Origin of the sequence: Pseudoalteromonas sp. 1CM17D, from assembly GCF_023161805.1 — a bacterium.
Taxonomy (GTDB): domain Bacteria; phylum Pseudomonadota; class Gammaproteobacteria; order Enterobacterales; family Alteromonadaceae; genus Pseudoalteromonas; species Pseudoalteromonas atlantica.
This window is the reverse complement of sequence record NZ_JALNTP010000002.1, coordinates 236483-467168: the sequence shown is the minus strand read 5'-3', so window position 1 is coordinate 467168 and position 230686 is coordinate 236483. Positions and strand designations below refer to the sequence as shown.

The window sequence follows — 230686 nt, the reverse complement described above, 5'->3', positions numbered from 1 at the left end:
GAGCATTGATTGGCCTGCTGATAAGCTCAACGTGTATATTCTTGATGATGGCAAACGCCCAGAGTTTAAAGAATTTGCTCAAAAAGTGGGGGTGGGTTATTTAACACGACCCGATAATAACCACGCTAAAGCCGGTAATATGAATAGCGCCATGCGCTACACTAACGGCGACTACATTGCTATTTTTGACTGTGACCACGTACCTGCCCGCTCATTTTTACAAATGACCATGGGGCAATTTTTAAAAGACAGCAAAGTATGTTTAGTGCAAACACCGCATCACTTTTTCTCAGCAGATCCGTTTGAGCGTAATTTAAATAACCACAGCCAAATCCCTAATGAAAACATGCTTTTTTATGGGTTGATCCAAGATGGTAATGACATGTGGGATGCCACCTTCTTTTGTGGCTCATGCGCTGTTTTAAAACGCGAAGCACTCGACAATATTGGTGGTTTTGCATTTGAAACGGTAACCGAAGATGCCCACACTGCTCTGCGTATGCAACGTGCCGGTTATAAAACCGCTTATATAAATATCCCACAAGCTGCAGGCCTTGCCACCGACAGCCTCTCTGCACATATTGGCCAGCGTATTCGTTGGGCTCGGGGTATGGCGCAAATATTTAGGCTCGATAACCCAATTTTAGGTAAAGGACTCGATATACCACAGCGCCTGTGCTACTTAAACGCCATGCTGCACTTTTTATCGGGCATTCCGCGTATTGTATTTTTAACCGCGCCACTGGCGCTCATATACTTTAATGCTTACATTATTTATGCGCCGTTTTTAGCTATTTTTATTTATGTAGTGCCTGCACTCATACAAATAAAAGCGACCAACTCACGAATTCAGGGTAAATATCGCTACTCTTTTTGGGGTGAAGTATATGAGTCTGTTCTTGCGTGGTACATATTAAAGCCGACAACCGTTGCGCTAATAAACCCTAATAAGGGTAAGTTTAACGTAACAGAAAAAGGCGGCTTAAATGATAAAGAGCATTACGATTGGGGTATATCTAAACCCTACTTGGTACTTTTACTCATAAACTTAGTTGGCATGCTTGTAGGTGTTTTACGCTTAGGCTTTGGCGATCCGAGCCAAGTGGGCGTTTTGTTAATCAGCATGGGCTGGGCAATTTATAATATTATTATTTTAGGCGCTGCGGTAGCCGTTGCTGCAGAAGCTAGGCAAGTAAGGCAGTCACACCGTATTAAGGCAAACTTTCCGGCCGGCGTGCGCTTAGCAAATGGGCATACGTTAAAAGTTAAAATAACCGATTACTCTGATAATGGAGTGGGCATTGAAACAGAGCACGCTCATTTATGCCGAGTAAACGACAAAATAGAGCTATTAATGAGCCGCGGTAATAAACAGTTTTCATTTACAACGTATGTATGTAACACCCGAAACAAACAAATAGGCTTAACGTTAAAAGATCTCTCGCTCGAAAAGCAAAAAGCATTTATACAATGTACTTTTTCAAGAGCGGATGCGTGGCTTGACTGGCAAAATAATTTTCGTCATGACCGCCCTTCATATAGCTTTAAAGAAGTACAAAAAACAAGCCTAAGAGGATTTAGCAATTTATTGTTTCATGCTCCTAAGCCATTACAACCCTTTGTAAAACTAATGACAAAAATTGTTGTATATATAAACTCTTTCACCCCTAAAAAACCAATAGTGCATTATAATTATGATTAAAAATTTGCTTAATACATTTCTAATACTGTTTTTAACATGCAGTGCTTACAAAGCATGTGCTATTGAGCCAATGCACGATAAATCTGTGTTTATAAATGGCTACCCAGAAAGCGCCAACGTGTCTAGTTTAAGATTAGACTTTGCTGCTTTAGGCTTTGATGGCTACAAGCTTGATGGCATAAACAACAACTCAAGAGTGGATTTTACCAACCGCATTGATAAATTAAGCACCGATTTACAGCTTAATTTTTCGTACACAAACTCGCCATCATTGATTGCGAACGTGTCGCATTTAAAAGTGTATTTTAATGAAAACTTAGTCACTGTACTGCCCATAAATGAGCAACTAAGTGTGGTTAAAAATACCGTTAACCATAGCCTAAAACTCAATGCTAAGTATGTACAAGACTACAACCAAGTTAGGTTTGAGCTTGTTGGTTATTATGATTTACGTTGCCAAGATTACTTTAGCCGCTCTATTTGGACCGAAATTAATAAATCGAGCAATATCACGCTCAATCAAAAGCAACTGGCAATAGATAGCCGTTTAGAATATTTACCAGAGCCCTTTTTTGATGCCAAAGATTACAATAAGTTAAGCTTACCGTTTGTGTTTGCAAAAACACCTAACACCAAAACGATTGAAGCGGCTGCGACTCTTTCAAGCTGGTTTGGCGCGCAAGCTGACTGGCGTGGTGCTGATTTTCCGGTGGTGATTAACAAATCATTAGATACGCACAGCGTGGTTTTTATTACCAACGATTCAAAGCCTGACTTTTTAAAAGACTATCCCGATGTGGAAAAGCCAACCGTTGAGATTATTTCAAACCCACTACATAGATACAGCAAAATGTTGCTGATTTTAGGGCGTGATGAAGACGATTTAAAAACCGCCGTCACGGGATTGGCCTTTGGCCATAAAGTCATGACCGGCAGAACAGCTAGCATAGAAGCAATTAACCAACTACCGCTTCGCAAGGCGTACGATGCCCCGCGCTGGTTACGCGCTGATAGAGCAGTACACTTTGACGAATTAATTGATTTTGACAATCAGCTACAAGCACAAGGGCTAAATAACGGACCCGTAAAATTAAACGTGCGTTTTGCGCCAGATTTATTTACTTGGCGCGAAAAAGGCATCCCCATTACATTGCAATATCGCAGCACACCCGAGAGCGAGTCTTTGGACTCTCGGTTAAATATGTTGATTAATCAAAAGTTTATTAGTGGATATTTGTTAGATAACGACGATTCTACACTCAATACTACAAAAACATTATTGCCACTTATTGCCAATACCGATACTACACAAAACGCAGAAAACTTTTCACTGAATGGCATAAACCTAGCCACTCGGAACGAGCTAAACTTTGATTTTAGATTTAGTGTGCTGAAAAAAGGTGAGTGTGCAATAGCACCACCTGGTGGTGAGTTTGGTGTTATTGATGGTAATTCTAATATTGATGTAAGTGGTTTTGATCATTACATTGCCCTGCCAGATTTGAATGTTTTTGCGAACAGTGGCTTCCCGTACACCAAATATGCCGATTTACAGCAAACACTTGTACTAATTGACCAGCAGCCTTCTGCAAAAGCGTTAACTTTGCTGTTTAATCTTACCGGTCATTTTGGCGCAATAACGGGGTATCCAACCCACAGAATGACAGTGGCCCATTTAAATGAAAATGTTGATTTAGACGACAAAGATATTTTAGTTGTTGCAAAGCCTGGCAGCACAGCTCAGCAACTAGATGAAGATGCGCATACAAACGTACTTTTAACGAATAACCAACGTGAAATAAAGCAAGCAATTTACAACGGTGCATACGATGAGCAAGCCACAGATAAAATACAAGTAAGTGTAAAAAGTAGCGGAGATATGGCGGTAATTACAGCTTATCAATCTCCTTTTGATTCTGAGCGCTCTGTTGTATCACTTAATGCCACCACTGAAAAAGCATTTGGCTTAATTGATAAAACCCTTATGGACTCTCAAACATTAAGCCAATTAAAAGGCAGTGCTGCGGTTATAAACTCACAAGGCGTTAAAACAATAAAAACCGAAGAGCAATACTTTGTCGGTCATATTCCTGTACATACGCTGGTGTGGTTCCATTTATCTGACCATCCATTTATTTTAGCCCTGCTTTCTATATTAACGCTGTTACTAATTTCATTTATTTTATGGCGATTACTACAAGCACTCACCCATAAGCGTTTAGCTGAAGGAGATGAATAATGACATTACTTAACCGAGCATTATTAGTAGCCGCTTTTTTAAGTTTTTCTGTGTCAGCGCAAACGCAGCAGTGCGAGCCTTGGCAGGGCTGGCAAGTATTTAAAAATCACTTTATTAGTGATGAAGGCCGCGTAATAGACCTAGGTTCAAAACAAAATATTACCACCTCAGAGGGGCAATCATACGCACTATTTTTTGCGCTAGTAGCAAACGATAAAGCCGCGTTTGATAGCATTTTAGATTGGACGCAAGACCACCTCTCTGAAGGCGATTTAAGTACACGTCTGCCTGCGTGGCAATGGGGTGAAACAGGCAATGATACCTATGGGATTATAGACTCAAACCCAGCATCAGATTCTGATTTATGGATAGCATATAGTTTATCGCAAGCAGCTATTTTATGGGATGACCGCCGCTATAGTATTTTAGCTGCTGTATTAGCGCAGCGTATTATGCGAGAAGAAACCGCCTATATTTCAGGGTTAGGGCTTACTTTATTACCCGCCCCTGCTGGGTTTGAATTTGAAAATAACACCTATAAACTCAACCCTAGTTATTCACCGTTATTTATTTATCAGCAATTTAGCAAATTATACCCGCACTCACCTTGGCAGCAATTACATGAAGCGTCTGCAAAGCTTATTTTGGATACCGCTAAAAACGGAGTGAGCCCTGATTGGGTGATGTATAGCCCAGCAAAAGGTTTTTATTACGATAAAAAAGCAACCGATTTAGGCAGCTTTAATGCCATTAGGGTTTACTTATGGGCCAGTATGATGGCGAACGATGCGCCTTACAAAGCACAGCTAAGCGAGCAGTTTACCCCTTTTGTAGAGGCTATAAACAGCCGTGGCTACGTTCCTTTAAATACCTATGCACGCTCTGGCAAAACCCAAAAGCGTGGCCCATTAGGCTTTAATGCTGCCCTACTGCCCATGCTAAAAGAAAATGGCGATGATTCTTTGGTTATGGCCATTCAACAAAAGTTAATGGTCGATAAGTCATTCACACAAACACGCTATTACGACAGTGTATTAAACCTGTTTGGTAGTAGCGCGCTTAATAAGCGCTTTTCAATAACAGCAGACGGGACGCTCAAGCCAAGGTGGAGCACTGAATGTCGTTAAAATGGGCTGTTGTTTGTACGTTAGCAGTCAGCGCAAGTGTGCATGCTAAAACAAATAATGACATTGATACACACTCTGTTGAGTGGCTTTTAAGCCAAATCAATATTGGTGAAGTGCAAGAAAATAAAGATTTAATTGCCGATAGCTTACAAAAGTTATTGGCTATTGCCCCTAATCGAATAGAAAGCCAGTGTGCGCTTGCTCGTTTTGAGTTTGCCAATGGTAAGGCTATACAAGCAAATCAAATTTTAAGAAAAATTGACGGTAACAACACACGTACCCACCCTTGTGTAGAACAGTTACGATTAATTGCTAGATTAGAAAACGAAGACAAAGCAGATATACAACAAGCTAAATTACTTGCCCGTGCGGGACGTTACGAACAAGCGCGATTAATTTACAGCAGGCTTTTTAAAAACACCTATCCAAGCTTAGCGTTTGAGCTTGAGCATTTAAGTTGGTATGCACAAGAGCAAAGCCAATGGCAAAATGTAAAAAAAGGCTACGAAAGGCTACTACGCAGTTACGAGAACATCGGCGCGGTAGATATTGCATATGCGCGCCACTTACTCAGAAATAACCCCACTGATAGCACCGCGCTAACTATTTTAAGTAAATATGGTGCCACCTCTCGCTACAGTAATGAAGTAGAAGCAATCTGGTTAGGTGCTTTATCTAACATGCAATTAAATAGCGCTACAGAAAAGCAATTTCAGCGCTACTTTAGCGTGTATCCGTTTAGCAGCAAAGGCGAATTACAGTATCAAGATTTCAAAAAAGATTTAAAAGCGCGACAAAAATTATTAGCTAACCCGGCCTACCAACTATGGCTTAAAGGTGAGGCGTTACTTGAAAAAAACAAGCTCGTTGCCGCAGAGCCGCTTTTACTAAAAGCGCTCAAAGGGCGCCCTAACGATGGCGCAATTATGCGCAGCCTTGGCACCCTTTATTTGCGTATGGGTAAAAATCAAACGTCTTATAATTATTTTACTAAGGCGTATTCGCATACCGCCGACTTTGCCGAGCGAGAAACGCTAAAAGACTTAGCAACCACAGCGAAGTTTTGGCTTTACATACGCCAAGCAAAAGAAGCCATTAATAATAGCCAGTTTAAAACGGCGTTGCTTAAATTAAATTTAGCCGACACACTTGAGCAAGACCCTGCTAGCGTTTTGTATAACCGCGGATTGTTACAATTTGCTCAAGGTAATTATTCACAAGCGGCCGCTATTTATCAAACCGTGTTAAAAAATGATCCGCTTAATAATGGCGCTCTAACAGGGTTATTAGAAATTGTTGAATTGGATAACAATGAGCAATCGTTAATCAAGTTTTATAATGCTTTATCTCAGTCTCAAAAAGCACAACTTAAACCTGTGTATGCGGCAACGTTAAGTAGCCAGCTTCGCGAAAAAGCACGCCGATATAGTGATGCAGGCGATACAGAGCTTGCTGAGCAAACCTTAAAAGAGGCTATTGAACTGGCCCCTGAGCAGCCTTGGCTTTATTACGATTTAGCGTTTATTTATCAACAAAACGGGTTAACTCAAAAGGCAAAAACGTTATTTAATAATGTGCTTTGGCAGTTTCCGCTCAATCCACAGTTACGTTATAGCCATGCTTTATTTTTACGCTCAATTGATGATTATCAAGGCGCTTTAAACACCTTAGAATATGTGCCGGTTAGTGATCGAAATGACGACATAATTACTCTTGAGCAACAACTTAGGCTCAACGAGTCTCTTCGACAAAGCGAGCGACACTTAAATACCAAAAATAGAACCACGGCTATTTTTCATTTAAGTAATTTAGAAGCGCAAAATTTAACTCCAGTAATGAAAGCCGAACTATCGCGTAGCTGGTATCAAATAGATGAGAAAAAACACGCTCTAAAGTTAATTAATAATGCATTAAATACCGAGCCTACTTTATCACCTTATTGGCATATGCTTTACGCGCAGTGGCTATTAGAACAAAACGAGCGCCCTGCTGTAGAACAATGGTTTTCTTATTACAGCTTGCCTAATAATGTAAGTGCTGGCGAAGTAGAACAGTACGTCAATTTATACACCACGTATATTAATCAGTATTACGAAGGTGGCGAATTATTAGCAAAGCTTAACCAGCTTGATCAAAAGTACCAAAGTACACCCGCCATCACCACGGCATTAATAAATGCTAATTTAGCTCTGGGGCAGCAAGAGTCAGCAATTATTGTTTATCAGCAAAAACTGAAAAACAATCAGCCAATTGAGCCTCAAGCTATGCTTGCAATAGCAAAAGCTTACAGAGAGTTAGGTAATGACTTTCAGGCAAAAGAAGTCACTGAGCGCGCAATAACGCAAACAGATGATCAGCAAGCCTACTTACAACGCCAAATAATGGCCTCGTTAAATGACTTTAATTACGCAGGTGATGCTTTAGTTTTAGCCAATCAATTAATTGCTAAATCACCCAATGATAAAGAGCTTAGTTATTTAGGCGCTGAAGTTGCCCGAAATTTTAATGAACAAGACCAAGCTAAGCAATGGTATTTAAAAACGCTATCAAGCGAGCAACGCCTAAACGATGAATCGTTTTATAAACAAATTGCTCGCATAGATGAAAATGATGCGTGGTATATTAATGGCGCTAAGCGCGAGCTTATAAATGAGCAAAGCAAAAACCAAGCATACATTGCTATTGGGGTAAACTTTAGTGGCCAAACAAGCACCGAAAGCGAGGCGACTCTTGGCGCAGGCTTAGTACCTATTGAAGCCTACTTTCCACTTTGGCAAGGCCAAGGGTTTGTTAAAATAGACCCAACCACTATTAGCGCACAAACAACTCGCTTTGATGAGCAATTTGCTGGTAGCCGCTATGGCCAAGGTGCACTTTGTATATTTACCTGTGCTATTGATGAAGTAAGCCCTGAGCAAGATGGGGTCGACATAGGTATTGGATGGCAAAATGAAAATTGGCGTGTTGATGTAGGCACGACCCCACTTGGCTTTTTAATTGAAGACATAGTATGGGGTGTAAATTACGCCAACAGTATTGGCGATTTTGGTTATAGCCTAGAGCTCGAAAAACGCCCTGTAACAAGCTCCGTGCTCTCTTATGCTGGGCTTGAAGATGTAAATACCGGTGAAGTTTGGGGCGGCGTGCGCTCAACAGGCCTAACTGCCAACCTATCTCATGACTTAGGTGGCGATTGGGGCTTTTGGTCAAGCGCCGACTTTACGCTCTATAAAGGGCAAAATGTTAAAGATAACCAACGCTATAGAGTAATGGGCGGGTCTTATTATCGCGTTATTAGTAATCAAGAACGCGAATTTACCGTCGGCGCAAGTCTATTGCATTGGGCATATCAGTATAATTTAAGTGAAGAAACATGGGGCCACGGCGGTTACTATAGCCCACAAAACTACGTTGGGTTGTCGGTGCCTTTAAGCTACGATGCGCGCTGGGGCGATGATTTTGTTTATCGCTTAAAAACGGGGATTTCGTATTCGCAAACAAAAACCCAAGCCATTGATTTTTATCCTAACGACACTGACTTGCAGCTACAAGCCTATGATAGAGAAGCGATTACCGGGGTGGACCCTGTATTTGAGAGTGATGACAGCTCTGGCGTGTCATACAATCTTGAAGGAAGCTTTGAGTACCGTATAACGCCGCATTGGTTTTTTGGTGGTTATTTAGCCATCGATCGTGCTGACTTTTACGAACCAAACTTTGGCCAGCTCTATATTCGCTATTACTTCAACCCTGTGTACGGGACGTTAGAGTTTCCTGGCACCCCAATTATTCCCTATGCAGACTTTTAACGCAGTGCAAGGTGATATATCGCGAATGCTTCCCCTCGCACTAAGGTATATGTATACTTGAGCGCAATTGTAACTAGGATAAGGGTGTGTCTCTTACCTTGTGGTGTTACTACCATTTAGCAAATCATTATCTTAGCTACAAATAATATACAGATGGTCGAGCGTTTTAGTGCCCCATGGCACAAAACAGCTAAAGCAAAAAATTATAAGGCCATTACAACAATTCTTAAAGTTAGGAAGTAAATATGAGTTCAGCTCCAGATAGTGGTTGGTTTGGCCACCCTAAAGGACTTTCGACATTGTTCTTCACTGAGATGTGGGAACGAATGAGTTACTACGGCATGCGAGCGATGCTCGTATTGTTTATGACAGCAAGCCTACAAGAAGAAGGCCTTGCCTTTACTGTTGCATCAGCTGCTGCAATTTACGGTTTATACACAGGTGCCGTTTATTTCTTAGGCTTACCGGGTGGTTGGCTAGCGGATAGATTATTCGGTGGTCAAAAGGCCGTATGGTACGGCGGTATCATCATCATGTGTGGCCATATTATTTTGGCCGTGCCTCATGAGTATTCATTTTTTATTGGTTTGATCTTTGTTGCTACAGGTACTGGTTTGCTAAAACCAAATATCAGCGCAATGGTAGGCCAGTTATACAGCGATGCTGATGAGCGCCGTGATGGCGGTTACGCTATCTACTACATGGGTATTAACTTAGGTTCTTTAATTGGTTACTACGTATGTGGTTACTTTATGGAAAACGTAGGTTGGCACTGGGCATTTGGTGCAGCTGCTGTGGGTATGGCTATTGGCTTAATCCAATATAAGCGCACGCTTAACAACCTACCAGAGCACAGTGCATTACCGGCTAACCCATTAAGCGCTAAAGGTACATCTCGTGCATGGTTTGGTATTGCTGCTTTTGTTGTTATTGCCGCTGGTGTGACCGCTGCAGCAATGACGGGCGCAATTATTATTAACCCAACTGTTGTAGCAGGCTACACAGCTGTTGTGTTTACTATTATATTCTTTATTTATTTCGGGGTTATTTACTTTACAGGTAAATTAACAGCGGGCGAAAAACAAAGAATGTGGGCACTATTTTTAGTGTGTGTTGCCTCTGCGTGTTTTTGGTCTGGCTTTGAGCAAGCGGGTTCATCACTTAACCTATTTGCCCGTGATTACACAGATCGCCTTATTGGCACTTTTGAAATTCCGACTACGTGGTTCCAATCTTTAAACTCACTATTTATTATTGCTTTATCGCCATTTTTTGCCGCGCTTTGGATTAACTTATCTAAAAAGATGGTATCGCCGACTTACAGCGTAAAATGTGCAATGGGCTTAATTATTATGGCTTCTGGCTTTTTAGTTATGTTTATGGCCGCTCACTACGCAGCTGAAGGCTTAAAAGTAGCGCCATACTGGCTAGTAACAACTTACTTTTTACATACAGTAGGTGAGCTTTGTTTAAGCCCTGTAGCATTAAGTGCGGTAAGTAAACTTTCGCCACGTCGTTACACAGGCCAAATGATGGGTGTATTTGTATTAACTTATTCAATTGGTAACATTATTGCTGGCTTACTGGCTGGTAACTTTGATCCAAATAACGTTGAAGAAATCCCTAACTTATACTTACAAATTGCCTTATTTAGCATTGGCGTAGGTATTGTTTTAGTGCTTATGAGCTTTAAAGCGAAAGTATGGGAAAAACAAGGCCTAGAAGAAAAAGCTGCATAATATTGCACGTTTAATTACGCGTAATACTATTTATAATTTCCCCCATAGCCGCTATGGGGGAAATTTTCTCAAATTTCTATATCACCTCGCTGTAAACTGCTATCATCTGCTGATTAATTTTTAACTAGTCTCAGGGACGCAGTACATGCGCTTGTTAACTTTATCTCACACCCTATTTTTAACCTTAAGCATTGTTTTTTTATCAGCCTGTGGTGGTTCAGACGATCAAGTTACAACTAACCCTAATGATCCCGTTGAGCCTGAGCCTAGCGAGTTAACAGTATCTACAACTACAGGTTTAGATGTCAGCCTTGATGAAGGAAGCTTTTTACTGACTGTACCTGCCAATGCCGTCTCTCAAAACACTGAACTTACACACGAAAAAACAGTATTAGATGATGCAAATGCACTACTAAATATTATCTCAGATATACACCTACTCACCCCAAGTACGCTTTCTTTTAGTGATCCAATTACTATCAGCATAAAAATACCTGATGATTACCAATTAGGAGGCCAGCTATTTATTGCTAGACAATCTGGCGATGGCTGGGAAGTTATTGATAACTCTTTTGTTGCAGATGGGTTTGTAAGTGCGCAAGTAACAACACTAGGAACCTTCGCTATTATGATGCAGCGCAATGAGGCCTTTGCTGCTATAGGCCCAACGTGTGATGCCACAGCCACAGAGCAATCGGTTAGATTTGTTCATGTTGCCGACCTACATGCGCGATTCGGTTATGAGGAGCAATACTTTAGCCGCATAAAAGCCTACTACAACCAAGTACTTGCACAAACGCCGCATACCCTTTTTACCAACGGGGGTGATGACTACGAAAAAGGCACTGTTGCTGAGCAACTATCACAAGGTAGCGCTACAGAAGAAGCCATTAAAGCCATGCAGTTTGATTTACGTGTGGTAGGAAATCACGACTATGCATGGGGGCCAGAAAAATTATTAAGCTACTCGCAAGATGATAACGCCATAGTACTTGCCAGTAATACACGCTATGAAGGCGAACAATTACAAGATTTTGCCGCTGTAGGCTTTGCTAAAGTACAAGTAGGCTGTGTGACCTTAGGTGTATTTGGTATGACCTCAGTACCTTGGAACGAGCTAGACGAACCGATAGATGATGAGCCAATTCCTGATTTTATCAAACAATTTAAAATGAGCTGGCAGTGGCAACAAATAGCACAAAGTATAGTAAACCAATACCAAGGCGACGTTGACTACATGGTAATGCTAAGCCATTTAGGTGAAGGCTTAGACATTGATATGGCAACCGATGTAAGCGGTATTGATTTAGTGTTAGGCGGTCATACCCATGGCGGTGAAAGCTATAATACGCTCGAGAACGGCGCTGTGGTTATTCAGCCAGATTTTTACGCCAAAGGCATCACCGATGTTACTCTTACGTTTAACTTGCAAGATAAAACATCGCCAACAATAGATTACAGCACCATTGAAACTGACAGCATCAGCGAACGTGATGAACCAACTAAACTGGCAATTGATGAAATTATGGGCCGCTATGCGCCTGATGCAAATACAGAAATTGCTATTTCTGAAAACTACCCAAGTAGTTTAGAACTTGCAGAAATAACGGCTTTAGCTGCAGCCCATGCAAGTGATATAACGGCGGCCCTGTTTAACCCAGAATTAGTACAAACGAGGTGGACACCAGGGACCTTAACGCAAGAAGACTTTCATAAAGCCTACTATGTTGAGCGCCAGCCCTCTAACACTCCGGGCTTTAATTCGTTATATAGCGTAACGGTTACAGGTAGCGATTTAAGCACCATGTTTGCCAGTCAGCCAGATTGGTTTTTACTCAAACCAGATGATATACAAGCTGCGAGCACTTATCAGGTTGCGTTGTTTAAAGGCGCAGCACTTAATCCTGAGCTATTTTTTAGCGGTGTTACCTTTTCAAACGTTGAAGCCATTGACGAAGCATGGTGGTTACTTGATCAATATGCGCGTTTTAGAACAAGCCAGTGCTTATACCTAGATACCGATAATCAACTCTTTTCATGTAATGAGCAAAGCAATGTCACAGTGTGGAATTTTGATGATGCAAATAGCCCTTTGGCAGCAGATTATGGCCCTTCAGTATTGAGCTATTTTGACCCAGAACAAACAAACTGGGGCCCTGAAGAAACGCAATATAATACAACTCAAGCACTTGGTATTGCTGATTTTGCTGATGGCAGCTCAGGTGTAATGGCGTTTTCACGCCACGCCCCTACCGAGGGGTTATTAATAACCTTAAATACACCTGCCAATGGTGATTATGCAAGTGAAGGAATGGTTTCTGATTACACCTTAGTAATGGACTTATATTGGCCAAAAGAAGGCAAAGATATTTATCGCGCTATCATGCAAGCAAACACACAAGATTACCTCACTGATGATGCCGATATGTTTATCGACCCAACCGGCGGTTATGGTAAATCAACCAGTGATAGTGGTTACTTTGGACAAACAGAGCCTGAAAACTGGCACCGAGTTGCATTTGTATTTTATACCGCCCCCAGTAATGGGGTATTTGAAGTGTACATAGACGGCGAGCTTGCTGGTGTTAAAGAAGACGGTGAAATAAATAACACCTGGGCATTAACGTCATCTGTTTTACTCTTTACAGATAACAACTTTGAAACAGTGCCCGGTTATTTAAACGCCCTTTTATATGCTGGGCGCGCCCTGACTCGAGACGAAATTAAAAGCATAGGCAGTGCACAATCAAAGCTGACATTTACCCCTACAACACGGGTATTAAACCAAGCTATTGAGCGCCATTACCAAGCAGCTCCAACCGTAAAACCTAACCTTTGGCTCGAGCAGCGCAACACGTTTTTTAACAATCGCACACAAAGTGTAAACAATTAAATACAAAAAACATTACGTAACTACATTTTTAAAAGAGGTTTTATTTTTATAAAACCTCTTTTTTATTTATTTATATCAATAACTTAAACTTTAATAAACGAAAAGCATCAAGCTAATACATGCTCGTTTACCCTAAAGCGTAAGGTATAAACCTATTGACTAAGTAAACGTCTTATTAAATTTACAGTTTGCTCAAATGCTAAATCTGCTCCCCCTCTTCCCCAAACTTAAAATCTAGTTGATTATCTAGCTCAACACGACAACAACACATAATCGCAGTAGCAATATTTATTGCAGGAGTAATAAAAATGAGTGAAGCAAATAATCCACTAGGTTTAGTTGGTATTGAGTTTACTGAATACGCAACACCTGATGCAGACTACATGGATAAAGTGTTTACTGATTTTGGTTTTTCAAAATTAAAAAAATTTAAAGGCAAAGATATTGTCTATTACAACCAAAACGACATTCACTTTTTACTAAATAACGAACGCGATGGTTTTTCTGCTGAATTTGCAAAAAGTCATGGCCCAGCAATTTGCTCTATGGGTTGGCGCGTTGAGGATGCACAGCATGCATTTGAAACAGCTGTAGCACGTGGTGCAAAACCCGCAACCGACTCAACCCATAAAGACTTACCTTACCCCGCCATTTACGGTATTGGCGATAGCCTGATTTACTTTATTGAGCAATTTGGTGATAAAGGGTCTATTTATAAGTCTGACTTTGAAGATTTATCATCACCTAATGTAGTTGAAGATAAAGGCTTTATACGTATAGATCACTTAACTAATAACGTTTACAAAGGCACTATGGAAACATGGGCAAACTTTTACAAAGACGTGTTTGGTTTTACAGAAGTACGCTATTTCGATATTAAAGGTCAAAAAACAGCGCTGCTATCGTATGCATTAAAATCACCCTGTGGCACCTTCTCAATTCCTATTAATGAAGGTAAAGGCAATAACAACAACCAAATTGACGAGTATTTAGGCGAATATAATGGCCCTGGTGTACAACATCTCGCGTTTTTAACTGACGATTTAGTTAGCTCGCTTGATAAGCTTGATAAATCGACCATTGCTACTTTAGACATTATTCCTGAGTATTACGACACTATTTTTGACCGTGTACCGTGGGTTGCAGAAGATAAAGAAAAAATTCGCGAGCATCAAATATTAGTCGATAGCCAAAGTGAAAACTGCTACCTATTACAAATTTTCTCTAAAAACCTATTTGGACCTATTTTTATAGAAATGATCCAACGTGTAGATGATGGTGGTTTTGGTGAAGGTAATTTCCAAGCATTGTTTGAGTCAATTGAGCGAGACCAAGAGCGCCGCGGCGTTTTATAACTTTTTTGAGTAAATTAAAAGCAGCGATCTTCGCTGCTTTTTGTCGTTTTAATATTTAAAAAGTAGGGTGCAACATACAAGTATGCTTAAATAAATGCATGCACCCAACATCAAACCTAAAGGATAAGTAATGAGCCAAATTAACGAAACCCACGACATTAATTTAACTAGCTGGGTAGAGTCGGCCAATATTAAAGGCTGTGACTTCCCGATTCAAAATTTACCTTTTGCAGAATTTCGTACTAAAAACACAAATGAAAAATTTAGAGGCGGGGTTGCTATTGGCGATCAGGTTATTGATTTAGCAAAATTGAGCCACTTAAACATTTTTACCGGTGATGCTAAAACAGCCCTGGATGCAGCAAGCGAATCAACACTAAATACATTTATGGGTTTAGGGGAGCAATACTGGTCAGCACTGCGCTTAGCGCTTTCAAAAGCATTGCGTGAAGGCGCACAGCAACAAAAAGAAATGCAAAGTACCCTTATTGCTCAAGCTGATATAGAGTTTTCACTGCCGTGTCGTATTGGTGATTACACCGACTTTTATACCTCAATTTACCATGCAACAGCCGTTGGTAGCTTGTTTAGACCAGACAACCCGCTTTTACCAAACTATAAATGGGTGCCGATTGGCTATCATGGCCGCTCTTCATCTATTGATGTATCGGGGCAAACATTTCACCGCCCTAAAGGGCAAACTAAAGCGCCCAATGCAGATACCCCATCATTTGGCCCATGTAAACGCCTAGATTACGAGTTAGAGCTTGGTATTTACTTAGGCAAAGGCAATGCGCTGGGTGATGCTATCGCCATTGAAAACGCTGAAAACCATGTATTTGGTTTTTGTGTATTTAACGATTGGTCAGCACGAGATTTACAAGCATGGGAATACCAACCATTAGGCCCGTTTTTAGCTAAAAACTTTGCATCAACCGTATCGCCTTGGATTGTCACCACTGAAGCACTTGCACCTTTTAGAACTAGCTGGACACGTGATGAAAACGATCCACAACCAATGCCGTACCTAGAATCTGCCGCTAACCGCGAGCAAGGAGCATTTGATATTCAAATGGATGTTAAAATTCAGACTCAAAAAATGCGTGATGAAAACCACCAACCTACGCAGGTCTCAGCCTCAAGCTTTAAACATTCATATTGGACTGTGGCGCAAATGGTGACCCATCACACTGTAAATGGCTGTAACTTTATGCCAGGTGATATGCTCGGCTCTGGCACGCAGTCAGGCCCTACACATGAAGAAGCGGGTTCTTTATTAGAGCTTTCTCGTGGTGGTAAAGAAAAAATAACCCTGAGTAATGGTGAGCAGCGCAGCTTTTTAGAAGATGGCGATAACGTAATTATGCGCGGCTGGTGCGAAAAGCCAGGCTATGCCCGTATTGGCTTTGGTAGTGTAGAAAGCACAGTATTACCTGCTAAATAACTTATTGGTTATTGATATGTCCTAAATAAGCAAACACATTTGAGGACAACACATAGCAAATAAAAAAGCCACCTAGTTAAACTAGGTGGCTTTTTCGTATCTAAAGTACGGGTTTATTAAAGGTCTTTTTCAACCTCATCAAATAGCGCAGTAATATTTTGCGCTGGCTCTTTCGTCGCTAAGCTTACAACGACAATTGCAATACTTGCTAAAATAAAGCCTGGTACAATTTCGTACATGTAACTGCTTAAGCTTTGCCCATCAATCATAAATGGTGAGTAAATCCAAAACAGAACCGTACCAGCACCTACAACCATACCTGCTAGTGCGCCTTCAAAGTTCATGCGTTTCCAGTACAGGCTAAATAAAACCAGTGGGCCAAATGCCGCACCAAAACCTGCCCATGCATTACTTACTAAGCTTAATATTGAGCTATCTCTATCGTACGCTAAGTAAATAGCACATAGAGCAACTGCTGCTACACTAATACGTCCTACAGTAACAAGCTCTGTGTCGCTTGCTTCTTTGCGTAAAAACGTTTTGTAAAAATCTTCAGTTAACGAACTTGAGCTAACAAGTAACTGCGAAGAAATTGTACTCATGATTGCAGCTAAAATAGCCGCCAATAAGAAACCAGCAATTAATGGGTGGAATAATAACTCAGAAAGAATTAAGAAAATGGTTTCTGGGTCTTCAACAACAATGTTGTTTTCGTAAGTGTACGCGGCACCAAATAAACCAGTACCCACAGCACCAATGGCTGCAACTATCATCCATGTCATACCAATACGGCGAGCCGTTGGCATATCTTTTACGCTACGCACCGACATAAAACGTACAATAATATGAGGTTGACCAAAGTAGCCTAAGCCCCATGCCATTGCCGAAATAATCCCTAATGCAGAGCCTGCACCTATCCAATTAAGCATATCGGGGTTAACGCTATGAAGTGTTGACTCTAGCGGTTGATCTAATAAAGAGTAAGCAACGGTCGGTACCAGTATCAAGGCAATAAACATAATACAGCCTTGCACAAAGTCAGTTAAGCTAACGGCTAAGAAGCCACCAAATAAGGTATATAAAACAACAACACCAGTGGTGATGTATAAACCCATTTCGTAACTTAAGCCAAACGAGCTTTCAAACAATTTACCGCCTGCTACAACACCTGATGATGTATAAAGCGTAAAGAACACAATAATTACTACCGCAGAAACTACACGTAAAAGGTTTGATTTATCATTAAAACGATTAGAGAAGTAGTCTGGGATTGTGATTGAGTCGTTTGCTTTTTCAGTGTAAACACGCAAACGAGGCGCAACTAAAAAGTAGTTTAACCACGCACCAATAACCAAGCCTATTGCTATCCATGTGCTACTAAAGCCAGTAACGAACATAGCGCCAGGTAAGCCCATTAAAATCCAACCACTCATATCCGATGCGCCAGCAGATAATGCTGCAACACTTGGAGATAAGCTACGTCCACCTAGCATATAACCCGAAACATCACTTGTAGACTGTTTGTATGCATAAAGTCCAATGCCAAGCATGACTATAAAATACAATACCAGTGAAATAATCATTCCTGTTTCCAAATTCGCCTCCACAAAGTTGTATAAAACAGGCTTTTAATCCTAATAATGACTCTTAAAATATTATAATAAAGACACTATTGGGGTAAAAACCATCCGTCTTGACTATACCATGCTTAAAGGTGATAACTCCAACTTGTTACACTGAAGTGAACAAAAAACAGCCGTATTGACTATTTAACCCTCAAACACCCGATATACGGTAAATTTATTTACATATATAGCTAATATTTAATAACAATTCATTAAATCAATAATAATTACCTAATGCTATTTCGAACGTTTTGCCATATATTATAGCCATTGCTAATAATTATTATTTTGTACGGAACTATTTATGTATTTTTATGCTGCACGCCAACCTATTTTAGACCGCGAAAAGGAGCTTGTTGGATACGAGTTATTATTTCGTGATGGCGTTGATAATGTATTTCCAGACATAGACGGTGACGAAGCAACAACGAAGCTAATCGAAGGGAGTCAGTTTAATTTTGGCTTAGAAGATTTAACTGGCAACAAACCCGCCTATATTAACTTTACCCTAGAAACCTTACTTAAAGGTTACCCTACTATGTTAGGGAAAGAGACGGTCGTTGTAGAAATCCTTGAAACAGTGCAACCAGGTAAGCGCTTACTGGCTATTGTTAAAGATTTAAAAGAAAAAGGCTACACCCTAGCGCTTGATGATTACATTCACCAACCAGTATGGCGCCATTTTTACCCATTTATCGATATTATAAAAATAGACTTTTTAACCACTGATGAAAGTGCAATAAAAACCATAATTAACGATATTAAAGCCTATCCACACATCAAGCTTTTAGCTGAAAAAGTAGAAACCTATGAAGCTTATAATTTAGCTCTTGAGCTTGGGTTTGAATATTTTCAGGGGTTCTTTTTTTCAAAGCCTGAAATGGTACAAAGTAAAGCACTGCCGCCATCAGAAATGGCATTAGCAGAGCTGCTTTACGAAACCTCATCTGTTGAAATGGATCTTAAAAAGATAACCGATGTGTTTGAACGTGACGTAAATCTATCTTACAAGTTATTGCGTTATTCAAACTCAGCTGCGTTTGCGCGCAGAGCCGAAATAAACACAATCAAACAAGCACTCATCGTCCTTGGCGCTAACGAAATTAAAAAGCTGTTATCTTTGTTATTTGCAGCGCAAGTTTCTGCCGATAAACCTGTTGAGCTAATTAGGCTTTCGCTAACACGTGCACGATTTGGTGAACTACTTGCTATTTCACACGGGCAGTTTAAAGATACCGGTATGGCCTTTTTAACTGGCATGATGTCGCTTATGGACGCTATTTTAGATGAAACCATGGAAAGCGTTATGCAAAAGCTCCCGCTGTCTGCAGAGATAAAAGCTGCGCTATTGAATGACGAAGGCCTGCTTGCTCAGTATCTAAACTTGGTTAAGTTTTATGAGCACGCAGATTGGGAAGCCGCCAACGAGATTGCTAAACAATTAAATTTAGGCGAAGAAGTTGCCAATGCATACCATGACGCCTTAACGTGGGTTAATGAGCAAATGCAGCTGATGATTAAAGAATAATAAACATTAGGGCTTATTTATTTAAGCTCAAAATACGCATAAAAAATGCCAGCAATTGCTGGCATTTTTTATAGCTGTTATTTATAGGCTTTCTAAGAAGTCTTCATCAAAGTCTTCAGGCTCTTCTTTGATTGGAGGATTGCCGTCGTATAGCTCATAAAGCTGACGCTGAAAGTATATGTCTTTAACAAACAGATACGGGTCAAGAGAGTCATTAAGTAGGCCTTCTTGCGGGATAAGTGAAGCACGAGCTTCAACCGCTTTAAGCGCAAAAACTAAAATAGTTTGAGGCGTAGTCAGAGCGATTTCTGGTAACACAAAGTTATCAACTACATCGCCTGTTAAGTTACGTGCTGTAGTCGGCCCCATTGCTGGCAGCATAATATATGCGCCATCGCCAACGCCCCACACGCCCAATGTTTGGCCAAAGTCTTCATCTACCAGCTCAAGTCCAAGTGAACTTGCAACATCAAAAATACCAAATACACCTACCGTAGAGTTAACTAAAAAACGCGCTAAACTCACGCCTGCGTTGCCCGCTTTACCTTGTAGCCCTGCGTTTATCATATCAACAGGCGCACTAATATTATCGGTAAAGTTAACAATCCCATTGCGTACAGGCACAGGGGTCACTTCTACATACCCTACAGCCACAGGGCGTAAAATATAAGCATCAAGAATATCCATATTAAAGTCGTACAATGGACGGTTAATGCTTTGTAGCGGATCGCGCTCATCAACTTTGTTTTCTGGTACTTGTGCACATCCGGCTAGCACCAATAAACATAAAAAAGTAAAACTATGCTTTAACATCTAATGTCCTTAAGGTATTAATGTATCAATTTGAAGTTGGTAGTCACTTACGTTTTCACGTTGTAGTGTCTCAGAGTGACCCTCTAACTCACCACTACTTGGCATAACTGACTCATCGATTGAGATCCGCGCTGTGATCACAATATCTTTAGCACTTGATAAGTTTAACCCATCAACCATTGCATTAGCATCAGTGAGTTGCACCGTTAGCGGAAAGCTGTATTCATTTAGTTTAACAACCGCTAATGGCATAGGAGAGCCTTGAGCAGCCTTGGCAAAAATAAATAAAGTCCCCTGCTGTGGCTGCTTATCGAAAAGCTCATTCGCTAAGCTCACAGTAACACTAATAGCACTATTAGCAGAGACCGGCATTACAGAGCCCTCATTTTGCATTTGTTGCTCTATATCGGAAATACGCTGCGCTATCATTGAGTAGCGCGTATCGCTTTTATCCATGCTTGCCAGTAATACTTCAAACGCCGCTTTGGCTTGCGGCCAGTCCTTGCGCTCATAGGCAATAAGCGCTAATAAAGAAATAGCATCAAGGTTTGTTGGTTCAACCTTTAGCACTTTAGATAGCATACCCGCTGCACGCGTCATGTTCTCTTCACTGCCTTCAAGCAGTAAAACTTGGCTGTAGCTAATGAGTACTTGCATGTTGTCTGGGTTCATTCGAAGGGCTTTATCAAACGATTGCTGCGCCATATCAAATTCGTTTAACGACATAGCTACACGTCCAAGCAGCATCCACGCAACTTCGTCATCGCCTGATTCACTAAGCTTAGTGCGCAGCGCTAAAGCAAACGCTTGCAGCTCGTTTTGAGTAAGAGGCTCACCTTTTTGCATTACCGCACGCTCGCCATAATCTGCAAGGTTATCCATTGCATCATACCACGCTGCTATTTGCTGCTGGCTCCCTGTAAAGGTGTAAAAAACACCGGTGAGGGCTAATAAAAATGCTGCGCCTGTTAAAGCAAAAATACGGTTATTACCTTTGCTATTAAGCGATTTTTCTGGCGATAGCTCGTTCAATAAACGACGTTTTAGCTCAATAACCGATTCACTGTGGCTTTGTGCATCAATACGTTGATTGTCTAAGTCGTTTTGCAGCTCAACTAAACGCTGCTCGTAAATGCTGATCAATTCTGCATTAGCATTGTGAGTAATGGTTTGCACGCGCTCTTTTTTTAAAAAAGGCAACATAATGAAAGCCAGTGCAATTAGTGTGAGTAAAGCAAAACACGCCCACATTAAAATCATTAATTTTGCTCCTGACGTTTATTTTCTGCAATTAACTTAGCAAGTTTTGCTTCATCATCACTGTTCCAGGTTTGCTTAACTGACGCCTTACGCTGGCGAATTACAATAAAACCAAAACCCAAAATAACAATAAGTACAGGTAAAACCCAAAGTACTAATGTGGCTGGTGTTACAGGCGGATCGTAATGAACAAAATAACCGTATCTGTCTATCATGTAATCGATTACTTCGTCTTTTGTTTTACCTTCTTTTACCAGCGCGAGTACCTTGTCGCGTAAATCTTTTGCAACAATGGCATCTGAGTCTGCAATATTTTGGTTTTGACATTTAGGGCACCTGAGCTCTTTGGTTAACTCTTCAAAGCGCACAGCTTGTTGGTTATTGTCAAACTGGTAGCGATCTTGCTCGGCATACACTGCCATACTTATAAAAAAGCTCAGGGTTAATAAAAACACTCGCATTAATTTAGCTCCTGCATAACAGGGGCAAATTTAGCACGCCATACGCGCGGATTTAGATCCCCTGTATGGTGTAATAAAATTTTACCCGTTTTATCCACTAAAAATGTTTCAGGGGCACCCGATACACCTAAATCAAGTGATAAGGTACGGTGCAAGTCTAAAATATTAAATTGGTATGGGTCGCCAGCACGGCTGAGCATATCGCTCACATCTGTGCGCAAAGCCTGCATATCAAATGGGCCATCAAAATCGGCATCATAGCCTTGTACATAGTACAAGCCAATAATTTTTACGCCTTGCTCGCGCAGCTTAGTTAAATACCCAAGTTCAACTAAACATGTAGGGCACCAAGTCCCCCATACATTAAGTAAATAAACTTCGCCTTTTAGGCTTTCATCTGTCCAGCGCTTATCATCTTGCATTAAATCAGGCAGGTTAAACGCAGGCATCGTTTGGCCTAGTCGTCCGGTTTGAATTTCACGCGGGTTGGCAAACAAACCTTGATACAAAAATACACATAAAAATATGAATATTAATAACGGTGCTAAAGCTAAAATTTTACGGTTCATTACGCATTCTCCAACGCTTTTTTGCGTGTACTTGCTGATGTACGGTAGCGTTTATCAAATAAAATCATAAACCCTGCAAGCGATATAAGTACACCGCCTATCCACATCCAACGCACGAACGGTTTGTGATAAATACGCAGTGACCATGCCCCTTTACTTAATTGCTCACCGAGCGCTAAATATAGGTCGCGAGTAAAGCCGGCATCAATTGCCGCTTCGGTCATAAATTGCATACCAATATCGTATTTGCGTTTTTCTGCATGTAACTCAGTCACTAGCTTATCGTTATTGAATACCGACACTACACCAGCATGCCCACTGTAGTTAGGGCCGCGTATTGATTTAACGCCATCAAATCGGTATTCGTATTGGTTAAGCGTGACAATATCGCCTTGCTTCATAGAAACATCACGCTCCACCGAGTACGCCGAAGTAAGTGTTACGCCAGCAATAACAAATGCTAAACCAACGTGACCTAGCACCATAGCCCAGTAGCTAATGCCTAAACGTTTAATACCTTCTTTTAGCGTCCCGTGAACCGACGCCTTGGCGTATAAATCTATGGCAGTAGAGACTGCAACCCATACACCTAAGGTGGTGGCTAATAATGTAAGTGGCTTTACGACATCGTAGCTTGAGAACAACCACGCACAGGTAATAACAACACTTATTAACACACCTATTAATACTTTATTTTGTAGTACAGCCCACTTGTTTTGTTTCCAACGAAGAAAAGGCCCTATTCCCATTAATATGGCAAATGGTACTAATAAAATGGCAAACATTTTATTAAAGAACGGTTCGCCAATAGAAATACTGCCTAGGCCCATTTCTTTATGCACCATAGGTAACAAAGTACCTAAAAGAACAATTAATGTGGCTACCACTAAAAAGATGTTGTTAAGCCATAAGGCCACTTCGCGTGATACAAACTTGTAACGGCCTTCGCTTTTAACTTGTGATACGCGCAGCGCATACAACGATAAACCGCCGCCAACAACAATGCCTAAAAAGGCTAGAATGAATAAACCTCTATCGGGGTCAGTGGCAAATGCATGCACCGATACAATAATACCTGAGCGAACAATAAAGGTGCCTAATAAGCTTAGGGAGAATGCAGCGATGGCAAGCAGCACAGTCCACGATTTAAATACACCGCGCTTTTCTGTCACGCTCAAAGAGTGCAATAAAGCCGTAGCGACTAGCCAGGGCATAAGCGATGCGTTTTCTACCGGATCCCAAAACCACCAGCCACCCCAGCCAAGCTCAGAATAAGCCCACCAGCTGCCTATGGTTATTCCTAAACTTAAAAAGCCCCAAGCAGTCATCGTCCATGGGCGAGACCATTTAGCCCAGGTGTTATCAAGTTTACCTGTTAAAAGTGCTGCAATAGCAAATGAAAACGCAACCGATAACCCCACATATCCCATATACAGTAATGGCGGATGAATGATCATACCTGGGTCTTGTAGTAGCGGATTTAAATCACGCCCTTCAACAGGGAAATACGGCAGTAAGCGTTCAAATGGGCTTGAAAGCAGTAGTGTGTACATCATAAAACCGACACCTAAAAAGCCAAGCACACCTAAAACACGTGCACGCAACACCCAAGGTAGCGATTTAGAACGCATCGCAACCACGGCGGTCCACCCTGCTTGCATTACAAGCCACAGTAAAATAGCGCCTTCGTGCCCACCCCACGTAGAGGTAATTTTATAATACCAAGGCAACGTACTACTTGAATGATACGCCACATAAGATACCGTAAAGTCATCTGTTAAGCTGGCATAGATAAGCGCAGCAAACGAGAGAAGTACAAAAGCAAATTGCCCAACGGCTAAAGACGGGGCCGCACGCATTAAACGAAGATTACCGGTATGCGCGCCCCACAGCGGAAAAATACACAGTAAAACGCTTAGCACCATGGCAAGCGTTAAAGAAAAATAACCAAGTTCTGGGATCATATTAGCTACCGCTATCTAGGTTGTATTTTGGTTTTTCGTGTTTAATTCCTTTTACGGCTTCTGCAACTTCTGCTGGCATGTATTCTTCATCATGCTTAGCCAGTACTTCAAAAGCTTCAATCACGTTTGGTTCTACAAGCACACCTTGCGCTACAATACCTTGGCCTTCGCGAAATAAGTCAGGCAAAATGCCTTGGTATTTAATTGTTACCAATGGCCCGGTATCAATCAATTTAAAGCTGACTTGTAAACTTTGTTCATTACGAATGACAGAACCCGGCACAACCATACCGCCAATACGCAACTTTTGCCCTATTTGCGGTTTTTCTTTATCTGGGCCTTTGCCGTCTATTAGCTCGCTTGGTGTATAAAATAAGTTTATGTTTTCTTGTAGCGCATAAAGCACTAGGCCTACAGAGGCACCAATACCAAACAGTACTGCAATAATTACCAATAGGCGTTTTTTACGTCTTGGGTTCATGAGATTTGTTCCTGCTTCGCTTTTTTAATTCGCGCTTCGCGCGCAACTTGCTGCTCTACTGAGGCCATAATACGTTTTGTATCACGTAAAGAGCTAAATAAAATGCCCAACAAAATTAAGGCGCATGTACCAAATGAAAGCCACACGTAAAACCCGTAGCCTCCCATTGCAATAAAATCAGAAAAAGAGTCAAACTGCATAATTTACCCCTTACTTAACAAGGCTCGAACCCAAGGTCGATGCTTTTCACGTTGTAATATTTCATTTTTAAGGCGAATTAACGTTACAGTGCCCACAAACGCTGCAAATGCTAAAATATTTACCATAAGCGGCCAAAACATACTTGGGTCAATGGCTTTTGTATCAAGCTTTGTGATTGTTGCGCCTTGGTGCAGGGTGTTCCACCACTCTACGGAGTAGTGAATAACAGGTAAATTAATTACCCCTACAATGGCTAAAATAGACGCTGCGCGCCCTGCTGATTTTTTATCTTCAAAGGCATGGTAAAGCGACAGCACGCCTAAGTATAAAAACAATAAAATAAGTTCAGAGGTTAAACGTGCATCCCATACCCACCAAGCACCCCACATAGGTTTACCCCATGCAGCGCCGGTAATTAAGGCAATAGCTGTAACACATGCTCCCACCGGGGCAATAGCAATTACAGCAAGTTCAGCGTTACGTAATTGCCACACTAAAGCGACAATAGCTGCTATAGCCATAGAAGAGTATGCGCCCATAGACAAAATAGCCGATGGAACATGAATGAAAATAATACGGTAGCTGTCTTTTTGTTGATAATCAGCTGGTGCAAAACCTAAGCCCCAAATCCAACCAACAAGCATACTTATAACCGTAACAACGGCAAAATAAGGCAGTAACGTATTACATAATTGATATGCGCGCTCTGCTTTTGCGTAGGGATGTAACCACTTCCACATATTAACTTACACTCACTTTTAATGCTGACGATATGGCGATGGGTGCACACATAATAGCAACTACTAACATGGCCCCAAGAATGGCAAGCTGCCCACTATAATCCAGCGACATAGTACTGGTATCAATGGCTGACGTTGCAAAAATTAAAACAGGAATATACAAAGGCAACACTAATAGGCTCATTAAAATGCCGCCTTTTTGTAATCCCACAGTAAGGCCAGCCCCAATTGCACCAATAAAGCTTAATAATGGCGTGCCTAATAATAATGTTAATACGGTCGCTAACAGCGCAGAGCTCTCTAAATTAAGCAATAAAGCAAATAACGGTGTCATTAATACTAATGGTAAACCGGTAACAACCCAATGCGCCGCGACTTTAGCCAACACGGTGAGTGATAGCGGGTACGATGAAGCAATTAACTGCTCTAACGAGCCATCGTTATAGTCGTCTCTGAATAATTTATCGAGTCCAAGCATGGTAGAGAGCAAAGCTGCTACCCAAATAATACCTGGCGCCATTCTGTTTAATAGACCGGGCTCTGGGCCAATTGCTAACGGAAATAAAGAAATAACAATGAGAAAAAACAAGATAGGATTGATAATTTCAGCGCGCTGGCGAAATGCAAGCTTTACATCTTTACTAAATACCGCACTAAACAGCAGCCAATATGAATGTTGACGAGTCATCAGTAACGATACTCCAAGGTCACCGTTTGTAGGTTTTCAAACTGTGTTGTTAAATCTTGATGGGTTGTTAGTAAAATAGCGCCACCACTTTTTAAATGCTCAGAAAAACGTTGTTGTAAAAAGGCAACGCCATTTTTATCAAGTGCAGTAAAGGGTTCATCAAGTACCCATAGTTTTGCATCGCTTAACCATAATCGCACTAAAGCAACACGACGCTGCTGCCCTGCAGAGAGCATTCTTACCGGCACATCTTCAAGGCCCACTAAGCCAAGCTTAGCTAAAATTGGATATAAGTCGGGCTCATTTGTATAGCCGTTAATGTGTAACCAATGGCGCACGTTTTCCAGTGCGCTGAGCTGCACATTGACACCGGTTTTATGGCCTATAAATAGCAGGTCTGTGGCGTACTCTTCATAATGCTTGGCAATAGCTTGCTGGTTATAAAAAATAGCGCCTTCATCAGGCACACTAAAGCCTGCGACAATACGCAATAATGATGTTTTGCCAGCCCCGTTAGGACCCGCTAATTGCATGATTTGACCGCTATTTAGGCTAAAATTAAGATCCGCAAACAAACAACGTTCTTGCTTGATGCAGGTGACGGACTTAATGTGTAACAAGATGACGTTTCTCTATGCCAAAAATTAGGCGTTAGTCTACCATAATGATAGGGTAATACGAATATTGCTTTAAAATCGATTCACGAAAATTAGCGAAAACTTGATTTAAAATAATGAATAATCCAACGCAAATCACATTATCTAATTCATTGGTTAATAACCAAAGCGCCCCGAGCACTTCGGACGAATTAGTACAATTACCCGAGCAGGTACTTGCGGCTAAAAATATTCAGTTTTCAAAAGGCTCAATTACACTCGATGTTTTGATTGATAAACACTGGCAAACACTGCGCTTAGGCATAACGCATGCCCCTCAAAATACAGACAAAATAGCAAGTGCTAACATACAGCTCAGCGCTGATGGAAAGCAGCTAAATATTACTCCTAACAATACCAATATTACACTTAGCAACGCATCACAACTGCAGCGTTTTTTAAATTATGTTAGTACCGGTAGTGAAATACAAAGTAAACCTTTGCCAGTCAATGTACAGCTTTCGCCGTCACCGCAGCTTATGATACCTAGCCTTAATGCCAGTATTGCAATTAACAAAGAAACCGCACAGCTGTTAAATACCGAGCAGCCATTACAGGTACTTATTAATACAACCAATAAAGGCGCACAAATAAATGTTATTAACCGCTTTGCTGACACCGTCCATACTCAAACTCTCAGCCAGCATAAAATTTCGCAGCTATTAACTAACTTACTGCCCAGCGCGCAACTACAAGCAACGCCTAAATTAGCTATTATTTCGCACCCTCAGCATAGCGGCTCGTTCACAACACCGATAACTAATAAACAGCTTAGTGAATTGCCTAGCAAGCCCGTGGCAGTCAATATTACCAATCAAGCAGATAAGCTGCTCATTAAAACTAACTTACCTAAAATGCAGGTCGCGCTTAATAACTCATTTAGTAAACCCTTTACCGACTTGGTTTTATCACAGCAGCAAAATGCAGCCAGACCCCCCGCTGATAAAACAAGCCCGCAGTTAAGTGCACAAAGCCCTATAAAGTCATGGTTACAAAGTAGCTTTAGTGATTTAAAAACGCGAATTAACGATGCCGTTAAATACTTTGAAAACAAACCCTTTGCGAGTAAAATGCCACCTTTGCAGGCTCAACAAGCTAAGCTTGATGTAAATAAAACGCCGACACCAATAAACACGCTAACAAACCCTAATTTAAGCAAGCTAAATATAACCGCAGAAGTGGCTAATCATTCTTTTACCCCTAACAGCCCTTTAGCTAAACACTTTGCGCAGCTGCCTCCTTTAGTGCAAATAACCCAGCAATTAAAGGCGAGTGTGTCGTTATGGCAATCAGCAAACAACACAGCTCAGCCCCAAGCAGTGAGCGCCCAACCAACAAATGTAAGTACGCAAGGCAACTCTTCTGTGCCGCTGAGTTTAAAAACACTACATGCCACAACTTCACAGGTAAATACTCCTAACCAACCCAGTTTGTCTCACTCACTTTTTAACACAGCTGTAAGTCAGCAGTTACAACCAACAGAGGCTAAACTTTTAACCTCGCTTTTAAATTTGCCAACAGAGAGTGAGCGCCCAAATAGCGCTTCCAACCCTAAAACATTGTTGAGTAGCCAAATTACTGACATAGCAAGTAAAGCTACTCAAAATACACCTGATCTTACGCGTTTAGTGAATCAAGCTTTTAATAGAATGGTCTCCAGTACTAATGTGCACCCAGCCACCATACAGCGAGAGCTTTTAAGTACCTTACAACCGCTTACTACGCCAAACGACACACTACAAAGTAGCTTTACAAAAGGGCTTGAGCAACTTGCGGTTACTATTTTAGCGGCGCCAATAATAAGCCAATCAAGTACTTCGCTAACGTTTAATAACCACACAGGCGTGGATGCCCTACTTAATGTGCTTTTACCTACTTTTAAAGTAGGTAATGGCGCGGATAAACTATTAGAGCAACTTCAACAAACACAAATACAAGAGCTTGCCCCAGAGCTGCTACAAGTTAAAAATACCCTTAACCAAGTACAAGTAACTACGCCAAACCAACAAAGCGACACAAACCCGCTAGCACAGTTTTTATTTCCGATGAAACTTCCGCCTGAAGCGGGACAAACAGAGATAACCTTAGGGCAATATAAAAAAGCCAGTGTAGATAAAACCGAAAAAAACGTGTGGTTTGTTAGATTAAATTTTGATTATGCACAGCAAGGGCAATTACAAATAGTGGCTGAGCTTATGGACAAAGCGCTCGATTGCCAGCTGCTTGCCTCTAGCCAAGAAGTAAGTGCAATTGCACACCCTCACTTAGATAGCCTCAGGGCTAAATTAGCTCAGCATGGCTTGCAAGTTGGCGAGCTAAACTTAAAACGCGCAGATGCTAGTCATCAAGCGTTTTATCAATCGCATGCCATTATAAATATTAAGGTTTAACATGACTGACACCTCTAATTTAGCAGCAAATAATAAATCCGCGATTGGCCTGTTGTATGAAGCAGGAAGTACCCCAGCAGTAAGTGTAAAAGGGTTTGGCGAGTTGGCCGATGAAATAATCGCAGCAGCGAAACAAAAAGGCATTATGATCCACCAAGATGAAGCACTTGCTAAAACACTCTCTCACTTAGAATTGGGAGAGGAAATACCTAAAGAACTTTATTATGTTATTGCTGAATTGATTGCTTTTTCGTACGTGCTTCGTGGGCAGTTCCCACCTGGCTGGCAAGACTTTCAAGGTAAGCTAAATGTAAAGGCATAACTAGGTGGATGAATTATATCTCCCCCTTTATTAAGTATTACTGCACATTGGTATTACGTGTAGTTAAAAGCAAAAAAGACGCTAGGCGTCTTTTTGTTTATGTAACGAAAATAATAGTTCAGCCTCAGCCCTAGGAAGCTCGCACTCGCGTATCACCTCATCTAAATCTGCGCCAAGCTCAACCATTTTAACAGCACGAGAATATATTTTTGCGTCTGGGTCATCATATTTTTGGGCAGCTTGTTGTTGCATCAACTCTTGATTTTGTTGCTCAACTTCAAGTACGCGCTTACCAATACTTAAAAGCCCTGTTCTGAGCTCAGACACTTCACTGCGTAATATATGTGTTTGCTCTGAGGTATCTTTTAATTGCTGTGATACCGCATTAAGCTCCGCCGACTGTTTATTTTTTAATGCAACAATTAGCGCCAGCGATATTAAACCTATCCCTAACGCTGCTATTGCGATACTGAGTAACAACATAATTTTAGTGGTAAAGCTTAAATATCGCTTAACTCATCCCATTCGTCATCGCTAAGTAATTTATTTAAATCGACTAAAATAAGTAATTCGTTATCGCGGTTACATACACCTTGGATAAACTTAGCGCTTTCTTCGGTACCAACATTTGGCGCACTGTCTATTTCAGAGCTGCGTAAGTACACAACTTCAGAAACACTATCAGCTAAAATACCAATTACTTGCTCTTCTGCTTCAATAATTAAAATGCGAGAGTTATCAGTTGCATCCGCAGCAGGCAAACCAAAGCGTGCACGAGTATCAATAACAGTGACTACGTTACCACGTAAATTTATAATGCCAATAACGTATGAAGGTGCACCAGGTACTGGGGCAATTTCGGTATAACGTAAAATTTCTTGCACCTGCATTACGTTTACGCCATACGTTTCTTCTTCAAGCTTAAACGTTACCCACTGTAAAATTTCATCGTTGTTATCTGCGTTTTTATTCGCTGATAATAGTCTATCTTCGCTCATGCTGTTACCCCGTAATGGTCGTTACTACTGACGGCTATCTAAGCCTTTTTCTAATAGTGCATTTAAATTATCTACATCTATTAAAGCACACATTTTTTCTTTAATAACACCGGCAAGCCAAGGGCGTTTGCCACTGTTTTTTCGCCATTTTACATCTTCTTTACTCAATGTAATGTTATTTATTAACTTTTCGGCCAATAAACCCCAGTTGCTATCGCCTAGGGTTATTAAATACTGATAATTAAGAGAGGCCTCTAACTTTTCATCGTACTTTTCAGGCATTACCCAACGTGCAGTATCAACTACGTTTAGCTTTTCATCTCTATTAAGCATAACGCCTTTAAACCACTTTGGCTTACCAAATAAATGATTTACTTCACCTAATTGATGAATTCCTCCAAGCGCTTTTAAAGGAACAGCCAATGTTAAACCAGCCACTTCAAAAAACAGAGCCTGAAATTCACCTTCAAAGTAATCTTCTTGGCTATGTAATAAAGGGGCAGGTTCTGTACTTAACTGGGTTTGCACCTCAGGTGTCTCTACTGGCTCAGGCTCAATAGGTGCAGGTGGCGAAATAGTGGCGTCAGCCTCGCTATTACTCTCTTTTACTTGCTCAGAATAAAGCTGCTCGGTTACTTTTAATTGCGCTTTGGGCTTTAAAAGTACTTCGTCGTTTTGTAAGGCACTAGGTACTTGCTCAAGTAGCTTTGCTACAGGCTCAAGGTTTTCCTCAGGTTCGTCTTCGCATAATAGCGCCCCTAAGTATTGAGTCATTACTTTTTCATTAGCAAATAATTGCTTACTCATTCATTAACCTTGTCCAATTAAATAATCTAATAACGCTTTATAAGCGTAAACCCCACGCGAACGTGGGCAAAACTCTATGGGTACCTTTTGTGCAAGGCTTGCATCTCTAAACTTTGTATCAACGGGGATCACCCCTGGCCATACTTTATCTTTATATGTATTTTGTAACGTTTTGTAGGCTTCAAGCGACGCTTTTGTGCGCTTATCATACATAGTAGGGATTATAGTATATTGGTACTGTTTCGCTTGAGAGCTTTGCATTAATTCCATAGTGCGCATCATTCTATCAAGCCCTTTGAGCGCCAAAAACTCAGTTTGCACAGGCACTAAAATACGTTCGCTGGCGGCTAATGCGTTCACCATTAAAACACCTAAAACGGGCGGGCAATCAAGCAGCGCATAATCGTAATGTTCACTAATTTTTGCAAGTGTTTTTTTTAAAATTAAGCCCATTCCCGTTTTATTGCCCATGCTTCTATCGAGGGTTGCTATAGCCATCGTCGCGGGCAATATATCTAGGTTTTCCATCGTAGAGGGGCACAATGCTTGAAGTATTTCTTCACTTTGCATTGAGGTGCCGCGGGCAAAAATATCGTACACACTGACTTCTAAATCTTCAGAATCAATACCAAAATAGTACGTTAGTGAGGCGTGAGGGTCGGTATCAATGAGTAATACGCGTTTACCTTGCAAGGCCAAAATACCAGCAAGACTGACAGCCGTTGTGGTTTTACCTACACCGCCCTTTTGATTTGCTACTGTCCAAATCTTCACATTAAGTCCTAATTACTGTTCATTGCGCGTGGTGATTCTGATGCCACCATGAGGTAAACGAATTATTTTAATAGAGTTATCATCAGAGGGAAGTTCCACCTCTGGCTCAGGCGTAGCTTGTTGCACTTGCTCATCAGGCTCAGCTTCATTTTCGGTGGTTTGTTGTACTAAGCCATACTTAGAAAGCGCAATAACAACTTTACGATTCTCTGCTCGACCTGCTGCGGTGTCGTTATCGGCAAAAGGTGAGTATTGCCCATACCCCTCGATTGCCATTCTAGCTGGGTTAATTCCTAACGCTTCTAATTCAACTAAAATAGAGGTCGCACGTGCAACTGACAACTCCCAGTTAGAGCGAAACATTTCATTGCGAATACTTTCGTTATCTGTGTAACCTCTTACCCTTATGTAGTTATCTACTGGGGCAATAATATCTTTTACAATTTTTACGACTTGCTTAGCTCGCGCATGGGCCACAGAGCTACCACTTGAGAACAGCATTCCTGAACTTAGCTCAATAATAAGCCAATCTTGGTTGAGCTCTAAACTGGCTTCTCCATCACGAATTTCATCAATAAGTGCTGAATGTAATTTAGTTAACAAACTATCGAGTGGTTTACCTAAATGCTTTTGTTTTATATTGCTGGTATCACTATGTCCATCTAGCAGCTCTGGGCCAGACTCCTGTTTTTGAATGCTCTCACCGTACAATAACTCTTGCTCTGGGGTAACACGGTCAGTAAGTAGCCCTTCGCCAGTAACGCCCTCACCTTGTTGCGATTGCTGCCTTGCTGATTTGTCAAAAACCTGTTCTAGGGAGTCTGAGAGGATTTGAAAACTTTCTTCTTTATTTATGGCAATGGCATACATAACCACAAAAAAGGCAAACATAATGGTCATATAATCAGCATAAGAGACTAACCAACGTTCTGTATGTTGATTTTTTTCAGCTGATTGACGTAAGCGCCGGCGTAACATAAAAGTTACTCTACCACGACATTAGGGCGCTCTGTGCGATAAGCTTCAAGCTTTAATTCTATGTTAATAGGACTTTCGCCAAGGCTTATAGCAATCACCCCTTCGGCCATCATTTCATGGTAAAGCATTTTTTGCTCCACTCGCTGCTTAAGCTTATTGGCCATAGGTAAAAATAATAAGTTAGCTAAACCCACCCCATATATTGTTGCAATAAATGCGGTGGCGACCCCTGCACCTAGCTTTTGAGGGTCGGTAATAAATGACATTGCTTGAATAAGACCAAGTACAGCCCCTAAAATACCTATAGTTGGGCTATATCCGCCCATGGCTTCGTACACTCTACTTGCTTCAAGTAAGCGGTCTCGTTCAAGCATTAAATCTATTTCTAAGGTGTCGCGTAGCTTTTGCTCCGAACACCCATCTACTAGTAAGCTAAGCCCTTTTGCTGCATAAGGATCTGGGTGACTAAGTGCCTCTTTTTCAAGCGCTAAGTACCCTTCCTGGCGAGCTTTATGCGACCACGTTTTAATTTGCTCTATGGCTTGCTCAATATTGTACTGGGGTGAAAAAAACACCCAATGGCTCATGCTTAGCGTTTTTTTAAAGGTGCTTGTCGCCGTTTGCAACATAACAGCCCCTAAGGTGCCGCCAAGTACAATAATAAGTGCAGGGCCATTAAATAACGCCGTGACAACGCCACCCTCTAAAGAGTAACCAATCGCTATAGCGCCCAGCGCAATGATTAACCCTAAAACAGAGAGCTTATCCACAACCAGTCTCTCTTTTTATTCTTGCTGCTACGTCGTTTAACGCTAAATGCTCAGAGGCAAGCCCAGCGTTAGCAATAGCTTGAGGCATACCGTATACCACACAGCTTTTTTCATCTTGCGCCCAAATTGTTGCGCCAGATTGCTTAAGCATTCGCGCGCCATCACGTCCATCAGCGCCCATGCCGGTTAAAACAATAGCAAGTACGTCTCCTTGGTAGCTTTTAGCAACACTTGCAAAAGTAACATCAACGCTTGGTTTGTAGCTTATTCGTTCACTATTATCTTCAAATACACGCAACGTTTTGTTACCACTTCGCCCCTCCACCATCATTTGCTGTCCACCAGGTGCTAAGTAGGCTGTGCCGGCTTCTAGCCTGTCACCTTGTTGCGCTTCTTTAACGCGTATTTTGCAAAGGCTATTCAAACGTGCCGCAAACGCAGGCGTAAATGCCGCCGGCATGTGCTGAATTAACAAAATAGGGTGTGCAAAGTTAGCAGGTAATTGGGTTAATATAGTTTGTAAAGCAACTGGCCCGCCAGTTGAAGTGCCAATAGCCACTATTTGATAGTGTGTACCGCTGGCACGCGTGGGCATACTGGGTGTAGTTGTTGTCTGCACTGGGGCAGCACGGTGAAAGCTTCTATCAGGTTGTTTAAGCGAAGAGCTTGTTGTGGCAAGTTTGCTTGCAGATGGAGCAGTAGTCTTACTTGATGTTAATGGCCTAACAGGGCGTGGAGCACGCCTGCGACCAATTTCCTTCACTTTGGCTTGCAATAACTTGATTGCATCTTCGTTATTTCGTGCAATGTCTTCAAACTTTTTCGGTAAAAAGTCCATAGCTCCGGCATCAAGTGCATCTAAAGTTGCGGTTGCACCGTCGCGGGTTAATGAAGAAAACATAAGTATTGGCGTTGGGTTACTCGCCATAATTTCTTTTACTGCGCTAATACCATCAAGCACAGGCATTTCTACATCCATGGTGATCATATCTGGACGTAACTGCGCTGTTTTTTCTACGGCTTCTCTACCGTTAACAGCAAAACCTATTACTTCGATACCGCTGTCTTGTTCAAGGATTTCGCTTACTCGACGGCGAAAAAAACTGGAATCGTCAACAACTAAAACTTTTACGGCCATTGCGCTCTCTTATTAAATTTATGTGTAGGCATACACAGGTATGCCTACATTTTATCCTGCGTAATGCTTAAGCATATTAGGTACATCCAGAATCAGCGCAATACCACCGTCAGATGTAATTGTTGCACCAGCCATTCCTGGCGTACCTTGTAATAACGCATCAAGAGGCTTAATAACAACTTCTTCTTGGCCAATTAATGAATCAACCACAAAGCCAACTTGCTGAGTACCTATTTGTACAATTACCACATGACCTTGCGCTTTTCGCTGAGAACAATCAGCACCTTTAACTAGCCAATGCTCTAAGTAAAATAGCGGTATCGCTTTTTTACGAACAATAATTGTAAGCTGACCATCTACAACATTGGTTTTGGTTAAATCTAAGTGGAATATTTCACTCACACCAGCAAGTGGTAACGCAAACGTTTGCTCACCAACAATGACCATCAGCGTAGGTAAAATAGCCAGTGTTAATGGTACTTTTATTTCTAAAATAGTCCCTACGCCCAACTCTGACTGTATACTCACAGAGCCATTAAGCTGCGTAATTTTAGTTTTTACTACATCCATGCCTACGCCACGGCCAGAAATATCAGATATCTCTTCTTTGGTCGAAAAGCCTGGTGCAAATATTAAGTTATACGCTTCTGTATCTGATAAGCGACTTGCCTGATCATGGTCAATAACGCCTTTACTGATCGCTATTTTTTTCAGTTTTTCCGCATCCATACCTGCACCATCATCTTTAATGGTTAACAAAATATGGTCGCCTTCTTGCGAAGCCGATAATGTAACGTTACCGGTTCTAGGCTTACCCGCAGCTTCACGCGCTGCTGGCATTTCAATTCCGTGGTCAACTGAGTTTCGTACTAAATGCACCAACGGATCGGCCAGTGCCTCAACTAAGTTTTTATCTAAATCGGTTTCTTCACCTACAAGCTGTAAATCAATTTCTTTATTTAAGCTACGGGCTAAGTCACGTACTACGCGAGGGAATCGGCCAAACACTTTTTTGATAGGCTGCATTCGCGTTTGCATTACTGCACCTTGAATATCAGCAGTGACCACATCAAGATTTGATATCGCCTTACCCATCGCTTCACTGTCTGTATTGGTCGCTAAACTAACCAACCTATTTCGTACTAATACCAACTCGCCAACCATATTCATTATTTGGTCTAAACGCTTTGTATCAACACGTACTGTGGTTTCAGCAGGTGGAGGCGTAGCTTTTTTAGGTGCAGCGCTACTCGCTGGTTTTTCAGCCACTTTAGGTGTAGGCGCAGCGGCTTTAGCCGCCGGAGCTTGTTTTGCTGCAGGTGCTGGCGTAGGCTTTTCTGGCGTAGGTTTTGCTGGCGTTTGTGCTACAGGTGCAGCCTTAGGTGGCTGCGGTGCAGGTGTGTCAGCTTCTTTTGATTCTGGTGCGGCGCCTTTACCATGCAGTTCATCAAGCAGTGCTTCAAATTCATCATCGCTGATTTCATCATCACCGCTATCATTTGCAACAGCCGCTGGTGGTGCTGTGTGTTTTACTTCTGGCTCACTGCTTGAAGTATCTCCTGCAACAGGACCAAAACTACCTACACCGTGTAATTCATCTAATAAACTGTCAAATTCATCATCGGTAATATCTGAACTTGAATCTGGCTCTGCACTTGCACTTGGTTGCGACACCGGGCTTTGGCCTTTGCCGTGTAGCTCATCGAGTAAGCTTTCAAATTCATCTTCTGTAATTTCGTCAATTTGCGTGCTATCTGCTGAAGGGCTTGAACCTGCCACATCAAATAGTTCATCAAATGCAAATGGGTCTTCATCATCTGTTGCGCTAACGGGAGCTGCGGGTTCTTGTTCAACAACGTCGGGGGCTGTTTCAGTAAGCTCATCATCCGTAGGCGGTTGGCCAAGTTTATGAAGGGTTTCTAATAATTGAGGGTCTGCTGGGTCTGGCTGTTCGCGGTTTTGAATAGTGGCAAACATTTCATTAATGGTATCTAGTGCTTGTAAAATCACATCCATTAATTCTGAATTAACAGTTCTAACCCCTTGGCGTAAGAGATCAAATACGTTTTCAGCACCATGACAGGCATCAACAAGCTCAGTCATAGCTAAAAAGCCTGCTCCCCCTTTTACGGTATGAAAGCCCCTAAAAATAGCATTTAGTAACTCAGTATCTTCTGGGTTATTTTCTAGCTCAACTAACTGTTCAGATAAAAGCTCTAGGATTTCTCCAGCCTCTACAAGAAAGTCTTGTAAAATATCTTCATCGACTTCAAAGCTCATGCAGTTACTCTCCTCTTAGAAGCCCAAACTTGATAATAGGTCATCGACCTCGTCTTGGTCAGATACAACATCATTTCGCGACTCTTTATCAATAATAGGGCCTTCAGGACCTGCTAATGTTTGTGCGGCAACCAGTTCTTCTGTTTCTTGTTGTTCTTTACTTTCAGCAATGCTGTCATCTTGTGCAGCAAATGCTGTTAAAAGGTGGATTAAACTTTCTTCTACTTCTCTGACTAATTCAATTACACGGCGGATAACCTGGCCGGTTAAATCTTGAAAATCCTGCGCCATTAGTACATTAGTCATTAAAGTTTGCAACTCATCGGTTTTATGATGAGAGCTGTTCATAAACTTGTCGATGCTGTGGCATAAGGTTTTAAACTCGCCCAGCTCTATTTCGCGGTTCATAAGCCTATCCCAAGTAGGCTTAATATGTGCAATTTCATCTGCTAGCTGCTGCGCAATAGGGAGGCTTGCTTCGACCGCATCCATTGTCTTATTAGCTGCATTTTCTGTCATTTCCATGACATAGTTTAAGCGCTTTTTCGCATCCGGTATTGCATCAGTGGTTAAATCGGTTAAACGCGTATCAAGTTCAAAGCTTTTAAGGGCTTCGTGTAATTGGCGTGTTAACTTACCTACTTCAGCAAAAAGCTGCGATTGTTCTTGAGAGGCAGTATCTAAAATTAATTGATCTGCTTTATCTTGCTCACCGTTTTCTAAAAAAACGACGAGCTGACGAGCTTGTTCTAAAGTAATTTGAGGCGCAGCTGGTGCTGACATAAGCCTCTCCTCTCATTAACCTAAGCGTTCAAACACTTTTTCTAATTTAGTTTTCAAAGTACCAGCAGTAAATGGCTTAACAATGTAGCCATTAACACCTGCTTGCGCTGCCGCTATTATTTGTTCTTTTTTAGCTTCTGCCGTCACCATTAAAACCGGAATATGTTTTAATTTTTCATCAGCTCTAATGGCTCTTAGCAAGTCAATACCCTGCATGCCTGGCATGTTCCAATCGGTTACAACAAAGTCAAAAACCTGATTTTGCAACATAGGTAATGCTGTAGAACCATCGTCAGCTTCTTGAACATTCGTGAACCCTAGGTCACGCAACAGATTTTTTATAATACGTCTCATTGTAGAGAAATCATCAACAACAAGAATTTTCATGTTTTTATCCAAAACATCCTCCGGTGAGGTCTTAACCTATAATTTACTTACTACTAGTTTATCCAGTCATTGATTTTTGCTTTGAGCTTAATCATCGCCTGACCATGTATCTGACTTACACGCGATTCACTTACATCGAGTATATGCCCAATTTCTTTTAAATTCATTTCATCGTTGTAATACAAAGAAAGCACCATTGCATCTCGCTCTGGTAAAGACTTTATTGCCTCTAACAATGAATTATTAAACCGTTCATTTTTAACATTATTAAATGGTTTGTCTAGCGCTAAATCTTGACCTGCAGGGCTAATAACATCTTCATCTACCCCTAGGTCTTCTATACCAAGCACTTTACTGGAATTAACATCATTTAAAATATGATGGTATTCTTCTAGCGAAATATCAAGTTTTTCAGCTACTTCAGTATCTTTTGGTTCTCTATTTAAGCTATTTTCTAATTCTGTGATGGTTTCGGCTACTAATCGGCTTTTGCGGTGCACCGAACGTGGTGCCCAATCCCCTCTGCGCATTTCATCAAGCATAGCGCCGCGGATACGAATACCAGCAAACGTTTCAAAGCTTGCCCCTTTACTGGCGTCAAAGTTTTTTGAGGCCTCGATAAGGCCAATCATTCCCGATTGGATTAAGTCATCAAGCTGAACGCTAGGAGGAAGACGAGCTATTAAATGGCACGCCACTTTTTTGACAAGCGACGCGTGTTTTTCAACAATCACATTTAAATTTTGTGTTGATTGATATCCCATAGCTCTTTTCACCGATGTTGTCATAATCAGCCGTTTACTAGCTTCTCAATGAAAAACTCTAAATGTCCTGAAGGTTGATTAGGTATAGGCCATTTTACTGCTTTTGTCGCTAATGTTTTAAACGCGACTGCTGCTGGTGAATTAGGGAAAAGATCGACAATTACTTTTTGTTTACGCGTAGATTTACGCATATTTTCATCATATGGAATAGTCGCAACAAGCTCCATAGACACATCTAAAAAGCGGTCTGTTACTTTAGAGAGCTTTGCAAAAAGCTCTTGGCCCTCGCGCATACTGCGCACCATGTTTGCAACAATTTTAAATTTATAAACGCCATGCTCGCGGCTAAGTACTTTAATAAGCGCGTAGGCATCAGTAATAGAGGTCGGCTCGTCGCACACCACCACCATGACATCTTGCGCTGCACGAGAAAAACTCAGTACCATGTCAGAAATACCAGCGGCGGTATCTACAATTAAAATATCAAATTCGGTATTAAGCTCACTAAAGGCACGAATTAGCCCAGCATGCTCAGATGGGGTTAGCTCCACCATACTTTGCGAGCCTGATGTAGCAGGCACGATTTTAATACCGCCTGGGCCTTCAACTAAAATCTCGTCAAGTTCGCACTCGCCAGAAAGGACATGAGATAAGTTTTTTTCAACACGTAGTCCTAGCATTACATCACAATTAGCTAGGCCTAAATCGGCATCTAATACTAATACACGATTACCCTGCTGCCCTAAAGCAATAGCAGTATTTAAAGAGACGTTGGTTTTACCCACTCCTCCTTTACCGCCGGTGACAGCGATAACTTTTACGCCGTTGTTGTTGTTTTGACTCATTTTGCGCAGGCCGCTTGCTTGATCTAATACTGTGTTAATCATACATCCCTACTGTGCTTGGCGCCACTGCTTGGTGCCTTGAATGTTGTGCTTTTGCTCTTTTTAAATACAATTGCTCAGCTTTTTTTACTAGTTTTTCAGCATTTGCAACGCGAATATCTTCTGGTACACGCTGACCATTAGTAAGATACCCTATTGGAAGACGATTTTGAATCGCTATACTAATAATCTCACCTAAACTTAATGATTCATCTAACTTAGTGAAAATACAACCGCTTAGCTGAACCTTTTTAAAATGTCTTACGGTTTCTTGCAGTACATTTATTTGTGCTGTGGCACTTAATACTAAATAACTACGTATATCTACTCGCTGGTTGCGCATTAACGTATTTAATTGCTCTGTAAGGCGTAAATCACGTTGGCTCATACCCGCTGTATCAATTAATACTAGACGCTTATTGCGTAAATGATATAAAACTTCAGCTAATTCATTAGCATCTTTTACTTGTTTAACACCACAACCAATAATACGACCATACGTTGCAAGCTGCTCATACGCACCAATTCTGTATGTATCAGTGGTGATTAGGGCAACTTTGTCGGCGCCATACTTTTGTGCGCCTAATGCGGCAAGTTTAGCTACTGTGGTTGTTTTACCTACACCAGTAGGCCCAACAAGGGCGTACACACCTCCTTGGCGAAGAATTTCGTTATTGGTGGTTTGCATTTGATCTTCAACCATTTGCAATAATGCTTTCCAACCTTGCTGACGCGATACGTCATCTGGAATAAAACACGCCATTTGCTCTGCAACGTCTTTATCTATTCCCATGCCAACTAAACGGTCAATCATGCATGCACGTGTAGGGTCGCGACGTGCCATATCTTGCTGCATTAAACCCGATACTTGGTGTTCTAATAACTGGCGAATTGCGTTCATTTCATCACGCATCGCGCTCATTTGGGCGCTTTCGTTGTTATTAGCTTGACTACGCGGTGCAACCGGCGCATCTAACTCGTCAAAGTCTTGATCTAAGTCATCAAAGCCTAGGCTGTCTGCTTGGGTTTGCATGCGTTTTGGCGCTTCATTTTCGCGTGCAAACATATTTGTCGTACGTGGCTGTGCTGGCTCTTGGTAATGCTCAGACGTATCAATACCTGATTGCGAAAACATAGAGGCTAGCTCAGGAGAGCGAGGGCGTGGCGACTGGCGCTCTAATAAAGCTTGTAAGCTATCTGCTACTTTTGCTTGTGGCTCAGGTTGCGCACGCTTAGGCTCTGGCTTTACAAAGTTATGAGTAGGCTGTTGCACGGCTCTTTGCGGAGCAGGCGCTGCCTGTGGTTGTGCTGCGGCTTTAGGGGCTGCTTTGTCGTAATCTACTGCGGCAACAATTTCTACACCATTAGCGAGTTTTTTGTTCGACATAATAACGGCATCAACACCTAGCTCATCTTTAACTTCTTTCAGTGCGGTGCGCATATCTTTGGCAAAAAAACGTTTAATCTTCATGGTTCAACCCCTGTTAAAATCTTTATTGTTGGCCTACTGAGCTGACAATCTTGATCTGTCTTTCATCTGGTACCTCTTGATAAGACATCACCCTTAAACCCGGTATGGTGTACTTAACAAAACGAGATAACACAGTGCGTAACATTCCTGACGTTAGCAATATTGAAGGTTCTCCGGCCATTTCTTGATTCTGATGCGCTTCGTTTAATGATGTTTGAAGCCGCTCAGCAAGGCTTGGTTCTATTCCGGCACCTTCGTCGCCTGCATTTTGTAATGACTGATGCAACATCTGTTCCAACTCAGGCGCCAAGGTTATGACAGGGATTTCTGATGACATTCCCACAGCGTCTTGAACTATTAAACGGCGCAGCGAAATACGCACTGCAGCTGTTAAAACATCGGCATCTTGGCTACGTGGGCCGTACTCTACAAGGGTTTGAACAATAGAGCGCATATCACGAATAGCCACACCTTCGTTTAATAAATTTTGCAGTACTTTTACAACGGTTGTCAGTGGTAGTACTTCTGGCACTAACCCTTCTACTAAACGCGGATGGCTTTTAGCTAACATATCAAGCAGGTTTTGAACCTCCTCATGCCCAAGCAATAATGCGGCACTGTTAGTTAATAACTGGCTAATGTGGGTGGCTACCACAGTGGCTGAGTCAACCACGGTGTAACCTAGTGATTGTGCTTCGTCTTTTTGATCAGGCTTTATCCATACCGCATCTAAGCCAAATGCAGGGTCTTTGGTTTCAACCCCTTTAATAGGGCCAAATACTTGCCCAGGGTTGATGGCCAGTTCATCGCCATGTTTGAGTTCGCCTTCACCACTTGAAACACCCATCATGGTAATACGGTACGCATTAGGGTCTAACTCTAAGTTATCGCGAATATGTACAGGCGGTACTAAAAAGCCAAGCTCCTGAGATAACTTTTTACGCACCCCTTTAATTCGGTTGAGCAGCTCACCACCTTGAGATTGGTCAACAAGCGGAATAAGCCTGTAGCCAACTTCTAAGCCAATAACGTCAATTTGTTGTACATCGTCCCATCCAAGCTCTTTTTGCTCTTGCTTGTTTGCAACGCCAGTACCGGCAACGGCACCACTTTCAGCCTCTTGGGCTGCTAGAGCAGCGGCTTTTAATTTTTGCTGTTGAGTAAAGTAAGCTAAGTAGCCAAGTAGTGCGCCTAAACTTAAAAAAGCAATATGAGGCATACCCGGAACTAACCCCATAATGATTAAAATACCTGAGGCGATAAATAATGATTTTTCGTTACCTAATTGGGCTTTAAATTGCTCACCCATGTTATGTGATTCGTTTTGGCGAGTAACAACAATAGCAGTACCAATAGAGAGCAGTAATGAAGGAAGCTGCGCCACAAGGCCGTCACCAATGGTAAGTAAAGTATATACTTCCATTGCGCGGCTAAAGCTCAAGTCATGTTGGATCATGCCCACAAATAAGCCGCCAACAATATTAATAATTAATATCACGATACCGGCAATGGCATCGCCTTTTACAAACTTACTCGCCCCATCCATAGAGCCGTAAAAGTCGGCTTCGCGGGTTACTTCACTGCGGCGCTCACGTGCTTGCTCTGCACTAATAAAGCCAGCGTTTAAGTCGGCATCAATCGCCATTTGCTTACCCGGCATAGCGTCTAACGTGAAACGAGCCGATACTTCAGAAATACGCCCAGCACCTTTGGTTATTACTACAAAGTTTATGATGATCAAAATTAAAAACACCACTAAACCTACCGCGTAGTTTCCGCCAATAACCACTGAGCCAAACGCTTCAATTACCTTACCAGCCGCATCGCCCCCGTTGTGACCCTCAAGGAGCACCACGCGTGTACTGGCAACATTTAGGGCTAAACGCATAATTGTAGCGATTAACAATACCGCCGGAAACATACCAAATTCGAGGGGTTTCATGGTGTAAACAGTCACCAGTAAAACAACTAAGGCAAGGGCAATATTAAATGAAAATAATATATCAAGAAGAAATGGCGGCAGCGGTAAAATAACCATACCCAGCGCTGCAAGTACTAGTAGCGGTGTGCCAACACCTTTGGCATACTCTTTTTTATCTTTGTTAAGTTGTTGTAATACCGCTTTAAAATCCATAACTCTACAATTCAATAAATTGACACTAGCCTGAAATTGCAATAACTATTCCAAGTATAGAGCCAGCAATAGATTCATTGAGTATTGATACAAAATTTAAAGCAAGTGAGAGACAAGAGCGAATGGGCTTTATGGTTTGAATTTGCAGCCCCGTGTTGGTATTTAGGCAAGGCGCCTCTTCAAAGTGTGGTTAGCTTACCCTAATCGTATTTAAAATCATCCGGAATAGACAGTTTAGATTTAAGAGGGATGGGGCGCTTTCCGCGGCCTTTTTTAAAGCGTTTAAGCTGAAATACATAGGCTAAAACTTGTGCGACAGCGGTAAATAGCTGATCTGGGATCTGTTGGCCTATTTCGGCGGTATGATAAAGCGCCCGCGTAAGCATAGGAGATTCTACAATCGGTACTTCGTTACCTTTAGCTATTTTACGAATTTGCATAGCCATTTCATCTATCCCTTTGGCAAGTACAATCGGCGCACCTGCTCGCTCAGTATCGTATTTTAGCGCCACAGAATAGTGAGTAGGGTTGGTTACAATTACGTCGGCATCGGGAACATCTTGCATCATTCTTCGCTGCGACATTTGCCTTTGTGTTTGCCTAATGCGCGCTTTAATTTGCGGATCACCCTCTGAGTTTTTGTACTCGTCTTTGATCTCCTGCATGGTCATTTTAAGTTGTTTGTTGTGGTTATAACTCTGATAAGGCGCATCTATTGCGGCAATAATCACCAAAGTGCACGACAATCCTAAAAACATCCACGAGAGTATTTCAAGGGCATGAATTATATTACTAGGTGCGCTTTCAATACTTAAATGCAAAATTTCATCAAAAAAAGTTTGAATCAAAAACACCGCAAAAATAGCCACCAGCGCAAACTTTAATATAGATTTTACAAGCTCTATCGCTGCTTGTGGTCCAAACATGCGTTTAAAGCCCTTCATTGGCGACATTTTACTGGGTTTAGGTGCTGCAGCTTCCCAACTAAAATTAAAGCCGCCGAGTAAGGTATTTCCTATAAATGCTGCAATAACAATAATTAAAACAAACATCGCCATAGGAAACAGCAACGCACTGGCCACCTCACTCCACACCGCAAACATTTTAGTGGTGTCGTAGGTTTCACTGCGATTTAAAGACAGCATCCTGCCCATAATATTGTATAAGCCTTTGCCTATTTCCGGCCCATATAACAGCAACGAAATTGCAGAAAAAATAAGTACGAACATAGTACCTAGTTCTTTTGAGCGTGCTATTTGACCTTTCTTTTTAGCATCTTCGAGCTTTTTGGAGGTGGGTTCTTCTGTTTTTTCTTGTCCTGAATCTTCAGCCATTGCCCCTCCTACACCGTACAGCCAACAAGACTACACATTAGCTCAATCATTTTTAACCACTGAAATTCAAATTGGGTTACAAAATTACCCAAGGTAGCCCAAATAATCATTAAACCGGCAACTAATGTAAACGGAAAACCTATTGAGAAAATGTTTAATTGCGGTGCTGCGCGGGTCATAATACCAAATGAAATATTAATAATGAGCATGGCCGTAAGGGGGGCTAAAGCCAATACCAGTGCAGTGGTAAACATCCAGCTGCCCCACGTTACTATGTCCCAGTAATGATCAACAGCCCACCACTGGCCGTTTATAGGCAACACCGAAAAACTATGCACCACCATTTGAATCATCATTAAATGGCCATTAAAAACAAAAAATAACAAGGTCGCTAAAATTAAGTAAAACTGGCCAACTGCAGGCACGCTCGCACCATTTGAAGGGTCTATAACAGAGGCAAAGCCCAAACCGGTTTGCATTGCCAGTATTTGCCCAGCAAGCACAAAGGTATTTAGCATTAGCGTAGAGGCAAACCCTATCGCAACACCTATCAACATTTGCTGAATAACCACCAGCACCATTTCAAAAGAAAATAAATTAGTAAATGTTGCAGGAGGCAGCGCTGGCACCACTAAAAACGTTACCACTACCGCCAATCCCATTTTAATACGTGTAGGTACGTTTTGTGCGCCTAAGCCCGCCATAATCATGATCATAGAGCTGATGCGAACTAAAGGCAGTAAAAAATCACTTAACCATTGAATAACAACAGAAAAAGGAAATTCCACAATTAGCCTGCAATTTCAGGAATGAGTAACACTAGGCGGGTAAAAAAGTCCATTAGCTCTTGAGTAAGCCAATGCCCACCTACAATAAGTGCCCCAATGGTAATTAATAATCGCGGTAAAAAACTTAGGGTTTGTTCATTAATTGAGGTTGCCGCTTGGAACACCGCCACCACTAAACCAACAAGTAAACCTGGTACCACAATAGCTGATACCAGCTTAATAACTAAAAACAGTGCATCGCTAAGAATATCAACAAAAATTTCTGGTTCCATGTTGTACTCCTAATGTTTAAAAGTGCGAATGTAAAACATGGTTTATGTCCCTAAGCCAAAGCTTTTGGCTAACGTGCCCATTACTAGGCTCCAGCCATCGACCAGTACAAATAACATTATTTTAAAAGGCAAGGACACTATCATGGGCGAGAGCATCATCATACCCATGGCCATTAATACCGAGGCAACCACTAAATCCACAATTAAAAACGGTATAAAAAACATAAACCCAATAATAAACGCGGTTTGTAGTTCACTGGTCACAAATGCAGGTATTAACACAATAAGTGGCGTGGCCTCTGGCGAATCAAGCTGGTCATAACCTGCTATTTTGGCAAACGTTTCTAAGTCTTTTAATCGTACCTGCGAGAGCATAAAGGCCTTCATGGGCTCCTTTGCAAGCTCTAATGCTTGTACCGAAGTAACTTGTTCATTTAAATAGGGTTCTATCGCACGTTCGTTAACTTGCTGATAAATAGGCGCCATAATAAAAATACTTAAAAAAAGCGACATCCCTAATAAAACTTGGTTTGAAGGTGTTGATTGTAAACCAATGGCTTGGCGCAAAATGGCCAGTACAACAATAATACGGGTAAACGAAGTCATCATAATTATGGCGGCAGGAATAAAGCTCAGCGCCGTCATAATTGCCAGTACTTGCAAGGTTACAGAGTAATCTTGCGTCCCGTCGGCATTGGTTGTAATGGTTAGAGCGTCTATGCCCTCTGCACTGCTTGCGGCAGGTACAAATAACACAGCTAAAATAATCAGCAGCCACTTTATCATAGGGTTAATTCTTTTTATTTTGATTCGTTTGCGGGTTTAGTAGTTTGCTAAATCGCTTAGCAAGTTCTGGCAGTTCTTTTTCACTTAACGGCGTGTCTAATTTATGTAAGTAGTTAATACTGTGCGGGGTGACCCCTAATAAATGCTGTGCATTATCTATTTCAACCACCATTAAGCGCTCTCGAGAGCCAAGCGGTAAGCTTCGTACCACTTTAAATTCTTCGCTATTAGCTAAATTTGGGTTAAGTTTTTTAACAAAAAATGCCAGCACTACAATCAGTACTAGCACCGCAACCAACGACAACACCATAGACAAAATGTCGGCCGTAGGTGTTAACGTTTCTGCCTTTGTAAATACTGAGTTTGTTAAAGCAGCAAGGGAGCTCATCGTAATTTTTTGATCCGCTCTACCTGGCTAATAACATCCGTTAAACGAATACCAAATTTATCATTCACTACAACCACTTCGCCATGGGCAATGAGCGTACCATTTACTAATACATCCAGTGGTTCACCGGCTACGCGGTCTAGTTCAACAACAGAGCCTTGGTTTAGCTGCAGTAAGTTACGAATATTTATTTTAGAGCGCCCTACTTCCATAGAAATAGTCACAGGAATATCTAAAATTGTATCGAGTTTACGCTTTTCGTCACCGCTAAGTTCATGTTTAGCATCACTTAGTTCATCAAGCTCTGCTACATGCGCTTCGGCGCTCTCATCACCGCCTTCGGCTTCAGCTAGGGCTGCTGCCCATTCGTCCATTGTGTCTTGATCATCGCTCATACTTTTAACCTTTTAATCAATTACCAGTCTAAGTCTACACCGTCAGAAAGGTGTAAATCATCTTCTAGTTCTGCTAATTCTGCATCTGAATCAATTTTCTTGCCGCCTTTGGTAAATACATGCAGCTCAGATTTAACTGAATCAGGGCGTTTAATTTTTTCACTAATTTGTAGCGCAACGTTATCGCGAGAACGACCCATTTTAGCTCTAAATGTAGGTAACTCCTCAACAAATACCGTAATATGCTCTGGCATTTCTACCGGTATAATATCGCCCGCTTTAAGTTCCATTATTTGTTTAAGAGACAAATCCACCTCAAGAAGTTGAGTCGACATATCCACCTCAACGTCCATAATTTCATCGCGTAAAGCTTTGCTCCAGCGCAAATCGGTGTCTTCTGTATCCGATTGTACACCCGCATCTAATAGCTCTCTAATGGGTTCAAGCATTGAATACGGCAGAGCGATGTGAAAATCGCCGCCACCGCCATCTAATTCAATATGAAAAGAGCTAATAACCACAACCTCAGTAGGGCTCACAATGTTGGCCATTGCTGGGTTTACTTCTGAATCGAGGTATTCAAACGACACGTCCATAACCGGTGCCCATGCTTCTTTGTAATCTTCAAAGATAATTTTTAGTAGCATTTGCACGATTCTACGTTCGGTAGGGGTAAATTCGCGGCCTTCAATTTTGGCATGGTAACGCCCGTCACCACCAAAAAAGTTATCTACCAAAATAAACACTAAACGTGCTTCCATGGTGATAAGGCCAGTGCCTTTTAGCGGTCTAAAACGCACCATATTTAAACTTGTTGGTACAAATAAGGTATGAATGTATTCGCCAAATTTAATCATTTGTACGCCATTAATCGACACCTCTGCGGTGCGGCGCATCATGTTAAATAAGCTTATTCGCATATGACGAGCAAACCGCTCGTTAACAATTTCCAGGGTCGGCATGCGACCACGCACGATCCGATCTTGCGAAGAAAAGTCGTACTGTAATGTACTGCCTTCGCCGTCTTCACCTTCGTGTATATCTTCCTCTTCGACTTCATCAACGCCGTGTAAGAGTGCATCAATTTCGTCTTGGGATAATAAATCGCTCACGCTAGCCCCTTATTGCATCACAAAGCCGGTAAACAATACCCGCTCAATTACTTTAGTGCCTTCAACATCATTCAGCGCAGCTTGCACTTTTTCAAGCGCAGTAAAGCGTAATGTTTCTTTGCCTGCACTGGTGCTGAGCTCATCAGCTGTGGTGGTTGAAAACACGCTTAATAAGGTGCCTTCAATCAGTGGGATGTGCTTTTTAGCGGTTTCTTCATTTACATCGCCACGCACAAGTAATTGCACTTTTATTTGTACAATTCTATCTCTGCTTGACCCAGGTACATTAAACACAAAGGGTCTTGGCATAGCAACATACAAGGCACTGCCCATTTCAGCTGAAGAGCCTGAAGGTGTAGCCGAGTCGCTTTGCGCTGCGGTTGTTGTTTCTTCATCTAATGTTTCAACGGGTGCATCATCGCCCGCCATAAAAAAATAGCCTGCACCACCGCCAACAACAAGCAGTACTGCCACTATGATTATGATCAGCTTTTTTTTGCTTTTACCGGTTTCTTCTATTTCTAAACTTGTTTCTTCGGCCATTGTGATTCCTTTTTTAGCAAAGGTACTTGCTTGTTTTAGTTATTATAATAGCAGTACTTAGGCATAGTAATCTATTGATGATGAAGTTTGTTGTCGAGAACTTTGTGGGTTAGCCCCATCTTGCTCATCATTTTTATCCTGCTGTGTATTTTTATTAGCCGTTTGACCTTGTGATTGCCCTTCGCCTTCATCGCTTTGCTCACTACCAGATTGCCCGTAAGAAATCGTACTTTCACCTAAATCAATTCCCTGCTCGGCTAACATTTCACGTAAGCGCGGCATTGATTGTTCAAGTGCTTCTTTAGCTTGCTGGTTTTGCACTACAAAATTTATTTGTGCTTGTTCAGCATCACTTCTGATACGAATTTGCATGCTGCCCATTTCTGGCGGATCTAAGCGAATTTCAGCTTCTTTATTGCTAATGCTTAGCATTGAAGATACACGCTCTTGAAGCATTTTAGCTGCATCACTTTTAACAATATTAATAGCCTGCATCATACTTGCATCTATATTTACCTGCTTAACCTGCGCGGTGCTGCTTTGTAATTGCTGCGACTGTATAGCTTGGCTCTCTAAAATAGACTGCTCATAACGAGCGTTGTCGTACTGAGTATTTATTTGTGCCTGCGTATTATTAATGCCATCGGTTATCAACGTAAACACCTGAGCTACACGCGATAAACCAGTATTTGTTTTAGGCTCTTTAAGTAAGCTTTCCTGCTCGGCCTTTAGGGCGTTTAACTCTTCTGGATTTACACCGTCTTGCTCAATACTAGAGGGTGCTTCAGCATTAATCATGGCTTTATTTTGCGTTGTATTCGCAGTCATTGCAGCATTACTGGCTTGCTGCGCATTTAAAGCCGCATTTGCAGAGCTCGACACACTTTGCGCTTTGCTCTCACTAAGCTGCGTATCAAGCATAGTTTGTAAGTTGCTTATTGTTTCATTTACTTTTTTGAGCGTATCACCTGTTGGTTGCTCGTTACTCACATAGCTTTTCAATTGGCTAAGTAGCGCCTGCTTTTCATCGCTATTTAGGTTTTTTAACTGAGATTGAACTAGCTCACCGGGCATGCTTGGAGCTTTTTCGTTTTGTACAACAAACTCTGTCAGTAATTGTTTAACGGAGCTAGCACGATCATCACTTTCACTTGGCGTGGTTTCAGCAAAGGAGCTTTTAACGTGCTCGTTTAATTGTGCACGTTGCGCTTCGCTTAATGAGTTGAGTACTTTAGATGTAGTTGATAGCTCTGATTGCGTAGATGAACGAGTCAGTTCTTTGGCTAATTGCTCTATGTCTGCATCGCTTATAGGCAGCGCACTTTCAGCATTCAATACAGTGCCTGACGCTTTTGTATTCTCAGCACCTTTACCTTCATTATTTAAAGAAGGGGCTAAATTTTCTCCAGCGCTTTGCTTAGCTGCTTTAGTTTCAAGCTCAGCGTTTGTAAACGCACTTTTTTTACCGTTGCTATTATTATCATTTAAAAGAGTATCTTCGGCTTTAGTCGTTATGGCATCGGCCTCACCAGTTTCACCTAGTTGCGAAGCTAAAAAGCTGACACTTTTATCACTCTTTTTTGCACTTAAATCACTAAAATCATTATCGCTATTGCCGTGTTTTTTTACACTTACGTCAATCACTTGCGAGGAGTTTATTTGTGCTAAAACGCTATCGCCAGATAATAACGTATCTTGCGTGTCATCACTTAATGAAGCTGTCGGTTTTTTGCTATTGGCTAGCTGCTTATCATCTATTGGCAATAAAGAGCCAGCTTGGCTAGGAGCCTCAGAATTAGAAGGTAATACAAAGGGTTTGTCTGCATCTTGTAGCTGGCTTAAAAAATCATCACCAGATTCGTTACCTGCAGGTAAGTTATTGTCTTTAAATGCTAAAAAAGAGTCTTTTTCAGCTGTTGCCAACATTGAAATATCGTTTATTGCCATAATTCACCTACACAGCACTGCGGCAAGTTGCCACCGCACTTTGCCAAAATTAATTACCACCTACCAATAAAGCAATAAACGCGCCAGAGTTATAAACTTTTACGGCGCTGAAAAAATTGATTAGCAGAAAACTCGTCCAGCATTTTTTGCTCACTCTTTGCCATTAACGCCGCCGCTTTTAGGTTTTGTTTTTCAATTAATTTTGCTACGGCTTTTGCTTTTACCTGCTGCTTTAACCACAAAGCTTTACGCTGTGTTACAACTTGCTTAGCGGTATTTACCGTACTGGCTTGCTGACGAATCGCTTCTTCAATTTTTGCTATAAAGGCATGGTACTGGCCAAAGCCCGCGCTTGATAAACCGGACTTTCCTTTCACATGTAATTGCTGAGAGTATTCTAATCTAAAGTTATTTAACCCTTGCAGCTTTTGTTGGTTAGCTTGTAAATTTTGATTGGCTTGTAAGTAGCTCATGCGCAGATTTTCTTCTTTGTCGTTTTCGAGCTTAAGCAGTAAATCGAGCTTATTTTTTGCCATTATGCTTGTCCTAGTAATTGAGCTAGACCGTGTAAACCATCGTCGTAACTTATTACATCACGCATACCTTGCTGTAAAAACGCATTTACGCGCGGCATCATATTTATAGCTTGATCAAGCATTTGGTCAGCCCCTTTTTGATACGCACCTAAGGTGATCATATCTTTATTTTGCTGATACATTGAATACACTTGTTTTAATACGCGGGCCTGCTGCATATGAGGCTCAGACACCACTTGCGGCATAACACGAGAAATTGATTTTTCGATATCTATCGCGGGGTAATGACCGCTATCGGCTAAGTCACGCGAAAGTACAATATGCCCATCTAAAATAGCACGTGCAGCATCGGCTATTGGGTCTTGCATATCATCGCCCTCACTAAGCACAGTAAAAAACGCAGTGATAGACCCTTGCCCTTCGCCGCCATTACCCGCTCGCTCCACCAGCGCCGGTAATTTAGCAAATACAGAAGGCGGATACCCTTTTGTTGCAGGAGGTTCGCCAACCGCTAGCGCTATTTCGCGTTGCGCCATGGCGTAACGGGTTACTGAATCAAGCAATAACAATACGTTTAATCCTTGATCACGAAAGTACTCAGCAATGGTCACCGCACTTTCACAGCCTTTCAAGCGCATAAGGGGCGATGCATCAGCAGGAGCAGCTACCACAACAGAGCGTTTGCGCCCTTCTACACCGAGTATCTCTTCAATAAACTCTTTTACCTCACGGCCACGCTCACCCACTAGGCCAACCACAATAACATCGGCTTCACTGCCGCGGGTCATCATACCTAAGAGTACTGACTTACCAACACCAGAGCCTGCAAACAAACCCATACGCTGGCCTTGCCCTACAGTAATAACTGAGTTTATAGCCCGTACACCTACATCCATAGGTTGGCTGATTGGTCTTCTAGCGAGGGGGTTTATGGGGTTTTGTGCAAACTTTAAATAGTGTTCGGCGTTAATTTTCCCCAGGCCGTCAAGCGGGCGGCCTAAGCCATCAACAACGCGGCCCAGTAGGCTCATACCAACGGGCAATCCGGTATCATTTACTTGTGGAATAACACGCGCACCGGGTAACACACCGGAAATGTGGTCATTAGGCATTAAGTAAAGGGTTTGCTCACTAAAGCCCACCACCTCAGCATCTACAAACCCTGACATAGTTTCTATTTTGCATTGGCTGCCTACAGGCGCACGTAGCCCTTTCGCCTCAAGGGTTAAACCGACTACTCGGGTTAAAATACCCGCTACAGCAGGTTTAAACGCTGCAATATGGTGTTGGTATTGATTTAAGCGTTCGCTTAGAGGTGCACGTTGAGCTGCCATAACACGCCACAAAAAAGATTAGATACCACTATTATGCAAAAAACTATCCAACGTTTCTTTGACACGGGTTTTTAGGGTCATATCTAAAGACGATTGAGGCGTTTTAACTTCGCAACCGCCGCGCTCGAGTGTGGGTTCTGCAATTAGCTGCCAATTATTATCTGCAATTGTTTGCTCACCATAGCTTTGCTTTACCAGTTCTAGGTCATCTGGGTTTAAATGCACACGAACTTTTTCTTGCTCAGTATTTAATGCATCTATGCTTTTTTTAAGCGTATGTAAAATAACATCGGGCGATGTTTTAATTTCTTGATAGGTTATAGCTTCTGCCAACATAACCGCTAATTGCACTAGGTGCTTTTCTGCCAGTTCGTCCACTTTATCAAGCGGAGCGCTGAGGTTGTCGATTATGCTACGCAAGCTGGTTAACTGCTCTTCTATTAACGGCTTTACGTCTTCTTGGCCTTGTGTTTTACCAAGCTCTACGCCTTCTTTATAGCCTGCTTCTTTGCCCTCACCAACCCCTTTTTCAAAGCCATCTATGTAGCCTTGTTCGTGCCCTTGCTTTAAGCCTTCCTCATAAGCATCTTGCCTAATGCGCTCAAGCTCAGCCATAGTTAACGAAGGCAGTTCAGGCTCTTGCGGCTGAGTGTCTTCTACTGCTTCTTCTTCAACTTCTTTTTTATACAAATCAGAAAGCGGTGTGCCAAAAGCCGTTGAACGATTGCCAAAACTACGCTCATCAGGAGCAACGTCAGGTATTGGCCAGTTTTTTAAAAGCTCATCAGCATCATCTGCATGTAAAGGGCGACCTTTTAATTTAGACATAGCTTACAGGAACTCCTCGCCACCGCCGCCGCCTAGCTGAACTTCACCTGCGTCAGATAGACGCCTTGCTGTTGAAAGCACTTCTTTTTGGGCAGCTTCTACTTCACTTATTCTAACCGGTGCCATTGCCTCTAAATCATCGGCAAGCATTTCGGCAGCACGTTTAGACATATTACCCAAAATTTTATCTTTAAGCGCTTCATCAGTCCCTTTAATGGCTTTCATTAGTACGTCTTGCTGTACTTCACGCAGTATGGCTTGAATACCGCGGTCATCCACATCCAAAAGGTTTTCAAATACAAACATAAGATCTTGAATTTGCTGAGACATTTCTTCATCGTGTTCACGAATAGAGTCCATCAACTGCCCTTCTACATTTGTATCTAGGTAGTTCATGATATCTGCCGCGGCTTTTAAGCCACCCATTTTAGCGGCTTGTGCGCCTGCTTGGCCGGCAAATTGTTTTTCCATAATCTCGTTAAGTTCTTGCAATGCTGCAGGTTGCACTTCTTCAAGATTAGCAATACGCATAGTTAAATCTAGGCGCACTTTTTCAGGAAATTGCGCTAAGATTTCTGCCGATTGCTCAGGCTCTAAATACGATAAAACAATAGTTTGAATTTGCGGGTGCTCATTACGAATAATATTGGCAACTTGCTTTGAGTCCATCCATTTAAGTGAATCTAAGCCTTTAGCGCCCGAGCCCATTACAATTTGGTCGATTAAACTTGCTGCTTTATCTTCACCTAATGCGGCGGTTAGCGCCTTTTTAATAAAGTCTTCTGACTGGAAGCCAATTGTACTAAAGCTTTGTATTTGTTCTATAAATAAATTGTGAACTGCGCTTATTTTAGATTGTGACAAGTCATCTAGCGCAGCCATTGCCATACCCACTTTTTGCACTTGCTTAGGCTCTAAGTGTTTAAGTATTTGCGCTGCGTCTTCTTCAGATAAGCTCAATAAAAGAATTGCAGCTTTATCTACGCCATCTAACTTGTCAACATCAAACGCTGGCGGGAGTTGTTTTTGTTCTTGATCAGTCATCTTCTGTTAACCACGCTTTCACTACTTGTGATGATAGTTCAGGTTCGTTCGCTACAAGTGCTCTTACCGCTTTAAGCAAATCTTCGTCGCCATGTAAATCTGGCAGCTGTAGTGTACCATCGCTTGAGAAGCCTACAGAAGCAGAATCAAAGTCTTTATTTAGCATATCTAGCGTGCTATCGCCAATATCCACCCCAGAGCTTAATGCATCTTCATCGTACTCTTCGAGCGTATCATCTGGGTATATTAAGCGTTTAAGCATAGGCTTAACAACTGCCATAATAAGCACAATAATAACCAGCGCCCCCAATACTAAGCGGACGATTTTCATAAACCAGTCCTGCTCCCACAGCGGTACTTCTAAATCTAAATCAACTGCTTCGCGTACAAATGGCACGGTTACCACCTCTAATGCATCGCCGCGTTGCATATCAAAGCCTACCCCACCTTGTAATAGGCGACGTATATTTGACAAAGCCTCTACCGAGCGCGGCGCCATGGTTGTTTCGCCGTTTTCACCTACTTTTGGCACATAATCAACGGCAACCGAGACGCTAATTCTGCGAATAACCCCTGTTTGTTGGCGCTTATGTGAAATGGTGGTGTCTAGCTCAAAATTACGCGTAGCCTCTTTATGCACTCGACTTGGATTGGTTGCCGTACCCGCATTACCTTGGCCTGCTACTTCTGGAATAGTTGAATTCATAGGGGGCTGATTAGTCAGTGCCCCAGGAATACCTACCGCTAAGCCACCAATGTTGTTCTCTTCAAATGTGGTTTCGCTTCTTACTGCTGGTAAGTCTGGGTTGTAGCGCTTTTGTGTTTCTTCTACTGAGCTAAAGTCCATGTTTAAATCAACTTGCGCCGTGTAGTTACCCAAGCCAACTACAGGAATAAGAATACTGTCTATTTTCTCTAAATACTCTTGCTCACGCTTTCTTTCAATGTCGTACTCTTTACGAGAGCGTGCTGCTAATGAGTCTTGCGAGCCTGAATTAAGTAAGCGGCCGTTTTGATCTGTTACCGTTACACGTGAAGGCTCAAGCCCCTGTACTGCAGAGGCAATCATATCAACCACTGAGTCAATCTCCTCGCCATCAAGCATTCTGCCGCGCTTAAGAGTCAATACCACTGTGGCTGATGGCTTTTTCTCTCTGCGTGCAAATACGTTTTCTTTTGGAATGGCTAATAAAACTTTCGCGCGTGTTACGTTGTTTAATTCTTCTATGGTGCGGGCAAGTTGTTGTTCGCGGCCGTGTTTTAAGCGTTCACGCTCTAATCGTTGGCTAACACCAAAGCCCATATCTTGCATTATGATGTCGGTGCCTGAAGTAGGACCTTGCTCTAGGCCTTCACGGGCCATCAGCAATTTAATGTTTTGATACTCGCTTTCATCAACCGAAATTACGTTGCCGTCTAGTTCGTAGTCAATTTTTTGTGCATCTAAAAAATCAAGGGTTTGGATCAGCTCTTCTGTTGGCATTTTACCCAGCGGACGCATGTCTGGCTGACGTGCCCAAATAATCACAAATATGGCAATAGCTAAACAAATAGCCAGCGCAATAATAAGGGTGACTTGGCGAAGCACATCAACACCATTTAAGGCGCTTAAGTAGCCCGACTTTTGTTCTTGTTGCTCGTTATCTTCGCTTTGGTCAATACCGCCGCCAGCAAGAGCAAGATCTGTTGATTGATTAGATTGCGCCACAATAATTCTCCACTACCTACTTAAACAGGCATGTTCATAATTTCTTGGTATGACTCAACAAGTTTATTTCTTACTTGTACTGTAGCCTCAAATGCCACTGACGATTTTTGTGAGGCAATCATTGCCTCAGCAAGCGATACACTTCTATCACCCATTTCAACAGCCACTACTTTTTGTTTGGCATCTTGTTGTAAGCCATTAACCGTGTTTAATGCATCACTTAGTAAGTCACCAAATTGAGCAGACGATGTTGGCTGAGCTTTAGTAGGTAGCTTATTAATTTGATTTGTATGGCCTGCTTCTAAAGCCATTGATTGCATTTCTTGAAATAGCGCGCTGTTTTGAATTTTCATAATTTTCTCTGGCAAATGCAGTTAACGTTCATAAAGGGAATAAAGCACAAAGTGTGCCATAAAAATAAACCTTTAATTACATAAGGTTAACTATTATTTTTGAGAGTCAGAGATTTGACAACCCTAAACTAACCGTGGTTAGTTTAGGGTTATATAGAAGAAAGGGGTAAAGTTATGCGGGCAGCGAAATACCTAAATCACGCATTTGCGCTAGTTTATAACGTAAAGTACGCGGGCTGATCCCAAGTGTTTGTGCAACATCTTTACGTTTGCCTTGGCAGCGCGCTAGGGTTTCTAATATTATTTTATGCTCTTTATCTTTTAGCTCATCTTTATAGCTGCCAGTATCAACGCTAGGCAGTGAGCCACTCGCCTCTGCAGGCGTTATTTTGTCATCATAATACGCGCCACTGGGAGTGTTCGCTTGTTCAGGCGCTATCTCCTGTGTAGGCGTACTGTTAATTGGCGCTTGCATTAAGTTTTCAATAAAAATGGCCTGTTCGCCAATTACATTGCCCGTTCGCAAAATAAGCGCACGTTGAATCACATTATCAAGCTCGCGTACATTACCAGGCCATGCATGGCTTAGTAATTTTTGCTCAGCGGCACTATCAAGCGTTGCTAACGGCTCTTTACTTTTAACTAAATGGCGCTCTATTAAATGCTTAGCCAATACTATTATATCGCCTGGGCGCTCACAGAGCGGTCGCCACATTAGGGGAAATACATTTAAGCGATAATATAAGTCTTCTCTAAATTGATTATCTGCAACGGCTTCTTTTAGGTCGCGGTTACTGGTTGCGAGTACTCTTACATCGAGTGAAATTGTTTTACGGGCACCTAAACGCTCAACTTCACGCTCTTGCAATACCCGTAATAGCTTAGCTTGCAGCCCTAAGTCCATTTCGGTTATTTCATCAAGTAATATGGTGCCGCCTTGGGCTTGTTCAAATTTACCTGGGCATGCTTGTATTGCACCGGTAAACGCGCCTTTTTCGTAGCCAAATAAAGTGGCTTCAAGCATGTTTTCGGGAATAGCCGCACAGTTTATTGCCACAAAAGGCGCATCGCATCGGTTTGATTTATCGTGAATGTATCGCGCTAACACTTCTTTACCAGAGCCACTAGGGCCTAGCACCATAACACTTGCATCTGAGCGCGCCACTTTGCTCGCCAGTTCTAAAAGCGCAATACTGCTAGGGTCGGCAACAATTGGGCCGTCAGTGTCTTTTGGCTTTTCGGGTAAATACCGACTAACCATATTTAAAAGCACCTCAGGGGCAAATGGTTTAGCCATATAATCAATTGCGCCTAAGCGCATTGCCTCTACTGCATCATCAATCGTTGCATAGGCAGTCATCATTAATACGGGGAGATCTGGGTAGTTAAGCTTAATGCTTCTAAGTAAATCTAGGCCGCTCATCGCGCCCATTTGCACGTCGCTGACCACTAATGAAAACTCAGATTTTTTTAATTGGATCATGGCTTGCTCAGCACTATCGGCTTCAACACAGGCAATACCCGACATTTCTAACGTGTCTATGAGTGCTTCTCTTAAACCTGCATCATCTTCAACCACTAGTATTGTATTACTCATGCTGTTTTCTCCTGCGTTGAGGCCGTGCATATGGGCAGCAATAAACTAAAACATGCACCACCATTGGCATTATTAACCACTTCAACACGTCCTTGATGCGCATTAGCCACAGAGCTTACAACAGCAAGCCCAAGCCCTGTACCTTGGCTTTTTGTGGTATAAAACGGTTCAAAAATTTTCTCTATTTGGCTCAACTCTACACCAGGGCCGTTATCGCATACGCTAATACGCACGGTATCGGGTTCGCTGCTATCGCGCTGCGCTTTTAATGTCACCTGGGCTTGGCTGCCAATAATTTGAATACTATTATGAATAAGGTTTTGAATAGCACTGGCCAGCGCGGTTTTATTACCGGTAATTTCTATGTCTGGCTCTGGTAGCTCGACAACAAGTGAGCTGTTATTTAAGGCTACCATTGCATCGGCACCTAGTTTTACCTCGTTTAAAAGCTGCTGCATAGAAACCTGTTCAACCACTTGTTGCTCGCCGCTTTTGGCAAAAAGCAGCATATCGTTAACTTGGGTTTCTAAATCTTTTAATCGCGACATTAATTTAGTTTGAAAGTTATCGCGTGATGACTCTGGTAGCTTTTTAGAACCCAAATTGGCCGCGTATAACATAGCCGCCGAGAGCGGTGTACGCACTTGGTGCGCAAGCGATGCCACCATTTTACCAAGCGCACTCAAACGCTGCATATGGGCTACGCGCTTTTGCAAACGGCGCGTTTCTGTTAAATCTGTCATTAATATTAATTGCCCAGGCTCTGGCGCTAGCGCAGTAATATCAAGCTTTATAAGTCGCCCATCTTTGAGCGACACTTCGTGCCCATCATCTTGGTGGGGACGAAAAGAGCGTTGAATAATGTTAAACCACTTCTCTCCTTCGAGCGGCTCGCCTAACATATCAATCGCTATTTGATTGGCTTTTGCAATAAGCCCTTTGCCATCAAGCACTACAACACCCGCAGGCATGGTATCAACTAAGTGCGACAGCCAACTTGCCTGCTGTCTTAAATCACTTAATTCACCAATGTACTCTTCTTGAAGTAAACATGGGTTATACTGTTTTGCAGTAATAAACTGTGGTTTAAGTACACTCGCAAGGGCCATAATCAAATCTCTTAATGATGTAGATATAGGGCTAAATGCACAATTTATACCAATATTATTTTATATATTTTTCATTTAGTTACCTTACAATATCGCGTAACAAAAAAATGACGCACACTAAAAGGAATAATAATGAGTGAGCAAAATAAATGCCGTTGTGCATGGCTCGACGCCACAAAGCCTGATTATGTGAAATACCATGATGAAGAATGGGGAGTCCCCCTTTATGACGACACGAAATTATTTGAGTTTATTACCCTCGAGTCGGCGCAAGCGGGCTTAAGTTGGTACACCATTTTAAAAAAGCGCGCAGGCTATAAAAAAGCATTTGCTAATTTTAATGTGCAAAAAGTGGCTAACTTTACAGCCGATGATATAGAACGGCTAATGCAAGATGAGAGCATAGTGCGTAACCGCTTAAAAATTGCTGCCACCGTTAATAATGCTCAGCGGTTTATTGAGATTCAAAAAGAATTTGGCAGCTTTAGTAATTACCAATGGCAATTTGTGGGCAATAAACCAATTATTAGTGATTTAAATAGTGTTGAAGACACCCCTGCAATTACCGAGGAGTCAAAAGCGTTTGCAAAGGATTTAAAAAAACGAGGTTTTAAATTTTTGGGCCCTACAACGGTATACGCACATATGCAGGCCTGTGGCATGGTTAACGATCATAGTAATGATTGTTTTAGAAGAGCCGAGATTATTAAAAATTATTAGCTGTAAGCTGTAAGCTGTATGATCTGACCCCGATTGATCTGACCCCGATAAAGTAGACACGGGTTTTTAATTCATTGATTCATATTGTATGGGGCTAACATTTCCAATCGTCCCATGCATTCGCACTGAGTTGTAGTAATTCTCAATATAAAAACGACTTTGTATTGTCATTTCGCTACGACTCAGTTCATTTAGATTACTCATCCATTCTTTTTTGTACTGAGCAAAAAAACTTTCTGAACAGGCATTATCCCAGCAGTTCCCCTTTCTCGACATGCTAATCGTTACACCTCGCTTGTTCAACCACGATATAGTCTCTTTAGCTCGATACTGGCTCCCTTGATCTGAATGAAACAGTAAACGTTGCCCGTTCGGCTTGCGCACATTCCAAGCCTTCTTTAGTGTTTTAATCACTAAAACCGCATTATTAATTCGACTTGTTGCCCAGCCCACAACTTTGCGTGAGTATAAATCTAAAATGACACATAAGTACTGCCAGCCTTCTTTACAGCGCACCTGAGTTATATCCGATACCCATACACTATTAGGCTCTTCAACATCAAATTGACGAGCAAGTAGATTCTCTGTCGTTATAAAACCCTGCTTTTTATTACCACTGGTGTAGCGACGCTTACCTGATTTAGAGCGATAACCTACGCTTTGTAATAAACGCTGCACTCGGCCTTTACTGCAATCATATCCGTCGGCTATGGCGGCTTGCCACAATTTTCTGTAACCAGGTATGCAGTGCTCTTCATTACTTCTTTTTATTAAAAACTGAAGTAAAAAATCATTTTTTCTTTCAACTGGATTCGACGACTGTTTCAACCATTTGTAATACCCAGCCTTAGAAACAGATAATAACTTACATAACTTGCTTACTGTTTTCTTCACCGTCGTGGTCTTATGAATATATTGAAACCTTATTCTTTTAGACTGTCGAAGTAGGCCCTCGCCTTTTTTAGTACGTCGTTCTCCAACTGTACGTCCTCAAGCTGCTTTTCAAGGTTACGAACTTGACGTTCAAGGTCTTTATATGACTTTTCTGGACCATGGTTTTTAAGTGGCTTAGGCTCTTTTCTTGAGGTCATTTTACTTCTCTAACTTGACAACATATCGGGATGAATACCGTATTTCTTAGCGGTCATTTTAACGGTACCGTGTGAGTCTAATGACTCCTGCACCACTTTTCTTTTAAATTCCTCTGTATGTTTACGAAACGCTTTTACTTTCATGAGAACTGACTCCTAAATAGGTGTCTACTTTTATGGAGTCAGATCAGTAAGCAAGAAATTAAAAGAGCCAAACTCGGTAATTTGTAGTGGTTCGGCACTTGCTAAATTTGGCTAATCTCGCGATAGATTGTACTTTTTCATTTTTTCAACAAGCGTTGTACGCCTTACACCTAATATTTCTGCGGCGCGCGCAACAACGTAATCAAAACGCTCTAACGCTTGGGTAATTAAGCTTATTTCAAGCTCTGCTAAATAATCTTTAAGCTCTATACCTTCTTCGGGTAATACGCCAGATCCCGGTTGGCTGAATTCAGGCTCAGGTTCATTATCATAATCGCTAAAGCCTGAGCTAAAAATATCGTTAAAGGCATCTTTTTCAAGTAGCTCTTCAGGGTATTCTGGCTCGTATGCGTCTACCTCGATGTAGCGATATTTATTGGGTAAATCGGGTACATCCACTACTTTTTCAGGGAACATAATCACCATGCGCTCCACTAAATTAGCAAGCTCTCGGATATTACCAGGCCAAGCATGTTCTTTGAGGCTCTCAACCGCGCGCTCTGTAAATTTAGCCGACGTACCACTTTGCTCATTAACACGGCGCATTAGCTCTTTAAGTAATAAAGGTATGTCGTCAGCACGTTCATTAAGTGACGGGTTTTCAATAGGAAACACGTTTAAACGGTAATATAAATCTTCCCTAAAGCTGCCCTTTTCAATCATTTCCTCAAGGTTGCGATGAGTAGCGGCGATAACCCGTACATCTGCTTGAATCGCTTTTGTGCCACCTACACGCTCGTAGCTGCGCTCTTGCAATACACGCAATAACTTTACTTGCATTTGTAGCGGCATATCGCCAATTTCATCTAAAAACAGCGTACCGCCTTGCGCTAATTCAAACCGCCCTTTACGTGCAGAAATAGCGCCGGTAAATGCCCCTTTTTCGTGACCGAATAGTTCGCTTTCTAGCAACTCTCCAGGTATGGCACCACAGTTTACTGGTACAAATGGCCCCGTATTGCGTTTAGATAATAAATGGACGTTACGCGCAACCACCTCTTTACCTGTACCCGACTCACCTAAAATAAGCACGTTTGCATCGGTTTTAGCCACCTGCTCAATTAAAAAGCGTACGTTTTTAACAGCATCGGTTTCGCCAACTAAACCATCAAATGTTTTGTGTGGTTTATGCTGCTTGTGGCTACCAGGCAACATACGTTGGTACTGTTGGCAGTCGTGTAATAACTGTGTGGTTACTTCGTGATTAAACGGCTCACAAATTAAGCCCACTACATTAGCAATACTTAATAAGGGCTTGAGTGTTTCACCAATCAGTAAAAAAGGCAGGGTTGGAAAACGCTTAATTAAGCTTTCATGATCTAAGCTTTGCAATGCACCTAAAATAACAATGCATTCTTGTTGTTGATACTTACTAGATACTTGTTCAAAATCACTTTCGTCAAGCAACTGCACAGCTTCCCCAATAAAGGTAAGTGATGCATGTAATCCTATTGCACGGTTATTATTATTATCTAAAATCAAGATCATAGTTAGCGAGCCATAATTTCACTAATTCATTTTATTAGCTAAATTGTAAGCGAGATCTGAATGGATGCAAGTAATAGCGGCGGTTTTTTGACATAAACGCCAAAAAATAGACGGATTAGTAAAATCAATCATACTTAAGAATTAATCATTAAGTATCAGTTTATATAAACCCAATATAAAAGCTTACTAAAATTTTAAAGGACAAATTACCCATTATACAAAATATATAAGCTATTATTTACTTAAGTTGAAAGCAGCAGTGCCGATAACTATACGATAGTAAAACGTTTGGCATTAATATTGCTTTGTTTTGATATTAGTTTTACATAATTTTAGTAGTTAAATTTTAGGATTTTCCCATGGCACATGTCTCACTGAAAAAATACAGTCAAGTTCGTGCAAGTAACATTGCAGAAATGGCGCCGTATGAACAAATAAACCTTATTTTTAGTAATATTATTGGTCGCTTAGCCGCTACTAAGGGTTTTATTGAACGCAAAGAAATAGAAAAAAAAGGCGAAAACCTCTCAGCATGCATTTTATTATTAGGTGCACTGCAAGATGCGCTTAACTTAGAAGTAGAACAAGATCCTAGTATTTCTGATAATTTATTGGCACTTTATGACTACTGCCAAAGGCGCCTTGTGCAAGCAAATGTAGATAATGACATTGAGATTATTTCTGAGGTAGCTGGCATTATTAAAGAAATAAAAGAAGGCTGGGATAGTATTCCTGTCGATCAGCGTATTCCTGCGGTATAAACTAATGGCTTTAGAGCAAATAGGCAAAGCTGAGTACATCAATCAATTACTCAGCCAAATTGAAGTATTAGTGCAAAGCAACAAAGCTGATGACGCCACGCCAATTATGGATACTTTAAATAGTGAGCTTAAGCGCTGGTGCGAAAGCGATAACCCGCCTAACGCCGAGCAGCTTATGGCAGTTCAAACCACCATAAACAACATTAGTAAACAAGCAAATGCTGTAAAAAATGAATCATCTAAAGCCATAATTAAGCAAAAAAAAACAGGTAAAGCTATCTCTGCCTACAAATCAGTTTAACTAAGTATCGCACAGCGCTATTTAAACTTAATTAAGCATAAAAAAACCGTTTATAAAACGGTTTTTTTATAGGCCTAACGAATTTTACTGGTTATGAATTGTTACTCACCACACCAGGCATATTTTCAAGCTGCGCTTGCACATAACTACTTGTAGAGTTAAGGCTCGCGACTAGTAAATCCATGGCGTTGTACTGAGCGTATAACCTGTCAGATAACGACTCCATTTTACTTGTTAAGCTTTCACGCTGATCATCAATATCTTCAAGTTGATTTGTTTTACTGTCTATACGATTTTGGATAATACCGTCGGTGTCGGTATAAAAGCTCATAAGTTCGTCAAATGATTGGGCAAAACCGCCTTCGTCTTCGTCATCACCTACAAAAAACTGTTGCACTAAATCAACATCAGAGTCTATTTGCTCATCCAGTGTCTCTGTATTAAGTGTCAGTACTCCATAACGGTCTGTTTCAACCCCTAATTGTGAAAGCGATAATGAGTTACCATTCCCTAAATCCACAGAGTCGGTTATTTGTTCTCGTAATTTAGACATTACACCGCGAAGTAACGAGTCACCAGCCATAACACCAGCACCTTCAGAACTTGACGCTCCTAGTGTATTACTTAATGTTAAGAGCTCATTATAACTGGCAATAAACCCATTTAAACCTGTTTTTATATTGTTGTTATTTTCGGTAACAGATAAGTCGCTTATATCATCTTCTGCACCGTGTACCTTTTTGGCTGTAATATCTATACCATCAATTACGTTACTAAATTCATTCGTATTACTTGATACCGTTAATGTGCCATCAATTGTTATTTGTGCATTTTGTGCAGCGTTTACTTCTGTTAGGTTTGTAGTATGGTTTAGCGGGTCTGCGTCAGATACATCGTAAGCTAAACGCGAAAGTCCACCAGTATCGGTATTGTTTCCATCTTCATCTTGAACAGTAATAGTAATTGCATTGTCTTCACCAGTTTCTTTACTAGTAAGTACTAAATGCTGGCCATCATCACTGGTTACTATAGTCGCCACAACCGAGTCATTACTATCGCTGCCCGTAAAGGGGCCGTTATTAATTTGGTCGCGTAAATCTTCTAAGGTATTAGTTGCAGACAGAACAGTGGAAAAACTGTTTTCACCAGAACCAATTGTAATTACACCGGCGCCAATTGCCTCATCGGCAGCAAATGCAGGAGATGACAATTTATGAGCTTGCGCTAATGCATCTACTTTTACATCGTAACTACCTGGCTGAGCGTCTTCATCTGCACTAATCGATATAAAGTCATCATTACCAGAGGTACTACGCTGTTGATAGTTATCACTATCGCCTAATGCTTCCATTGATGTTTGTACTTTTTCAAGGGCAGACTTTAATGCGCCTGCTGCAGATATATCTGTAGTTAGGTTACCTTCGGTAGTATTTAAACGAGCTTCAGCAGGGGCCTGCTCAGCATTAACTAATGCATCCACAATATCTGACACAGCTAAACCAGAGCCTAAACCATTAAACGAAATAGACATACTTCCCCCCTTTAAACACCTTAAAATAAGCTAACTAAATACACGAGTAACAATAGCCGCTAAACAGTTTGATCAATTAAAATACCCGCAGATTCAGAAAGCTTTGACACTAAGCTTAATACTTCTTCCGAAGGGTATTGCTTAATTACATCGCCACTGGTTTTATCGAGAATTTTAATAACGTCACGGCCTGAGTCTTCATCAACACGAAATTGCAGACTACGGCTCATCTCTCCCATAAACTCCTGCAATTGTTGCGCCACTTTTTCAAGCTGCTCACGCTCAAGTTGTTGGTTTTGTGAACTATTGTCCTCAGAGCTTTGCTGCGTATAGTGATTGTTTAACTGGTTTTGCGAGCCTTGTTCATCCGTTTTATTTACGTCATCAACAGCTCGCTGAGTCAATACTGAGCCAGCCTGCCCTATTTGTTTATCTTCACCAGTTAAAGATGTTGATGCTATAGTAACTTCTGCGTTTGAAGTAATGGTGTTCATAACGCCTCCTAAAATTGCCGAGCTTGTATAGTTATTAGACTAACAATAGCTTAATTTATATCCTTAAACCACAAAAGGAGGTAGCTAAAGCCACCTCCTTATTTTAAAACTAATACTGACTTTATGTACTAGCTAGCTACCCATTAAGCTATAACGTTTAGCAAATTAGCCTATTAAGCTAAGTGCTGTTTGTGGCAACTGATTCGCTTGCGATAAGATTGACGTACCCGCTTGTTGCAAAATTTGGTTTTTAGTCATCTCTGCCGTTTCAGTTGCAAAGTCGGTATCTTGAATACGACTACGTGAAGCAGAAACATTTTCAGAAATATTTGCAAGGTTACTTATTGTATGACCAAAACGGTTTTGAACAGCACCTAAGTCAGCTCGCTGGCTATCAATTTGAGCGATTGCAGAGTCAATAACATCAATCGCGTCCTGTGCTGTTTGTTGACTAGTTGAGATATCCACTGAATTGATATTATTAAGTGTTGAAGTATTAGCACCAACTAATTCACCAGAGTCTGCAGTACCATCATCACCAATGCTAAATGTTTGCGTTGATGATAAACGAAGCTCTGAAGTTTTTGATACATCAGCGGCTACAGCGCCGCCATCTAAAGTTGCTGTTGAATTCCCTGCCCCTGTTGTAGCGCCAGTGATTTCAATACCATTTATACCTGTTGCTTTTAAATCAATAGTGCCGGCATCAGCGTCAAAATCAACATCAAAGCCATCTTTTGCTAAATCATCTGCTAATCTTTCTGTGTTGCCAGCATATTCCGCTAAGTCGTAGCTTTCGTCGCCGACTTTTAGAATGCCATCATCACCAACACTTAAATCCGCTATAGTAGCTTCTAAGTATGCCTCAGCTTCAACACCCGTGTTTTGTGCATTAATAGCTTTTGCTACATCTGCAGCGCTTTCAGTAGCGACGTAACTATGAGTGTAAGAACCTTTATAGCCTGAAATAGTAACGTCGCCATCAGTACCTGTAGCAAATTCAGTGGCTAAAGTACCAGCCGTTAACGTACCGAAAACTGAGCCAGCCCCCTCAACTTCAAAAGCACCTAAATCCGTAGCTGCTGTACTTTTAAGAGAAACACCTATAGTTTGTTCAGCATCTGAGCCTACTTGAAACTGTTTAGTGCCAAAGCTGCCATCAAGTAAGTTCACTCCACCAAAAGTGGTTGTATCTGAAATACGAGTAAGCTCTGTTTGCAGTGCAGTTACTTCTTGTTGAAGTGCATCTCTATCTTCAGCTGAGTTAGAGCCATTAGCAGACTGTAGTGCTAATTCACGCATGCGTTGTAAAATACTTGTAGACTCATTCATAGCACCTTCAGCTGTTTGCGCCATTGAAATACCATCGTTAGCGTTACGCTGTGCTACTGCTAAACCATTTACTTGTGATGTTAAACGGTTTGAAATTTGTAGACCTGCCGCATCATCTTTTGCGCTGTTGATACGCATACCTGATGATAAGCGCTCCATTGACGTTGCAAGGTCAGAGCCTGAAGCAGATAGGTTACGCTGAGCGTTTAATGAAGATACATTTGTATTTACTGAAATCATAATAAAACTCCTGATTACTTTCGTAATGTGACTGTTTAGATTTAACCAAGAGCTTTCACAATTGTATGTTCAAGCTCTGTACTGGTTAAGTTAACGGCAGAAGAAATTTTATCTTTAGCATTATTTTAATTTATTTTTAATTTTTCTTTTATAAATGGATTAACCTATTGATAAAAATAAGTTTACCTAAATTTAATTATCACCTTATAGTTATATTCCCCTATAGCTAATTATAGCTAAATAACAAAAACGCACCTATAAAGGTGCGTTTTTAGCTAATTAAACTATCGAGCCCATTAACCACCTAATAAGCTAATTGCCGCTTGCGGTATTTGGTTTGCTTGCGAAAGTATAGAAGTACCTGCTTGCTGCAATATTTGGTTTTTAGTCATTTCAGCTGTTTCAGTGGCAAAGTCGGTATCTTGTATTCTGCTTCGAGAAGCTGATACATTCTCTTCGATATTAGCAAGATTACTAATAGTATGGCTAAAACGATTTTGAACAGCACCTAAACCAGCTCTGATTGAATCAATTTGCGCTATTGCCGAATCGATCACATCGATTGCACTTTGCGCACCATCTTGAGAAGAGGCAATATCTATATCTTTAACAGTAACCAGCTCTGAATTTACATCACCGACTAACTCTGCGGCATCCGCTGTACCATCATCACCAACACTAAATTGTTGAGTAGAAGACAATCTCAACTCTGATGTTTTACTAACATCAGTATTTGTGCCCCCAGCAACCGTTCCATCTAAACTCATTGAACCTGTTGTCGCCCCTGTCACTTCGACCCCATTAACACCTTTTGCTGTTAAGTCTATAGTATTAGTGTCAGCGTCATATTTTACATCAAAACCTGATTTAGCCAATTCCTCTGAGAGCCTTTCGGTATTACCTGCAAAGGTCGATAAATCATAAGTCTCATCGCCTACAGCCAACACCCCATCATCAGAAACGCCCAAGTCAGCAATTATTACGTTTACAAAGGCTTCTGCTTCTATACCTGTGTTTTGTTCATTTATACTCTCAGCAACATCGACTGCTGACTCTGGTGTAGTATAGTTATGTGTGTATGACCCTTTATAACCAGAAAAAGTTACATCTCCGTCATTACCAGTACCCAGCTCTACTGATAGAGCAGTTGTTGTTACCCCACCAAAAACGCTTCCAGCACCTTCAACTTCGTGACTACCAATATCTGAAGCTGATGTACTTTCTAGGCTTACTGATATAGTTTGATTAGCGTCTGAACCAACTTGAAATTGCTTAGTTCCAAAACTCCCATCAAGAAGCTGAAGGCCACCAAATGTTGTTGTATCTGAGATTCTGGTCAACTCTGTTTGTAATGCAGTGACTTCTTGTTGCAATGCGTCACGGTCTTCCGCAGAATTAGAGCCATTAGCCGATTGCAAGGCTAATTCACGCATGCGCTGTAGGATATTAGTTGACTCCTGCATCGCGCCTTCAGCGGTTTGCGCCATTGAAATACCATCATTGGCATTACGTTGAGCAACTGACAAACCATTTATTTGTGAGGTTAAGCGGTTTGATATTTGTAAGCCTGCGGCATCATCTTTAGCGCTATTGATACGCATACCTGATGACAAACGCTCCATTGACGTTGCTAGGCCTTCGCCAGATTTTGATAAGTTACGTTGTGCGTTTAGTGACGACACATTAGTATTTACTGTTAATGCCATTTTACCATCTCCTAGGTTTAAACAGAGTGTGGTTCAACACGTTTTAACAGGAACCACTATTAGATAATTTCTAATTATTAGAAAAGCATTTAGCGTGCCAACTTTCACGTTAATATAACCACTTGTTTTTAAAGTTTTTTTATAAAATATTATACATTAATACTTAAGTTATCTGTTTAGCTGGAGGGATGACAAATTATTGCCGCTATTTTGAGGGAGGTTTTTGCCGCTTTGTATTAACTAAAGCGGCAAGGTATTTCTGCTTATAATCTGTTTATAAGTAATCAAATAAAGAAAGGTTTGTTAAACGGCCAAACGTGGCTTGTGACGCTTGCAGTGCGGTTTCTTGTTTAGTGAGTTCACTAATGGCTTCTGCCATGTCTACCTCTACTAAATCAGAAAGGTTACTTTTGTTTTGAATGTCTTGCGCAAGATTTGAGTCACTCACGCTTTCAACCGCATTCATCCGCCCGCCTAAGCTCGCTTGCGTATACACAACTTGCTCACTTGCATTTTGAAGCTGTACTACACCATCGGCTAATACTTGCTGAAAATCATCGTTTTCAAGTGTGCCATCATTTAACCCCGTAATGAGCGATTGTAATGTATTAAGCACGTTTTCTTTGTGCGGCTTTTCGAGGGTAAAATCAAGCTGGCCTGGTGCTGCGCCTTCAAATTCGATTTTCATGCCTGCAAAATCGATTGGCTCATCCGTTACCTCACCTACTTGTGCGGGGCTCAACGACACACCGTCGCGCAAAATTTCATAAGTATCAGGGTCGTTGGCGGTAGCGCCTGGTGTTATTACCACATTATACGTGTTCGCTGTTGCCGCTGCGGTTGGATCAGCGTTGTAATTATCTTGGTGGAAACGGTCGAACTCTGTTTGGCCATCTACATAAACCGTGCCTGCTGTAATATTATTTGCAGGCGTAGTTACCGGGATCGCAGCTTGATTATCAGTAACATCAAGTCGTGCGTCGCTTTTCTCAAACGTATCAAAACCGTTATCGCTAGATTTAATACTTACCCCTTCAGCAATGGTTATAACATGCTGGCCTTGATCTCCATTATAAGTATATTCACCCGTAGTAGAGTCAAACTGGTATGGTTGAGTGCTATCTTGGTAGCCTGAAAAAATAAACTTACCGTCTTCTGAGCGGGTATTCATTAAATTGACGAGTGTTTTTTGTATTTCACTCAGCTCAGCAGCGATAGACTCTAAATCATCTTGAGTATAAGCACCATTGCCCGCTTGAATAGCCAGCTCTTGGGCTTGCTGAATATTAGTATTTATACTTTGTAAGATAGTTTCTTCAGTTTCAAGGCGGCCATTTAATTGGTCAATATTTTTAGCATGCTGCTCATTTGTTTGTATTTTATTTGAGTAAAGCATCCCTTGCGAAATAGCAGCAGGTGCTTCTGAGGTAGTTAAATACTTCTGCCCTGTTGTTACTTGCTCTTGCGCATTAGCAACACTTTGTTGGCTATCGAGTATTTTATTAATGTTGTTTTGGTACATTAAGTTATTTGATAAACGCATAATTACCTCGCTGCACTTAATAAGGTGTCAAAAATTTCTTGAGCTGCAGCCAACACTTGAGCTGATGCTGAATATGATTGCTGAAAACGCAGTAAATTGGCAGCCTCTTCATCTAGGTTTACACCTGAGAGCGACTCATACCACGCTTCTGATTGCTCTGCTAACGCATCAAATGCGCTGGCACTGGTAATGGCTTGGCCAGTGACTACGCCAATATCGCTCACTAACCCTGAATAGGCTTGATTAAACGTTTCGTGATTGTCGGCAGTGGCTGTTGTCACTACATTTTTACGTACTAACTCACCATTTTGTAAATCAGCGAGTTTTAAACCATTACGGTTATCGTCAAAGCCCCCTTCGTTAAATTCAAGGGTAAAGGTGTCCCCGGTAGCTGGCGTGCCTTCAATGTCAAAATCAAAGCCATAGTTGCTATAAGGTGCACCAGCCTGAGCCAGTATACCCTCTGCCGGTGGCGTTATAGTAAAGGTTGTGGTGCCATTTGCATCTGTAATTTGGTATTCATTTGCAGCGCCTGTTTTAACTAACGTTATATCACCATTGGCTAAACTAGGGGCGGTAGTAAAGCCACCCGATGTAACGCTTGTTACTTCTCCAGCTGAAATAGTAGCAGTGCCTACATTATCTATGCTGTTAGCTGTACGAATAGGCGATGCCAGAGCTAAGTCTTCACCGCGGCTTGTCGCAAGGGAAATACTGGTTGCCGCCTCAGAGTTAAGTTTAATTTGAAACTGATCACCTGTATTACCAGTACCGGCTACATCAATTTGTAAACCAAACGACTCCCCACTCGTAATATCATCTGAGTCGATAACACCAGATGGCGGTATCGTCGCTAAAGAGGCGCTGCCTATCGGCTCCCCTTTATTATCTATAGGCTGAATGCTAACTTCATTTGCATTAGCGGTATAAGTAACAATAAAGTCGCTGGCAGGCAGTTCACTGCTTTTACCGGCCTCAAGCGTGGCAGTTATACTGGCGCCGCCGGTATTAGCTTGGTATGCATAAGCACCCACGGTAGGTATATTAAATATATCACCGCCTAGCTCGCCGTTAGCATCCATACCCAATTTATTTTGCTCGTTGAACGCATCTGCAATGGCCAATCCCATTTGGCCAATTTGATTTTGTGCAGGCACGAGTATGTCGTCTCTAAAAGCCAACAAGCCGCCAATTTTGCCTTTTAATTTAGTTGCATCTATTTCTAGCGTCACAGCTTTGCCGCCATTAACGTCAAGCGTCAATTCTTTAAAATTAGGATCGGGGTCACCCGACAGTGAAAACAAGTTAAATGTACCGTTTTCCATAACTAAAGATTCACCGCTGCCCATAAAGACGAGTTTTTCGCCATTAGGGCCATCAAGTGTTTCTATATCAACAAGCTCTGATAATTCACGAATCGCTAAGTCGCGCTGGTTATAAATAGAGCTTGCGCTTGATGCGTTATTTGTGCCATTTACGACTGCAATTTCTTGGTTTAACGTATTTATATTTTGGATAAGTGAGTTGGCTTCTTCAGAGAAAATCTCAAGCTGCTCATTCACTATACCTTGTTGCTCAAGCACGATACCCGAAAGCCTATCCATTTGATCAACTAAGCTTTGCGCATCGGTCATTACTAATGAACGAGCAACCGACGAAGAGGGCTGATTAAGCGCCTCTTGCACGTTATTAAATAATGAATTTATGCCCGTTGATAAGTTATTAGACTCTTCTGAAAAAATAGTATCAACACGGTTGGCTTCTGTTACAAATTGATCAAAAAACGATTTATTTGACGTATCGCGGTTTAACTGCGACTGGGCAAACTCGTTCAATAATCTGTATGTTTCGCCGCGTCCTACTTGGTTATCTACCATCGTGGTAAATTCAGTGCGCTCACGTACGTAGCCTTCTGTATTTACATTGGTGATGTTTTTACTGGTCGTTTGCAACAGCTCAGAGCTTGAACGCACCCCAGCACTGGCAATATTTAATAAACTAAACGACATATTACTTCACTCCTTGGGTAAACGCGCTTGTTGCAATATTTTTAAGCTCACTACTATTTAGCACTTTTTTTATTTTGCTCGCGTAATTAGGGTCCGTTGCATAGCCTGCTTTTTGTAGCGAATCTAAAAATTCGTTTGGCTGTGCTGTTTTTTGTAATGCTTCTTCGTAGCGTGGGTTTTGCGTTAAAAAATCGACAAAGTCGTTCACGCTTTCTTTTATAGAATCGTAAGCTCTAAAACTTGCTTGTTTTTTAACAGGGGTACCTTGCTCAAATTCAAGCGTTACTTTACTTGCTTTATCGCCTTCCCAGCTTTTATCTGATTTAATATTGAACAGGTTATTTGAGCTATTCCCGTCGCTTTTATTAATAATATGCTTACCCCAACCAGTCTCAAGTGCCGCTTGGGCCACCATTACTGCAGGGTTTAAACCAATTTTTTCGGCCGCTGTTTTAGCATGCTCCCACACTGCACTAACAAACTCTTCAGCATTATTAAACGACGACTGCTGTGTAGGCTGTGTTGTGGTTTTAGTTTGTGTTGCCGCACTGCTGACTGCTGAGTCATCTTTATTTGCTTGCTTTACACTGTGCACCTTTTCGTGCGGCAGTTCAGAGCCTGCGCGTTTATCACTGATAAAGTCGTTAGTAGTTCTTAATACGGAGCCAGGCATAAAGTTCTCAGCCTCTGGTGAGAGCTGCTGAACAATTAAATCAGCCAAACCTAAAGACCCATTTGATGAAAGCTCAGAAGAGAGCTGCTGATCGTGCATTTCTTCAAAAAACTTTACGCCGCTAGAGTTAAACGGACTGTCTTCATCTTCAAATGCTTCGTTGGCTTTACGCATCCCTTTTAGAAGCATTTGGGTAAAAATAGCTTCAAATTGTGCCGCTGCTTTTTTTAGCGCCGCTTTAGAGGCATCAGTAGATGCATCACCGCTGTTTAAAGCGTCTTGACGTAAAGTATTAAGATTACTTAAATCAAAAAAGTTTTGCTTATCGAGGTGATTTGTTTCCATCAGCTTTTTGACACAAAAATGAATAATGCTTTAAGAAATGCAAAAATTGAGCCAAAGAAAGGTAAACAGTAAAAAGCTTAAGTACCTTTTGAGTACTTAAGCTTTATTTGGAAGGGTAAACATTCTTAAAAATAATTAAATAACAACAAGCTGTCCGTTAATTGCACCCGCTTCTTTAAGCGCTTCTAAAATAGCCATTAGGTCTCCAGGTGCTGCGCCTACTTCATTTATAGCACGCACTAAGTCATCTAAGCTAACGCCGGGGTTAAATACAAACGCACGAGAATCATCTTGATTAACGTCAATAATACTTTGCTGTGTAACAACGGTTTCGCCTTCTGCTAATGGATTAGGCTGCGTTACATTTTGCTGTTCAGCAATTGTGACTGTTAGGCCGCCATGGGTTATTGCCGCAGGCTGTAGCTTCACATTTTTGCCAATGACAATCGTTCCCGTACGTGAATTAACAATAATTTTGGCTGAAGTGTCAGCAGGCTTAAACTCTAGGTTTTCAAGCGTTGATAAATAAGACACTCGTTGCGATGCATCACGTGGCGCAATAACGCGTACTGAGGCAGCGTCAATAGCTTGTGCACTATTAGGGCCTACCAAGTTGTTAATTGTTGCTTCTAAACGTTTTGCCGTTGTAAAGTCTGGGCGGTTTAGGTTAAAAGTAATGTAGTCGCCTTGCATAAAAGGGCTTTTAACTTCGCGTTCAACAGTCGCTCCGTTAGGTACGCGGCCAACTGTCGGGGTGTTAATGACCACTTTACTGCCATCTAGCCCTTGTGCTCCTAAACCACCCACAATTAGGCTACCTTGTGCTATAGCGTATACGTTTCCATCCACCCCTTTTAAAAAAGTTTGGAGCAAGGTGCCGCCACGTAAACTGCCTGCACTGCCAATAGAAGATACCGTAATATCAATTGTTTGACCCGGCTTTCTAAACGGCGGAAGCTCAGCATGGACTGCCACTGCTGCTACGTTTTTAATTTTAGGGCTTTGTGTTGAAGGCAGCGTAATACCAAAACTGTTCAGCATGCCTCTAAAGCTTTGTTGCGTATAAGAGTTTTGCTCCCCAGTACCAGGTAGCCCCACCACTAAACCATAGCCAACCAATTGGTTAGCACGTACGCCTTCAACCATAGAGACATCTTTTATACGCTCGGCGCTGGCAGAAAATTGCCAGCCTAGCAGTATGATCAAAATAAACGCTTTAATGCTATTCATACTACTATCCTCTAAAACGGAAATAACGAGCTACTAAAGAAACGTGTTAACCACCCTGGGCTTTGCGCTTCTTGTGTTTGTCCTTTACCTGAATATTGAATTCGGGCATTAGCTATTCTATTCGACTCAACCGTGTTATCGGCGCTTACATCTTGCGGACGTACAAGCCCTTCGAGCCTAATAAACTCTTCGCCGGTGTTAAGTGTTAGCCATTTTTCACCACGAATAACTAAGTTACCATTGGGTAAAACACGCATAACATTCACCGAGATATCGCCCACTAAGCTGTTTGACTGATTTGATTTAGAGTCACCGGTAAATGATGAGTCACTACTAATGCCAAACTGAATACTGTCGCCACCTATATTGACTGGTAAACCACCTAACCCAATAACGGGGTCTAGGCTGGCTTCGGTTTCTTTATCGGTTTCGGTTTTAGCGGCTTTTGTAGCTTGTGTTGACTCTTCAAGCTTAACGGTAATTATATCGCCGGTTCTAAGTGCTTTTTTGTCTGAATACAAATCATTAAATGTATTGGTGTTAAACAACGAGCCCGTTGCAACAACAGGCTCTGCTACAGGCTCTGGGTACATGGGTGCGTAGTAGGGATCATCTTGAACCACTTCACTATTTTGCGTAGAAACACAGCCACTTAAAAATAAGGTGCCTGCTGCAAATAAAATAACATTACGCATAACTATCCCCTTGTGCACGGTTATAACTGTTGATTGATGTAGCTCATCATTTCGTCAACGGCCGAGATTACTTTTGAGTTCATTTCGTAAACACGTTGAGTTTCGATAAGGTTAACCAATTCTTCCGTTACATTAACGTTTGATGTTTCAAGCGAGCCTTGAATAATAGTTCCTAAGCCTTCTACGCCTGGATTACCTTGAACAGGCGCCCCACTAACAGCGGTTTCGGTGTAAAGGTTTTGACCAATTGGCTCAAGACCCGATGGATTAATAAAGTCACTTATTGTTAGCTGGCCAATCACCACGTTATCGGCTTGCCCTGCAACGCGTACAGATACTTCACCATCTTGAGAAACTGTAATTGATTGCGCATCATCGGGAACATTCATTTCGGGCTGAACAACAAAACCTGCACCTGAGGTAACAATGCGGCCGTCTTCATCGGTAGTAAATTGCCCATTACGCGAATACGCAATATTGCCATCGGGTTGCAGCACTTCAAAAAAACCTTCGCCTGAAATCATCCAATCGAGTGAGTTTTCGGTGGTGAGCATATTACCTTGCGTAAACTCTTTTTGGTTAGCAACCACTTTTGCACCCGCACCTAGCATTAGGCCAGATGGCAGCTCGGTATCTTGTGAAGAGCGCCCGCCAGGCTGGTTGATGTTTTGATACAGTAAATCTTCAAAAATAGCGCGGCTTTTTTTGTAACCTACGGTACTGGCATTCGCCAAGTTATTTGAAATAACTGAAATATCAGTTTGTTGAGCGTCTAGCCCTGTTTTACTTATCCACAATGCAGGATTCATAAGTATGCCCTCATTTTAAAGTTAAACTATGCGCATCAACTGATCTTGACGTTCGTCAATCTCTTCAGCTGTTTTCATTAGTTTTACTTGTAACTCAAATTGACGTTGGTGGTTGATCATATCGACCATTTCGTGAACTGGATTAACGTTAGACATTTCCAGTGCACCACTTAACACTTTTACATTTGTAGAGGTATCGACGGTTTGCCCTGGTACAGGTCTAAATAAACCATCGTTGCCTTTTTCAAGCTCTCTGCTGTTTCCTTCAACAACGCGCAGCGTGTCTACTTCTTCTAAAAAATTTGCAGGCGCGCCTTGAGGGCGAACCTGTATGGCACCATCTTCACTAAAACTTATTTTTTCAATAGGAACCGGTAAAATTACGGGGCCACCTTCGCCAATAACTTGACGACCATGACTTGTTACCAACATACCTTGTGCAGTAATGTTTAGCGTGCCTACTTTTGTATATGCTTCGTTACCTGAGTCATCTTGAACGGCAAGCCAGGCGTTATCGCTCATGGCAATATCTAAATCTCGCCCTGTTTCGATTATGCCGCCAGAGGTCATGTTAGAACCTGGTCGCTCTTGCATAGAAAACACGCGCGTTGGTAAGCCCTCGCCAAATGCTTGCATAGAGCGCGCTTGCGCAAAGTCAGCTTTAAAGCCTGTGGTGTTTGCGTTTGCCAAATTATTGGCTTTAAGTGCAAGCCCTTGTAGGCTTTGCTTAGCGCCAGAGGCTGCAATGTAGACCATTTTGTCCATAACATCGACTCACATAAAAAATCTCTGAGTTGATAAATGCAAAATAGATGCCAGGTTAAATTTGACGCAATATAAGGAAGGTATTGAACGGTTCAGCTAGACTAGTTTTAGCGACATAGCTACAAAAAAGGCTGCAAAAATGCAGCCTCAGAGTCTTAACCAAAAATAAGGTTAACTTATCGAATCTGCAAAATACTTTGCTGAATTGTTGAGTTAACTTCAAGCGCTCTTGAGTTCGCTTGGTAGTTACGTTGAGCGGTAATCAAATCAACTAATTCGTTTGTTAAGTTGGTATTAGATTGCTCAAGCGCGGATGAATTAATACTACCAAAAGTACCCGAGCCTGCTTCACCAGCCACTGGCTCACCAGAGTCAATGCTTTGCTTCCAGCTGGTATCGCCTACTTGTGAAAGGCCTTGAGAGTTTGGAAAGCGAACCATAGCAACTTGGCCTAAGTAGGTTGAATCGCCATTGCTGTATGAGGCAACAATTTTACCGTCTGTGCCAATATCAATACCCGCTAAACGACCCACTGTAGAACCATCTTGGTCAAGTGCTTTTACTTCAAAGCCACTTGAGTACTGAGTTGGAATACGGCCTGCGGTGTTGTTTTCATCGCGCCAGTTTAGCTCAATCCCTGTACTTGGGAAGGTTGCGCCGTTATCAAGCATTGACGATAAACCAGTACCTGCACCTGCCGGTAAATTAATTTCATCAAATGTAGTAGCGTTAGTATTTGCTACACCATCCGTTGTGGCGGGTAAACCGCTAGAATCAAAACCGAGTGTAGTAATAGGTGTATATGGCGTAGTTGTTTGCTCTGCACCAGATGTACCGTCTATTACCTTGCCATCAAGTGTGGCGTAGACTTCCCAGCTATTATCAGTACCACCGGAGGCTGCATCTTCTTCTTTTACAAAAAAGTACTGCAGAATATGTGGCTCACCTAGTGAATCATATACCGTTGTTGACGTAGATGAGTTATAAGTACCACTTGAAGTTGGATCAAAGCTTAAGCCTGTTGCATCAGCTGTCGCATCTAAGTTGAACGATAAAAATACGTTTTCGGTTGCGCGAGGTGAACCTGATGAGTCAGGAATTTGAATCGGATTTGTAGTACTTAAACTAACCGATGTGGTATCACCTGATGACTCGTCGACTGGAAATGCTTGTAAATAATTGCCTTTGGCATCAACCATAAAGTTATCTTGGTTAAGCTTAAAGGCACCTGCACGAGTGTAGGTTAAATCTTGCGACGAAATATCGTCGGTCATTGCAAAATACCCTTCGCCGGTAATCGCTAAGTCTAACGAGTTGTTAGTAAATTGCAGTGACCCTTGATGAAATTGCTGCGCAACCATGGTTGTTTGCACACCATCACCGCTTTTAGTTTTACCTGCACTAAAAACAGATGCAGCGTATACATCGGCAAACTCAGCACGCGATTCTTTAAAACCGGTGGTGTTTACATTAGCAATATTATTTGCTGTTACGTCTAAGTCTTTTTGAGCGGCAGCTAGGCCTGTAAGTGCGATATTAAAGCTCATAATTCACCTCTAACTTTGAATCTAATAGCCTGCTAGCAGGCGAAATACTTTTTAATTGGTTATGCGATCTCTGCGACATCAGTCAACCTAACCGCACCCTCTTTAGTGTTAATAATAATGCCACTAGAGCCGTTGATATTAACGCTTTCAATGTTTTTGAATGTTGCCACCGGTAAGCTTGAAAACTCGCCGTTGGTACTGCCCTCTGCAGTAATAGTGTATTCGCCCTCTGGTAGGCGCTCACCGGATTCATTATTACCATCCCAGCTAAAGCGCACTGCACCCGCTGCTTGCGAACCCATATCGATAGTTCTAACCAGTTGCCCAGAAGCATCTGTGACTTTAATTGTTAAATTATCAACAGCTTCTTCCGCAACCGCAGACCCTTTTGCCTCTCCGCTTTCGCCAAGCTCAAGCGTATTAGATTCCAAAAGCGCTTGCTTACCAACCAGCGTTGATGCTTGTAAGGCAGAGTTTGAGGTCATTGACGAGGCAAGTGACTCAAAATTTGTGTTTAAATCGGTGATGCCTTGCGCCATGGTAAAATTAGTCATTTGCGCAATCATCTGATCGTTATCAGCCGGATTACTCGGATCTTGATACGATAGCTGCTGAGTTAGCAACGAGAAAAAATCTTCCTGCGTTAATGCATCGCTCTCTTCAGTGGTTGTCGCTACTTGGGTCTCTTGCCAAGTTATAGAGTCCAAAAAAGATGAACTAGTACTAATATCGTTACTCATAACCTACCCTCGGTTATCGCTGCCCAAGTAACAGCGTTTTGCTTAACATTTGCTTAGCTGCATCGGCAACTTGCACGTTTGTTTGATAAGAGCGAGAAGCAGAGATCATATTTGCCATCTCCTCAACAACATTAACGTTGGGTTTATAGATATAGCCATTTTCATCCGCACTTGGGTGATTAGGGTTATATTCAATTTGTAGTGGTTTGTTACTCTCAACAATTCCCAGCACTTTAACACCAACAGCGGAGCCCTCAGGGTTGCTGGCTGAAGCAGACGCTTTCGTCAGCTCGGCAGCAAATACAGGTTGGCGTGCTCGGTAAGTTTTGTCTTGGGATGAACTAATTGTATTAGCATTCGAAATATTACTCGCGGTGGTATTTAAGCGAACATTTTGTGCACTCATACCACTGCCTGAAATATCAAAAACGTTATATAAACTCATAATTATTATCCTTGACTACCGAGCGCTTTATTCAGGCCCTTAAATTTACTACTTAAAAATTGCAGGCTTGCCTGATACTCCATCGCATTCTGTGTATACAAGTTTCGTTCCACCTGTATATCAACTGAGTTACCATCGCCTGTATCTCCTTGATTTGGAGTACGAAATAATTCAGAACCACCTACACTTCGAGTACCGCCAGCAATGTGTTTTTCATTGGTAGTAACCATGCTATTGCCGCTTTGCTGAGTTGACCTTGCCGCTTTTAATGCTGAGGCAAAGTCGATATCTTTTGCTTTATAGCCAGGCGTATCAGCATTCGCTATATTTGTGGCAAGTACTTCTGCCCGCTGTGAGCGGATCAACATTGCATGCGGGTGCACACCTAATGCTTTATCAAAACTGATAGCCATAACGTTCTCCAAAAAATTGACTTGCTTAAGTTAAAGCAATTTATAAGCCAGTAGTTTTTAGTTACGTTATTTTTTTATAGAGGGCTGTTATTAAATAAAAAAACGACGCTAAGAACGTCGTTTTTAATAACAAAGTGATGGGATTATTTTTTTTGGTAGATGATTCCAGGGTTACAACGAACCATATCAAACTCATTACTTAAGCCCGTCATCGACTCCGACGCACCTAAAAATAAATACCCTTTTGGGTTTAGTGCTTGGGCAAACTGACCAATTATTTTTGCTTTAACCTCTGGTGAAAAATATATAAGGACATTGCGGCAAAAAATAATATCAAACTTCCCCATTAAGGCGTAAGAATCAAGCAAGTTTAAATGTCTAAAGCTCACCTGTTTTCTAACTGAGTCGACAACTTTTGCCATACCGTTGCCGCTATCCATAAAGTACTTTTTACGGCGCTCTGCTGATAGGCCTCGCGCTAATGCCAACGCATCATATTCAGCGTTTTTACACATATCGAGCATTGTGTTAGAAATATCAGTACCAATAATTTGAGCCCCCATACGCAACACGCCCGGTTGCTTGGCCTGAAACTCAGCAACAGACATGGCAATAGAGTATGGCTCTTGCCCTGAAGAGCTGGCCGCTGACCAAATTTTTAATGGTCGGCGGGCGTCTTTAAACTCTGGAAACAATTTATTTTTTAAAAGCTCAAATGGGTATTGATCCCTAAACCACAAGGTTTCGTTAGTGGTCATGGCATCAACTACAGCGGCTCTAAGTTGCCGCTCATGAGGGCCAAGCGTTTTACTCACTAATTGTGATAAAGATTCAACATTAAAACGAGCCATAAGCGGCGCAAGCCTACTTTTTACTAAATACTGCTTGTTTTCGCCAAGCACAATACCACATTGCTGCTCTAAAAATGAGCGAAACTGATCGTAGTCACTTTGCTGCAAATCTTTATTATTCAAATTAATAACACCTATTGTTGTTTAGTCGCAATGAACCCATTTTTTAACTGCTGTTGCCAATTCATCAGGGTTAAATTTTGCTATAAAGTCATCCGCGCCTACTTTTTCGATCATCGCCTGATTAAACACCCCACTCAAAGAAGTGTGTAAAATAACATGTAGAGGCGCTAATTTTGGATCTGCTTTAATTTCTGCTGTTAATGTATAGCCGTCCATTTCAGGCATTTCAACATCAGAGATAAGTAAACCTACACGCTCAGTAATATCATTTTTACAATCAAGCTCGGCTATTTCTTTAAGCCTAACTAAAGCCTCTTTACCATTTTTTGCAAGCTCAGTTTGCACGCCAAGTGGCTCAAGTGCTCTTTTTACTTGGTTACGTGCAACAGCTGAATCGTCGGCAATAAATACAATGCGCTCGCCTAAATCTTTTTGTATTGCACTATCGGCAGCAAGGTCGGCACTAACTTCGGTATTTACTGGACAAATTTCGTTTAAGATTTTTTCTACATCGAGAATTTCGACCAATTCGTTTTCAATCTCGGTAACGGCAGTTAAATAAGAGTAACGCCCAGCTCCCGACGGAGGTGGCATTATTTTTTCCCAGTTCATATTAACGATTCGCTCAACGCCGCCAACTAAAAAGCCCTGCACTGAACGATTGTATTCTGCAATTATTATGAAGCTGTCTTTAACATTTTCAATAGGGCGGCCGCCTACGGCCATTGATAAGTCGATAACTGAAATAGTTTGACCACGAATATGCGCAACTCCCCGAATGTATGCATTTGATTTAGGCATACTTGTTAAAGGAGGACATTGCAGTACTTCTCTTACTTTAAATACATTGATCCCAAAACGCTGACGCCCTCTGAGCTTAAATAATAGTAATTCTAGGCGGTTCTGCCCAACCAACTGGGTGCGTTGGTTTACTGAGTCTAAAATGCCTGCCATTCAAATCTCCTAAAGAAAACAAATAATGCGGAACGATAATTGCTTTCTGTTTATAAAGCTACATAACATCGCGGGAGCGTCTACTTTTTGACGCAAAATATTTATACCCTGTTTGAAACCATAAGCATAGTCGAAACATTATGAGTTTGTTAAAAAAAGTCAGAAGATACAGTGTTTTTTATTTTCTTGCTAGCCTCTGCTTAGCAACACCTTTGCATGCAAAAGTGTTTAGTAAAGATTTATTACAAGAAATAGCAATTTCTCATATTGCAGAGCAAGTTACCGTTCCACTTGAAAAAAATGTGGAGATTACCGCGCTTGCCCTCGATAGCCGCATTCCTGATAGGGTATGCGAAAACGAGCCAGAATTAGTCGTGCCAAATGAGCCGCCATTTACACGCCAGGTGACTGTACAAATAAAATGTAACGATGCGCAAAGCTGGACTCAATATGTCCATGTAAGAATAGTTAAAATGGCGCCCGTTGTGGTTGCCACGGCAAATCTAGCCCGTGGTGAAGTTATTACTAAGTCTCATTTAAGCGTACAAATGAAGCCTTCGCAGTTTGTTAGGGTACAATATTTAGATAACCCTTTAATGCTTATTGGCAGCCGCAGTAAGCGAAATATAAGAAGCGGTATGCCGGTTTTACTCAACCAAATTTGTATGGTTTGCAAAGGCGACGCTGTTAATATTTATGCAAGTATTAAAGGACTTAGAATAAAAACTACGGGGATAGCCCTTGAAGATGGCACCCTTGGTGAGCAAGTACAGATAAAGAATAAAAAATCCGGTAAAATTTTGAATGCACGCGTAGATGGTGTAGAGTCTGTGCAAGTAAATATTTAATTTCGATTTATACTAAAGTATCCTATGTATATGCCGATAACTTGGCATAAGTTGGGTAATATACAGGTTTATTATTATGGTTAATCAAGTTAATGGCAGTAATCAACAAGCTAACGCGCTTACAAACGCTAAACAGCAACAAGTTGATATTAAAAAAGATAACGCTGCAAGTACACAAACAACACAGACTCCTTCGCCTAAAGCGGCGAGCGATTCAGTGAGCCTGACGCCACAAGCACAGCAGTTAAAAACCCTGCAAGATAAAGCTCAGCAGTCTTCTGGCTTTGATAGTGAAAAGGTCGCTGAGCTTAAAAAAGCGATTACCGAAGGTAAATACCAAATTGATGCTGAAAAGCTGACTAAAAACTTAGCTGATTTTGAGTTTAACGTATATGGCTGATCACAATAGTTTAATTAGCGTTAAATTAAATGAACAAGTTAAATGCTTGGATTCATTAGATGCGTTATTAAACGAAGAGCTTAGTATTATTGCCTCTCGCAGAGGTGAAGGTTTAAAAGAACTTGCCCAACAAAAAATGTCTTTTTTAACTAAGCTTACGCAGCTCGATAAAGAGTTGAATAAACTTTTTGCTGCAAATGATGAAAATGCCCCTGAAGTGACTGAACGAGTAGCGCAAGTTAAAGCGCAGTTAGCGCAGTGCCAAAAACAAAATAAAGTAAACTCACATGCTGCCCGCCAAGCACACTTAAGTGTAAAACAATTAAAAGATATTTTAATTGGCGCCCCAACCAGTATGACTTACGACCAAGGCGGTAGTGTGGTTAATACCGACAGCAAGCTAGTTCGTAACCTAAAAGCTTAACTGCTTTCATCTATCCTAATTTATTAAAAAAGCCCTTATTGAAGTCTCAATAAGGGCTTTTTTAGGTTTACTACTTAGCACAAAATAATAACCACACTTTTGATTAAGTGAGTTTTAGAAACCCACTTCAGTTATTTAACTGAAGTGGGTTACTGATTTAAATATCTGTTTGGTTATTACCATTTTCAATTAAGTGTTTAATCATTTCCTCTGATTGATTTTGAACATCAACCGCTGGCGCTGCCTCATCAACACTTCCTCCACTTTGTGCAGGGCTATAAGCAATTGCAGAGCCTTCATCGTCAATCAAAGTATTAAGAGCAACGAGTTGCTCGGTGTCTTCGTCAATAATTACATCATTGATATTAAGGGGCTCTGTAGAGCTCATTGACACCGTTTGCTCTGTACTCGATAAAGCACTTGCATTACTTAAATTAACCGTTTCTCCTAAAGCATCGCTGGTTACTGCTTCATTTGGCATAGTGGCGCCTGATGTTGCTTCTTCGCTAAACGGCTCAGCGGCCCCTTCTAAGCCAAATGTTGTATCGGTGGCACTTGCACTGCTTCCTGTGCTAGCAAGTTGTGGGTCGTTTCCTTGGTCAATAATATTGTCATTAATATCCTTAATTAAATAATTACCGGCTTCATCAACTGTGATAAAGCGATAATCAGACCAAGAACCTAAATCAAGAACTGATAATAATGAACTCCAATTTCCATTCTCATCAGGTTGAATTTCCATAGCGCTTTCTAGCACATTTAAGTTTAGGTTTAACACCTCAAGGCCAAGTAAGTTTGCTCCTACAACATATACACTATTTCCTTCTTCTACTGTGCCTTCTGCAGTTAAACCTATTCCTAGTAAGCCCCAGTAATAGTTAGACACCTCGAAGTCTACCGGCGTTGAGTCAATCACTAACCCAGATAAGCTTCCACTTGAAGTAACATTTCCAGATTCATCAGTAGCGGTAGCCGTTACAGTGTATGCCCCATCGAGTAAAGCGTTGTCTGGTGATACGCTCCATACACCTGTCTCACCCGCTGTTGTATCCTTGGTTACAACAGTACCGCTTTCATCTATAAAGCTTACGGTAATATCTTCATTTGCTCCTGCGGTACCGGTGATCTTAGGTGTGCTATCGGCTGTTAATTCTAAACCAGAGTTAATTACTATGCCTGAATCAACTATGCTGCTTATAGATTGCTCGCCGGTATTACCTGCATTATCAAGTACGCTTACATCAACACTGTAATTCCCTTCACTAAGAGGCTGCAAAGCTGTAACACTCCACGACCCATCTGTGTTTACTGTTGTTGAAACATTGTGTGTTTCACCTAGTGCGTCAGTAAACATCACCATAACTGCAGCTCCAGCAAAACTTCCGGTTACCGAGCCTGTAATAGTCGGTGTGGTATCTTGGCCTACTGCAATAGGGTCTATAAATACAATAGGTGCTGTGTAATCAGTACTTGAAACCATGGTATCGCTTGATGAGTTTCCTGCAGCATCACTCACTGTTGCAGTAGCACTAAAACCGCCTTCACTAAGCGGCGTAACAGCTGTGACTGACCAAGTTCCGTTACCTGCCACTTGCGCAGTTAATGTTTGCGAATCACTATTAGCATCAGTAAGTACTACGCTTATGGTTGTACCTGCCGGAGCATCACTTGTACCTGAGATGGTTGGCAGTGAGTTATTCGTAACTGCAAGTTCATTAATTTCAATTGTAGGCGGAGTTAAGTCAACTATGCCATTAAGACTTGTAGAGCTTGTAAGGTTTAAGTTTTCGACTGTCGCATCAACCGTAAATGCACCTTCAGCTAATGGAGTGGTCGGTATTAATGTCCATACACCAGCAATAGCTTGAGTGTTATAGGTTGTTGCATTACCACTGCTATCTGTAATAACAACTTCTACATTACCGTTTATTACATCGGTAGTACCACTAATAGTAGGGGTTGTATCGCTTGTATCTATTATTGGGTTAATTAATAGACTCGGTAAAGTGGTGCTCACAACGCCCGTTTGCGTCACCGTTGCTATATTGCCTGCGTTATCAATACTAATAGCCTCGACGGTTAAATCACCCTCAGCAAGTAAAGGTGCAACAACAAGCCACGTGCCATCTCCTAATACTGTTGTAGTAACTTCATAAAGTGTGTTTGTAGAGTCGGTAATATTAACAGTGATTAAGCTGCCGGTTTCTTCGTCACTGGTGCCAGTAATAGTAGGCGTTAATGTATTAAGTACACCAAAGGCGTCTATTTCTAACGATGGCGGTATGGTATCAATCGTCACTTGCTCAGTAGCAGACTGGCCTAGATTACCCGCAGCATCAGTAATACTTGCGAATACACTATATATACCATCAGGTAGGCTAGTGGTTACTAATGACCACGTGCCATCGCTACCAACAAGGGCATCAAATACTGTTGCGTTGCCGTTACTATCTATCACAGTTACATCAATGTCTGTGCCTTGAGCTTCTTCAGAAGTACCAGAAATAGTTAGAATGTCAGTATTGCTGATGCTCAACGGTAAAATATCTACCACAGGCACTAACGTATCAACAACAAACTCGAGCGTTTGTGTTACTACATTGCCAGCATCATCAGTAATACTCACGTTGGCGACATGCTGCCCTTCAGTCAGCGCATCAACTTCCAATGAAAATAGCCCTGCTGCATTCACTGTTGTTGTTAGTACTGAGCCTCCGTCCAGCTGAATCTCTACCACTCCATTAATTAAATCACTGGTCCCTTGAATAATTGGAGTAGAATCTGACGTTGTACCAATCACTTGCAAATTAAGTGTTGGTGAGATGGTATCTACTACACTGCTTAGCAGCTGTGTAGCTGTGATCCCGACTTCACTTAATACATTTACAGTTACAGTAAACACGCCCTCAGCAAGTGATTGAGGAACTTGTACAAGCCATGAATTATCTGCCTGCACTATGGCAACCAAATCTTGTGCTATGTTATCGCTATCTACCACTCTCACTAGCACTTCGGTGCCTGGGGCTTGGTCGGTCGTACCGCTAATTACTGGTAAATCACCCTCGCCAGCTACAAAGTCAACTACCGCATTAAGTAACGGCGTTGAAGCATCTACATCTGCCGTCGTAATAGTGGTGGTGTTACCCGCTTCATCAGTTGCAGAGGCTTCAACAACTGATAAGCCAATGATATTAACCGCTAGGCCTAATAACACCCAGTCACCATTGGCATCAGTGGTTACATCGTAAGTTAAGTTAGCCAAATCACCTGCTAATTCTAAATTAACGGTAACTGTTTTACCTTCACCTAAATCGGAAGTACCAGATAAAGATACTAGCTGCCCTAATACGAACGAAGGCACAATAGTAAGCTCTGGCCCTACTGTATCTACTTCGCCACCTGTTTTACTATCAACAGAGGTATTTCCTGCGCTATCAGTAATCGTTGCCGAAACACTGTAAACCCCCTCTGCTAATACGTTGTCTGCAGCGGCTTGCCAGTCTCCATTAGCATCCGTTTGTACGGTAATTTGATGCGATGCGCCAGCTGAGTCAGTAAACGTAACGAAAACGTTTGTATTTGGCTCGTTTGATGTGCCACTAATTAATGGCGTGCTGTCTTGGGTAAGTATTAATGAACTTTGATCAATACTAATTTCTGGCGTAATTGTATCAATATTTGCGTTAGTGATATTGCTGCCTGTATTTCCGGCATTATCAGTAATAAACACTTCTACTGAATATGCCCCTTGCGAAAGGCTATTGCTTGCCTCTACTGACCAAGTTCCACCGGCTTGCACCGTTGTATTGACTGTATGCGCATTACCTTGGAAGTCGGTAAATACCACAGCAACCACATCTCCTACGGCTGCACCTGTTACACTGCCAGAAACGCTAGGTGTTAAATCTGTACTACCTACAATATCGTTAATGCTAACCACTGGTGCGGTTATATCAACCACACCGGTAGTGCTAGTATTTACAGGGTTCCCCGCGGTATCACTTGTTGATGCAGTAACAGTATATGTGCCTTCGCTAAGCGATAAAGGAGCTGCAACTGACCATGTGCCATTTGCACCTACTGTGGCATTAACTGCTTGCTCTGCGCCTAAGCTATCTGTAATCAAAATAGCGACTATAGCGCCTTGAGGGGCTGTACTTGTACCTGAAATTGTAGGTGTTGTATCATTACTCGTTAGTAGCGGTGTAATATTCAATTCTGGGGCTGTTAAATCTATCAGCCCTGTATCTGTTGCACTGCTGGTTAAGCCACCTTCAGCCACACTGGCTGAAACAGTAAACGTGCCCTCAGGAAGGATATTTGTCGCATCTACACTCCATGTATTATCAGTTACAGTTGTTGTAACGGTGTGCGAGACATTATTAACATCGGTAATAGTAACCGTAACTAACGTACCATTTGCAGCACTACTCGACCCAGAAAGCGTAGGTGTTTGATCGTTTGTATCAACAATGGTGTTTATATTAATGGTAGGTGCATTAGTATTAAGCGTGGCAGTAGCATTTGCTTCACTACTGTTACCTGCAGTATCAGTAATGCTTGCTGAAACTGTCACTTGTCCATCAGTTAATGGCGTGGTTACATCAACACTCCAGGCCCCGCCTGCCCCCACAGTCGTTGTGTAGGTATTAGTGCTATCACCATCAGTAATTGTGACATTAATTGTAGTACCTTCAACCTCATTAGATGTACCTGAAATAGTAGGCGTGCTGCTATTAATTGTACCTAATGCGTCAATGGTAATGGTTGGTGCTTGAGTATCAACAAGCCCTGTTCCAGTCGCTGAACCTGTATTATTAGCATCGTCGGTAATACTAACAACAACACTGTAATTTCCTTCAGGTAAATTAGGCGCTGTTGTTTGCCAATTACCATTTGCATCAACCGTAGCAGCTAACGTATGCGTATCACCATTACTATCTGTAATAACAATATCTACATTTGTGCCAGTAGGTTCACCAGATGTACCACTAATAACTGGCGTATCTGTGTTAAATACGGTTATGTCGTCCAATGCGACTATTGGTATCTGAGTATCAATTGTTAAGTCGATTGTTGTGTTAGTGATATTATTGGCGTCGTCAGCAACATTAATTTGCGCTGTATAGTTACCATCTGTAAGTGCAGTTGGTACCTCTACCTGCCAATTTCCATCAGCATCTACTACCGCAAAAAAGGTTTGGCCATCAATGCTAATTATTACATCAGCACCTATAGCATCACTGGTGCCTGATAGGGTTGGCGTTGTATCTGCTGTAGTGTCGGTAGGATTAACGCTAAGAGTAGGTGCTATGCTGTCTATTTCACCTTGTGCTTGCTCTGTGGTTAAATTACCCACATCGTCTCTTACCTCTGCGGTAACTGTGTACTGCCCTTGTGCTAACTCGGTTGGTACTTCAACAGACCAACTTCCATTAGCTTGAACTATGGCAGTAAACTGCTGGCTTTGACTTGCACTATCTACAACGGTTAGTTCTACCTCGGTTCCTTGAACCATATCAGTAACACCAGAGATCACAGGCGTTGCATCATTCGATAATGCATCTACAGTAACGGTAAGCGCAGGTGCTTCATTATCAAAATTAAGTGAGTTGACGCTCGCAACATTGCCGGCTGCATCACTTGCAGTTGCAGTAACATACGCAAGACTAAGCAGAGGTACTGTTATGTTGGCAAGTCCCCATGTGCCATCAGCATTCGTGGTAGCAGTGTACGTTGCGCCCACTAAACCACCGACTAAATACTCGGTAATTGTGATCACTGACCCTTCTGGTAAATCAGAATCCCCTGAAAGAGAGACTAAATTGCCTAGGGCAAACGAAGGAATGATCTCTAAAGTCGGTGGCGTTACATCCACTTCGCCGCTGTCTGTACCTGTGCCCGTGTTACCCGCTGCATCCGTGATGCTCGCGCTGACACTGTAGTTACCTTCAGCTAAATCTGTCGCTGGGGTGGCACTCCAATTACCATTCGCATCGGTTTGTACATCAATAGTTTGTACGGCATTGGCTGCATCGGTAAAGGTTACCGTGACGGTGCTGTTTGGTGCATCACTGGTGCCCGTAACTATTGGCGAGCTGTCGTTGGTGAGCGCTGGTGCATCCACACTCACACTTGGCGCGGTGGTATCGATGTTACCGCTGCCGCTGATATCAATGCTGTTACCTGCATCATCGCTAATGCTGGCCTCAATGCTGTACGGTCCTTCTGCAAGTGACGTCGGTACTTCCACTGAGAAGTTGCCGCTCGCATCCACGGTGGTGGTAAAGGTTTGCTCGGCCCCTAAATCATCGATAACCGTAAAGGTGATCACGGTGCCTTCAACCGCATCACTGGTGCCGCTTAGAGTCGGTGTGGCATCGTTACTTGAACCTGGGCTGGTTAAATCAAGTGTTGGCGCAATGGTATCAACCTCCCCTGCACCTGTGGCGGTCGCTGTGTTACCCGCGGCATCGCTTACGCTTGCACTTACGGTAAAGTTGCCCTCAGCAAGGGCTGTTGTAACCGGCACTGACCATGTACCACTTGCGCCCACTGTAGCGGTAATGGTTTGCGCTGCACCGGCGTTGTCTGTCACAATAATTGTCACTTCACTGCCTTGTGGCGCATCACTTGTGCCGGAGATCGTCGGTGTTGTGTCGTTGCTAACGCCGTTATCTGTAATAACAAGGCTCGGTGGGGTTAAATCAATCTCACCGGTTTCGCTCGCGCTGCCGATATTACCCAGACCATCGTCTACCTCGGCGGTTACCGTGTATTCACCTTGTGCTAATTCACTCGGTGCATCAACGCTCCATACGCCACCGGTTACGGTGGTGGTTGTGGTGGTTTCAGCGCCTGCACTGTCTACAAACGTTAAGCTAATGGTGGTGCCATCGGCTGCATCGCTTGTCCCATTAATGGTTGGCGTGGTGTCGTTGGTATCAACCAAGGTATTAATGCTAATGCTTGGCGCGGTGGTGTTCAGCGTGGCTGTTTCACTAACCGTGGTGGTGTTACCGGCGTTGTCGCTCACGCTGGCTTCAATGGTCAGCTCACCATCAACCAGTGCATTTGGTACATCGGCTGACCAGCTGCCACCCGCTTGGACTGTGGCTGTAAAGGTTTCGGTGGTAATGCCATCGCTAACGCTGATATTAATCACCGTGCCGGCTGGTGCATTCGTGGTACCACTAATAGTTGGCGTGCTGTCGTTGGTAGCGCCTACAGTATCGAGTGTCAGTGTCGGGGCAAGGCTATCAAGGGTGCCCGATTGCGTAGCGCCGCCTGTATTGCCCGCCGCATCCGTAATGCTGGCTTGTACACTGTAGCTGCCATCAGGTAATTCTGGGCTGATTGCTTGCCAGTTGCCGTTGGCATCAACGGTGGCGGTGAGCGGTGTTTCATCCCCATTACTGTCGGTGATTACAATGTTTACAACTGTGCCTTCTGGCTCAGTTGAAGTACCACTAATAAGTGGGGTGCTGTCGTTACCAAGCCCCAGTGCATCCACAGTTACAACTGGGGTAATGGTATCAACATTGCCACTGCTGTTGGCGGTACTCTCATTGCCTGCGGCATCAGTAATACTGGCTGTTACAGTAAAGTCACCTTGTGCCAGCGCACTGGGCACTTCAATATCCCAATGCCCATCCGTACCAACGGTGGTGGTAATGGTTTGCACAGCGCCATCACTGTCGGTCACGGTGAGTGTTACCGTGCCGCCAATTTCATTACTGGTGCCTTGTAATGTCGGTGTTAAATCATTTACATCACCCACGGTTTGCATGGTTAATGTAGGTGCTTGCGTATCGATGGTGGTGGTTTCACTCACGGTGGTTTCGTTGCCTACGCTATCGCGTACGCTCACTTCAATCGTGCTTTCACCTTCACTGAGTGGTGTCGCTGGTGTGGCGCTCCACTCACCGTTGGCATCAACAAGGGCGGTAATGGTTTGTGGGTTACCGTCACTGTCGGTCACCACAATCGTCACTTGTGCGCCTTCGCCTGCGTCACTTGTGCCGCTGATTATAGGCGTGTTGCTATTGCTTTGTGCATCCACCTCAACTGTGAGTGTAGGTGGTGTGTTATCAAAGTCATCTGAGCTGATTGTGCGTGTGTTCCCTGCTGCATCTGTGGCTGTGGCAATCACAGAGCCAACATCAAGGAGTGATACATCAAGCCCCACCAAAGACCAATTACCGTTGGCATCGGTGGTAGTGGTGTAAGTTACACCCACTCCTCCGCCAATAAGTTGCTCGGTGATGGTGATTTCACTGCCTGCTGGCAGGTCAGACGTACCACTGAGGGTAACCAATAAACCAAGCTCAAAGGTCGGCGTAAAGGCAAGAGCCGGCGGAGTTACATCCACTTCACCGCTGTCTGTCCCTGTGCCCGTGTTACCCGCCGCATCCGTGATGCTCGCGCTGACGCTGTAACTCCCTTCGGCTAAATCAGTCGCTGGGGTGGCACTCCAATTACCACTGGCATCAGTTTGTACATCAATAGTTTGTACGGCATTGGCTGCATCGGTAAAGGTCACCGTAACGGTGCTGTTTGGTGCATCACTGGTGCCCGTAACCGTTGGCGTGCTGTCGTTGGTGAGCGCTGGTGCATCCACACTCACACTTGGCGCGGTCGTATCGATGTTACCGCTGCCGGTGATATCAGTGCTGTTACCTGCATCATCGCTAATGCTGGCCTCAATGCTGTAAGGCCCTTCTGCAAGTGCCGTCGGTACTTCCACTGAAAAGTTGCCGCTCGCATCCACGGTGGTGGTAAAGGTTTGCTCGACTCCTAAATCATCGATAACCGTAAAGGTGATCACGGTGCCTTCAACCGCATCACTGGTGCCGCTTAGGGTCGGTGTAACATCGTTACTTGAACCTAGGCTGGTTAAATCAAGCGTTGGCGCAATGGTATCAACCTCCCCTGCGCCTGTGGCGGTCGCGGTGTTACCCGCTGCATCGCTTACGCTTGCACTTACGGTAAAGTTGCCTTCCGCAACTACTTGTGAGGCAGCCACACTCCACGTGCCATTAGCTCCTAGGGTCGTTGTAACCGTATGGGTCACATTATTACTATCGGTGATCTCTACTGTTACGGTGCTGCCTTGCGGTGCATTCGAGGTGCCGGTAATCGTTGGGGTTGTATCATTGGTAACAACTAGCTCATTCACTTCAATCGCTGGGATAGTGGTGTCGATTAAGCCTATTTCAGTTACAGAACTTGTATTACCACCGCTATCCGTCACACTGGCGGTAACCTCATAGTTACCTTCTGCTAGCGCATCTGGAGCTTCAACGCTCCAGACGCCACCAGTTACTGTGGTATCAATCGACGTAATATTCCCCGCGCTATCTTCAAACGTTAGGCTAATGGTGGTGCCATCTGCTGCATCGCTTGTCCCATTAATGGTTGGCGTGGTGTCATTGGTATCGACCAAGGTATTAATGCTAATGCTTGGCGCGGTGGTGTTCAGCGTGGCTGTTTCACTAACTGTGGTGGTGTTACCGGCGTTGTCGCTCACGCTGGCTTCAATGGTCAGCTCACCATCAACCAGTGCATTTGGTACATCCGCTGACCAGCTGCCACCCGCTTGCACTGTGGCTGTAAAGGTTTCGGTGGTAATGCCATCGCTAACGCTGATGCTGATTACCGTGCCGGCTGGTGAATTAGTGGTACCACTAATGGTTGGCGTGCTGTCGTTGGTGGCACCCACAGTATCGAGTGTCAGTGTCGGTGCAAGGCTATCATGGGTGCCCGATTGCGTAGCGCCTCCTGTATTGCCCGCAGCATCCGTAATGCTGGCTTGTACACTGTAGCTGCCATCAGGTAATTCTGGGCTGATTGCTTGCCACTTGCCGTTGACATCCACGGTGGCGGTGAGCGGTGTTTCATCGCCATTACTGTCGGTGATTACAATGTTTACAACTGTGCCTTCTGGCTCAGTTGAAGTACCACTAATAAGTGGGGTGCTGTCGTTATCAAGCCCCAGTGCATCCAAGGTTACAACCGGGGTAATGGTATCAACATTGCCACTGCTGTTGGCGGTACTCTCATTGCCTGCGGCATCAGTAATATTGGCCGTCACAGTAAAGTCACCTTGTGCCAGCGCACTTGGCACTTCAATATCCCAATGCCCATCCGTGCCAACGTTGGTGGTAATGGTTTGCACAGCGCCATCACTGTCGGTCACGGTGAGTGTCACCGTGCCACCAATTTCGTTACTCGTGCCTTGTAATGTCGGGGTTAAGTCGTTTATATCGCCTACATTTTGTATCGTAAGCGTTGGCGCTTGCGTGTCGATAGTCGTGGTTTCACTCACGGTGGTTTCGTTACCTACGCTGTCGCGTAGGCTCACTTCAATCGTGCTTTCACCTTCACTGAGTGGTGTCGCTGGGGTGGCGCTCCACTCGCCGTTGGCATCAACAAGGGCGGTAATGGTTTGTGGGTTACCGTCACTGTCGGTCACCACAATCGTTACTTGTGCCCCTTCGCCTGCGTCACTTGTACCGCTGATTATAGGTGTATTGCTATTGCTTTGTGCATCCACCTCAACTGTGAGTGTAGGTGGTGTGTTATCAAAGTCATCTGAGCTGATTGTGCGTGTGTTCCCTGCTGCATCTGTGGCTGTGGCAATCACTGAGCCTACATCCAGTAGTGATACATCAAGCCCCACCAAAGACCAATTACCGTTGGCATCGGTGGTAGTGGTGTAAGTTACACCCACTCCTCCGCCTATAAGTTGCTCAGTGATAGTAATTTCGCTGCCTGCTGGCAGGTCAGAGGTACCGCTTAGGGTCACTAATAAACCAAGCTCAAAGGTCGGTGTAAAGGCAAGGATTGGTGGCGTTACATCCACTTCGCCGCTGTCTGTCCCTGTGCCCGTGTTGCCCGCTGCATCCGTGATGCTCGCGCTGACACTGTAGTTACCTTCAGCTAAATCCGTCGCTGGGGTGGCACTCCAATTACCACTGGCATCAGTTTGTACATCAATAGTTTGTACGGCATTGGCTGCATCGGTAAAGGTTACCGTGATGGTGCTGTTTGGTGCATCACTGGTGCCCATAACCGTTGGCGTGCTGTCGTTGGTGAGCGCTGGTGCATCCACACTCACACTTGGCGCGGTGGTATCGATGTTACCGCTGCTGCTGATATCAGTGCTGTTACCTGCATCATCGCTAATGCTGGCCTCAATGCTGTAAGGCCCTTCTGCAAGTGCAGTCGGTACTTCCACTGAGAAGTTGCCGCTCGCATCCACGGTGGTGGTAAAGGTTTGCTCGACTCCTAAATCATCGATAACCGTAAAGGTGATCACGGTGCCTTCAACCGCATCACTGGTGCCGCTTAGGGTCGGTGTAACATCGTTACTTGAACCTGGGCTGGTTAAATCAAGCGTTGGTGCAATGGTATCAACCTCCCCTGCACCTGTGGCGGTCGCTGTGTTACCCGCTGCATCGCTTACGCTTGCACTTACGGTAAAGTTGCCCTCAGCAACTACTTGTGAGGCAGCCACACTCCACGTGCCATTAGCTCCTAGGGTCGTTGTAACCGTATGGGTCACATTATTACTATCGGTGATCTCTACTGTTACGGTGCTGCCTTGCGGTGCATTCGAGGTGCCGGTGATCGTTGGGGTTGTATCATTGGTAACAACTAGCTCATTCACTTCAATCGCTGGGATAGTGGTGTCGATTAAGCCTATTTCAGTTACAGAACTTGTATTACCACCGCTATCCGTCACACTGGCGGTAACTTCATAGTTACCTTCTGCTAACGCATCTGGAGCTTCAACGCTCCAGACACCACCGGTTACGGTGGTATCAATAGACGTAATATTCCCCGCGCTATCTTCAAACGTTAAGCTAATGGTGGTGCCATCTGCTGCATCGCTTGTCCCATTAATGGTTGGTGTGGTGTCGTTGGTATCAACCAAGGCATTAATGCTAATGCTTGGCGCGGTGGTGTTCAGCGTGGCTGTTTCACTAACCGTGGTGGTGTTACCGGCGTTGTCGCTCACGCTGGCTTCAATGGTCAGCTCACCATCAACCAGTGCATTTGGTACATCGGCTGACCAGCTGCCACCCGCTTGCACTGTGGTTGTAAAGGTTTCGGTGGTAATGCCATCGCTAACGCTGATGCTAATTACCGTGCCCGCTGGTGCATTCGTGGAACCACTAATAGTTGGCGTGCTGTCGTTGGTCGCGCCGACGGTATCAAGCACAAGTGTTGGCGCGAGGCTATCTATGGTGCCCGATTGCGTAGCGCCGCCTGTATTGCCCGCCGCATCGGTAATGCTGGCTTGCACACTGTAGCTGCCTTCTGGTAATTCAGGGCTGGTTGCTTGCCAGTTGCCGTTGACATCCACGGTGGCGGTGAGCGGTGTTTCATCGCCATTACTGTCGGTGATAACAATATTTACAACTGTGCCTTCTGGCTCAGTTGAAGTACCACTAATAAGTGGAGTACTGTCGTTACCAAGTCCCAGTGCATCCACGGTTACAACCGGGGTAATAGTATCTACATTGCCACTGCTGTTGGCGGTGCTCTCATTGCCTGCGGCATCAGTAATACTCGCGCTGACAGTAAAGTCGCCTTGTGCCAGGGCACTGGGCACTTCAATATCCCAATGCCCATCCGTACCAACGGTGGTGGTAATGGTTTGCACAGCGCCGTCACTGTCGGTCACGGTGAGTGTTACCGTGCCGCCAATTTCGTTACTGGTGCCTTGTAATGTCGGGGTTAAGTCATTTACATCACCCACAGTTTGCATGGTTAATGTGGGTGCTTGTGTATCTAAAGTAATTGTATCAGTTACTGTTGTTGTGTTTCCTGCTTCATCAGACACGCTCACTTCGATGGTGTTATCGCCTTCATTCAAGTCTGTTTGAGGGGTTACTTCCCAACTTCCATTGGCATCTACTGTGGTTGTTAGTGTTTGTTCAACACCGTTTTCATCAGTGATCACTACAGTAATCGTTGTACCTACATCGGCATCACTCGTGCCTGAAATAGTCGGTGTTGTATCATTGGTTACAGCATCAAAATCAACGGTTAAACTTGGCCCCGCAGTATCAATATTACCGGTTGCTGTATCTAAAGCACTATTGCCTGCAGCATCAGAAACCTCTGCCTGTACAGTGTAATCCCCTGAAGCCAACTCTTGAGAAAGCTCTACACTCCAATTCCCTTGTGCATCTGTTGTCGTATTAAACGAGCGAACAACTCCTTGCGAATCTGTAACAGTCAAGCTTATTACAGTGCCAGAAACAACGCCTGTAGTATTACCAGCAATAATTGGTGTTGTATCATTACTAGTTTCTAGATCGTTAATTTGTATGGTTGGCGGCGTAATATCAATTACAGCATCAAGTTCTGCTATGGCTGAACCACCGCCTAAATCAGTTACTGTTGCACTGATTGATACACTTCCCTCAGGTAAATCGGCTGGCGGAGTAACACTCCACTGTCCGTTTGCATCAACAACCGTAGTTAAGGTAATAGTCGCACCTGTAGAGTCTGTGATCTGAACTTCAACAGACGAACCTACTTCTGCATTAAATGTATCACCGCTTATTTGTGGAGTTTGATCGTTGGTTTCACCAATCACATCAATAGTGATAGTTAACGCACTTGTATCAATAGTAGCAGAGGCGCTTGCAGTACCTTCATTACCAGCGTTATCGCTAATAGTAGCATCAACAGTATAGCTACCTTCAGCTAAAGCTACGGGTACTTCAACTGTCCAACTTCCATCTGCAATGACTTGTGCGGTGATTGTTTGCACCGCACCATTTGCGTCCGTTACAGTTAAAGTAACAGTTGAGCCTGTAGGTTCCCCGCTTACCCTACCTGATAGAGTTGGTGTAGTATCACTTGTATCACCTAGCGCATTTATTGTCACAACTGGCGCAGTTGTATCAACCTCACCTGTGGTAGTGGCCGTGGTTTCATTACCTGCGTTATCAGTTACCGATACCTCAACGGTAAATTCACCTTCACTTAGCTCATTAGGTACATCTACACTAAAGGTGCCATCGGCTTGTACTTCGGTAGTAATAGTTTGTGGGTTACCCGCTTCATCAGTCACGGTGATCGTAACAACGGTGCCCTCTGGCTCGCCTGTGGCAGACCCTGAAATAGTCGGTGTGGTGTCGTTTGTATCACCCACGGGATCAATTAACACTGTGGGCGCTGCGGTATCTACTTCACCTATGGTGGTTGCTGTAGTTTCATTACCTGCATTATCAGTTACCGATACCTCAACGGCAAATTCACCTTCACTTAGCTCATTCGGTACATCCACACTAAAGGTGCCGTCGGCTTGCACTTCGGTAGTAATGGTTTGTGGGTTACCCGCTTCATCCGTCACGGTGATCGTAACAACGGTGCCCTCAGGCTCACCCGTTGCAGACCCTGAAATAGTCGGTGTGGTGTCGTTTGTATCACCCACGGGATCTATTATTACTGTAGGCGCTGCGGTATCAACCTCCCCTGTGGTAGTGGCCGTGGTTTCATTACCTGCGTTATCGGTTACCGATACCTCAACGGTAAATTCACCTTCACTTAGCTCATTCGGTACATCCACACTAAAGGTGCCATCGGCTTGCACTTCGGTAGTAATGGTTTGAGGGTTACCCGCTTCATCCGTCACGGTGATCGTAACAACGGTGCCCTCTGGCTCGCCCGTGGCAGACCCTGAAATAGTCGGTGTGGTGTCGTTTGTATCACCCACGGGATCAATTAACACTGTGGGCGCTGCGGTATCAACCTCACCTGTGGTGGTTACTGTAGTTTCATTACCTGCATTATCAGTTACCGATACCTCAACGGTAAATTCACCTTCACTTAGCTCATTCGGTACATCCACACTAAAGGTGCCGTCGGCTTGCACTTCGGTAGTAATGGTTTGTGGGTTACCCGCTTCATCCGTCACGGTGATCGTAACAACGGTGCCCTCAGGCTCACCCGTTGCAGACCCTGAAATAGTCGGTGTGGTGTCGTTTGTATCACCCACGGGATCTATTATTACTGTAGGCGCTGCGGTATCAACCTCACCTGTGGTGGTTGCTGTAGTTTCATTACCTGCGTTATCGGTTACCGATACCTCAACGGTAAATTCACCTTCACTTAGCTCATTGGGTACATCTACACTAAAGGTGCCATCGGCTTGCACTTCGGTAGTAATTGTTTGCAGATTACCCGCTTCATCCGTCACGGTGATCGTAACAACGGTGCCCTCAGGCTCACCCGTTGCAGACCCTGAAATAGTCGGTGTGGTGTCGTTAGTATCACCCATGGGATCAATTATTACTGTGGGCGCTGCGGTATCAACCTCACCTGTGGTAGTGACCGTGGTTTCATTACCTGCGTTATCGGTTACCGATACCTCAACGGTAAATTCACCTTCACTTAGCTCATTCGGTACATCCACACTAAAGGTGCCGTCGGCTTGCACTTCGGTAGTAATGGTTTGTGGGTTACCCGCTTCATCCGTCACGGTGATCGTAACAACGGTGCCCTCAGGCTCACCCGTTGCAGACCCTGAAATAGTCGGTGTGGTGTCGTTTGTATCACCCACGGGATCTATTATTACTGTAGGCGCTGCGGTATCAACCTCACCTGTGGTGTTTGCTGTAGTTTCATTACCTGCGTTATCGGTTACCGATACCTCAACGGTAAATTCACCTTCACTTAGCTCATTGGGTACATCTACACTAAAGGTGCCATCGGCTTGCACTTCGGTAGTAATTGTTTGCAGATTACCCGCTTCACCCGTCACGGTGATCGTAACAACGGTGCCCTCAGGCTCACCCGTGGCAGACCCTGAAATAGTCGGTGTGGTGTCGTTAGTATCACCCATGGGATCAATTATTACTGTGGGCGCTGCGGTATCAACCTCACCTGTGGTAGTGACCGTGGTTTCATTACCTGCGTTATCGGTTACCGATACCTCAACGGTAAATTCACCTTCACTTAGCTCATTGGGTACATCTACACTAAAGGTGCCATCGGCTTGCACTTCGGTAGTAATTGTTTGCAAATTACCCGCTTCATCCGTCACCGTAATCGTAACAACGGTGCCCTCAGGCTCACCCGTTACAGACCCTGAAATAGTCGGTGTGGTGTCGTTTGTATCACCCACCGGGTCAATTAACACTGTGGGCGCTGCGGTATCAACCTCGCCTGTGGTCGTTGCTGTAGTTTCATTACCTGCGTTATCAGTTACCGATACCTCAACGGTAAATTCACCTTCACTTAGCTCATTGGGTACATCTACACTAAAAGTGCCATCGGCTTGCACTTCGGTAGTAATGATTTGTGGGTTACCCGCTTCATCCGTCACGGTAATCGTAACAACTGTGCCCTCAGGCTCGCCCGTGGCAGACCCTGAAATAGTGGGTGTGGTGTCGTTTGTATCACCCACCGGATCAATTGTTAGTGTGGGCGCTGCAGTATCTATAACGCCTGTAGTTGTGGCTGAGGCTTCATTTCCAGCTGCATCAGTGGCTGTGGCCGTGATTGTAAACTCCCCCTCAGCAATTGCAGTCGTTGCACCTACTTGCCAAGAACCATCTTCTGCGACAACTGCCGTTAAGGTTTGCGAATCACCATTAGAGTCTGTTACTGATACAGTGATCAAGCTACCTGGCTCTACATCAGTTGTGGTACCACTAAATACAGGTGTTGAATCGTTAGAGTCAGTAAAGTCATTTACACTAATAGTTGGTGCGGTTAAATCTATAGAGCCAGTTTGTGAGTCTTGCGCGCTATTACCAGCACTATCACTTACATTTGCCACCACACTAAACTCACCCTCAGCTAATGCTTGTGGGACATCTATACTCCATGTGCCATCACCATTTATAGCAGTGACAAATTGCTGCTCAGCGCCAGCATCATCAGTCACAATCACTGTAACCACACTACCCGCTGCTAAACCTTGAGTAGAGCCGCTTATAGTAGGCGTTGTATCGTTTGTATCACCAATATTATCTATAGTTACGCTAGGTGCGGTTAAATCTATGGTGCCAGTAACCGTCGCTGTACTGCTATTACCTGCTTCGTCACTTACACTTGCAGTAACTGTAAAGTCACCTTCGCTAAGCTCATTAAGTATATCGGCGCTATAGCTTCCATCGGCATTAGTAACCGCTGTAATAGTTTGTTGATTACCGTCACTATCTGTTATTAATAAGGTAACCTCAGTACCTTGGGGTACATCTACTACGCTACCTGTCACACTCGGTGTTGTATCGTTTGTACCTGTAATAGGGTTAATAGTAATCGCAGGATCAGTTAAATCAATTTCCCCTACTTCAGTAGCAGAGGCTGTATTGCCAGCAGCATCGGTTACTGTTGCAACCACCGTAAATTGACCCTCTACCAACTCATCGGTTGCTTCGATTGACCACGAACCATCAGCATTTGTGGTTACTTGCACAGTTTCTGTTGCGCCATCGCTGCCTGTAAAGGTAACAGTAACAACCGCACCTGCGTCAACATCTTGCGTAGTACCACTAATTGTTGGAGTGGTATCATTAGTATCAATAATAAAATTAATACTTACGGTTAAATCTACATTACCGACCGTACTTGCTTGTGCCTCATTACCCGCATCGTCTATAACGGCTGCAACTACGGTAAAATCCCCTTCAGGCAGAGGCTCTGTAACTTGAGCGCTCCAAGAACCATCTTCTTGAGTGACCGCTAAAAGATTAAAAGTACTGCCATCACTTGCAGTAATAGTTAAGGTTATAGTGGTACCAGCAGGCACGTTACCGGTATTACCGCTTAAAAATGGCGTGGTATCGTTTGTATCTGCAATAGAGTCAATTTGAATAGAAATAGGGGCAAATGTAACTTCACCACTTGTTTGCGCGGATGCTTCGTTACCCGCAGGGTCACTCACTGTCGCGGTAACACTAAACTCTCCGCCAGGAATAGCGTTGGGCGATTCAACACTCCACGTGCCATCAGCCTCAAGTGTCGTTGTTAAGGTTTGTATATTACCGTCGCTATCGGTTACTAAAACAGTAATTACAGAGCCCTCTGGTGCCCCTTCAACACGGCCTACAAAAGTAGGGGTTGTGTCATTAGTGTCTGCAATGGCCGTAACCGTTATCTCAGGGCTAGTTAAATCAACTAACCCTTGCTCTACAGCTTGTGCTTCATTACCTGCAGTGTCGGTCACGGTTGCATTAACTTCAAACTCACCTTGTGCTAAAGGGGTAGAAACACTTACAGACCAGCTGCCATCATCATTTGTTTGCGTTAACAGCGTTTGAACTTGCCCATTAATATCAGTAATAACCACGGTAATTACCGAGCCTGCTGGCACATCTTGCGCAGAGCCAGTAATAATAGGGGTTGTATCTTGCGTATCGGCAATCGCATTAATTTCTACAATTGGCGCCGTTAAGTCAATAACTCCAGCATCACTTGCAAGTGCTTGGTTGCCTACGCTATCACTCACCTACGCATCAACAGTAAAATCACCTTCTGGTAGTGCCACACCTACATCAACAGCCCAGCTACCATCTTCACCGGTAATGGCAGTTAAAAGCTGCACTTCGCCTGCACTGTCGGTTACTGTAATTGTTACTTCAGTACCTTGTGGCACACCAGTTGTAGTACCAGTTAATGGTGGCGTAGCATTATTAGTTTCACCCGCTACTGTAACTGTAATTTCTGGAGCGGTTAAATCAATACTCGCAACAGCTTGGTCAATTGCTTGGTTACCAGCGGCATCAACTGCTACTGCGTTAACATTAAACTCCCCTTCTGCTAAAGGCGATGTAGTGGTAATACTCCAATTACCTTGTGCATCAACTTGTGTAACAATTGTTTGTTGTGTGCCTGTGCTATCGGTAAGAGTTACAGAGACGTTGTCGCCAGTATTCAAACCCGCTACCGACCCCGTAACCGTTACTGTCTGAGATGCAGAGTCTGCAACAGGGTCAATATTAATTACTGGCGCGGTGGTATCTATTTCAATAGAAATAGCATCGTTAAACGCATTACCATCTGGGTCAGTGGCTTCTACAATTACGCTCACGGGTCCATCGGCTATCGGGTTAGGTAGTGTAATTTCAAACGTGCCATCTGGGCCAATAACCGCGCTTACTACTTGAGAGTTACCATTTTCATCTGTCACAGTAATATTTACTGTTTCACCCACTAAGTTTTCACTTGTACCACTAATTGTTGGTTGAGATGAATTAGTTAAACCTACCTCATTTAATGATATAGACGCAGTGCCATCATCAGGGACTACCCCATCAGAGGTGTCGCGAATATTTAGCGCTTCTGTAGAATCAGGATCAAAGCTTGAATCAAATGCAACGCTATTAGGGTTAACCCCCTCCGCAATACGTGTAAGCTGAACAAATGAGCTTCCTCCACCAGATCCCGCACCACCAGCACCACCTGCGGCTGTTGCTTCTAAATTATCTAAAATATCACCATCGCCCTCTAAGGCATCTAAAAAGTCAGTAACATCAGAATTAGCCGCCGTTTGGCCATCGTTATTATCATTTTGTTCTAAGCTTGCAATGGCCGCATCTAGGCTTTCGTCAAACACGGTGGTTTCGCTGCTATCGCGGGTTTCTTGTGCTAATAAATCAGGGGTGATCTTTACGTTTTGATTAGCAGGAATCGACAGTGTTTCTCCTTGCACATCAATTGTTAGCGATGAATTATCGGCGGTAACCACTAAATCGCCCACAGTAATAGTATCGCCCACTTCAAGTGGCTTAATTGTGCCATCTTCTAAAACAACACCAGCAGACCCTTTTAAGTCTATTACTAATAATTGATTAGATTCCATTTTACTTACCTCAAACATAAGAATTAAAAACTATTAATTAAAATGTAGAACAGCAAAACGCATTAGATACTGTACTCAAGTACAGTTTTTAAAAAAACATTAAAAATAAAAAAGTGGTAGATAATAAATTTTATGCTAGCCAAAACGATTATTTGCGAAAAATGCATTTATTGACTAAACCATATGGTAGGTATTGATAGCCCAAGTAACCCTAAGAGGAAGAAATGATTAAAAAAAATACTTTACTAAAGCAAAAAGGAAAGCTGCTTATAGGTTTAACGCTAAGTGCGCTTGGCGCAACTAACGTGGTAAAAGCCGATGACAGCTCTGTGGCGCCGCTTACATACGTCACCAGTAAAGCAATTGAAAATAATCCCGAGGTACAACAAGCATGGCATACATTTAAATCCTCAATTTATGGCGTAGATGCAGCCCGCTCAGGCTACTTACCTAGCGTTGATGTATCTGCCAGCGCAGGTTATGAGCGCCGAAACTACGGTATAGAAGACGAATACAACCGCAACACTGCAGAGCTTAGTGTTACTCAAATGCTTTACGACGGGTTTAGAACATCTAACACCGTTGAAAGGTTTGAGCGTATTCAGCTCATTCGGTATTTTGAATTACTCTCACAAACAGAGCAAACTGCATTAGATGCATCTATTGCATTTTTAGATGTGCAAAAATTTAAAGAACTTGTGACACTCGCTGAAGAAAACCTGCAAGAACACGAGTCTGTATACCAACAAATTGAACAAAGTGTAGGAGCCGGTGTTGCCCGAGCAGCAGATCTAGAGCAAATTAGCGGGCGCTTATCGCTAGCGCAATCTAATGTGCTAACCGAGTACGCTAACCTGCACGATGTAACCGCGCGTTATTTAAGAGTTGTTGGCGAGCTACCCGTTAATGATATAAAACAAGCCAAATTAGATGAGCAAAACGTGCCCATTTCTATTAACCAAGCGCTTGATATAGCCTATAAAAACAGCCCTGCTTTTTACGCATCGCTTTATAATATAGAGGCACAAGAAGCCAATGCTCAGGCACAAAAGGCAGCGTTTCATCCAAACGTAGACTTATCTGCCCGTTACGGCACACAAGACAGAGACGAGCTAGGTTTAAACGAAACAAGAACCGAAGCACGGGTAGGTATAGACATAACCTATAACCTGTACAACGGGGGCCTAGATAGCGCCAACCTTGAACAAGCATACCAAGATGTAAATATTGCCAAGTATCAACGCGATCAAGCTTGTGTTGATATTCGTCAAAGCCTACAAATTGCCTATCATAATGTGAACAATATAGAGCAAAAGCTACCCACGCTTGAAAGCTATAAAAACTCGTCAAACAGAGTAAAAATAGCCTACCGAGACCAATTTGATATTGGCCAACGCACCTTGCTTGATGTACTTGACGCTGAAAACGAGGCATTTCAATCTAACCGCTCGTACATTGTTGCTCAATACGATAGACAAACAGCCATTTTAACTATGCTTAACGAAATGGGTAAACTATTGCCAGCTCTAAATGTTATGTCTGACAAGTACCCAACATTAACAGAGTTAACAGATGACCCAATCGTGCATAACGCACAAAATATATGCCCAAGTTACGATGTAGCTGCCACCTTTAAACGCAAAGCTTTTTTACAAAAAAAAGCCAAGCAAGATAACGCCTACATGAGCGTTACAGCAATGCCTAGGTATTTAGAAATGCCACCAGAAACTCCTAGCGCATCGAGTTTTGCAGATGACGATAACGACGGCGTACCTAACGAGCAAGACACCTGCCCAAGCACCCCAGCGGGAACAAATGTAGACCTGTCTGGGTGTACTTTGTATGACCAAGCGACCGACTCAGTTGAAATAGGCATTCCCTTTTCAGCCGACTCAAGCCAAGTGCGCCCAGAGTACTTGCAAGAGGTAGAAAAGCTCGCGGAGTTTTTAAAAAATAACCCTGACAAAAAGGTAGAGATCCAAGGTCACGCCTCATTAGATGGCGATAGAAAATACAACCGCAAACTTTCAGAGCAACGTGCCTTTGCCGTAGCACAATTACTTATTGAGCAATTTGGTATAGCGCCTAATCGTGTTCAATCATTTGGTTATGGTATTGATCAGCCACGCGTTAATGAAATTTCGGTACGTGCTAATGCGGCAAACCGCCGTATTGAGGCGGTTATTACCGATAGTTAAGAGGTGCTTAAAACAAATAAATTTAAAATGTTTTACATAACATTGGATGGTATATGGAATTAAATGATGTACTTGATCATGGCGGCGCACTGGTAGATTGCCTTGCAGTATTGTGCCGCTTTCATGATAAAGATTTTTCAAGGGAGGCCTTATTAAATGGCCTCCCACTAACAGATGGAAACTTAACGCCCTCAGGATTTGCACGTGCTGCAAAACGTGTGGGCTTTAAATCAAAAGTTGTAAATAAGCCTCTTAATCAAATTAATACTGCTTTATTACCCGCCATTATTATTTTAAATAATAACCAAGCGTGCGTGGTAACCGCTATTGATAACCAAAAACAAACAGCGCAAGTTACTTACCCCGAGCTAACCGAGTCTGTTGTAGAAGAAGACCTAGAACAGTTAATTGAAAAATCAACAGGTTTAATTATTTATGCTCATCCAGAGTTTATGTTTGATGAGCGCTCCCCGGTGCTTGAAAAGCTCTCTAAAGATGGCTGGTTTTGGGGCGTAATAAAAGAATGCCGCGCACTGTACAAAGACGTCATAATCTCCGCCATTGCATTAGGCGTTTTGTCTGTTGCCATGCCTTTATTTGTAATGAATGTATATGACCGAGTAGTTCCTAATCATGCAACAGAAACCCTCTGGGTTTTAGCCATCGGTATTTTAATAGCGCTGACCGCCGACTTTGTACTGCGCTTAGTACGCAGCTACTTTGTAGAGCTTGCGGCAAGTCGTATAGATGTAAAAGTATCTGCGGTTATTATGGAGCGCGTACTTGGTATGAAGCTTAAAAATAGGCCCTCATCAGCGGGGTCATTTGCGAGTAACATACAATCGTTTGAAGCCGTACGTAACTTTTTTAGTTCAATAACCTTGGTCGCGCTGGTTGATTTACCCTTTGTTGCTATATACCTAATTGTTATTGCAATAATAGGTGTACCGCTTAGCCTACCCATTATCGCAGGTGCCCTAATACTTTTAAGTTATGGCATAGCAGCCCACAGAAAACTTGAAGCGCTGTCAGAGCAAACCATGAAAGCAAGCTCAATGCGCAACTCCATACTTGTAGAAAGCTTAACCAACATTGAAGATGTAAAAAGTTTTCACAGCGAATGCAAAACCCAATCAACATGGGAAAAATCAACTATTTATATTGCTCAGGTTAATGCGCAAAGTCGCTTAATCTCAAGCTCAATCTCTAATAGCGCAGCGTGGATACAACAATGTGTTGGCGTGATCATTATGATCATCGGTGTTCATTTAGTTATTGAAGGCGAGCTCACGCAAGGGGGATTAATAGCCGCTTACTTACTTTCATCACGTGCAATGGGGCCGCTTGGGCAATGCGCCGCCGTACTTGCGCAATATCATCATGCTGCTATTGCTATGCAATCGCTTAACGAAATAATGGAGAAAGACGTTGAACGCCCGCCAAATAAACATTGGTTAAGCCACCCCGTATTAAACGGCGAAATAGAATTTAAAGACGTATGCTTTAAGTATGAAGACGACGCGGCCGATGCGCTTAGTAATATTAGTTTTAAAATAAAAGCGGGCGAAAAAGTGGCTATTTTAGGGCGCAACGGTTCGGGTAAAAGCACCCTCGAAAAACTTATTTTAGGCCTTTATGACCCAACCGCAGGCTCCGTAATGGTCGATAACAACAATATACAACAAATAGACCCCGCAGAACTTCGTCATAACATAGGGTACGTACCCCAAAATATAGCGTTGTTTTTTGGTAGTTTAAAAGACAACCTCACTATTAGCGCATGGCATGCTAAAGATGAGCAAATAATTAGCGCATGCGAAAAAAGCCAGTTATTCGAGTTAATAAACTCTCACCCCGATGGGTTTGACCTACAAGTTGGTGAGCAAGGTCGCTTGCTATCTGGCGGCCAAAAACAAGCAATTGGTATCGCGCGTGCATTAATAAACGACCCTCCTATCATGCTGTTAGATGAGCCTACCTCATCGCTTGATCACAATAGTGAAAATAAAATTATTCAAAATTTAAAAACCGCCACCCAAGACAAAACCTTAATTGTAGTTACTCACCGGTCGTCTTTACTTTCGTTGGTTGATCGCATCATCGTGCTCGATAACGGAAAAATAGTTGCCGATGGGCCTAAACAAAAAGTAATTGCCGCACTGAATAACCAAACAGTGGAGCAAGCATCATGAGTGACAATAAAAAGCCCCTAGAGCAGCGCTCTTTTGAATCGGTAAGTAAAGCAATAGAAGCACGTAAAAAAGGTAAGCCTTCAATCTTTAATCGCTTATTTAAAGGCTGGCTTTCGCCTCCTGAATCACAAGATTGGGTAGTCGATGCGCAATGGGAAAAAATGCAGCAAGAGCCTGCCAGCGCACGTTTTTTGTTATACCTCATTTGCATTGCATTTATTTTGCTTACAATTTGGGCGGGCTTTGCGCCACTGGATGAGGTAGCCCGTGGTGAAGGACGCGTTATCCCATCAAATAAATTACAGTTAGTGCAATCTTATGATGGCGGTATGGTAGAAAAAATAAACATTCGAGAAGGGCAAATTGTTGAAGAAGGTGACGTATTAATAAAAATTGACCCTACTCGGTTTATTTCAAGCTTTAGAGAAAACCAATCTAAAGTGCAATCACTCACTGCAAAAGTAGCCAGGTTACAAGCCCTTACCAGAAAAGAAGATCTCGTTTTTCCTGATGAGCTTGTTAAGCAAGTACCCGAGGCGGTCGCTCATGAGCGCTCAATATATTTAAGTAATCGCCAAGAATTAGAGCAGCAAGTGGCAATTCATAAACGCCAGCTAGAACAACGCAGACAAGATCACATTGAAGCAAAAGCCGCTTTGCAACAACACACTAGCGCTCTAAGGCTAAGTAATCGTGAGCTGCAAGTAACACGCCCACTGTTAAGAACCGGTGCTGTATCTGATATCGACATCATTAGGTTAGAGCGTGAAATAGTTGATTTAAACGGCGAAATAAACCGCACTAAAGCCGTTATTAACCGCAGTTTATCGGCTATCAACGAAGCTAAAAACAAAGTAACAGAAGTCGAACTTGCGATGATCAACCGCTGGAACAACGAGCTTTCGGAGGCATTGCTGCGTTTAGAGTCGATAAAAGAAACCGAATCAGGGCTTGCCGACAAAGTGGCCCAAACTGAGATCAAATCACCGGTTAAAGGCACGGTACAACGTTTATTGGTTAATACCGTAGGCGGCATTTTACAACCCGGCAGTGATGTTTTAGAAATAGTCCCTTTAGATGATCAACTTATTGTTGAGGCAAAAATACCGCCGAAAGATATTGCCTTTTTACGCCCTGGGCAGCCCGCCATGATTAAATTTAGCGCCTATGATTTTGCGGTATACGGCGGACTAGAAGCCGAGGTACTGCATATAAGTGCAGATACAATTACCGACGACAGAGAAAATACTTTTTATTTAGTGCAATTAAAAACCACTAAAAATAACTTTTCAGAAGAGTTGACTATAATTCCAGGAATGACCACACAAGTGGATATTATTACTGGTAAAAAAACCGTCTTGGAATATTTACTTAAACCCGTACTCAGAGCTACATCGCAAGCAATGACAGAACGCTAAACTGAATTTATTGGAGTAAATTAATGCGTCAAAGTATATTTATTACACAACCCGAACTTGAATCGAGCCACTGGCGAAGTGCGTTTGCAGGTTGTGTAATATGCACCAAAGAACCAAAACAAATTAATGCATCAAGTATTATATGGGTTCTGGCGGGCACTTCGGGATGGCTTGAACTGGTAAAAAAATATGCCCAAAAACGCTTGCCAGTTATTGTAATGACCACAAATCTAGAAATAGAGGAACTTAGAGCAGCCCTGCAAGCGGGCGCAAGAGGCTATGTAGAAGCACTTGCATCTAAAGTAATATTACAACAGGTACTTGAGACTATTTGCTCAGGCGGCCTGTGGTTACCTGGGCAGCTACTATCTAATATTGTTGGGGCACTAAGTCAGCAGCAAATAAATTACACCCAAGCCTGCGATATTCAAAGCTTAACTAAACGCGAACGCCAAGTTGTTGATATAGTTATAACAGGGGCAACCAATAAACAAGCCGCTGAGTCACTAAATATTACAGAGCGGACAATTAAAGAGCACATGAGCTCAATTTTCACTAAGTTAAAAGTGCGCGACCGTATACAACTTATGTTAGCAGTTAAAGGTAACTAGCTTAAGCTGAAATAATAAAACCTTCGCCAGTTATAGTTAACCTAATAAACAAAGGCTTATAGGTTAAATACTGAATTGCATTTACCTATTCACCGCCATTATTAAACCACTCCCCTTTAATTAAAGAGTCGCTTTACGACTCTTTAATAACTCCATCAAAGCCAAGATTAACCAGTGTATCTATATCGTCTTGGCTTGTTACGCCCTGTGCGACCACTTTAATACCAATAGAATGTGCTAATGTGCAAACACCGCGTAAGAAGGTTTGATTGTCTTGGCTGTAACTAATGTTATGCGCGTAAATGCTGTCTATTTTAAGCATTTCTAAGCCAAATTCTTGAATGTTCTTAATCTTAGTAAATTCAGGCCCCACACGTTTAAGTGCCACTTTAGCGCCCATACAACGCACTTGCTCACAAAATTCCTTAAATATATCTTTTTCGTTTACGACAATGTTTTCGCGTATATCAAAACATATATTTTTTGCTAAATCAGGAAAGGCAGACACATAGGTTAATACCGAGGCAAGCGCGGTATCATCCATTAATGTTTGCGCCGAAAGCTCTACAGCAATCAATTCATTTGGCGGCGCTTCACCGTACTGTTTAACAATTTGCTTGATTAAACTCCAATCCAAACGCGCTAATAGGTTTAAGCGATTAGCCCATTGATAGTAGTAGCTTGATTTATAATGTTGGCCGCCAAATTCTAAACTTAAGCTAAGCTGGTGCTGTAACAAGGTGTCGTTAAAACCCATAACCTCTAAACAATTTAACTGTATAGTTTTTTGCTCAAGCGCATCCTCAATAGCCTTTTGCCAGCCAGTAGAGTCATCAAAAATTTCACTCTTTTGTTTGTTATCAATGACCTTAGCCTGCACGCCAGGTTTGTTACCTGCTGTTTTTAATAAACCATCTACACGGCGTAATAAATCAAAGCGGGTGTCGTTTTTCTCTATGTAGGTACAACTGTGTACAATGGCCAAATCAATATTTTTGTATTCATCAACAATCGATTTATGCAGTGCGGTTATTTGCTCGCTAAGCGCCTGAATATCATCAGTATCGCTAAACAACACAGTAAAGTCGGTATGTGATATACGCGCAATATAGTTTTCTGAAAAGTGCGCCTGATTCGACTCTAAAAACTGTGTTAACACCTGAGAAAAACGGCGTAAAAAGTTAACCATTTCTACACGGCTAATCGATTCACTTATTTTATCTAAATTAACCACCCTAAATAAAAACAAAGCACCATGGGCATGATCTTTCACTTTTTGTAAATGAGCCTCTAATGTGGCACTAAAATACTCTCGATTGGCAAGCCCTGTTAGCTCATCGTGCTGGGCTTTAAAACGCAACTCCTCTAAGCGCTTATTATCTTCTTTTATAATGCGACTAAACCGTGTCGATAATAAATTCATCGACTGCACAAGGCGTGCAAACTCAAAGGTTTTTGGCACTTTTGATTTAATAAAACGCTTATCGCCAAAGGCGTTAGCTTGGTACACCACATCATCAAGTGGCGTTAAAATTCTACGTAATAAATACGCACTTATGGCACAAGCAAAAAATGCCACCACTAAAAAGCTAAAAAACAATTTGAGGGCGCTTTCCCACAATGCTTGCTCAGCATATTGGCTGTGGCTTTCAACAAATAAGGTGCCAAATTGCTGCCAACCGTTGTTAACCTGCCCTACACCTGGCTGTACATTAAGCCCATATACCGCTCTAAACCAAGCTGGTGCGGTATTTTCTAACGTGTCGGTAAATACGCGCTTTACAATAACCTCACCATTTGGGTCTTGCAGCTCTATGCGTTTGTAGTGGCCGGTATCAAAAGTGGCCGACACTAAAAGCTCAAGCTCTACAGGGTCTTTTTCAAGCTGACTAATCATCAGCGCTAAAGAGCTGGCATTATCAACATTTTTTAAATACAGCTGCGTAGAAAAATAGTTTCTAGCAGAGTTAGTACTTATTAACACGCTACTTATAAAGCCAACAAAAATCACCACCAGCAAGGTGATCCACAGCTCTTGCCTAAGAGTGATTTTTCTTTTTTTGAAAAACTTAAATAAGGAAAATGACGCCATTACCACATAACCCCTTCTTGTGATGTCTGCTCCAAAATTTTACGCCAACGCGATAGCCTTGCTGTCGGGCTGGCTACACTTTTAGTCGAGTTATTTGCCCATAAACCTTGGCTGTTAAAACTAAATACCGGGCTTAAATCAACGCGTTTTGCTGCAGGTAACACTTTTGTTATTAAACTATCTAAAATAAGCGGCTGAGCATTAGGCGTAGCAAAGTAGCCTAATACCATGTGTGCTTGTGTTTTGTTTGTACCAGCAAGCTTAGCTTTTACATATATAAGCCTAAGCTTGTCGTCGCTTACGCCTAAGGCGCGTAAACTAATGTATTTAGCAATGGCATAATCTTCACAATCACCTAAACCACGGCCAAGGGTTTCTAATGGTGTAGCCCAATAGTCGTTTTGCTTCCAAAGCTGTATATCGGTTTGGTATCGAAGATTGCGTGCAAAAAAGTCGTTAACAATTAAAATTTGTTGTTGTTCTGGTTTATTTTGGGTGCGCACCAGCATAGTTTGCCAATTACGCGCCACAGTGACTCGCGCAGGGCCATATTTTTGCCCCATTAATTCTATAAAGGTATTAAATTGAATAGTTAAACGGCTCGCAAACACGCCGCTTGAAAGTAAAAAAAATAGCAGTAAATAGCGCAAATTGCTTTTGCACCAAAAAAATAGCTTATTTGAGGAAAGAGTGGGCCTAAGTGTCATTCACAGCCCAAAAAAAGAAAAATTAAAAACATACACCAAACGCTACACTACTTGTTCAAATATTATTCGTAACAACAGCATAGCACTCAATATAAAAGGATGAGATATTTTGTATGTGTTTTTTTACTAGATTTAAATTTTAACTCGGTCATTTCAACATTGCTTAATACATTAACTAACGTATTGAACCATCGTTGTATTTAAAGCTGATTTATCAAACCCTAGATTTACAGAAAAACGCTCCCGTAAATAGCAAAGTTATGTATTGCTGTACGAGTATATTCCACGCGCTTAACGCTAAAACCAGCCGTTAAAATAGCAGCTTAATGTAGCTTTACTATTTAAAGTACTGGCCAGTTACTTAGTAGTAGGTCACTTTTTTAACTTCACGCGGCTTAATTTCACCTATATATAAGTCGTGCACGCGCTTCATGTTTAGCTCAAGCTCGGTAACGTATACATCGTCAACTGAGTAAGTTTTAATAATTTGCGCACCTTTAATTATGCCCTGCACTTTACTTTCCATGTAATCGTTTTGAGCAATAGCACCTGCTACAGACGTGCCCGCTGTAATTTTTTGCCCATAAACTTGCTCAGTCAGTTCACGGTACGCCTCAAGCTTAGAGGCCTTAATTGCCATTAATTGCTTTTGTGATTTATTAGCCCCTTGCTGCAAGCTAATAGGTGCATAACCAACCGCTTTAAGTATGGGATAATTATTTGGCTCTACATATTTGTACTCAACATGTTTATCAAACACGTTGCTGCAACCGGCAAGACCAAGGCCTGCTAAAGTAAGTAATATAATTGCACGCATTTATTTGCACCCTTTAAACTAATTGCGCAAATAAATGCAGGTTTAATGCCATTTATTATAAAGTCCTCATATTGGTGCAGTCCTTGCTTAGCTAAAGCGTAATTAACTAATTTTATGTGGAGTACCAGTATGAACACGTTTTTATCATCACTATTTGCAGGTGTTACTAGCGCTGCATTATTAACGTTTTCTGCCAGTACTTACGCACAATGGTTTGAATCTACCGGCCATGCACAAATCCAAAATGGCGACATAAGCAGTGCTAAATCGGCCGCGATTAAAGATGCAATTACACAAGCATTAGTGTTTTCTGGCGCCCGGGTTAGCTCGGTACAAACCTTGGTAGATGGCGTGCTAACGCAAGATCAGCTAAAAATTAGTAGCCACGGCGAAATACAAAAAATAGAGCTGGTGAGCGAGCAACGCCAAAATCAACAATTTGCCATTACGCTTAGGCTTGATGTATTTGCCCAAACAGAGCAATGCCCACAAAGTAGCTTTAATAAATTTGTTGCAGTAACCCAAAGCCAGCTTGTTCATCGTGAGCATGCCTTAATGGGTCAAATATTTGACGTAAATAAAGCCATTAGTAAAAAGTTATTTAGCGCTTTGCAAAGCACAAAAATGAGCGCCCTGCCCGTTGCTTACTACAATAAAGCAATTAATGTAGACAATTACTTTAATCAGCAGCACGACTACTCAAATGCACAACTAGAAGAGCTTTCAGCCAGAAGCAACGCGCAATATGTTTTATTAAGCCAAATAACCAATTTAGCGCCAAGCGATAAACTCAACAACGACTACGCCTTTTGGCAAGACGAAACCTACCAGCGCAGCTACGCTATTGAGTTTATGTTGTTTGATGGCACCACGTACGAACAATTATGGCAAAACAGCTATCATACCCAAGCTGTATGGCCATTTGAAAAAACAGCTATTGTTGATGTAAATAGTGATAGGTTTTGGCAATCACCTTTTGGGCAAAGCATTAGCGATATAAATCAAACGGTTAGTTACGATATACAAGCGGCTATGGCGTGTTTTCCTACTAAAGGAAAAATAATGCACATGGAAAACAATAAATTGGTGATAAACCTAGGCAAAGATCATGGTCTTAAAAAAGGCCAACTATTAAGCATTGCGCACCATAACTACTTAACCGATGCACAAGGCAATACTATGCCGCATACCATTACCACGCTTTACACCATTGTGGTTGAGCAACTTTATAAACAAAGCGCCATTGCTGTAAGCCTTAACGACAAGCCTTTGCCTGGGGTACAAATAAACGATGTGGTAGAGGTTGCAAGCCAAGAACGCTAAATAAGCGCCCGTTTTAAATTTGGGTGCTCTGCCAACCACTGGGCTAATTGCTCAACGCCCGCCAAACGCGGGTAGTGTTTTCTGCAAGCAAATACCACATTACGTTGCTGATTAGGAAAAATAGCTAAATAATCAATCCCTACACGCTGTGTACACGCAAGCTTGGGCACAAATGTCACCCCGTCATCTATCGCCACCAGCGCCAATAAAGTTTCTAAACTATTGCCCTGATATTGGTTTGATACATCCACTCCCGCAGCAAAACAAAACTTTTGGGCTTGATCTTTAAAGCAATGACCATCACTTAACATTAATAGGCTACAACTTTGTAAATCGCTTAGCGCTACTTTTTTACGCTTAGATAACGGGTTATCGGTTGAAACAGCAACCATAAAGTCTTCTTTGTACACGTTAACCGTATGGTAGTTTTTAAGCTCGGGAACATCGGCCAAAATTGCAAAGTCGAGCTCGCCGTTATCAAGCGCCTCTAGCATAGTCGCTGTTTGCATTTCTATAAACGAAAAGTGGCTCTCGCTAAACGCCGCTTTCATAGAGGTCAGTAAAGCGCTGAGTAAATACGGCGCAATAGTAGGAATAATACCAATTCTTAGCTTACCTTGTAGCGGCCCGTTTGAAGTAGCCGCCAGCTCTTTTAAGATTTCTGTTTGCTCTAAAATAACGTTTATTTGTGTCAACAAACGTTCACCTTGCGCTGTTAATGTAACTTGCTTAGTTGAGCGGTCAAATAAAACAACATTAAGCTCTTGCTCAAGCTTTTTTACTTGCCCACTTAGTGTAGGCTGGCTAACAAAACAGGCATCGGCCGCTTTGCGAAAATGCTTGTGGTGCGCTATTGCTTTTACATACTCTAAATCTTTTAAGTTCAAATTCATCTCCACCTGATAGGCTATACCTATTAGTTTAATACAAACAAACGATTGGAACTATATTTAAATTCTCGCCATAATGGCTCCAACAAATCAAGAGGAACAAACTATGTTAAAGAATATTGAAGGTCAAACAATCCCAAGCGTTACATTTGCAACACGTCAAAACGACGAATGGAAATCAGTAACCACAGACGAAATTTTTACAGGCAGAACCGTTGTTGTGTTTTCACTACCGGGCGCATTTACACCAACCTGTTCATCAACGCACTTACCACGCTACAACGAGTTAGCCGGTGTACTTAAGCAAAATGGCGTTGATGAAATTGTATGTGTATCAGTAAACGATACATTTGTAATGAACGCATGGGCAGAGCATCAAGAAGCGCAAAACATCACATTATTACCTGATGGCAACGGCGAATTTACTGACGGCATGGGCATGTTAGTAGATAAAAACGATTTAGGCTTTGGTAAGCGCAGCTGGAGATACTCTATGCTAGTTAAAGATGGCGTTATCGACAAAATGTTCATCGAACCAGATTTACCAGGCGACCCGTTTGAAGTTTCTGATGCAGACACAATGCTTGACTACATCAACCCAAAACAAACTAAGCCAGAGCCAGTAACCGTATTTACTAAGCCTGGTTGCCCTTTCTGTAAAAAAGCAAAAGAGCTACTAACAGAAAAAGGCTACGCATTTGAAGAAGTTGTTATGGGTGCAGGCGCTACATTAACAAGCCTTAAAGCAATTTCTGGCCGTGACACTGTTCCACAAATATTTATTGGTGGACAACACATTGGCGGCTCAGACGATTTAGAAAAATACTTTGCTTAATTAAGTAAAAAAATAGCAGGGGCGTACGCGCCCCTCTATATCAATCTCATCGCTCAGATTGAAAATAATAAAGGATACCACTATGAAAGAATTACAAACCGATGTTGTTGTTATAGGTGCAGGTACTGCAGGCTTAAGCGCATACCGTAACGCAAAACAATTCACCCCTAACGTTTTAATGATTGAATCAGGCCCGTACGGTACTACCTGTGCACGCGTTGGTTGTATGCCAAGTAAATTACTTATTGCCGCAGCCGAAGCCGCGCATTCAATTGAAATGGCACCTGCATTTGGTGTGCATAGCTCAAAGCCAAGAATAGACGGCAAAGCAGTTATGGCACGTGTTAAAAGCGAACGAGACCGCTTTGCAGGATTCGTAGTAGAAGCCGTAGACGACATTCCTGATGAAGATAAAATTCGTGGCTACGCTAAGTTTTTAGACGCCAACCGCGTACAAATCGACGATGACATCATTATAACTGCTAAGCGTTTTGTTATTGCCACGGGTTCGCGCCCATCATACCCTGGCGTGTTTAATAACTTTGGCGACAAACTTATTATAAACGACGATGTATTTAACTGGGACGACCTACCAGAGTCAGTGGCTGTATTTGGCCCAGGCGTAATAGGCCTAGAGATTGGCCAAGCACTTAGCCGCTTAGGCGTAAACGTAAAATTATTTGGTGTTGGCGGCGCAATTGGCCCACTTACCGACCCAGTAATTAAAGACTATGCAAACACTGTTTTTGCTGAAGATTTTTTTGTAGATACCGACTCAAACGTATCTGACATGATGCAAGTTGGCGATAAAGCCCAGCTTACTTACACCGATAAAGACGGTGCTAAACACACCGAGCAATTTGACTACGTACTTGCAGCCACAGGCCGAGTACCCAACGTAGACAAGCTAGGTTTAGAGAATACCGGCATAGAGCTTGATGAGCGCGGTGTGCCACACGCCGACCCGCACACAATGCAATGTGGTAATTCAAATATATTTATAGCGGGCGATGCCAGCAATATGATCCCCCTGCTACACGAAGCATCTGATCAAGGCACCATTGCCGGACAAAATGCTGGGCGCTTCCCCGATGTACGCATTGGCCTTCGCCGCGCTAAAATTGCCGCAGTGTTTAGTGACCCACAAATAGCAATGGTAGGCGACAGCTACAAACAAATTACAGACCGCCTAGGTGAATGTGGTTGCTTTGAAGTAGGCGAAGTGAGCTTTGAAAACCAAGGCCGCAGCCGAGTAATGCTTAAAAATAAAGGCCACATGCGCGTTTACGCAGAGCAAGGCACAGGCTTATTTTTAGGTGCAGAATTTATTGGTCCACAAGCCGAACACCTTGCTCATTTATTAGCATGGGCTGTGCAAAACAAAATGACCGTACCAGAAATGCTGGATATGCCATTTTACCACCCAGTAATTGAAGAAGGTTTACGCACTGCCCTTCGCGATTTAAACGCCAGACTTAAATTTGGCCCAGATATTATTAACAGCTGTATGGAATGCGGACCAGGCGCTTAACTTTTATACAGCAATAAAACAAATACATACTTGCTAACAAAAAGCCAAAACAGTCGTTTTGGCTTTTTTATGCGCTTTTTTAACGCTAATACCCATTGTATTAAATTATGAGGTATTTATAGCAACAGATAAACAGAGTAATAACATAGGCATAATTTCTATAGGCATATGTTCTACTTTAAAATTTATAACGCCGTTTACGCTTTATTTAGCACGTTAGAATGACTAAATTTTTAATTCGATTGCTATAACCTCTCAAAAATTATTTTAGCTGTTACACTTATTTGATTACTCAATCACAACAAGATGGAAAAGCTATGCCCAATAATAAATTTAGACTAGTCACCCGCAGCGATTTCGACGGCTTAGTATGTGCCGTACTGCTCAAAGACTTAGACCTAATTGATGACATTTTATTTGTACACCCAAAAGACATGCAAGATGGCAAAATAGACATAACTGCAAACGACATTACCACTAACCTACCCTACGTTGCTGGCTGTCACATTGCATTTGACCATCACTTAAGCGAAACCGTACGTAACGCAAGCGATATTAAAAACCACGTAATTGACCCTAAAGCCCCTTCTGCTGCACGCGTTGTTTATGATTATTATGGCGGCGCAGAAAAATTTCCAAACATCAGCACAGACATGATGGAAGCGGTAGATAAAGGCGATGCAGCACAGTTCTCAAAGGACGAAATACTCAACCCAACAGACTGGGTATTAATGAACTTTATCATGGATGCACGCACAGGCCTTGGCCGCTTCCGCGAGTTTAAAATTTCAAACTACCAATTAATGATGAAGCTAATCGATGCCTGTAAAGATCAAAGCATTGAAGACATTTTGAAAATGGAAGACGTAGCCGAACGTGTTGCGCTTTATAACGAGCATAACGAAAAGGCCAAAGAGCAAATAGCACAATGCGCAACCGTGCATAAAAACCTCGTGGTGCTAGATTTAACTCAAGAGGAAACTATTTACGCCACCAACCGCTTTGTTATTTACGCCATGTACCCAGACTGCAATATATCAATTCACAAAATGTGGGGCCTTAAAAAACAAAACGTAGTATTCGCCATAGGTAAATCAATAACCAACCGAAGCTCAAACACCAATGTGGGCGAGTTATGCCTTAAATACGGCGGTGGCGGCCACTTAAACGCCGGTACCTGCCAAGTAGAAACCAGCAAAGCCGAAGCGGTGCTTGGTGAGCTGATTGATACGATTACGAGTGATGGTTGAGCTGTAAGCTGTAAGCTGTAAGCTGTAAGCTGTAAGCTGTAAGCTGTAAGCTGTAAGCTGTAAGCTGTAAGCTGTAAGCTGTCAAAATTTTAAAGCGAGTAGATTTTTATTTACTCGCTTTTTTGTTTTTAGTTAAAAAATACTTAGGCATTAAAATTACTTTTTCGCTAACGTTTTAACTCAGTAGTTATTGGTATCTTAGGTTTTTTAAGGGCGGCTTTGAGCGAGAAGCAGACGGTCGAGTAAACTCGTTTTTGGACAATTTTGAGTTAGAGTATTTATTCTGTAACGCCGCATTCAGCGGTTTACCCGCTGCAATGCTTTGTTAAATTTAGGTTCAAAATAGATTTTCTCTAAAATTAGGTTAACTTGTTCTTCAGGTGAAGCTGGAAGATCTGCGCTATCAAGAAAATCGGAAAGATGTTTTAGTAGAGGTATAGATCTTTTATAAGGAAGCATTTTCTCGCTATCTGAACTACTCTCAATCTCCTGAATTCTTTTTATAATATAGGACTTGTCACCATCTAGACTAAAAGATCTAGTTCCCGCTACAATTTCAGCAAAACTTTCTAAATAATAATCAGACCATTTTTTATCATCTTCAATACCCTTCAAAATAGTAGGTGCCTTAATTTCTAAGTGACTAAATAAGATAGGGTGAAAACAGTGTCCTAGTTCATGATTTAGAGTAAGTTGAGACATGTTCTCTCGATGAACAATTACACATTGTTTTTTATTGCTATTAGCAACATGAAATACATTTGCCGTAGCTTTCGTCGAATCGCTGCTACTTACTATTTTAGAAATTCCTTCAATGGCATCCTCAGTTGAGGAGTAACTGTGGCCCAATGCATAGGAATATGAGTTTTTAGGGGTATAGTTATTATCATGTAATTCTACAATTTCATACTCTGAAAAGCCTCCGAGAAACTCTTCAGGTCTATCGCTGCAACCATAAAGGCAAATAACGAGGCCTAGCAGGGAAAATGTTTTACGAATGCTCAATTTATTCTCCAAAAATTTAACGCCCGTTTAACTGGCGGAAAATGCTTGGCTAAGATTAGGAACAAAGTGACGCAAGCCAAGCTTTTTTACGTCCTTTGTTGAAGCGTTTGTTAGGATTCTCTTCGACTTGGGTGAACTTTTTCTTTCAAAATAGAAGTCAATTGCGCAAGGTTTAACGGCTCATAAGACAAAGTTTTTCTTATTGGTTCAAATGCTCTTAACATTCTTTTATGACCGTCAATTGAAGGGCAATGACTATTGAAGCTCCGACCACTAAACTCTTGAAATCTTTCCAATTCGTTAACTAGAAACATTGCTGTTCCCATATACTCAGTTTCGTTATTACCATCAAAACCAATGAATTTTGGGGCTTTACCAAAATAAGGAACATCAGATTCTAGTTTGGCTTTTTCTTCTTCGTTCAGCTTGCTATAGGCGTGTTCTATAAAGCTCCACATATCTAAAATATCAACAACCTCTTTAACAATTTCAGGATCGTCAGACTCTTCAAATGGAATACCGCTGTATTTCCATTTTACGCCCCATAGTTGATCACTGAAAATAGCTGATTTAATAAAATCTGGTTCTATTTCACCTTTAACATCTAGTTTTTCATAAAGCTCGCTAAGCATTAAAACAATTAATTTTTCGCCGTCTGATAGTTTCATAGTTTTTCCTTTACTTTTTCCTTAAGCCCGTTCTTTTTTTCATCGGAAAGCTGTTTAACAAAGGGCATAAAGTTTTGAATTTTGTAGTAGATACTTTTGCCATAACTTTTTTTGTCTTCAAAATTAATTGCTTCAGACAATGATTCAATGTCATCTTTTAAATCATTACAAAGTTCTTTTGCTTTGTTCTCAAAAAAATCAGTGAAATGACCGCTTTGTTCAAAAATGAAACTAGCATACACCTCAACTTCTTTTGCAATATCAGCGCAGTTAACTCCCTTGAGAAGTTTGGCATTACATGAAGGACCGACTTTTGATACAACAGATAAAACACGCTTTGTTTCGGAGTGAACTTGTGATACTTCAACCATTTTTCTACGGCTTATAAGTTCGTCACGAAGCTTTTCTGCTTTACTGGCTGCGTTTACCGATTTCTTAGCTTCGACAAATGCCCATATAGCACCACCTATTGAAGCGATAGATCCGATTATTGAAATGACACTTTCCATGCTCAAAATTTGACACCTTTCTCCTTGAAGCCTAACGGCGTATTACCGAGAATTCCCGTTAACACTCAATGTGTCAATTTCCAGAATTATCAAAATACGATTTTTATTAATCAAATAATTAATAACTTACACAGAACCTAAAGAAATTACAATTGTTTAGACTTTCCTATAACCGATTATTTATTCATTAACACTTTGAATACCAGCTTCGCTCAAAGCAGCCATTAGAGGATTTACCCTAACTCGTTTTGGGGCAGAAACGAGTTTCGTGTGAAGGTCCGCTCATGGCACTCCTCAGCCACTCGTCAGCAATAAAATATTGATAATAATTGGTAAGGTATTTTACTGTGTCGGATGGCGCTTCGCTTATCCGACCTACGCAGGCACAAAAGAGTTATTAATATTGCATTAGGTTTTTGATTTGATTGGTAGCCCCTGCAGGAATCGAACCTGCAACTGCCCCTTAGGAGGGGGCCGTTATATCCATTTAACTAAGAGGCCGCATCGAGCTTACAGCTTACAGCTTACAGCTTACAGCTTACAGCTTACAGCTTACAGCTTACAGCTTACAAAAATTATAACGGCATCTTGTTTTTCATATCAAGCTAAAATTAACTTAATTGCTTGATAAATATATATCTTCTTTGTTTAACACGTACAGCGGTATGAGTTTTCGGCTGCTTGCTACAATATGTTTGCTGTGAACATTTATAACGCGGGTATTTACTGCTACGCCATTTGGGCGGTAAATTAACGTACCTGCTAATACATAGTTAGCCATGCTGCTTTCGCTTAGCTTTTCTATATCGCGAGATAACACGAAGTCGCCTCTATTTGATACATCAATGTTGTCCATGGTTTTAAAATCTACCACGCCGTAGCCAAATTTTTGCAGCTGATGAATAAACGTCTCTGCTAATTGATTACCCAACTGATTACTTTTATTAAGCGATGCGTCTAAATCTACAATGGTGGTAACCGCTATGTTGATGCTGTTGTTATCAGGCGCTTCGGCTTCAAGCGTATCCACTAAATCCAGCGCCATTTGCTCTACATAGTTTGCCAGCGTTTTGTGGTGTTTAAGCGGTGTAAACTGCCTTGCTGTGTCGTACTCACTTTGCTGCTGCACAGATTGGTTGGCATACATAGGCTTTGGTTGGCTACTTTGCGTTACCACGGTGTAGTCTGAGCGTGTGTTTATGCTTTCGTTATGCTCATTATTTTGCGTTATTGAACAGCCAGTTAATGCTAACGTTGCCGTTAGCCCCGCTATAGCAGATAGTTTGTAAAACATGGTCAACCTCACTCGCTGGCTTGTTTAAGCATAATTCCGTCGGTGCGATAGCTACTGTTTAGCGCATCAACCACTGATTGAGGGATAAACCCTTGCGCACTGCCCACTACCGCTTTACTTTTAATGCCCACTATTCGTGCATTTACCAGTACGCCACCTTGGTGGCTCACAAGTGTTCCTGCTAATACGTAATTAAAGTTTTGATCTTGGTTTAGCTCTAGGTAGTCGCGGCTAAATACAAAGTCGCCTGCGGGGGTTACTCGCATATAATCGGTGGTTTTAAAATCGATAACCGGTACTCCAAAACTATGCAGCTCGTGCATAAAGCTTTCGGCTATTTGGTTACCTAACAGGCTTCCATCGCTGTAGTCATCATCTAAAAATACAAAGCTAGAAACGGCAAGTGGCGTTTTGTCGTTTACGTATTGCAGGTTTTCGACCATGTCTTGCATTATACCGCGCACATAATGGTTTATATTTTTGCGTTTTGCAGGGGCACTTTTGGTGTAGTTACTTTGCTTGTTTAAATTAGACTGAAATAACGCTTCATTTGGTGCAGGTGCTTTTACCGCACGTTGCTCTGAAACAAGCTGGGCTGCATTATCTTGCTCAACTTTCTCCGGCTCTGAATGTAGCGAATTTAACATTTGCGAACAGCCAAAGCCTAATGGCAAACATAGGGTAATTAATAGGTTTCTCATGGTGTGCTCCTGATTAATATTCGCTGCGGTACAAAGAGCCGTCACGCTGCTGAATTTTTTCGTTTCCCCACATTACATTTATAGGGATCTCTGTGCTGCCTGCCGACAGTACTTGCTTGTTTTCAATATTAACGAGTCGTGCATTAACTATGTAAGCATGCTGTTGGCGCGTTACAGTGCCGGTGATGACTAAGTCAATATTTTGGCGATTGCGTAATTTACTTAAGTCGCGGCTTAATATGCTGTCTGCGTTTTGCGCTAATATAAGGTTATTGCCAAGGCGGTACTCAACGGTATGATAGCCAAGCTGGGTAAATTGCGTTAATAAGCTTTCTTGAATTTGTAAGCTCAAACCCGAGGCCTGCCCTGCTACTAGCTTAGTATCTAAAGCATCGGCATAAAAAAAGCTACTCACACCAATGCGCGCATTGGCATTTAAAGCGCCATTTACATGGTTAAGCTGCGAGGTTAGATTTGCTACATACTCGTTAACGGTATAGGGTGCCATTGCTGCTTTTGGCGCGTCAGTAGGCACACTCGGCTCTGGGGGCGGAACCAAGTTGCAAGCAGTTAAATTTAACAATACTAAAGGCAATAAAAGGCGCATAGTTGCCGTCCTCTTTAAAACATACCGAGGATAAAGCAATTATTATGCCTAATTAACCTAAACTCTGGATAATAAACCTATCTCTAGCCAGAGATAATAAATTTAAGTATCAAGATAGTTCAATATGCTAGTAAGGCTCTTAACCAGAGTTCAGGTTAATTAACTTTGAGGCGTTTTGACGTAGTAGGTTACAAAGCAAGTATTATTGTTTATTAATGACTTACATGCATCGTTTGCTGCTTCTTTTGTTTTAAACGCACCAAGCTTTAATCTATAAAAGGTGTGCTGGTCAATCTGTACTTGCTCGGTATTTACTTCAAGCTTATTTGAGGCCGATTGAAATTGCTTTATAGCCGCTTCAAGTACCGCTTTATTTTTATATGCCCCCACTTGCACAGCAAACAGCGCATTTGTATTCACAACAGCTAAGTGGTTAGTTGGCTGCGCGTTAAGTTGTTTTAATTTATCTACTGTGCGCTGTAATTCACTTTCTAGCTTTAACAGTCTTTCTAGTTGAGGCTTGGTTTGTTGCCACTGCTGCGCTGACTCTTTGAGTACGGCTAAATCATCTTTTTTAATGAGCACCGCCTGCTTTTGGGCCGTTGCTAGTGCGTGAGCACTGTTTGCTAATGCAAAGCCTAAAAGTAATGTGGCTAAAAAATCCTTGTAGTGCAGCATAAGTATGTTGTTAATTTGGGTAAGAGTGGGCGCTATTTTAACAGCCAATCAACGCTTAGCAAGTCACGTGTGCTAGGGACTATTGCGCTTTTATACCAATTAGCTTAATTAAGTAATCTATTTTGAGGATAGTAAAACGTATTGATAGCTAGGCAAAAAATTGCTATTTAGTTGCTCTAAATGAGAATTTTTTAACGCAGAACGCAACACGATTAGCCCCGTAAAATGATTATTTATTATTGCGGGTTGGTATCACTATTAAAGTTTAATTGGCTTATCGGTGTAGTTACTTACAATGCAGTCGAGCTTATACATTTTAAATACTTCACAGTCGGCTTTGGCATTTTTAAGGTTTTTATAAGAGCCAAGCTTTAAGCGATAAAAGGTTTTATCATTTATTTTTGCAGTTTCTACGTTAGTTAATATTTTATCTCTAAATAGTGGCGCTGCTTTGGTATTTAGCTCTTGCCAGGCTTTGGCTACATCCTGCTTAGAATCAACCGAGGCAACTTGTAATGCAAATACATGTTTAGGGGTATTAAGCTTTATAGTTTGCTTTTGGTTATTGTTAGCAGCTTTGTAAGTTTGCTGACGACGTGGCTTATTACTGGTTGTACGCGAAGGCGTGCGAGTGTAACGGCTGCTGTAGGCAGGGCTTGCATTAGATTGTGCAATAGCTTTAGAGTTTATTATATCTATGTGATTAACCAGGTAAGTAATTTCTTTTTCAAGCTTTAAAATACGCTCTATACCGGCGCGTGCTTGCTGCCATTGCATTGCGGCATCTTTTAATTGCGCAAGCTCTAGTGCAGTTATCGATACGTAATCGGGCGTGGTGTTAGGTATTTCATTATCAACAGCAGGTTTAGCGATAGGCGTAATAGAGCACGCCGTGCCAAACGTAAGCGTAAAAAGGCATACAAAAAAGTGTTTATAGTATTTTTTTAATTTAAGCATGTACCCGTTATCCTGAAAGCAGTGCCTGTGCACTTACATTTCAGTTAAACGTTCTCACAAGAAAGCGTTTAACTTATCTATTAAACAATGAGCAAATTTGCTCCTATACGTTAATTTACCTGCAAAGATAAAATTAACACGACCCTCCATGGGTGTGGCTTTTAATACAACTTTAATGCCAATTAACATAAACCTTTCAATATAAATTACGTTGTGTTTAAAAATAACGCAAGTCAAATTCAGAACATAATTAAGCGTAGCCCATCTTTATTACTCGCGTCGTTAAAATTGAGTAAAGCTATACTCATAGTGGCATTAATAATTTAGCAATAAAAAAGGCGCCTAAACAGGCGCCTTGGTGGGTAATTTAATAAAACCTAAATTAACGATTTAATAAATGTTTTTAAATCATCTGCAAACTCGTCGCGGCGCAGAGCAAACTCTATTGTTGCTTTTAAGTAGCCTATTTTACTACCGCAATCGTGGCTGCGCCCTTTCATAGCGTACGCGTCTACTTTTTCTTGCTGCATTAGCATGGCAATTGCATCTGTAAGTTGAATTTCGTTGCCAGCCCCTTGCGGCGTTTTAGCAAGCAGTGGCCAAATGTTTTCGCTTAATACATAACGCCCTACTACCGATAGGTTTGAAGGTGCTTCATCTACTGGCGGCTTTTCTACCATGTTAATAATTGGCGAGCTTTCACCTTGGTGAAGCTCTACGTCACCTAAATCAACAACACCAAATTTGTCTACTTCGTCCATTGGTACTGGCTCAACCATAATTTGGCTGTGCTTAGTTTCTTCAAAACGGGCGATCATCTCTGCTAGGTTGTCTTTTTTAAGGTCGCTCTCTACGTCATCAACAATTACATCTGGCAAAATAACCACAAAGGGTTCGTTGCCAATAATTGGCGCTGCACAGTTAATTGCGTGGCCTAAGCCTTTGGCTTCGCCTTGGCGTACGTGAATAATGGTCACATCTTTAGGGCAAATTGCCTGTACTTCGGCAAGTAATTGCCGCTTTACGCGTTTTTCAAGCGTGGCTTCTAGTTCAAAGCTGGTATCAAAATGGTTTTCGATAGAGTTTTTACTTGAGTGCGTTACAAGTACAATCTCTTTAACGCCTGCTGCTACCGCTTCATTTACTACATATTGAATAAGCGGGCGGTCTACCACAGGGAGCATCTCTTTAGGGATAGCTTTTGTGGCAGGTAACATACGCGTTCCAAGGCCTGCTACGGGGATCACTGCTTTCATCTTGTTCTCCTTAATCTTATTATACTGAAAACGGATATTGGATTGGTTCGTGGCATTGATAGCCTACTACTTCAAAATCGTCTCGTGTTACCCATGTTTCTATATCTTCTAGTGATTTTATGTTTGGGTTAATATTTAATTGCGGTGAGTCAAATGGCTCACGTGTTAACTGTACATCGCGCATTAACGGTAACTGGTTTTCGTAAATATGCGCATTAGCAATTTTATGATACGCCTTACCTGCTTTATGGCCGGTAATTTGCGCTACCAATGCCAGTAATACAAAACACTGAATTTGATTAAAATTAAGCCCTAAAGGCACATCGCAACTGCGCTGATACGATGTTAAATACAGCGTGTCGCCAAGCAGCGAAAACGTATGCGTGTGCATACATGGGCGCAAACAACCAAGCTCAAACTCACCAGGATTATAAAAGGTAATTATTTCACCTCTGTCATCAATCCCGTTTTTTAAGTTATTTATTACTTTAGCAAGCTGATCGAGCGTTGAGCCATCTGGGCGCTGCCAATTACGCCCTTGCACGCCATAAACGCGGCCCATGTCGTCCTCGCCTTTGCGGTTAGGGTTATTTAGCCATGCGTTATTATCGTTTGCGTTTGCATCCCAAGTTTTACAGCCTATATCGCGAAATTGCGCTGCGCTATCGTACCCTCGTAAATAACCTAAAAGCTCTGCTATAGCGGCTTTGTAGTAACTTTTACGAGTGGTGATCATAGGAAATTTATTATTACCTACATCGTATTCTAAGTCGGCATTAATAACGGTTAAGCAGCGCGTGCCTGTGCGTTTGTTTTCTACCCATACACCTTCGTCAACGATGCGCTGACATAATTTTAAATATTGTTTCATGATCTGTTCTTACTATGCCTTTGCTGCGGTTACAGGTTGCGGTTTTTTGTACGCCCAAATTAATAGCCCTAGGCCACCAATTATCATAGGTAACGAGAGTATTTGACCCATTGAGATAAAATCGGCAAATAGGCCAAGCTGCGCATCTGGTTGGCGGAAGTATTCAATACAAAATCTAAATACGCCGTATCCTAATAAAAACACACCGGCTACACTGCCTGCAGGGCGAGGCTTTTTAATAAACCATAATAAAATTAAAAACAGGACTAGCCCTTCAAAAAAGGCTTCGTATAACTGCGATGGGTGACGCGCAAGCGGCCCACCCGTTGGAAATACCATTGCCCATGGCACATCGCTTACACGGCCCCATAACTCGCCATTTATAAAGTTACCAATACGCCCTGCTAATAAGCCCACCGGAACCAGCGGCACCACAAAATCTCCCACTGCGAATAGTGATTTTTTGCGGGTTTTGGCAAATAGTATAATAGCGGTAATAACCCCTAGTGTTCCGCCGTGGAACGACATACCGCCTTGGTCAATTCTAAATAAATATAATGGATTTTCTAAAAAGTAGCTAAACTGATAAAACAATACATAGCCAATTCTGCCGCCTAAAATAACCCCTAGCATGCCGTAAAAAAGCAAGTCGCTAACTTGCTCTTTAGTCCAGCCAGAGTTTGGTTTTTCGGCTTGACGATTAGCAAACCACATCGCAAATGCAAAACCAATTAAATACATTAAACCGTACCAACGTACGCTTAGCGGTCCAACAGAAAAAATTATTGGATCGATTTGAGGAAACTCAAGTGCCATAAATAAACCTTTAGCTAAAAACCATTTTAAGTGCGATGAGCACAAGCAACACCGCGAAAATTTTCTTTATTATATTAACAGGTAAATAATGAGTTGCTTTAGCCCCTAAGGGCGCCACAAACCACGATGTTATTACAATACCAAATAATGCAGGTAAGTATACAAACCCTGCGAACCCATGGGCTAAATCGGTTACCTGCCAGCCTGCGCTTATATAACCAATAGAGCCAAATAGCGCGATAACAATACCGCTCGCTGATGCACAGCCTATCGCTTTTTTCATATCAACTGAAAAGTAATTAAGCATAGGGGCAATAAGTGCGCCGCCACCAATACCTATTAAACCAGAAAGCGCGCCCATAAGGGCTGAAATGCTCCCTAAAATAATCCCTTTTGGTAGCGGTTTTTCTTTAAGCGATTTACTACGTGATGCCCACACCATTCTGCCTGCAATAAATACAACACTTATTGCAAACACGCTGCGTAATGCTTGTTCGGGTATTAAACTTGCGGCAAAGCCACTTATTAACGCGCCTAAGCCTACACCCGACATAACCCATGGTGCAATTTGCCACGGCACATTATCATTTTTATGATGAGCCAAGACTGAAGAAGTAGAAGTGAATAAAATAGAGGCAAGCGATGTTGCAATAGAAATAACTAATACGTGATCAGGTGAAGTAACGTCAAACATCAGTAATAAGCTACTTAAAACAGGCACAATAATTAAACCGCCGCCTATCCCTAATAGCCCAGCTAAAAAGCCAACTACACAGCCAAGTAGCGCACAACTGGCCACGAGTAAAGCTAAGTCATACATAGTGTTCTCAAATACCTTTTCGTGCGCCTATATTAAAGGATTATAAAGTTAATAGCATCTTTAAGCGCTGCATTATTTGGCGGTGTAGAATAGATCGCCTAATTGGTGTTCAATCATAAAATTGCGCGTTAAGCGCAGTACCTGTTTAGCGTTCGATTGCACTAAACACTTTGCGAGTAATTGCTGCATATCGTTAATATTTAAGCGCCTTAAAATCCACTTTACTTTAATTAACGACGACATGTTCATACTTAAATGCCTATAGCCCATGGCAATGAGTAAAATAGCGCCCTCTGGCTCGCCGCCTAGCTCGCCACATAAACTAAAGGGTAAACAGTGTTTATTACATTCATTCGCTACTTTATTTAATACCCTTAACACGCCGGGGTGATATGGGTTAAATAACTGAGCCACCCGCGCATTTGCTCTATCGACAGCAAGTAAGTATTGCGTTAAATCGTTACTGCCTACTGAGCAAAAATCTACTTTTTTAGCCCACTCGTCGAGCATAAATATACTTGAGGGTACTTCAAGCATAATGCCCACTTCTGGGCGCTCCAAGTTTTGCTCTGGGTGTTTTTCTGCCAGTTCAAAATAAGCTTGTTCAAATAACGCGAGCGCTTCGTCTACCTCTTCTGTACCGCTGATCATAGGCAGCATTATTTTTAAATTACCTAAACCCATATTTGCTTTTAACATAGCTTTGAGCTGATCTAAAAACAGCTCTGGATGGTCAAGGCTTATGCGTATGCCGCGCCACCCTAAAAAGGGATTTTCTTCGGTGATATTAAAGTAATCTAAAACTTTATCGCCACCAATATCTAGGGTTCGCATAACCACTGGCGCTGGGTGGTAACTTTTTAGCACCTCCCTATACCAGTTTTCTTGCTCAGCTTGCGATGGAAATTGCCCCTTTTGCATAAACCATGCTTCGGTACGATAAAGCCCTACCCCATCGCAAATATGCGCACTGCTTTGCTCGGTATTAAGCTCAAGCCCTGCATTTAGCATTAAATTTATTTGCTCACCATCTAAGGTAACCGACTGCGCACTTTGCTCTGCTAAAAAGCGGTTGTTGAGTAGCTTATCTTGATGCTTTAACTGTGCGTATTCGTCGAGTAACACTTGCGAAGGAGAAATATATAAACGCCCAGCAAAGGCATCTAAAATCATTGGTTTGGCATCAAATTGCAATAGGGGTAAATCTTCAATACCCCAAATAGCCGGTATTCCCATCGCTCGGGTTAATATAGAGGCATGGCTATTGGCTGAGCCATTCACACTCACTACACCGGCTAAATGCCCGTTAGGTACTTCAGCCAGCATGGCGGGCGTTAAGGTATTCGCAATTAATATGGTATTGGGTGGGTAATCTTTTACTGCGTGCTCTGTGTTTACAAGGTGGTGTAATACCCTTAAACCTATGTCTTTTACATCAACTGCGCGCTCTTTTATGTAGGGGTCTTGCATGGCATTAAACTGCGAAATAAGCCGCTCAATAACAATTTTTAAGGCGCTTTTTGCGCACCAGCCCTCTTGTAACTGTACCTCAACATTGTGGCCTAAACTTTTCGCATCAAGTAATTGTTGGTATACATCAAATACCGCGAGTGCTTCACGTGGGATTGAGTCACTCAAGGTCATAGACAGGGTATTAAATTCTTTGCGGGTGGCAGCAACGGCTTGTGTAAACAAACGGCGCTGCTCGGCGCTATCGGGATCTTTTTTTAGCTCTATAGATTTAAAATCAAGCTTAGGCAGTACCACAAAGGCTTGGCCAATCCCAATACCTGGCGCACTCGACACCCCTTTGAGCACTGAGGTTTGGTGTGATGATTCGTCTTGGCGTAAAAGCTCTTTTATTTCAGCATGCGCAAGTTGCGAGGCTAGCTGCGCTGAAAGGGTAATTAAAAACGACTCTTCGTCTTGGCTAAAAACCCGCGCCATTTTTTGTTGTACAACAATAACGCCCAGTACCTTTTTTTGATGTACCACAGGTACAGACAAAAAAGCATTGTAACCTTCTTCGTTTACTTCGGGGGAGAGCTTAAAACGCGGATGAGATTTTGCAAAAGCTATATTAATGGGCTCTTCACGCTGGGCCACTAAACCTACAAGCCCTTCGGTAAAACCAATTCTAAACTTACCTACGGCGTCGGGGTTAAGGCCTTCGGTTGCCATAAGTACAAAGTTATCTTGGCTGTAGTCGGCAAAATAAATAGAGCAGCACTGGGTTTTCATGGCCTCTTTAACCATTTTCACAAAGCACACTAAGGCACTGTCTAAATTCGCTTGTTGCGAAACAGACTCAGCAATAGTTCTAAGTGTTGCCAGCATTACCTGCTCCTTATTTTATAATTATGCTACTACCTTTTGTGTCGCCACTGTTCTTTATGATGTTCTCTTTTATTAAAAGGCATTGCAAACGGTGCAAACTCTTTCATCACCCGTCTGTATACATCGCGTTTAAACGATACCACTTGCCTTACTGGGTACCAATAACTCACCCAGCGCCAATCATCAAACTCGGGATGATGTGTTTTAAGCAAGTTTACATCTTCATCTTTGCAACGCAGTTTTAATAAAAACCATTTTTGTTTTTGCCCAATACACACCGGACTAGAGTCGCGGCGAATTAATCGCTTGGGTAATTTATAGCGTAACCAATGTTTTGAGCTTGCAACTATTTCTACATCTTCTGGTCGCAAACCTACTTCTTCGTGTAATTCACGGTACATGGTTTGTTCGGGTGTTTCTCCGTCATCAACACCGCCTTGGGGAAATTGCCAAGAATGTTGACCGTAACGTCTAGCCCAAAAAACCTGCCCCTGATTATTGCAAATTACAATTCCGACATTGGCACGAAAACCTTCGGCATCAATCACCTTAGTGCCTCATTTGTAAGTCGATTTTTAATGATTGTTCCACATTAGCTGCAATTCGGCAAACACTATTATCCCCAAAGTCATCACGCCCTAATCGCACGTTTACTATTTACGCTGTGCATAACGACTTAACCTTAAATGAGCACTGAGTAATTACAAGGATAAAATAACCCTTAATTGACGCAACTTTTAGCAAAAAAAGCTAAGCTATGCCTTGATTATTATGTTTAGTGCTATTTACTCACAGCTTGTGTATAACTTTTGATAAACAAGGCTATTTTGCAAACAAGTCCACAATAGCAGATCTAAAAACTCGCTTTCTCCACAGATTCTGTGGATAAACATGTTTATATAGTTGTATTTATCCCATATAGAATTTGCTAACTTAATTAAAGCTGAATGAGTTAATTGAAAATATTAAAGCTAGTCAGTCACTTACAGTTAAACTGTGACTTTTTGGGGTGAGCAAAATTACGCCAAACACAGTGCGTATAAAAAACAACCAAAAGCAAAGATATCCACCTTACGGGGGTTTTGCTATCATGGCGCTGTTAATTATTCAAGGTAAATGAGTAGCATGCGACCAACAAAACCCCATTCAATTAATGACTTAATGCAACGCGTAAACGCTATTGCTGGTTTAACATTAGGGCAATTAGCCTCTCAATACAGCTTTAAAACCCCTGACGACCTATTACGTGAAAAAGGCTGGACCGGGCAACTTATTGAATACGTGTTAGGCGCTACTGCAGGCTCAAAACCCCTCCCCGACTTTGAAGATTTAGGCATTGAATTAAAAACACTGCCTATTTCGTATAAAGGAAAACCCTTAGAAACCACTTTTGTGTCGGTTACCCCCCTTATAAACGTAACCGGCATGACGTGGCATACAAGCGCTGTGCGTAAAAAACTCAATCATGTTTTATGGCTGCCTATATTGAGTGAGCGCGATATTGCGCCTTTTGATAGAACCATAGGCAGTGGTTTTTTATGGCAGCCTACGCCTGAGCAAGATGCGTTGCTACAACGAGACTGGGAAGAACAAATGGAGTTAATAGCGCTTGGGCGAGTTGATGAAATATCGGGCCATTTAGGGGATGCTATTCAAATTAGGCCAAAAGCCGCTAATAGCAAAGTGGTTACCGATGCTATTGGCCCAAATGGGCAAACAATAAAAACCTTACCGCGTGGTTTTTATTTAAAAACCAGTTTTACAGGGGCTATTTTAAAGCAGCAGTTTCAGCTCTGAGCTGTGCAGAAAATATTATGTCCTTTTTCGCACTGCGTGCGCGCGTCAGCAAGCTTAACGCCTACAAAGCTTCTCATCTCTTTAAAAAAGTATCAGGCATAAAAAATCCCCGCATTAGCGAGGATTTTATCATCTAAAATTAAAAATAAGATTCTATATAAAATAGAATTACTGACCTTTAACTTCTTTAAGACCGTTGTAAGGTGCTTTAGAACCTAGCGCTTCTTCAATGCGAAGAAGTTGGTTGTACTTAGCAACACGGTCAGAGCGGCTCAATGAACCTGTTTTAATTTGACCAGCAGCAGTACCTACCGCTAAATCAGCAATAGTTGCATCTTCTGTTTCGCCAGAACGGTGCGAAATAACAACTGTAAAGCCTGCATCTTTAGCCATTTTGATTGCTGCTAACGTTTCAGTTAGTGAACCAATTTGGTTAAATTTAATTAGGATTGAGTTAGCAATACCGTTATCAATACCGCGTTTTAAAATCTTAGTGTTAGTTACGAATAAATCATCGCCTACTAATTGGATTTTATCGCCCATTAATTTAGTTTGGTGTGCAAAGCCATCCCAATCTGACTCATCTAAGCCATCTTCAATAGATACAATTGGGTATTGCTCAGTTAAATCTTTTAAGAAGTAGTTAAACTCTTCTGAAGTGAACTTTTTGCCTTCACCTTTCAGATCGTAAATGTTTGCTTCTTTGTCGTAAAACTCAGATGCTGCGCAGTCCATAGCCAGTGTAATATCTTTACCTAGCTCGTAACCTGCGTTTGCTACAGCTGTTTTAATAGCAGCAAGTGCCGCTTCGTTTGATGCAAGGTTTGGTGCAAAACCACCTTCATCACCTACAGCTGTAGAGTGGCCGTCTGCCTTTAATACTTTAGCAAGGCTGTGGAACACTTCAGCGCCCATACGTAGGCCTTCGCGGAAGTTTTCAGCGCCAACAGGTTGGATCATAAATTCTTGAATATCTACAGAGTTATCTGCGTGCTCACCACCGTTGATAATGTTCATCATAGGTAACGGCATTGAGTAAACACCTGGTGTACCGTTTAAGTCTGCGATGTGCTCGTAAAGCTCAACTTTTTTAAATTGTGCAGCGGCTTTTGCAGTCGCTAGTGATACCGCTAAGATAGCATTTGCACCTAGTTTTTCTTTATTTTCAGTGCCATCTAAATCTAGCATTACTTTATCTACAGCACTTTGTTCTAATGCATTTTGGCCTTTTAACGCATCCGCAATTTCGTTGTTAATAAAACCAACTGCGTTTAATACGCCTTTACCTAAGTAACGGGCTTTGTCACCATCACGTAGCTCTAGTGCTTCGCGAGTACCTGTTGATGCACCTGAAGGAGCGGCAGCGCGGCCCCAAGAACCATCAGCTAAATATACATCAGCTTCAACAGTAGGGTTACCACGCGAGTCCATAATTTCGCGACCAATTACTTTTACGATTTCTGACATCTTGATTCCTCTATATTCCCAAAATGGTGAGTTCAGCTAACTTTACTACGTTTTATATCTTTTAGTCAGCCCTTTAGACAAAAAAGCCGTGCAATATGCACGGCTTTTTTAATTACGAAGACGTTTTTTGGTGAGTATGAGCGGCTGCTACAAACCCTTCAAATAACGGGTGACCATCACGTGGTGTTGACGTAAATTCCGGGTGGAATTGCGCGGCAATAAACCATGGGTGATCTTTATTTTCGATGATCTCTACTAGTTTTTTATCTTCTGATAAACCGGTAAAGCTTAAGCCTGCTTGCTCTAATTGCTCTACAAAGTTGTTGTTTACTTCGTAGCGATGACGGTGACGTTCAATAATTTCTGTATTGCCGTACACTTCGTGCACCTTAGAACCCGGCGTTAAGTGACATTTTTGTGCGCCTAAACGCATGGTGCCACCTAAATCAGATTTTTCATCACGTATCTCAATGTTACCCTCAGCATCTAACCACTCTGTAATTAAGCCCACTACTGGCGCTTTAGAGTGAATATTAAACTCAGTTGAGTTAGCGTCGGTTAAACCTGCAACATTACGTGCGTATTCAATAAGTGCTACTTGCATACCTAAACAAATGCCTAGGTAAGGTACTTTGTTTTCACGGGCATACTTAGCTGCTAAAATTTTACCTTCAACACCACGGCCGCCAAAACCACCTGGTACTAAAATAGCGTCTAGATGAGAAAGCAGTTCTACCCCTTTGCTTTCTAAGTCTTGCGAGTCAACGTATTCAATATTAATGGTTAAACGGTTTTTAAGACCTGCATGCTTTAGTGCTTCGTTAACTGATTTGTATGCATCTGGTAGTTCAATGTACTTACCAACCATACCAATCGTTACTTCGCCAGTCGGGTTAGACTCTTGATAAAGTACTTGTTCCCATTCAACTAAATCAGCTTCTGGTGCGTCAAGGTGAAAACGACGACACACAAAGTTATCTAGCTCTTGTGATTTTAATAGCGCAGGAATTTTGTAAATGCTGTCTACGTCAGGAAGCGAAATAACCGCTTTTTCTTCAACGTTTGTAAACAATGCAATTTTTGCACGTTCATTGTTAGGCAATTTACGGTCTGAGCGACAAATAAGAATATCTGGCTGAATACCTACAGAGCGTAACTCTTTAACTGAGTGCTGTGTTGGTTTAGTTTTTACTTCGCCTGCAGGGCCTAAGAATGGCACTAGCGTTAGGTGAATAAATAGCGCACGTTCGCGGCCAATTTCTGTACCTAACTGACGAATTGCTTCAATAAATGGTTGTGATTCAATATCACCTACTGTGCCACCAATTTCTACAATCGCAATATCATGACCTTCAGCACCGTCGTATACACGTTGCTTAATGTCATTTGTGATGTGTGGAATAACCTGAATGGTTGCACCTAAGTATTCACCACGGCGCTCACGACGTAGTACATCTTCGTACACTCGCCCTTGTGTGAAGTTGTTGCGGCTGGTCATTTTGGTGCGAATAAAACGCTCGTAGTGACCTAAATCAAGATCCGTTTCGGCGCCGTCTTCTGTAACGTATACTTCACCGTGTTGAATTGGGCTCATTGTGCCTGGGTCAACGTTTATGTAAGGATCCAGCTTTAAAATGGTAACATCTAAACCGCGGGCCTCTAAAATAGCTGCCAATGACGCTGCTGCAATACCTTTACCCAACGAAGAAACAACCCCGCCAGTAACGAAGATAAATTTTGTACTCATGCGAACCCTAGAATATCAGGAATTAAAAGGAATATAACACCCGAGAAAGAGACTCTGGGTATATCATCAAGACGGGGCGAAATTGTACCAAAACAGCGTTGAGCAATCCAGCTAAAAATAGCGTTTAGACGCACAAAAAATGTTCGTTGATTAACATTAGGTTGTACTGAGCTAATCTTATTTCGCTTTTTTAATGGCTTCCCATGCTTCTTCCATTTCGTCAAGCGTTGCGCTGTTTAAACTTTTACCTTTTGCAATTAAATAACCTTGCACTTTTTCAAAGCGCGCCGAGAACTTATCGTTGGCTTGTCTGAGTAGTTGCTCTGGGTCGCGTTTAACATGGCGAGCCACATTTACTGTGGCAAATAATAAGTCGCCTATTTCTTCTGCTGTATGATCGGATGAAGGGTCGTGCTCAAGCGCTTCTTTTACTTCAAGTACCTCTTCACTTACTTTATCAAGTGCCCCGTGGTAGCTTGGCCAATCAAAACCAAGTGCGGCAACACGCTGCTGAATTTTTTTAGCTTTAGTTAGGCTTGGCATATTGGTGGGTATATCTTGCCAAAGAGAGGCTTTGCTTGGCTGTACTTTTGCTGCACGCTCTTGTGCTTTAATTGCCTGCCATTGCTCTGCTAATTGCTCGTCGGTTAATGCTTGCTTAGTGTTAAAAACATGAGGGTGACGGCGGGTAAGTTTACTATTTAGTTCACTAACCACGTCGTTAAAATCAAACATGTCCTGCTCTTTAGCAAGTTGTGCGTAAAAAACGATTTGAAACAGTAAATCACCCAGCTCATTTTTAAGCTCGTTTAAATTACCCGACTCTATGCAGTCGGCCACTTCAAAGGCTTCTTCTAGCGTGTGCGGAACAATCGATTTAAAGTTTTGCTTGCGATCCCACGGGCAACCGTCGGTAGGATCGCGAAGCAACGCCATAATATCGAGGAGTTGCTCAAGGGCGTTACTGTTTGCCATTTTATTGGTTTCGCTTGGCACTGTGAACACCTTCAATTTGATGCAGTTTAGACAAAACCCGGTTTGTGCCCGATAAATCATGCACTTCTATTTGCATAGTAAATACCGCTAACTGATCGGCCCCAACAGTATTAACGTTCATGTTGATCACATTTACTTTTTCGTTAGCCAGTACAGAGCTAATATCGCGAATTAAACCTGAGCGATCGCTGGCTTCTATTTTTATACTTAGCGCATAAGAGCCGTTTATTTCATCTGACCAACTAACCGATATTACACGCTCTGGGTGCAGCTCTTTTAAGTTGTTAAATGAATCGCAATCTTCGCGGTGTACCCCAATGCCACGGCCTTGTGTAATATAGCCAATTATTTCATCGCCAGGTACTGGGCGACAACACTTAGCAACGTGGCTCATTAAGCTGCCCACGCCATCCACCACAATGCCGTTTTTATCGCCAGTTACTTTACTTGGCGCTTTAAAACGAATAACGGGTTCTTCTTCAGTACGATCACTGACAAAGTTAAGCATTTGGTTTAAGCGAACATCGCCGGCACCTATGGCAACCATTAAGTCATCTAGTTCTTTAAAATTAAAGCGCTTAATAGCTGGGTCTAAATCTTTGTAGGTTAAATCTAGCTTTTGCAGTTCGTTATCAAGAATCTCTTTACCGGCGCTTAAGTTTTTATCGCGGTCGAGCTGTTTAAACCAATGATGGATTTTAGCCCTTGCACGCGACGATTTAATGTAACCAAGCGATGGATTTAACCAATCGCGGCTTGGATTAGGCTGCTTTTGCGTGAGAATTTCTACCTGATCGCCCGTTGATAGCTGATGTGTAAACGGCACTATTTTGCCAAATACTTTAGCCCCTATGCAGCGGTGCCCTACATTTGAGTGAATGTAGTAAGCAAAATCAAGCGGTGTAGCGCCAACAGGTAAATCGATGATATCGCCACTTGGGGTAAATATATAAACGCGGTCTTCTACAACTTGGTTTTTAAGCTCTTCGGCTAAATCGCCCCCATCAACCACTTCTTCTTGCCATTGCAGTAATTTGCGCAACCAGCTAATTTTTTGCTCATAGCCTGAGCCTCTCCCAGGTAAAGCGCCTTCTTTATACATCCAGTGCGCGGCTACGCCTAGCTCTGCATCTTGGTGCATTTCGCTGGTGCGTATTTGTATTTCAACGGTTTTCCCTTCAGGGCCAAATACCACGGTATGAATTGATTGATAGCCATTTTGTTTAGGTGTAGCAACGTAGTCGTCAAACTCTTTATTAAGGTGGCGCCAATTAGTGTGCACAATACCTAGCGCGCCGTAACAATCTTGCAGCCGCTCTACAACAATTCGCATTGCTCTAATATCAAACAGCTGATCAAACTCGTAGTTTTTTTGCTGCATTTTTTTATAAATGCTGTAAATGTGCTTAGGGCGGCCATACACTTGCGCCTCAATACCGGCTTCGCTTAGGCGAGCTTTTACTTGCGCAACCATGTCTTCCATATAGGCTTCACGGGCAAGGCGCTTGTCATCAAGTTGTTTAGCAATGCTTTTATAGGTGTCGGGGTGTAAATACCTAAACGATAAATCTTCTAGTTCCCACTTAAGCTGGCCTATACCTAACCTGTTTGCTAACGGGGCAAAAATATCGGCGGTTTCTTTAGCGGCAATAACACGCTCTTCTTCATCGCCATTTTTTACATTGCGTAAATGGCACACTTGCTCAGCAAGTTTAATCACCACAGCGCGCACATCTTCAACCATGGTAAGTAACATTTTACGAATGTTATCTACCTGCATAGTGCCTTTACCTTGGTGCGATAAAGTACTAATAGCAGCCATTTGCGCAACCCCTGTTAAAAGCATGGCTACATTTTTGCCAAGTTGTGCTTCTACGGTTTCAAGGTCTACTAAGTCGTTTAAGTAGTAATGCGTGAGATACGCGGTTGCGAGAGATTCTGCATCTAAATTTAACTCGGCTAAAATCTCGACCATTTCTATGGCCGTGTTTTGCCGTGCTTGGTTGTCACATGTAACACACAATGCTTGCGCTTTGTTTAGTAGCGTTATTTTCTCTTGCGATAACGCTAACTGTTTTAGGCTAGTAGCAAAGTCACCTGTGTCGTCCTGCTGATGTGATTGACGTGTAGCGACCATAAAACGCTTTACCTCCGTTGAAATAACGCCATTGTTTCTATGTGTCCTGTATGTGGAAACATATTCATTAGCCCAATTTTAGTAACTTCAAAGCCTGCTTGCGAAATAATTGCACTGTCACGGGCTAAAGTAACAGGATCGCAAGAGACATATAAAATGGTTTTAAACTGCTTTAAAGGTAGTTGCTCTAAAACAGCCATAGCACCTGTGCGAGAAGGGTCTAATACTAATACGTCTAGCGCCTTATTAAACCATTGTGCTGTTTCAATTTTTTGCGTTAAATCAAAACAATGAAAGTGCGCATTAGTGATAGAGTTAGTTTGCGCATTTTGTGTCGCCATTGCAACCGCCGATGTAACCCCTTCTACTCCAATAACCGATTTAGCATGCTGGGCTAGCACTAATGAAAAGTTACCAATACCACAAAATAAATCCAATACTTGCTCGTTTCCTTGCAAGTTAAGCCAATTTACCGACTGAGCTAACATAGCTTGGTTAACTTCATCATTTACTTGAATAAAATTACCAAGGCCAAATTCAAACTTTAAATTAAACTTTTCTAAAAAATAATACGGCGTAGGCAAATGAGCCTGCTCTATAACATCGCTGTTGTCTTGCCAAGTAATTAACCATTGCTGTGCGTTTGCTGCTTCTTGTATATAGCTTTTGGCTTCATCTGGTATCGCTTTAGTATGGCGAATAACAATAAAGTTCCCAGCCTCGTTTTGGCATAACTGTAAATGACTTATACTGTGTAGCGCTTTATATTGATTAATAAGCGTTTCAAAAATACTAAATACGTTAGTAAATGCCTTACTAAGCACATCACATTGCTCAATACTAATCACATTTTTAGAGCTAGGCGCACGATACCCAACTCGCATTTTTTTAGCGGCTTTATCATACATTACGGCAATACGCGCACTGCGTCTGTAATGAGTGGGCTTACTTAAAAGAGGCGCTTGCCAATTTAAGTCGCTTAATTTGGCAAATTTTTGAAACAGTTGCGTCACTGCATTTTGCTTTTCAACCACTTGCTGATTTATTTCTAGGTGCTGCAACTGGCAACCACCACAGTGATTATAATGCTGACAAAAAGGCTGCGTGCGCGCATCGCTTGGATTAATAACCTTAACCAGCTTTGCACTACTGTATTTGGCTTTATCTTCAATTAGGCTTGCCGTTACTTTTTCATTCATTAAAGCGCCGCTTACAAAGCACACTTTGTTATTGTGTTTGGCAACGCCCCGCCCTTGATGATCCATGGCCGTAATATTAAGTGTGAGTGTTTGCTGTTTAAGTGGTTTTTTCTTTGCTTTAAAAATTTGCGCCATGCGGCATTACCTTAAATTTTGTATTACGTATAAGCAAATCAGATGCTTTGAGAATAGCCGATGAACCGTATATACTCGATCCATACTAATAATGATAATAACGCTTCCATTATGACCAAATTAGGCTTACGTGATTCTGTTTTAACCTTAACCTTGATCCCCACAGTGATCATTGGTTTGTTACTTGGCGGCTATTTTACAATAAATCGTTACATTGAGCTTGATGAAATTTTATATCAACAAGGCAGCTCAATATCTGAACCTTTAGCAATTGCTTTAGAGCAGCCTTTACTTGAAAAAAATAAAAAGCTGCTCAACCGTCTGATTAGTTACACACACAATAAGCACTCCCCAACCATTAAATCGATTGCTATTTTTGATACCAGCAATCAGCTTATTATGACCAGTAACTATCATCGCTCGTTTGATGAACTAACTCAAAAAGAACAAATTGAAAATCTTCACACAACAAAAATTAATAAATCAGAAGAGTTAATCACGTTCTACACCCCAATTTTTAATCACTCTGCGCCGGTATCAAAATGGGATATTAATGATTTTCAAACCCCGCTTGGCACCGTTATTTTACAACTTAATAAAGACCAAGCGATTATAGGCCAGCAGCGAGCGGTTTTAATAAGCGGCATTGTTATTTTATTTTCAATAATATTGGCATCTATTTTAGCGCTTAAGCTTAGCCGTATGTTCATGAACCCGCTTAATAAGTTAGTACTTGCCACCGACAAACTAGTTGAGGGTAAAAGAGACACGGGTTTAAACGACACCATGATGGGCGAGTTTGAACTTTTGCGTGAAGGGCTTAATACCATTGCCCACACTATGGTTATGCAAAAAGACGAAATGCAAAAAAATATTGATCAGGCCACGAGTGATTACCGCGAAACCCTAGAGCAATACGAAACCTCAAATATTCAGCTAACCATGGCCAAAAAAGAGGCGCAAGATGCTAACCGCGTTAAGTCCGACTTTTTAGCTAAAATGAGTCACGAGTTACGCACCCCGCTTAATGGGGTTATTGGCTTTACGCGCCAATTGTATAAAACACCTTTAAATAAACATCAAAAAGACTACCTCGATACCATAGAACTTTCTGCCAATAGCTTATTGACGATTATTAGCGATATTTTAGATTTTTCTAAACTTGAAGCAGGCGCAATGGAGCTTGAATCAATCCAGTTTCAACTTCGCGATAGCGTAAACGAGGTTATGACATTATTAGCTCCCTCGGCGCATGAAAAACAACTTGAGCTATCTATTTATATCAACCCACAAGTGCCTGATGATTTAACCGGTGACCCCACTCGCCTTAAACAAGTCCTTATTAACTTGTTAAGTAATGCCATTAAGTTTACTGAAAAAGGCTCTATAAAAGTTGATATAAGCTACCGCTTATTAGATGAAGACCGCGCCTCTATTTTAGTATCAGTAACCGATACCGGTGTGGGTATTCCAATGGATAAGCAAGATGCGTTATTTACTGCATTTGGCCAAGCAGATTCATCCATCACCCGAAAATTTGGCGGCACTGGTTTAGGTCTTATTATTACCAAACACATTGTAGAGGCTATGAATGGCCGAATAACGCTAAATTCAGCCCCGGGAAGCGGCACCTGTTTTACCTTTAATGGTGTGTTTAGGTTGCCTGATCATACCTTTAGTAACGACTTACCTTCTAAATCACTTATTGGTAAACGCATATTATACCTAGAGCCACACGAGCATACGCACCACTCAGTGCTTTCTGTATTAAACGAGTGGGAAGCGGTTGTAACCGCCTGTTTTAATGAAGCAGCGTTTTTAGACGCCATCAAACATAAAATGTTCAAGTACGATATTTGTATTATTGGTGATATGGCATCGGTAGATGATATGCAGCGACTTAAGAGCTATGTGAATATGGTTCGCGAGTCGTGCGATTATTTATACCTTATGCTTAATACTGTATCGCATAATATGCGCGAAGCGTTTATTGGTAGCGGTGCCGATGCGTGCTTAAGTAAGCCGCTTAATCACCGTAAATTATGTGAAGTACTGGCTGCGCCTTATCGCCTTGACCATCCAACCTTGAATATTGAGCCAAGCGACCAAACATTATTACCATTAAAAGTACTGGTGGTAGATGACAACGATGCAAACTTAAAACTTATTTGCACCTTGTTAAAAGAGCAAGTTGAATTTATAGACACCGCTTATAATGGCTCGCAAGCCTACAGCTTAAGTAAAAGCCATAAGTACGATGTTATTTTTATGGACATACAAATGCCGATTATGGATGGCATTACCGCGTGTAAACTTATTAAGGAGTCTTCTTTAAACGAAGACACACCTATTATTGCGGTAACCGCGCATGCACTGCACAGTGAAAAAGAGCAGCTATTAAAAGATGGCTTTAAAGGCTATTTAACTAAGCCTATTGATGAGGACATGCTGAGCCAAATTATTTGCGATCATAGTCCGCAATCGCCCGTAAGCCGCGACAAAATTAAAAGTGTAACGTCACAAAGCCCAGCTCCATTTGAAAGTAACTGCTTAGATTGGTCGCTTGCGCTACAACGTGCAGGGGGCAAAGGTGAGCTGGCGCTGGAAATGCTCAATATGCTATTACAAAGTGTGCCAGAGACGCTCTCGCAGCTCAACGAAGCTATTGAGCAAAACGATTGCCAAACGGTATTAAGTGTTATCCACAAATTCCATGGCGCGTGCTGTTATACCGGTGTGCCTAAGCTTAAATCACTGGCAGAAACCATAGAAACCTCACTTAAAAGTGATTGCGTGCTAGATAACGTTGAGCCTGAACTATTTGAGCTTCAGGATGAGCTGGAAAACCTCATGGCAGATGCAAGTGCTACCGAGCATCAACGCTAAAAAACACGTAATAAAAAAGCGCAGTAAATGCGCTTTTAACAGGTTTTGATACCATTTTACTTAATTAAGTATTTCTATGAAATGGTGCCACCATAGGGTTAAATTATAACCTTGCCTCAATCATGAGGCGTTTCATGTCGCGTACTGCTTTTTCAAGGCCATCAATAGCTGCGCGCGCAATAATAGCGTGGCCAATGTTAAGCTCATAAATTTCAGGCATTGCAGCAATAGGTTTTACGTTATGATAATGAAGGCCATGCCCTGCATTTACAATTAAGCCTAAGCTCGCCGCGTATTTTACACCCTCTCGTATGTGCTCAAGCTCTTTGTGTAAATCTTCATCATTAGTGGCATCTGCATACGCGCCGGTATGAATTTCTACATACGGTGCACCACACGCTTTAGCTGCATCTAACTGTGCTTTATCGGCATCAATAAATAATGATACTTTAATACCCGCATCAGTCAGTGTTTTAGTGGCCGCTTTAATTTTATCTACATTAGCGGCCACATCTAGACCGCCTTCGGTCGTAAGCTCTTCACGTTTTTCAGGTACTAAACATACGTACTCAGGCTTTACTTCAAGGGCAATATTAATCATTTCATCTGTAACCGCTGTTTCAAGATTCATACGCGTTTGAATCGTTTTAGCCATTACGTATACATCGCGGTCTTGAATATGGCGACGGTCTTCACGCAAATGAATAGTAATACCATCTGCACCGGCGTGCTCTGCCACACTGGCTGCATGTGCTGGGTCTGGGTATGATGTACCACGCGCTTGGCGAAGCGTTGCAATATGATCAACGTTTACGCCTAAAAGAATGTCTTTCATTTTGTTACCTGTAAAATATGTTTATTGAGAGGCCATAAATAATTCACGGCTTTTTAATGGTTTATTACCCAGTAAAGGTTTTAGTAAATAACGGCTTAATTGTTTTGCCATATAGAGTACATCGCTTTGGCTAAAATCATGATTAGCAATCGCTTTGAGCTGCGCGCCGCTAAACCCTGAGCGCGTAGCTTGTTGCATCAAAAAACCCAACTCAGGAAAGTAACTATACGTTTGTCTTTCATCAATTGGCTCACCACTGGCATCAAAGCTAAAGTCGACGCCATAGCCCAACAACTCTAATAGTTGAAATTCGTATGAGCGCAGCACCGATTGTAAATCGACATCGCTATTTAAGTTCTCTAGGTGAGTTTTGTAGAGCTCAAACACTTGTTCAAGTGGCTCGTTTACCGGCACAATGCGGTTAGTCAGCTCATTTAAATAAAAGCCACAGTAAAGCTTATCCTTTGTTAAATATAAAGGATTACCATGTAGCTCAAATTTATTAATGTATTTTAAATCGTACTTGCCACTGTAATGAACAAGCAGTGCCTGAAAAGGCTGTAATTGTGCTTTGTGTTTAGTGGCCTGGCGACCACTCACTCTGGCTAGCATTCTAAGCTGGCCTACGCCTTCTACCAGCATATCGAGCATTACTTGAGAGTCGCTATAAGGACGCCGATGTAATAGGTACGCTGTGTAGAAGTCGCTATCCATATTAGTTGGTTAAATGCAGGTTAATCTTCGCCATAGCCTAAACTTCTTAAGGCACGTTCATCATCTGCCCAACCCGATTTAACTTTAACCCAAAGCTCTAAAAACACTTTGTTATCGAGCATTTCTTCAAGGTCTTTACGGGCTTCACGGCCAATCACTTTAAGCTTTTCGCCTTTGTTGCCTATTACCATGCGTTTTTGGGTTTCACGCTCAACAAGAATTAACCCGTTGATATGCCAAACACCGTTTTCTTGCCATTTAAACTGCTCAATTTCTACAGTAACAGAATACGGCAGCTCTTCACCCATAAAGCGCATTAGCTTTTCACGAATAACTTCTGCCGCCATAAAACGCATTGAGCGGTCGGTTACATAGTCATCAGGAAAGTAAAATTCGCACGGTGGTAAGCGTTTAGTTACTTCGGCTTTAATTAAATCAACGTTTTTACCTTGCGTTGCCGATACAGGCATAATGCCCACAAAATCAAATTTGTCGCCAAGCATCTTCATATGCGGTAATACTAAATCGCGGTCTTTTACTTGGTCAATTTTATTAATAACAAGTAAAACAGGCTTACCACTTTGCGATACTTTAGTAAGTACCATTTCGTCATCGGCATTCCAGTTAGTGCCCTCAACAACAAAAATAATAAGCTCTACATCACCGATTGAGCTCGATGCAGCACGGTTCATTAAGCGGTTAATAGCGCGCTTTTCTTCAACGTGTAAGCCCGGCGTATCAATATAAACAGCTTGGTGTTGCCCTTCTGTATGAATACCCATAATACGGTGGCGAGTTGTTTGTGGCTTGCGCGAGGTAATACTTACTTTTTGCTCAATGATTTCATTAAGCAATGTTGATTTACCTACATTAGGGCGGCCAACAATGGCAACCATGCCACAAAACGTATCAATATCACCTTCATGAGGCTGTATTAAGGTATCAAGATTCATTTTTTAGTATCTTCAATGCTTTTTCGGCAGCTTTTTGTTCGGCTTTACGGCGCGAGCTACCAACAGAAATAATGCTATCCATACCTTCAACTATACATTCAACCGTGAACGTTTGATTGTGCGCTTGACCTTTGGTATCAACAACGGTGTAGCCCGGTAAAGATAACTTACGCGCTTGTAGATACTCTTGCAGCAGGGTCTTAGGATCTTTTTGATTAAGCCCTGGTGAAATAGCATCAAGTCGAGATTCGTACCACGCTAAAATTAGCTCGCCACAGCGGTCTATGTTTGAGTCTAAAAACACAGCCCCTATAATGGCTTCTACAGCATCAGCTAATGTTGATTCACGACGAAAACCACCGCTTTTTAACTCACCCGGCCCAAGGCGCAAGTAGTCACCTAAACCAAACTCTAGCCCAAATTCAGCAAGGGTTTGGCCACGCACAAGCGTAGAGCGCATACGGCTTAAATCGCCTTCACGCGCTTTTGGAAATTTGTCGTACAAAGCATTGGCAATAACAAAGCTCAAAATTGAATCGCCTAAAAACTCTAAGCGTTCGTTGTGTTGACCTTTATGACTGCGGTGCGTCATTGCCTGTTCAAGTAAACCTTGATCAGCAAATTCGTAGCCAATTCGTTTATATAATTCTGTTACATTTTTTTTCATTGTTACTGAATATTACCTAGGCGTTCAAAACGAACACCAGTTGGAACCCATCCTGGTAAAACATCATCTGGGCCATTCTCAAATTCAAAACTCATCCATATAAAGACAGCTTTACCCACCAAGTTTTCTTTTGGTACAAAGCCCCAAAAGCGACTATCTTGGCTGTTGTCGCGGTTATCACCCATCATAAAATAATGATCAGCTGGTACAGTCCATTCATCCGAAGGAGTCCCTGGTTGCTGATAGTAACGCCCTTTACGTTCAGGTGCGCGTGGGTTGATTAAAATGTCGTGCTTGAGTGTCGTTAAATCTTCATTTACTCGGGCAAGCGACATTTGGCCTTGTTTAAACTCATTATCGTTAATTAATTTAAAATCAATTTTATTAAACTCATTACAAAGTAGGTCCCCCTGCTGGGTCTCGCCTTCTTTACAATTAGGTTGAATATATAAACGTTTATCACGATAAACAATTTTATCGCCCGGTAAACCAATAGCACGTTTTATATAATCTACTCGCTCATCTAACGGGTATTTAAAAACAACAATATCGCCGCGTTCAGGCTCGCCTACATCTACAAGCTGGCTACGCCATACCGGGTCTTTAATCCCGTACGAGTACTTTTGTACTAAAATAAAGTCGCCCACCAACAAGGTTGGCATCATTGAACCTGACGGTATTTGAAAAGGCTCAAAAATAAACGACCTAAAAATAGTAATAGCTGCAATCATCGGAAAAATCGATTTTGCAGTTTCTGTAATTGCCGGCTCAGGTGCTATTAACGCCGCTGTTTCTTCATCAAGCTGGCCACCGGCAGATGTTTGGGCAAGCGCCAAACGCTCTTGCCTTTTTGGCGCATACATTAGGTGGTCAATTAACCATATTAAACCTGAGCCTAACGTTAATAACACCAATAAAACTGAGAAATAACCAGCCATCTATAATCCTTTGTTTTTATTTACCAACTTTCAAAATAGCTAGAAACGCTTCTTGCGGTACTTCTACGTTACCCAATTGCTTCATTCGTTTTTTACCATCTTTTTGCTTTTGCAGTAGCTTTTTCTTACGACTCACATCACCACCGTAACACTTAGCGATTACATTTTTACGTAATTGCTTAACCGTGGTACGGGCAATAACATGTTGTCCTATTGCAGCTTGAATCGCAATATCAAACATTTGACGCGGAATAAGCTCTTTTAACGCATCAGCAAGTTGGCGGCCACGTGATTGTGCACTGTCGCGGTGAACAATTATAGCGAGCGCATCAACACGTTCACCATTAATAAGTATATCAACACGTACCATGTCTGATGTTTGAAAGTGCTTAAAGTTGTAATCAAGCGATGCAAAACCACGACTGGTTGACTTTAATTTATCAAAAAAGTCCATAACCACTTCAGCCATAGGTAGCTCATAAGTTACAGCGACTTGCTTGCCGTGATAACTCATTTTAGTTTGCATACCACGCTTTTCTACACACAGAGTAATAACGCTACCTAAAAACTCTTGCGGTACAAGTATGTTTGCCTCTACTACTGGTTCGCGGATTTCAACAATATCATTAACCGCTGGTAGGTCAGACGGGTTATCAATTTGACTCGTACCTTCTTTGGTTACTACTTCGTAGATTACAGTAGGTGCCGTGGTAATTAAATCAATATCGTATTCACGCTCTAAACGCTCTTGAATAATTTCCATGTGTAGCATACCTAAAAAGCCACAGCGGAAGCCAAAACCCAGTGCTGTTGAATTTTCAGGTTCAAAAAATAACGACGCATCATTTAAGCTTAGTTTATTAAGCGCATCGCGGAACGATTCATAATCATCAGAGGCAATTGGGAACATACCTGCATATACTTGCGGCTTAATTTTTTGAAAGCCTGGTAAACGCACTGGTGCCGCATTTTTTTGATGCGTAATCGTATCGCCCACTGGGGCGCCGTGTATTTCTTTAATACCGGCAATAACAAACCCTACTTCGCCGGTACGTAAAATACCCGTGTTGGTTTGCTTAGGGGTAAAAATACCCACGTGATCAGCTGTATGTACTTGCTCGTTCGACATTATTTTTATTTTGTCGCCGGCACGTAGTTCACCGTGCTTAATACGCACTAGTGATACAACACCTTGGTATGGGTCAAACCACGAGTCAATAATAAGCGCCTGTAAAGGTTGATCTTTTTCACCTACCGGTGGTGGGATATCCTTTACAATCATTTCAAGTACTTCAGCAATACCAACACCTGTTTTTGCACTACATTGCACAGCGTCTAGGGCATCAATACCAATAATGTCTTCAATTTCTTCTGCTACACGAAGCGGATCGGCTTGCGGTAAATCTATTTTATTTAAAACAGGGATTACTTCTAAATCCATTTCAATGGCGGTATAACAGTTTGCCAGCGTTTGTGCTTCAACACCTTGTCCGGCATCAACAACTAAAAGCGCACCTTCACATGCCGCTAAAGAGCGAGAAACTTCATAAGTAAAGTCAACGTGCCCTGGTGTATCGATAAAGTTAAGTTGGTAGGTTTCGCCATCGTTAGCTGTGTAGTTAAGCGTTACACTTTGCGCTTTAATGGTAATACCGCGCTCACGCTCGATGTCCATTGAATCTAACACTTGCTTTTGCATTTCGCGGTCTGTTAAGCCACCACAAACCTGGATCAAACGATCTGAAAGGGTCGATTTACCATGGTCAATATGGGCGATGATCGAAAAATTACGGATATGCTTCATAAACTGGATTCTAAACTTCTATTTTAATAGGCTAAGTACGAACACCTGAGTGACTTGAAAATACTTATTGGGTATAAGTGCTATATAAGTGGCTAAATGCGCTTTAGATAATCAAATTTTTGATTGCCTTTTTACCCTGTATTTCCAAGTTACTCTGGTATAAAACGGCAATTTTACATTTAATTGGCCTTAATCACCATCTATTTGCGTTAAAGGAAGGCTAATTGGATGAATTTTTATCACTTTTACATCATGCCTGAGCGTTTTTACTTTGTTTTTGGCTAAAAAGTAACCACCCACACCGCCCAAAGCGGCGAATAATATTTGCCATCCCTGCGCTAAAAGTAGTAATTCGGCACTAATAAATGCAAGCGTTAATCCTAAAAATAAAGGCAGCATGTATACAGCAAAAGCATGTTTGACTAAATGCGAATCATCTAATGAGAGCGTTACTTTTTGGCCCACTTCTACAGGAGTATCAAATTGATATGGAAAGGTTTTTTTATCGCTACCAAAGAGTTTGGCAAAGACTTGCGAGCCACAGCGACCATTACACCCTTCGCAGGCTTTTTTTTGCTGGGCTTCTAAGTGGGCAGTGGCGCCATCTAGGGCAACCACTGTAAGTGTTTGTTCAATCATAACAACCCTTACGAATTGTTTATAATGCGCGAGTCACTGACTCAGCAATTGCCTTTGCGGTTTGGCTTGGCACATTACCAACAACGGATACATCAAAGTTTCCGCCATTATGCACATAAATTGTCGTTGCGCCAGAAGTTAATGATCCGCTTAAGCGGCGACCTGGTAAGGGGCGCTGTACAAAAACAGAAATTTCCACAAACCCATCAGAATATAAATAATAGTCAGTAAGTTCGTTATTTAAATCAAGTTTATGGCGGTCTGATTTTAGTAATTTAAAGCCATTAGGTAACCAACCAATACGCCAGTTTGTGGCATTACTTTTTTCACCTTCCAGCGCGTTACCTGGTAACGGCGTTGGAAAATTACGATTGAGCACTTCTAAAATCATCGGTGCTGGTTGCTCTGTTACGCTAATATGGGTTAACTGTAGCTGCTCTAATGCTTCACCTTGGTGGTTAACATAAGCGGCTTTTAATAACAGCGATGACTCTGTATCAAGCCAAATCCAATAGTTATATTTGTATTCATCTTTTGATTCTATTCTCACCAGTTGCGCCGCTCGCCCTGCAATACGGCCTTTACCACCTAGCACAAAATCATATTGGCTGCTTAATGCTTCAATATCTTTAAATAATACTTCAGGTATTGGCCCAGCAATGGAGTCTGTATTTATAGAGTATGGCTGCGATTGCGGTTCAAAGTAGGTTACTTGGTCGTTAATTCTCACCATTTCTAAGCCCGCGCCATTAAGTAAACTTAAATGCTCAAGCTCTGTTTCACCTTGCTTTGCATGCACCCAACGGTAAGGTTCCATGGCTTTACCCTTTACCACCACAAAAGAGGCGTCAAAATTACGGGTATGCACTGCGTTCGCCATGTTTAGTAATAAATCTTTGGCGGGATTTGTGTCGTTAGCAAAAACATTAAAGCTTAATACCAACGACAGAACAAAAGTGATTACTTTCATTTAATTAGTTTTTTTCCTCTTGCGCTTTGTCACTATTTTGCGCTGTTTGCAAAGAGTGTGCAACACGTGCTTGACGTTGATGCTCTAAAACTAACGCGCCAATGCGTTGTTGCTGTAATTCGCGTAAACCTTGCTCAGCGTTTTCAAGAGCAGGTTCTGAAGAATAACTCACCGGCGACGCCATACCTGTTAATGGGGTAGTTTGTAAAAGCGGAATTTCGCTTTCTTGCTCGCCCGCACCTTGCGGCAAGGTATTTACGCCAACAATGGCAAACATAGCTACGCTTGCAGCAATAGCAAGTTGAGCAACCGGCTTACGCCAATTAAACGCCACTACTTTGTTGTCTTGCTGCGCTTCACTGTGCTCGGTATCTGGAGCTTTGTTTGCTGTCGATTGGGTGAAATCGGCATACACAGGCTCACTTTCAAGTGCTAAGGCGATGTTATCGCTTATATCGATGTGTATGTCGTTGTTATTTTTTTGAGCACGCATCGCATCACCAATTAGCGCATATCGACCAAACGTAGCAACATCCTGATCAGAAATTTTACCCTCTGCAAGGTGTTGTTCGCCGTCAAGTAATGCTGATAACGTTTCGCTATCCAACTTGTTAACGTGTGCTTTTGTCATACTAAGACTCGCCTATTAATGGGTTTAATTTATTATCTATTGCTTCTCGGGCTCTAAAAATACGCGAACGTACTGTCCCAACAGGGCAATCCATTACCACGGCTATTTCTTCATAGCTCATCCCTTCGATTTCTCTTAGGGTAATCGCGGTTTTAAGGTCTTCAGGCAAACTATCAATCGTATTAAAAATAACAGCGCGTACTTCGTCGCTTAACAGTAAGTTTTCAGGCGATGCGTTTGAACGCATCGAATCCGCACCGTCATAAAACTCGGCATCTTCAGCGTCTATATCGTTTGCTGGCGGTTTACGGCCCTGAGCTACTAAATAATTTTTAGCACAATTAACGGCAATACGGTATAACCACGTATAAAAGGCACTATCACCTCTAAAGTTTGGAAGTGCACGGTAGGCCTTAATAAATGCCTCTTGTGCTACATCTGCAATATCGCCTTGGTTAGACACATAACGTGAAATTAACCCTGCAATTTTGTTCTGATACTTCTTTACTAATAGGTTGAAGGCGTTTTTATCTCCTTGCTGGACCCTTTTTACAAGCGCTAAATCTAATTCCTGCTCGCTCATTCGAGCCGGTACTCCTCTGTTTGATTCTTGCTGGTTATTCATAGTGTCGCCATTGTTCACAAATACTCTGACCTCTTTATGAATAAAAAGTTCTGCTTAATATTATTTTTTTATAAAATAGTCGTAAATAACGGCGCTAAGCCATTAAAATCACTACGTAGTAATATGACAAATATGATACAACTACATTATTAAAAACAAATATTGCTCTAATTTGAGCATTGTAACCGCAAAGTACCTCTGACATGAACCAAAATAAACATCATATTGCTGATGTCGCTATTATCGGTAGCGGCGCGGCGGGCTTATCTCTTGCATTGTCTTTAGCTAACTATTGTAATGTTACTGTGATCAGTAAAGGTGCCCTTACCGAAGGCTCTACACTGTATGCACAAGGCGGGATTGCCGCAGTATTTGATAAAAAAAACGACAGCATAGAATCACATGTTGAAGATACCCTTGATGCCGGCGGGGGTTTATGTGACCGAGAAGCTGTGCATTATACTGCAAGTAATGCACATCAGTGTTTACAATGGCTCATTGAGCAAGGCGTTCCTTTTGATATGGAGTTTGATAGCAAAGGAAAAGAGCGCTTTCATTTAACCCGCGAAGGCGGACACAGCCATCGCCGTATTTTACATGCAGCCGATGCCACTGGTAAGGCCGTACAAACCACGTTAATTAGCCAAGTTAAAGCGCATAAAAACATTACCTTGCTCGAGCAATACAATGCCATCGATTTGATTAGTGATAAAAGCTTAGGTAAGCCGGGTTCGCATATTCATGGCATGTACGTGTGGAATAAAAAAGCAAAAAAAGTAGAAACTATTTCAGCTAAATTTGTAGCGCTCGCAACAGGGGGGGCAAGCAAGGTGTATTTGTACACTTCAAACCCTGATGTATCTAGCGGTGACGGTATTGCCATGGCGTGGCGTGCAGGCTGTAGGGTAGCCAATATGGAATTTAACCAGTTTCACCCCACAAGCCTTTATCATCCAGAGCTACAAAACTTCTTAATTACCGAAGCTATGCGCGGTGAAGGAGCGTATTTAAAGCGCCCCGACGGCACTCGCTTTATGAAAGACTTTGACGATAGAGAAGAGCTGGCACCGCGCGACATAGTAGCCCGTGCTATCGACTTTGAAATGAAGCGTTTAGGTGCAAATTGTGTATACCTAGATATTAGCCACAAAGATAAAGACTTTATTATTGAGCACTTCCCTACTATTTACGCAAAGTGTTTAAGTGTAGGGCTTGATATAACCAAAGAAGCCATCCCGGTTGTTCCTGCCGCGCATTATACGTGTGGCGGTGTAATGAGCGACTTTAACGGTAAAACCGATTTAGATAACCTATATGCTGTAGGCGAAGTAGCCTACACGGGTTTGCACGGCGCTAACCGTATGGCGAGCAATTCATTATTAGAGTGCATTGTATTTGCTCACGCTGCCGCAAAAGATATTTTAAGTAAACTTGAGCATGCGCCAGCACCACTTGCGCTGCCAAGCTGGGATGAAAGCCGAGTCAGTAATTCTGATGAAGAAATTGTTATTACCCATAACTGGCACGAACTTCGGTTATTTATGTGGGATTATGTAGGCATTGTGCGCTCAACTAAACGCCTAGAACGAGCACTGCACCGTGTTGAGTTATTACAACAAGAAATACATGATTATTACGCAAACTTTAGAGTAAGTAATAACTTATTGGAGCTTCGTAATTTAGTGCAAGTAGCCGAGCTGATAATTAGAAGTGCAATGCAGCGTAAAGAAAGCCGTGGCCTTCACTATACGATTGACTACCCTGAGCAAAATGAAAACCCAACACCCACTATTTTGATTCCACCTCGCCATTAATGGCAATCAATGCTGCGCGCTTTAAACGTGCGTAGCTTTGCTTATTTACGCCATTAGCTGAAATAATAAGCCATTGGCGTTTATTAAAACCTTTAATGTGTAACCAAACAGTAGTATTTAATATTTTTGTTTTAGGGGTTATTTGCCCCTGAACCTTTAAATTTTCGTTTTCAAAGCGTATTTGCTTAGGCTCTAAAATAATAACGCCACTTTCAGGGTGAATAGCCACTATTTTTTGCCATACCCAGTAAAACGCAATTGTATTTACAGTTATACAAACAACAATGCTAAAAAAAGAGCTTAAATAAAGCCCTAATACCACACTTAATAAGCAGAAAAACAGCACCACAGGCCGCTGTTCTGCTTTGTTATTTACTACTGTAAACCTATACACGAACTCGGTCTAAAATTAGCGATACCATGGTGTTAAGCTCAGCATCTTTACACTCTTCATGGCCCATAAACCATGCAAATAAATCAGGGTCTTCTTGGGTTAGCAAACGCTGAAATACAGCCTGTTGCTGTGCATTTAACGAATCATACGCCTGCTCTACAAATGGCATAAACAAAACATCTAACTCTAACATGCCGCGGCGACAAGCCCAGCGTATACGTGCTTTACTATGAATTTCAGTCATTTTAAACCTCATACTTAATTGTCCCGAGTTTAACAAATACCCGTCTAATTAGCAGCTATTAATCTGTGTTCAAATAATAAAAAACTGCCCGCCTTCGTTGCTGTACCCTAGGTTATAACTGCGTTATTATGTCTACTCATTTGTATTGCACAGAAGGTTTTTATGTCGAGCGTTTATGCATGTCCGTTATCTCACCAACTTATTAGCCTAACCGGTGCGGATAAATTGTCTTATCTTCACGGACAAATCACTCAAGATCTCAATAAACTATCTAACAGCAATTATTTATGGGCTGGTCACTGCAGTGCCAAAGGCAAGTTGTGGGGTGTGTTTAAATTATTTTCTCACCAAGATAGCTACTACTTAGCAGGTTCACAGCCTGAGGTAGAGAAGTCGCTCAGTGAGCTAAAAAAATACGCTGTGTTTGCCAAAGTAGATATTGATGTTTCTACGAACAGATTAATCGGGTTGATCAGTGACGATTTAACCCCAGTACTAGAAAAACTTGATATTCGTTTTTCTGATGACCAAGCGGCCTGTGACTTCCCAAGTGGTAAAGCCCTTAAGTTAGCGCCAAATCGCGTTTTACTAATGGTTGATAGCCAATTTAGTATGCCAGATGATGTGTCTACATTAGATAACTGCGCACTATGGCAAGAAGCCGCTATAAAAGCGGGCGAGCCACAATTAAATAGTGACGCCATTGGCGAATACGTACCACAAATGGTAAACCTTCAAGCGATTAACGGCATTAGTTTTAAAAAAGGCTGTTACACCGGCCAAGAAACGGTTGCCCGTATGAAGTACCTAGGTAAAAACAAACGCGCTATGTATATTGTTACAGGTAAAAGCGATGGCCTACTTGAAGAGCCAGAGCTTGAAACCCAAGTGGGCGAAAACTGGCGCCGCGCTGGTAAACTAATTGCCCAAAGCTATAACGAAAATAGCCAAACCATATTTGGCCTTGTTGTGCTGCCAAACGATACACCAAGTACACACGTACTTCGTGCAAAGCACACCCCTCAGGTAGAGCTAAGCATTCTGCCTCTACCTTACTCTCTTGAAGATGAATAAATAGGAATGACTATGATCGTTGCACCAAACACAGTAGTAAAAATGCATTATTCAGTACTGGATAACGATGGCAATACCATTGATAACTCTTTTGATGGCGAGCCACTGGTTTTTATTATTGGCACAGGCTACTTAATCCCAGGGCTTGAAAATGCACTCCAAGGCAAGCAAGCCGGTGATACATTAAATGTAAAAGTAGAACCTGAAGAAGGCTACGGCGAACGTCACGATAACCTAATGCAAGCGGTGCCTAAGTCGATGTTTGATGGCATGGAGATTGAAGTGGGTATGCAATTTAGAGCGTCAACTGATGATGGTGATCAATCTGTGATGATTATCGAGATTCAAGATGAAGACGTTATAGTTGATGGCAACCACCCGCTTTCGGGTATTACCCTTAATTTTGATGTAGAAATTTTAGAGGTGCGCGAAGCAACCGAAGAAGAGCTTGCGCACGGCCACGTGCACGGTGAAGGGGGTTGTGGTCACGATCACTAATCATACCGCCGTTTATAAAAAAAGCGCCTAAGGCGCTTTTTTTATAACATATTGTTGTAGGTCGCGGTTTTTATTGCCGCCGGTTCCTCTAAAGGAGTTTCACTGGGTGTTATTTTACCCTCAAGCGCACGTAATAAGCCTTGCTGATCGTTTGTCCCCACTCGGTACTTAGTACCGTCTTTTAAGGTTAACTGTAGCGCACTAAACCCGGATACAGAATACACCCACCCATCATGCGTAATACGAATACCAATACCATGGCGGTAAGAGTTTTGCACCGCTTTAGCCTCTACTATGTCCGCAAGTGCTAAACGTTGCCCCGCAACGCCAGGGCCAAAAGCCCAACTAATTGTTTGCTCGTCAACTTTTACAGTTAAACCATGAAACAAAAAACCGACTAAAACCAATACACCGGCAAATACCATTAATGGCACATCGGCGCCCATTAAGTTCCAGGCTAAGGCTACAAAGCCGCCTATCCATGCTAAAACAAAAAATATAAACACCGCATATTGTTTATGCTGATACATAACGCTCTCTTTATTATTAAAAACTGTACACCAACGTGGCGCTTAATTCTGAGTCGTATTTAAGGTTATCGTCTTCAGGTTTTGAATTATAACGATACATGTAGGCAAACTTTAACGATACCGCACCTATGACTTGGCTAATCAAAGCGGTTTCTGACTTCAAACGCGAATTTAACCCCGACAAAGACTGCTCAATACTCACATCTTGATTAAAGCGCGTGCGCTTTGATACCAAACGCTCCCACTGCATTGCAATACGAACTAAATAACCGGTTTTGTTTTCATCTTCTTCGCTTACCTCTGACTCATCATCAGCGACGGAGCGATATAAACCTGGGCCAATATCAATATCTACTTTATTTTTTACACCTTGGTAAACTCTGGCTCCATAGCCTGTAGCCACTGTACTTTTGTAATCTAGGCCACTAAATTTATCTTCTTCGTAGTCACCGTAAATAAAAAATGAAGAGTTTTTAACGCCCACTTTGTAGTTACCTTGTGCAGAGACAAAAATACGGTCTGCCGTTACATCGGTTTGCCCTGTATCTTCGTTTTGATCTCGTTTATACAAGGTGTCTAATTTAAATTGGTTACGCCAATTTTCGAAGTCTTGGTATAAATTTCCTCTAAACTTAAAGCTGGTAGAGTTAGTATTACCCTTACTTAAAATCAAGCCAAATTCAGTATCGCCATAGAGCATTTCGCCTTTATGTAGCTCGTGAATTTCTTCATCAGAGAGTTGTCCATATTCATGAAAGTCTTCAAATGGATCAACAGCCCAACAGCGGCTGCTCATTATTAAAAACACGAATAGTAAATACTTATGCACGGTAAACTCTCTTGCACATACAAACAAAACTGCTTACTCAGCGTGCTCTGTTTCTTTCCACAAAATATGACAAAACGGCGCGTCTTTATCACGGCTAATTAAAATTTTTGCAAATAACACATCTTCGTTTTCAAACTCTAACCCCACTAGCACTTGCACAAATAACTCCGGCTCTATTTCAAGTGCAACAAAGTTTTGCCATTGCTCATCAGGCTCGCCCTCTTCAATAAACCCAAGCTCTTCTCGGTATTCGTTAAAGTCTTCAACATCTTGTTCGCTAAGATTATTTGGCGCCAGCTCTAAAAAAATATCGTACGCTTGATGGGTAACTTCTTCTTCGCTATATAAACGTGGGCCTGACATGGGTAAAACCTCAATGCATTTTAAGTGCGCACATAATATCAAAACTCATCTGTGTTTTGAGAAAAAACAGCTAAAAATAATGACTTTTTTGTTACCAGCTCATGCGCGGTTAAGCTTAAATAAGATTCAAAGTGCTTCGACTAAAAAAGTTAAAAATAATTCAATTTATTTTTTATTATAAAACAAACCGTTACTTTACTTAGTACGGCGTACATCATAAGCTCAAACACATAATAATAGGAGAGCGCAATGATAAAACTAGAAATACAACAAGGCATTGCTAACGTTATTTTAAGCCGCGCAGAAAAACAAAATGCACTGAGCTTTGATATGTTCATGCAATTAAACAGCACTATTAAACGTATAAAAAAAGATAAAAGTGTTCGCGCCGTAGTGATAAAAGGTGATGGTGAGCATTTTTGCTCTGGGCTTGATGTGGCTGCAGTGATGGCCTCACCATTAAACATTGTTAGGCTGTTGCTAAAATGGCTACCTGGCAATCAAAACCTAGCGCAAAAAGTGGTACTGGGCTGGCAATCGTTAAGCGTACCTGTGATTGCGCAAATAAACGGAAATTGTTTAGGGGGTGGGCTACAAATAGCATTGGGCGCCGACTACAGAATTGTTGATACCCACGCAAAACTGGCCATTATGGAAGCGCGTTGGGGGTTATGCCCCGATATGGGCGCTAATGTAGTGCTTGCTGGTTTATTAAAGCGCGACCAAGCGCTGTGGCTGGCAAGCCACGCCAATCCTATTAGTGCACACACGGCCTACGAGCTGGGGTTAGTCACAGAGCTTACAGACAATACCGAACAGGCCACACAGCGCATGTTAAATATATTACGTGAACGCTCCCCCGATACACTGGCAGCGATAAAGCGCGTTACTCAACAAAGCTACACAACAAACCAACGACAAATTTTAGCTAAAGAAACGTTTAGCCAAATTCGCTTGTTACTCAATCCTAATACTAAAAAAGCAATTGCCAAAGCAAAAGGGAAAACAGATATAAGCTATGCAAATTCAAAGCGCTGGTAAGACTAAATTAGCATTTAATAATAGTGCGTATTTGCTAACGTTAATTTCTTTCTATATTAATGAGCCATTATCATGAAGTACTTGCTTAGCAGTGCAATTATTTTACTGTGCTTAGGGTGTGCTAAATTAATAATGCACTTAATTGGTGGCAGCTTCCCTGCACCGCTCCTTGGCATGGTTATTTTACTGAGTTTATTACTGTTAGGTGTAGTGAAAGAGCACCATATTAAACCCTCGGCCTCCCCTATTTTAAATATTATGCCAATATTTTTCATACCCGCGGGGGTAGGATTTATCGAGCACATTACACTTATTAAGCTGCATTGGCCCTATTTGGTTTTGGTTATTTTGCTCGTCCCTGCCAGTACGCTTTTACTGGTAAGCAGCGTTGTTGGCTATGTTAAAGGTAAAAATAACAATGACTGAGCTGCACCTTACGCTATGGTACTTAACAACTCCCGCTATTATTTTGCTGTTTTTACTATTAAGAGCGTTTAATAAACACTGGCAGCACAGCATAGTAAAGTCGCTCACCAACCCGGTGTTTTTAAGTATTGCGATTATTGCCTTAGTACTTGTTAATTTAAAATTACCTTATGCTGATTTTTCTAGGCATAGCCAACTACTTAGTTGGCTATTAGAGCCTGCTATAGTGGCACTAGCCTTACCTTTGTATCAGCAGTTTATACATGTCAGAAAAAATCTACTGTTAATAGTAAGCACCTGTAGCTTAGGCATTATTAACGCCACTGTGGTGGCTTTTATTTTAAGTATTTTATTTGATGTACCCGCCAATTTAAGCGCCTCCGTAGCTGCATTAAGTGTAACTACGCCTATTTCGTTAATAGTTACTGAGTCTTTAGGGGGGATTAGCTCTCTTGCCGCAGCATTAGTTATATTTATTGGCTTACTAGGTGCGCTCTTTGGGTTAATGCTCATTAAGTGGATAGGTGTTAATAACCACCAAGCTCAAGGAATAGCAATGGGAACTGCGTGCCATGCTATAGGCACCGCAGCAGCACTGGACGAGCACCCAAAAATAGGTGCGTTTTCCTCGGTTGCGATGGCTTTAAGCGCATTATTAACCGCCATAATAGTCCCCGTGCTATATCCTTTTTTAGTCAACACTTTGCTATAGTTAGCAAAAAATAATTACGCAATATAAAGAGCCCACTATGATCAGTTCTGAAATAGAACAATTTGAAAAATACTACACCATGCTCACTGAGTATTTAGTTACCTACAGCATGCAAATTGTGGGTGCCGTTTTTATTCTTATACTGGGTTTGTGGGTTGCTAAAAAACTCTCAAATTTAGTCGCTAAATTGATGGCTCGTCACAACATCGATATCACGCTTACCAGCTTTGTCAGTAACGTGGTAAAAGTATTGCTTATTGTGATGGTTGTAGTGATAGCGCTTGGCAAAATAGGCATTAGTGTTACCCCCTTTGTAGCGGCTATAGGTGCTGCCTCTCTAGGTGCGGGTTTAGCCTTACAAGGAATGCTTTCAAACTATGGCGCTGGCCTTGCTATTATTGCCACGCGCCCTTTTGTGGTAGGCGATACCATTGAAGTAAAAGGGGTCAGCGGCCAAGTAAAAACAATTGAGCTGGGTTACACCATTTTAATTGATGAAGAAAAAGTAGAAATCACTATTCCTAACAAGCACATAGTGGGTGAAATTATTCACAACTCGTTTAGTTACTCGTTAGTTAAAGGAGAAATAGACATAGCCTATACTGCCTGCGCTGATACCGCTGTTAGCCTTATTGAAGAAGTGTTAAAGGCTCATGATCAGGTGGCTCAAAACCCTATTTCTCAAGTAGGCATAGAGCGCTTTGCCGATAGCGGCGTAACCATTAGTTATCGCTATTGGGTGCCTACAACCAAAATAATAGAAACCAAGCTTGCTATTAACGCAGGCGTTTATAAAGCTATTAATAGCGCTGAAATAGAAATACCCTTTCCGCAGCGGGTGGTTACTATTAAAGAACGCGACCTTTCTTAATAAAAAAACAAAGCCGCTTAATGCGGCTTTGTTGTTTTATAGCTTAAAGCAGTAATAAACTGCCTAACCCTAAAAAGGTCACAAACCCAACTATATCGGTAACCGTGGTTAATATTACCGAGCCAGAAAGCGCAGGATCTATTTTCATTTTGTCTAAAATAGACGGTATAACAACCCCAGCTAACGACGCAGCAACTAAGTTAAGCAATATAGCAACGGTAATTGTAATGCTTAGCATTATGTCGCTAAACCAAACAAAGGTGAGCGCGCCAATCACTAATGCCCACACTAAGCCGTTCACCGCCCCCACCCGTAGCTCCTTTTTTAAAAGTGCATTGCGATTAGAGTCGGTTACCTGGCCAAGCGCTAAACCGCGCACTATTACCGTTAAAGTTTGACTCCCGGCGATTCCGCCCATAGAGGCCACCACAGGCATAAGTACCGCCAGTGCCACAACCTGCTCTATTGTTGCGCCAAATAAGCCAATAAACCACGATGCTAAAAACGCAGTGGCTAAATTTATACCCAGCCAAATTCCCCGGTTTTTAGCACTTTTTCTTACACTGGCAAACAGGTCTTCGTCTTCGCGTAAACCACCAGCTTTGGCCGCAGCTTCGTCGGCAATTTCTTGGCGTAGTTCGTATGCCGAGCTAATGGTTAAACGCCCGACTAATTTGTTATCGGTATTAACCACCGGCATGGCCATTTTTTCACTGTGAATAACCACTTCTGCCGCTTCGTATAAATCATCATCAGCATGCAATGATGAAAAATCATAGTTTGCCAGCGACAATAGGTTATCGCCTTCATCGGCTTTTATTAAATCATTTACTGCAAGTTCACCTATTAGGCTGCCTTGGCGGCTAACTAAATACACAACTTCGCTGTATTGCGGCAAACCTTTGTGCAGTAATTTTTTAACGCCTGCAATTGTTGCTTTTTCAGTTATTTTTAGAAAGTCGAAACCAACCCAGTGACCTAATTGCTCAGGCGGATACTGCTGAGCAAGATCGTATTGTTTCGTTTGTGCTTCATCGAGTTGCTTTTTAGCATAATCAACAAAGCGCTCAGGAATAACCTCTTCAAGCTCAAGTAATTCTTCAACATTCACTTCATCTAATAGCGCGTATGCCTCGCTATCATCTAAGGTTTGTAGTAACCATAAGCAGCTGTCATCGCTCAGGGTGACAAATATTTCATGCTGCGTGTCTTTATCTAATAGCTGCCAAATTTCTAGACGCTGTTCTTTTGGGATGGCTTCAAAAAGTAGCGATAGGTGCTCAGTAGATAAATTAAGCTGTGCATCGGCTAAAAGCTGGCTTTTTTGCGTGTGTGTTTCGCATTGTAATAAATCGTTTATTAGCTGCGGTAGTTGGTCGACTGGATACTCAATCATCTTGAAACCTTAAATTTAAAAATGCACATTGCTTATAGTTTACTTGAACAATAAAAAATTGCAGAAAAAACCTAAACTTATTAAGACGCTTTAAGCTTTGATGGTTGAAACTGCGCTCATTATTTTTGCGCATTGTAGGGGTAAAAACACCAGCGATACTACTGTTTATTTTAAAAATTAAAAAAGAAATTTTTGGCCTTATTTTTAGCCAAAAAAAAGCCCATAACGCTAAGCTGTTATGGGCAAAGTCACACAATGAAAAAAGGGGAATTAAAATCTATCGGTTAAGTTACGTATTAGGTCAGAGTCTACAAACTGCGTGACCATTGCAGCACCCCATGCATATGCACGTTGTATTGGGTAGCCTTTAAATATCCAGCGTTTACGAACATGGTTAAAACGCTGTAAATACTGCTGCTTAGCACGCGGCAAAGGTGTACTACTTAGCTTATCCCACGCTTTATATACGCCCGACATGTCAGAGCCGCGCATAAAACGTTGCAACCAACGCGCAAAGCGCGAAAAGCTAATGGTTGACTGAAAATCAATGATATAAGGCTTGCCATCGCTACCACATAATATATTGCCCATATTACGTAAATCTAAATGCACAATGCCTAGGCGGTGCATTTTTGCAACTTGGCGTTCAAGCTCAATAAAAAATTCAACAGGCAACGTCTCACCCTGGTGTATTAAGCTCCTAAGCGGCGTGCCTTCTATGTAGTCATACGCCACCGCTATCGGCGATAAACGGCTAAACCGATTAGCAACTGCATCAAGCTGTGCTAAGCGGCTCAACCCTTTAAATTCTTGATTTACAGAAAGCTTGGCAAAGGTTTTACGAATAAACCACGGGCTTTGGCTAAAGTCTTTTACTATTAAGTCAAACGTATCATCTTTGTACCTGTATACAATTGCGTTCGCAAAACGCCCTTTATGAACAACACTTAAATACTGTTGCATAAATACATGCTCAGGAAACTGCTGCTGTAATTGTGATAACAACTTATTTTCAATCATAACAAACCTAACAAGATGATAACTTTAATTGCCTAGGCAACTATATTAGCAAAGTTGGATTTGCCGCACAATTAGATCTAGTACTTAGCAGGCTAAGTTTTTATTGAAACAGTATCGCTAAAATGTTGATAATCTTTTTTAGAGATTTATGAGGGTGTATCTAGGTTGTTTATTGCTCGGTTTAGTAAGTCCATAACGCTGTGTTTTTCATTTTCAGAAAAGCCGCTAAGTGCTTTTTCGTACACTTGATTTACTAAGGGCATTATTTGCGGATAAAGCGCTTTACCTTTATCACTTAAACTTAAAAGTGTAGAACGCTTATCAAACTCACATTGTGTTTTTTCAATTAAGTCTTTTTCTTCTAAACGCTTTAACAAACGGCTCATCGCGCCTTTATCGTACACCATATGATCGCTCAGCCCAGCTAATGTGTTTACTGAGCCACGCGCTAATAGCACCACCACAATATATTGCGCAGAGGTTAAGTCCATACAATCGAGTTGGGCATCAATGTGTGTAGCAATTTTTGAACGTAAAAACGATATCAACCGGCCTAGGTCTTGCTCTGCTACGAGCGTTTCGGGGTCGGCGTTTTGTACTGAAGGCATACTTTGTTGCATATAAGGGTTACTCTGTTTATTCAAAATGCGTGTAATAGACTACACATAATTAATAAAATTCCCTAGGGTTAGCGTACTTTCAAAAATAAAAATTTGTTCTAGCTAGGGTCTGGCATGTTGGGCGTTAATACGCCTATGCCTTTGCAGCAACCTTAAAATATAAGCACAGCTTTACCAAATAAAAATACCTTGCTAAAAATTCAACCTCAAAAAGTAAACAGCCTCTAAACCATTTTGTATTTAAAATAAAAAGCCGCAACATAAGTTGCGGCTAGTAGTGGTTTATGCAATGACGTTTTAAACCTTAAACTGCCCTATTAACTGTCCTAAGTTCTCGCCGCGCCCTGCTAAATGTTGGCTAACCTCAGAGGTGGCCTTACTTGCTTGGGTTAGTTCATTAACAATTTCTTGAATGGCAAACACATTACGGTTTATCTCTTCTGTCACTGAGCTTTGCTCTGTTGCAGCGGTTGCAATTTGCGTACTCATGTCGTTAATGGTGGTAACCGACGTAGTCACAGCACCTAAACTTTGCAATATATCTCGCGATGACTCAACTGAGCGATTACAACTTGCTTGGCTCGCCTGCATGGCATTTACCGCGGCGCCTACTAAGTTATGTAATTCACTTAGCATTTCACTAATTTCATGGGTACTAAGTTGTGTACGACTCGCTAAGCTCCTTACTTCATCAGCCACCACGGCAAAGCCCCGGCCTTGCTCGCCAGCACGTGCGGCTTCTATGGCGGCGTTAAGTGCAAGCAAGTTAGTTTGCTCGGCAATGCCACCTATTACACTAAGTACACTGTCTATTTTTTTAGATTGCTCACTTAAAGAGTTTACCTGATCAGCAGCTAGGTTAATTTCGCCCATAAGGTTGGAAACTTCACTTAGTGAAATATCTACGCACTCTTGCGCTTTTGCCACTTCTAGCGTTGCCGTATGAGTAGACTCAGCAACTTGCGTGGTATTTTTAGCCACTTCGTGAGAGGTAGCCGACATTTCGGTAATCGCTGTGGCAACTAAATCTGTTTCGTGGTTATGATTAAGCAGTTTATTTTCAAACAGTTTTGTTTGCGAATTGATATCGCTTGAGGCATTTTTTACATCATTAGTAACATCAGCCACATTACTTATAATGCTTTGCAGCTTGCTAACAAACACATTAAACGATTCGCCCAACTGCCCTATTTCATCGTGCGTATGTATAACTAGGCGTTTTGTTAAGTCGCCTTCACCTTTAGCAATATCATCTAAGCTTTGGCCCATTATTTGGATAGGTTTAACCATAGCGTTAGACGCTAAAAGTGCGCCCACTACGCTAACCACAACCCAAAATAAGGCAATCAATAACAAGGTGGTTATTTTTTCGCGAGTATGTGATTGCATAGTCTGTTCATAATTTGCAAGCTCTGTTTGTATATCATCCATATAGGCACCCGTACCAATCATCCAATCGGTACCTGGTATCATTACGGCATAGCCTATTTTCTCTACTAACCCGTTGGTATTTGGCTTTTGAAAATGGTAATTAAATGCCCCGCCACCTTTACGTGCTTGCTCTAATAATCCAACAATTATTTTTTTACCATTTGGGTCTGTCATCCCTATTTTATTTTGCCCTTCAATAGCACTTCCTAACAAGGCATGGAACACGCTAACGCCACGTGTGTCGTAAATAAAAAAGTAACCGTCGTCACCAAAAGTAAGCTCCCTAAGGACATTTTTAACACTTTGTGTTGATCCGTTATCCAACTGATGGCGTACCAACTTGCTTGCTATTTCCACTTCGGTGGCAAGTAGCGTGTGTTTGTCTTTAAGGAGTTTAGATTTAATTGTTTCAAAATTTTGTCGCTGGTTTTGCGATTCTAAATAGTACGAGCTGGCCATTAAGCTAATCAATAACAAGCTCAACGGTAAAATAGCCAGTAATAAAAGTTTATTTCTCAAGCTTAAGTTACTCATTAAATCTCCACAAATAGGGTATGCACGTTATCACTGTCTGCTTTGCAGTAATCAACGCAATAAAGTAAGCATTTAATATGTCACTATTTATATCAATTTATAAATAGCGCAGGGGGTTGCCAAGGGCTGGTAAGGTGGGCGCATTATAATTAGATTACAGCGCTTTAGATATACATTATCACTCGACATTAGTCGTAATTTTTTATCGAAAACACTGTGCAGTAAGGCGTTTTCATTACCTTTTACTTAGTTGTCACTCAAGCAATTCCACCACTAGTCACCTCACATTAAGGTAGCCAGGCATTTTTATTTAACATATAATCATCACAATTCTAATAATAAATACCTATACAAAAAGCGGGACAATGTTCAACGTTAACTTAGGCTGTGGTTTTTAAAATAATAATGAAGTACTTCTTATGTCTAACGTTGTTGATTTGTTTAAACGTGTGCGCTCAACCTGCTAACAAGAGCATTGCCTTTTATTACTCATCCCCCATGCCGCTGGCTGAAATGACCTTTTACTCACGGGTTGTTGTGCAGCCGCAAAGCATCACTCAACACGAACTTAATTGGCTTAAAGAGCGCAACATTAGCGTATACGCTTATTTAAGTGTGGGAGAATCGTTTACTGAAAATGAATCCTCAGTAGCAAAAAATCCACACTGGAATAGCCATATTGCTGATTTAACCGCTGAGCATTGGCAACAACACCTGCAAAAACAAGCACGTGAATTACAACAACGAGGCTTTAACGGTTTATTTTTAGATACGCTCGACAGCTACCAGTTATTAAAACCCGATTACGATAAAGCGGCTCAACAAGTGGGGCTTGTGAATATAATTAAAGGTTTGTCGAGTACATTTAATAAACATTTAATTTTAAACAGAGGGTTTGAGCTACTGCCACAGCTTAACGATTACGCCTCTGATTTAGTTGCAGAGGGGCTATTTAGCCACTTTAATCCAGTAGATAACAGCTACAAACTTACTACTGAGAACGATCAAGCTTGGTTAAATGAAAAGCTCCATAAAGCACAATCACTGGGCTTTAACGTACAGGTAATTGATTACGCTAAACCACAGCAGCGCCTTGCGATGGCTAAACAAATTATTGCCCAAGGTTATGCTCCTTGGGTTACTGATGGGCACCTTCAAACTTGGGGGACATCAAATATACAGCCAGTGCCTAGGCGCATACTTATTCCATACAACAGTAATGTAAAGCCACTTATATACACTACGGTTCACTTAAAGCTTGCCACAATGATTGAGTATTTAGGCTACATACCTGATTACATAGACATGGCTAACACGCCCTTACCTAAAGTAGATACCAGCCTCCACGCTGGCATTATCTCTTGGACGACGAGCGATCAATTTTATAATGCACAGGTTATTGAGTGGCTCGAAAGTAACTTAGGCGTGGTACCGCAACTGGTACTTGGCGAGCTCCCTCCTTCTAATAAGTTACTTGAAAGCTTAGGAGTCGAGCCTTTTAATTTGCCTTCAAATGGGCCTTATAAACTCGCGGCTATGGCATCTTGGCTCAAAGGTGAGTCAACCACTGCACCCGCTATTGTAAAGCCCTATTTATTAACACTTGCAGAGAATGCGCAATCATTAATATCAATACACGCTGAAGATGGCACCACCCTAACCCAAGGAAGTAAAACTAAGTACGGCGCACTTATCGCGGCACCTTGGCTTATAGATACACTGCCTATGGAGGGCAGTAACTGGGTTGTAGACCCCAAAGCCGTGTTAACTAAGGCAATGGGGCTTGCGCCTATACTAGCCCCAGATACAACTACATTAAGCGGTCGGCGTATGCTAACCCTTCATATTGATGGCGACGGCTTTACGAGCATTGCACACTTTGCAGGTAAACCTTACGCAGCAGAAGTTGTGCGCGATGAAGTTATAAAAAAATACAAGCTACCACTGACCTCCTCAATTATCCAAGCCGATATTGAGCCTAACGGATTGCATGGCGCTGACAGCCCAAAGCTTGAAAAAATAGCCAAGGAAATTTTTGCGCTTCCTTATGTCGAAGTCGCATCACACACTTACAGCCATCCCTATTTTTGGACAGCCTTATCAGGTAGAAAAGAAATAAATAAAGACGACACCGACTACGGGTTTCATTTAGATGTACCCGGATATGACGCCATCGATTTAAATAAAGAAATAACCGGCTCAATAAATTACATTAATGAGCGGCTCGCACCAAAAAATAAAAAAACCGTGATGATGCTATGGTCAGGTGATGCAACCCCAGGCCCAAAAGCCCTCGAACTTGCCCGCGATGCCGGTGTAATTAACGTTAATGGAGGAAATACCGACGTCAATGCCGACAATCCAAGCTTGTCGCATATATCACCTATTGGCCGTCCTGAGCGAGATTTGCTGTATCAAATATACGCGCCCATTTTAAACGAAAATGTTTACACCAATTTATGGCACGGCCCTTACTATGGTTTTAAACGCTTAGTAGAAACATTTGAAATAACCGAAAAACCATACAGGTTAAAGCCTTACACAATTTACTTTCACTTTTACTCTGGCGAAGTGCCAGCAGGGCTTGATGCGCTGCATTACAATATTGATTACGTATTAGCCAGAGAAAATACCCCGGTGCATTTAAGTCAATATGCACGCATTGCCAAAGACTTTTATTTTTCTGCGCTTGCTAAAAATACGCACGGCGAATGGCTATTTAGTTCTAAATATATAAAAACGCTGCGCTTGCCTGCTATTTTTGATGTGCCCAATATGACTAACAGCCAGGGTATTTTAGGGGTAACCGCGCAAGGAAACTATATTCACCTGGGCGATGAAATAGCCACAATTAACTTTGATCATACAACGCCAGATAACCAACCTTATTTGCTCTCTGCTAATGTCGCGTTTAGTAACTGGCAGGTAAACGGCCCTGTCAGCTTTAAAGCGTGGATTGAGGCTAAAATTGAGCTTAAAAATGCTCGCAATTGTCAATTCATTTCGCATATGGGTAAGCGCTTTAGCGGAAAAACCTTTGGCAATACAGCGCAGTTTACATTACCTGCTGGCGAATTTTATGGCTATTTAAACTGCGCAACAAGGGCTCAATAATGAATAACAAAAAGCGCCCTCACTTAGTATCAGTTAAAACCATTTTAATTATATTAGCGGTTAGTTGTTTTTCACTTTACGCGCTGTTTCCGCACACCTTATTTTTTGAAGACGACTCGCTATCGCAAGATTATACCTTTGAAAAAACCTACTTAAATGCCGCATTAAGTAGCGACCCTAATAATGAAAAACTACGCGCCAAAAAAATAGCCATTCACCTGGGCTTAAATGAGTATTCGCAAGCGACTAACGAGCTTGAAAAACTCCCTAAAAGCGATACAAAAACTGAATTAGAAATAAAACTTTTATACGCATTGTGGGTTGATAGTGGCGCAAATAAAGATGACCGTTTTGAAGAACTAACACTTAAACTTGCGGCATTTAAACACTGGGATAACCAGTTATTAAATATAGCTAAAGCCACGGGGCTCAATGCAAACGTAGCGCAATATTATGAGCAACACGCACAGCCATTATTAGCCGCTGATTTTTGGTTAGGCGCAGGTGAGCCTGGCAAAGCGCTCGCTATTTATAAAACCCACATTAATGCCGATGTAGCCCAAAAAGCCATTGAAACCGCACTGGGTGCTAACAATCCAAAACAAGCTTACACATGGTGGAAAAAATACGGTGATACCGCTAATACCGAGCGTACATTATATTTTGCAAGCTTAGCGGGTGATAATAAAGAAGCCTTAAAAGCAGTAGAAAAATTATTAAAAACTCAGCCTAATAACAGCGAATATTTAACCAAAGCCATGCATTTAAACTTAGCCAATGGCAATGCAAACGCAGCTGAACAATTAATCGCAAAGTTATTACTTAAAACACCCAATGATAAAGCGCTGAGGCTTTTAAATTGGAAAATTATGCGCTGGCAAAATAAGCCTAAACAGGCGCTTAAAGAATTTAAATGGTTAATGGCCCATAAAGCCGTTGATGTAGCTATGCTGACCGACAGCATTAATGATGCGAATGCCTTGTACTTATATCAAGATGCCAACGACATTTACGAATATAAAGCGCAAAACCGACAGCTTAAAGGCAACGGATTTGCAAATTGGATGCAAACCAACGAATTTATTGGTAACGCAAAACAAGAGCTTAATCATATTGAGCGCTATGAGCAAATAAATGGAAAAACACCTCTTTCACAATATTGGAAAGCCAAGGTGTTACACGATACCGGTAATTTAGCAGGACTGAGAGCTTTGTGGCCTCACTACGCAGGGCCAAAAAACGAAGAAGACTTACTCTGGCTTGCAAGAGCGCATTGGTTAAACGATGACTTTACAACCGCTTTGGCCATTTTAAAGCAAAAAGCACGTAGTAACGATGATGAGTTTTGGGGTGCTCGAGTTGATATGGCTTTGCGTGTAAATGATAAAAAAGAAGAGCTGTATGCTTTAGAGCAATTAAAAAACATTAGCCCACTGAGTGTAGGTGATATGCTGCATTATCAGCAGCTAAAATTTGCCGACAACCCACAAGGGTTATTAAATTACCTATGGCAACAAACAGCACTCACTGATAGACAGTTAATCCAAATTACCTTATTAAGCACGCAAATTGGCGATGAAGAACACGTTACTCGTGCTCATCAGGCTCTTGAAAAACAACGTTATAATAAAGCGCTTTACCCTGCATGGTTAATATTATCAAACTGGTACCAAAATCAAAGTGACTTAAATTACGCATACACAACACTTAACCGCGCAGCAAAACTAAGTGAATACAATCCCGATGTGGTACTAGCGCAAGGCTGGCTTGCATTGCAAATGCACGACACCATTATGATTAAGCGTATTTTAGCTAACTACTCAAGCAATGAACCCAGCCGAGAGTGGGCACAATTACTGGCGAGTTTATCTATTCATCAAAAAGCCTTTAATAGTGCTTATTTTTATCTGCGCCAATTAGCCATTAGTAACCCTCGAGATTTAACTACTTTAGTAAATTTAGCCGATGTTATGAACCAGTTAGGCTACTACGCTAATGCCAGCGAACTTAAACATTATTTATTAAACCATTTACCAAAAGACAAATACGCATACCGAGGTTTAATGATCCAATGGGCCGGCGCAATGGCCGTGCCCCACTTACGCCAATTTAGCAGCTTAGATGACATAGCGCCTGAGGCTATAAACAACGCAACCGCCAACTGGTGGTTAGCCAGACGCGCAGCACAAAAACTTGAGCCATGGCAAAAGCTACAACTGGCTATGAGCAACGGCGAGTTTAATAAAGTAAAGGCACTGGTAAATACGCAAACGTTAGGCAAAATAGATGAGCTAAGTGCTTTGCTCTATTTAAGGCAGCCTTATGCAACTATGCAGCGTTGGTATGAGGAGTTAACACACGAGCCAACACAAGCCGAAACGTCTTTATTACGTAACGCCCGCACCAGCTACTTTAGAGCATTAGAGATCAACCTATCCCCTGAGGCCGGTTTAAATACCAGCCAGTACGATATAAATGTTTATTTTCCGTACGCTAAAGGGCAATGGAAACTTAGCATTAGCAATCAACAAAACCTAAATAACAACGGGTTACTGTTTGCCGTAGAAGATAAAATGACGTGGGGTCGTTGGTACTTTGATGCAAAAGTAGACTCTCATCAGGGCAATTTAATGAGCCGCCAAGGCTTGAGCCTAGATGCGCGTTACCAGTGGGACTCGCGCACGCAGGTAGGCGTAAAACTTGAGCACAACGTTGAAAACCGCCAATCAGAAACCTTACTTAGCTTTGCCAAATTAAATAAAACCACGGCTTATATAAATTACGCTATTGATGGGCGTCAAAACATGCAGTTCTCGGCAGCCGCCATGGCATTTAAGCGCCGCAGTGATAGCTCAACGCTTGTCAGCGGGCAAGAATATAACGCCCGCTATCAATACACTATTTTAAAAGACCGCCCTATTTGGAGTACTTATTTTAGTGCTCAATGGCAAGACTTTGAACGCACATTAGTCCCTTTAGGCATAGATCAAAGAGCACGACCGCTACTTATTGATATACAACCTTTTAGGCGCTTTGCTCTGGGCACTTCGCTTTCGTCAAACTCAAACTTAGCCCCCCCTTATTTAGGCGAAAGCCCGTCGTGGTTATTCGACATCAGTACGGGTTATCAAACGTTAAACGACACCCTCGACATTTCAGTATCAAGTGGTGCGGGCTGGTCAGTGCTAGGGGATGATTTATTTAAATTACAGCTGGGTTATCAAAGTAGTAATAAAGTGGGTAACTCAGATACACAATTACAATTAGGCTATTACGTACATTTTTAATGTTAGGAGAGAATATGTTTCGTTTAATCATACCGTGTTTGGTATTAGTGCTCAGTGCATGTACCACCAGCCGTGTGGCTGATGATATAGAGCTAGGTCCATCAACTACCGTGGCTTTAATGCCTTTGGTAAATCATGCGCAAACCCCCTTAGCCGGTGAACGTGCAGAAGATATACTTGCAAGTATTTGGCAGCAAAATAAGCTTCCTACGTTATTACGTGCACCGCGCAGTAACACTAAAGACCTTCCGCCACTTGACGATCAATACCGTCTTGATAACGCCATGCAGTGGTTAAGCACACAGCAAACAGACTATGTGTTATCAGGTAGCATAGAAGAATGGCGTTATAAAGCGGGCCTAGATGGCGAGCCTGTAGTCGCACTTACACTTAGCTTAACGGCTAAAGGTCAAACAACCCCACTTTGGACGGGCACTATCGCAAAAAGTGGCTGGGGGCGCGACAGTATTGCCGCGACAGCACAAGATGTCATCGCCGATTTAATTTCGTACATTGAGGTTAGTGAGTGAAAACACATTTTTTTCGACCAAGAGAGGTCCCTGAGCTACAAATTTGGGCTGAGGTAATTGTATTTACCGCGCTTGCAATTGTGCTGCCGGTTATATTTAACACCGAAGACCCCTTTTGGACGGAAAATGGGTTTTCGTGGCCGGTACTTGGGCCGCTGTTAGTGGCTTTGCGCTATGGTTTTTCAAAAGGCTTTATAAGCATATTATGTTTATTAGCCGGGCAATTGCTGTTAAGCAAAAGCGAAGTATTAGCGCAACCTAACGAATTTAATATTAACGCCATGATTGGTTATTTAATTGTAATTATGATTGCTGGCGAATTCAGAGATGTATGGGAGCGCACTAATCAGCAGCAAAGCATTGAGCTTGAGTATGTAACTAACCGATTAGAAACCTTTACCCGCCAATACCATTTAATAAACTCATCCCACGACCGGATTGAACAAATGTTAGCAGGTCATACTCTTAGCCTGCGCGAATCGCTCCAAGCGGTACGGGCCGTTATAGGGCAACTAACACAAAGACGCTTAGACAGTGCGGCTAATAGCATTTTAAACTTATTTGTTGAATATGGCTCGCTTGAAAAAGCAGCGCTTTATAAAGTAGAAAACAACACCATAACAGAGCAGCCATTAGCAAGCATAGGTGCTATGGGCGAGCTAAATATGGAAGACCCCCTTATTAAAGCCATGTTTGAAGAGCGCGAGCTGGTCTCTGTTAAAGAGGTTAAAAATAAATTTAGCCAATACCATATTGCTATCCCATTGGTTGATATTAATAACACTATTTACGGGGTAATTTTAGTACAAAGCATTCAATTTTTTGCCCTTAAAAACACCACACTTACTTTGCTAGCTGTTATGGCCGGTAACATTGGCGATTTGCTGCGTCATGAAATTACCAACCCGGTAATGACCCCACAAGAAACCCCTTATTTTGTAAGGCAACTACGCAGGGCGAACAAAGAAGCTAAACGCTATAATATTCCCTCACAGCTGCTTAAACTCAAAGCAATACAAACAAGTGAAGAGTCGCGCCAATTATTAGAGTATTTAAGTGAAGCTCGCAGAGGTCTAGATATTTATCTTTACGATAGTCAAAACCACACTCTATTACTGCTTATGCCAATGGCAAGTGAACTGGACAAAAGTGGCTTTATATCGCGTATTAATACTTGGTGTATCGAGCACTTTGGTAAAACCGTTGAGCAACTGCAAATTAAAATAGAAGAACAAATGGCATTGCCTATAAGCAGCGAACACATCGCTAAGTTAGTTGCATCCCATGATTAAAATTATCGTTGCCGCTTTTATTGGCTGTTTATGTGAATACTTTGCTTTTGCGCATATTTTAGATGCGCCTAACTGGCTGTTGATTGTTTTATTACATGGCATTGCTAGCCTGTGCTTTACCTTTGTAAGCCATGCATTTATTCCTAACAAATACAAAACCACCTTAAAAAGTGGTTCGGCACTGTTATTTTTGCTGCTATTTACCTTGCCTGTATTTGGTATTTTAGGGGTGGTATTTGCCATTACTTTTGCCCTTAGCAAACCGCTTAAAAACAACGACATTGATATTGTAGAGCACAAGGTTCCTGCCCTGCCCTTTGAAGCAAGAAGTGTTTCAGCAACGCCTATTTACTCGATGGGTGGACTAAAAGCTATTTTAAAACACGCCAGTGAGCCAAATAAACGCCTAAGTGCAGTAATGGCTGCACGGCACATGAGCGATGCCCAAGCTATTCCTATACTCAAACTGGCATTAAAAGACTTAGAAGATGATATTCGCTTACTTGCCTATTCAACTCTTGATAGCAAAGAAACTAAACTGAACGAAAAAATAAGCCAGTGCCAACACGCTATAGCCAATACCACGCAACAACCTAAATTGAGCAATTTGCAACGCCAACAAGCCGAGCTTTATTGGGAGCTTAGTTACTTAGGCTTAGCACAAGGCGCACTAAAAAAGTACGTACTAGAAAAAGCAGAAGCATTAACCTTAACAAGTATAAAGTTTAACCCGCAGCCAGCAAGCTATGTGTTTTTAGGGCGAATTCAACTTGCGCTCGGTAAATTAAATGAAGCGCAGCAAAGCTTAAATTTAGCCACGCAATTAGGCATGGCCAGACGCCACGTATTACCTTATAAAGCCGAAGTCGCCTTTGGATTACACAATTACACAGACTGTCAGCGCTATCTTGAAGAGCTAGCACTACAGCCTAAAGGCTCTGAGTTACGCCATTTACAGGAGTATTGGCATGAGTGAAAAAAAAGCCGACATTTTACTCTTACTTGAAGGCACTTACCCTTATGTACGGGGCGGCGTATCGAGCTGGGTACACCAAATTATAGAAGGCCTGCCTCACTATAACTTTGAATTAGTGTTTGTCGGTGGCGCACCCGAACACTACGGCGACATTCAGTACACGCTACCAAGTAACGTAACTAAGCTGCATGTGCATTATTTAGTTACGCAACATAGTACAAAAATAAAAGCGAAACATGGCGTTAAATATAAAAAAGAACTGTTTGATTTTTGGCAGCAATTGCAAGGGTATTTCCGTGACTGTAAAGACCCAATACCGACGGAGCTTTTAAAGTTTGCCTTTGAAAATCTAGCTAAAAAAGACGGTATCAACGAAGCCGTTTTTTTATACAGCGAGTCGTCGTGGCAGGTGCTGGCAAACTATTATTTAACCTATTGCGATGAATCGTCATTTATCGACTTTTTTTGGTCGTACAGAAATTTGTATAAACCACTGTTTAAAATAGCCGAAATAGCCCGTTCACTCCCCGATGTTAAACTTATTCATTCTATTTCGACAGGCTATGCTGGCATATTGGGCGCAGGTGCAAGCGTTATACACAACACGCCATTTTTGCTTACCGAGCACGGTATTTACACTAAAGAGCGTAAAATAGATTTAATACAGGCCAGCTGGATAAAAGAGTCTGAACAAAGCCTAGGTAAAAACCTAAATACTGAAATGGGCTTTATTCGCCGAATGTGGATCAGCTTTTTTGAGCAAATTGGCCGCACTACTTATAACCAAGCCGACAAAATCATCTCGCTTTATGAGGGGAATAGACAAAGGCAAATTAAAGATGGTGCCAGCGAAAGTAAAGCCTCGGTAGTGCCTAATGGTATAAAAACAAAACGCTTTGCTGATGCGCTTAACGCAAGACCTAAATCGGTCCCTATGGTCGTTGGGTTAATTGGCCGTGTAGTGCCAATTAAAGATATTAAAACCTTTATTCGTGCCATTAAAGAGGTCCAAGCCGAGCTGCCAGAGATAGAAGGCTGGATCATAGGCCCTTTTGAGGAAGACCCACAGTATTATAAAGAGTGCCAGCTACTAGTAAGCAGCCTAGATTTAGACAAAAACATTACGTTTACCGGCATGAAAAACATCGTCGAAATACTCCCTAAGCTAGGTATTGTTGCGTTGACTTCAATTTCTGAAGCTCAACCATTAGTGCTGCTTGAAGCAATGGCAGCAGGCGTACCTGTACTTGCAAGTGACGTGGGCTCGTGCCGAGAAATAATAGAAGGGACAAGCGAGGAAGATAGGGCCCTTGGTAAAGCTGGCGAAGTAGTTTCTATTGCCTCACCCAGCGAAACCGCACAGCAAATAATCACCCTATTGGAAAATGAGCAAACATGGTATCAGTACCAACAAAACGGCCTCAACCGTGTTAAAACATACTACGACGAGAGCCATATGTTTGCCCGCTACGATAAACTTTACAAGGATACAATCGCATGGCCGGAATAGGTTTTGAGATACGTAAAATTCTCAAAAAAAACACCCTACTCTCTGTTTTTGAAGCATACGGTTATGCGGGATTAATAGGCTCAGGCCCTTGGCTGCTTTCTATCATTGCGCTCATGCTAATTGGTATTTTAAGCCTAGGTGTCGTGCTGCCAAAAGTATTAATTATTCAGTTTTTAACGCTTATTACGTATATGATGGCAGCGTCCCTTATATTGACCGGCGGTCTGCAGCTATTATTAACGCGTTTTGTTGCCGATCTGTTTTTTCAAAAAAAGGACGAGCAGGTACTGCCTAATTTACTTGGCGCGCAGCTAGTTACCACCCTTGCCGCATTACTGATTGGCTTAGCTGTATGGCCAATACTACCGCTACCTGTTGTGACTAAAATAATAATATTAGGGGCGTTTGTAAGCTTATGTAACCAATGGCTTGGCGCTATATTTTTGTCGGGAATGAAGGAGTACCGGCTTATTTTAGTGACCATGTTAAGCGGTTACAGCTTTATGGTGTTACTGGCATTTTTACTGCGCGACTGGCAAATAGACGGGTTGTTTTTTGCTTTTTTTGCCGGTGAAGCGCTGCTCTTTTTTAGCTTTTTATTTATGATTATTCGTCGCTACCCTGGCGGTAAACTCATTAGTTTTGATTTTTTAAACAACAAAAAAGTGTATTACAGCCTATTTTTTTGTGGGCTTTTTTACAACATAGGCGTGTGGGCCGATAAAATTATTTTTTGGTACTCCCCCGCTACCTCTATTCAAATTATAGGCACATTAAGAGCAAGCCCTATTTACGACTTGCCTATATTTTTAGCCTATTTAACCATTATTCCAGGAATGGCGGTATTTTTAGTCAGAATGGAAACCGACTTTGTAGAACAATACGACCGTTTTTATACCGCCATTAGAGGTGGCTCATCGCTTGAAGAAATTTTTTACCTAAAAGATAAAATGGTGCAAACAGCGCAAGGCGGCCTTTACGATATATTTAAAATCCAAGGTATAACCGTTGCGTGCTTATTACTGTGGGGCGAGCAAATACTGACCTTTATAGGCATAGACCCTAACTATAAAACATTACTGTTTATTGATGTGGTGGGTGTAGGTGTACAGGTTATATTTTTGTCTATTTTAAATATTTTATTTTACTTAGATAAGCGTGCCACCGTATTATTTTTATCTGGGCTGTTTTTGTTTATCAATATCGTATTTACGATTGCCTCAATTGCATTAGGGCCACAGTTTTATGGTTACGGTTTTGCGCTCTCGACCATAATTACATCTGTAATTGGTCTGTATTGGCTATCAAAACAATTTGAAGAGCTTGAGTACGAAACTTTTATGCTGCAGTAGAACCGCCGTACCATTAATGGTAACTTACAATAGTAAAGCTAACTTTAATTAAAAAGGACTTATCTTTAATGAAAAAAGGAATAACCACGCGCTTTAATATCTTTGCAACCATAGCTTTGTGGGCTATTAGCTTGTTGTATACGTTAATGACGTTTGATGTAGGGAATGCATATCAAAGGAATAGCCTTATTGATATTTATATACAAACATTCACAGTAAAAATGGTGCTACTGCTAGCAATGTGGATTATAAGCGCCTGTATTTTGTCGGCACTATTTAAAGAAGTTTGGAACCGTTTAATTTCAGACATCTTCAACCTTCGCTTAATTGGTTTGAACGAGTCTTATACCTTATGTGTTTTAATAACATGGCTGTTATTGAGTTAAATCTTTGCTCTTAAATTTTGAGTAAAAGGTAAAAGGTAATCAATATTTAACAATGACCTGCTTAGTATTGGCAAAAAAATTGCCAATACTTTTTATGCTAACGTGATTACTAACCATGAAACATATATTACTTACTCACCCAGCGCGCTTTAAAACCACGCGTATCGACATGTATAAATGCACCGCGATGCGATTTTGGCCCGTAAACACCTAAACCGCCAAGTAAGCCTTTAAATGATTCTCGCTTAGCGAGCGACTCCACTATACCAGCCATAGCTTGTGCATCACCAATAGAGTGCTTGCCGTCTTTGTTTATATCATCCATACGGTAGTCGCCATCGTTATCTATAAATATATCGGCAGCGTCGCCAAACACATGGCGGCTAAGCTTTACGTTACCAATGGCTTTGTTGTAATAAGGGGTGCGGTAACCGCTCATTACCACCATATTTTTAACCGGTATGTTTTCTAAAATCAGCTCTTTGCGTATTTTTTCAAGTTTAAGTAACAACTTATTTTGTAAAAATAAGTATTTAGGGTGCTTACTTCGTTGCTTACTCACAAATTCTTTAAGAGAAAAATGCGGTGATATTTTTATATTTTCGTTCTCTGGGGTCACCTTTACAAAACCATCGGGCACTATGTAATGCTTACTATCTTTAATTTGTGAGGGCGTTGGGTAATGGCCAATGTGGTAATATTTAAGCTTTCCACCTTGTACTTCATCTGCAGGTACTTTAACAAACACATTAATTGTCATACGTTGCTTTTTGTCGGGGGATTCAATAATTACCCGTGTTAAGCCAGGCTTTTTAGGCGCCTGCCACTGCCAGCGGTTTGTATCAGTTAAGGTGGCGTTGCTATGGTTATTAATAAATGAATAGGGTCGTTTTGATTGTGCGTAAAGCACTTCAAATTCAACTGCCTCATTAGGCATCACAAATACAGAAAACACCGAATACGGCATTACTATGTCGTTAATTTTTAGGCTAAACTCTGCATCTTCAAAATTTGCTTTATTTTGAATATCAACGCTTGGGTGTGCTTTTTTCACGGGCTCGGCGGCATAACTACTTACACTTACGCAAAGCGCTAATACGCCCCCTAAAATACACGGTATAAACGGCATAATTCCTCTCATAGTCTATTTAATCAATGCAGCAATGACTGACTGATCTTCGTTTTTTAGTAATGCTTTTGCGTCGTGTTGATAAATATCGTCTCTAAAATTAACGAACATGTCTTCATCAACCCACGCCGTCCAATACACTAAATGAATAGGTAAGGGCTCATTTAAATAAAAAGTTTGAGTGGTATCAGTATCTCTGGCTTTATCCACTTGCTTAAGGGTGCGCTCTTCACCTTGGTGCTTAATTATTTCACGCGCCAATGAAAATGGCTCTTCAACCCTTATACAGCCATGTGATAGCGCACGCTGCGCTTGGTTAAAACGCTGCTTTGCTGGAGTATCGTGAACATAAATGGCCTCAGGATTTGGAAACAGATATTTCACTTCGCCAAGTGGGTTTTCATCCCCTGCACGCTTAACTAAAAAGTGATCAAACTGATAGGGCTTAATAGCCTGCCAATCAATATTACTGGGGTTAACTGTTTTAGAATCTAGGTAGCTGTTTTTTCTAACTTCGATATTATTTTTAGCAAGGTACTGAGGATCTTTTGCCACCTTTGGTGCTATTTCTTTGGTTGCAATAGAGGTTGGTATACGCCACTCAGGGTTTACTACAAATTTTTCGATTTCGTCACTAAAGGCAGGTGTTTCCCAACTCGGCTTACCCACAATAACGTTATTTTGTAGTTTTACTTCGCCTGCTTTTACATAGCGCAATGTGTACTCAGGTATGTTTACATACACATACTGCGAATCACTTGAGCCTGCGAAGTTAGTTATGCGGTAAAAGTTAAGCTTTAATTTAGCCAATTTTTTCTTAGCGGGTACATTAAGCTTAGCTAAGGTGCGCTTTCCTACTCGCCCATCAACCTTTAAACCGTGGCGACGCTGAAACTGTTGCACAGCCTGCTCAATGGTTTTATCAAATGTGCACATTGCGGTGTCACATACATTGCTGGTTAAGTCACGCTCTTGATACAAACGCAGCGCCAACTGACTCACCGCTTTACTAGTGCTGCCAAGTTCAAGCAACTCATTAGTGTATAAAGGGGTAAACCCGCCACTGTTAACTATTTCTGTGTACCAGTTAATTGCTTTTTCGGTGCGCGCGATTAACTGTGCTGCATTTTGATCAAAATAATAATCGCCATTTTGCAATTGTTGTTGCGAGTTGTAAGTGGTTAATGAAGAGTTGGCAAGTGCCACACTTTCAAGATCTGCACTGCCTAGCGCTTGCCCTGTTAGCATGGCGCTAACGCAGCCTGCAAGCGTAGCGTGTAACGTAATGTGCTTTACCTTTGTAGACAATGCCTTTGAAAATAACCCCTTCACTTTGTACCTCCTCGCTAAATATCATTGATAAATGCTTTTGTACTTACTGCTTAACAGTAATTTGAAGGTGCAATGCAGGTGCCAAAATAAAATAAAAACACAAAACACTGAAATATAATAACTTTTTAAACTTTTACATGGTAATTAAAAAACACTTCAACTACGCAATTATGTAATTTGGTTGCTGTAGTGTGTAAAGTTGCTATAGCAATTAGTCTTTTAAAAAGGCCAAAAAGCCACGCTCATAACGACTCAAGTATTTTGTTTTTCGCGGTAAAGAAAGCGACTCTCGCCACGCTGTTTGGGTTTGCACATCCTCTTTACACAAGGCAATTAAATCCGGGTGAACATACGATTTACGGGCAATAGCGGGCGTATTACCTAGCTGCTCAGACACGCTCTCGAGCATACTTTTTAAACTAAGTGCGCCTTTTGCTTTTACAAGTTGCTTAAAGGCAATAACACTCGCTCGCCAGGTTCTAAAGTGCTTAGCGCTAAAGTCCTCACCCATTATTTGTTGAATATACTGGTTAATTTCACTAGAGGTTACGTTTGTGCGCTCTCCATCGCTTATATATTGAAACAAATGCTGACCGGGTAAATCTTGTAGGTCTTTAATTACATGGCTAAGCACTCTGTCGGTTATGTTTACCTCGCGCTCTTTGCCCGATTTAGCCCGATACCGTAGCTGTATATTTTTACCCGTAAGCTTAGCATGGCGATTGCGCAGGGTTGTGGCGCCAAAACTTTTGTTTTGCTTTACATTTCGCTCGTTACCTACCCGCAATGCACCTAAGTCCATAAGCCTAACTACCGCAGCTAATGTGCGCTCTACGCTGAGCTCATCCCCTTGTAAATCGTTTTCTAAACGGGCACGCAGTAATGGCAGCTTATTGCCAAACACCCCACAGGCTTGGTATTTTTTCGCCTCTTGTTGAGCTCTAAAGTCTTCATGGTAACGGTATTGCTTACGGCCTTTACTATCTATCCCGGTTGCTAAAATATGGCCATTTTCTTCAGGGCAAAACCAAGCATTTTTGTAGGCGGGCGGAAACGCTAACGCATTTAAACGATCAATCACTTTTTGATCCGTAATTTGCTTTCCTATTGGGTCAAAGTACAGCCACGTTTTGTTTTTACGCTTACGTGTTATACCGGGTAAATTATCATCGACGTAGATTAGTTTCATTTATGCTCCTAGCAACTTATACCATCATCAATAAAGGTATCACTGTAAAATAACCTTAAACTGAACAACGTTATTGATATATAATCAAAAATTGAACAATAATATAAAAATCCGTTTAGTTTAATTACCTGCTTAAGTATATAAACTGCACCTTTTGGTACCGTTTAGCTATGCTCATTTTGGCCAAAATATACACGGATAATAATACCAACTCGCTTAATTAATTAGTCTATTTGAGCCCGGAAAAACATAGCTAACACTAGGTTTGCCCCCGCAAATGATTAAGTATTATTGCAAAACTGGTAACCCCTTAAATAATGTGCTGTTTACAAGGAGCATACAATGGCATTTGATTATGGTTCTATTGATCTTGGGTTAAAAAACCCCTTTAAGTTGGAAGGTAAAGTAACCGCGCTAAGAGGTATTATTGAGTCGGTAGCAGGCGTAAGTTTACTTGTTATAGCTGCAAGCTCGGTGAAAGAAAGTACCACCGCAGGCTGGATTTTAATGCTATTTGGCATGTTTATTTTAGCGCTGGGTATTCGCTCTTTATCGTCAGGTATTTATGCCACCTTAAAATACTTTGTAGGCAGAAACCACCCTACATCGCTTGCGTATAATTTTAGTAAGTCTGAGAGCTCTACCGCGCAAGAAGAAAAAAAAGAAGTAGCCTATAACGCCAAATCACTCGAAGAAATGCTGGTTGGTCGTAAAAACAGTACCTTTAAAGAGCCTAACGGATTTTTATCTCGTTTGTTACACAGCTTAATTCCCAAACTGTTATTTTTACCTTACCCAATTCGAAATGTAGCGCAGCGATTATTTGGCTCATGGGTGAGCACGCTTGTTGCTTTAGTTGCTTATGGGCTTGTAGCGTTTGTTTCGCTGTCGGGCTTTACTGGGGAAGCTGGCGAATTAGCCTTTCCGGTTTACAGTGCTATTTTAATGTTTTATGTGCTTTTTTCTTGGCGCTCAAGTAGCAAACCTATCTCTCGCAATGCTGAAAGAAACATTGAAGCGCTGGGAGGCGGTACATTAGCTAAAATTATTTCGTTGTCGTTTATTTTGCCGATTGTTATTGGCCTTTCTATGTCGTGGCTAATGCAAGAGCAACATATCAGCAAACAAGAAATAGACGCGTGGCTGGCACAACTGCCAAACTTGCATGCTGGCATATACCTCATTGCCATTATTATATTAGCAACGTTAAGCTGCGCATTAGTATTTACAATGATCAAAGCACGCTTAAACGCAGTGACCCCTACCGCCGAAGTGTCAGAATTACGTGAAAACTGGCAAGAGTCTGTTCACCCTGATGAAGTATTTATAAACCTTGATAATCTTGTCATGGCAAATAGACGCTACAAAGAAGTGCCTAATAGAGTTTACCGCGAGCTAGACCCAAAATTGCAAGAGCAAATAGAGGGTAAAGGCGGTTTTAAAGGCGAAATGATTCAAGAGGTTCAGCCTAAACTACACGCTATGGAGCTAGGTAAAAACTTTACCCTAGCCAGGTTAGTCGCGCTAATCAGTGCTAATTTACTTTATATTGTGGCGTTAGCATTAACGGTGTGGTTAGCCTATTCATTAATAGATATTTATTACTACATAGATAGCGCTAATATTAATAATTTACAGCAAGCGTTTAATAACCAAAATGTTATACAGTTTAGTAGCTTACTAATGAGCAGTGTTCATATTTTAATAATAGCAGTGATTATTAAAGCCTTTGCTCGTTTATTGGCTAACTGTGCTCATTTATTTTTTGCCGAAATGCAGTTTGAATCATTACTTGTGTACTTTAAGTGCGAAGGTACATTTACCGAATCTAAAATTTCAACGGGGACAGGTATTCACGACAGCACCCGCTCAGAAAACACCTTAGTGCGCAGCAGTATCACGCCATGGGTCATTGTCTCTCGTGTTATTACGAGCACGTTTGCTGCCACCGGTATGAAAAACCTTGAGCATCCTCGCCATATAATGGAAATGCACAAAGATGAAGGTCAATTACAAGCCATTAAAAATGATGTAATTGCCTTTCTAAAAGACCGCGAATCAATTGCTTCAATTACCAGTGAGCGCGATTTAGGTAATGCATCGCAAATACATCAATTAAACCAACAAACCCGTGCAATACCTACTCAGCAAGCAATAACAAAAGAGGATGAAGAGGCCGCTGGTTACCTAAGGCAAGAAGAGAACTTAACACCAGAGCCTAAAGCTTAATAATCGCTTTGCTATATTTGTAAAAGCTAAACTGCGCCGCGGTTTTAATCTAGGCAACTAGGTTACAAACCGTGCGCGCACTAAATACTTACCACTAAACCTTTTTTAAATACCCGCTTGTTAAAATTTATGGTGTTTATCTGCCTTATTATTAACGTATTTTTAATTGTCCTTCACTTTATTGAATCATTTATACCTATTTGACCGATTAATTCTAAATTTACGCATAAACCCCTTGCTTTATGCGTTAAAAACCAAATAATGAAGCAATTATAAACTGGGTAAGAATGAGGAAAATGAGCTATATACTAACCACCCAATGTGCCGACGATGTAGGCCTAATTGCCAAAATTACAGGGCTTTGCCACGCGCACAATTTAAATATTACACGTAATAACGAATTTGTAGATAAAGACGCCAAGCGCTTTTTTATGCGCACTGAACTAACCGGCGAGCCACAAAGTGACTTTTTATCGCAATTACGCGCTTTATTACCTGAGGGTGCACAACTTGCTCTACATGATGATACAAAAACTAAAGTGGTACTGCTTGCAACAAAAGAAGCACATTGCTTAGGGTCTGTATTACTTAAACAGTTTGAGCAAGCGTTAAATATTGAAGTATTAGCTGTGATTGCCAACTACCCAGATTTAGAGCCATTAGCAAAAGGCTTTGATGTGCCTTTTCATGTTGTTTCGCACGTAGGCCTAAGTCGCGCCGAGCATGATGAAAAAGTAGGTGATTTAATTGCCTCTTATAACCCTGACATTATTGGCTTGGCAAAATACATGCGCATACTAAGCCCTGAATTTGTGGGTCGCTTTGAGAACAAAATTATTAATATTCACCACTCGTTTTTACCGGCCTTTATTGGCGCTAAACCGTATCATCAAGCATTTGAGCGCGGCGTAAAAATTATTGGTGCTACGGCTCACTTTGTAAATAATGAGCTAGATGAAGGCCCTATTATTTTACAAGACGTTACCAGCGTAACGCACGCTAACACCGCTGAAATGATGGCTAAAATGGGTAAAGACGTAGAAAAAACCGTGTTTAGTAAAGCCTTACAACTAGCTTCTGAACACAAACTATTTATTAACGGTAATAAAACCGTGGTATTTAGCTAATACCATTTCGCATAATTAAGTGATCTATTTTGAGGATGGATAAACGTGTTGATAGCAAGGCAAAAAATTCGCTATTTAGTTGCTCTAAATGAGAATTTTTTAACGCAGATAGCGACACGTTTAGCCCCTGAAAATGATTAAGTATTATTGCGGATTGGTATAAGACCCCTTTTTACATACTATAAGGCCAGCAACAGGGTTTCCCCCTTTTGCTGGCTTTTTTATGCCTAACAGCTTAATTAGAGTCAGATATTAGCTGTAGCTGTGTTTTATCCGACACCGTAATTAATTGTAAATTGGCATCCACCATTAAGGTGTGTAATAAATAGGTGACTCAGGCCCTACTGGCAAGCCTAAAGCAAACACCCATACGTAAAATAAAATGACCCAACCGATAAAAAACACAATACTGTATGGCAGCATGGTGGCCACTAACGTTCCTATACCCATGTCTTTTTTATATTTAACTGCTACCGCTAAAATTAAGCCAAAATAGCTCATCATTGGGGTGATTAAGTTAGTCACAGAGTCACCAATACGATACGCCGCTTGAATGGTTTCTGGCGCGTAACCAATAAGCATAAGCATAGGCACAAAAATAGGGGCTGTAATCGCCCACTGCGCCGATGACGAGCCTAAACTCAAGTTAACCATTGCACACATTAATATAAACAATACAAATACTTCTGGGCCGGTAAGGTTTAACGCTTGTAATAGTGCTGCACCATTAATTGCCAAAATAGTGCCTAAATTAGTCCATTTAAAAAAGGCCACAAACTGGGCTGCAAAAAATACTAACACTATATATAAACCCATTGAGCTCATGCTTTTGCTCATTGCGTTAATAATGTCTTTATCGTTTTTCATGCTGCCAACAACACGCCCGTAAACAAAGCCTGGCACACTAAAAGTTACAAATATAATTGCGACTATTCCTTTTAAAAAAGGCGAGCCTGCCACTTGGCCTGTTTCTGGGTGGCGTAAAATACCATCGGCAGGAATAATCGTCCAAGCAAATAACGACAGCACCACTAATAGAGCAACACCCGCCCATTTTAGACCGGTTTTTTCTAACGCGGTAAGTGTATCAATATTGTTTTGTGACAAGTCGATACTGGCTTCATCGGGGTTATATTTACCTAAACGCGGCTCTACTATTTTTTCGGTTACGAGTGTACCCAGTGCGGCAATAAGTAATACTGATATCATCATGAAATACCAGTTAGCCTCGGCGCCAACCTCGTACGTTGGGTCAATCATTTGTGCTGCAGGCGTAGTTATACCTGCTAATAATGGGTCTATTGTGCCAAGTAGTAAATTAGCGCTATAGCCGCCAGAAACACCGGCAAAAGCAGCCGCTAAGCCAGCTAAAGGGTGGCGCCCCAAACTATGAAATATCATGGCTGCAAGCGGAATTAAAACCACATAGCCAAGCTCAGAAGCTGTGTTAGACATTATGGCCGCAAACACCACCATAAAGGTAACTAAACGCTTTGACGCGCCCATAACCATGCCTCGCATAGCAGCAGAGAGTAGCCCTGAATGCTCTGCAACACTTACCCCAAGTAGTGCCACTAATACAGTGCCTAAAGGCGCAAAACCGGTAAAGTTAGTAACCAGGCCAGCCATAATACGCTGTAGCCCCTCAGCACTGAGTAAGCTAACAACTTCAATTACTCCATCAGGCGCACGCCCTGCTGCCCCAATCGGTCTTGGGTCAATTGCGCTTAGCCCAAACCAATCAGCAATACCACTAATTAGCACAATTGAAACCGCAAATATCGCAAATAAAGTAATGGGATGAGGAAGCATATTTCCTAAAAACTCAACGGTTGCTAAAAAGCGATTAAATAAGCCGTTATTGTCTTTAGGTTGATTATTAGGTGAGTGTGTGGAGTCTGTCATACTTGGCTCTATAAATTACAAAATTGCGCTAACCTAGCATTGTTTGCAAAAGAGATCATGTATAAAAGGTAAATAACGTGTAGGTTTTAAGTTTAAAAAGCGCTGCTTGAGTGTATTGGCTTTTGTGGATTGAAGTTTATTCAGTCTTGCCATATCACCCAGAGCAGCGAATATCTGGTATTTGTAAGCGCTTATCACCTATAAACAGGCAATAAGCACATTAGCTAGGCACTGCTTTGCCTAAACACCAAACATACGGCTTTAAATTTATTTTAAACGATAAACAAATTTTAGCGCTTTTAATATTTTAAGCTTGCTCTATTGGTTCTAGTTGTAATTTAGCGGCAATAAGAACGGCTTGGGTACGGTTATAAACGCCAAGTTTTCTAAAAATTGCAGTAATGTGTGCTTTGACTGTTGCCTCAGAAATATGTAGTTCGTAGGCTATTTGTTTGTTTAGTAACCCTTCATGAAGGTATTGCAATACACGATATTGCTGCGGCGTTAACGATGCAACCTGCGCAGCAATTTCTCTGTCTTCTCCTTCTATTTCGGCTACTTTATTTTTTAACTCTTTTGGAAGCCACGTATCGCCTTCTAGTATTTGGTTTATAGCATTAGCAATATCATCTGAAGATGATGACTTAGGAATAAAGCCCATTGCGCCATAACCCATTACCTTAGACACTATGTTTATGTCTTCACTTCCTGAGACAACCGCTATGGGTAAGCTTGGGTAGTCTTCGCGAATGCGGATCAGGCCATATAAATCACCATTACCTGGCATGTGTAAATCTAGCAGTAATATATCAAGATCTTCTTGTTCGCTAAGTACTTGCAGTGTGCTGTCAAAATCTGATGATTCAAATACCTCTAAATCGTCAAACTTAGCACTTAATGCTCCTTTTAGTGCCTCGCGAAATAACGGATGATCATCCGCTATTAAAAACTGACTCATGGTTCGCTCCTAATAAATTCGGCTGCCAATAAGGTATAAAGTACTTACTGGCAGCCGATATACTACGTTTAGAATCAACTTGTAATCAAGTTTTTAACGCGCATTTAACGATTTAATCGGTTTTCTATGAGCTCATCTACCACGGTTGGGTCTGCAAGTGTCGATGTATCCCCTAGCTGTTGGTGTTCATTTGCGGCTATTTTACGTAAAATTCGACGCATAATCTTACCTGAACGCGTTTTTGGTAGGCCTGGCGACCATTGAATCATATCAGGGGAAGCTATTGGGCTTAGCTCTTTACGTACCCAATTACGTACTTGAGTTGTCAGCTCATCACTTACAGTAACACCCTCATTTGGCGTAATGTAAACATAAATACCTTGGCCTTTAATATCATGCGGATAACCGACTACGGCGGCCTCTGCTACAGCTTCGTGAGCTACTAGCGCGCTTTCTATTTCAGCGGTGCCTAAGCGATGCCCTGATACATTAAGCACGTCATCAACACGCCCTGTGATCCAGTAATAGCCATCTTCATCACGACGACAGCCGTCACCTGTAAAGTAAACACCGGGGTAAGCACTAAAATAGGTTTGTTCAAAACGTTCGTGGTCGCCATAAACAGTACGCGCTTGTGAAGGCCAGCTATCTAATATCACTAAATTACCGTCAACGGCACCTTCTAGTGTATTACCCTCTGCATCAAATAGAGCCGGCGCAATACCAAAAAACGGATGCGTTGCTGAGCCTGGCTTAGTTTGGGTGGCACCAGGCAGTGGGGTGATCATAATGCCGCCCGTTTCGGTTTGCCACCACGTATCTACGATTGGGCAATTAGCATTACCAATATTTTCGTAATACCACGTCCATGCTTCAGGGTTGATGGGTTCTCCCACCGAGCCTAAAATGCGTAAACTTTGACGATTAGATGACGCGGTTGGCTCATCGCCTTTGGCCATTAACGCTCGAATAGCGGTTGGTGCAGTATATAAAATGGTTACGCCGTGCTTATCAATCACCTCACCCATGCGCCCTGCGGTTGGGTAGGTAGGCACACCTTCAAATACCACTTGCGTACAGCCATTAACCAGTGGGCCATAAGCAATATAGCTGTGGCCGGTGATCCAACCTACATCGGCGCTACACCAATATACGTCGTCCTCTTGTAAATCAAATACGTATTCGTGGGTCATTGATGAGTAAACTAAGTAACCCCCTGTAGTATGCACAACCCCTTTTGGTTGGCCAGTAGAGCCCGAAGTATATAAAATAAAGAGTGGATCTTCTGCATTCATTGGCTCCGGTTCGCACTGCGCCGGTTGGTCGGCAACAAGCTCATGCCACCAAATATCGTGCTCGTTCCAATCAACTTCGCCACCGGTTAGCTGATGTACAATAACGTGTTCAATGCTTGTCACCGACTCTTGTGCTACGGCTTCATCAACATTCGCTTTTAAAGGAACACAATTACCAGCTCGGCGGCCTTCATCGGATGTGATCACCACTTTAGCGCCTGAATCTTTAATTCGATCTGCAATGGCTGAGGGAGAAAAACCACCAAATACAACCGAGTGAATAGCGCCAATACGTGCACAGGCCTGCATGGCGTAAATTGCTTGCGGCGTCATCGGCATATAAATAGCAACTCGGTCACCTTTTTGTACACCCAGTTTTTTTAAACCATTGGCAAAGCGCGCCACTTCATCATGTAATTGTTGGTAGGTAATGTTTTCACTTTGGTTTGGGTTGTCTCCTTCCCAAATAAGCGCAACTTTATCGGCTTTGGTTTTTAAATGGCGGTCAATACAGTTATAAGAGGCATTTAAAACGCCATCTTCGTACCATTTTATATCGATATGGCCTTTATCAAATGAGGTGTTTTTTACTTTAGTATACGGAGTAAACCAATCTAAGCGCTGGCCATGTTCACGCCAAAACCCTTGTGGGTCATCAATCGACTGTTTGTAGAGTGTATTATATTTTTCGTTATCAACTAACGTCGTTTTTTCAATATGTGCAGGAACAGGATAGATACTTTGTGACATCTCAGTCTCCATTTTAATAACTTGCCATGATTAAAGGATTACTCAGCAGTACTTTATTAAATATTAGACCTTAGTTGTACAACCCTTCTAATTAACATTTTGTGGTTTATAATCTCGCCGCTCATGACTTTTTTACATAGAAATACAGTATGTTAAATATAAGTAAGTGGCCATTGAATTACTCTTAAACCTTCGTCTTATAGACCAATAGGTAATTGAGTAAATTTTGCACATATTTAAAAGTGGTTTTCGGACATTAAAATAATGATGCAGCCATGCAAGTTAAACACTTATTTAACGAACTCATAGCGTGATGCAAGATAAATAAATTTTTATTCGTAAGTAATACCTGTAGCAAGTAATACATTTGAACGTTTAAAAAGCAACAAACAACAAGTAGCCTTTAAAGGACACCACAATGAAATTTACCCCATTAAAAACTCTTGCAGCGAGTGCTGTATTATGTGCTTTAACAAGCACGGCTTATGCGGCAACTGCAGCTAAAGTAGGTAACACCGAATTTACTTACGGCGGATACATTAAGCTAGATACAATGTGGAGTGATTACTCTGCAGGCGCTCCTGATGGCTCAAATGTAGGGCGTGATTTTTACGTACCAAGTACACTGCCTGTAGGCGATGACGATGATTCGGATGCCGTATTTGATATGCATGCACGTGAGTCACGTTTTAACTTTGGTACGTCAACGTTAATGGATAACGGTAAAACAGTTAAAACTAAAATTGAGTTAGACTTTTTAGCATCTGCACCTGGCGGTAACGAGCGCGTATCAAACTCTTATGCTCCACGTATTCGCCATGCATTTGTAACTTACGATGGCTGGTTATTTGGTCAAACATGGTCAAACTTTCAAAACGTGGGTGCACTTGCAGAAACACTAGATTTTGTAGGCCCTGCTGAAGGCACTGTTTTTGTTCGCCAAACGCAAATTAAGTACACAACCGGTGCTTGGTCGTTCTCACTAGAAAACCCAGAAAGCACAATTACCACTCAAGGTGGCGCACGTGTAGAAACAGATGATGCGTCACTTCCTGATTTTACTGCGCGCTACACACACAATGCCGATTGGGGTAACTTTGTAGTTGCAGCACTTGCTCGCCAACTTACTTATAAAGTAGGCGATGTTGACGCTGATGAAACCTCGTTTGGTATTAGCGCTTCGGGCCGTGTAAATTTTGGCGAAGACTATCTTAAATTTATGCTTACACAAGGTAAAGGCCTTGGCCGTTACGTGGGCTTAAATGTTGCCCATAGTGCAGTGCTTAATGGCGATGAACTAGATGCAATAGACTCAACATCTGGTTTTGTTGCTTATCAGCATAAATGGACAAGCCAGTGGCGCTCAACTTTCTTATATTCTTTCTTTAGTGCTGACAACAACACCGATCTATTAACAATATCAGGTGACCCTGTTGAATCAAGCCAAAGCTTTAGTGCAAACATTTTATACTCACCGGTTAAGCGTTTAACATTTGGGGCAGAGTTTAAACATGCCGAGCGCGAAACAGAAAGTGGTATTGACGGCGATTTAGAGCGCTTACAATTTTCTGTAAAATACAATTTTTAATTAAACATAGTGATCACAATAAAGCGGCTTAGGCCGCTTTTTTTAGCTATACAACTTGAACTCTGTTTAAAAGGTTTAATAGTACTGTGATAGTAATGGTATTTAAGGGTGCTTTTTTGTCTGAGATTTTCAGTAAATTAAACACGGTTAGCGATTAAACAAGCTTAAATAGCAGCATTTGGAAGAGCTCAGATAAAAGTTTGTACAGAAATAGCACCCTCTTTGCGATTAAGGAGTATTACCTTAGCTTAAACTAAGCGGCTATTTAGTTTCTAAAATCCACTAAATCCCCACAATTTCGGATAACTACTAATTATTTTGCACAAACAACAAACATGTTATTGAAAATCACTCTCATTTAGATTATGTTATGCACTTCTTTTTTGAACCTATTGGAAAAACACATGTCGTCCCAACAAATTTTGCGTTTATCTAAGCTAAGCCTTATTACTTCACTTGTTTTATCTGGTCATGCATTTGCACAAGAAACTACAACAAATACAGATGACTCATTAGAAAAAATAGCAGTATATGGCCAGCATCATAAAAACTACATCACAGAAGATGCGCAATCTGCTACAAAATTAGGCCTAACAATCAAAGAAACCCCACAAAGTATTTCTGTTGTTTCTCGCGCTTTAATGGATGATTTTTCACTAGATGATATTAACTCAGTGCTAGAGAGCACCCCCGGTGTAACTGTAGAACAAATAGAAACTGACCGTACTTATTTTAAAGCCCGTGGCTTTGAAATAACAAACTTTCAGGTTGATGGTTTAGGCATCCCACAAAGCTCAGGCTCTATTCAAGGCACTTTAGATACGTCTATTTACGACCGTGTAGAAATTGTACGTGGTGCAAACGGCCTTATGACTGGCGCAGGTAACCCATCTGCAACCGTAAATATGGTATTAAAAAAACCAACTTACATAACTCAAGCGCATGCATCTGCATCGTATGGTTCATGGAACAACAAACGTTTAGAAGTAGATGTTTCAACGCCAATTAACGACGACCACGCTGTGCGCGCCGTATTTACCAAGCAAAAAGCGGAGTCATACCTAGATCGTTACGAAACAGATAAAACAATTGCTTATCTTGCTTACGAAGGCAAGCTAACCGATGACACAACATTAAGCATCAACTATGTTAACCAACAAAAAGATGCCGATAGCCCACTTTGGGGCGCACTCCCTCTTTATTACACCGATGGCACAGCAACAAACTACGACGCCTCTACAAGTACGGCATCTGATTGGTCTTACTGGGATAACAGCGCAGAGCAAGTATATGTAACACTTGAGCAAAACCTATCGGCTACGTGGGTTGCAACAGCGCGTTACGCACATATAGAAAACGAGCAAGACTCAGAACTATTTTACGTATATGGCACACCAGATAGCGAAACTGGCCTTGGTTTAACCGGTTACGCAAGCCGTTACGACTACGAAGATAAGCACGATTTATTTGATTTATACGCCAGCGGTAAATTTGATTTATTTGGCCAAGAACACGACTTATCATTTGGTGTTAGCCAAGCAAAAATGGATTACAACGAGCAATCGCTTTACGATTACACCACGGGTAACGGCTTCCCAGCAATGCCTTCGCTTGATACGTGGGATGGCGTAGTACCTGAAGCAACCCTTGCTGATGGCTTAAATGGCAGTGACATAGAAAACAAACAGCAATCCGCTTATATGTCTACTCGCATTAAATTAAGCGCTCCGCTAAGCGTATTAGCAGGTGTACGTTACACTGATTGGGAAACATCCGGCACTGCTTATGGTGTAGAACAAACACGTAACGACAGCGAAGTTATTCCGTATGTGGGGGCTGTTTATGACTTTAATGAATCGCTTTCAGCCTATGCAAGTTACACAGAGACTTTTGTGCCACAAAAAGAGCTTGATATTAATGCTGAGCAATTGGCGCCAATTACTGGTAAAAGTAGCGAAATTGGTTTAAAAGCACAGCTTTTAGACGACCAAGTATTTGTAACCTTTGCTTACTTTGATGCAAAACAAGAAAACCTAGCTGTTGCATTACCTGATTCATTACCAAGCGATACTCGCTATTATGGTGCTGATGGTATCACCAGTGACGGTTTTGAAATTGAATTAAGTGGTAAAGTAACCGAGGATTTAAGTGCAAGCATCAGCTTTAGTAATTTAAATATTGATGGTGATGATTTAGTTGAAGATTACACGCCAGAGAATCAGCTAAAACTTGCTGCAACTTACCAAGTACCATTTGTTGAAGGCTTAACTTTTGGTGCAAATTATCGTTGGCAAGACTCTGTTAGCCGCGTACAGGTTAAAGATGCAACCGGCGCAGCACTTGTAACCACGAACCAAGATGCTTACGGTATTCTTGATTTAATGGCTAACTACAAAATTACAGAAAACGTTGGGGTTACTTTTAACGTTAATAACACCACAGATGAAAAATACCTGCACAGCCTATACTGGGCTCAAGGTTATTACGGTGCGCCGCGTAACTACGCGCTATCTGTAAACTGGCAGCTATAAGTCGCTTTTTTAAAGTACGGCTTTTAAATTTAAACGGCACTTTTTAGTGCCGTTTTTGCTTTAAGCCCCTTTAAGTTAAAACGCTTATCCTCCCTCCTTGCGCTATCTACCTTATGTAAAGTATTTGCAATAGCATGCTTTTATTACTCGCCTCAATTAAAAAGCGAACTTGTTATCCAGCCTCGCTGTAAATATGGCTAAGTGCTATTTAAACTGCATCTATTAAAGCCTGTAAGGTTATCGTTTTAATGTGCTTTAAACACAAAAAGGCGCTAACCATTGCTGGTTAGCGCCTTTTAAAGCTCGGGTCAAATCAAGCTTAGAGAACGTTTACACTTAAAGGTCAGACTCAGCGCCTAATACATCTTCGCCATCTTCTGGCTCAACCGTTGCCTTTAATAGCAACATATCACGTAACTTACCTTCAATTTCATCTGCAATTTCTACGTTTTCTTTCAAAAACTTAATAGAGTTTGATTTACCTTGGCCTACTTTATTGCCATTGTAGCTGTACCAAGCACCTGCTTTTTCAACAATTTTGTGCTTAACACCTAAATCAATTAACTCACCTTGTTTAGAAATACCTTCACCATACATAATGATGAACTCAGCTTGTTTAAACGGTGGTGCAACTTTGTTTTTAACTACTTTAACGCGGGTTTCGTTACCTACTACCTCATCGCCTTCTTTAACAGAGCCAATACGACGAATATCAATACGCACTGATGCGTAAAACTTAAGTGCATTACCACCTGTTGTTGTTTCAGGGTTACCAAACATTACACCAATTTTCATACGAATTTGGTTAATGAAAATACATAGCGTATTTGAGCGTTTAATATTACCTGTAAGCTTACGTAGTGCTTGCGACATTAAACGTGCTTGTAAGCCCATGTGCGAGTCGCCCATGTCGCCTTCAATTTCAGCTTTAGGTGTAAGCGCAGCAACAGAATCGACAATAACAACATCTACAGCACTTGAACGTACTAACATGTCACAAATTTCTAATGCTTGCTCACCGGTATCTGGCTGAGACACTAACAGCTCATCAATGTTAACACCTAACTTTTGTGCGTATACCGGATCAAGAGCATGCTCAGCATCAACAAAGGCACATGTTTTGCCTTCTTTTTGAGCCTGCGCGATAACTTGCAAAGTAAGCGTTGTTTTACCTGAAGACTCAGGGCCATACACTTCAACAATACGCCCCATAGGCAAACCACCTATGCCTAAAGCAATATCAATCCCAAGTGAGCCAGTAGATACAGCATCAATATTTAGGGCTTTGTTATCGCCCAGTTTCATAATTGATCCTTTACCAAATTGACGCTCAATTTGTGATAGAGCAGCGTCCAGCGCTTTTTGTTTATTATCGTTCATTCTGTTCTCCAAATCCGGCTAATGCGAACAAGTATACTGTATGAAATCACAGTATCAAGTGAAATTTATAATTTTATCTTCTCGATAGTTTTTTTCAATGAAAATTCAATAGCTTGCATTCTAACTTGCGCTCTATCGCCGTTAAATATTTGTTTAAAAGTAAATTGTTCATTGGCAATTTGTATGCAAAACCACACAAAGCCAACTGGTTTATCGGACGTAGCGCCACCTGGCCCAGCAATGCCCGAAATTGCCACGGCAACATCAGCTTTGGCAACGCTTGCGGCACCAAAAGCCATCTCTTTTACTGTTTGCTCACTCACCGCACCAAATTGCTCTAGCGTAGTATTGGCCACATTAAGCAGTTCATGCTTAGCTTCATTACTATAAGTAACAAATGCGCGGCCCAAATAACCTGAGCTACCTGGCGTATCTGTAAGCGCATAACTCACTCCGCCACCAGTACATGATTCAGCGGTAGTGATCCATAAGCGTTTATCCGTTAAAATAACGCCCAATTGCGCAGCAAGTGTTTTAATCTCTTGATGTAATTCCATATTCAGCCTTTGGGTAAATACATGTCGTTTGATCTTTATGCACCGCACACTATAAAACAACAAACCCCTATGATGCAGCAGTATCTAAAAATAAAATCAGAGCATCGCGATATTTTATTGTTTTATCGTATGGGGGATTTTTATGAACTCTTTTTTGACGACGCTAAACGCGCGGCCCAACTACTCGATATTTCGCAAACGCATCGCGGTAAAGCCGGCGGCGATCCTATCCCTATGGCGGGTGTCCCTTATCATGCAGTAGAAAACTATTTAGCTCGTTTAGTGCAAATGGGCGAATCGGTTGCTATATGTGAGCAAGTTGGCGATCCAGCAACCAGTAAAGGGCCTGTAGAGCGCCAAGTCGTACGCATCGTTACACCGGGTACTATTTCAGATGAAGCGCTATTGCAAGAACGCCAAGATAACTTACTCACTAGCGTATGGCAAAATAAAAAAGGGCTATACGGTATTGCCTACCTTGATATAAATTCAGGGCGTTTCAACGTAGTTGAAGTTAACACCGACGAAGCATTTACTTCAACCCTACAGCGCTTAGCACCCGCTGAGCTTTTATACTGTGAAAGCTTTGAAAACACACACTTAATTGAGCATATAAAAGGGGCACGGCGACGCCCTGAGTGGGAGTTTGACCTAGACACCGCGCAACACTTACTGTGCGAGCAGTTTGGCACCAAAGATTTAGTTGGTTTTGGTGTAGATAAAGCGCATGCTGCTTTGGTCGCTGCGGGTTGTTTAATGCAATACGTAAAAGATACACAACGTATTGCGCTACCCCACATTCGCGCTATTACGCTTGAGCATAACGAGCACGCTGTTATATTAGATGCGGCAACACGCAAAAATTTAGAACTAACCGTTAATTTATCGGGCGGCTTTGAAAACACTTTAGCGCAGGTACTTGATAAAACCGCTACGGCCATGGGGTCGCGTTTACTTAAACGCCGCATTCATACACCTGTGCGTAATAAAAATGAGCTTAACTCACGTTTAAATGCCATTAGCGCTATTTTAGATGTGCAGTTATATGGCGAGTTACACGATTCATTAAAAGAAATTGGTGATATAGAGCGCGTAATAGCACGGCTTGCTTTATGCACGGCACGCCCGCGCGATTTAACCCGACTGCGCAGTGCCCTACAAGCACTCGCACCACTGCACGCATTATTAAACGATGCTAATGATGAGCGTATCGCTAGCATTGTTCGCCACTCTCCAGAGCTGCCTGAACTACAAGCTTTACTTGAGCGTGCTGTTATTGATAACCCACCAGTACTAATTCGCGATGGGGGCGTTATTGCACCAGGCTACAACAGCGAACTCGATGAATGGCGAAATTTGAGTAAAGGCGCTACCGATATACTTGAGCAACTAGAACTTAGAGAGCGCGAGCGCACCGGGATCAGCACATTAAAAATTGGCTATAACAAGGTGCATGGCTTTTTTATCGAGGTAAGTCGTGCAAATTCACACTTAGTACCTGCTGATTATATTCGCCGCCAAACGCTTAAAAATAATGAACGCTACATAATACCTGAATTAAAAGAGCACGAAGACAAAGTGCTTGGCAGCCAATCAAAAGCTCTTGCGCTTGAAAAACAATTATATGAAGAGCTATTTGAGTTTATAGCCCCGCATATTGAACAGCTTCAAATGATGGCTGGCGCATTAGCTGATTTAGATGTATTGAATAACTTAGCAGAGCGAGCACAAACGCTTAACTATGCTAAACCACAGCTATGCGATGATGACAATATAAGCATTAAACAAGGTCGCCACCCTGTGGTAGAGCAAGTAATGAAAGAACCTTTTATTGCCAACCCTGTGGAGCTAAATAGCCAGCGTAAAATGTTGATTATCACCGGTCCAAACATGGGTGGTAAATCAACCTATATGCGCCAAACAGCACTTATCGTATTGATGGCGCATATTGGCTGTTATGTCCCTGCTGATAGTGCAAAAATTGGTAATATTGACCGTATATTTACTCGCATTGGTGCAAGCGACGATTTAGCCTCTGGTCGCTCTACTTTTATGGTAGAAATGACCGAAACTGCCACAATATTAAATAATGCAACTGCGCAATCTTTGGTATTAATGGATGAAATTGGCAGAGGCACCAGTACCTACGATGGCTTGTCACTTGCTTATGCAACGGCTGATCATCTGGCACAAAAAATATCTGCTAAAACATTATTTGCTACGCACTACTTTGAATTAACGGAACTTGCCGAGCAAAAAACCGGGCTGGTGAATGTACACCTAGATGCCATAGAGCACAACGACACCATTGCATTTATGCATACTGTGCTTGATGGTGCAGCAAGTAAAAGCTTTGGCTTACAGGTCGCAGCGCTTGCCGGCGTGCCTAAAGCCGTGATAGCCCAAGCAAAACAAAAGCTTAAACTGCTCGAAAACCACCAAAGTGTAACAGCGCCTAATGCTGAGCAGCAGGCGTTTTCATTTGCTAATGAGTTACCTGCGCCTGAGCCTTCAGAGGTTGAGGAGCAGCTCGGTGCCATTGACCCTGATAACCTATCGCCGCGTCAAGCACACGAGCTTCTTTATAAATTAAAAGCACTACTTTGAATATAGGTAACTTGAGCGGTGGTTAAGATGCTGATAACACTGTAAATAGTATTTCTTGGGGGTCGTAAGACATAAAAAAAGCTGAAGGTTTTATCCTTCAGCTTTTAAACACATAGACAGTATAAAAGGGAGTTACGAGAACTGGTCAAACAAACTTTCTGTGCTTAACCCTTCTTGTTGTAAAATATCTTTTAAACGACGTAATGCTTCTACCTGAATTTGTCTTACGCGCTCTCGCGTTAAACCAATTTCACGGCCAACATCTTCAAGTGTTGATGGCTCATAGCCAAGTAAACCAAAGCGACGCGCTAATACTTCACGTTGTTTAGGGTTTAACTCACCTAACCAATCAACAATATGTTTGTTAATATCATTATTTTGAACTTCGCCCTCAGGGCCTGCGCTTTTTTCATCGGCAATAATGTCTAACAGTGCGCTGTCGTTCTCACCGCCAATTGGCATATCAACTGAGGCAATTTTCTCGTTTAAGCGTAGCATTTTAGTTACGTCTTCTACGGGTCTACCTAGGCTTTCAGCAATTTCTTCAGCAGTTGGCTCATGGTCTAGCTTTTGTGTCAGCTCGCGTGCTGTACGCAAGTAAACATTTAATTCTTTAACTACATGTATTGGCAGGCGAATTGTGCGCGTTTGATTCATAATGGCGCGTTCAATTGTTTGGCGTATCCACCACGTTGCATAAGTCGAAAATCTAAAACCGCGCTCTGGGTCAAACTTTTCAACAGCGCGAATTAAACCTAGGTTACCTTCTTCAATTAAATCTAGAAGTGCTAATCCTCGGTTGTTATAACGGCGGGCAATTTTTACAACTAAACGTAGGTTACTTTCAATCATACGCTTGCGAGATGCTTCACATCCACGTAGCGATTTGCGGGCAAAAAAGACTTCTTCTTCAGCGCTAAGTAGGGGAGAAAAACCAATTTCTCCTAAATAAAGTTGGGTTGCATCAAGGTTTTTAGTTACTTCCTCTTTTGCAAATATCTCTTCTTCGCTATCAACCTCTTCAAGTAATGCTGCAGTTTCTTCTACTGCGGTGTCATCAAATTTTTCGTCGGTGGTGTTTTTGTCAAGTTTTGCTGCGTTAGCCATAAGCCTTCTCCCGAGCAATTATCAATACCTAAAAATTAGGGAAGGTATTTAGCAGGATTGACAGCTTGCCCACGGTAGCGAATTTCAAAACGAAGCGCAGTGACCGAAGATTCTGACTTGCCCATTTCTGCTATTTTTTGTCCTGCCTTAACTTTCTGCTTTTCTCTAACAAGTAGTTTCGAGTTATGTGCATAAGCACTTAGGTAATCATCATTATGTTTCAAAATGATTAAATTACCGTACCCTCGAAGCGCATTACCCGCATACACCACCGTTCCTTGTGCTGCGGCTAAAACTGAAGCCCCTGTACGGTTAGTAATCTGTAAACCCTTGTAACCGTTTTCCTTATTAGAAAAGCGTTTAGTCACTTTGCCCTTTGCAGGCCAAAACCACTTTACTTTACTGCTCGACGAAGGTTTAGCATTACTAACTATTTCATTGGCTTGTTTTCGAACATACTCTCGTTGTTTCGGCTGATCAAGATTTTTCTTTAATTTTTTGTTAGTTTTTTGTTTTATTTTAGTGGATGTTATTTTTTGTTTAACGGGTGAATTGCTAGCAAGCGCATGGCTAGTGGTGGCTGCAAGCGAAACCACTTGCCCAGGATAAATAACGTAAGGTGATGGAATTGAATTGTTTTTTGCAAGCGACCTAAAATCTTGCCCTGCACTAAAGGCAATGGAATATAAAGTATCCCCCTTTTGTACTGTGTATTTATTGCCATTAATGTTAATGCCTTTTTGAAAGTCATTAACATTAGTATTGAGGCTACTAACTGGAGCAGGTATATGGCGAGATGAACACCCCGAAAGAAAAACAACAATAAATACAATTACATATAATGCGTACTGACTATTCAAGGTGTTTTGCTCCGAAATTTAAAAAGTACTACTTTTGTTTGTTAGCGTAATAAAAAGTAAGCAACCGCTATTAATATAACTAAACCCCAGCCAAGTACTTCAACATATTGACGTAATTTTTGCTCCATTTTAACCCCGCCCCACTTCATTAAAGCAGAAACTAAAAAGAAACGCGCACCACGGCCAACGGCAGACGCTATTAAAAATGGTAAAAATGCCATTTGTAATACCCCTGCACCAATAGTAAATACCTTATAAGGGATAGGTGAAAAGCCCGCTAAAAACACCACCCACACGCCATACTCTTTAAACCATGTAAGCGCTGTTTCAAACTTTTCTTGCCAGTGCATCTGCTCAATAAAGGGCTGTACAACAGGCTCAAATAACCAGTAACCTAAAAAGTAACCTACAATCCCCCCAAGTACTGAAGCAACTGTTGCAAAGCTTGCAAAGCGCCACGCTTTACTTGGCTGAGCAAGCGACATAGGAGCAAGCATTACATCCGGTGGTACCGGAAAAAAAACGGACTCAGCAAAGCTCATGGCTGCTAAATAGCGCTCAGCAAAGCGGTGTTTTGCCCACACTAGGGCCATATCGTATAACTTAGTAAACAATTTCAACGTGAATTCCTATTCAATATCACCAGGGACGAGAGGGACAAACCGAACTGGTGCAATAACATGCTCTGTGAAGCTATCGCCTTGGCGAATAACCATGGTTAATTTTTGTTCTTGCTCTCCAATGGGAGCAAGGAGTACACCGCCATCAGCTAGTTGTGCAAGTAAGTCTTGAGGCACTTTTGATGCGGCCGCGGTAACTATAATACCATTAAACGGGGCCTGCGATTGCCAGCCTTGCCAGCCATCTGCGTGTTTCATGGTTACATTGTATAAATCAAGTTGATGTAAACGGCGTTTAGCCTGCCATTGCAGTGCTTTTATACGCTCGACCGAATACACCTTATTAAAACACTTGGCTAACACTGCGGTTTGATAACCAGAGCCTGTGCCTATTTCTAACACTTTGTCGCGTACACCAGCCAAATGAAGCAGCTCGGTCATACGCGCCACAATATAAGGCTGCGAAATAGTTTGCCCTTGCCCTATTGGCAACGCCGTATTTTCGTACGCCTTGTGTTTTAGTACATCATCAATAAAGGCATGACGTGGTATATCTGCAATGGCTTTTAATACCTGTTTGTCTTCTACCCCTTCTTGCTCTAATAGCTTAGAAAGCGCAATAGCACTGCGCGAGTAATTAGCCAGCACGGTTTATCTCCATTTCAGCTAACCACTGCCCAACCGCTTCAATACTTTCTTTTGCTGTCATATCAACGCTTAACGGTGTAACTGAAGCATAGCCATTATTAACAGCGTAAAAATCAGTGCCCTCTCCGGCATCGCTTTCAATACCAAGCGAGCCATACCAAAAAATATCACGCCCCCATGGGTCCGTTTGTTTGGTCATGGTTTCGGCTTTATGTCGAGCACCTAAACGCGTAACTTGCACCCCTTTTAGCTCAGTTAGAGGAATATCGGGTACATTTACGTTGATAATTTGATCTTTAGGCAGTGGGTGCGATGCCAGCCCTTTAATTATGTTAACGGTCACAGCTGCTGCGGTTTCAAAGTGCTCACCACGGTGCGAGCAAAGCGACACGGCAATAGCAGGCAAGCCTAAATGGCGCCCTTCGGTCGCCGCTGCCACAGTGCCTGAATACAATGTATCATCGCCCAAATTAGCGCCGTGGTTAATACCTGCTACGACTAAATCAGGCGTTTCATCTACTAACTGATTAACCCCTAAATGAACACAATCAGTAGGCGTGCCATTAACCGATATAAAGCCGTTTTCAAGCGTGGTAGAGCGCAGTGGGTTTATTAACGTTAACGAGTTACTGGCACCACTACAGTTACGATCAGGGGCTACAAGGGTTACATCAGCAATTTGCGTAAGAGCCTGGTATAAAACAGCAATCCCTTTAGCGTTTACACCGTCGTCGTTACTTAGCAGTATCTTCATTTTGACTGTCCTTTTCTTTTCGCTCATTAGGGCTTGCATCGGTGTAATCCACCAGCTCACGTAAAAGTGCGGTAGCAAAACACCCTTTAGGCAATCCAAAGCTTAATTTTAAAGTCGTTTCGTCTAGTGTTTCTATGGTTAAATCTTGCGGAATGAGGCGCAGCATACGGCGCTCATTTTTAAGGCCTAATTCGCCTAAGCCCTCACACCATGCTTGGTATGGTTTTAGCCATATTTTTTCTTGATCAGTTAAGCCCTTTTCGCTTTTACCAACCATAGGAGCCGACATCATAATATCGCCAGAGGCTAAACGTGCTATGTTTTCATCGCTTATTGCATCTTCAAAAAATGCGTTACTACCGCTTAGCATAAATACTTCACGGTGCATGGTTTTAGCTAACCCATGCTCTTTAACACGTAAGCTCACTATTTGATTAAATACATGTGAACGGGCAGCGGAGATAATAATACCGCGTAGTTTTTTATCGCGAATGCGCTCGCCGGCAAACATTTTTTCGGCCATAACTAAATTATGCCCATCGCGGCCAAAGCGCTGCTCGCCAAAGTAGTTAGGCACACCCGCACGTACGGCATTAATACGGCATAAAATATCAAGCGGCTGGGTTACATTACGAAGCGTAATAGTGAATCGGTTTCCTTTGTGGCAACCGGTGCGTAATTTACGTTCGTGGCGCTGTTGCGAAACCACAAAAAGGCTGTCGCTATTGAGTTCACTAAAATCAATGTGCTTTTTAATGGGTACTTTTACGCTAAACCATTGGCTACACACGCCGTGGCGGTCTTTCATGCCAGCATAGCTTACTTCGCGCGGTGACACTCCAGCCTTTTGTGCAATTAACTTGGCCACATATTGCGTGTTTTCACCTTTTTTAACGACCTGTAAGCATACATGCTCACCACTGCCAGTAAATTCTATGCCGAGGTCTTCATCAACCATAAAATCTTCAGCAACGGTTTTAAAGTCTGCTTTTGAAAGCGGTGCACCGTATAGGTAATTTAAATCGCTCATGCGCTTGCTGTACTCTCAGGCGCTTTGCTCATAATAACCACCGCATGGCTAGAAATACCTTCTTTACGCCCTTCAAAGCCGAGCTTTTCGGTGGTGGTCGCTTTAACATTGATTTGTGAAAGCTCGCAATTTAAATCGCTGGCTAAATTAGAGCGCATAGCTTGGATGTGTGGCAACATTTTAGGAGCCTGCGCCACAATAGTGACATCGCCATTGCCCAGTACATAACCTTGCTCTTTGGCAAGGCTTACAACATGGCGAAGTAAAATACGGCTATCTATATTTTCATACTCGCTCGCCGTATCCGGAAAATGCTTACCAATATCGCCCATTGCTAACGCGCCTAAAATAGCATCGCATAATGCATGAATAGCAACATCGCCATCTGAGTGTGCTAAAAAGCCCTGCGGGTAATCTATTTTTTCGCCGCAAATTGTTATTGGGCCTTCGCCACCAAATTTGTGTACGTCAAAACCATGGCCAATTCGAATCATAATGCTTGCTCGTTTTGTTGTTTGTTTAATAAAAACCCCGCTAGGTCTAAATCCTCCGGCGTGGTTATTTTAATATTGTCGCTGCGCCCTGCAATTAGCTTAACGGGTTTATTTGCCCACTCAATGGCACTGGCTTCATCGGTAATAGTTACGCCTTCACAAAGCGCACGTTGCAACGCATTTTTAAGCTCGTCATATTTAAAAAACTGCGGTGTAAGCGCTTGCCATAAATCATCACGAGGCACGGTTTGCTCGCTATGCGTGTTACCACGCTTTATGGTGTCTTTTACCTTGCTTGCTAAAATACCGCCTTCGTCGTCGGCTATACAATGCGCTATTAAGGTTTCAATATCGTTAATAGTAACTAAGGGGCGGGCTGCGTCGTGCACAAGCACCCATTCAGGAGGGTTATTTTCTAAAAATAATAGGCTATTAAGCACTGAGTCTGCTCGCTCTTGCCCGCCGTTGGCGCGTAAAATTCGCGAGTCTATGTGCGCAAGCGAGTCAAAATAAGGGTCAGTTTGACTAACGGCTACAACTATTTGGCTTAAGCTTTGTAATTGCGAAAGCTTACAGAGCGTATGCTCTAAAATAGTTTTTCCTGCCAATTTAATATACTGCTTAGGTGCACTGTGCTGCATTCTGCTGCCTACGCCGGCAGCGGGTACAATGGCAGCTATTGAATTATTATTTTTCATGTTGTTTGCCCGGTAAAACACGTATAAATGTTTCATCCGGTTTAATCATTCCTAATTCGTTACGAGCGCGCTCTTCTATGCCTTCTTGACCAAGCTTTAAATCTTCTATGTCGGCGGTAAGTACTTTATTGCGCTTAATTAGTTTTTCGTTAGTTTGTTGATGAGAAGCCACGGCTGCTTTTAAACGCGTATAGTCTTGCACACCGTTATGACCAAACCAAAGTCGGTATTGTATAAACAGTGCTAAGCACAACAGGCCAAGCTGAAAAAACCGCATTTAACACTCCCTATTCGTTTTTAAATAAAATTAGGCTCGTGGGCGTTTTATATTACGCCAATTAATATTACCCGCTAATAGCATTTCTCTAAGTGAAAGCAACCTAGGTGCGCAGCGTTTTGAAAATTGCCACTGATGCCCGCAACACGCCGCTGTTAAACTCATTTTACTGGGTTTTACCAACTGCGCATTTGCTTGCTCTAGGCCCTTGCCAAAAAAATCAAACCAGCCTAGTTCATTACAGTGCAGTTTATTGTCGCTTACTTGATCTATGCTGTCTATTCTTAGCCTCACTTGGTCATGGCTATTTATTAACACCGGCACTATTAGCCCCACTTGGGCATATTTTTTATAAAAAAGTTCATTTGCCTGAGCGTTAACCTCTGGCGGTGTTGGCTTTTGTTTTTCAAGCCAGGAGCCATTTTGTGAGTCGAGCGTAAACGGCGAACTCCCATTGGCAACCAAAGTGGCCGCCCGTTCTATATAATACGGTAAGCTTTTTAATTGGCGGCGTAGTTTATCGGCATTAGGCTCAGCAACTAAGCGCTGTACCTCTCGCTGATAAAACGCATTGCACAATTGTGCATACAGCACTTTTTGCGCATCACTTTGCCATATTTCTTGCTGCTGAGCTGCAAGTGGCTGACTCTTCGCTACCAATAGTTATACTCAAAAAACAATTAGGTAGCTGTTTTATAGCACAATAGCGGCTATTTTTTAAGCGTACTAGGCAATTTAAGCGCTTGGCTTTTCACCTAATTTAGCAATGCCGCTTTCTAAAAATTGCACCACGGTATTACGCTTTTTACCAATTAATAAACTGCCGTCAGCTAAAAACATAAAGTTTTGCCAATTACGTTTAAATACATCAAAGGTGGTTTCTATAACGTTATCGCGTGCCATACAAAAATAAACAGTGGTATTAGCCTGCCAATCTAAATGATCCAAAATAGCTTGCGGTAAGCTTTCGTCGCCATTTTCCCACGCATCTTCCCAATTTACTTCATCGCTAAAGCTTTCTTCTTTACCGCACCAATCAGTTTTATCAAAAAAATCGGGGTGGTCGAACTCGCGGCTCACCATAGTGCTCCAAAGCACCGCAGCACGTTCGCTGGTCATTGGCTTAATACGCGCAGCGTCTTCTTCAGATACAGGGAGGTCTTTATGACGAAAAACCCAGGCTTTTTTGTGATCATCGAGCGAAATATAATTCATAGTGTTGGTGTATTCTTTGGCATAATAAAAAGCAAACGCAATTATACAAGAGATCAAAACATGACTACAGCAATAAAACCGCTTTCCCTCAAACCAGGCATATATCAACACTACAAAGGCCCACAATACAAAGTATTTTACGTAGCAACACACAGTGAAACCGACGAGCAACTTGTTATATACCAAGCCCTGTATGGCGACTACGGCATGTGGGCACGTCCACTAAGTATGTTTTTAGAAACCGTTGAAAAAGATGGACGCACTATTCCACGCTTTGCCTACCTTGGAGCTGCAGATTAACTATGGCATTATAATCACATACAACACTGATCAGACCAGGCAAGGGGAACCCGTGCAATTTAATTCTACCGACAACTACATCGCTAGCAGCTCGCTTAAACAGGCTGTAAATGCCGCTATTATGCTTGAAAAACCCTTATTAATTAAAGGTGAGCCAGGTACAGGTAAAACCATGCTTGCGGAAGAGCTTGCTAAAAGCTTAGATACCGAGCTTATTCAGTGGCACATTAAATCAACCACCAAAGCACAACAGGGCTTGTACGAATACGACGCGGTATCGCGCCTACGCGACAGCCAATTAGGCGATGAGCGCGTACATAACATTGGCAACTACATTGTTAAAGGTAAACTGTGGCAAGCGTTTAACTACGCTGAACTTAACGGCAAACGGCCAGTGCTTTTAATCGACGAAATAGACAAAGCCGACATCGAGTTCCCGAACGACTTACTACTAGAGCTTGATAAAATGGAGTTTCATGTTTACGAAACTAACGAGCGCATTGTAGCGAAAGAACGCCCTATTGTGATCATCACGTCAAACAACGAAAAAGAACTACCAGATGCCTTTTTACGCCGCTGCTTTTTTCACTATATTGATTTTCCAAGCAGCGAAGAAATGCAGCAAATCGTTGATGTGCACTACCCTAACGTTAAACAAGATTTAGTTCGCCAAGCACTCGAAGTATTTTTTAACTTACGTGAAGCCAACGGCCTTAAAAAGAAACCTTCCACCAGCGAATTACTGGATTGGTTAAAGCTTTTAATGGCCGAAGATATAGACGCTAAAACGCTGCACGATAAAGCCCAAAAAGGCGGCTTAATGCCGATGTTTGGCGCACTGCTTAAAAACGAGCAAGACATAAGCCTCATCGAAAAACTTGCGTTTATGAGCCGTCGCTAACATGCTAGTACAGTTTTTTTTCACGCTGCGCAAATACCGTTTACCTGTAAGCCTACGCGAGCTACTCGATTTAATAAACGCCTTAAAAAAAGGCGTTATATTTGCCGATGTAGATGGCTTTTACCATTTAGCGCGCACCATAATGGTAAAAGACGAAACCCATTTTGACAGGTTCGACAAAGCCTTCAGCGACTATTTTAGCGGTATTGCCGACCTTGATTTGCTCGAAAGTTTAAAACAACAGCACAACTTACCTAAAGACTGGTTGCGTAAAGAGTTTGAAAAACACCTAAGCGATGAAGAAAAAGCCCAGCTAAAAGCCATGGGCGGGCTCGACGAGCTAATGAAAACCCTAAAAGAGCGTTTACAAGAGCAACAAAAACGCCACGCTGGCGGCAATAAATGGGTAGGCACTGGTGGTACATCACCTTTTGGTGCATATGGGTATAACCCAGAGGGCATGCGTATAGGGCAAGAGGGTAACCGTAATCGCCAAGCGGTAAAAGTGTGGGATAAACGTGAATACCGTAATTTAGATTCAGATCGTGAAATAGGCTCACGCACCATAAAACTTGCCCTTAAAAAATTACGTAAATTTGCCCGCACAGGCGCAAGTGACACCCTTGATTTAAACGAGACCATTCGCGCTACCGCCAAACAAGGCGGCATGCTGGATGTAAAAATGGCACCCGAGCGCCACAATGCCGTTAAAGTATTAATGCTGTTTGATATTGGCGGCTCAATGGATGACTACATTCATACCTGCGAAGAGCTATTTAGCGCAGCCCACAGCGAGTTTAAACATTTAGAGTTTTACTACTTTCATAACTGTTTATACGAGCACGTTTGGCAAGACAATGCGCGGCGCCATTCAAACATCATCGACACCATGACACTGATTAATAAATTTACCAGTGATTACAAAGTTATATTTGTAGGTGATGCCACTATGGGCCCTTACGAAATAGCCTACCCCGGCGGCTCAGTAGAGCACTACAATGAAGAGCCCGGCAGTGCATGGTTGCAACGTATAACAAACCACTTTGATAAAGTCGCCTGGCTCAACCCACAACCGGTTGAACACTGGCCTTACTATCAATCAATTGATTTTATTAAGCAACTGATGGATAACAGAATGTACCCGCTGAGTTTAGATGGAATAAGTAATGCAATAAAAGAGCTGAGTTAAAAAAATAAGCCTCCAAATATGGAGGCTTATTTGTAGATTAATAGGAGTAATATTTTCCTTTAACCAAGTCTTTATATATTAGCTCATAAGATTGAGCTTTTGATGACAAATTAACTCTAGGAATATTATAACTTGAAGGATTAACGTTACTTGAAAAACGATAATCCGGCTCAAATGTATTCACTTCATTAATGTCTACATTTCCAGACTCGCTCACGACTAAATCAAATACGTACCACATATCATCAACTCCATCACTTGGTGGAGTAAATATATAACGCCTATCGTTAACGATGAGCTCAACTTTAGCTGTATCAGTATCTATATCAGGAGTTTGAGAATAATTATGTACTTTATAAGTATAAGTGCCAGGTAAAGCAAATTCTGGAATTGAAATGACCTCAGGACCATAGCTTGTCACATCGTCGACATCCAAAAACATAACGACATCGTTTACAACAATTTCTCTATTTATATAATAAATGTGAAACTGCCCACCATCACTATTTGATGGGCCCCATAAATGAGAGTCCAAATCTGAAGGAGTTAAACCCCAATTTAACTTTATTCTTGTAAGCGCTTCATTTAAAACGATGCACTCGCCTAAGTTTAAATCTACATCTGTTGTTTCTATAGAAGAAGTTCGACTTTGAGCACCAACTGTAGATGAAATTAAAACAGTACTATTCATTTTAGTAGGTATCGAAAACATACCATTTTCGTCTGTTACTGCCGAAGACGAGCCTATATAGTCACGCCCCTCTGAGTTTACCTGCGCTCCTGCAATACGGTTTTGCTCTTCATCTTCAATACAGCCATTTATAAATACTGTATCGTAGATTCTATCTGCATTCCACGTTGTAAAATGAGACACCATACCCGTATAGAAGTTACCTTGAGAGTTTGATATTAATTCAGCTTCACCTTCTTCAGCCCAAAACCCAGTATTCTCATTAAAGTAATATAATGGGATTGTCGGCTCAAGTTGCCCTACAGCTGGGATATTAATTTTAGCTTGTGCATTTTCTATTAAATTAAGATCCAATCCATCAGTATCTTTAAACGTAACTGTAATTGCACCAAATGATTCTATTGGTTTGATCTCTCCGTTTTCACTTTTAGTAATCATATCGCCTGGCATAAGATTAATATCTATCGCTGGATTTATGATAGTTAACTCGGCATTCACAATCCCTGTGACCAATGTACCATCTGGTCTTACCAAACTATTAGCTGGTAATTCAACTAAAACAGTATCCTCTACCGAAAGCTGCGTCTCTACTGTTGGGTCAAATGACAGTTCTGCATGAACAGGTTGCAGTAATATATTGTTGGCTAAGTTTATTTGGTTTTCGTTTAAACCAATACCCATCTCAGCAAAGCCTTCAGCATCACTGATAACAGACATACGGGATGTCATATCTATATCTTGTACAGAAAATGAAACGATACCATCTTGATTAGATACTGCCTCGTCAACGATTTCATCTCCATTTGTTAAATAAGCTGTCGCATTTTCAATCACATCTTCAGTGTAATAGTTTTTAATCACCGCTGAAATATTTAAAAAGTATTGCTCGTCAAGTGTAAACGATGTTGTCGAAGGGACAGAACCATCTTCTCCACCATCGCTTACACTAACTGTCACTACGTAGGAAGACGTTTCAGAAGCGCTAGCTGCATATGTCAATAAGCCTGTTTGATCAATATTCATACCTTCAGGCGCTGAGGTTAGAGTAAAGTTTAGATCACCGTACTCAGCAGTATCATCAGGGTCGGTTACATTAATTTGAAAAGTAAAATTATCTCCGCTTTTAACCACCTGATTTGCTACTTCAGTTAGTACCGGTGAATCATTTACAGGGGTAACTTCAATCTCAAAAGACTGCAATACGCTATCATTTACACCATCATTTACTGCTGCAACTACATTTCCTGAGCTTACTACTCCTTCAGTGGGTACCCACTGAATAGAACCATCACTAGAAATAGTCATACCCTCAGGGGCAGAATTCAATGAATAAGTTAAATTACTGTCATCATCTTGTACTACTAAGTCATAGGTATATTGTGTATCTTCTGTTGCCGTAATAACAGCCTGAGAGGTGATAACTGGTACGCTATTTACACCTACAACCGCCGTTTCACTGTCAGAATCTGATGAGCCACATGCAGTTAATACACTTATAAGAGGTAGAACAAGGAGAGGTTTAAGTTTAAATTGATTTTCCATTATATTTCCCTATATTTATCAACGGTTAGAATAATAAGTATAAAGCACTAAAAACACAACAAAAATATAACATTTGTAACTAGGTATCTAATCTTTATAATTTTTAAATCTAACACTAACCATGGATTCATGTTTAATTTAGACTAATAAATAGAAAGATTAAAATCAGCTATTAGAAAGATAAGAATTTAAATTTTTACTATTTTCATAACTGTTTATACGAGCACGTATGGCAAGACAATGCGCGGCGCCACTCAAACTCACCGACACCATGACGCTGATTAATAAATTTACCAGCGACTACAAAGTAATTTTTGTGGACGATGCTACTATGGGCCCATACGAAATAGCCTACCCCGGCGGCTCGGTAGAGCACTACAATGAAGAGCCCGGCAGTGCATGGTTACAACGAATTACCAATCACTTCGATAAAGTAGCCTGGCTCAACCCACAACCGGTTGAACACTGGCCGTACTATCAATCAATTGATTTTATAAAGCAGCTGATGGACAACAGAATGTACCCGCTGAGTTTAGATGGAATAAGTAACGCGATAAAAGAGCTGAGTTAGATATTAATTTACCTCAGCTCAGCGCTAGCGGCGGGGCTTCAGGCGTGAACCTATAGCGTTGTTGGGTGACGCCTTTGGCTTAACCAACCTACCTTTGACGTAGGTCGGATAAGTGGCGAAGCCACGCCATCCGACGATAATGATGAATAAACTAGAAACAACCCGACTTACCGCGTTAATGGAAAATATAAAAAAATTCAGCAATATTTATTATTACTTGCTAATAAACTTACACATTCCTAACCCTAAACCATCGCCATCACGCTTTACATAACCATATTGAGTATAAAAGCTTTCTTTACCATTAGCGCTTAATAAAGCTATTGTCGCGCTATTAGAGCATGTGTTGCTTAGGTAGTTTTCAATATGGGTCATAACTAAATGACCAATGCCTTGCTTTTGATAACTTGGCGCAACAATTACATCTTGAATATAAAAATACATTGCGCCATCACCAACCACTCTGCCAGTGCCTATTAAATTATCCGTGTCGTATACAGTGACCCAAAACAGTGAGTTTTCGATACTTGCTTTTAATGTTTTATCGTCAGGGTTTTGCCACTTTACTTGTGTACGTAAATTAGCAAATTCATCCTGTGCTGGAGCTTTCAGTTCAACGTTATAAACCATAATATCCCCTACTCACTTTAAAGCACTTTACTCATAAACAAGCTATACGGATCTTGCTCATAATTCCCAAATAGTTCGCATTTTTTAAAACCAAACTGAGTGTAAAGCTTTTGCGCGGGTAAAAACGCCTTTGCAGTGCCTGTTTCTAAACTTAACTTTTTATACCCTAGCAGTGTTGCTTGCTCAATAATATGCGTGAGTAACTTAGCGGCTATGCCTTGGCGTAAATAGTTGCTTGAGGTGCGCATTGATTTAATTTCGCCATGCGTTGTATTTAGTGCTTTTAAAGCACCAACACCCGCTAAATTATTATCAATCCATAAGCTATAAAAAGTTATATCGGGCTTTGTGAGTTTAGTTACATCCAGCGCATGTACGCTTTCAACAGGTGAGTGTTTTAGCATATCGTTATGATGCGCTTGTAGTAACTTTATAATGTGTGGGTTTGAAAGCTCGCCTGTTCTAATATTCATTTAATCTTTGAATTTAATTCTTTAGGGCTTTAATTAAAGCCCTAAAGTAAATAGCTATTTTTATTAAGCTGCTAGCTTCCACACCACAAACGCAACAGCAAAACCAACCAAGTACATTAAGCCTAACCACGTTAAGCTGCGCAATAGTACGCTGTGTTTAATGGCGGGCTCTGAGCGCACTAGGCTAAAGTTAAGCCATGCAAAAACGGGGGTAGTGACAAAAGCAAGTGTCATAGCAAAGGTAAGCATTGGGCCAAGGGCCGATTTAAAAAATAAAATAACGGCCATACCGGCAAAGGCCTGCAGTACTAACCAAATATTTAAACTGTGTTTAGATTGCTTAAAGCCAAGTAGTTTATGTGACTCGTTAAGTGTACGTGCGTAGCCATCAAGCACGGTGAGTGTAGTACCAAACATACATAAAAAAGCAATGGCTGATACAAGTGGCCTTGCCCACTCGCCAATAGTCAGTGCATACATATCAATAAGCTGTTTAGCAAAGGCAACACCGCCAAGCTCAATACTGCTGCTTTGCCCATATTGCACCAGCACACCTAAGCTAAAAAATACCAATGCTAAACAGGCTGTTAGCCAATAGCCTACGTTAAAATCGAATAAACCTTGGCTTTTAGTAACCGTTTGCTGAGTTTGTTTTTCTTTAAGCCACAGCGAACTAAGGGCTGAAATTTCAATGGGTGCTGGCATCCAGCCCATTAACGCGACCATAAAGCTCAGCATAGCCAACTCGTAAGGTGATGGGCCAATATAGTCAGCTGGTGCCATTGGGCCATTACTAAACGCGATAACCAGTGCAATAACAGTAGCAAGCGTTAATAGCCCCATAATGCCTTTAGCAACGCTGTCGAGCGCTTTAAAGTGCCCAAGTAATAAAATAGCTAAACACACACCGAGCAATATCCAACACAGTAGCGTGACTTCTATCACTATTGGCAGTGCATAATGAAGCAAGCTTGCAGTCAGTAATAGCACCCCTGCGGTATTAACTATGGCGGCAAGTATATTTAAGCCAATAAAACTATAAAAATAGACAGGCCCTTTATTTTTATAGCCTTCTACTAAACTGTTTTTGGTTGCTAGGGTGTATTCCATACCAAAGCGAAAAAACGGGTACTTTAATACGTTAACAACGAGAATTAGCCAAAACAGTTGCCAGCCAAATAGCGCGCCAGCTTGAGTAGATGCAACTAAGTGAGAGCCGCCAATTGCTGCGGTTGCCATTAAGATACCAGGGCCTAGTGCGCCCAATCGAGATTTCCAAGAGGTGTGTGTTTGCTGCATTAATTTCTCAAATTATGTGTGTTATTCGCTCTGGTTATTAATTTTCATAATTAATAACACCGAAGGCTGCATAACTTACCTAAATTAAAGGCAATAAAAAAGAGCCGTAAGGCTCTTTTTTATAGTACTTTGGGACTAAATCTTATTTTAGTTCCATCTCTTGGATGATTTCGTGCGCTATTTCTGGCGTTGTGCTTACAGGCTTTTCGTGTAAATTTGCTTTTATTTGCCCTTTTCGATGTTTTAGTGCTGCATCGAGTTTTTTAGCTGCGCTTGCAATCGCCGGGTACATAACTTCGTTTTCCCCTTTTACCGATATACGCGCACCTTCGTAATTTGTGCTAATTTCTGCTTGGATTTTGTGATGCTCTTTAGACAATATAATGTCGAGTGCGATAAGTGATGGAAAGTGGCTCTCGATTTTTGAAAACTTTTCGTTGATATGCTCTCTAATAGAGTTAGTAACGTCTACATGGTGACCAGAAAGATTAATTTTCATAGGGTATCCTTTTATTTGTTACCTCATAAATAGTATTGGGGGCTATTTAGATTAACACAAGGAAAAAGCACTGATTTTTGAAATTAATTTGTTACTTAAACTGATTTAAATTATAAGTTGTGCAAAGTTTATGCAAAGCCCATAAAATATGGGCTTTCAGACGTCTAGCCTTTAGCGTTTAGTCTGTGTACGAACAGCAATAGTCAGCAAAATCACTCACTTTTACTTTAAAGCTAACATTGGCATCAACGTTAAATGATTCGCCCGCGGTAAATGTTTTCCACTGCGTTTCGCCAGGTAGTAAAATGTCCCACTGGCCGCCTAACAGCTCCATTAATTCTTTTTTACTGGTATCAAATACAAATTCACCTGGTTGCATAAAACCTAGCGTTTTGGTTGTGCCATCGTTAAATACCACGGTACGGCTTGATACTTTACCGTCAAAATACACGTTCGCTTTTTTAATTACGCTTACATTTTCAAACTGAGACATCCTCACTCCTGTTGTATTATTTTATTTAATCGGCCACCACCTTGCCTGATAGGTCATAGCCTTGCAAGAAAAGCGCTGTGAAAATTACTCATCTGAAATTAAAACTCAAAAGGCTTTAAGCTAAAAAAGTACTACGTATTACAAGCAGTGTGATGCAGTATCTTAAGGCTACTACACCGCTTCATAACTCAGTCAGCAAACAAAAAAGCCCGCCCTGTTTTACACAGGGCGGGCTTTAAAATATTAAAGCTAACGGTTAAAACAACGCGTTTGCTTTATTTACAATGTTCTCTACTGTAAAGCCAAAGTACTCAAACAGCTCACCAGCAGGTGCCGACTCACCAAAGGTAGTCATACCTACTACTGCACCATTTAGGCCCACGTACTTGTACCAGTAATCAGCAATACCTGCTTCTACTGCTACGCGGCGTGTAACGGCTGCCGGTAGTACGCTTTCTTTGTACTGTGCGCTTTGCTCTTCAAATACATCAGTACATGGCATAGATACAACACGTACCTTTTTACCTTGACTGCGTAGCTCTGTTGCAGAGTCTTGTGCTAGTTGCACCTCAGAACCTGTTGCAATAATAATTAGCTCTGGCTCGCCGTCACAGCTAAGGATGTAACCGCCCTTTTTAACATCTGCTAATTGCTGTGCGTCACGCGCTTGTTGCTCAAGGCCTTGGCGAGTAAAGATAAGTGACGTAGGACCGTCTTTACGCTCAATAGCTTGTTGCCATGCAATTGCCGACTCAACTTGGTCACACGGGCGCCAGTTGTATAAGTTTGGCGTTAAACGCATGCTAGCAATTTGCTCTACCGGTTGGTGAGTTGGACCGTCTTCACCTAGGCCGATTGAATCGTGCGTGTATACAAAAATGCTTGGTTGCTTCATTAGCGCAGCCATACGTACCGCATTTTTTGCGTATTCAACAAACATTAAGAACGTTGCACCGTAAGGAATAAAGCCTTTATGAAGGGCAATACCATTCATAATTGCCGACATACCAAACTCACGTACACCGTAGTAAACGTAGTTACCGCTTGCATCGTCTGCAGTTAGCCCTTTAGAGCCATCCCAAATTGTTAAGTTTGAGCCAGCTAAATCGGCTGAGCCACCCATGAATTCTGGTAATAACGGGCCAAATGCATTTAATGCATTTTGCGACGCTTTACGAGATGCAGGGTTTGCAGGGTTTGCTTGTAGTTGCTCTATGTACGCTTGAGATTTTTCAGCCCAATCGCCTGGGAGTTCGTTATTAATACGGCGCTTATATTCAGCTGCAAGCTCTGGGAATGCCTTTGCGTATGCTGCAAATTTTTCGTTCCAGCTAGATTCGAGCTGTTGACCTTTTTCTTTGCTATCCCACTGTGCGTAAATATCATCAGGGATTTCAAATGCACCGCCAGACCAGCCTAAAAATTCGCGAGACGCTGTAATTTCGTCATCACCTAATGGCGCGCCGTGACAATCGTGGCTACCAGATTTGTTAGGTGAACCATAACCAATCACTGTTTTACAACAAATTAGTGATGGTTTGTCGGTAACACTTTGAGCCTCTGCTATTGCAGCACTAACAGCATCGCTGTCGTGGCCATCAACGTCACTTATTACATGCCAGCCGTACGCTTTAAAGCGTGCTGGTGTATCGTCGCTAAACCAACCTTCAACTTCACCATCGATTGAAATACCGTTGTCATCCCAAAAAGCCACTAACTTGCCAAGGCCTAATGTGCCAGCAAGTGAACATGCTTCATGAGAAATACCTTCCATTAAACAACCGTCACCCATAAATGCATATGTGTAGTGATCAACAATGTCGTGGCCTTCACGGTTAAATTGTGCAGCAAGCGCTTTTTCAGCAATCGCCATACCTACCGCGTTTGTGATCCCCTGACCTAGTGGACCCGTAGTAGTTTCAATTCCCGGTGCATAACCGTACTCAGGGTGGCCTGGCGTTTTAGAATGCATTTGACGGAAGTTTTTAATTTCATCAAGTGGTAAGTCGTAACCAGTTAGGTGCAATAGAGAATAGATAAGCATTGAACCGTGGCCATTTGAAAGAATAAATCTGTCACGGTCAGCCCACTCTGGATTAGTTGGATTATGCTTTAGATAATCGCGCCATAATACTTCTGCGATATCGGCCATGCCCATAGGGGCTCCAGGGTGGCCAGATTTGGCCTTTTGTACTGCGTCCATTGACAAGACGCGAATAGCATTTGCAAGTTCTTTGCGAGATGGCATGAATTCTCCTACCTTTATGTGTATTTGCGCGGGTACTTATGTGTTCGTTAATACCCTTAAGTAACTTAAGAGCTGTTATAGCAACCATTCTTACTTAATGTGGGTGCAGTGTGCAATTAAAAACCCCATAAAAATGGGCTATTATGAATATTTTTTAAGACCAAAAAGTTATTACTCATTTTATTTAGACGTCTAGGCGTAAAAACACTATGCAAGGTGTTTTGTTTTAGATAAAATACGCCCCTTAATTTTTTAGCGCTAATACCGACGTTTGTGAAGCGCAATATTTGTGAGCAGAAATACAATGGCAAAACATTTATTTACTTCTGAATCTGTTTCTGAAGGTCATCCGGATAAAATCGCCGATCAAATCTCTGATGCGGTACTTGATGCTATCCTAGAGCAAGACTCTCATGCCCGTGTTGCGTGCGAAACTTACGTAAAAACCGGTATGGTTATGGTTGGTGGTGAAATTACCACTAGCGCATGGGTTGATATTGAAGAAATTACACGTAAAACAGTACGTGAAATTGGCTACACGCATTCAGACATGGGTTTCGATGCAGACTCGTGTGCAATTTTAAACACAATTGGTAAGCAGTCTCCTGATATTAACCAAGGTGTTGACCGTACTAGCCCAGAAGAACAAGGTGCTGGCGACCAAGGCCTTATGTTTGGTTATGCATGTAACGAAACAGAAGTACTAATGCCTGCGCCAATTACTTACTCACACCGTTTAGTACAGCGCCAAGCGCAAGTACGTAAAAGCGGCGAGCTTAACTGGTTACGCCCAGATGCAAAATCTCAAGTAACTTTTGCATACGAAAACGGCAAGCCAGTAGGTATTGATGCAGTTGTACTTTCTACTCAGCACGCTGAAGAAATTTCGCAAAATGACTTAGTAGAAGCCGTGATGGAAACCATCATTAAGCCGGTACTTCCTGCAGAGCTTATTACTAGCGCGACTAAATTTTTCATTAACCCAACGGGTCGCTTTGTAATTGGCGGACCTATGGGCGACTGTGGTTTAACGGGTCGTAAAATCATCGTAGATACATACGGTGGTATGGCACGTCACGGTGGTGGTGCTTTCTCAGGTAAAGACCCATCAAAAGTTGACCGCTCAGCTGCATACGCTGCACGTTACGTAGCTAAAAACGTAGTGGCTGCAGGCCTTGCTGATAAATGTGAATTACAAGTATCTTACGCAATTGGTGTAGCAGAGCCTACCTCTATCAGCGTTGAAACCTTTGGTACAAGCAAGCTTGAAGAAGGTCGTTTAATTGAGCTTATTCGTGAGCACTTTGACCTACGCCCTTACGGCTTAATTCAAATGCTTGATTTAGAGCGCCCAATTTACCAACCAACAGCGGCATACGGTCACTTTGGTCGTGACGAATTCCCATGGGAACGTACAGATAAAGCAGACGCACTTCGCGCTGCTGCTGGCCTTTAAGCCAAAATGCATTAAATAATAAACGGCCCTTTTAAGGGCCGTTTTTATATCTAAAGCAAAGGCTAATTATACTATTTATACCAATTGCATTAATTTAGTTGTTTATCGTAGCACCCAGTAAATAGTGCAATAACAAAGGAATTTACGGCGTACAGTTATTTTATATAAATAATTTTAACGCAATCAGTGCGCTATTTAATACGCTAAACTAATCGTGTTTTGAATTAAATTGGTATTAGCTAGCCCTCGAATTTCGTACGGTTTTAGGTATATACTCTTTGCATAATAAAAGCTTAAGGGATAAGTAAATGGCCAATAATTTTCGCGTTATGTTTGTAGGACTCGCCGAGGGCACTGAGGCTAAAACGGCCTGCGTAAATTTAGCAAGTAAGCTAAAAACGTCTGAAGATAAAGTAACTCAGTTTTTTAATGGCAAAGCACTCTTTGCACCTAGCAATAAAGACAAAGCCTTAAAGCAAGCCAAATTACTGGCAAGCCTAGGCATTAAAAGTAAGTTACAAGCCACAGGTGAGCTGCCCACTCAAAGCCCTAGCGCAGCTAGTCAGCGTGATGAACGGATTTTTGATGCCCTTGATTACATAACGAGCAGCCTGATCCGCCTAGAAGAAAAACTAGAAGAGCTAGAACAAAGACTTCCAACCAATGAGCTAAAAAGCCCTACAGACGAAAGCGATAAGTGGCAAGAAGATGATCTTATGCTTGACGAGCAGCTCGATGAACCTGTTAAAACGCGTAGCAATACTTTGTTATATTCACTGATTGCCACTGCCGTTTTACTACTTATTGTGCTTGCTGTTTACTTAGCTTATCCTGATTTAGTGTCTATTTAATCAAAGGTGCGTAATTACAATGAGCAATAAACGTACACACATACGCCAATCTATTCGCCAATTACGCAATAATCTATCAAAAAAACAGCAAGAAAAAGCCGCGGCACAGTTAAAGTTGAATTTTACTCAACAGCTAAATAGCGATAAAACAGCCTCAAAAAAACATATAGCCATTTACTTTAGTAACGATGGAGAATTAGATACATCATTGTTAATTAATGAGTTATGGCAACAAGGCCACACCCTTTACTTACCCGTTATACACCCATTTAATGGGGCTACTTTGCTGTTTCAACGCTATGAAAAAAACTCACCCATGAGGGCAAATCGCTATGGTATCTTGGAGCCTAAGCTGAACTGCTCTCAAATATGCCCATTAACTGATTTAGATTACTTACTGATGCCACTTGTAGCATTTGATAATCAAGGTAATCGATTAGGAATGGGGGGTGGATTTTACGATAAAACACTGGCGCAATTACACGCTTACAATTGGCAAAAACCGCAACTTATAGGCTTAGCACATAGCTGCCAAAAAGTAGATGCACTGCCAATTGAATCGTGGGATGTTCCACTTAAAACCATTATTACTCCCGATAAAATTTATCACTGGTAATAAACACCCACTACACATTTGAAATATGAGCATAACAATGACGCAAGACGAATTAAAAAAAGCAGCTGCGTGGGCTGCACTCGAGTTTGTAAAAGAAAACACCATTGTTGGTGTGGGGACAGGCTCTACCGTAAATCATTTTATTGATGCCCTAGGCACAGTAAAAGATACCATAACGGGTGCGGTATCTAGCTCTGAGGCTTCAACAGCGCGTTTACACGCGTTAGGTATTGAAGTGTTTGAGCTAAACGATGTAGATGCTCTTGATGTATACGTAGACGGCGCAGATGAAATTAATGCCCAAAACGAAATGATCAAAGGCGGCGGCGCAGCACTTACCCGCGAAAAAATAGTCGCAGCCGTTGCAAAACAATTTGTTTGTATTGTTGATGACACAAAATTAGTAGATACATTGGGTGACTTCCCGCTTCCGGTAGAAGTTATACCCATGGCACGCAGCTACGTAGCGCGTGAATTATTAAAACTTGGTGGCGACCCTGTGTACCGCCAAGGCGTAGTAACCGATAACGGTAACGTTATTTTAGATGTACACAATTTAAGTATTAGTAATGCCAAACAACTTGAAACACAAATTAATTCAATTGTTGGCGTAGTTACCAACGGCCTATTTGCGATGCGCGGCGCTGATAAAGTGATTATCGGCACTAAAAATGGGCCACAAATTAAATAGGATGAGGTTATGAGTAAGGTATCGTTAGCAAAAGACAAAATTAAAATTCTCTTGCTTGAAGGTGTTCACCAAAGCGCAGTAGAAACGCTTAAACGTAATGGTTACAGCAACATCGACTACGTAAAAACATCGCTACCTGAGGACGAACTTAAAGAGCGTATTAAAGATGTGCACTTTGTAGGGCTTCGTTCTCGTACTCATATTAACCAAGCAGTTTTAGACTCAGCTGAAAAGCTAGTAGCCATTGGTTGTTTTTGTATTGGTACTAACCAAGTTGACTTAAACTCAGCTCGCGAGCGCGGTATTGCAGTATTTAATGCACCGTTTTCAAACACTCGTTCAGTGGCTGAACTTGTACTTGGCGAAATACTATTACTATTACGTGGTATTCCAGAGCGTAATGCAGCAGCGCACCGTGGCGGCTGGTTAAAAACAGCAACCGGCTCGTTTGAAGCGCGCGGTAAAACGCTCGGGATTATTGGTTACGGCCACATAGGTACACAGCTTGGTATTATGGCTGAAAACATAGGTATGAACGTAGAGTATTACGACATTGAAGATAAGCTCTCTTTAGGTAATGCAACACAAATTCATAACCTAACACAGCTTTTACAGCGGGCTGATATTATTAGTTTACACGTACCAGAAACACCGCAAACTAAAAACCTAATTGGCACAGCAGAACTTGCCGTAATGAAGCAAGGATCAATACTAATTAACGCTTCACGCGGTACTGTAGTGGATATTGATGCACTTGCCGAAGCACTTAGCGAGAAAAAGCTAAGCGGCGCAGCTATTGATGTATTCCCTGTTGAGCCAAAATCTAACGAAGAAGAATTTGTATCGCCACTGCGTGAATTCGACAACGTTATTTTAACGCCGCACATTGGTGGTTCAACCCAAGAAGCGCAAGAAAACATTGGTATTGAAGTAGCCGGTAAATTAGCTAAATACTCAGATAATGGCTCAACTATTACAGCGGTTAACTTCCCTGAGGTTTCGCTACCAGAGCTTGCTAACCGTAGCCGCTTATTGCACGTACACCACAACCGCCCTGGCGTACTTACGCAAATTAACCAAGCATTTGCCCAGCACGGTATTAACATTGCCGCTCAGTACTTACAAACTGATGAATCAATTGGTTATGTAGTTATTGACGTAGATACCGATCAGTCAGAAGTTGCACTTAAAGAGCTAAGCGCAGTAGAAGGTACAATTAGAGCGCGTATTCTTCACTAAGCTATCAGCTAAAATAATAAAAGCCGTACTTGATTAATCAAGTACGGCTTTTTTGTATTAAACTGGCTACTAAGAGCTGTTCGCAATTACTCGCCTTTAACTTCTAAGTTAACGAATTTAACTAGCTCTTCTGGCTGGCCAGCTAACATCATTATTTGCTGGTTTACTTCCATCATAGTTTTACCTTCAGGCAATTTTGCCGATATGCTTAATGAGTTTAAACCTTTGGCAAAATCAGTCAGCGCTTGTGCAATTTCTTCAGTTACGGGAGCTTGCTGTAACTGTTGCTGTAGCGTCATTTGCATTTGCTCAAGCGTCATACCTTGTTTTTCAAGCTCGCTCACAAATAGCTCTTTTAATTTGCCTTGGTTATTAAGTACTAAATTAATATTACGTGGCTCAAGCTTGCTCATAGCTTGCATAACTAAGGTTTGCTGTTGTAACTCTTGCTCGTACGTAAGCGGCGTATCACCAGCTTCTTGTTGCGCTTTGCTTATAGCAAGGGATGCGTCCATTAATGCTTTAGAGTTAGCAAGTCCTACATCCATATTAAAACTAGCAATATCTTTTGCATCAAGCTTTAAAACTACGTCGCTGTCGCCAGATTGTTCATCGTAATCGAGCGATGAGCTTAAGTCGTAACTTGCAGAGGCAAGCATTTCGTTTGTATCAGCAGGTAGTTTTGCTACAAAGTCTTTATCGAACTGAAAGCTTTTTACTGTAAACGATGTATGTGGCGATATTTTATCGGTTTCGTAACCGGTTACTTCAATACTTTGAATATGCGCTACGTTATCACCTTCAGGGCTAATTACTTCCATGTTAGTAATTTCAACACTTTGAGAAATAACACTTGCCGATAAACCCGCGTATTTAAATGTTGCACCGGTTTGATCGCTCACTAAAGCAAGCTGCTTGTCTACTTCGGTACGTACTTCTTGAGTTGCTACATAGTTTGCGTAGCTAACCCCACCTACGCCAGCTGCAACAATGGCTATGGCTATTACGAGTTTTTTCATGCTATTTCCTTATTCTGATCTTTATATAAATTGTGTTTGCTCAAGAGTAACATTGCACAGCAGCCGCTGTAAGCGTTAATTAATTAAACTCAGTAACTCGTGCACGGTTTTTACTGGCGTAATTTTAGCCCCTAGTCCTTCCATCGATTTATGGTAATTACGAAACGGAATAAATATTTCAGTAAACCCATGCTGTGCCGCTTCTTTAACCCGTGGTACACCGCTGTCGATTGGGCGCACATCGCCGTTTAAACTAAGCTCTCCCATAATGCAGGTTGTACGCGGTACAACAAACTCGTTTAAGCTGCTTAAAAGCGCGGTTACTAACGCTAAATCAATACAGGTTTCGGTTTCATCGATTCGTAAGCCGCCCACAATATTAAAAAACGTATCGTGAAATATTTTAGTTTTGGTGTGTTTGCGTAAAATACCAGTGAGCATTTTTATTCGGTTCATGTTTAAACCCACGCACACACGCTGCGGAAATTCGGCTTCGGTTTCGGTGGTTAAACATTGAATTTCGAGCAATAAATTACGGTTACCTTTTCGGATACACGTAATAGTAGAGCCTGGTGATTCAGTACTTGATCCCGATAAAAAAATCTCGCTGGGGTTATCAACACTCAACATGCCGCGTTCGCACATTTTAAAAATACCTACGGTATCAATATCACCAAAACGGTTTTTGTTAGCTCTAAGCGTACGTACCTGCCCATCATTCGTGTCAATATGCAATAAGGCATCCACTATATGCACTAATGTTTGCGGCCCTGCAATTTCGTTGTTTTTATTAACATGGGCAATAATAAACATAGTGACATCGTTTTGCTTACAATACTGAGTGAGCGCTTGCGCGGCACTTTTTACTTGCGAAGGCGAACCAGGGCTGCCATTTGCAGTGTCGGTTACAACCGCCTGAATAGAGTCGATAACAGCAAACTTAATTTTATTTTTATCAAGTTCTTCAATAATGGTTTCTACGCTAGTTTCAGAAAGTAAATAAAGCTCATCGGCGTTATAGTTAAGCTTTAAGCGGTTTACACGGTTTTTAAACTGCGACAACGACTCCTCAGCAGTACAGTAAAGTGATGGCATACGCTGCGACATTCTGGCTACTAAATCAGATAACAGCGTTGTTTTACCCGCCCCTGGGTCGCCCGATATAATATTAACTGAGCCCGTGGTTACGCCGCCGCTTAGTACACGGTCAAGCTCGCCTATTTCTGTTAGCTGCTTTTCGGCCTCGGTAGTGGCTACATCATCAATTTTTTTAGAGCCGCCACCAATGCCACCTGCATAACCACCAACGGTTGCTCGCGCAGCGGCTTTTTTACTTTGCCCTGCAGAGGGTTTAAATTCTGCCAACGTGTTCCACGCACCACAGCGACACTGACCTTGCCAACGTTGGTAGTTCATACCACACTCTGTACAAACAAATTCTACTTTTGCCGCCTTAGCCATTTATAACCTTACCTACTATTCTTTAATTTAAAATGCATACATTTAGTTGTTTATTTTATCATGGGGAGAACGACATAGCAGCGCTACATTGCTAAAGCCACTCTAGGATCTATATTAGAAACAAACACATGTAATTTTCTCTTTTACTTTAAGTTAGGGCATACTTATTGCTTTTAAATACTTTAAAGTAACTTGCCAACAAATTGGCATTTAACACATAATAACAAGAGTTAAACTGTACTTACACGAAAAATCGTACCTATATTAATAACATAGCACGATGTTACGTTTATTGAATTTTTCAAATAAATGGACTTTACAGTATACCTACTTTTCAATTAGACGGTGACGATTTATAAATGGCTGAAGACATACTGCTCAAACACGAAGACCTCGTAAATGAGCTAAAAACCTATTTAGGTAACGCAAAGTTCGACCTAATTTTCAAATCTAAAACGGCAGGTTTAACAAAGCCTGAGCAGTTTTTAATGAAAATGGAAATGTCGCGCCTATCTCAGCCAGTTGCCCGTTTTGTTGACCTGCGAGGCTTAGTAACAGGCCAAGTTCGCCCGTATGAGCACAATGGTAAACAACACTTTATGGATGACACCGCCATAGAAGTATTTGAGGCAGCCTTAAAACAACACGGCGGCTATACTTTAGCGGTATACGAAGCGGTAATGAATACCGAAAACAACCATCGCGTACTACAAAAACAAGCACAAGAGCAAAGTGATACACAAGTTGAAAACGACACTCTGACTACTAGCGTAATAAAATTTGCCTCTTATGAAAGCCGCTCTGAGGAGCGAATGAACTACTCGATTAAAGTTAAAATTGAGTACAACGATAAGAAAAACATTGCCGCTAGTACCTCAGATATCTCTTTGAGTGGGTGTAAAATTAAACTTCCTACCCGCCAAATTATAAAAAAAGGGCAGCTAATTGCCATGCGGCTAGTAGGGCTTGAGCAAGATTTTGAGCTAGGCCTTAAAAATGGCATTCAATATGAAGTAGTTGCAGTTGAAAACATATCTCGTGAATATAACCACATTCGTTTAAAGCGTACTTTTATAGAAAAAAATGAAGCATTCGATAATTTTTTAGATAGCTTTATAAACGGTAATAAACGCCGCTATAAAGTGAACTTAGATAACACCCTAGATGCTTTGGTTTCAAAGGGTTATGAGCAATATTATATTCCGCGCGTTACCTCTTTATACGTATTTTTAAGTAAAAAAGGCGAACAAATTGTTCCTAGTTTAAGCCTAACCACTGAAAATAATATTTTTATTCAGCGCTATTTTACTGATGAACGAAAAGTGCCCTGCTTATATAGCATTTTAAATAATCAACGTATTAGCCAAATGCTTACCCAAGTAAACGCAGTAAAAGAAGATTACTTATATACGTTTACTCATGTTTCTGCAGGAAAAATCTATTACTATTCAGCCACGCGAACAGAGCTTAATAACAACCCTAAATTAAGAAACCTATTTTTAGGGTTTGGTAGCCAAAAAGACAGCTGGCAATGCTTTAAGTTACAAGTTATGCCAAGCCACCCAGATGATTCGTTTATTCCATTATCGTTGCCTAACTCGGCGGGTAAAAACATAGAAAAGCTTAATAAGCCACCTTCTCCAAGAGTGGCAGGCCTTATAAAAGATGTAAAATACATTGCGGTTTTAACCGCCATTGGCAACAGTGAAGAACAAGCGCATTATAAGAAGCAGCCCTACGATAAGGCGTTAGTTAACCAGCTTAAACATTTTGGCCACGCTAAGCATAATAAGCCTCCTTATTTAGATATTGTGCCGCTAGAGTATGTAAACTTACGCTCTCACAAACGATACTTATATAAAACACCTGCCGAGCTTTCGTTTGAGGATAAGCAGTATCAGGCTCATACTCGGGATTTTTCGGTTATGGGCTTGCAATTAGAGTCAGCCTCGCCGGTTAGCTTTAAAAAAGGCGATATTGTTTTACTGTCTTTCCCCGATTTACAAAAAATAACTAAAAAGCACAATTTAAGTGAGCTTAAATACGAAGTGATGGCAATTAGTAAGTCGCTAACAACCATTAATTTGAAAGCCAACAGAGTTGCTGACTTACCACATGCAGGGGTTAACTTTTTTACCCAATTAATTCAAAGTAATAAAGATAAATTAAAAGTGTCTGAAGAAGCCCCTAAAATAGAAGGCCTTTCTACCGCACTGAGAAATATGGTGACCAAAAGTGTGTGCCAATTCCCGCTTTATTTACATAAAGAAGCAAGCCACTTTATTCCAGGAGCTATAGGTTTTGGTTTATATGCCAGCCCAATTCACGTGATTTTACAAAATTTTGGCTTATTAAATAATAAAACTGACCTAAGCCATATTTTAACGCAGCAACAAATTATTGATGTGATCACCCCAAGCATTAAAGATCGTAGCCGACAAGACCCGCCTTTGCCGTTTACACTCGCAATTAATTTTGACCCTAAACAAGATAACATTGAAAAGGCTGTGACGAGCCAATGCATACTAGGCGAAAACTATTCAAGCTTTAGTGAGCAAATTAGCGCAGGTGTTAAATCTGAGCTGGTATTTGTTATGCGCTTGTACTTATCGCGAACGGGTCGCCCAGATACAGATTACCTATCAAACGAACTTAAATATGTAAGCCAATATGCAATGCACAAAGCAAAAGACATAGAAGAAGCGCTGTGGGCAGTATCTGGGGTGGGTGATATTGTAGATATAACCGACGAAGCGCTTAGCCATTTAGAGTTAGATCAAAAGCAGGTCGCTCAAATGGGCCGCAGAAAGCTGTTATGGTTAAACCGCTTGCGCTAAGCGGCTTAATACCAATCGACTTAAAAGTTTATAGCGTGCTAAATAAAGCGTTAGCGGCGTTATAAACTTCTCAAATAGAACAACTACATGTCGAAATTTATGCCTTGTTATCACGCTATTTATCTGTCGCTATAAATATCTAAATAACTTAACCCGATTGGTATAACTTATTTTGGTGGTTATTCTCAGGTTACTTCTTTAAGGGAATAGCCAACATATACAACAATTGCAGTAACGAGCCCTGACATATAGCCGCTTGAGCTTGCTCCACCACTTTTGGTTTACCATGTACGGCAACACCTAACCCTGCTTTTTCCATCATGAGCAAATCGTTTGCACCATCGCCAATGGCTACCGTTTGCGTATTTGCTAAGCCCAGCTTTTGCTGCAGTGTTTCTAAAACAACCGCTTTTTGCTGCGCATCAACAATGGCACCAGAGACTTTTCCTGTGAGTTTATTGTTTGCAAATTCAAGCACATTAGCGTGTACTTCATCTAAATTAATCAGCTGCTGCACACGCTCGGCAAAGGGTACAAACCCACCTGATGCTATAGCAAGATACCAATTATGCTGCTTTAAAATTTGGCATAACGCTTTAATACCTGGCATTAATGGTAAGGTGTTTTTTAAGTCTTCAATTAAGCTTTGCTCTATGCCGGCTAACTTTGCTACACGCTGATTTAAACTTTCGCTAAAATCTAGTTTGCCCGCCATTGCAAGCGCGGTCACCGAAGCCACATCGTCATATACATCTGCTAAACGTGCAATTTCATCAATACACTCTATGGTGATGGCGGTAGAGTCCATATCCATAACCAGCAGCCCTGGCTCATATAGGTTGGGTGGCGTTGTAACTTGCACTAGCTGAAAA

At 41.8% G+C, this 230686-nt stretch carries 189 protein-coding genes, 1 tRNA gene and 2 pseudogenes (2 of these 192 cut by a window edge); 57 read left to right on the top strand and 135 right to left on the bottom strand.

All coding sequences use genetic code 11. The features are described 5' to 3' along the window. The 8 genes from bcsA to fahA form a co-directional block, all read left to right on the top strand. Positions 1-1702, top strand: the 3' portion of a protein-coding gene (gene bcsA / locus MSC25_RS05725; RefSeq protein WP_248442849.1) for a UDP-forming cellulose synthase catalytic subunit. 968 nt of this gene lie to the left of the window's left edge; the window shows 1702 of its 2670 coding nt (coding positions 969-2670); its start codon lies off the left edge, out of view; the stop codon is at positions 1700-1702. After that, entirely contained in the window at positions 1695-3941 is a 2247-nt protein-coding gene (bcsB, locus tag MSC25_RS05720) for a cellulose biosynthesis cyclic di-GMP-binding regulatory protein BcsB (RefSeq protein ID WP_248442848.1), read from the top strand. Before bcsA ends, bcsB begins: the two co-directional genes overlap by 8 nt. Beyond that, positions 3941-5068: a cellulose synthase complex periplasmic endoglucanase BcsZ gene (gene bcsZ / locus MSC25_RS05715; RefSeq protein WP_248442847.1), complete on the top strand. Its 1128-nt coding sequence runs from the start codon at positions 3941-3943 to the stop codon at positions 5066-5068. The genes bcsB and bcsZ overlap by 1 nt, the downstream gene beginning before the upstream one ends. Beyond that, on the top strand, positions 5059-8877 hold the full coding sequence (locus MSC25_RS05710; protein ID WP_248442846.1) for a cellulose synthase subunit BcsC-related outer membrane protein: 3819 nt from the start codon (positions 5059-5061) through the stop codon (positions 8875-8877). Before bcsZ ends, MSC25_RS05710 begins: the two co-directional genes overlap by 10 nt. Positions 8878-9122: 245 nt before the next feature. Continuing rightward, positions 9123-10616, top strand: coding sequence for a peptide MFS transporter (locus tag MSC25_RS05705; RefSeq protein ID WP_138579263.1), 1494 nt, complete (start codon positions 9123-9125; stop codon positions 10614-10616). Positions 10617-10761: 145 nt separating this feature from the next. After that, positions 10762-13509 carry a metallophosphoesterase gene (locus tag MSC25_RS05700; RefSeq protein ID WP_248442845.1) on the top strand — a complete coding sequence of 916 codons (2748 nt, stop codon included), beginning with the start codon at positions 10762-10764 and terminating at the stop codon, positions 13507-13509. A 308-nt stretch (positions 13510-13817) separates the two neighbouring features. Continuing rightward, positions 13818-14864, top strand: a complete 1047-nt coding sequence (gene hppD, locus MSC25_RS05695; RefSeq protein WP_248442844.1) for a 4-hydroxyphenylpyruvate dioxygenase — start codon at positions 13818-13820, stop codon at positions 14862-14864. A 130-nt stretch (positions 14865-14994) separates the two neighbouring features. Then, positions 14995-16308 (top strand): fumarylacetoacetase, encoded by a 1314-nt coding sequence (fahA, locus tag MSC25_RS05690; RefSeq protein ID WP_248442843.1) that lies wholly within the window; start codon positions 14995-14997, stop codon positions 16306-16308. Between the two features lie 116 nt (positions 16309-16424). Here fahA and putP read toward each other — a convergent pair whose 3' ends face one another. Further along, complete coding sequence (gene putP, locus MSC25_RS05685) at positions 16425-17903, bottom strand: sodium/proline symporter PutP (protein WP_054983014.1); 1479 nt, start codon at positions 17901-17903, stop codon at positions 16425-16427. 334 nt (positions 17904-18237) lie between these two features. On the opposite strand from putP, the gene MSC25_RS05680 reads away from it, so the two are divergent. Beyond that, positions 18238-19461, top strand: a complete 1224-nt coding sequence (locus MSC25_RS05680) for an HDOD domain-containing protein (protein WP_154945343.1) — start codon at positions 18238-18240, stop codon at positions 19459-19461. Between the two features lie 81 nt (positions 19462-19542). Here the strand turns inward: MSC25_RS05680 and MSC25_RS05675 are convergent, their stop codons facing one another. From MSC25_RS05675 to ccmA, 10 genes are read right to left on the bottom strand one after another with little or no spacing between them, the layout of a single operon-like run. Beyond that, on the bottom strand, positions 19543-20274 hold the full coding sequence (locus MSC25_RS05675; RefSeq protein WP_004588329.1) for a VacJ family lipoprotein: 732 nt from the start codon (positions 20272-20274) through the stop codon (positions 19543-19545). 9 nt (positions 20275-20283) lie between these two features. Beyond that, entirely contained in the window at positions 20284-21534 is a 1251-nt protein-coding gene (gene ccmI, locus MSC25_RS05670) for a c-type cytochrome biogenesis protein CcmI (protein ID WP_248442842.1), read from the bottom strand. Then, entirely contained in the window at positions 21534-21995 is a 462-nt protein-coding gene (locus tag MSC25_RS05665) for a cytochrome c-type biogenesis protein (protein ID WP_004588327.1), read from the bottom strand. The genes ccmI and MSC25_RS05665 overlap by 1 nt, the downstream gene beginning before the upstream one ends. Beyond that, positions 21995-22564: a redoxin family protein gene (locus tag MSC25_RS05660; protein ID WP_029773820.1), complete on the bottom strand. Its 570-nt coding sequence runs from the start codon at positions 22562-22564 to the stop codon at positions 21995-21997. Before MSC25_RS05660 ends, MSC25_RS05665 begins: the two co-directional genes overlap by 1 nt. Then, the gene (locus tag MSC25_RS05655) at positions 22564-24528 is read right to left on the bottom strand and encodes a heme lyase CcmF/NrfE family subunit (protein WP_029773819.1); all 1965 of its coding nucleotides are present in this window, start codon (positions 24526-24528) and stop codon (positions 22564-22566) included. The genes MSC25_RS05660 and MSC25_RS05655 overlap by 1 nt, the downstream gene beginning before the upstream one ends. A gap of 1 nt (position 24529) precedes the next feature. Next, the gene (ccmE, locus tag MSC25_RS05650; protein ID WP_004588324.1) at positions 24530-25009 is read right to left on the bottom strand and encodes a cytochrome c maturation protein CcmE; all 480 of its coding nucleotides are present in this window, start codon (positions 25007-25009) and stop codon (positions 24530-24532) included. Beyond that, complete coding sequence (gene ccmD / locus MSC25_RS05645; RefSeq protein WP_004588323.1) at positions 25006-25209, bottom strand: heme exporter protein CcmD; 204 nt, start codon at positions 25207-25209, stop codon at positions 25006-25008. The genes ccmE and ccmD overlap by 4 nt, the downstream gene beginning before the upstream one ends. A gap of 3 nt (positions 25210-25212) precedes the next feature. Further along, on the bottom strand, positions 25213-25950 hold the full coding sequence (locus MSC25_RS05640) for a heme ABC transporter permease (protein ID WP_004588322.1): 738 nt from the start codon (positions 25948-25950) through the stop codon (positions 25213-25215). A gap of 1 nt (position 25951) precedes the next feature. After that, positions 25952-26638, bottom strand: coding sequence for a heme exporter protein CcmB (gene ccmB, locus MSC25_RS05635; RefSeq protein ID WP_004588321.1), 687 nt, complete (start codon positions 26636-26638; stop codon positions 25952-25954). Further along, positions 26638-27258 (bottom strand): cytochrome c biogenesis heme-transporting ATPase CcmA, encoded by a 621-nt coding sequence (gene ccmA, locus MSC25_RS05630; protein ID WP_095206646.1) that lies wholly within the window; start codon positions 27256-27258, stop codon positions 26638-26640. Before ccmA ends, ccmB begins: the two co-directional genes overlap by 1 nt. Positions 27259-27371: 113 nt before the next feature. Here ccmA and MSC25_RS05625 point away from each other — a divergent pair, with 113 nt between their 5' ends. Together MSC25_RS05625 and MSC25_RS05620 are read left to right on the top strand one after the other, a co-directional pair. Beyond that, on the top strand, positions 27372-29684 hold the full coding sequence (locus MSC25_RS05625) for a flagellar hook-length control protein FliK (protein ID WP_248442841.1): 2313 nt from the start codon (positions 27372-27374) through the stop codon (positions 29682-29684). A 1-nt stretch (position 29685) separates the two neighbouring features. Then, a complete protein-coding gene (locus tag MSC25_RS05620; RefSeq protein ID WP_004588318.1) occupies positions 29686-30006 on the top strand; it encodes an EscU/YscU/HrcU family type III secretion system export apparatus switch protein in 321 nt (106 codons plus the stop codon). Between the two features lie 81 nt (positions 30007-30087). On the opposite strand, the gene MSC25_RS05615 is transcribed toward MSC25_RS05620, so the two are convergent. The 31 genes from MSC25_RS05615 to MSC25_RS05465 form a co-directional block, all read right to left on the bottom strand. Then, a complete protein-coding gene (locus tag MSC25_RS05615; RefSeq protein ID WP_004588317.1) occupies positions 30088-30489 on the bottom strand; it encodes a DUF2802 domain-containing protein in 402 nt (133 codons plus the stop codon). A 17-nt stretch (positions 30490-30506) separates the two neighbouring features. Beyond that, positions 30507-31004: a chemotaxis protein CheW gene (locus MSC25_RS05610; protein ID WP_004588316.1), complete on the bottom strand. Its 498-nt coding sequence runs from the start codon at positions 31002-31004 to the stop codon at positions 30507-30509. Between the two features lie 24 nt (positions 31005-31028). Continuing rightward, on the bottom strand, positions 31029-31811 hold the full coding sequence (locus tag MSC25_RS05605) for a chemotaxis protein CheW (protein WP_029773816.1): 783 nt from the start codon (positions 31809-31811) through the stop codon (positions 31029-31031). 3 nt (positions 31812-31814) lie between these two features. Beyond that, entirely contained in the window at positions 31815-32585 is a 771-nt protein-coding gene (locus MSC25_RS05600; protein WP_004588314.1) for a ParA family protein, read from the bottom strand. Between the two features lie 12 nt (positions 32586-32597). Then, a complete protein-coding gene (locus MSC25_RS05595) occupies positions 32598-33563 on the bottom strand; it encodes a flagellar motor protein MotB (protein ID WP_248442840.1) in 966 nt (321 codons plus the stop codon). Positions 33564-33568: 5 nt separating this feature from the next. Next, entirely contained in the window at positions 33569-34333 is a 765-nt protein-coding gene (locus MSC25_RS05590) for a flagellar motor protein (RefSeq protein WP_004588312.1), read from the bottom strand. Continuing rightward, entirely contained in the window at positions 34326-35471 is a 1146-nt protein-coding gene (locus MSC25_RS05585) for a chemotaxis response regulator protein-glutamate methylesterase (RefSeq protein ID WP_248442839.1), read from the bottom strand. Before MSC25_RS05585 ends, MSC25_RS05590 begins: the two co-directional genes overlap by 8 nt. 51 nt (positions 35472-35522) lie before the next feature. Further along, on the bottom strand, positions 35523-37751 hold the full coding sequence (locus MSC25_RS05580; RefSeq protein ID WP_248442838.1) for a chemotaxis protein CheA: 2229 nt from the start codon (positions 37749-37751) through the stop codon (positions 35523-35525). Between the two features lie 15 nt (positions 37752-37766). Then, positions 37767-38534, bottom strand: coding sequence for a protein phosphatase CheZ (locus tag MSC25_RS05575; protein ID WP_004588309.1), 768 nt, complete (start codon positions 38532-38534; stop codon positions 37767-37769). A 15-nt stretch (positions 38535-38549) separates the two neighbouring features. Continuing rightward, positions 38550-38933, bottom strand: coding sequence for a chemotaxis response regulator CheY (gene cheY / locus MSC25_RS05570; RefSeq protein ID WP_004588308.1), 384 nt, complete (start codon positions 38931-38933; stop codon positions 38550-38552). Between the two features lie 41 nt (positions 38934-38974). Next, positions 38975-39685, bottom strand: coding sequence for an RNA polymerase sigma factor FliA (locus tag MSC25_RS05565; protein WP_024032309.1), 711 nt, complete (start codon positions 39683-39685; stop codon positions 38975-38977). A gap of 26 nt (positions 39686-39711) precedes the next feature. Next, positions 39712-40572: a MinD/ParA family protein gene (locus MSC25_RS05560; protein ID WP_054983003.1), complete on the bottom strand. Its 861-nt coding sequence runs from the start codon at positions 40570-40572 to the stop codon at positions 39712-39714. Beyond that, positions 40565-42040 (bottom strand): flagellar biosynthesis protein FlhF, encoded by a 1476-nt coding sequence (gene flhF, locus MSC25_RS05555; RefSeq protein ID WP_096739259.1) that lies wholly within the window; start codon positions 42038-42040, stop codon positions 40565-40567. Before flhF ends, MSC25_RS05560 begins: the two co-directional genes overlap by 8 nt. A gap of 22 nt (positions 42041-42062) precedes the next feature. After that, positions 42063-44174 (bottom strand): flagellar biosynthesis protein FlhA, encoded by a 2112-nt coding sequence (gene flhA, locus MSC25_RS05550; protein WP_024032312.1) that lies wholly within the window; start codon positions 44172-44174, stop codon positions 42063-42065. A 200-nt stretch (positions 44175-44374) separates the two neighbouring features. Then, positions 44375-45508: a flagellar biosynthesis protein FlhB gene (flhB, locus tag MSC25_RS05545; protein WP_248442837.1), complete on the bottom strand. Its 1134-nt coding sequence runs from the start codon at positions 45506-45508 to the stop codon at positions 44375-44377. An 8-nt stretch (positions 45509-45516) separates the two neighbouring features. Beyond that, complete coding sequence (fliR, locus tag MSC25_RS05540) at positions 45517-46296, bottom strand: flagellar biosynthetic protein FliR (protein WP_004588302.1); 780 nt, start codon at positions 46294-46296, stop codon at positions 45517-45519. Positions 46297-46298: 2 nt separating this feature from the next. Further along, the gene (fliQ, locus tag MSC25_RS05535) at positions 46299-46568 is read right to left on the bottom strand and encodes a flagellar biosynthesis protein FliQ (RefSeq protein WP_004588301.1); all 270 of its coding nucleotides are present in this window, start codon (positions 46566-46568) and stop codon (positions 46299-46301) included. Positions 46569-46610: 42 nt separating this feature from the next. Further along, complete coding sequence (gene fliP / locus MSC25_RS05530; RefSeq protein WP_024032315.1) at positions 46611-47354, bottom strand: flagellar type III secretion system pore protein FliP; 744 nt, start codon at positions 47352-47354, stop codon at positions 46611-46613. Positions 47355-47358: 4 nt separating this feature from the next. Continuing rightward, positions 47359-47742, bottom strand: a complete 384-nt coding sequence (fliO, locus tag MSC25_RS05525) for a flagellar biosynthetic protein FliO (RefSeq protein WP_004588299.1) — start codon at positions 47740-47742, stop codon at positions 47359-47361. Next, on the bottom strand, positions 47739-48137 hold the full coding sequence (fliN, locus tag MSC25_RS05520; RefSeq protein ID WP_004588298.1) for a flagellar motor switch protein FliN: 399 nt from the start codon (positions 48135-48137) through the stop codon (positions 47739-47741). Before fliN ends, fliO begins: the two co-directional genes overlap by 4 nt. Before the next feature lie 20 nt (positions 48138-48157). Next, positions 48158-49249, bottom strand: a complete 1092-nt coding sequence (gene fliM, locus MSC25_RS05515) for a flagellar motor switch protein FliM (RefSeq protein WP_004588297.1) — start codon at positions 49247-49249, stop codon at positions 48158-48160. Between the two features lie 9 nt (positions 49250-49258). Continuing rightward, entirely contained in the window at positions 49259-49792 is a 534-nt protein-coding gene (gene fliL, locus MSC25_RS05510) for a flagellar basal body-associated protein FliL (RefSeq protein ID WP_004588296.1), read from the bottom strand. A 57-nt stretch (positions 49793-49849) separates the two neighbouring features. After that, the gene (locus MSC25_RS05505; RefSeq protein WP_248442836.1) at positions 49850-51739 is read right to left on the bottom strand and encodes a flagellar hook-length control protein FliK; all 1890 of its coding nucleotides are present in this window, start codon (positions 51737-51739) and stop codon (positions 49850-49852) included. Between the two features lie 89 nt (positions 51740-51828). Then, complete coding sequence (fliJ, locus tag MSC25_RS05500; protein WP_004588294.1) at positions 51829-52275, bottom strand: flagellar export protein FliJ; 447 nt, start codon at positions 52273-52275, stop codon at positions 51829-51831. Next, positions 52275-53609, bottom strand: coding sequence for a flagellar protein export ATPase FliI (gene fliI / locus MSC25_RS05495; protein ID WP_096041360.1), 1335 nt, complete (start codon positions 53607-53609; stop codon positions 52275-52277). Before fliI ends, fliJ begins: the two co-directional genes overlap by 1 nt. 18 nt (positions 53610-53627) lie before the next feature. Continuing rightward, complete coding sequence (gene fliH / locus MSC25_RS05490) at positions 53628-54437, bottom strand: flagellar assembly protein FliH (protein WP_096041359.1); 810 nt, start codon at positions 54435-54437, stop codon at positions 53628-53630. Positions 54438-54440: 3 nt separating this feature from the next. Next, positions 54441-55481 (bottom strand): flagellar motor switch protein FliG, encoded by a 1041-nt coding sequence (gene fliG, locus MSC25_RS05485; RefSeq protein ID WP_096041358.1) that lies wholly within the window; start codon positions 55479-55481, stop codon positions 54441-54443. Further along, on the bottom strand, positions 55474-57189 hold the full coding sequence (gene fliF / locus MSC25_RS05480; RefSeq protein ID WP_004588290.1) for a flagellar basal-body MS-ring/collar protein FliF: 1716 nt from the start codon (positions 57187-57189) through the stop codon (positions 55474-55476). The genes fliG and fliF overlap by 8 nt, the downstream gene beginning before the upstream one ends. Positions 57190-57209: 20 nt before the next feature. Further along, positions 57210-57542, bottom strand: coding sequence for a flagellar hook-basal body complex protein FliE (gene fliE / locus MSC25_RS05475; RefSeq protein WP_248442835.1), 333 nt, complete (start codon positions 57540-57542; stop codon positions 57210-57212). Positions 57543-57714: 172 nt separating this feature from the next. Next, a complete protein-coding gene (locus tag MSC25_RS05470) occupies positions 57715-59139 on the bottom strand; it encodes a sigma-54 dependent transcriptional regulator (protein WP_248442834.1) in 1425 nt (474 codons plus the stop codon). After that, positions 59136-60248 (bottom strand): ATP-binding protein, encoded by a 1113-nt coding sequence (locus tag MSC25_RS05465; protein WP_024032324.1) that lies wholly within the window; start codon positions 60246-60248, stop codon positions 59136-59138. The genes MSC25_RS05470 and MSC25_RS05465 overlap by 4 nt, the downstream gene beginning before the upstream one ends. Positions 60249-60380: 132 nt before the next feature. Here MSC25_RS05465 and MSC25_RS05460 point away from each other — a divergent pair, with 132 nt between their 5' ends. Beyond that, positions 60381-60968 (top strand): DNA-3-methyladenine glycosylase I, encoded by a 588-nt coding sequence (locus MSC25_RS05460; protein ID WP_248442833.1) that lies wholly within the window; start codon positions 60381-60383, stop codon positions 60966-60968. Positions 60969-61034: 66 nt separating this feature from the next. Here the strand turns inward: MSC25_RS05460 and MSC25_RS05455 are convergent. Both MSC25_RS05455 and MSC25_RS05450 read right to left on the bottom strand, forming a co-directional pair. Further along, a pseudogene (locus MSC25_RS05455) lies at positions 61035-62203 on the bottom strand (IS3 family transposase). Positions 62204-62314: 111 nt separating this feature from the next. Beyond that, positions 62315-63751 (bottom strand): sigma-54 dependent transcriptional regulator, encoded by a 1437-nt coding sequence (locus MSC25_RS05450; RefSeq protein ID WP_096739252.1) that lies wholly within the window; start codon positions 63749-63751, stop codon positions 62315-62317. 359 nt (positions 63752-64110) lie between these two features. On the opposite strand from MSC25_RS05450, the gene fliS reads away from it, so the two are divergent. Further along, a complete protein-coding gene (fliS, locus tag MSC25_RS05445; protein WP_096739251.1) occupies positions 64111-64512 on the top strand; it encodes a flagellar export chaperone FliS in 402 nt (133 codons plus the stop codon). A 4-nt stretch (positions 64513-64516) separates the two neighbouring features. Then, positions 64517-64813, top strand: a complete 297-nt coding sequence (locus MSC25_RS05440) for a hypothetical protein (RefSeq protein WP_096739250.1) — start codon at positions 64517-64519, stop codon at positions 64811-64813. A gap of 91 nt (positions 64814-64904) precedes the next feature. Here MSC25_RS05440 and fliD read toward each other — a convergent pair whose 3' ends face one another. The 17 genes from fliD to MSC25_RS05355 form a co-directional block, all read right to left on the bottom strand. Next, positions 64905-66344: a flagellar filament capping protein FliD gene (gene fliD / locus MSC25_RS05435; protein WP_096739249.1), complete on the bottom strand. Its 1440-nt coding sequence runs from the start codon at positions 66342-66344 to the stop codon at positions 64905-64907. 59 nt (positions 66345-66403) lie between these two features. Further along, positions 66404-66838, bottom strand: a complete 435-nt coding sequence (locus MSC25_RS05430; protein WP_096739248.1) for a flagellar protein FlaG — start codon at positions 66836-66838, stop codon at positions 66404-66406. A gap of 165 nt (positions 66839-67003) precedes the next feature. Then, the gene (locus tag MSC25_RS05425) at positions 67004-68413 is read right to left on the bottom strand and encodes a flagellin (protein ID WP_096739247.1); all 1410 of its coding nucleotides are present in this window, start codon (positions 68411-68413) and stop codon (positions 67004-67006) included. 293 nt (positions 68414-68706) lie between these two features. After that, entirely contained in the window at positions 68707-70116 is a 1410-nt protein-coding gene (locus tag MSC25_RS05420) for a flagellin (protein WP_096739246.1), read from the bottom strand. A gap of 274 nt (positions 70117-70390) precedes the next feature. Next, positions 70391-71659: a flagellar hook-associated protein FlgL gene (flgL, locus tag MSC25_RS05415; protein WP_096739245.1), complete on the bottom strand. Its 1269-nt coding sequence runs from the start codon at positions 71657-71659 to the stop codon at positions 70391-70393. 2 nt (positions 71660-71661) lie between these two features. Then, positions 71662-73668, bottom strand: a complete 2007-nt coding sequence (gene flgK / locus MSC25_RS05410) for a flagellar hook-associated protein FlgK (RefSeq protein ID WP_248442832.1) — start codon at positions 73666-73668, stop codon at positions 71662-71664. A 1-nt stretch (position 73669) separates the two neighbouring features. After that, on the bottom strand, positions 73670-74686 hold the full coding sequence (gene flgJ, locus MSC25_RS05405) for a flagellar assembly peptidoglycan hydrolase FlgJ (protein ID WP_054982973.1): 1017 nt from the start codon (positions 74684-74686) through the stop codon (positions 73670-73672). 135 nt (positions 74687-74821) lie between these two features. Further along, on the bottom strand, positions 74822-75916 hold the full coding sequence (locus MSC25_RS05400; protein WP_004588022.1) for a flagellar basal body P-ring protein FlgI: 1095 nt from the start codon (positions 75914-75916) through the stop codon (positions 74822-74824). 11 nt (positions 75917-75927) lie between these two features. Then, positions 75928-76611: a flagellar basal body L-ring protein FlgH gene (gene flgH, locus MSC25_RS05395; protein ID WP_248442831.1), complete on the bottom strand. Its 684-nt coding sequence runs from the start codon at positions 76609-76611 to the stop codon at positions 75928-75930. 20 nt (positions 76612-76631) lie between these two features. Then, complete coding sequence (gene flgG / locus MSC25_RS05390) at positions 76632-77420, bottom strand: flagellar basal-body rod protein FlgG (RefSeq protein ID WP_004588020.1); 789 nt, start codon at positions 77418-77420, stop codon at positions 76632-76634. Between the two features lie 21 nt (positions 77421-77441). Then, positions 77442-78185, bottom strand: a complete 744-nt coding sequence (locus MSC25_RS05385; protein ID WP_121637814.1) for a flagellar basal body rod protein FlgF — start codon at positions 78183-78185, stop codon at positions 77442-77444. Between the two features lie 176 nt (positions 78186-78361). Beyond that, on the bottom strand, positions 78362-79732 hold the full coding sequence (flgE, locus tag MSC25_RS05380; protein ID WP_121637815.1) for a flagellar hook protein FlgE: 1371 nt from the start codon (positions 79730-79732) through the stop codon (positions 78362-78364). A 59-nt stretch (positions 79733-79791) separates the two neighbouring features. Next, complete coding sequence (locus tag MSC25_RS05375; protein WP_004588017.1) at positions 79792-80472, bottom strand: flagellar hook assembly protein FlgD; 681 nt, start codon at positions 80470-80472, stop codon at positions 79792-79794. Positions 80473-80485: 13 nt separating this feature from the next. Next, entirely contained in the window at positions 80486-80917 is a 432-nt protein-coding gene (gene flgC, locus MSC25_RS05370; protein WP_248442830.1) for a flagellar basal body rod protein FlgC, read from the bottom strand. A 5-nt stretch (positions 80918-80922) separates the two neighbouring features. Further along, positions 80923-81330 carry a flagellar basal body rod protein FlgB gene (gene flgB / locus MSC25_RS05365; RefSeq protein WP_029773927.1) on the bottom strand — a complete coding sequence of 136 codons (408 nt, stop codon included), beginning with the start codon at positions 81328-81330 and terminating at the stop codon, positions 80923-80925. A gap of 143 nt (positions 81331-81473) precedes the next feature. Beyond that, positions 81474-82304 carry a protein-glutamate O-methyltransferase CheR gene (locus tag MSC25_RS05360; RefSeq protein WP_004588014.1) on the bottom strand — a complete coding sequence of 277 codons (831 nt, stop codon included), beginning with the start codon at positions 82302-82304 and terminating at the stop codon, positions 81474-81476. 21 nt (positions 82305-82325) lie between these two features. Further along, the gene (locus MSC25_RS05355; RefSeq protein ID WP_004588013.1) at positions 82326-83258 is read right to left on the bottom strand and encodes a chemotaxis protein CheV; all 933 of its coding nucleotides are present in this window, start codon (positions 83256-83258) and stop codon (positions 82326-82328) included. Between the two features lie 140 nt (positions 83259-83398). Here MSC25_RS05355 and flgA point away from each other — a divergent pair, with 140 nt between their 5' ends. From flgA to MSC25_RS05340, 3 genes are all read left to right on the top strand, one after another. Then, positions 83399-84106, top strand: coding sequence for a flagellar basal body P-ring formation chaperone FlgA (gene flgA / locus MSC25_RS05350; protein ID WP_054982971.1), 708 nt, complete (start codon positions 83399-83401; stop codon positions 84104-84106). 76 nt (positions 84107-84182) lie between these two features. Further along, positions 84183-84506 carry a flagellar biosynthesis anti-sigma factor FlgM gene (gene flgM, locus MSC25_RS05345; RefSeq protein WP_004588011.1) on the top strand — a complete coding sequence of 108 codons (324 nt, stop codon included), beginning with the start codon at positions 84183-84185 and terminating at the stop codon, positions 84504-84506. Continuing rightward, the gene (locus MSC25_RS05340) at positions 84499-84930 is read left to right on the top strand and encodes a flagellar protein FlgN (RefSeq protein ID WP_096739241.1); all 432 of its coding nucleotides are present in this window, start codon (positions 84499-84501) and stop codon (positions 84928-84930) included. The genes flgM and MSC25_RS05340 overlap by 8 nt, the downstream gene beginning before the upstream one ends. A 157-nt stretch (positions 84931-85087) precedes the next feature. Here MSC25_RS05340 and MSC25_RS05335 read toward each other — a convergent pair whose 3' ends face one another. Then, positions 85088-103408, bottom strand: a complete 18321-nt coding sequence (locus tag MSC25_RS05335) for an Ig-like domain-containing protein (protein WP_248442829.1) — start codon at positions 103406-103408, stop codon at positions 85088-85090. After that, the gene (locus MSC25_RS05330; RefSeq protein WP_248442828.1) at positions 103409-104761 is read right to left on the bottom strand and encodes a retention module-containing protein; all 1353 of its coding nucleotides are present in this window, start codon (positions 104759-104761) and stop codon (positions 103409-103411) included. Between the two features lie 224 nt (positions 104762-104985). Here MSC25_RS05330 and MSC25_RS05325 point away from each other — a divergent pair, with 224 nt between their 5' ends. Genes MSC25_RS05325 through MSC25_RS05310 form a run of 4 tightly spaced genes read left to right on the top strand, consistent with a single transcriptional unit; the run spans position 104986 to position 111180 of the window. Next, a complete protein-coding gene (locus MSC25_RS05325; RefSeq protein WP_248442827.1) occupies positions 104986-106959 on the top strand; it encodes a TolC family outer membrane protein in 1974 nt (657 codons plus the stop codon). Positions 106960-107012: 53 nt separating this feature from the next. Continuing rightward, positions 107013-109151: a type I secretion system permease/ATPase gene (locus MSC25_RS05320; protein WP_024033056.1), complete on the top strand. Its 2139-nt coding sequence runs from the start codon at positions 107013-107015 to the stop codon at positions 109149-109151. Further along, positions 109148-110569: an HlyD family type I secretion periplasmic adaptor subunit gene (locus MSC25_RS05315; protein ID WP_055252885.1), complete on the top strand. Its 1422-nt coding sequence runs from the start codon at positions 109148-109150 to the stop codon at positions 110567-110569. Before MSC25_RS05320 ends, MSC25_RS05315 begins: the two co-directional genes overlap by 4 nt. Positions 110570-110592: 23 nt before the next feature. Beyond that, positions 110593-111180 (top strand): response regulator transcription factor, encoded by a 588-nt coding sequence (locus MSC25_RS05310; RefSeq protein ID WP_024033058.1) that lies wholly within the window; start codon positions 110593-110595, stop codon positions 111178-111180. A gap of 133 nt (positions 111181-111313) precedes the next feature. Here MSC25_RS05310 and MSC25_RS05305 read toward each other — a convergent pair whose 3' ends face one another. The 3 genes from MSC25_RS05305 to MSC25_RS05295 form a co-directional block, all read right to left on the bottom strand. Further along, a complete protein-coding gene (locus MSC25_RS05305; protein WP_029774508.1) occupies positions 111314-113272 on the bottom strand; it encodes a LapD/MoxY N-terminal periplasmic domain-containing protein in 1959 nt (652 codons plus the stop codon). Next, complete coding sequence (locus tag MSC25_RS05300) at positions 113272-113922, bottom strand: transglutaminase-like cysteine peptidase (protein ID WP_036963734.1); 651 nt, start codon at positions 113920-113922, stop codon at positions 113272-113274. The genes MSC25_RS05305 and MSC25_RS05300 overlap by 1 nt, the downstream gene beginning before the upstream one ends. 418 nt (positions 113923-114340) lie before the next feature. Continuing rightward, positions 114341-114796 (bottom strand): LPP20 family lipoprotein, encoded by a 456-nt coding sequence (locus MSC25_RS05295; RefSeq protein WP_004589651.1) that lies wholly within the window; start codon positions 114794-114796, stop codon positions 114341-114343. 129 nt (positions 114797-114925) lie between these two features. On the opposite strand from MSC25_RS05295, the gene MSC25_RS05290 reads away from it, so the two are divergent. Beyond that, positions 114926-116119 (top strand): flagellar assembly protein FlgT, encoded by a 1194-nt coding sequence (locus MSC25_RS05290; protein ID WP_248442826.1) that lies wholly within the window; start codon positions 114926-114928, stop codon positions 116117-116119. Here the strand turns inward: MSC25_RS05290 and MSC25_RS05285 are convergent. Further along, positions 116116-117006, bottom strand: coding sequence for a LysR substrate-binding domain-containing protein (locus MSC25_RS05285; protein WP_171036133.1), 891 nt, complete (start codon positions 117004-117006; stop codon positions 116116-116118). The genes MSC25_RS05290 and MSC25_RS05285 overlap by 4 nt on opposite strands. Positions 117007-117115: 109 nt before the next feature. Here MSC25_RS05285 and MSC25_RS05280 point away from each other — a divergent pair, with 109 nt between their 5' ends. From MSC25_RS05280 to MSC25_RS05270, 3 genes are all read left to right on the top strand, one after another. Further along, positions 117116-117844 (top strand): glutathione peroxidase, encoded by a 729-nt coding sequence (locus MSC25_RS05280; protein WP_138579905.1) that lies wholly within the window; start codon positions 117116-117118, stop codon positions 117842-117844. 82 nt (positions 117845-117926) lie between these two features. After that, positions 117927-119375 (top strand): dihydrolipoyl dehydrogenase, encoded by a 1449-nt coding sequence (locus MSC25_RS05275; protein ID WP_248442825.1) that lies wholly within the window; start codon positions 117927-117929, stop codon positions 119373-119375. A gap of 317 nt (positions 119376-119692) precedes the next feature. Further along, the gene (locus tag MSC25_RS05270; RefSeq protein WP_024033066.1) at positions 119693-120625 is read left to right on the top strand and encodes an exopolyphosphatase; all 933 of its coding nucleotides are present in this window, start codon (positions 119693-119695) and stop codon (positions 120623-120625) included. 297 nt (positions 120626-120922) lie between these two features. Here MSC25_RS05270 and MSC25_RS05265 read toward each other — a convergent pair whose 3' ends face one another. The 15 genes from MSC25_RS05265 to rppH all read right to left on the bottom strand — a co-directional run bounded on the left by MSC25_RS05265 (position 120923) and on the right by rppH (position 133692). Further along, the gene (locus MSC25_RS05265; protein WP_248442824.1) at positions 120923-121630 is read right to left on the bottom strand and encodes a hypothetical protein; all 708 of its coding nucleotides are present in this window, start codon (positions 121628-121630) and stop codon (positions 120923-120925) included. Positions 121631-121740: 110 nt separating this feature from the next. Next, positions 121741-122298: a YfbU family protein gene (locus MSC25_RS05260; RefSeq protein WP_248442823.1), complete on the bottom strand. Its 558-nt coding sequence runs from the start codon at positions 122296-122298 to the stop codon at positions 121741-121743. After that, complete coding sequence (locus MSC25_RS05255) at positions 122295-122807, bottom strand: hypothetical protein (protein WP_248442822.1); 513 nt, start codon at positions 122805-122807, stop codon at positions 122295-122297. The genes MSC25_RS05260 and MSC25_RS05255 overlap by 4 nt, the downstream gene beginning before the upstream one ends. A gap of 426 nt (positions 122808-123233) precedes the next feature. Continuing rightward, positions 123234-123308 (bottom strand) — tRNA-Arg (locus tag MSC25_RS05250). Positions 123309-123423: 115 nt separating this feature from the next. Further along, complete coding sequence (locus MSC25_RS05245; protein ID WP_121637832.1) at positions 123424-124101, bottom strand: FlgO family outer membrane protein; 678 nt, start codon at positions 124099-124101, stop codon at positions 123424-123426. An 8-nt stretch (positions 124102-124109) separates the two neighbouring features. Beyond that, positions 124110-124802 (bottom strand): FlgO family outer membrane protein, encoded by a 693-nt coding sequence (locus MSC25_RS05240; RefSeq protein ID WP_054982691.1) that lies wholly within the window; start codon positions 124800-124802, stop codon positions 124110-124112. Positions 124803-124815: 13 nt separating this feature from the next. Then, positions 124816-125409, bottom strand: coding sequence for a FlgO family outer membrane protein (locus MSC25_RS05235; protein ID WP_004586247.1), 594 nt, complete (start codon positions 125407-125409; stop codon positions 124816-124818). A 159-nt stretch (positions 125410-125568) separates the two neighbouring features. Next, positions 125569-126135 (bottom strand): SPOR domain-containing protein, encoded by a 567-nt coding sequence (locus tag MSC25_RS05230; RefSeq protein WP_248442821.1) that lies wholly within the window; start codon positions 126133-126135, stop codon positions 125569-125571. 210 nt (positions 126136-126345) lie between these two features. Further along, positions 126346-127044 (bottom strand): SPOR domain-containing protein, encoded by a 699-nt coding sequence (locus MSC25_RS05225; protein ID WP_248442820.1) that lies wholly within the window; start codon positions 127042-127044, stop codon positions 126346-126348. Positions 127045-127421: 377 nt separating this feature from the next. Beyond that, complete coding sequence (gene galU, locus MSC25_RS05220) at positions 127422-128300, bottom strand: UTP--glucose-1-phosphate uridylyltransferase GalU (protein WP_004586244.1); 879 nt, start codon at positions 128298-128300, stop codon at positions 127422-127424. A 19-nt stretch (positions 128301-128319) separates the two neighbouring features. Then, entirely contained in the window at positions 128320-129171 is an 852-nt protein-coding gene (locus MSC25_RS05215) for a thymidylate synthase (RefSeq protein WP_004586243.1), read from the bottom strand. A 12-nt stretch (positions 129172-129183) separates the two neighbouring features. Next, positions 129184-129987 (bottom strand): prolipoprotein diacylglyceryl transferase, encoded by an 804-nt coding sequence (gene lgt / locus MSC25_RS05210; RefSeq protein WP_004586242.1) that lies wholly within the window; start codon positions 129985-129987, stop codon positions 129184-129186. Between the two features lie 10 nt (positions 129988-129997). Further along, the gene (locus MSC25_RS05205) at positions 129998-130807 is read right to left on the bottom strand and encodes a sulfite exporter TauE/SafE family protein (RefSeq protein WP_024033072.1); all 810 of its coding nucleotides are present in this window, start codon (positions 130805-130807) and stop codon (positions 129998-130000) included. A 72-nt stretch (positions 130808-130879) separates the two neighbouring features. Continuing rightward, complete coding sequence (gene ptsP / locus MSC25_RS05200; protein WP_248442819.1) at positions 130880-133144, bottom strand: phosphoenolpyruvate--protein phosphotransferase; 2265 nt, start codon at positions 133142-133144, stop codon at positions 130880-130882. A gap of 29 nt (positions 133145-133173) precedes the next feature. Further along, positions 133174-133692, bottom strand: coding sequence for an RNA pyrophosphohydrolase (rppH, locus tag MSC25_RS05195; protein ID WP_004586239.1), 519 nt, complete (start codon positions 133690-133692; stop codon positions 133174-133176). A 577-nt stretch (positions 133693-134269) separates the two neighbouring features. Between rppH and mutH the strand changes: the two genes are divergently transcribed. Continuing rightward, positions 134270-134941 carry a DNA mismatch repair endonuclease MutH gene (gene mutH, locus MSC25_RS05190; RefSeq protein ID WP_004586238.1) on the top strand — a complete coding sequence of 224 codons (672 nt, stop codon included), beginning with the start codon at positions 134270-134272 and terminating at the stop codon, positions 134939-134941. Positions 134942-135109: 168 nt separating this feature from the next. Here the strand turns inward: mutH and eno are convergent, their stop codons facing one another. The 5 genes from eno to rlmD form a co-directional block, all read right to left on the bottom strand. Further along, positions 135110-136408, bottom strand: a complete 1299-nt coding sequence (gene eno, locus MSC25_RS05185; protein ID WP_029771921.1) for a phosphopyruvate hydratase — start codon at positions 136406-136408, stop codon at positions 135110-135112. Positions 136409-136520: 112 nt separating this feature from the next. Continuing rightward, entirely contained in the window at positions 136521-138155 is a 1635-nt protein-coding gene (locus tag MSC25_RS05180) for a CTP synthase (protein ID WP_004586236.1), read from the bottom strand. A 177-nt stretch (positions 138156-138332) separates the two neighbouring features. After that, positions 138333-139130, bottom strand: coding sequence for a nucleoside triphosphate pyrophosphohydrolase (mazG, locus tag MSC25_RS05175; protein WP_248442917.1), 798 nt, complete (start codon positions 139128-139130; stop codon positions 138333-138335). A 1-nt stretch (position 139131) separates the two neighbouring features. Further along, the gene (gene relA, locus MSC25_RS05170; RefSeq protein ID WP_248442818.1) at positions 139132-141288 is read right to left on the bottom strand and encodes a GTP diphosphokinase; all 2157 of its coding nucleotides are present in this window, start codon (positions 141286-141288) and stop codon (positions 139132-139134) included. A gap of 8 nt (positions 141289-141296) precedes the next feature. Further along, positions 141297-142622: a 23S rRNA (uracil(1939)-C(5))-methyltransferase RlmD gene (gene rlmD / locus MSC25_RS05165; protein ID WP_248442817.1), complete on the bottom strand. Its 1326-nt coding sequence runs from the start codon at positions 142620-142622 to the stop codon at positions 141297-141299. A gap of 111 nt (positions 142623-142733) precedes the next feature. On the opposite strand from rlmD, the gene barA reads away from it, so the two are divergent. Next, positions 142734-145508: a two-component sensor histidine kinase BarA gene (gene barA, locus MSC25_RS05160; protein WP_024033078.1), complete on the top strand. Its 2775-nt coding sequence runs from the start codon at positions 142734-142736 to the stop codon at positions 145506-145508. A gap of 103 nt (positions 145509-145611) precedes the next feature. Here the strand turns inward: barA and pdxJ are convergent, their stop codons facing one another. The 10 genes from pdxJ to rpoE all read right to left on the bottom strand — a co-directional run bounded on the left by pdxJ (position 145612) and on the right by rpoE (position 154242). Then, on the bottom strand, positions 145612-146343 hold the full coding sequence (gene pdxJ / locus MSC25_RS05155; protein WP_064385222.1) for a pyridoxine 5'-phosphate synthase: 732 nt from the start codon (positions 146341-146343) through the stop codon (positions 145612-145614). Between the two features lie 21 nt (positions 146344-146364). Beyond that, positions 146365-147057, bottom strand: a complete 693-nt coding sequence (recO, locus tag MSC25_RS05150; RefSeq protein ID WP_248442816.1) for a DNA repair protein RecO — start codon at positions 147055-147057, stop codon at positions 146365-146367. Between the two features lie 20 nt (positions 147058-147077). Then, positions 147078-148010 (bottom strand): GTPase Era, encoded by a 933-nt coding sequence (era, locus tag MSC25_RS05145; RefSeq protein WP_248442815.1) that lies wholly within the window; start codon positions 148008-148010, stop codon positions 147078-147080. Beyond that, the gene (rnc, locus tag MSC25_RS05140) at positions 148000-148677 is read right to left on the bottom strand and encodes a ribonuclease III (RefSeq protein WP_004586228.1); all 678 of its coding nucleotides are present in this window, start codon (positions 148675-148677) and stop codon (positions 148000-148002) included. The genes era and rnc overlap by 11 nt, the downstream gene beginning before the upstream one ends. A gap of 2 nt (positions 148678-148679) precedes the next feature. Continuing rightward, a complete protein-coding gene (gene lepB / locus MSC25_RS05135; RefSeq protein WP_004586227.1) occupies positions 148680-149615 on the bottom strand; it encodes a signal peptidase I in 936 nt (311 codons plus the stop codon). 16 nt (positions 149616-149631) lie between these two features. After that, the gene (gene lepA, locus MSC25_RS05130; RefSeq protein WP_029771928.1) at positions 149632-151419 is read right to left on the bottom strand and encodes a translation elongation factor 4; all 1788 of its coding nucleotides are present in this window, start codon (positions 151417-151419) and stop codon (positions 149632-149634) included. A 189-nt stretch (positions 151420-151608) separates the two neighbouring features. Next, positions 151609-152058 (bottom strand): SoxR reducing system RseC family protein, encoded by a 450-nt coding sequence (locus MSC25_RS05125; protein WP_248442814.1) that lies wholly within the window; start codon positions 152056-152058, stop codon positions 151609-151611. 19 nt (positions 152059-152077) lie between these two features. Beyond that, positions 152078-153028: a MucB/RseB C-terminal domain-containing protein gene (locus MSC25_RS05120; protein ID WP_054982697.1), complete on the bottom strand. Its 951-nt coding sequence runs from the start codon at positions 153026-153028 to the stop codon at positions 152078-152080. A 4-nt stretch (positions 153029-153032) separates the two neighbouring features. Further along, on the bottom strand, positions 153033-153659 hold the full coding sequence (locus tag MSC25_RS05115; protein WP_024033083.1) for an RseA family anti-sigma factor: 627 nt from the start codon (positions 153657-153659) through the stop codon (positions 153033-153035). A 1-nt stretch (position 153660) separates the two neighbouring features. Further along, entirely contained in the window at positions 153661-154242 is a 582-nt protein-coding gene (rpoE, locus tag MSC25_RS05110; RefSeq protein WP_004586222.1) for an RNA polymerase sigma factor RpoE, read from the bottom strand. Between the two features lie 245 nt (positions 154243-154487). Here rpoE and nadB point away from each other — a divergent pair, with 245 nt between their 5' ends. Next, positions 154488-156098, top strand: coding sequence for an L-aspartate oxidase (gene nadB / locus MSC25_RS05105; RefSeq protein WP_024033085.1), 1611 nt, complete (start codon positions 154488-154490; stop codon positions 156096-156098). Here nadB and MSC25_RS05100 read toward each other — a convergent pair. After that, positions 156073-156492, bottom strand: coding sequence for a hypothetical protein (locus MSC25_RS05100; protein WP_004586220.1), 420 nt, complete (start codon positions 156490-156492; stop codon positions 156073-156075). The genes nadB and MSC25_RS05100 overlap by 26 nt on opposite strands. Next, a complete protein-coding gene (locus tag MSC25_RS05095) occupies positions 156485-156736 on the bottom strand; it encodes a succinate dehydrogenase assembly factor 2 (protein WP_004586219.1) in 252 nt (83 codons plus the stop codon). Before MSC25_RS05095 ends, MSC25_RS05100 begins: the two co-directional genes overlap by 8 nt. Positions 156737-156898: 162 nt before the next feature. Between MSC25_RS05095 and MSC25_RS05090 the strand changes: the two genes are divergently transcribed. Continuing rightward, a complete protein-coding gene (locus tag MSC25_RS05090) occupies positions 156899-157810 on the top strand; it encodes a transcriptional regulator (protein WP_248442813.1) in 912 nt (303 codons plus the stop codon). Between the two features lie 12 nt (positions 157811-157822). Beyond that, a complete protein-coding gene (locus MSC25_RS05085; protein ID WP_004586217.1) occupies positions 157823-158308 on the top strand; it encodes a peptidylprolyl isomerase in 486 nt (161 codons plus the stop codon). 41 nt (positions 158309-158349) lie between these two features. Here the strand turns inward: MSC25_RS05085 and MSC25_RS05080 are convergent, their stop codons facing one another. The 3 genes from MSC25_RS05080 to MSC25_RS05070 are packed head-to-tail and all read right to left on the bottom strand — an operon-like array spanning position 158350 to position 160030. After that, positions 158350-158838, bottom strand: coding sequence for a hypothetical protein (locus MSC25_RS05080; RefSeq protein WP_248442812.1), 489 nt, complete (start codon positions 158836-158838; stop codon positions 158350-158352). A 16-nt stretch (positions 158839-158854) separates the two neighbouring features. Beyond that, the gene (locus MSC25_RS05075) at positions 158855-159667 is read right to left on the bottom strand and encodes a DUF481 domain-containing protein (protein ID WP_004586215.1); all 813 of its coding nucleotides are present in this window, start codon (positions 159665-159667) and stop codon (positions 158855-158857) included. Positions 159668-159700: 33 nt separating this feature from the next. Next, entirely contained in the window at positions 159701-160030 is a 330-nt protein-coding gene (locus MSC25_RS05070; RefSeq protein WP_029771932.1) for an HI1450 family dsDNA-mimic protein, read from the bottom strand. A gap of 249 nt (positions 160031-160279) precedes the next feature. Here MSC25_RS05070 and MSC25_RS05065 point away from each other — a divergent pair, with 249 nt between their 5' ends. The 4 genes from MSC25_RS05065 to MSC25_RS05050 all read left to right on the top strand — a co-directional run bounded on the left by MSC25_RS05065 (position 160280) and on the right by MSC25_RS05050 (position 163080). After that, the gene (locus MSC25_RS05065) at positions 160280-161071 is read left to right on the top strand and encodes a crotonase/enoyl-CoA hydratase family protein (protein WP_138611224.1); all 792 of its coding nucleotides are present in this window, start codon (positions 160280-160282) and stop codon (positions 161069-161071) included. Positions 161072-161143: 72 nt separating this feature from the next. Further along, positions 161144-161497, top strand: coding sequence for a CidA/LrgA family protein (locus tag MSC25_RS05060; RefSeq protein ID WP_248442811.1), 354 nt, complete (start codon positions 161144-161146; stop codon positions 161495-161497). Next, positions 161490-162209, top strand: a complete 720-nt coding sequence (locus MSC25_RS05055) for an LrgB family protein (protein ID WP_248442810.1) — start codon at positions 161490-161492, stop codon at positions 162207-162209. Before MSC25_RS05060 ends, MSC25_RS05055 begins: the two co-directional genes overlap by 8 nt. 37 nt (positions 162210-162246) lie before the next feature. Beyond that, positions 162247-163080, top strand: a complete 834-nt coding sequence (locus tag MSC25_RS05050; RefSeq protein WP_004586209.1) for a mechanosensitive ion channel domain-containing protein — start codon at positions 162247-162249, stop codon at positions 163078-163080. Positions 163081-163123: 43 nt separating this feature from the next. On the opposite strand, the gene MSC25_RS05045 is transcribed toward MSC25_RS05050, so the two are convergent. From MSC25_RS05045 to MSC25_RS05030, 4 genes are all read right to left on the bottom strand, one after another. Next, positions 163124-164476, bottom strand: a complete 1353-nt coding sequence (locus MSC25_RS05045) for a magnesium transporter (protein WP_248442809.1) — start codon at positions 164474-164476, stop codon at positions 163124-163126. 270 nt (positions 164477-164746) lie between these two features. Then, the gene (locus MSC25_RS05040; protein WP_024033091.1) at positions 164747-165496 is read right to left on the bottom strand and encodes a serine/threonine protein kinase; all 750 of its coding nucleotides are present in this window, start codon (positions 165494-165496) and stop codon (positions 164747-164749) included. Positions 165497-165642: 146 nt separating this feature from the next. After that, entirely contained in the window at positions 165643-166116 is a 474-nt protein-coding gene (locus MSC25_RS05035; protein WP_052026274.1) for a MarR family transcriptional regulator, read from the bottom strand. 297 nt (positions 166117-166413) lie between these two features. Beyond that, entirely contained in the window at positions 166414-168081 is a 1668-nt protein-coding gene (locus MSC25_RS05030) for a methyl-accepting chemotaxis protein (RefSeq protein WP_248442808.1), read from the bottom strand. Positions 168082-168486: 405 nt separating this feature from the next. Here MSC25_RS05030 and MSC25_RS05025 point away from each other — a divergent pair, with 405 nt between their 5' ends. The 8 genes from MSC25_RS05025 (at position 168487) to MSC25_RS04990 (ending at position 180528) form a co-directional block, all read left to right on the top strand. Further along, positions 168487-171195, top strand: a complete 2709-nt coding sequence (locus tag MSC25_RS05025; RefSeq protein ID WP_248442807.1) for an endo alpha-1,4 polygalactosaminidase — start codon at positions 168487-168489, stop codon at positions 171193-171195. Continuing rightward, the gene (locus MSC25_RS05020) at positions 171195-174482 is read left to right on the top strand and encodes a tetratricopeptide repeat protein (RefSeq protein ID WP_248442806.1); all 3288 of its coding nucleotides are present in this window, start codon (positions 171195-171197) and stop codon (positions 174480-174482) included. Before MSC25_RS05025 ends, MSC25_RS05020 begins: the two co-directional genes overlap by 1 nt. A 14-nt stretch (positions 174483-174496) precedes the next feature. Beyond that, positions 174497-175012 (top strand): protein PelC, encoded by a 516-nt coding sequence (locus MSC25_RS05015; RefSeq protein ID WP_248442805.1) that lies wholly within the window; start codon positions 174497-174499, stop codon positions 175010-175012. Further along, positions 175009-176304 carry a PelD GGDEF domain-containing protein gene (locus MSC25_RS20320; RefSeq protein ID WP_248442804.1) on the top strand — a complete coding sequence of 432 codons (1296 nt, stop codon included), beginning with the start codon at positions 175009-175011 and terminating at the stop codon, positions 176302-176304. The genes MSC25_RS05015 and MSC25_RS20320 overlap by 4 nt, the downstream gene beginning before the upstream one ends. Further along, positions 176297-177280 carry a HEAT repeat domain-containing protein gene (locus MSC25_RS05005; protein ID WP_054982710.1) on the top strand — a complete coding sequence of 328 codons (984 nt, stop codon included), beginning with the start codon at positions 176297-176299 and terminating at the stop codon, positions 177278-177280. Before MSC25_RS20320 ends, MSC25_RS05005 begins: the two co-directional genes overlap by 8 nt. Beyond that, positions 177273-178790 (top strand): GT4 family glycosyltransferase PelF, encoded by a 1518-nt coding sequence (gene pelF / locus MSC25_RS05000; RefSeq protein WP_248442803.1) that lies wholly within the window; start codon positions 177273-177275, stop codon positions 178788-178790. Before MSC25_RS05005 ends, pelF begins: the two co-directional genes overlap by 8 nt. Then, the gene (gene pelG, locus MSC25_RS04995; protein WP_024033100.1) at positions 178778-180142 is read left to right on the top strand and encodes an exopolysaccharide Pel transporter PelG; all 1365 of its coding nucleotides are present in this window, start codon (positions 178778-178780) and stop codon (positions 180140-180142) included. The genes pelF and pelG overlap by 13 nt, the downstream gene beginning before the upstream one ends. Positions 180143-180210: 68 nt before the next feature. Next, positions 180211-180528, top strand: a complete 318-nt coding sequence (locus MSC25_RS04990) for a hypothetical protein (protein WP_024033101.1) — start codon at positions 180211-180213, stop codon at positions 180526-180528. Positions 180529-180655: 127 nt separating this feature from the next. Here the strand turns inward: MSC25_RS04990 and MSC25_RS04985 are convergent, their stop codons facing one another. The 3 genes from MSC25_RS04985 to MSC25_RS04975 form a co-directional block, all read right to left on the bottom strand. After that, positions 180656-181657 carry a D-Ala-D-Ala carboxypeptidase family metallohydrolase gene (locus MSC25_RS04985; RefSeq protein ID WP_248442802.1) on the bottom strand — a complete coding sequence of 334 codons (1002 nt, stop codon included), beginning with the start codon at positions 181655-181657 and terminating at the stop codon, positions 180656-180658. Between the two features lie 15 nt (positions 181658-181672). Continuing rightward, on the bottom strand, positions 181673-182989 hold the full coding sequence (locus tag MSC25_RS04980; protein ID WP_248442801.1) for a L,D-transpeptidase family protein: 1317 nt from the start codon (positions 182987-182989) through the stop codon (positions 181673-181675). Between the two features lie 211 nt (positions 182990-183200). Then, on the bottom strand, positions 183201-184178 hold the full coding sequence (locus MSC25_RS04975; protein WP_248442800.1) for a DNA topoisomerase IB: 978 nt from the start codon (positions 184176-184178) through the stop codon (positions 183201-183203). Between the two features lie 342 nt (positions 184179-184520). On the opposite strand from MSC25_RS04975, the gene MSC25_RS04970 reads away from it, so the two are divergent. Continuing rightward, a complete protein-coding gene (locus MSC25_RS04970) occupies positions 184521-186407 on the top strand; it encodes a hypothetical protein (RefSeq protein WP_248442799.1) in 1887 nt (628 codons plus the stop codon). Positions 186408-186703: 296 nt separating this feature from the next. Next, the gene (gene purU, locus MSC25_RS04965; protein WP_024033106.1) at positions 186704-187534 is read left to right on the top strand and encodes a formyltetrahydrofolate deformylase; all 831 of its coding nucleotides are present in this window, start codon (positions 186704-186706) and stop codon (positions 187532-187534) included. A gap of 309 nt (positions 187535-187843) precedes the next feature. Here purU and MSC25_RS04960 read toward each other — a convergent pair whose 3' ends face one another. The 3 genes from MSC25_RS04960 to acs all read right to left on the bottom strand — a co-directional run bounded on the left by MSC25_RS04960 (position 187844) and on the right by acs (position 192442). After that, on the bottom strand, positions 187844-189439 hold the full coding sequence (locus tag MSC25_RS04960) for an AbgT family transporter (protein WP_054982716.1): 1596 nt from the start codon (positions 189437-189439) through the stop codon (positions 187844-187846). 307 nt (positions 189440-189746) lie between these two features. Further along, a complete protein-coding gene (locus MSC25_RS04955) occupies positions 189747-190397 on the bottom strand; it encodes a response regulator transcription factor (protein WP_004586197.1) in 651 nt (216 codons plus the stop codon). 104 nt (positions 190398-190501) lie between these two features. Beyond that, on the bottom strand, positions 190502-192442 hold the full coding sequence (acs, locus tag MSC25_RS04950; protein WP_024033109.1) for an acetate--CoA ligase: 1941 nt from the start codon (positions 192440-192442) through the stop codon (positions 190502-190504). Between the two features lie 418 nt (positions 192443-192860). Between acs and MSC25_RS04945 the strand changes: the two genes are divergently transcribed. Together MSC25_RS04945 and MSC25_RS04940 are read left to right on the top strand one after the other, a co-directional pair. Next, positions 192861-194030 carry a DcaP family trimeric outer membrane transporter gene (locus MSC25_RS04945; protein WP_248442798.1) on the top strand — a complete coding sequence of 390 codons (1170 nt, stop codon included), beginning with the start codon at positions 192861-192863 and terminating at the stop codon, positions 194028-194030. Positions 194031-194434: 404 nt separating this feature from the next. Next, a complete protein-coding gene (locus tag MSC25_RS04940) occupies positions 194435-196561 on the top strand; it encodes a TonB-dependent siderophore receptor (protein WP_248442797.1) in 2127 nt (708 codons plus the stop codon). 336 nt (positions 196562-196897) lie between these two features. On the opposite strand, the gene recA is transcribed toward MSC25_RS04940, so the two are convergent. Both recA and MSC25_RS04930 read right to left on the bottom strand, forming a co-directional pair. Further along, positions 196898-197941 (bottom strand): recombinase RecA, encoded by a 1044-nt coding sequence (recA, locus tag MSC25_RS04935; protein ID WP_004586193.1) that lies wholly within the window; start codon positions 197939-197941, stop codon positions 196898-196900. A 65-nt stretch (positions 197942-198006) separates the two neighbouring features. After that, entirely contained in the window at positions 198007-198498 is a 492-nt protein-coding gene (locus MSC25_RS04930) for a nicotinamide-nucleotide amidohydrolase family protein (protein WP_248442796.1), read from the bottom strand. A 21-nt stretch (positions 198499-198519) separates the two neighbouring features. On the opposite strand from MSC25_RS04930, the gene mutS reads away from it, so the two are divergent. After that, a complete protein-coding gene (mutS, locus tag MSC25_RS04925; RefSeq protein ID WP_248442795.1) occupies positions 198520-201105 on the top strand; it encodes a DNA mismatch repair protein MutS in 2586 nt (861 codons plus the stop codon). Between the two features lie 132 nt (positions 201106-201237). On the opposite strand, the gene rpoS is transcribed toward mutS, so the two are convergent. The 11 genes from rpoS to MSC25_RS04870 all read right to left on the bottom strand — a co-directional run bounded on the left by rpoS (position 201238) and on the right by MSC25_RS04870 (position 208808). Further along, positions 201238-202212 carry an RNA polymerase sigma factor RpoS gene (gene rpoS, locus MSC25_RS04920; RefSeq protein WP_248442794.1) on the bottom strand — a complete coding sequence of 325 codons (975 nt, stop codon included), beginning with the start codon at positions 202210-202212 and terminating at the stop codon, positions 201238-201240. Positions 202213-202247: 35 nt separating this feature from the next. Continuing rightward, on the bottom strand, positions 202248-203072 hold the full coding sequence (locus MSC25_RS04915) for a peptidoglycan DD-metalloendopeptidase family protein (protein WP_248442793.1): 825 nt from the start codon (positions 203070-203072) through the stop codon (positions 202248-202250). A gap of 41 nt (positions 203073-203113) precedes the next feature. Continuing rightward, on the bottom strand, positions 203114-203692 hold the full coding sequence (locus MSC25_RS04910) for a YqaA family protein (RefSeq protein ID WP_004586188.1): 579 nt from the start codon (positions 203690-203692) through the stop codon (positions 203114-203116). A 9-nt stretch (positions 203693-203701) separates the two neighbouring features. After that, a complete protein-coding gene (locus tag MSC25_RS04905) occupies positions 203702-204340 on the bottom strand; it encodes a protein-L-isoaspartate(D-aspartate) O-methyltransferase (RefSeq protein WP_004586187.1) in 639 nt (212 codons plus the stop codon). Then, positions 204330-205094, bottom strand: a complete 765-nt coding sequence (surE, locus tag MSC25_RS04900) for a 5'/3'-nucleotidase SurE (RefSeq protein WP_248442792.1) — start codon at positions 205092-205094, stop codon at positions 204330-204332. The genes MSC25_RS04905 and surE overlap by 11 nt, the downstream gene beginning before the upstream one ends. Beyond that, positions 205075-206124: a tRNA pseudouridine(13) synthase TruD gene (locus MSC25_RS04895; protein ID WP_248442791.1), complete on the bottom strand. Its 1050-nt coding sequence runs from the start codon at positions 206122-206124 to the stop codon at positions 205075-205077. Before MSC25_RS04895 ends, surE begins: the two co-directional genes overlap by 20 nt. Next, positions 206121-206618, bottom strand: coding sequence for a 2-C-methyl-D-erythritol 2,4-cyclodiphosphate synthase (gene ispF, locus MSC25_RS04890; protein WP_248442790.1), 498 nt, complete (start codon positions 206616-206618; stop codon positions 206121-206123). The genes MSC25_RS04895 and ispF overlap by 4 nt, the downstream gene beginning before the upstream one ends. Further along, positions 206615-207316 carry a 2-C-methyl-D-erythritol 4-phosphate cytidylyltransferase gene (gene ispD, locus MSC25_RS04885; protein WP_054982725.1) on the bottom strand — a complete coding sequence of 234 codons (702 nt, stop codon included), beginning with the start codon at positions 207314-207316 and terminating at the stop codon, positions 206615-206617. The genes ispF and ispD overlap by 4 nt, the downstream gene beginning before the upstream one ends. Continuing rightward, complete coding sequence (ftsB, locus tag MSC25_RS04880) at positions 207306-207593, bottom strand: cell division protein FtsB (protein ID WP_004586182.1); 288 nt, start codon at positions 207591-207593, stop codon at positions 207306-207308. The genes ispD and ftsB overlap by 11 nt, the downstream gene beginning before the upstream one ends. A gap of 30 nt (positions 207594-207623) precedes the next feature. Next, entirely contained in the window at positions 207624-208253 is a 630-nt protein-coding gene (locus MSC25_RS04875) for a hypothetical protein (protein WP_024033119.1), read from the bottom strand. A gap of 75 nt (positions 208254-208328) precedes the next feature. After that, complete coding sequence (locus tag MSC25_RS04870) at positions 208329-208808, bottom strand: DUF2947 domain-containing protein (RefSeq protein WP_024033120.1); 480 nt, start codon at positions 208806-208808, stop codon at positions 208329-208331. 60 nt (positions 208809-208868) lie between these two features. Here MSC25_RS04870 and MSC25_RS04865 point away from each other — a divergent pair, with 60 nt between their 5' ends. The 3 genes from MSC25_RS04865 to MSC25_RS04855 are packed head-to-tail and all read left to right on the top strand — an operon-like array spanning position 208869 to position 211198. Then, positions 208869-209108: a DUF1653 domain-containing protein gene (locus MSC25_RS04865; protein ID WP_096739192.1), complete on the top strand. Its 240-nt coding sequence runs from the start codon at positions 208869-208871 to the stop codon at positions 209106-209108. A gap of 52 nt (positions 209109-209160) precedes the next feature. Continuing rightward, a complete protein-coding gene (locus MSC25_RS04860; RefSeq protein WP_004586178.1) occupies positions 209161-210009 on the top strand; it encodes a MoxR family ATPase in 849 nt (282 codons plus the stop codon). A 1-nt stretch (position 210010) separates the two neighbouring features. Continuing rightward, positions 210011-211198 (top strand): VWA domain-containing protein, encoded by a 1188-nt coding sequence (locus MSC25_RS04855; protein ID WP_248442789.1) that lies wholly within the window; start codon positions 210011-210013, stop codon positions 211196-211198. Between the two features lie 37 nt (positions 211199-211235). Here the strand turns inward: MSC25_RS04855 and MSC25_RS04850 are convergent, their stop codons facing one another. Then, on the bottom strand, positions 211236-213431 hold the full coding sequence (locus tag MSC25_RS04850) for a putative Ig domain-containing protein (RefSeq protein ID WP_138579000.1): 2196 nt from the start codon (positions 213429-213431) through the stop codon (positions 211236-211238). Between the two features lie 167 nt (positions 213432-213598). Between MSC25_RS04850 and MSC25_RS04845 the strand changes: the two are divergent. Continuing rightward, a pseudogene (locus tag MSC25_RS04845) lies at positions 213599-214002 on the top strand (hypothetical protein); the annotation flags it as partial. 213 nt (positions 214003-214215) lie between these two features. Here the strand turns inward: MSC25_RS04845 and MSC25_RS04840 are convergent. From MSC25_RS04840 to tkt, 6 genes are all read right to left on the bottom strand, one after another. Beyond that, entirely contained in the window at positions 214216-214632 is a 417-nt protein-coding gene (locus MSC25_RS04840) for a GNAT family N-acetyltransferase (protein WP_154945613.1), read from the bottom strand. Between the two features lie 17 nt (positions 214633-214649). Then, positions 214650-215105 (bottom strand): GNAT family N-acetyltransferase, encoded by a 456-nt coding sequence (locus MSC25_RS04835; protein ID WP_248442788.1) that lies wholly within the window; start codon positions 215103-215105, stop codon positions 214650-214652. A gap of 63 nt (positions 215106-215168) precedes the next feature. Next, positions 215169-216404 (bottom strand): divalent metal cation transporter, encoded by a 1236-nt coding sequence (locus MSC25_RS04830; protein WP_029774271.1) that lies wholly within the window; start codon positions 216402-216404, stop codon positions 215169-215171. A gap of 142 nt (positions 216405-216546) precedes the next feature. After that, positions 216547-216903 carry a ribosome-associated translation inhibitor RaiA gene (raiA, locus tag MSC25_RS04825; protein WP_024033129.1) on the bottom strand — a complete coding sequence of 119 codons (357 nt, stop codon included), beginning with the start codon at positions 216901-216903 and terminating at the stop codon, positions 216547-216549. Between the two features lie 178 nt (positions 216904-217081). Then, the gene (locus tag MSC25_RS04820; protein WP_004586170.1) at positions 217082-217396 is read right to left on the bottom strand and encodes a pyrimidine/purine nucleoside phosphorylase; all 315 of its coding nucleotides are present in this window, start codon (positions 217394-217396) and stop codon (positions 217082-217084) included. A 256-nt stretch (positions 217397-217652) separates the two neighbouring features. Further along, positions 217653-219644: a transketolase gene (gene tkt / locus MSC25_RS04815; protein ID WP_248442787.1), complete on the bottom strand. Its 1992-nt coding sequence runs from the start codon at positions 219642-219644 to the stop codon at positions 217653-217655. Positions 219645-219948: 304 nt separating this feature from the next. Here tkt and metK point away from each other — a divergent pair, with 304 nt between their 5' ends. The 5 genes from metK to serA all read left to right on the top strand — a co-directional run bounded on the left by metK (position 219949) and on the right by serA (position 224497). Further along, entirely contained in the window at positions 219949-221100 is a 1152-nt protein-coding gene (metK, locus tag MSC25_RS04810) for a methionine adenosyltransferase (RefSeq protein WP_004586168.1), read from the top strand. 308 nt (positions 221101-221408) lie between these two features. After that, on the top strand, positions 221409-221951 hold the full coding sequence (locus MSC25_RS04805; protein WP_138579951.1) for a hypothetical protein: 543 nt from the start codon (positions 221409-221411) through the stop codon (positions 221949-221951). A 19-nt stretch (positions 221952-221970) separates the two neighbouring features. Continuing rightward, complete coding sequence (locus MSC25_RS04800; RefSeq protein WP_004586166.1) at positions 221971-222567, top strand: 5-formyltetrahydrofolate cyclo-ligase; 597 nt, start codon at positions 221971-221973, stop codon at positions 222565-222567. Between the two features lie 37 nt (positions 222568-222604). Continuing rightward, positions 222605-223258 (top strand): ribose-5-phosphate isomerase RpiA, encoded by a 654-nt coding sequence (rpiA, locus tag MSC25_RS04795; protein ID WP_004586165.1) that lies wholly within the window; start codon positions 222605-222607, stop codon positions 223256-223258. Positions 223259-223267: 9 nt separating this feature from the next. After that, on the top strand, positions 223268-224497 hold the full coding sequence (gene serA, locus MSC25_RS04790; RefSeq protein ID WP_004586164.1) for a phosphoglycerate dehydrogenase: 1230 nt from the start codon (positions 223268-223270) through the stop codon (positions 224495-224497). An 86-nt stretch (positions 224498-224583) separates the two neighbouring features. Here the strand turns inward: serA and MSC25_RS04785 are convergent, their stop codons facing one another. Then, complete coding sequence (locus MSC25_RS04785; protein ID WP_029774278.1) at positions 224584-225516, bottom strand: hypothetical protein; 933 nt, start codon at positions 225514-225516, stop codon at positions 224584-224586. A 75-nt stretch (positions 225517-225591) separates the two neighbouring features. Continuing rightward, positions 225592-226977 (bottom strand): DNA repair protein RadA, encoded by a 1386-nt coding sequence (gene radA / locus MSC25_RS04780; protein WP_004586161.1) that lies wholly within the window; start codon positions 226975-226977, stop codon positions 225592-225594. A gap of 359 nt (positions 226978-227336) precedes the next feature. Here radA and MSC25_RS04775 point away from each other — a divergent pair, with 359 nt between their 5' ends. After that, complete coding sequence (locus MSC25_RS04775; protein ID WP_248442786.1) at positions 227337-229814, top strand: PilZ domain-containing protein; 2478 nt, start codon at positions 227337-227339, stop codon at positions 229812-229814. Positions 229815-230004: 190 nt separating this feature from the next. On the opposite strand, the gene serB is transcribed toward MSC25_RS04775, so the two are convergent. Then, on the bottom strand, positions 230005-230686 hold the 3' portion of the coding sequence (gene serB, locus MSC25_RS04770; RefSeq protein WP_096739181.1) for a phosphoserine phosphatase SerB. 335 nt of this gene lie beyond the right edge of the window; 682 of the gene's 1017 nt are visible here — the last part of the coding sequence; its start codon lies off the right edge, out of view — the gene reads right to left on this strand; its stop codon occupies positions 230005-230007.

What these genes read in the sequence shown, in the direction of transcription:
- MSC25_RS05460 (WP_248442833.1), top strand. Translation starts at nt 60,381, where the DNA reads ATGAGTGAGCAAAATAAATGCCGTTGTGCATGGCTCGACGCCACAAAG.
- MSC25_RS04830 (WP_029774271.1), bottom strand. Translation starts at nt 216,404, where the DNA reads ATGCAGCAAACACACACCTCTTGGAAATCTCGATTGGGCGCACTAGGC.
- metK (WP_004586168.1), top strand. Translation starts at nt 219,949, where the DNA reads ATGGCAAAACATTTATTTACTTCTGAATCTGTTTCTGAAGGTCATCCG.
- MSC25_RS05005 (WP_054982710.1), top strand. Translation starts at nt 176,297, where the DNA reads ATGATTAAAATTATCGTTGCCGCTTTTATTGGCTGTTTATGTGAATAC.
- ccmB (WP_004588321.1), bottom strand. Translation starts at nt 26,638, where the DNA reads ATGACTCGTCAACATTCATATTGGCTGCTGTTTAGTGCGGTATTTAGT.
- raiA (WP_024033129.1), bottom strand. Translation starts at nt 216,903, where the DNA reads ATGAAAATTAATCTTTCTGGTCACCATGTAGACGTTACTAACTCTATT.
- fliN (WP_004588298.1), bottom strand. Translation starts at nt 48,137, where the DNA reads ATGAGCGATGATCAAGACACAATGGACGAATGGGCAGCAGCCCTAGCT.
- fliL (WP_004588296.1), bottom strand. Translation starts at nt 49,792, where the DNA reads ATGGCCGAAGAAACAAGTTTAGAAATAGAAGAAACCGGTAAAAGCAAA.
- MSC25_RS05675 (WP_004588329.1), bottom strand. Translation starts at nt 20,274, where the DNA reads ATGTTAAAGCATAGTTTTACTTTTTTATGTTTATTGGTGCTAGCCGGA.
- MSC25_RS05255 (WP_248442822.1), bottom strand. Translation starts at nt 122,807, where the DNA reads ATGGAAAGTGTCATTTCAATAATCGGATCTATCGCTTCAATAGGTGGT.
- flgG (WP_004588020.1), bottom strand. Translation starts at nt 77,420, where the DNA reads ATGAATCCTGCATTGTGGATAAGTAAAACAGGGCTAGACGCTCAACAA.
- MSC25_RS05120 (WP_054982697.1), bottom strand. Translation starts at nt 153,028, where the DNA reads ATGAAAGTAATCACTTTTGTTCTGTCGTTGGTATTAAGCTTTAATGTT.
- MSC25_RS05055 (WP_248442810.1), top strand. Translation starts at nt 161,490, where the DNA reads ATGACTGAGCTGCACCTTACGCTATGGTACTTAACAACTCCCGCTATT.
- MSC25_RS05660 (WP_029773820.1), bottom strand. Translation starts at nt 22,564, where the DNA reads ATGAACCGTAAAATTTTAGCTTTAGCACCGTTATTAATATTCATATTT.
- serA (WP_004586164.1), top strand. Translation starts at nt 223,268, where the DNA reads ATGAGTAAGGTATCGTTAGCAAAAGACAAAATTAAAATTCTCTTGCTT.
- MSC25_RS05400 (WP_004588022.1), bottom strand. Translation starts at nt 75,916, where the DNA reads ATGAATAGCATTAAAGCGTTTATTTTGATCATACTGCTAGGCTGGCAA.
- flgH (WP_248442831.1), bottom strand. Translation starts at nt 76,611, where the DNA reads ATGCGTAATGTTATTTTATTTGCAGCAGGCACCTTATTTTTAAGTGGC.
- MSC25_RS05205 (WP_024033072.1), bottom strand. Translation starts at nt 130,807, where the DNA reads ATGTATGACTTAGCTTTACTCGTGGCCAGTTGTGCGCTACTTGGCTGT.
- MSC25_RS05680 (WP_154945343.1), top strand. Translation starts at nt 18,238, where the DNA reads ATGTATTTTTATGCTGCACGCCAACCTATTTTAGACCGCGAAAAGGAG.
- MSC25_RS04850 (WP_138579000.1), bottom strand. Translation starts at nt 213,431, where the DNA reads ATGGAAAATCAATTTAAACTTAAACCTCTCCTTGTTCTACCTCTTATA.
- MSC25_RS04805 (WP_138579951.1), top strand. Translation starts at nt 221,409, where the DNA reads ATGGCCAATAATTTTCGCGTTATGTTTGTAGGACTCGCCGAGGGCACT.
- MSC25_RS04945 (WP_248442798.1), top strand. Translation starts at nt 192,861, where the DNA reads ATGAAATTTACCCCATTAAAAACTCTTGCAGCGAGTGCTGTATTATGT.
- acs (WP_024033109.1), bottom strand. Translation starts at nt 192,442, where the DNA reads ATGTCACAAAGTATCTATCCTGTTCCTGCACATATTGAAAAAACGACG.
- fliD (WP_096739249.1), bottom strand. Translation starts at nt 66,344, where the DNA reads ATGTCTATTTCGTTTAATGGTTTAGGCTCTGGTTTAGCTGTGTCAGAT.
- purU (WP_024033106.1), top strand. Translation starts at nt 186,704, where the DNA reads ATGAGCTATATACTAACCACCCAATGTGCCGACGATGTAGGCCTAATT.
- MSC25_RS04930 (WP_248442796.1), bottom strand. Translation starts at nt 198,498, where the DNA reads ATGGAATTACATCAAGAGATTAAAACACTTGCTGCGCAATTGGGCGTT.
- MSC25_RS05280 (WP_138579905.1), top strand. Translation starts at nt 117,116, where the DNA reads ATGTTAAAGAATATTGAAGGTCAAACAATCCCAAGCGTTACATTTGCA.
- MSC25_RS05095 (WP_004586219.1), bottom strand. Translation starts at nt 156,736, where the DNA reads ATGACTGAAATTCATAGTAAAGCACGTATACGCTGGGCTTGTCGCCGC.
- MSC25_RS05030 (WP_248442808.1), bottom strand. Translation starts at nt 168,081, where the DNA reads ATGAGTAACTTAAGCTTGAGAAATAAACTTTTATTACTGGCTATTTTA.
- fliO (WP_004588299.1), bottom strand. Translation starts at nt 47,742, where the DNA reads ATGAGCTCCCTTGCTGCTTTAACAAACTCAGTATTTACAAAGGCAGAA.
- MSC25_RS05080 (WP_248442812.1), bottom strand. Translation starts at nt 158,838, where the DNA reads ATGTATCAGCATAAACAATATGCGGTGTTTATATTTTTTGTTTTAGCA.
- nadB (WP_024033085.1), top strand. Translation starts at nt 154,488, where the DNA reads ATGAACCAAAATAAACATCATATTGCTGATGTCGCTATTATCGGTAGC.
- MSC25_RS04940 (WP_248442797.1), top strand. Translation starts at nt 194,435, where the DNA reads ATGTCGTCCCAACAAATTTTGCGTTTATCTAAGCTAAGCCTTATTACT.
- eno (WP_029771921.1), bottom strand. Translation starts at nt 136,408, where the DNA reads ATGTCAGAAATCGTAAAAGTAATTGGTCGCGAAATTATGGACTCGCGT.
- fliS (WP_096739251.1), top strand. Translation starts at nt 64,111, where the DNA reads ATGGCACATGTCTCACTGAAAAAATACAGTCAAGTTCGTGCAAGTAAC.
- MSC25_RS05065 (WP_138611224.1), top strand. Translation starts at nt 160,280, where the DNA reads ATGATAAAACTAGAAATACAACAAGGCATTGCTAACGTTATTTTAAGC.
- fliE (WP_248442835.1), bottom strand. Translation starts at nt 57,542, where the DNA reads ATGAAAATTCAAAACAGCGCGCTATTTCAAGAAATGCAATCAATGGCT.
- MSC25_RS05420 (WP_096739246.1), bottom strand. Translation starts at nt 70,116, where the DNA reads ATGGCATTAACAGTAAATACTAATGTGTCGTCACTAAACGCACAACGT.
- MSC25_RS05060 (WP_248442811.1), top strand. Translation starts at nt 161,144, where the DNA reads ATGAAGTACTTGCTTAGCAGTGCAATTATTTTACTGTGCTTAGGGTGT.
- MSC25_RS05215 (WP_004586243.1), bottom strand. Translation starts at nt 129,171, where the DNA reads ATGAAACAATATTTAAAATTATGTCAGCGCATCGTTGACGAAGGTGTA.
- rpoE (WP_004586222.1), bottom strand. Translation starts at nt 154,242, where the DNA reads ATGAGCGAGCAGGAATTAGATTTAGCGCTTGTAAAAAGGGTCCAGCAA.
- MSC25_RS04985 (WP_248442802.1), bottom strand. Translation starts at nt 181,657, where the DNA reads ATGCCGTTTATACCGTGTATTTTAGGGGGCGTATTAGCGCTTTGCGTA.
- MSC25_RS05050 (WP_004586209.1), top strand. Translation starts at nt 162,247, where the DNA reads ATGATCAGTTCTGAAATAGAACAATTTGAAAAATACTACACCATGCTC.
- MSC25_RS05615 (WP_004588317.1), bottom strand. Translation starts at nt 30,489, where the DNA reads ATGTTGTTACTCAGTATCGCAATAGCAGCGTTAGGGATAGGTTTAATA.
- mutH (WP_004586238.1), top strand. Translation starts at nt 134,270, where the DNA reads ATGCGACCAACAAAACCCCATTCAATTAATGACTTAATGCAACGCGTA.
- MSC25_RS05355 (WP_004588013.1), bottom strand. Translation starts at nt 83,258, where the DNA reads ATGGCAGGCATTTTAGACTCAGTAAACCAACGCACCCAGTTGGTTGGG.
- MSC25_RS05505 (WP_248442836.1), bottom strand. Translation starts at nt 51,739, where the DNA reads ATGGCAATAAACGATATTTCAATGTTGGCAACAGCTGAAAAAGACTCT.
- MSC25_RS05270 (WP_024033066.1), top strand. Translation starts at nt 119,693, where the DNA reads ATGCCCAATAATAAATTTAGACTAGTCACCCGCAGCGATTTCGACGGC.
- ccmD (WP_004588323.1), bottom strand. Translation starts at nt 25,209, where the DNA reads ATGCAGTTTGACTCTTTTTCTGATTTTATTGCAATGGGAGGCTACGGG.
- MSC25_RS05315 (WP_055252885.1), top strand. Translation starts at nt 109,148, where the DNA reads ATGAGTGACAATAAAAAGCCCCTAGAGCAGCGCTCTTTTGAATCGGTA.
- flgM (WP_004588011.1), top strand. Translation starts at nt 84,183, where the DNA reads ATGGTTAATCAAGTTAATGGCAGTAATCAACAAGCTAACGCGCTTACA.
- MSC25_RS05665 (WP_004588327.1), bottom strand. Translation starts at nt 21,995, where the DNA reads ATGCGAGTGTTTTTATTAACCCTGAGCTTTTTTATAAGTATGGCAGTG.
- MSC25_RS05040 (WP_024033091.1), bottom strand. Translation starts at nt 165,496, where the DNA reads ATGATTGAAAATAAGTTGTTATCACAATTACAGCAGCAGTTTCCTGAG.
- MSC25_RS05595 (WP_248442840.1), bottom strand. Translation starts at nt 33,563, where the DNA reads ATGTTACGCCGGCGCTTACGTCAATCAGCTGAAAAAAATCAACATACA.
- MSC25_RS05640 (WP_004588322.1), bottom strand. Translation starts at nt 25,950, where the DNA reads ATGTGGAAGTGGTTACATCCCTACGCAAAAGCAGAGCGCGCATATCAA.
- MSC25_RS05115 (WP_024033083.1), bottom strand. Translation starts at nt 153,659, where the DNA reads ATGACAAAAGCACACGTTAACAAGTTGGATAGCGAAACGTTATCAGCA.
- pelF (WP_248442803.1), top strand. Translation starts at nt 177,273, where the DNA reads ATGAGTGAAAAAAAAGCCGACATTTTACTCTTACTTGAAGGCACTTAC.
- fliH (WP_096041359.1), bottom strand. Translation starts at nt 54,437, where the DNA reads ATGTCTAAATTAAAAGGTCGCCCTTTACATGCAGATGATGCTGATGAG.
- MSC25_RS05225 (WP_248442820.1), bottom strand. Translation starts at nt 127,044, where the DNA reads ATGCTTAAATTAAAAAAATACTATAAACACTTTTTTGTATGCCTTTTT.
- era (WP_248442815.1), bottom strand. Translation starts at nt 148,010, where the DNA reads ATGAATCTTGATACCTTAATACAGCCTCATGAAGGTGATATTGATACG.
- MSC25_RS05565 (WP_024032309.1), bottom strand. Translation starts at nt 39,685, where the DNA reads ATGGGATATCAATCAACACAAAATTTAAATGTGATTGTTGAAAAACAC.
- MSC25_RS05340 (WP_096739241.1), top strand. Translation starts at nt 84,499, where the DNA reads ATGGCTGATCACAATAGTTTAATTAGCGTTAAATTAAATGAACAAGTT.
- hppD (WP_248442844.1), top strand. Translation starts at nt 13,818, where the DNA reads ATGAGTGAAGCAAATAATCCACTAGGTTTAGTTGGTATTGAGTTTACT.
- radA (WP_004586161.1), bottom strand. Translation starts at nt 226,977, where the DNA reads ATGGCTAAGGCGGCAAAAGTAGAATTTGTTTGTACAGAGTGTGGTATG.
- MSC25_RS04775 (WP_248442786.1), top strand. Translation starts at nt 227,337, where the DNA reads ATGGCTGAAGACATACTGCTCAAACACGAAGACCTCGTAAATGAGCTA.
- flgB (WP_029773927.1), bottom strand. Translation starts at nt 81,330, where the DNA reads ATGGCTATCAGTTTTGATAAAGCATTAGGTGTGCACCCGCATGCAATG.
- MSC25_RS05015 (WP_248442805.1), top strand. Translation starts at nt 174,497, where the DNA reads ATGTTTCGTTTAATCATACCGTGTTTGGTATTAGTGCTCAGTGCATGT.
- MSC25_RS05020 (WP_248442806.1), top strand. Translation starts at nt 171,195, where the DNA reads ATGAATAACAAAAAGCGCCCTCACTTAGTATCAGTTAAAACCATTTTA.
- bcsZ (WP_248442847.1), top strand. Translation starts at nt 3,941, where the DNA reads ATGACATTACTTAACCGAGCATTATTAGTAGCCGCTTTTTTAAGTTTT.
- MSC25_RS05430 (WP_096739248.1), bottom strand. Translation starts at nt 66,838, where the DNA reads ATGAACACCATTACTTCAAACGCAGAAGTTACTATAGCATCAACATCT.
- MSC25_RS05260 (WP_248442823.1), bottom strand. Translation starts at nt 122,298, where the DNA reads ATGAAACTATCAGACGGCGAAAAATTAATTGTTTTAATGCTTAGCGAG.
- MSC25_RS05450 (WP_096739252.1), bottom strand. Translation starts at nt 63,751, where the DNA reads ATGATCTTGATTTTAGATAATAATAATAACCGTGCAATAGGATTACAT.
- MSC25_RS04975 (WP_248442800.1), bottom strand. Translation starts at nt 184,178, where the DNA reads ATGAAACTAATCTACGTCGATGATAATTTACCCGGTATAACACGTAAG.
- lgt (WP_004586242.1), bottom strand. Translation starts at nt 129,987, where the DNA reads ATGGCACTTGAGTTTCCTCAAATCGATCCAATAATTTTTTCTGTTGGA.
- ccmI (WP_248442842.1), bottom strand. Translation starts at nt 21,534, where the DNA reads ATGATTTTAATGTGGGCGTGTTTTGCTTTACTCACACTAATTGCACTG.
- MSC25_RS05275 (WP_248442825.1), top strand. Translation starts at nt 117,927, where the DNA reads ATGAAAGAATTACAAACCGATGTTGTTGTTATAGGTGCAGGTACTGCA.
- barA (WP_024033078.1), top strand. Translation starts at nt 142,734, where the DNA reads ATGACCAAATTAGGCTTACGTGATTCTGTTTTAACCTTAACCTTGATC.
- flgE (WP_121637815.1), bottom strand. Translation starts at nt 79,732, where the DNA reads ATGAGCTTTAATATCGCACTTACAGGCCTAGCTGCCGCTCAAAAAGAC.
- MSC25_RS05240 (WP_054982691.1), bottom strand. Translation starts at nt 124,802, where the DNA reads ATGAGAAACCTATTAATTACCCTATGTTTGCCATTAGGCTTTGGCTGT.
- MSC25_RS05710 (WP_248442846.1), top strand. Translation starts at nt 5,059, where the DNA reads ATGTCGTTAAAATGGGCTGTTGTTTGTACGTTAGCAGTCAGCGCAAGT.
- MSC25_RS05605 (WP_029773816.1), bottom strand. Translation starts at nt 31,811, where the DNA reads ATGAGTAAGCAATTATTTGCTAATGAAAAAGTAATGACTCAATACTTA.
- MSC25_RS05090 (WP_248442813.1), top strand. Translation starts at nt 156,899, where the DNA reads ATGTCGAGCGTTTATGCATGTCCGTTATCTCACCAACTTATTAGCCTA.
- galU (WP_004586244.1), bottom strand. Translation starts at nt 128,300, where the DNA reads ATGAAAGCAGTGATCCCCGTAGCAGGCCTTGGAACGCGTATGTTACCT.
- MSC25_RS04970 (WP_248442799.1), top strand. Translation starts at nt 184,521, where the DNA reads ATGGCATTTGATTATGGTTCTATTGATCTTGGGTTAAAAAACCCCTTT.
- MSC25_RS04785 (WP_029774278.1), bottom strand. Translation starts at nt 225,516, where the DNA reads ATGAAAAAACTCGTAATAGCCATAGCCATTGTTGCAGCTGGCGTAGGT.
- tkt (WP_248442787.1), bottom strand. Translation starts at nt 219,644, where the DNA reads ATGCCATCTCGCAAAGAACTTGCAAATGCTATTCGCGTCTTGTCAATG.
- ptsP (WP_248442819.1), bottom strand. Translation starts at nt 133,144, where the DNA reads ATGCTGGCAACACTTAGAACTATTGCTGAGTCTGTTTCGCAACAAGCG.
- MSC25_RS05610 (WP_004588316.1), bottom strand. Translation starts at nt 31,004, where the DNA reads ATGAGCGAAGATAGACTATTATCAGCGAATAAAAACGCAGATAACAAC.
- rlmD (WP_248442817.1), bottom strand. Translation starts at nt 142,622, where the DNA reads ATGGCGCAAATTTTTAAAGCAAAGAAAAAACCACTTAAACAGCAAACA.
- MSC25_RS04990 (WP_024033101.1), top strand. Translation starts at nt 180,211, where the DNA reads ATGAAAAAAGGAATAACCACGCGCTTTAATATCTTTGCAACCATAGCT.
- lepB (WP_004586227.1), bottom strand. Translation starts at nt 149,615, where the DNA reads ATGGCTGGTTATTTCTCAGTTTTATTGGTGTTATTAACGTTAGGCTCA.
- MSC25_RS05330 (WP_248442828.1), bottom strand. Translation starts at nt 104,761, where the DNA reads ATGGAATCTAATCAATTATTAGTAATAGACTTAAAAGGGTCTGCTGGT.
- pelG (WP_024033100.1), top strand. Translation starts at nt 178,778, where the DNA reads ATGGCCGGAATAGGTTTTGAGATACGTAAAATTCTCAAAAAAAACACC.
- flgL (WP_096739245.1), bottom strand. Translation starts at nt 71,659, where the DNA reads ATGCGTTTATCAAATAACTTAATGTACCAAAACAACATTAATAAAATA.
- MSC25_RS05045 (WP_248442809.1), bottom strand. Translation starts at nt 164,476, where the DNA reads ATGATTGAGTATCCAGTCGACCAACTACCGCAGCTAATAAACGATTTA.
- MSC25_RS05295 (WP_004589651.1), bottom strand. Translation starts at nt 114,796, where the DNA reads ATGCGTGCAATTATATTACTTACTTTAGCAGGCCTTGGTCTTGCCGGT.
- MSC25_RS05700 (WP_248442845.1), top strand. Translation starts at nt 10,762, where the DNA reads ATGCGCTTGTTAACTTTATCTCACACCCTATTTTTAACCTTAAGCATT.
- MSC25_RS04960 (WP_054982716.1), bottom strand. Translation starts at nt 189,439, where the DNA reads ATGACAGACTCCACACACTCACCTAATAATCAACCTAAAGACAATAAC.
- surE (WP_248442792.1), bottom strand. Translation starts at nt 205,094, where the DNA reads ATGAAGATACTGCTAAGTAACGACGACGGTGTAAACGCTAAAGGGATT.
- flhA (WP_024032312.1), bottom strand. Translation starts at nt 44,174, where the DNA reads ATGGATTTTAAAGCGGTATTACAACAACTTAACAAAGATAAAAAAGAG.
- MSC25_RS05125 (WP_248442814.1), bottom strand. Translation starts at nt 152,058, where the DNA reads ATGATTGAACAAACACTTACAGTGGTTGCCCTAGATGGCGCCACTGCC.
- rpoS (WP_248442794.1), bottom strand. Translation starts at nt 202,212, where the DNA reads ATGGCTAACGCAGCAAAACTTGACAAAAACACCACCGACGAAAAATTT.
- flgA (WP_054982971.1), top strand. Translation starts at nt 83,399, where the DNA reads ATGAGTTTGTTAAAAAAAGTCAGAAGATACAGTGTTTTTTATTTTCTT.
- MSC25_RS04865 (WP_096739192.1), top strand. Translation starts at nt 208,869, where the DNA reads ATGACTACAGCAATAAAACCGCTTTCCCTCAAACCAGGCATATATCAA.
- flhF (WP_096739259.1), bottom strand. Translation starts at nt 42,040, where the DNA reads ATGAAGATTAAACGTTTTTTTGCCAAAGATATGCGCACCGCACTGAAA.
- recO (WP_248442816.1), bottom strand. Translation starts at nt 147,057, where the DNA reads ATGGATAGCGACTTCTACACAGCGTACCTATTACATCGGCGTCCTTAT.
- MSC25_RS05025 (WP_248442807.1), top strand. Translation starts at nt 168,487, where the DNA reads ATGAAGTACTTCTTATGTCTAACGTTGTTGATTTGTTTAAACGTGTGC.
- MSC25_RS05375 (WP_004588017.1), bottom strand. Translation starts at nt 80,472, where the DNA reads ATGAGTAACGATATTAGTACTAGTTCATCTTTTTTGGACTCTATAACT.
- MSC25_RS04870 (WP_024033120.1), bottom strand. Translation starts at nt 208,808, where the DNA reads ATGAATTATATTTCGCTCGATGATCACAAAAAAGCCTGGGTTTTTCGT.
- rpiA (WP_004586165.1), top strand. Translation starts at nt 222,605, where the DNA reads ATGACGCAAGACGAATTAAAAAAAGCAGCTGCGTGGGCTGCACTCGAG.
- flgK (WP_248442832.1), bottom strand. Translation starts at nt 73,668, where the DNA reads ATGTCGTTTAGTTTATTAAATATTGCCAGTGCTGGGGTGCGTTCAAGC.
- relA (WP_248442818.1), bottom strand. Translation starts at nt 141,288, where the DNA reads ATGGTCGCTACACGTCAATCACATCAGCAGGACGACACAGGTGACTTT.
- MSC25_RS05245 (WP_121637832.1), bottom strand. Translation starts at nt 124,101, where the DNA reads ATGTTTTACAAACTATCTGCTATAGCGGGGCTAACGGCAACGTTAGCA.
- MSC25_RS05620 (WP_004588318.1), top strand. Translation starts at nt 29,686, where the DNA reads ATGACTGACACCTCTAATTTAGCAGCAAATAATAAATCCGCGATTGGC.
- MSC25_RS05465 (WP_024032324.1), bottom strand. Translation starts at nt 60,248, where the DNA reads ATGGCCCTTGCGAGTGTACTTAAACCACAGTTTATTACTGCAAAACAG.
- MSC25_RS05705 (WP_138579263.1), top strand. Translation starts at nt 9,123, where the DNA reads ATGAGTTCAGCTCCAGATAGTGGTTGGTTTGGCCACCCTAAAGGACTT.
- lepA (WP_029771928.1), bottom strand. Translation starts at nt 151,419, where the DNA reads ATGAAGCATATCCGTAATTTTTCGATCATCGCCCATATTGACCATGGT.
- MSC25_RS05085 (WP_004586217.1), top strand. Translation starts at nt 157,823, where the DNA reads ATGATCGTTGCACCAAACACAGTAGTAAAAATGCATTATTCAGTACTG.
- MSC25_RS05575 (WP_004588309.1), bottom strand. Translation starts at nt 38,534, where the DNA reads ATGTCAGCACCAGCTGCGCCTCAAATTACTTTAGAACAAGCTCGTCAG.
- MSC25_RS05070 (WP_029771932.1), bottom strand. Translation starts at nt 160,030, where the DNA reads ATGTCAGGCCCACGTTTATATAGCGAAGAAGAAGTTACCCATCAAGCG.
- ccmE (WP_004588324.1), bottom strand. Translation starts at nt 25,009, where the DNA reads ATGAACCCAAGACGTAAAAAACGCCTATTGGTAATTATTGCAGTACTG.
- MSC25_RS04855 (WP_248442789.1), top strand. Translation starts at nt 210,011, where the DNA reads ATGCTAGTACAGTTTTTTTTCACGCTGCGCAAATACCGTTTACCTGTA.
- MSC25_RS05180 (WP_004586236.1), bottom strand. Translation starts at nt 138,155, where the DNA reads ATGAGTACAAAATTTATCTTCGTTACTGGCGGGGTTGTTTCTTCGTTG.
- MSC25_RS05310 (WP_024033058.1), top strand. Translation starts at nt 110,593, where the DNA reads ATGCGTCAAAGTATATTTATTACACAACCCGAACTTGAATCGAGCCAC.
- flgC (WP_248442830.1), bottom strand. Translation starts at nt 80,917, where the DNA reads ATGAGTTTATATAACGTTTTTGATATTTCAGGCAGTGGTATGAGTGCA.
- pdxJ (WP_064385222.1), bottom strand. Translation starts at nt 146,343, where the DNA reads ATGAAAGACATTCTTTTAGGCGTAAACGTTGATCATATTGCAACGCTT.
- MSC25_RS05305 (WP_029774508.1), bottom strand. Translation starts at nt 113,272, where the DNA reads ATGGCGTCATTTTCCTTATTTAAGTTTTTCAAAAAAAGAAAAATCACT.
- fahA (WP_248442843.1), top strand. Translation starts at nt 14,995, where the DNA reads ATGAGCCAAATTAACGAAACCCACGACATTAATTTAACTAGCTGGGTA.
- ispF (WP_248442790.1), bottom strand. Translation starts at nt 206,618, where the DNA reads ATGATTCGAATTGGCCATGGTTTTGACGTACACAAATTTGGTGGCGAA.
- MSC25_RS05625 (WP_248442841.1), top strand. Translation starts at nt 27,372, where the DNA reads ATGAATAATCCAACGCAAATCACATTATCTAATTCATTGGTTAATAAC.
- fliJ (WP_004588294.1), bottom strand. Translation starts at nt 52,275, where the DNA reads ATGGCAAAAAATAAGCTCGATTTACTGCTTAAGCTCGAAAACGACAAA.
- MSC25_RS05440 (WP_096739250.1), top strand. Translation starts at nt 64,517, where the DNA reads ATGGCTTTAGAGCAAATAGGCAAAGCTGAGTACATCAATCAATTACTC.
- fliI (WP_096041360.1), bottom strand. Translation starts at nt 53,609, where the DNA reads ATGGCAGCTCAACGTGCACCTCTAAGCGAACGCTTAAATCAATACCAA.
- fliQ (WP_004588301.1), bottom strand. Translation starts at nt 46,568, where the DNA reads ATGGAACCAGAAATTTTTGTTGATATTCTTAGCGATGCACTGTTTTTA.
- MSC25_RS04840 (WP_154945613.1), bottom strand. Translation starts at nt 214,632, where the DNA reads ATGGTTTATAACGTTGAACTGAAAGCTCCAGCACAGGATGAATTTGCT.
- ftsB (WP_004586182.1), bottom strand. Translation starts at nt 207,593, where the DNA reads ATGCGGTTTTTTCAGCTTGGCCTGTTGTGCTTAGCACTGTTTATACAA.
- MSC25_RS05035 (WP_052026274.1), bottom strand. Translation starts at nt 166,116, where the DNA reads ATGCAACAAAGTATGCCTTCAGTACAAAACGCCGACCCCGAAACGCTC.
- flhB (WP_248442837.1), bottom strand. Translation starts at nt 45,508, where the DNA reads ATGGCTGAAGATTCAGGACAAGAAAAAACAGAAGAACCCACCTCCAAA.
- MSC25_RS05385 (WP_121637814.1), bottom strand. Translation starts at nt 78,185, where the DNA reads ATGGACAAAATGGTCTACATTGCAGCCTCTGGCGCTAAGCAAAGCCTA.
- bcsB (WP_248442848.1), top strand. Translation starts at nt 1,695, where the DNA reads ATGATTAAAAATTTGCTTAATACATTTCTAATACTGTTTTTAACATGC.
- MSC25_RS05655 (WP_029773819.1), bottom strand. Translation starts at nt 24,528, where the DNA reads ATGATCCCAGAACTTGGTTATTTTTCTTTAACGCTTGCCATGGTGCTA.
- MSC25_RS05585 (WP_248442839.1), bottom strand. Translation starts at nt 35,471, where the DNA reads ATGGCCGTAAAAGTTTTAGTTGTTGACGATTCCAGTTTTTTTCGCCGT.
- MSC25_RS05235 (WP_004586247.1), bottom strand. Translation starts at nt 125,409, where the DNA reads ATGCGCCTTTTATTGCCTTTAGTATTGTTAAATTTAACTGCTTGCAAC.
- MSC25_RS04895 (WP_248442791.1), bottom strand. Translation starts at nt 206,124, where the DNA reads ATGAGCGATTTAAATTACCTATACGGTGCACCGCTTTCAAAAGCAGAC.
- MSC25_RS04835 (WP_248442788.1), bottom strand. Translation starts at nt 215,105, where the DNA reads ATGAATATTAGAACAGGCGAGCTTTCAAACCCACACATTATAAAGTTA.
- MSC25_RS05580 (WP_248442838.1), bottom strand. Translation starts at nt 37,751, where the DNA reads ATGAGCTTTGAAGTCGATGAAGATATTTTACAAGACTTTCTTGTAGAG.
- MSC25_RS05325 (WP_248442827.1), top strand. Translation starts at nt 104,986, where the DNA reads ATGATTAAAAAAAATACTTTACTAAAGCAAAAAGGAAAGCTGCTTATA.
- MSC25_RS05320 (WP_024033056.1), top strand. Translation starts at nt 107,013, where the DNA reads ATGGAATTAAATGATGTACTTGATCATGGCGGCGCACTGGTAGATTGC.
- fliG (WP_096041358.1), bottom strand. Translation starts at nt 55,481, where the DNA reads ATGACTGATCAAGAACAAAAACAACTCCCGCCAGCGTTTGATGTTGAC.
- fliP (WP_024032315.1), bottom strand. Translation starts at nt 47,354, where the DNA reads ATGATAAAGTGGCTGCTGATTATTTTAGCTGTGTTATTTGTACCTGCC.
- MSC25_RS04820 (WP_004586170.1), bottom strand. Translation starts at nt 217,396, where the DNA reads ATGTCTCAGTTTGAAAATGTAAGCGTAATTAAAAAAGCGAACGTGTAT.
- MSC25_RS04800 (WP_004586166.1), top strand. Translation starts at nt 221,971, where the DNA reads ATGAGCAATAAACGTACACACATACGCCAATCTATTCGCCAATTACGC.
- rnc (WP_004586228.1), bottom strand. Translation starts at nt 148,677, where the DNA reads ATGAAAAAAAATGTAACAGAATTATATAAACGAATTGGCTACGAATTT.
- flgJ (WP_054982973.1), bottom strand. Translation starts at nt 74,686, where the DNA reads ATGGAAACAAATCACCTCGATAAGCAAAACTTTTTTGATTTAAGTAAT.
- MSC25_RS05470 (WP_248442834.1), bottom strand. Translation starts at nt 59,139, where the DNA reads ATGAGTAATACAATACTAGTGGTTGAAGATGATGCAGGTTTAAGAGAA.
- mazG (WP_248442917.1), bottom strand. Translation starts at nt 139,130, where the DNA reads ATGGCAAACAGTAACGCCCTTGAGCAACTCCTCGATATTATGGCGTTG.
- mutS (WP_248442795.1), top strand. Translation starts at nt 198,520, where the DNA reads ATGTCGTTTGATCTTTATGCACCGCACACTATAAAACAACAAACCCCT.
- ispD (WP_054982725.1), bottom strand. Translation starts at nt 207,316, where the DNA reads ATGAAAAATAATAATTCAATAGCTGCCATTGTACCCGCTGCCGGCGTA.
- recA (WP_004586193.1), bottom strand. Translation starts at nt 197,941, where the DNA reads ATGAACGATAATAAACAAAAAGCGCTGGACGCTGCTCTATCACAAATT.
- MSC25_RS04955 (WP_004586197.1), bottom strand. Translation starts at nt 190,397, where the DNA reads ATGAGTCAGTTTTTAATAGCGGATGATCATCCGTTATTTCGCGAGGCA.
- MSC25_RS05560 (WP_054983003.1), bottom strand. Translation starts at nt 40,572, where the DNA reads ATGATTAACACAGTATTAGATCAAGCAAGCGGCCTGCGCAAAATGAGT.
- MSC25_RS05290 (WP_248442826.1), top strand. Translation starts at nt 114,926, where the DNA reads ATGAACACGTTTTTATCATCACTATTTGCAGGTGTTACTAGCGCTGCA.